The following is a 230,686-nucleotide window of genomic DNA, read 5'->3' on the forward strand; positions in this document are numbered from 1 at the left end:
CGCTCGCAGCTGTGTGAGCTAGTAAAAAGCATTCGTGCCATTCGCCAAGATATTATTATTGCGGTTGATCAAGAGGGCGGTCGAGTTCAGCGTTTGAAAGAAGATGGTTTTCAGCGATTGCCTGCCATGCAAAAAATTAAGGACTACCAAGAGGCGCAGACTGCTGCGAGTGAAACAGAGATTGAGCAGCTGGGCTTTTTAATGGCCAGCGAAGTGCTAGCCTGTGGGATAGATATCAGCTTTGCACCGGTTTTGGACGTTGATGAAAGCTTTTCAAGTATTATCGGCGATCGCTCTTTTTCTGATGATCCTCGAGAAGTGGTCCGCCTAGGGTCCGCCTTTATGCGTGGGATGTCTAACGCTGGAATGGCGACAACCGGCAAGCATTTCCCTGGTCATGGAGCAGTGCAAGAAGATAGCCACTTAACCCTGCCAGTCGATAAACGCAGCTGGGCTGAAGTAGAGCAACGGGATTTGTTGCCGTTTGCTAAGTTATTGCCCCAGCTCGATGCCTTAATGCCAGCGCACATCATTTTTAGCCAAATCGATGAGCAGCCGGTGGGGTTTTCCGAATACTGGTTGAAAACGGTCTTGCGAGACAAAATGGCGTATAACGGCGTGATCTTCAGTGACGATCTAAGTATGGAAGGCGCTGTACAAGCAGGTAGTTATGCGGAGCGAGCAAAGCTTGCGCTTTCAGCGGGCTGCGATATGGTTTTGGTCTGTAATAATCGCCAGGGTGCCTTAGAGGTTGCCGATGCACTGCAAAACTACCCGCTAGCGCCTGAGAGCCAAGAGCGTTTAATGACGATGTTGGCGCGTCGACAGTGGGCTTGGGAAAATTTAGCCAGTGATTCGAGCTGGCAGGGTGGTAAAGCATTCGCTGAGCGTCTATTGGCCTAATAGCTATTGAATTCGCGATGTTCGTCTAAACTGGCTCGAGTTATATCTATCTCAAGTTATATAGAACAGCTAGATTAATTAGTATTTTTTTCACAGGAAGTTGTTGATGATTCATTCTGCGGTAGCCATGCCAGGCTGGCTGTCTGAAATTACCGGGCGAGAAAATATTTGGATTGCCGAAGTTTTTATTATTGTTGTGGCGACTTTGTTGGTGGCATTTGTCGCCCGCGTAGTGTTCAACAATTTAATGAAGCAGGCCACGAAGAGTAAAAACCTTTGGGACGATGCTTTGATTGAAGCGGCACAAAAGCCGGTACGATGGTTTGTTTGGCTCATAGGTTTGTGTTGGGCATTAGAGATATCAGCGCGCCAGTCTGAAGTTAATCTGCTGGAAGCGGTGCAGCCCATTCGCGAAGTGGGTGTAGTCGCCATTATTGCTTGGTTTTTGGTGCGTTTTATCACTCGCGCTGAAAAAAACCTGGTCGACCCCGAATATGCTCACCAGCCTATGGATCAGACCACCGTTTCCGCAATGGGCAAATTGCTGCGTGTTTCGGTCATCATTACCTCGGTGCTTGTGGTCTTGCAAACCTTAGGTTATAGCGTTTCTGGGGTTTTAGCGTTTGGTGGTATTGGCGGCCTAGCGGTTGGTTTTGCTGCAAAAGATCTATTAGCCAATTTCTTTGGTGGCCTAATGATCTATATGGATCGTCCCTTTAAAGTAGGCGACTGGGTACGTTCACCGGACAAAAATATTGAGGGTACTGTAGAAGATATCGGCTGGCGCCTTACACGTATTCGAACTTTCGATAAGCGCCCATTGTATGTGCCGAACTCGACGTTTACTCAAATATCTTTGGAAAACCCATCTCGTATGCTTAATCGCCGAATTTATGAATCCATCGGTATTCGATACGACGATGCTGCCAAGGTAACGGCTATCGTTAATGACGTAAAAGCCATGCTAGAAGCTCATGATGAAATCGATCATGATCAGACTCTAATGGTCAATTTTAATGCTTTCGCCCCTTCATCTTTAGACTTTTTCGTGTACACCTTTACGAAGACGGTAAATTGGGCGCACTACCATGAAGTGAAGCAAGATGTGCTGCTAAAGATTTTGGCAATTATAGATAGTCATGGTGCTGAGTGCGCTTACCCAACATCTACAGTCCATTTTAATAATTTGAACGCAGAGCTTCCAAGGGCCGAACTTCCCACTGGACAGGTTTGATATGAAGCTGGTTGATAAAAAGCTGCAAGCGGTTTGGGACAGTGCGGAGTGTTTACACTCGGCCGATGCTCTTGAGCAAGGCGTGCAAGACATGGCCAAACAGATTCGTAAACGCTTGCATGATCAAAACCCCTTGATCTTATGTATTATGAATGGCGGTTTGGTGACCTGTGGTCAGTTGCTGCCTTTGTTGGATTTTCAACTGCAGCTTGAATACGTGAATGCTGCATCAGGCCCAACCGGCAAGCAAGAAACACGATGGCCTGCTTTATCCCAAATCTCCATAGCTGGGCGCAGTGTGCTGCTGTTAGATGATATTTTCGATTTAGGTTTGAGTCTGCACTCACTTAAAGAGTATTGTATCGAGCAGGGCGCCACTCAAGTGCAGGCTGGGGTTTTGGTCGAAAAGCAGCACGAGCGCGAGAAAAAAGATATCGCCATTGATTATCGAGCCGTTACGGTAGGTGATCGCTTTATTTTTGGCGCTGGTTTGGATTATCAGGGTTATTTGCGAAATGCGCCTGGTATATACGCGGTTGCTGAAAAACAACCTTAATTTAATGTTTAATAAATAATAGGACGCTTGGTGAGCTTAACTATTTCTGCTGAGCTGCAAGCGTCTTGTTTGCAGCAAACTGTTCAAGGGGCTGCAAGCCTTCCCATTGCGATTATTGGTGGCTCGGGTTTAGATGATTACCCGGGCGCCGAAACTGTCGCTGAAATATCGATTCCAACGCCATTTTCTGAACAGCCAGTATTACTGTTTCAAATTCGGTTGCCGCTTGCCACCGAGACGCTGGTTTATTTTTTACCGCGCCACGGTAGTGAGCACAGCATAGCGCCGCACCTTATTAACTATCGCGCTAATATCTGGGCGCTTAAAGCTTTGCAAATTGAAAAGCTTATTGCCGTTAATGCGGTGGGCGGTATTAGCAATGAACTTCCACCCGGGTCCTTGGCCTTGGTTAACGATGTTATCGATTATAGTCATTCTCGATTATCTACCTTTTTTGATGGCCTAAGTTATCCTCTGGACCATATCGATTGCTCCGAACTTTTTAATGCCCAAATGAATCAAGATATCGCAGATTTGGCAGCTATTCCTACAGGCTTTGTTTATGGCTGCACGCAGGGGCCGCGTTTGGAAACTCCCGCTGAAATTAAACGACTTAAGCAAGATGGCTGCGATCTAGTCGGAATGACTTTGATGCCTGAAGCCGCTCTCGCCGCCGAAGCCAATATTCCCTATGTGGCGCTGGCGATGGTAGTGAATTGGGCGGCAGGAATCAGTTCAACACCCATTACCATGGATGAGATCTACTCTCAGTTAGGCTCTTGTACCACGCAAGTTCGCCAAATTATCGAGTCCTATTGTGTAAAGATGCGCTGAAAAGCCTCAAATCCCAACAATAGGTACTAGACAATCAATATCAAATATCTTAAAAAGTACTAGTCGCCATAATCCTTGTGGTTTTATCTTTAGGATTTAGGCGCCAGACGGAAGCGGTTGTCGCTATCTGAGGGTAGTTTGGCTCCGTCTTGGCTTGATGTACGATCAGTGTAAAGCTGGCAAATGCCAAGGGAAACGGCGGAGATAAAAAACTAGTTATGATTAGTTTATCAGGAAGGGTGGTTAGGAATGTCTGATCGTGCAAATGGCGTAGTCAAGTGGTTTAACAATGCACGCGGCTATGGGTTTATTACAAGGGGTGAGGGTAGTGACGATGTTTTTGTTCACTATCGGAGTATTCGAGGGGAAGGGTATCGATCTTTGGCTGAAGGCCAAAAGGTAGAATTCGACCTGCAAAATGGTGATAAAGGTTTACAAGCCGAAGACGTTGTTTGCGTTCAGTAGGCTAACTAAAGCTCTACCATTGTGCGCAGCTATCAGGCTGCGCACTCCATCTTAAGAAAGTAGCTAACTTCCACTTTTAGCGGTGCTCGCTGGAGCGGTACTTTCTTTTTCTTTAGCGTCAGTTTCTTTTATCTCTGCTTCCATGTTTGTTGGAATTGCGGGCAGAAGTGAATTATCGAATGGCCAAATCGGCGCTTCAATCGGGCTGAGTTTTACCAGCAGTCCAAAGGCTGGGTGGTCGATATAATGCAATTCACCGCTGCGCATTCTGCGTTTTTGTTGTAGTTGCTCGATGCTATTCACCACATAATTACTTGCAGGCGTCTCCTTGGATTCTGAAAGGGACGTATTAGCAAGAGTATATGTCGCGGTAATGGATTCAGTCGTTTCCCGGCTGTCATTTAAAGAAAGACCCATTGTCTCTGCTGGTTGCTCTTCTAGTCTAACTTCTTCGAAAGGACTTGGGCGTTTTGGTAGGTTTAACCAGCGTCCGAAATCTTCGGCTTGGGCCATGGCGAACTGGCTGAGCCAGACGTTGGTTTCGATGTGTAGATAACGAGAGCGACTGAGCTGAATATAACCTTCTAGCTCTTGGTGATCACCAAATCTTTCCCCGCCGTTAATGGCAATATTGTGCTTTTTTTGTTGTGGTGGTAGCTGCAAGTTCCAGCGATGGTGAAATAACACTCGCTGATTGCGGCTTCGGGCGAGGCTGCCAGCCTGAGGATTAAGCTCTTGCTCTGCCTTGGGAGTGGCTACTAGGAAGGCACCAGGTATCAATGATTTGCTAACTAGGGGGGAATCGATGAGCTCATCGCTATTGCTTTGAGTAAACTCAAGATCAGCTGCACTGCTGGCGGCTTCGGTATTCGTGCCTGCCAATGTCTCGGTGCTTCCTGTTGTTTCCGCTTTTAGTTTGGAGTTCATTTCAGCTGCAATCTCAGCGCTGACAAGGCTCATACTATTGCTTGGGTAGCTCAAGCTGAGGCGTTCCAAATTTATGGGGCGTTCGTTTTGGTTGATTTGCAGGCGCTTAAAGGCGATCACTTCCACCGCATACCAATGCTCTGGCTCAGCGCTCGCACCGCCTTCTTGAGCTTGAGCTAGGCTAATTGGGCTAATGCTACTTATGGCGGCGGCAAACAAGCTTGCCAGCGCGATGGAGTGTTGTTTCATTGAATCTAATCCTTAGCGATTAATGAATATTCTTGCCCCTGATTTTACTTCAAAGGCCTTGCGGTGAATGTAGCTAGGACCCGTATTTGGACTAGCAGTTTCCCCGCGTTTTATTTTTGTTGCCCACTGAGCGCGTTTATTAGCTGCTCAACAGTGCTGATTCGAGTTTCGTTATTGTCCAAATCTAGACTGAACCTTAACTGATTGGCGCCGTTGAGTTTAAACTTCTGTGGCTGTTGTTGCACCATATTCACGATGGTGATCGGGTCAACTTTAGTCTGGCTAGCAAATTCCACCACACCGCCTTGACTGCCTGCTTCCAGTTTTTCGATGCCAAGGCCCGTAGCTTGTAGCTTGAGCTCAGTAACTCTAAATAGATTTTTGATGGCATCAGGCAATAAGCCAAAGCGATCGATCATTTCTACTTGCAGCTCCCGTAGCTGCGCGCTGTTTTCGGCGCTGGCGATTCGCTTGTATAGAATCAATCGACTGTGAGTATCCGGTAAATAGTCTTCTGGGATTAAGGCTGGTACGCGCAGGTTAACGTCCACCTGAGTATCAAGTGGATCTTCTATATTTGTCGTTTCACCTCGCTGTATGGCCTTAACGGCACGATCGAGCATATCCATATACATGGTGAAGCCAACCGCTTGCATCTGGCCGCTCTGATCATCGCCTAGTAGTTCACCGGCGCCACGGATCTCTAGATCGTGGGTTGCCAAGGTGAAGCCAGCGCCCAGGTCCTGTGCATTCGCGATGGCTTCTAGGCGTTTTTGTGCATCGCGGGTCATGGATTTTTTATTGGGAGTTAGCAGGTATGCGTAAGCTTGGTGGTGGCTGCGCCCAACTCGGCCGCGTAATTGGTGTAACTGCGCCAAACCAAATTTATCCGCACGATCAATAATAATGGTATTGGCGTTTGGTACGTCGATGCCAGTCTCAATAATGGTGGTGCATAACAAGACATTAAAGCGCTTATGGTAAAAGTCGCTCATGACTTGTTCTAGCTCGCGCTCGCGCATTTGGCCATGTCCAATAGAGATACGAGCTTCAGGCACGGCAGCGGCGAGCTCGTCGGCTACCTTTTCAATGGTTTTAACTTCGTTGTGTAGGTAATAGACCTGGCCGCCACGTAAGAGCTCACGCAAAATGGCTTCTTTTACCAGGCCGGCATCGCTTTCGCGAACAAAGGTTTTCACCGATAGGCGCTTGGCAGGGGGTGTCGCGATAATGCTCAGATCGCGGATGCCTGACATGGCCATATTTAAGGTTCGTGGAATCGGCGTGGCAGTCATGGTAAGGATATCAACTTCCGAGCGCAGCGACTTCAGCTGCTCTTTTTGGCGAACACCGAAGCGATGCTCTTCATCGATAATCAATAAGCCAAGTGATTTATAGTTCAAGCCCGATTGCAGAATTTTATGGGTGCCGATGAGAATGTCGACATTACCATCCGCGAGTTTGCTTTCAACAGCTTGGGTTTCTTTGCCAGTACGGAAGCGGGAGATAACGTCGATGTTCACTGGCCAGTCGGCAAAGCGATCCTTAAAATTCTCATAATGCTGCTGTGCCAGCAGGGTGGTAGGAACCAGCATGGCAACTTGTTTACCTGAATGCACGGCTAGGAAGGCGGCGCGCATGGCGACTTCGGTTTTACCAAAACCTACATCACCACACACTAAGCGGTCCATGGCCTTCTCTTGGGTCATATCGCTAAAGACGGCCTCAATCGCGGCAACCTGGTCAGGGGTTTCCTCGAAGGGGAAACCGGCCGCAAAATCATCAAAGGCGTCTTTCGGGTCGCGGAACTTGAAGCCTTTACGCGCTGCTCGACGGGCGTAGATGTCCAAAAGCTCAGCGGCGACATCACGAACTTTCTCGGCGGCTTTGCGTTTGGCTTTTTGCCATTGTTCACTGCCTAGGCGATGCAATGGCGCAAGTGACTCTTCGGCGCCGTTATAGCGGGCAATTAAATGTAGATTTGCGACGGGGACATAGAGCTTGGCTTCGTCGGCGTATTCCAGCATCAAAAACTCATCGCTTTGGCCGTCGGTGTGAATAGTTTGTAGGCCTCGGTAGCGACCAACACCGTGGTCAATATGTACGACAGGGGCGCCGATATTCAGCTCGGCCAAATTCTTAACGACAAAGTCGCTGTGTTCAGATTGCGCTTTGCGTCGACGGCGAGTTTGTTGCACCCGTTGACCAAATAATTGGGATTCACAGATGACGCTGACATTTTCTTGCGCCAGTACTAAGCCGCGATCTAGCGGTGAAACAATAATGGCTAAATCCGCTTCACCGTCGACAAAGTCCTGCCAGCTTTCTACCTCTGTAGGTTGCAGGCGATTTTTACGCAGCAGGTCGAGCAGGGACTCGCGACGACCGGCCGACTCGGCACTGAAGAGCACGCGATTATCATCTTGCAGTAAAAATGCCTCTAAGGCGGTAAGAGGATTCTCAGCCTTAGCGTTAACCGGCAGCTCGGGAGGCTTGCGGCAGTCGTATTGAATGCTGTTAGGAGATTCTTTTTCCGGGTTAAGCTCAATACGTGAATATTGCTTTAGAGCGGCAAACAGCTCGCCAGCACCTAAAAACAGCCGGGCCGGGCTAAGCAAGGGTCGCTCTACATCACCTTTTCGGCTCTCGTAACGCTCGCTGATATCGCGCCAAAAGTTTTCACTGGCCTGGTGACATGGACCGCTCATTACGCATAAGGTGTTGTCCGGAAGATAATCAAACAGACTGGCGCATTCTTCAAAAAATAAGGGCAGGTAATATTCAATCCCTGCTGGAGCAATACCGGCAGCGATATCCTGATAAATACTGCAGGATTTGGGGTCGCTGTTGCTGAACTCTTCGGTCCAGCGTTGGCGAAACTGCCTTAAGGCGGCGGCATCGACTGGGAACTCTTTGGCGGCCAGTAATTCGACTTTTTCTACTCTGTCTTGGCTACGCTGGGATTCAGGGTCGAAACTGCGTAGCGAGTCCACCTCATCATCAAAGAGATCTATACGATAAGGCACGGGCGAGCCCATGGGGAAAATATCCAATAATGAGCCTCTGACAGCAAACTCACCGTGCTCGTATACCGTATCTACACAGATGTAGCCCGCCTCTTGCAATAACTTTCGCTGCTGCTCGATATCAAAGCGTTGCCCAACTTCGATAAATAAACTGGATGCACTAACAAAGCTGGCCGGCGCCAAGCGGTGCATTAAGGTGGACATTGCGCACAAGATAATTCCGGATTTTAGTTGCGGCAAGCGGTATAGGGCGCTTAAACGCTCAGAGATAATATCTTGATGGGGGGAGAAGTTGTCATAGGGCAGAGTTTCCCAATCCCCAAAGTGGATAATGTCTTGATTAGGGCTATAAAAGCCAATTTCTGCCTCGAGTTGAGCCGCTTCGGCGCCATTGTGACAGATCACTAAGATAGGTCCGTCGTGCTGAGTGGCACTTTGGCTTATTGCTAAGGCGCCAGCCGAGCCATGTAGACCTTGCCAGTAGAGACTATGTTGCTTGTTGGTCTCTATGTTGGGCTGTAATGGGCTAACACGCTGGCTCATCTATCACTCTCTAATTAACTCGATCAACTGTTCGGCTGGGCTATATAGCAGGCCCTAAGACCTTTAAGGCGGGCTATTGTAACCAGTTTAGAGCTTGGAGCCAGTGTATCCATTAGATTTATGGTCAGCATTCGCCATTGTCCCTTGCGGAAGGGGCATTGAATCACGATAATAGCGCCCACTCACCAGCTGGGCGGGCATTTAGGCCAAATTTTAGTCTCTGGGGGTGGGCATCCAAAGGATTGGGTGTGACAATTTTGTTCAACCGTCACTGGCGCCGAATGCGCTAGTTCAACAAAAGGTAAGTACCGTGAATCGACCAAAGCCGGACGACTACTTTAAAGATTGGAAAGAGCGCGAAGCGCTAGCAGAAGCCATGATCCCAATGATTGGCCGTTTAAACCGTGAAAAGAACATTGGCATTTATATGTATGGCCGTTCTTTGGTTAATCGCTCTGTAATCGACATTATGAAGTCGCACCGTTTTGTGCGTCAGGTTGAATCCAACGAATTGTCTGAGTTTGAAACCTTCCCGATTTTAGAAGCCGTATGCGCAATGAACCTGGGTCCTGCCCATATCGATCTAGGTAAGATTACCGTTGCTTATATGAAAGAAGGCGGCCCAATGGAGCAGGGCGTTAGCGCTGCCGACTTCGTCGCCCAAGAATTATCTGGCTTGGTAGGCGGCAATGAGAAGCCTTTACCTGAGTCACAAGATATCGTGTTATACGGTTTTGGCCGCATTGGTCGTCTAGTCGCTCGCCTATTGGTTGAGAAGGCTGGTAGTGGCGATGTTATGCGCCTGCGTGCCATTGTTGTGCGTAAAGGCAGTTCACCAAATGATCTTGTTAAACGTGCCAGCTTATTGCGTCGTGATTCTGTTCATGGCTCTTTCAAAGGCACCATCCGCGTAGACGAAGAGAACCAATCTTTGGTGCTTAATGGTAACGAAGTTAAAGTAATTTATGCCAACTCGCCTAGCGAAGTAGATTACACTGACTACGGCATCAAAAACGCTATCGTTGTAGACAACACCGGTGTATGGCGTGATGAAGATGGTCTTGGTCAGCACGTAGCTTGTAACGGTGCCTCAAAAGTCATTCTTACCGCTCCAGGTAAGGGCAACATTAAGAACATCGTATACGGTATTAACAACGGCGAAATTAAGCCAGAAGATAAAATTGTATCGGCGGCTTCTTGTACCACCAACGCTATTGTTCCTGTATTGAAAGCCATGATGGATGGTTTTGGTGTGAAGCACGGTCACGTAGAGACTGTTCACGCTTATACCAATGACCAGAACTTGATCGATAACTATCACAAAGGTGATCGTCGCGGTCGTTCTGCTGCATTGAACATGGTAATCACCGAAACCGGTGCGGCAAAAGCGGTTGCAAAAGCCTTGCCTGAATTAGCCGGCAAGCTAACCGGTAATGCGATCCGTGTTCCAACGCCAAACGTATCGATGGCAATCTTGAATCTGCAGTTGGAAAAAGAAGCAACTGTTGAAGAAGTAAACGCCTATATGCGCGAAGCTGCTTTGCACTCAACACTGCAGCAGCAAATCGATTACACCAACTCGCCAGAGGTGGTTTCCTCTGACTTTGTTGGCTCACGTCATGCTTCCGTATTCGATTCCGAGGCGACCATCGTTGATGGTACCAGCGCGGTATTGTACTGCTGGTACGATAACGAGTTCGGCTACAGCTGTCAGGTAATGCGCTGCTTAGAAGATATGGCGGGCGTTAACTACAATATGTACCCGCAAGCTTAAGGAATACTTAAGTTAAAAAAGCCGGGCTAGCCCCGGCTTTTTTGTGTCTCGTTTTTGTAAATGGCTTATAACTCAAGCAGGTCTGTATTGTTTTTAATTGTGTGGCTTAGCCAACCATGCTTGGGTTGGTTGAATAGTGAGCGCATTGTCGAAAATTCGACAATTCCTAGTTATCCCCTTCTTTTTTACAGAAAAAAAGGCGAAAACTTTGCGCTTATGCTGGCAAGCTAGTCGTGGCATCTTTATAATTGCGCCGTTTTAGTTCTATGCGGCTAAAACTCGCCGTGAAATCAGAAGCTTAAGCCTAGAAATAATGTTTTAGGTGTCAAATTGGCGGATTTTTCGGCGTCTCGTGCGAAATATGAGGTTTCTACTAAACTGGTAAGGATTCATTTTGCAATGCCGTGGGAGTCAGCCTGCAATTAGGATGAAATCCTAAGATGAAACCCTGAGCGGTGTCGGTAGCCTCGAAGATGCCAATATCTTTAAATAAGACGATGTAATGCTTTATTTGGTTCCATGGTCACCATTAAAGAATCACGAGAATAACAAGATAAAGATAGGGCGATAAGAAAAGCAATAGTCGCCCAAATAAGCGAAGGTTATAACCCGCTTATTATTGTACGAATTTAGAGCAGCAGCCGTTTGATGTCATATTAGCCTCTGGCTAGCCGTGTTTACCTTATATAAAGGAAGCAGGGCTTCTGTCTCAATACGCCTGCCGCGGGTTTGCCCAGGAGGCTGACCATATGCTGCAGCACTGTACGGGTGCTCGGCACAGAATACATGGACTGGTTTGCAGTCGCCGCTTACAAGGCGGGGCGTAAGACAATCTGGTCTATCCACTTTTCTTTTAAGTGATTAGGCAGAGACGTATGATAAATATCCGTCGGGGACTCGATCTACCCATAACTGGGGCTCCCGAGCAGACCATCCATGATGGTCCGTCTATTCGCTCTGTCGCCGTTGTTGGACCTGACTACCATGGTATGAAACCTACCATGGCGGTATCCGTAGGCGACAAAGTGAAGCTTGGGCAGCTGTTATTCACCGATAAAAAGACCGAAGGCGTGCGCTACACCGCACCTGCTGCCGGCACCGTAGCCGCGATTAATCGCGGTGCTAAGCGTGTGTTGCAGTCGGTTGTGATCGATGTAGAAGGCGATGAAGCAGAAAGCTTCGCCAGCTACAGCGTTGAGCAATTGTCTTCGTTAACTGAAGAACAGGTGAAAGATAACCTGAACGACAGTGGTCTTTGGGTGGCGTTGCGCACTCGTCCGTACAGTAAAGTACCGGCACTAGACAGCGCACCGAACTCCATCTTTGTTACCGCCATGGATACTTCTCCATTGTCGGCTAACCCAGAGGTGATTATCCGCTCCCAGCGTGACGATTTCGTGAACGGCTTGACCGTGCTATCACGTTTGACGACTGGCAAGGTTTACGTTTGTAAGGCTTCTGGTGCAGATGTGCTAACCGGCAACAGCAGCCGCGTTGAGAGTCACGAGTTCTCAGGTGTTCACCCAGCCGGTAACGCCGGTACTCATATTCATTTCCTAGACCCTGTAAGCGCCACCAAGACTGTGTGGACTGTGGGCTACCAGGATGTGGTTGCGATTGGTAAATTATTCACTTCAGGCCAGATCAGCACTGATCGTGTGATCGCCTTGGCTGGACCTAGTGTTGAGCAGCCTCGCCTGATTCGCACTCGCTTAGGTGCTAACACTGATGAGCTAACGGCTGGTCAGCTAAAAGCCGGCGAGCAGCGTGTGATCTCTGGTGGTGTTTTCGGTGGCCGTAAAGCCAACGGAGCATTTGCTTACCTAGGCCGCTACGCCAATCAGGTAGCAGTATTGGAAGAAGGTGAGAGCGAGCGTGAGTTTCTACACTACTTACGTGCAGGTGTTAATAAACACTCTAGCTTGGCGATTTTCATCTCCAGCCTAATGAAGGGTAAGTTGTTCGACTTTAACACTTCGGCCAATGGTTCTGAGCGAGCTATGGTGCCAGTAGGTGCTTATGAAAACATCATGCCACTGGATATCTTGCCAACTCAGTTATTGCGAGCCTTGATTGTGGCCGATACCGATATGGCGCAAAAACTGGGCGCTTTGGAGCTGGATGAGGAAGACTTGGCCTTGTGTACCTATGTGTGCCCAGGTAAATACGAGTATGGCCCCATCTTGCGTGACAACTTAACGCGTATTGAGAAGGAGGGTTAAGTATGTTGAAAAAGCTATTAGACAGCATGTCCCCCCATGTGCACCCGGGTGGCAAGCACGAAAAATGGTATGCCCTCTGGGAAGCCGTTGATACTGGTTTCTTTAAACCAAAAGACGTAACCAAAACCACGGCTCATGTACGCGATCATATCGATCTAAAGCGTATTATGATCACGGTGTGGATTTGTACTTTCCCAGCAATGTTTTGGGGCATGTACAACGTAGGTTTCCAGGCGAACAGCGTTATGGCCGACATGGGTATTACCCAAGTTGAAGGCTGGCGTGGTGCTTTGATCGCGCTATTTGCCGGTCACGATGCAGCGAGCATATGGGATAACCTAATACATGGTGCGGCTTATTACTTACCAATCTACATGACCGTATTTGCGGTAGGTGGTTTCTGGGAAGTATTGTTTGCGACGGTGCGTAAGCACGAAGTAAACGAAGGTTTCTTCGTAACCTCGGTACTATTCTCTTTAACCTGTCCTCCAGATCTTCCTTTATGGCAAGCGGCGCTAGGTATTAGCTTCGGTGTTGTGATTGCAAAAGAAGTCTTCGGTGGTACGGGTAAGAACTTCTTGAACCCAGCCTTGGCCGGTCGTGCTTTCCTATTCTTTGCCTACCCATCTTATATGTCGGGTGATGCAGTATGGACAGCGGTTGACGGCTACACCGGTGCGACAGCCTTGTCTGTATTGGCCAGCGGTGGTGTTGAGACAGTTGTAAACAATGGTTTGAGCTGGACAGATGCCTTCCTTGGTAAGATGCAGGGCTCTATCGGTGAAACTTCTACCTTAGCCTTGATCATCGGCGGTGGTGCATTGTTGGTTATGCGCATTGCAGCCTGGCGCATTGTGGCAGGTGTCTTAATCGGCTCCTTCTTGATGACCACCTTGTTCAACGCGATTGGTTCTGAAACTAATCAAATGATGAATGTGCCTTGGCACTGGCATGTGGTAGTGGGTGGCTTCGCCTTCGGTTTGTTCTTTATGGCAACCGACCCAGTATCGGCTTCGATGACCAACACCGGTAAGTGGGTGTTTGGTGCCCTGATCGGCATCATGGTGATTTTGATTCGTGTGGCAAACCCGGCTTTCCCAGAAGGCATGATGTTGGCCATCCTGTTCTCCAACTTGTTTGCTCCGCTGATCGACCACTTTGTGGTGCAGGCTAACGTTAAGAGGAGATTGGCTCGTGGCTAATAACGATACTATTAAGAAGACGCTTATTGTTGCACTGTCCCTGTGTATTGTTTGCTCCATCGTTGTATCAACAGCGGCGGTAGTACTGAAGCCAGCACAGGACGCCAATAAGAAATTAGACTTCAACAAAAACATTCTTGCAGCAGCTGGTTTGATGGCTGATGGCGCTGATGTTAATGAGTTGATGAAAAAGGTAACGCCTAAGCTTGTTGATTTGAGCACAGGTAAATTTGTTAGCGCTGAAGACGTTGACGGCATTGTGTCTATCGATGCTTACGACCAAAACAAAGCGGCAAAAAATCCTGCGATTTCTGAAACTCTTACAGCGGCCAATGATCCTGCGAAAATCTTGCGTAAAGAAAAATACGCCAAGGTTTACTTGATTAACAATGACAGTGGTAGTTTAGAAACCATCGTTTTGCCGGTAAAAGGCTATGGCCTTTGGGGTCAGCTATACGGCTTTATGGCATTGGGTTCTGATCTAAACACCGTGGTTGGTACCGGTTTCTACGATCACAAAGAAACTCCAGGGCTAGGTGGTGAAGTTGATAACCCATTGTGGAAAGCCATCTGGGTTGGCAAAGAGATGTACTCCGCCAATGGTGATGTTGCCGTTCGAATCTTAAAGGGTAAAGCACCTAAAGATTCTAAGCACGAAATCGATGGTCTATCAGGTGCAACTCTAACCACTCGCGGTTTGGAAAATCTATACCGCTACTGGTTAGGTGAGAACGGTTACCGTCCGCTGTTAAACAATTTGCAAAAAGGGGAGGCCTAAGCCATGAAAGCAAAAGAGCTTTTAGTTACCCCAATTATCCAGAATAACCCTATTGCTCTACAGATCTTGGGTATCTGTTCGGCGTTGGCGGTTACGGGTAGTTTGAAAGTAACGCTGGTTATGTGTGTGGCTTTAACCACAGTAACGGCGTTTTCTAACTTGTTTGTGTCTTTGGTGCGTAACCACATTCCAAACAACATTCGTATTATCGTGCAGATGACTATTATCGCCTCTTTGGTGATCGTGGTTGACCAGGTGTTGAAAGCGGTGGCTTATGATGTATCTAAGCAGCTTTCGGTATTTGTTGGTTTGATTATTACCAACTGTATCGTGATGGGTCGCGCTGAAGCCTTCGCCATGAAAAATGGCCCAGGTGCAAGCTTGCTAGACGGTATCGGTAATGGCTTGGGCTACTCAGCTCTGTTGATTGCCATTGCGATTCCTCGTGAGCTATTCGGTGCGGGTAAGTTGCTAGGCTATGAAATTTTGCCATTGGCTACCGAAGGTGGCTGGTACGTTTCTAACGGTCTATTGCTATTACCGCCGTCTTCATTCTTCATTATTGGCCTAATCATCTGGGGTATCCGCGCATACGATAAAGCGCAGGTCGAAGAGCCAGATTTCAAGATTTCGCCTAATACGAAGCCAGCGGAGGCCTAATCATGGAACATTTTATTAGTTTGTTTGTTCGCTCGATTTTTATCGAGAACATGGCCCTGGCGGCATTCTTGGGAATGTGTACTTTCTTGGCGATCTCTAAGAAAGTAGAAGCGGCTATTGGTCTTGGCGTTGCGGTTATCGTGGTATTGGCGATCACCGTACCAGTCAACAATGTCTTGTACACCTACTTGCTGTCTGAAGGTGGCTTGTCTTGGTTGGGTGAAGACTACGCCTCTGTTGACCTGAACTTCCTAAGCTTGATTACCTTTATTGGTGTGATCGCGGCGATGGTTCAGATTCTAGAGATGGTCTTGGATAAATTCTTCCCAGCTCTATACAACGCCTTGGGTGTATTCCTGCCGTTGATTACCGTGAACTGTGCCATCATGGGTGCAAACCTGTACATGGTAGAGCGTAGCTACAACTTCAGCGAGTCTGTAGTGTTCGGTGTAGGTTCTGGTGTAGGTTGGGCTTTGGCTATTGCAGCCTTGGCTGGCATCCGCGAGAAGATGAAATACTCCGACGTACCCGATGGCCTGCAGGGCTTAGGTATTACCTTTATCACTGTTGGCTTGATGTCGTTGGGCTTTATGTCCTTCGGCGGTATCAGCCTGTAAGGAGTAGCCAGTATGAATCTAACTATTATACTTGGCGTTGTGATGTTCACCGTGATTGTAATCGCGCTTGTGTTCATCATTCTTGGCGCCCGCGCTAAGCTGGTTAATTCCGGCGATGTAAATATTGAAATCAATGGTGAGAAAACCTTAACCGTACCGGCCGGTGGCAAGTTGCTACAAACCTTGGCAGGTAACGGTTTGTTCTTGCCTTCTGCCTGTGGTGGCGGTGGTACCTGTGCACAGTGTAAGTGTGTAGTGAACTCCGGTGGTGGCTCTATGCTGCCAACTGAGGAATCACACTTCACTAAGCGTGATGCCGCTGAAGGCTGGCGTCTGTCTTGTCAGACCCCGGTAAAGCAGGACATGGTTATTGAAGTACCTGAAGATGTATTCGGTGTGAAACAGTGGGAATGTACTGTTGAATCAAATCCGAATATGGCGACTTTTATTAAAGAGTTGACCTTGAAGCTTCCTGAGGGTGAAAACGTAGACTTCCGTGCTGGTGGTTACGTTCAGCTTGAATGTCCTCCGCACCACGTTAAATTCTCTGACTTCGATATCGAAGATGAGTACCGCGGTGATTGGGAGCACTTTGGTTTCTTTAATCTAGAGTCCAAAGTTGATGAGCCGGTTATCCGTGCTTACTCAATGGCGAACTACCCAGAAGAGAAGGGTGTAGTGAAGTTCAATATCCGTATTGCAACTCCGCCACCGCGCACCGAAGGCTTACCGCCAGGTCAGATGTCTTCTTATGTGTTTAGTTTGAAGCCAGGCGATACCATTACTGTATACGGTCCATTTGGTGAATTCTTCGCTAAAGATACCGATAACGAAATGGTATTCATCGGTGGCGGTGCCGGTATGGCGCCAATGCGTTCACATATTTTCGATCAGCTTAAGCGTTTGCAGTCTAAGCGTAAGATGAGCTTCTGGTACGGTGCTCGTTCACTTCGTGAGATGTTCTACGATGATGAGTACGACATGCTTGCTCGTGAAAACGACAACTTTGAATGGCATGTTGCTTTATCTGATCCTCAGCCAGAAGACAACTGGGATGGCCTAACAGGCTTTATCCATAACGTGCTTTATGAGCAATATTTGAAGGATCACCCAGCGCCAGAAGATTGTGAGTACTACATGTGTGGGCCTCCAATGATGAATGCGGCTGTGATTGCCATGTTGAAAGATTTGGGCGTAGAGGATGAAAACATCCTGCTTGATGACTTCGGTGGTTAATCAATGAAGGCATTATCCAAAGTGGTAACTGCCTATAGGAAGAGGCCAGCATTGCTGGCCTTCTTCTGTTTAGGTACGGCCGTTTTTTTATCAGGCTGTAGTCAAAAAGTTGAGCCTTGGCGCTTTAGTGGCCCTACCATGGGGACGCAATACAACGTTGCGGTAGTGCCCCCAAAAGGGGAGCGTAATGAAAGCTTCAGTTGTGATCAGACCGAACTTGCCAAGCGTATTGAGAATAGCTTGGCGCTGACCAATCAGCAGATGTCACACTATATAGCGGATAGTGAACTCAGTAAGTTGAGTGCAATGGCTGCCGGTGAGAGCGCTCAGCTTTCAGCTGATATGGAAAAGGTCCTACGCTTAAGTGAGCGGCTCTACAAGCTCAGTGACGGTGCTTTCGATATCACTATTGGCCCATTAGTTAACCTTTGGGGTTTTGGACCAAAATCTTCACCAGAAGATGCTGTTCCCAGTCAGGAGCAAATAGCTGATGCTATGGCTTTGAGCGGTGGTGATAGCTTAGAAATAAGTGGTTCAAGTCTTAAAAAAGGTAAAGCGGTTGAACTCAATTTATCCGCTGTAGCCAAAGGTTATGGGGCGGATAAAGTTGCTGAGGCCCTTGAGAGTTGCGGTGCGTTTAATTATCTAGTGGAAGTGGGTGGTGAGCTAATGCTAAAGGGCATGAGTCACCGTGGCACGCCATGGAAAATTGCGGTAGAAAAACCCAGCAGTAGCTTGGCAGGTCAAAGTATGCAGCGTTTAATTGCTGTGAGCGATAAAGGCGTTGCCACCTCGGGTGATTATCGCAATTATTTTGAGAAAGAGGGGGTGCGCTACTCCCATACTATTGATCCGAGAACAGGGCGTCCGATTACTCATGCTTTAGCTTCTGTTACCGTTCTAGCCCCAAGTTCTGCTGAAGCTGATGCTTGGGCCACAGTGATAACCGTCGCAGGGCCAGAGCAAGGTATGGCCTTAGCTGAGCAAGAAAACTTGGCAGTTTTTATGTTGGTAAAAACCAATAGTGGCTTTAAAGAGAAGTATTCCAGCGCTTTTGCGACCTATGTCCAATAGCGTAAAAACCCATCTTATGATGGGATAGACGATTGACCCTAATAGGGGTGAGGTGAACCATGATTTATGTAGTCGCGTTTGGAATCATTACCTTATTGGTTGTGATGATGTCCATAGGTGTCCTAATGGGCCGTAAGCCGATTTCAGGCTCTTGTGGCGGCGTCGGTGATGCACTGAAAGATCCTAATTATGTATGCGACATTTGCGGTGGCGACGAAAGCAAATGTGAAGAAGAAAAAATGGGCAAATCGAATGCTGCAGAAGAAAGCGGTAAAAACGATTTGTTCAACGATGCGATGAAAAAGTAAGTATCGCTGTAATTTTTATTAGACAGTTTTTGTTAAAGAAGCAGTAACGGAATAGAGAGGTAGTAATCGGCAATGAGCGATTACCATTATGATGTATTGGTCATCGGCACAGGGCCTGCTGGTGAAGGTGCTGCAATGGCAGCAGTTAAGCAGGGCATGCGTGTTGGTGCGATTGAAAACCGTGGTGTAGTAGGGGGCAATTGCTCGCATAAGGGGACTATTCCTTCAAAAGCGCTGCGTCATGTTGTGAAACAAATTATTCGCTTTAACCAGAATAATTTATTTCACCATATGGGTGAGTCGACTCGCGTCAGCTACCCTAAGGTTTTGAAATCTGCAAAAACTGTTATCCCTAAGCAAGTTGATCTGCATACCGGTTTTTACAATCGCAACCGTGTCTATCTGCACATTGGCGAGGCTAATTTCTGTGGCGAGAATGAAGTGCGTGTGCGCTTACCAGACGGTGCTGTGGAAACCATTCGCGCTAAACATATAGTTGTTGCTACCGGTTCGCGCCCTTATCGACCAGCCGATGTTAATTTTAATCATCCACGTGTTTACGATAGCGATACTATTTTGGAAATGAATCATACACCTCGCCATATCGTTATTTACGGTGCCGGTGTGATTGGTAGTGAATACGCGTCTATTTTTGCTGGCCTTGGCATTAAGGTCGATTTGATTAACAGTCGTGAGCGTTTGCTGTCATTCTTGGATGATGAAATTTCTGATGCCTTGAGTTATCACTTGCGCGATAGTGGTGTGACTGTTCGCCACTTGGAAGAGTATGAGCGAGTAGAGGCCAATGAGCGCAGCGTAACCTTGCACCTTAAATCGGGTAAGCGCCTGCGCGCCGATGCGCTATTGTGGTGTAACGGCCGAACAGGTAATACCGATAACCTTAATTTGGATGCTATTGGCCTTGAAGCAGACCATCGTGGACAGCTAAAAGTAAACGATCGTTATCAAACCGATATCGACTATGTTTACGCCGCTGGCGATGTCATCGGTTGGCCAAGCTTGGCGAGTGCTTCTTATGATCAAGGTCGTGAGATCGCCATGGCCATCAATGGTGAAGAATGTCGCTTTGTAACTGATGCACCTACTGGTATTTACACGCTTCCAGAGATCAGCTCCTTGGGTAAAACCGAGCGTGAACTAACCGAAGCTCGTGTACCTTACGAAGTAGGGCGTGCCTTCTTTAAAAACACGGCGCGTGCGCAAATATCCGGTGAAGACGTGGGCATGTTGAAGTTACTTTTCCATATTGATACCCATGAAATTTTAGGCATTCACTGCTTCGGTGCAGAGGCTTCTGAAATTATTCATATTGGTCAAGCGATTATGAATCAGGAAGGTGAGGCGAATAATATCAATTATTTTGTTAACACCACCTTTAACTATCCGACCATGGCTGAGGCTTATCGTACCGCGGCGCTCGAAGGTTTGAATCGAGTTAATCGTATCTAAGTCTTTCTGCTGTATTTATGATGTCGCCCGGTATTCACCGGGCGATATCATCCCTCCTAAATACTCCATTATCTTTTTTGTTTTTCATTGGCTTGCCGCCTAATTATTGCGCGCTTAGCGGTGGCCTTTTGTTCTAGCGGCAGTTTAATACTCATGCTAATCTTGAGTTTTGCTGTATTTCTCACCAAGCGTTCCTAAGTATTGATATTGGAAAATTAAATGGGAGTGGCTAGTAAGCATGGACAATAACCTACTAGAGCGTCGTCTAAAGTTCTATTACATTACCGTCGTGCTAAGTGTTTTTTCGGCTTGTATCAGTTTTGCTTACAATGCATGGCGCCTTGAAATAAGTGAGGACAATAGTACAGCTCGAACGGCAGCCTTCCAGGTTTTACTTAAGCTCTCAGAACTAGAGCAGGGTATGTATAGCTTGCATTATGACCAGCAGGAGATCTGGAGCCCAAGGCACGGCTGGGTTGCTGTTGCTTTGGTAAAAGATCTCAGTCTGCTGATTGGCGATGATGCAAAGCACAAGGCGGATACGCTTCATCAGACTTGGACTGCTCAATGGGAGCAAATTGAGCAGAATGAGGCGGCAGTGAGTGCCATTGTGGGCAAAATTGATAAACTTCGAGAGGCGATTACTTTGCGCTTGGCGAGTTTAGAATAAGTGTGACATGTCACACATTACAGTTGATCTAACTTGTATTTCTGTCAATTCAATCTATAGAAATAGCTTCGGGTTTTAAATATCCCGATTAGCTCATGGTTGTGTAACCCCTAGATAGGGTGAGTTACACCTTTGTTCATAAGTAATAGGTAGAATCGCAGCTTAGGGATGTGTGGCTGTTTAAATTCTATGGTTGTTTTTATGTATGAATTTGATTTAGCGAACTGGGATGATACCCATACTTTGGCGGCGTCCAATAGACAAAAGCATAAATTGCTGTTGTTTATCTGTACGATCTTGAGCAGCATTTATATTGCAATGACTTATGTAAATGTAATCAATGAGCGGCTGCTTCTGGCTGTGCTTGATGGCGCCTTTGTCTGCTCTTTAATTGCAGCATCCCTGTGGATGTATTTTAAAAACAGCACCTTACCCGCAGTGATTGTCTTTCTTGTGCTGTTTTTATTGGTCGTATCAGCTACAACACCGATAGCCACTCTCGGGGTAACTGGCACATTTTGGTGTTACCCGATATTGGTCAGTTCAGCTTTTGTGTTACCCGTCTGGGTCGGCTTATCGGTTAATGCAGGTGTTATTGTATTGTGTGGTGTCTTTGGTTTTCAAACTATCGAGCAAGGCCAATGGTTTCGTATTGAGGCATCATTGATCACTGTCGCTACGTTAGCTCATGTGTTCGCTTATAAAATCCGTAAAATGCAAGAGTTGTTACGAGTGCATTCAACGACGGACCCTCTCACTGGCGCTTACAATCGCCGTCAACTTGAAACTATCTTGCAAGACAGTATCGCCTTTGCCAAAGAGTTCGAACGTCCTTGTGTGCTAGCTATCCTTGATTTAGACAATTTTAAGCGTATTAACGACGAGCTGGGTCACAATGCGGGGGATGACGCTATTGTCAATCTTGTGGAGTTGCTCAAAAATAACTGTCGCTCTACAGATTTAGTTTTTCGCCACGGTGGTGATGAAATATTGCTACTCTTGCGTGATGTTAAAATGGTTAATGCAAAGGACTTGTTAGAGAAGATCTGTCGTAATATAGATAGCAGTCAGAAGATACCCACCAGTAGTAGTATTGGTGCTAGCGCTATTATCGGTGAAAGCGCTCGTGACTGGCTTGCCGCTGCTGATAAAGCACTGTATCAAGCAAAGGAAAACGGCAAAAATCAGCTGGTTATGAATGACGATTGTGCAGAAAAATTGAAGTTTTCTTAAGCCCGAAACTCTAGTAGGCAAATCAAATCATATAGGCTACTGAATTCAAAAGGAGCCTTTATGAACCACTTTATCCAGCCATTGCCCCTCAAACTGGCAAAGTCTTCCCTTATTATTTTAGCCTGCAGCGTCTTTGTGGCGGCATGTAGTAGTACTCCTGAAAAAGAAGGCTTTAGTGAAAATTTTGTTACTCAAATAAGCGAGGACGGATCAAAACGCTTTCAATACACTTTGCAGAAGGGAATCCCGGACGGCGGTCGCAAGCGAGGCGGTCGAGTGAAGGGTGGTGGTATGAAAGGGGGCGGAATGATGGGGGCCGGAGGAGCTCGTCGTGGTCAAGGCGATGATAAGAATCGTACCGATATGATTGCCAAAATGCAGGAAAAAGTAAAAGCCCAGGCGCAGGGCTCCTTAGAAGAAAAACTAGCCGAAGTGGAATTTTGTCGTGAAGGTTATATGGTATTGCATGAAGCTTTTACTATGGGCCGTTCTCAATTGCTGGGCGAATGTAGAGATACGGCTAGCGAGGAAGATCGACAGCGGTTTCCTAATTCTTCCAGCGAACCTATCACTAACGGCCCTTACAGCATGCCAAAGAGCTTACCCTAAACTTGCCGTTATATATTCACTCAAACGCTGGGCGGCTTCGCTTTGCTCGCTCGGCTGTTTAACTAAACTAATTCCAATTTTACCCAGCTTGGGTAGTCGGGTAGAGTTATTGATGACTTTTAAACCTTCGGGAACACTACTCTTCGCAAGGACTGTGACACCAAGACCTTCTTCGATGGCCGCTTGAATACCCGATAGGCTTGGGTTGGTGTAACTGATTTTCCAAGGTAAGCCAGCCTCGGCAAGCATGGTGTTGGCACGGTTACGGTAAATACAGCCTTCCGGTGCGACGATTAATGGCAAGACCGAGCGCATATGGCAGTCATGGCTATGACTGCTTACCCATACCAGCTCGTCTTCTTTGATTAACTCTGTACCTGCTTTATCAGGATCGTCGTGGAGTACCAAAACCAGATCATATTGTTTTTGAGCGCTGGCATTCATTAGGTTGCGGCTAAGATCACTAATAACCTCTAAATTGACGTTAGGGTAGGTGTTGGCAAAACGACTGAGAATTCTGGGCAGGAGGGTCGTCGCAAATTCACTCGGTATGCCTAATTTTAATTGGCCGCTAACACTGGTGGCATTAAAGCTCGCCACGGCCTCATCATTAAGCGCTAATATACGCTTGGCATAATAGAACAGCTGCTCACCGGTTTTGGTAAGCTCGATATTTTGCCCGTTTCTTGAGATAAGCTTTTGATTTAAAAGCTCTTCTAACCTCTTGATTTGTAAGCTTATAGCGGGTTGTGAACGGCCAAGTAAATCACCGGCTTGGGTAAAACTACCCAGTTCCACAATCGTTACAAACGCTCTTAATACCTCTATCGGCAGGTTTTTCATCACTCCTCTCCTGCTTGCCCCCGGGAAAGATAACGACCTTCCATTTGGGATCTGTCATTAGTAATTGTTATGAAGACATTATAACTATTAATTTAACAAATCGTTAAGCGCTGATTAGTATCCAATCAAACTCCTGTCCGAACCACGAATTGAGGGAAAGCGATGTTTGATTATAACGATAAAATTGCCAATTTTGATCAAGAACTTTGGGCGGCTTTGGAAGCTGAAGATCGCCGTCAAGAAGAACACATTGAATTGATTGCTTCTGAGAACTATACCAGCACGCGTGTGATGGAAGCTCAAGGTGCTCAATTGACCAACAAATACGCTGAGGGCTATCCGGGTAAGCGTTACTACGGCGGTTGTGAGCATGCTGATGTGGTAGAGCAGTTAGCTATCGACCGAGCCAAAGAGCTGTTCTCAGCTGATTATGCTAATGTCCAGCCGCACTCAGGTTCGCAAGCAAACGCGGCCGTTTACATGGCCTTGCTTCAGCCAGGTGATACTATTCTTGGTTTGTCTTTAGATCACGGTGGTCATTTAACCCACGGTGCAAAGCCTAATTTTTCAGGCAAAATCTACAATGCCGTGCAGTACGGTCTGAATCCAGAAACTGGTGAAGTGGATTACGATCAAGTAGAAGCTTTAGCCCTTGAGCATAAACCTAAAATGATCGTTGCAGGCTTTTCGGCTTATTCATTAGTAATGGATTGGCAGCGCTTTAGAGATATCGCCGACAAGGTAGGGGCGTACCTATTTGTAGATATGGCGCATGTTGCCGGCTTAATTGCGGCGGGTCTTTACCCTAACCCCGTGCCAGTAGCCGATGTGGTCACCACCACTACCCACAAAACCTTGCGTGGCCCACGCGGTGGTCTGATTGTTGCGCGCTCTAACCCTGAGATTGAAAAGAAACTTAACTCAATGATTTTCCCTGGAATTCAGGGAGGACCATTAATGCATATTATTGCAGCGAAAGCGGTAGCCTTTAAAGAAGCCCTTGCTCCCGAGTTTAAGGACTATCAGCAGCAAGTTGTTAACAATGCTAAAGCTATGGCCAAGGCCTTTCAGCAGCGTGGCTATAAAGTTGTCTCGAATGGCACTGAAAACCATTTGTTCTTGTTGGACTTGATTGACAAGGGGATCACCGGTAAAGCTGCTGATGCTGCTTTGGGCGAAGCAAATATTACCGTTAATAAAAACACTGTACCAAACGATCCGCAATCACCGTTTGTTACCAGTGGTGTTCGTCTCGGTACGCCTGCAGTAACCAGTCGCGGCTTCAAAGAAGAGCAAGTTTCTGAGCTGGCCAACTGGATGTGTGATGTTCTCGATGACATTGAAAATCGCGAAGTCATTGAGTTGGTGAAGGAAAAAGTGCTTCAGCTTTGTGTGCAATTCCCAGTTTACGTTAACAAGTAAATCTGGATTAGGTGATTAACATGGCGATCAGTATTTTTGATCTGTTTAAAATCGGAATAGGCCCCTCAAGTTCTCATACCGTTGGGCCTATGAAAGCTGCGCAGCAATTTGTTGAGCAGCTTAAATCTGATGGATGCCTATCTCAGGTGGCGAGAGTTAAGTCAGAGATGTTTGGCTCTTTGGGGGCTACTGGTGTTGGACACGGAACCCCTAAAGCGGTCTTGTTGGGTCTCGAAGGTGAACAGCCAGAAAGCGTCGTAGTGGCAGATATTAGCGCTAGGGTAGCGGGCATTCGTGAACAGGGTCAGATTAATTTGGCGGCTTGTCATAAAGTGGCCTACCAAGACGAGACAGACTTGATTCTGAATCGCCGTAAAGAGCTTCCATTTCACTCTAATGGTATGCAGTTTAGTGCCTATGCCGAAGATGGATCTTTAATAGAAGAGCGCTGTTTCTACTCAGTCGGTGGCGGTTTTGTTGTCGGCGAAGATGAAGCGGGCAATGATGCCATTATCGAAGATGCTCGTGAACTCGCATTACCTTTTTCTACGGGTGCCGAACTACTGGATATATGCCAACAAAAGAACCTTCGGATTTCGGATGTAATGTGGGCTAATGAAGAGGCTTGGCGGCCAGCATCCGAAACGCGCAATTACCTTCACAATATTTGGCGTACCATGCAGGAGTGCATTGATAACGGTATAGCCGCTGAAGGAATTTTGCCTGGTGGCTTGAAGGTCAGCCGAAGAGCAGGTCAATTGTATCATCAGCTTTTACAGCGACCCGAAGCTTCTCTCTCAGATCCACTTACGGTACTGGACTGGGTAAGTCTCTATGCATTAGCAGTGAATGAAGAAAACGCCGCTGGCGGAAGAATTGTAACTGCACCAACTAATGGTGCGGCCGGCATTGTTCCCGCAGTGCTTAACTACTATCGACAGTTTGTGCCAGGTGCCAATGACGATGGTGTAGAGCGCTTTTTATTAACCGCGGCTGCTGTAGGCATTCTATATAAAAAGAATGCTTCGATTAGTGGCGCGGAAGTTGGTTGCCAAGGTGAAGTGGGCTCTGCTTGCTCTATGGCGGCCGCGGGTCTGGCTGAAGTGTTAGGAGCGACTCCAGAGCAGGTAGAAAATGCGGCGGAAATCGCTATGGAGCATAACCTTGGTTTGACTTGTGATCCTATTGGCGGCCTGGTTCAGGTTCCCTGCATTGAGCGTAATGCGATGGCTTCAGTAAAAGCGATTCATGCCGCGAGGATGGCTATCCGCGGTGATGGCTCTCATTTTGTATCACTTGATAAAGTGATCAAAACCATGCGAGATACCGGCCGTGATATGCAAGCCAAATACAAAGAAACAGCACGTGGAGGCTTGGCCATTAACGTAGTTGAAGTCCCCGTTAACATTGTTGAATGTTAATAAAAGCCTGAAGTAATAATAACGAATATTTTACGAGTATCGAGATATGACAGAAGAATTGAAAACTCCACTTTACGACTTGCATGTCGAGCTCGGCGCAAAGATGGTGCCATTTGCAGGTTATAGCATGCCGGTTCAATATCCGCTTGGAATTAAAGGCGAGCATTTACACTGTCGCGATCAGGTAGGGCTATTTGATGTTTCTCATATGGGGCAGCTGATTATTCGCGGAGCGAATGTAGCATCAGCCCTTGAGAAGCTGATCCCCGTTGATTTAGAGGCGTTAAAACCTAATCAGCAAACCTATGCGGTTTTGACCAATGAGTCTGGAGGCATTTTAGACGATCTTATTATTTGTAAATGGGACGAAGAGACATTCTTCTTAGTTGTTAACGCCGCCTGTAAAGAACAAGATATTGCTCATCTTCAATCGCACCTAAAAGATTTCGAATTTGAAATTCTTGAAGATCAGGCCTTATTAGCGATGCAAGGTCTTAAAGCGGCTGCTCTTATGCAAGAGTTAGCACCGCAAGCTTGCGAGCTGACCTTTATGAATGGCTGTCATAGTGAAATTGATGGTATGCCGGTATATATCACTCGTTCTGGGTATACCGGTGAAGATGGTTTTGAGATCTCTGTGGCCAATGCGCAGGCTGAAAAACTAGCTCGCTTATTATTAAGCTACAAGCAAGTTGAAGCTATTGGCTTAGGGGCTAGAGATTCACTTCGCCTAGAAGCTGGTTTGTGTCTCTACGGACATGATATGAACACCGAAACAAGCCCAATCGAAGCTTCTTTGATTTGGAGTATTAGTAAGACTCGCAGAGCCGGTGGAGAGAAGGAAGCTGGATTTTTAGGTTCGGCAAGAGTTTTGAATGATATTGCCGAAGGGGTTTCACGTAAACGTGTTGGATTTTTAGTCGAGGGTCGAGTTCCAGTGCGAGAGGGCGCAGGGATATTTGACGCTGATGGTAACCAGGTTGGTGAAGTTACCAGTGGCGGCTTTGGTCCTAGTATTAATGCACCCGTAGCAATGGGCTATGTCCCAGCATCACTGGCCAAAGCTGATACAAAGTTGATTGCGCGAGTGCGCAATAAAGACATTCCGATAACGGTAGCTAAAACACCTTTCGTGCCACAACGCTATTTCCGTGGTTAATCTCAAGTCGATTGAATTAAACAATAAATAATGGTGAATATGATGAGTGAAATGAAGTTTACAAAAGACCATGAATGGTTATTGATTAATGGTTCCCAAGCGACAGTTGGTATTACTGAATTCGCCCAAGAGCAACTGGGAGATGTGGTATTTGTCGAGCTTCCTGAAGTAGGCAGTGAATACGATCAGGGCGACGAGGTGGCTGTGATTGAATCTGTTAAAGCGGCTGGTGAAATTGTTGCTCCATTAGCTGGAACTGTGGTTGATGTGAATGAAGAGCTTGCTGATAACCCGGAGTTGGTTAACGAGTCACCGCTGCAAGATGGTTGGTTTGTGAAAATCCAACTGAAAGATGGCGTGGATCTTAGCGAACTGATGACTGAAGAACAGTATAAAGAATTTACCGCCGATTAAGTTAATTTGTGAATCAGAAAAACTCTGGCTCTAGGTTTTATCTTAGAGTCAGAAATATAGATTTATATTTGTTTCCTGCTGAATATTGAGCTGGGTGGACATACCGTGCCCAAGCTTAGTACTTGGAGCTGTGTATGTTACAACCTAAAAAGACCATTAAAGAGCTTGAGAATTCAAGCGAATTCATCGCTCGCCATATTGGAGTTAGTCACCAAGATAGAGAAAAAATGCTGGCCTATCTTGGTTACGATTCTATGGCTAGCTTTATCTCTGCCGTAGTCCCTGAAAACATTCGATCCAATGGTTTACCAGGGCTTGCTTCCGCGTTTAGCGAATCAGCAGCCTTGGAAGAATTGAAATCGACTGCTGAAAAAAATCAAAGCTTTCGTTCCTTGATAGGTCAGGGGTATTACGATAGTCGGCTACCTACCGTAATCTTACGTAATCTATTAGAAAATCCAGCTTGGTATACGGCTTATACGCCTTATCAGCCAGAAATTTCTCAGGGTAGATTAGAAGCGCTGTTTAATTTCCAAACCCTGATCACTGAACTGACAGGGATGGAAATCGCCAATGCCTCCATGCTAGATGAAGCGACTGCGGCGGCAGAGGCGATGACTCTATGTCAACGTATGTCAAAATCAAAATCTCGACGTTTCTTGGTGGACCCACAGTGCTTACCTCAGACCATCGATATTCTTGCAACAAGAGCCGAGCCACTTGATATTGAGTTAGTCATTGCTGATCCACTCCAAGCCGAATCCCAAGACGATGTTTTCGGGGTCTTGTTGCAATACCCAGCGGCTGATGGAGAGCTGAGAGATTACTCCACGCTTATTGAAACTATCCATAACAATAAAGGTCTTGTAGTTTTTGCAGCAGACCCTCTAAGTTTATTGTTACTAAAGTCTCCTGGTGAGTTGGGTGCGGACGTGGTTATTGGTTCTGCACAGCGTTTTGGTGTGCCGCTGGGCTTTGGTGGGCCGCACGCGGCGTATATGGCCACTAGAGCATCATTTAAGCGTTCTTTACCGGGTCGACTGGTGGGCAATTCTGTAGACAGTAATGGAGAGCCTGCATATCGTTTGGCGCTGCAAACGCGTGAGCAGCATATCCGCCGTGAAAAGGCGACCTCCAATATTTGTACTGCTCAGGTACTGTTAGCCGTTATTGCTAGCATGTATGCGGTATATCATGGCCCTGCTGGCCTTCGTAAAATCGCAGAACGCGTGCATAGCTTGTGTAGTGTCTTCGCACAGGGACTTCGCCAGCTTGGGTTTGAAGTAAAAAACAAATCTTGGTTTGACACGCTTACCGTTCATAGCGGGGCAGAGACCGAAGCGATTGTTAATCGTGCTCGTGATGCGGGCATTAATTTACGATTAGTTGATGACTCGCAGCTAGGCCTTTCTTTTGACGAGCTGAGCTCGCGATCTGAAGTCAGTAAACTCTGGGAGATATTCAAGCCGGAGGGCGAATTAAGCTTTGACGAAATTGAGGCCCAGACAGCCTATATTATTCCCGGTAATCTTCTGCGCAATGATAAGTTGTTAAGCCAAAACGCTTTCAATCAATATCATAGCGAAACGCAGATGCTACGTTATCTGCGCGAGCTTTCAGATCGTGATATCGCTTTGGATCGAGCGATGATTCCGCTGGGCTCCTGTACCATGAAGCTAAATGCTAGCAGCGAAATGCTGCCTATTAGCTGGCCAGAATTCGCTAACGTTCATCCATTTGTGCCGCTTGATCAGGCCGAGGGCTATTTGCAAATGATCGGTGAGCTTGAGGATATGTTGTGTGAGATTACCGGTTATGACGCCGTCTCTCTGCAGCCTAACTCAGGTGCTCAAGGTGAATATGCTGGTTTGCTAGCGGTGCGCGCCTATCATGAAAGTCGTGGGGAAGGGCAGCGTGACATATGCCTAATTCCAAGTTCTGCACATGGAACCAACCCAGCTTCCGCACAGATGTGTGGCATGAAAGTGGTTGTCGTGAAATGTGATGAGCAGGGTAATATTGACGTCGCCGATTTGCGAGAAAAGGCCGAGCGCCACAGTCAAGATCTTGCTGCCATTATGGTGACGTACCCGTCGACCCACGGTGTTTTTGAAGAGAGTATTGTTGAGGTGGCCCAGATCGTTCATCAACATGGTGGCCAGGTTTACGTAGACGGTGCAAACCTAAATGCCATGGTAGGTTTGTGTCAACCCGGAAAGTTTGGTGGTGATGTATCCCACTTAAACCTTCATAAAACGTTTTGTATTCCACATGGCGGCGGTGGTCCTGGTGTTGGCCCTATTGGGGTCAAGGAGCATCTTGAGCCATTCCTGCCTGGCCATCGTGTCTTGTCTGCTAGCTCAAAAGGCGCGGCAGTATCAGCCGCCCCATGGGGCAGTGCGAGTATTCTACCGATCACATGGATGTACATTCGTATGATGGGCGCAGCGGGCTTGCAGCAAGCGACTGAAGCCGCGATTTTAAATGCGAACTATCTAAGCAAGCGCTTAAGCGAGCACTACCCGATCTTGTACACCGGCCGAAATGGCTTAGTAGCTCACGAATGTATTGTAGATTTAAGGCCAATTAAAGAAAGCTCTGGAATCAGCGTCGATGATGTCGCTAAGCGCTTGATTGACTATGGCTTTCATGCACCAACGATGTCATTCCCGGTTGCAGGAACCTTGATGATTGAGCCGACGGAAAGTGAGTCGCTCTGGGAAATTGATCGTTTTTGTGATGCCATGATTCAGATCCGCGAGGAAATTCATGCGGTTGAAGATGGTGTATACAGCTTGGAAGACAACCCCTTGGTGAATGCGCCCCATACGGCTGCATCTATGCTGCGTCATGATTGGCAACACTGCTATTCTCAGGGGTTAGCGGCTTATCCTGTCGATTCTTTGCTGCGTCAGAAATACTGGCCACCTGTGGGGCGAGTCGATAATGTTTATGGTGATAAGCATTTGGTATGTTCATGCCCTCCAATGAGCGATTACGAATAACACTTGGTTCTGAACTAAAAGCCATGGTGATTTCACCATGGCTTTTTTTTGAGGTTAACGATGATGAAATCTGAATCTGTAATACCGGTTAAGCGAAGTGAAAGACATAAAGCGGGTGAAAAACATCGCGATGCTGCAAAGCTAGAACGAATTCCCGTAAAGGTAATACCTACTACTGAAATTCCGCGAAAGCCAGCGTGGCTGCGAAGCAAATTGCCAGTGTCTGCTGAAGTGTCTCGAATAAAAAAATTGTTGCGAAAAAGTAGCTTATCGAGCGTATGTGAAGAAGCCTCCTGTCCAAATTTAGGTGAGTGTTTTTCAAAAGGGACAGCAACTTTCATGATTATGGGAGAGATATGCACACGCCGATGTCCCTTTTGTGATGTTGGCCATGGTAAGCCTAAAGCTTTGGATGCCGATGAACCTAAACAACTGGCCTCAGCGGTTGCAGAATTAAAGCTCCGCTATGTGGTTATCACTTCAGTAGATCGTGATGATTTGCGAGATGGTGGAGCAGAACACTTTAAGTTATGCATTGAGGAAATCCGAGCGGCTGTGCCAGGGATTCAAGTGGAGATTCTTACACCAGATTTTCGCGGCCGTATGGAAGTTGCCTTAGAGAAGCTATTGTTATCACCACCCGATGTCTTTAATCATAATCTTGAAACTGTACCTCGTTTGTATCGACAGTCTAGGCCGGGCGCAAATTATCAGTGGTCTCTCGATTTATTAAAGCGTTTTAAAACCGCCAAGCCTGATGTCTTGACTAAATCGGGTTTGATGGTTGGTCTGGGTGAAGAAAAGCAAGAAATCTTTAGTGTCATGGAGGATATGCGAGCCCATGAAGTGGATATGTTGACGATTGGCCAATATATGCAGCCAAGCCGTGATCATCTTCCTGTGCAACGCTTTGTACACCCAGATGAGTTTGCGGAGTATCGTGAGTACGGCATGAAGATTGGTTTCAAGCATGTTGCTTCTGGGCCGTTGGTTCGTTCTTCTTATCATGCCGATCTTCAACTAGGGTCTACTTTTGAAAGTAATGATTATTGAGTTAAAGATTTAATATTTTTATCGAGCGACTGCCGGGGCAGCGCTCCTTCGGCTTAGATCTTTTTGTCATTAAGACATAAAGCCAAGTGCGAATCTTGAGTTTTGGAACAATTTAATACGCTTATAAAGCGCAATTTTCTACTCACATACTGCCGATTGGTGCAGTTTTCTTGTTCCTCATTCGCTGTTTATCACGAAAGTCTCACGGCCTAGTCCCTTTGGCTTAACGCATTTAAAAAGTAAATGTGTCCATATTGATTATTAATTTCTACGCCAAAACTTTCTGCGCTAGGATCAAGCTTCCTCCGAATGACTGCGCATTGAGTTTATCAATTGCAGAATAATTAATAACGAAGCGATGATGAGGAATTATCGATGGAAATACTGAATAATATCGTTAGCACGATTAATGGAGTAGTTTGGGGGCCCTATATGTTGGCGCTCCTGCTCGGGACGGGCATCTTTTTAACCTTGGGCTTGAATGTTATGCCCATACGTAAAATCCCCACTGGCTTTAGGTTGTTATGGGGCGGTCGCCGTAGTGATCGTTCGGACGCCGGTGAGCTTTCTCCATTTAATGCGCTTATGACCTCGCTTTCGGCAACAGTAGGTACTGGTAACATTGCTGGTGTTGCTACTGCGGTTGTATTGGGTGGCCCAGGCGCTTTGTTCTGGATGTGGATTACCGCTTTAGTGGGTATGGCGACAAAATACTCCGAGGCGGTGCTAGCGGTTAAATACCGTGAAGTGGATGAAGAGGGTAATCATTCCGGTGGCCCTATGTACTACATCCGTAACGGCTTAGGTGAGAAGTGGACCTGGCTGGCCGGCGCATTCGCTTTCTTTGGTGCCTTTGCTGCCTTCGGCATTGGTAACACGGTACAAAGCAACTCGGTGGCCGATGGCTTGAACAGTGCTTTTGGTATTCCAAACTGGATATCCGGCTTAGTTCTCTTTGTGCTTGTTGGTGCTGTTGTACTCGGCGGCGTTAAGCGTGTCGGTGAAGTGGCAGGTAAGCTTGTACCACTTATGGGTATCGGATACTTCCTTTGTGGTCTTGTCGTACTTTTTGTAAACGCCGCTGAAATTCCTGCCGCCTTTGCCTTGATTGTCGATTCTGCCTTTAACGGTCACGCGGCAACCGGTGGCTTCGCAGGTGCTGCGATGGTCGCTGCAATTCGCTTTGGTGTTGCACGAGGTGTGTTCTCTAACGAAGCGGGCCTTGGTAGTGCAGCAATCGCTCATGCGCACGCTAAAACTAAAGATCCTGTGAAGCAGGGTATGGTAGCGATGCTAGGTACCTTTATCGATACCATCATCGTTTGTACGGTAACCGGTCTAGCAATTGTATCTACTGGTGTATGGCAAACCGGCGTAAAAGGTGCACCATTAACTGCTGCGGCATTTGAGGCTAGCTTGCCAGGTGTCGGTGAATATATGGTTGCTATTAGTCTAGCCATCTTTGCATTTACTACCATCTTGGGCTGGAGTGTTTACGGCGAGCGTTGTGTCGAGTTTTTGTTTGGCAAAGGCGCTATTAAACCATTCCGCTTCGTATGGGTATTGGTTGTACCGGTAGGTACTGTAGTTGGCCTAGACTTTGTTTGGCTGCTTGCAGATACCTTCAATGCCCTAATGGCACTACCTAACTTAATTGCTCTTCTATTACTAAGCCCCGTTGTATTTAAGCTGACACGCGAGTACTTCAATAAGAAAGAAAATAACGACAGTGCAGCTAACGAGGCTTAAGCCTCACCTTTAAAAAACACTACTAAAAAAGACAAGCGGATTGCCAGCTTTCGGGCTGGCAAGGGGCCTCTTCGGCCTTAAAAAAAGCCGCACTACAGGAATATCAGAGGTAAAACATGAAAACTACTCTAAGCAAAACAGTTCTAATGTCATCACTACTGTCAGTTGCTTTCAGCAACTCTGCTTTGGCGGATGATGCAAAGATGGAAGCTCTCGAAGCGCGCATTGCTCAGTTGGAGTCTTTGTTGAAACAACAAGTCCAGGTTCAAAAAGCTCAAAGTGCAAAGTTGCAATCTGTGGTGGTGAATGTTGAAGATGTAGAACAAATCGCCAAGGCTGCTAAAAAAGCAACAGTTGAGTACAAACCCAAAGCATCAAATTATGGTTTAAATATCTATGGTAGCTTGCGACCACGTCTGACCTTACGTGATGAGGGAGATCGTAGCAGTACCGATATTACTGATGCACTGTCACGTATTGGCATCAAGGGCAGTAAGAAGATCTCGTCGGGTTTGACCGCTTTCTACCGCGGTGAATGGGATGTCGACATCGAAGCAAATGGTAACTTTGGTGATGCACGCCTGGCTTTTGTAGGCTTGGAAGGTGACTTTGGGCGCGTAGCGATTGGTAAGCAGTGGAGCCCTCATTACAACCTAGTAGCTGAGCGCTCAGATATCTTTAATCACCGTTCTAGCCCATTTGGTTACGATACCGTAGCCCCATTTAGAACAGCAGAGCTATTAAGCTACAGCTATAGCAACGGTGGTTTCCGCCTAGATAGCGGCGTGCAGATTAATGGTGACCCAGCCATCGCAGGAAATTCCGGTGATAGCTCGCGTGCATCAGGGCCAAGTCATGTGGATTCAGGCTCCTTTGGCATGAGTTACGACTTTGGCAACGCTTATATCGGTGCTTCGTTTTTACAGCAGCAAGGTGATAATGATTACGAACGTGATTTGTTGGGTATTGCCGGTAGCTTGAACGCCAGTGAAAACTTGTACTTGGCCTTTACTTATCAGGATATTTCCGTATCTGAATTAGCAGCTCCGGAGCTGGATCAATACACATTTGATCTCGTCGGGTCTTACTCACTTGGCGACGGTTACAAATTAAAAGCCGGCGTTTTTGTTTTTGATGACGATATCAACGGTGCTGATTCTGACAGTCACGACGGTTACAACATAACCTTTGAGAAACAGTTCAGCGATGTACGATTGTTTGCCGAATGGTTAACTCGTGACTTTGACTACAGAGACGAACGTAACACCCTTAGCTTAGGCTTGCGTTACGACTTTGATTTGGCGCTGTAGATCAATCCCTCATAGAGGCAATTTATAAGTTTTTCAGTGTAGAGCAGCAGTATGGCCAAGTGATCTTCAATAGCTTGGTCCATTCCCCCGTAAGATATGGGCTGGTAGTTTCAGCCCACTTCTCGCACGTGTAGCCCTTCCTGCGAGGGCTACCAACGCTTTCCCGGCTCTTCGTGGCCGGGCTTTTTTCCCGTCTAGCTAAGTCTCCGTTTACTGTTGTGCGTAATATATCATTTCGCCGTGCTGGCATTGTCATGGAGCATTTCAGCTTATTTCTTTAATCTCTTCAGCTATAAAACATAATAACGAGGAGATAAGTGATGAATGCAATAGAAGGCGGTGTATACACTCCAGCTGGGAGCCAATATTCGAAGGCGAGCCCTACAATAAAAACTACGGCAGCTCCATTAAGCGCTGCAATAACGTCAGCTGTGCTGATGACGCTTATGCCGCTGGCAAATGCTCAAGGCAGCTTAGAGGAAGTTATTGTCACTGCTCAAAAGACGGAAGAGAGTCTGCAAGATACTCCAATTGCTGTCTCGGCATTTACCTCAATGGCTATCGAAAACAAAGGTATTGATAATATCGCGCAGGTGGCTAACTTTGCCCCGAATCTGGTTTTTGATACTACATCTCCTGTGAGTGGCCTGTCTTCAGGTGCAGTCGTGTACATTCGTGGCATAGGTAATACTGATTTTAGTTTAACTACAGACCCGGGAGTCGGGACTTATGTTGACGGCGTTTATATGTCGCGCTCGGCCGGTGGCGTGCTTGATGTATTAGATGTAGAGCGAATTGAAGTTTTACGCGGGCCCCAGGGCACGCTATTCGGGCGCAATACCATTGGTGGTGCAATAAATATTACTTCCCGAAAGCCGGCCGATGAGTTTCAGGGCAAAGTAGATCTTACATTAGGCAATGATAGTCGTCAGGATGTAAAAGCGGCCTTTGATATTCCAATGGGGGATTCAATACGTAGCGCTTGGGCCTTCTCCAGTAAAAAACGCGATGGCTATGTTCAGCGAGTGAGTGTTGGTGATGAATTAGGTGATGAAGAAAAGTTGTCTTTTAGAGGCAATATTATCTATGAGCTTAATGATCAATGGGATTTCGCTTTAAACCTAGATTACACCGACATCAATGAATCGAGTGCGGCTTCGGCCTTGCTAGGGTTTACCGCAGGGGCCGGAGTTGTAGGTTATGCATTGGCGAACTTTTCTGATATTCCGTCAGGCATAGCCGATCTATCGCAATACATTCCGCGTCGCGCAGAAGATATTACTTATGCCACTGGAAAATCGGGCACCAAGCTTGAAATTCAGGGCGCTGCTTTTATTGCGAATTATCACGCAGAGAACTTTGATCTAAAATATACCTTTGCTGATCGAGAGACTGAGGGCGAATTTAATCGCGACCCTGATAATTCGCCCCACGCCATTACCGAAACTCGAAATCCTGATTATCAACATGAGCAGACTAGTCATGAGTTTCAAATTAGCGGTAGCTTGCTAGACGACAAGATTAAATATGTCGGTGGGTTGTATTATTTTGAAGAGCAGGGCACAGACAATGTATTTGTTGATGTTTTTTTACCGACTCCTGATTTAAGTGCCGGTTTCCCCGCAACAATCAATAATTATGCTGATGTGGATAATACTTCTGAGGCTGCTTATCTTCAGCTGAGCTGGCAGCTCAATGATGTCTTCAGTATCACAACGGGCCTTCGACATACCCGAGACGAAAAATTCTTTCGTTACACTCAATACATAGGCGCGGATGATCAGGGGAATGGCTATCCATTTTTTCCAGGCGCGGTTAACGAGGATGGAGTTTTTACAGCAGGTTTAGCTCCATTGGTAGGTAATGGCAGCGGGCAGGCCAGAGATACTTTTGAGCAGAACAATTATAAATTGGGTATGGATGCTACGCTGGAAGACGGTACATTGCTTTATTACAGCTTTTCTCAAGGCTTCAAGAGCGGCGGTTTTGTATTGCGTTATGTAGAGGCTGTTGATGAGGTACGAACCTTCGAGCCTGAAACGCTCGATAGCCATGAAATCGGTATTAAATGGCAGGGTTGGGATGATCGCCTCAGGGTAAACGCTGCGGCTTATTGGTCCGACTATGAAGATGTGCAAGTCACTTTTTTCGACAGTCTAGGTGGCCCCGTTACCGCGAATGCCGGTGTTGTGGATATCAAGGGTCTAGAATTTGAAGTAACGGCGATTTTGTATGAAAACCTACAAATGGATATGGCCTATGGCTACACCGATGCCAGTTACGATCAGATTAACCCTATTGAGGGCTTGTCTCTTACTATCGATGAAAATGCTAAGTTGGTTAACACTCCAGAGCACTCTTTCAATCTCGGTTTTGAATACCTTATACCGCTCGAAAGCAATGAGTTAGCGTTTCGAGTTGACTACCGTTACACCGATGAAATTCACAATGATTCTCAGAATTCACGCTTTCTCTTAGAGCAGGCTAATGAGCTTTGGAATGCCTCTGTGCGCTATAGCCTAGGGGATGAAATTGATTTGGTGTTGTTTGCTAAAAATCTAAAGGACGAGCGTTATATAGAAAGTGGCGATTCTAACTTTGGTTTAGGGTTTCATGAGGGGAACTTCAACCGCCCGCGGGAATACGGTTTAACACTGCGCTATAGATTTTAAGAATAGATTCAATAAAGGCTACGAATTGGAGTAGATTATGACAAGCGTATTTAAAGCAGCCGCGGTACAAGCTGCACCTGAGTTTATGAATATTGAGGCTGGGGTAGATAAGGCTATTGCCTTAATCGAACAGGCTGCCAGTCAAGGTGCTGCTATAGTAGCGTTCCCAGAGTGTTGGTTGCCAGGATATCCTTGGTGGCTGTGGTTGTCAGCAACCGCTCATAATATGAAGTATTTTCAGAGCTACCATGAGAACTGCATTGAGCTAGGCGATCGACACTGCCAGCGTTTATGTGATGCGGCTCGTGATAATAAAATAATGGTATCGATGGGCTTTAGTGAGAGAGATCATGGCTCCCTGTATATTGCACAAATGTTGATATCCGATGCTGGTGATATTTTACAAGCGCGCAGAAAGCTAAAGCCAACTCATATGGAGCGAACTGTCTTTGGTGAGGGTGATGGCAGCGATTTTGATGTTATTGATTGTGGTATCGCTAGAGTTGGCCAGCTTTGTTGTTGGGAACATCTTCAGCCTTTAAGTAAGTATGCAATGTATAGCATGCACGAACAGTTGCATATTGCCGCATGGCCAAGCTTTAGTTGCTACCCGGAAGCCTTCGCATTGGGTGCTGAGCTCAATAATGCCTTGTCCCAAGTCTATGCCGCAGAAGGGCAGTGCTATGTGCTAGCGCCCTGCGGTGTGATTTCTTCACAGATGATTGATATGTTGGTTGAAAATGATGAACAGGCTCAGCTTATCTCAACAGGTGGTGGAGCCGCGCAGATATTCGGGCCTGATGGCCGACCGTTATGTACGCCACTTTCTGATCATGAAGAGGGTTTGCTGGTGGCCGATATCGATCTATCCGCCATTACTATCGCAAAGAGCTTTGCTGATCCTGTTGGGCACTATTCCAGACCTGATGTTACAAGGCTGCTGTTAAATCGTCAGGCGATGACTGCTGTTGCTGACGCTGCGAATGAAACGGTTCAAGTCGAAGAGGTCGTAATAGAAGAAGATGGTTGATGACAAATTGCCTAAGGTAGATTACCACTAGCGATAAATTTCAATATAACAATAAGTAAAATGCATCGAGGTCGTAATATGAAAAATAATATGCCGCCTAATTGGCAGCCGCCAGCACCAGCGTGGCAAGCCCAGTGGGCTGACCATCAGGATTTACGTGTGGCTTATTTTGCTATTCAAGCTGATCAGCCGGATTTGTTGGAATCGTGGTGTAAAGAATACTTTGAGTTAAATGACGATCCTCAGTGCCCTAGGCCCCTGTTGTTGGAACGGGGCCACTTTTTAGATACCGTAGCGCAGAGCAATTTTTTGATTATCAGTTACTGGCGTGAGGATGACTATCAGCGTTGGTGGGCCAATGCTCATGTCTCCTGGTACGAAATGGCGCAGGGCAACAATATCGGCTTTTGGCGCGAGACTTTATGCCTGCCTTTGGATAACTTTGAAACACTATTATCCAGCCCTGATGTTCACGGTATTGCGAGTTGCAGCGATAGCTTAGAAGGGCCGATATTAGAGCACGGTTATCCTGGTGGAATGCGAGATAGAATTAAGTCCTGTACTCTCAAAGACGTGCGCAGCAATACAAAACCCGCAGCGGTGTTGAATTCAGAGCAATCGATTATACGTATTGTTGCGCCTGAGAATTTGTGCATGATCCGCTCAGGGCAAGATTGGGGCCATTGCGATGTAGATCAAGCTAGAGATTACCTTGAAAATGTACACCCTGTGCTTCAGGTAGGTATGAATTATCTACGTGATAAAGGTGATGAATGTGATTGTTACAGTATGCGCTTAGTGGACGTGCTTGATGATTCCTGGGGAAAGACTAAGCAGACATTTGGGCTGGGTTTTGCTAAAGATATTTTTGTTTTTGAAAACTGGGCAAAAAATCATCCTACACACCTCGATATATTTGGAAAGTTTATGACCATGGCTGAACGCTACGGCGAAAACCTTCAACTACAACTTTGGCATGAGGTGGCGCTGTGCTCGGGCAGTGCAGGGGAATTTGAGTATATACAATGCCATGCAAAAACTGGCATATTACCCTTTGCCCATTACGAATAAGCGGTGTTTCATAATAATTGTGGGCTGGTTTGAGAGGTGACTATGAGCTTTCTTCTGCAGCAGGGATACACTCGATCAACTAATGATGTTCCAAGTCAGGAGCGTGAAGCATTCTGGTGTGATGCGGTATGCCAAGAGTACGTTAAGCTCGACTGCAATATTGATACGCAAAGCTCATTTAGCGGATCGGTTCGTGGTGGTGTTGGGCTTTCCAAACTGCGTTTTTCCGAGGTTTTGGCTGACCCCCAAGAGGTGCGTCGCGATAAGTATTTAATCTCTCAATCCACCGAAGAAGATTTTTTGATTAGCTTTCAGCTAAGCCAAGAAGGCTTTGTTCGTCAAAGCGGGCGTGAAGCACATTTAAAACAAGGGAACTTTGCCTTATACGATAGTACCGAGCCATATACCTTATCGTTCAACAAGCCATTTCATCAATTAATTATTCAGATGCCTAAGGATGTTTTGCGACAACATTTGTTGGAGCCAGAGCGTTATACAGCGGTGTGCATTGATGGGCAGCAGGGCATAGGGGCGGTCTTGTCTAACTTTATTCTCTCTTTAGCGCAGGAATTAAATACTGTGCCTGATGTGTGTGATGAATTGTGTGATAATTTATTGAATATGATTGCTATGGCTTATAGCTCTTCTGTTCAGGTTAAGAGTGTAGTGGACAGTCAGCAATTGCAAGACACTCTAAGAAAGAAGATACTGCGATTTATCGATAATAATTTATCCGAGCCAGAGTTAAATAATCAGAAGATTGCCGATGCCCAAGGTATTTCACTTAGGTACTTACAAAAACTATTCGAGGGGCAAGAGCATAGCCTTCATCAAATCGTGTTAGATAAAAGGTTGCAAAAGGCCCAAGCCCTACTTTTGGATAAACATGGCTCGGTATCAAACTTAGAACAATTGGCCTACAGTTGCGGATTTAATAGCTACGCACACTTCTCACGTAGTTTTAAAAAACACTTTGGTCTATCGCCCAGTGAGCTGAAAGCTTAGCTGTTTGTTTTTAACTTTGGCTTTTGAACAGAGTGGATAACGTAATCACCCTCAAGGTAAACAACAAAACTAGCATAGTGCCACTGACTTATCGGTGGTTGTCCTACGGGGCCAGTAACATGATTAGGTTCTCCAAAATCACGTAGTAACTGTTTGCTATTTAAGCCTCGTTTGGGAAGCTCAGAGTCCACGGTTCCTTGACTGCCAATTGGTACTCGGATTTGCTCGGCATGCGCTATGGAAACGAATGAAGCGCTTAAAAGCAAACTGCTTGCAATGACTGAAGTATTAAAGAGGGCACGATTTATTTTTTTGTTTAGCAAGTAACTGCCAATCATAATCTAGTCCTTTTCCCTAAGTGTGTGTCTAAAGTGCTTTGTTATAGGAATATAATAAGGGATATAGAGGGAAGATTGTAGCTGTGTTTTGCTAGCGGCTGTGCAGGGTAGCTAGCTCTCTTTAAGAGCCTTCGCAGTGTTTGACCCAAGGCTAATAGGTCGAGTGACTCTCACTCTAGGCCTTGCTTACGTCGATGGCTCTGCATTTGCTTCTTGAATACGCGGCGAGTGAGCTGCTTTTGTTGCTCATCATCAATATCGCAAAAAGCGATCGCAATTTGATGTCCTTTCGGTACAGCGGCTAAACAACGAACCACTCGGCCATATAGGAACAGCTGCCATGCTTCCTCGCTAATGCCTAGCGAAACAGCCATATAGTCCCCAACGTTAAGTGCGGTATCGTGGTTAAAGGCTAAACCTCCTTCACTCAGATTAAGTTTCACCATGTGTTGAGCACTTTGGCTTTGACACAGATGTTGGCTTATTAGTTGAGTCTTACGGTTAAGCAAGCCCAGATAGATAGCAACACCTCGATGTTCTTTGGCAATATCTCGCAACAAATTCTGACCTTCATCGTCTAATTTGCTGAGTTCAGCTAGGAGTTGCTGCTCACGCTGTTGTGTAAATAACTCACTCGCTGGGTGATAACGCATGGTTTTGCGCTCAACAAGCTTAAAGTCGAAATGCAACTGGTCATCCACTCGGTAGTGGCATCGTCTATCTCGATCCGGTGTATCGGATTTCGTGCTCTTGGGCTCAGGTAATGATGAGTCAGTCATATTGCTTAAATCTTTAGGCTTATGCTGAAAGTCTAGCAGCTAATCAATGCTTTGCTCTGTCTCTTAAATCATCTTTTTCTTATTCTGGACCAGTGGTTTTTATGTGTTTTATGGGCTGATCAAAATATCATCAATGGCCTTGTCGTTATTGCTTGATATCGAAAGCATCTTAGCTGCTGTTATAATAAGCTATTAATTTATAAAGGAATTCGTTTTAATAAAGCTATGTCAAATCTAGCGCGATTTATAGGGCTTCGGTATACCCGGGCTAAAAGCAGTCATCAGTTCCTTTCTTTTGTTAGCGGCTTCTCATTTATCGGAATGATGCTGGGTGTAATGGCCTTGGTTATCGTCTTATCGGTTATGAACGGCTTCGATAAGGAGCTTAAGCAGCGTTTATTGGCGGTGATTCCCCATGGTTTTATTGCCACTGAGCCTTACACCGAGGATTGGCAATCACTCGCAAAGATTGCTAAACAGCAGTCAGATGTGACCGGTGCCGCCCCTTATATTGAAGGCTTTGCTTTACTGTCACATCGCGGTCTAAATATGGACAGTGCCTTAGTGGCAGTTGACCCAGACCTTGAAAGGGAAGTTTCCATTATTGATCAGCATATCATCGCTGGGGACATGGCCGAACTCCAAGCAGGGGAGTACGGCATTGTGATTGGCCGAATACTGGCACAAAGGCTTAGAGCCAATATTGGCGATAAGATCACTCTAACGCTCCCGGAGGTCAGCATCACTCCGGCCGGTGCTTTTCCTCGCAGTAAACGTTTTACCGTGGTAGCGGTCTTCAAAGTAGGGGCGCAAGTTGATCAGTCCCTAGCCATGATTCATTTGCAGGATGGTAAAAAGCTCTTCAAATTGGGTAATAAAGTCCACGGTGTGCGTGTTGCCTTTAATGATATTTACCAAGCCGAAGCAGGTTTAAAGGCTATTCAAGCGGCCAGCCCTCTAAACACAGTCACTAAAAGTTGGGCGCAAACCCAAGGCAGTCTTTTCCAAGCGATGAAGATGGAGAAGATTATGATAGCCATCATGTTGTTTTTAATTGTCGCCGTGGCGGCTTTTAATGTAATCACCTCTTTGGTGTTGATGGTGGCTGATAAGCGCAGCGATATAGCGGTTTTACGAACAATGGGAATGAGTCAGCGCCAGGTGATGGCGGTGTTTGTCACTCAAGGCATGGCTTTGGGTGGTTTGGGAATTCTATTGGGCTTGCTGCTGGGCTTGCCGCTGGCTTATTGGATCGGAGATTTGAGTCAATATATTGAGTCCTTAAGTGGCCAGCAATTGTTTGACCCCGATATCTATTTTATTGCTGAACTTCCCTCAGAGGTTCGCTTCCAAGACGTTTTGATTGTCAGTGTAATTGCCTTTGTAATTACCTTGTTGGCTACCTTGTACCCGGCCTACCGCGCCAGTCGAATTGAGCCCGCCGAAGCCTTGCGCTATGAGTAAAACCTTAAAGACCCTTATTGGATACATGGAAAAGAGATTATGAGCGCTGTTTTGGAATGCGTTAATTTAAGCAAGTCCTATGATGAAGGGCCCGAGCCCGTTCATGTTTTAGAGGGTATTGATTTCAGCTTGCAGAGTGCGGAGAGAGTCGCAATTGTTGGGGCCTCTGGATCAGGCAAATCCACCTTGTTAAATCTTTTGGGGGGCTTGGATCAGCCAAGTTCAGGTTCAGTGACTTTGAGCGATCAAGAGTTTTCTTCATTGAGCCCCAATGAGCGCGGTCAAATGCGCAACCGTCATATGGGTTTTGTTTATCAGTTTCATCATTTATTGCCAGAGTTTAACGCCCTTGAAAATGTCGCCATGCCATTGATGATAGGCGGCCAGAGTTTTGCTGCTGCCAAAGATGCCGCGGCGCAAATGCTGGCTAAGGTAGGTTTAGCCGAGCGCCTAAGTCATCGCCCTAGTGCATTATCTGGCGGTGAGCGTCAGCGCGTAGCTATCGCCCGCGCATTAGTGAATAAACCTGATTGCGTGTTGATGGATGAGCCTACCGGTAATTTGGATGCGGAAACTGCAGCCGAGATTGAATCTTTGATCAGTGATTTAAATCAGCAGTTGGGCATTAGCTTTATACTGGTGACCCATGATCAAGCTTTGGCCATGCGAATGGATCGAGTATTGAAACTGTCAAAAAGAAAACTGCAGCAGGTTGAAAGTCTATGATTCGCCAATACGCACCACTGATAGGCTTGCGCTACAGTGGCAGTCAGCGCAAAGGCGCGGGCTCAGTCTTGGTGAGCTTTATCTCTCGGCTTTCGATGGCCGCGATGATTTTGGGCGTGGCGGTATTAATTGTCGTCTTGTCTTTGATGAATGGTTTCGAGGCTGAGTTGCGCCAACGTATTTTAGGTTTGGTGCCTCAGGTGTCCGTGTATCAACGTGGCGGTATTGAAGATTGGCAAGGCTTGGCAAGGCAGTTAAAAGATAAGCCAGAGGTGACAGCGGTAGCGCCCTTTGTAGAAATGCAAGGCTTGGCGAATCGCAAAGGTAAAACCATGCCTGTCGTGCTCTATGGTGTAGAACCAGAAAGAGAGCTAAAAGTTTCTGTTATTGGCGAGTTCATCGATGAGGCCAAATTAATGGCTTTATCCCAAGAGTCACAGATTCCACAAGTGATTATTGGCTCGGCCTTGGCCAAAAAGCTTGAGCTAAAAGTCCAGCAGAGCTTTCGTTTAGTGATCCCTGCTGAGCGACGTGGAAAAAGCGCAAAAATCGAAGTCTTGAAGGTGCTGGATATCGTCCATACAGGTACCGAGTTGGATCAGCACTTAATACTAGCTGGCTTAGCGCAGGCTGCAAATTTATCACCGCATCGAGATAAGATTACCGGGCTGCGTTTATCCTTAAGTGATTTAGATTTGGCGCCACAGCTGCGTCTATTTTTAAGTCAGGAGCTTGGTTACAGCTACTATGTTTCAGACTGGACCCACAGCAAGGGCAATCTGTATCACGGCGTAAAGATGTCCAAGCGATTGGTGAGCCTTATTCTGCTGTTAATCATCGCCATTGCGGCGTTCAATGTGATTTCAACCTTGGTAATGGTAGTTATCGAAAAGCAGGGCAGTATCGCCATCTTGCGCACTATGGGCGCAAGCACGGCGGGAATTATGACGATATTTGTTATTCAAGGGGCGGTTATTGGTTTTATCGGAGCAGGGGTCGGTGCTGCCTTAGGCGCTTTGTTGGCAACATTGCTGCCTCAAATGGTTGCGGGCTTAGAGAGCTTATTAGGCTTTCAGTTTCTGCAATCGGATGTTTACCCCATCAGTTATGTGCCGTCGGATTTGCGTTTAGAAGATGTTCTGACGATAGCACTAAGTACCTTATTGATGAGCTTATTGGCTTCGCTTTACCCAGCTTGGCGAGCAGCGAATATTGGGCCTGCGCAGGTATTGCGCTACGAATAGCCAATCAGAAAGAGTAGATTAGAAGAAAGAATTGTTAACGAGAAAGAGTAGAGGCCGCTAAGTTTATTTAGTGGCTTTTTTTCTTCTTGCTTCTTTCCGTTTTTCCCAGTTACTAACCACATGCCAGCGCCAAAATCCTTGTATAAACAGATAGCCAAGGCAGCCAAACAAAATTGCACAAAATAAAGAGCCCGTAAGCAGTGGTACCCACAGTTTTGGAAACTCATGTTGCATCCAGGCCCAAGATAACTCGATGCTAAATTCTAGCTCCGGTGTTTGAAGCATCCAGGCGCCCAAACGATAGCAGGCATAAAATATGGGTGGGATTGTAATTGGGTTGCTAATCCAAACTAAGCCTACAGAAATAGGCAGGTTGCTGCGCAAGACAAATGCCATAAGGGCAGCCATCACCATTTGGCCGGGGAGAGGCACAAAGGTGCAGAATAAGCCCACAAAGAATGCGACAGATACCGAGTGGCGATTTAAGTGAAATAAATTAGGGTCGTCCAGCAAGGAGCCGAGTAGGTGCAGACCGGGTTGGCGCTTGATCTTCTCCGGATCGGGGATCCAGCGCTTTAACAACTTCTTTGGCATTCGGTCTAGCGGCCCTGTTAATTGGCTTGATGTGGTTTAACGGTTGTAGAGCCAGAATTATGCCTTGTAATTGTGACAACCACTAGACTGAAATACCGCTATCTGCGTAAAAGTTGATTTCCATTGCTCTTGATTTGCTTTTATGAAGAGCGTTTTTATAGCTTTCTGGCATATTGTCGACAAAAGTAGAGCCTTCCTCGCCTTGACAGGGGCTATTTTGGCCAATAAACTGCTTTTCCATTAAAGATTGTCAACAATCTTGGGGTTGGAGCTCAGTAACAGGCTTAACTGTGTGCGAAATGCTTCAATTGTCTGCAAAGTGATCAAATGGTGCGCCCTTGGAATCTATTCCACTTAGAACCATCGCGGATAAGGTCTTTCAGGATCTCGTGACCGCTATTGTAGAAGGCAGCATTCCCGCCGGCAGTAAAATCTCAGAGCCCGAACTCGCCAAATCCCTAGGTATTTCACGTGGACCTCTGCGTGAAGCTATTGCTCGACTTGAAGCCTGTGGCTTATTAATACGTAAGCCCAATGTAGGCGCTAGGGTCGTCACTCTATCCGCTCAAGACATGATAGAGATCTCTGAAGTTAGAGAGCCACTTGAAGGTATGGCCTGCCGCTTGGCAGCCGAGCATCGCAGTGACGAAGATCTCGCCGAGTTGCGTCGCTTATTGGAGCAGCACATGACCATGGATGCCTTACAAAAGGGGCAGTCCTATTATCAAAAAGAGGGTGATCTGGATTTTCACTACCGTATTGTCCAGTGCTGTAGAAACCAGAAGTTGATTGGTCTTCTCTGTGACGATCTCTATCACTTAGTACGCATGTATCGCTACCAATATGGCATGTCTAGCCCACGCGCCCACCGAGCCTTTCGTGAACATACCCAGATTATCGATGCCATCGAAGATCGCGATGGTGAACTGGCCGAATTCTTAATGCGTCGCCATATCCGAGCGTCGCGTAACAATATTCAAGCTCGCCTTCTACAAGAAGCCGAAGCACAAGTTAGTACCTAAAAGGAGCCAATTATGAGCGAACGACTCTCACCGGGAGCCAAATTCCGCAAAGCCCTTGCCGACAATAAGCCGCTACAGGTTGTTGGTACCATCAATGCCTACACTGCAATGATGGCCAAGCAAAATGGTCACCAAGCTATTTATCTTTCAGGCGGTGGTGTGGCTAACGCTTCATACGGCCTTCCAGATTTAGGTATGACCTCTTTAAATGATGTTGTTGCCGATGTGTCTCGCATTACTTCAGCTTGTGACCTGCCTTTATTGGTGGATATCGATACCGGTTGGGGTGGTGCATTTAATATCGCCAAAACCATTCGCGATATGGAAAAAGCCGGCGCAGCCGCAGTGCACATTGAAGATCAGGTTGCTCAAAAGCGCTGTGGCCACCGCCCGAATAAAGAAATCGTTTCCACCGAGGAAATGGTTGATCGAATCAAGGCCGCTGTTGATGCCCGTACTGATAAAGACTTCTTTATCATGGCAAGAACCGATGCATTTGCCCAAGAAGGTTTGGAGGCAGCCCTAGAGCGTGCCAAGGCTTATGTTGCGGCCGGTGCCGATGGCATTTTTGCGGAAGCGGTTAAAACCGAAGAACACTACCGCGCCTTCTCTGAAGCATTAGATGTACCTATCCTGGCTAATATCACCGAGTTTGGTCAAACCGAATTGTGGAGCCGTGAGGAACTGGGCGAGTGGGGCGCAGGCATTGTGCTGTACCCACTATCAGCTTTCCGCGCTATGAACAAAGCCGCTGAAAATGTATATCGTGCGATCTTAGAAGATGGCCATCAGCGCAATGTTATCGACACCATGCAAACCCGCATGGAGCTTTACGATTATCTTGGTTACCACGATTACGAGCAAAAGCTAGATGCTCTTTTCGCGGAAGGTAAAAATAAGTAAGCGTTAGAAGTTAGACGTTAGATGTGAGACGTAAGGCGTACAAGATACAGAGGTAGAAATTAGAGTGGCGCTTACTGAGCAATTTAGAGCGAGCGCCGAGAGAATAAAAAAGACTCGCGTCTTTTTGCGAGGCTTTTTTGTGAGTGAGGGTAGCCTGGAAGGTCGCCGCTCGCGAAGGAAGCGTTACTCTGATTTCTGCCGGGCTAATGGCACTTATTGTTAGTGTTAAATGTGCCCAAGCGAAATTCGAAAAATACGAAGGATCAAAGAAAGTATTTGATCAAAACCTAAATCAACAGTAAGCGATTTGAAAGATAAAAGTCTGGGAGAAATATAATGGCTAAAGTACTAAGCGGTGCCGGCCTACGTGGTCAAGTAGCAGGTAAAACAGCATTATCAACCGTAGGTAAATCCGGTTCAGGCCTAACTTACCGCGGCTACGACGTAAAAGACCTAGCAGCAAAATGTGAGTTCGAAGAAGTCGCTCACCTAATCCTAAAAGGCCACCTGCCAACACAGGCCGAGCTAGACGCCTACAAAACCAAATTAAAAGGCTTGCGTGGCTTACCAGCAGAGCTAAAAACCGTATTGGAAAATATTCCTAAAGAAGCCCACCCAATGGACGTAATGCGCACCGGCGTTTCCATGTTGGGCAACCTCGAAACTGAAATGAGCTTCGACGAGCAAGGCGATCAAGCTGATCGTATCTTGGCAACGCTAAGCTCAATGATCTGTTACTGGTATCGTTTCAGCCACGATGGTGTACAAATCGAAACTGAAACCGATGACGACACCATTGGTGCACATTTCCTACACATGCTACGTGGCGAAAAGCCAAACGAGTTGCATGAGCGCGTAATGAACGTTTCTTTGATTCTATACGCCGAGCACGAGTTCAATGCTTCAACCTTTACTGCTCGCGTATGTGCTTCTACCTTGTCTGATATGCACAGCTGTGTGACTGGCGCTATTGGTTCACTACGTGGCCCACTACACGGTGGTGCTAACGAAGCTGCCATGGAAATGATTGAAAATTGGAAGTCTGCGGACGAAGCCGAGCGCGAAATGATGGGTATGCTAGAGCGCAAAGAAAAGATCATGGGCTTTGGCCATGCGATTTACTCCGAGTCTGATCCACGTAATGCCATCATTAAAGAGTGGTCTGAGAAATTGGCCGCTGATGTAGGCGACGACGTACTTTACCCAGTATCAGTACGATGTGAAGAAGTCATGTGGCGCGAGAAGAAATTGTTCTGTAATGCTGACTTCTTCCACGCATCAGCTTATCACTTTATGGATATCCCAACCAAACTATTTACCCCAATCTTTGTGGTATCTCGTGTAACCGGTTGGGCGGCACATGTAATGGAACAGCGTGCGGATAACCGTATTATTCGTCCTTCGGCTGAATACACCGGTGAAGAGCTACGTGAAGTTACTCCAATCGCCGAGCGTTAATTTTAAGCGATAAAAGTTTTACCCGGTGGCTGCTGGCTTCTTGCAGTCACTGGGCTTTCTTGTATTTACCGTTTTATCCGTGTGCTTAAGGACCGGTGAAACGTCTAGAAATTTTTAAAAAGGTGTTACATGAACACTGAATTCCGTAAATCTCTACCGGGCCACAATATCGACTTTTTCGATACCCGTGCTGCTGTAGAGGCGATTAAGCCTGGTTCTTACGATAAATTAAATTACACTTCAAAGGTCTTAGCTGAGCAGTTGGTACGCCGCTGTGAGCCAGAGACCTTGAACGATTGCCTAACTCAAATTATAAATTGTCGCCGCGATCTGGATTTCCCTTGGTATCCGGCGCGTGTGGTTTGTCACGATATTTTAGGTCAAACAGCCTTGGTGGACTTGGCTGGCTTGCGTGATGCTATTGCCGAGCAGGGTGGTGACCCTTCAAAGGTTAACCCGGTTGTTCCTACACAATTGATTGTGGATCACTCATTGGCGGTAGAAGCTCCAGGTTTCGATCCTGATGCTTTTGAGAAAAACCGTGCCATTGAAGATCGTCGCAATGAAGATCGCTTTCACTTTATTGAGTGGACAAAAACCGCATTTAAAAATGTTGATGTGATTCCTGCCGGTAACGGCATCATGCACCAAATCAATTTGGAAAAAATGTCACCGGTTATTCAAAACCGTGATGGTGTTGCTTATCCAGATACTTGTGTCGGTACCGATTCTCACACGCCACACGTAGATGCCTTGGGTGTGATCGCCATTGGTGTGGGCGGTTTAGAGGCGGAAACCGTTATGTTAGGTCGTCCATCGATGATGCGAGTACCTGATATTGTAGGCGTAAAGCTGACCGGTAAGCGCAAGCCAGGTATTACCGCCACCGATATTGTATTGGCGATTACCGAATTCCTACGTCAAGAGAGAGTCGTTTCTGCCTATCTAGAATTCTTTGGCGATGGAGCCGCGGATCTTACCATTGGTGACCGTGCGACCATCTCCAATATGACGCCAGAATACGGCGCTTCAGCAGGCATGTTCTATATCGATGAGCAAACCATCGATTACTTAAAGCTAACCGGCCGTGAGCCAGAGCAGGTGGCATTGGTAGAAGCTTACGCTAAAGAAACCGGCCTGTGGGCGGATCAAATGGTGGAAGCTCAATACGAACGCGTATTGGAATTCGATCTGTCTTCGGTAGGCCGCAATATGGCCGGCCCGTCCAACCCACACCGTCGCCTACCAACCTCGGCCTTGGCTGAGCGTGGTATTGCTGTTGACTTGGATAAAGCCAAAGCTGAAGAAGCGGACGGCAAAATGCCAGATGGCGCGGTTATTATTGCGGCGATCACCAGTTGCACTAATACTTCCAACCCGCGCAATGTTGTGGCGGCGGGTTTGTTAGCGCGCAAAGCAAATGAGTTAGGTTTAATTCGTAAGCCTTGGGTGAAATCATCTTTTGCTCCAGGCTCAAAAGTAGCGCGCTTGTATTTGGAAGAGGCAGGTCTATTACCTGAGCTGGAAAAACTAGGCTTTGGTATTGTGGCTTATGCCTGTACAACCTGTAATGGTATGTCAGGTGCACTCGACCCAGTTATTCAGCAAGAAGTGATTGATCGCGACTTGTATTCCACGGCGGTACTTTCTGGTAACCGTAATTTCGATGGTCGTATTCACCCCTATGCGAAGCAAGCTTTCTTGGCCTCACCTCCATTAGTTGTGGCTTACGCGATTGCGGGTACCGTTCGCTTTGATATCGAGCAGGATGTCTTAGGTCAAGATGCTGAGGGTAAGGACATTACCCTGAAAGATATTTGGCCATCCGATGAAGAGATCGATGCGATTGTAAACGAGCATGTTAAGCCTGAACAGTTTAAGCAGGTATATATCCCAATGTTTGACTTGGGCGCGGTGGAAGAAGCTGAGTCACCGTTGTATGACTGGCGTCCACAAAGTACTTATATCCGTCGTCCACCTTATTGGGAAGGTGCATTGGCCGGCGAGCGTACGCTAAAAGGTATGCGTCCTCTTGCGGTACTTGGCGATAACATCACTACCGATCACTTATCACCTTCTAATGCGATTTTAGCCAGCAGTGCGGCCGGTGAATACCTAGCCAAAATGGGCCTGCCTGAGGAAGACTTTAACTCCTACGCCACTCACCGTGGTGATCACCTAACGGCCCAGCGTGCAACCTTCGCTAACCCGAAATTGTTAAACGAAATGTGTCGTGACGATCAGGGTGAAGTGGTTCAAGGTTCTTTGGCCCGTGTAGAGCCAGAAGGTAAGCAGGCCCGTATGTGGGAAGCGATTGAAACCTATATGGATCGTGGTCAGAATCTGATCATTGTAGCCGGTGCGGATTACGGTCAGGGTTCTTCTCGCGATTGGGCCGCCAAGGGTGTTCGCCTAGCGGGTGTTGAAGCGATTGTTGCTGAAGGCTTCGAGCGTATTCACCGTACGAACCTCGTTGGTATGGGCGTATTACCGCTTGAGTTTAAGGCCGGTGATACTCGTGAAACCTACGGTATCGACGGTACTGAAACCTTTGATGTTATCGGTTCTCCAGCTCCACGCGCTGACCTAACTTTGGTCATTAACCGTGCTAATGGTGAGTCAGTCGAAGTGCCAGTAACCTGTCGATTAGATACCGCCGCTGAAGTCCATGTCTACTCAGCCGGTGGCGTTCTACAGCGTTTCGCTAAGGATTTCCTAGAAGGAAATGCCTAAAGGGTAGACGTTAGATGTGAGATGTTAGACGTGAGCCGTCTCACGTCTCTACCTCTTACATCTCACGTCTTACATTCTATCTTTTGGAATTTATTATGGCTTTTGCTCCGCAAATGAAAATACCAGCCACTTATATTCGTGGCGGTACCAGTAAGGGTGTATTTTTTAAACGTGATGAATTGCCGGAGGCTTGTCAGCAGCCGGGCGCTGCGCGTGATGCTATGTTGCTGCGTATTATTGGTAGCCCTGACCCTTATGCCAAGCAAATTGATGGCATGGGTGGGGCCACCTCAAGTACATCTAAAACCGTTATTTTAGATAAAAGCAGCCAGCCAGAGCATGATGTTGATTATCTGTTTGGCCAAGTGTCGATCGATAAACCCTTTGTGGATTGGAGCGGCAACTGCGGTAATTTAACTGCAGCTGTCGGTGCATTTGCGATTTCCAAAGGTATTGTTGGTGCTGAGCGTGTACCTGAAAACGGTATCTGCACGGTTCGCATTTGGCAGGTCAATATTCGAAAAACTATTGTTGCCCATGTGCCTATTTGCAATGGCGAAGTGCAAGAGATTGGTGACTTTGAATTGGATGGCGTGACTTTTCCAGCGGCGGAAGTTGAAATCGAATTTATGGACCCAGCCGATGGCGAAGGTTCTATGTTCCCAACGGGCAATCTCGTTGATGATCTAGTAGTCCCTGGCGTTGGCACGCTGAAAGCCACCATGATTAACGCCGGTATTCCTACCATTTTTGTCAATGCTGATGCGATTGGCTATACCGGTACTGAGTTACAAGAAGCCATTAATGGTGATGCTGTTGCGCTAGACAAGTTTGAAACCATTCGCGCCCATGGCGCCATTGCAATGGGTTTGATTGGTGATGTGAGTGAAGCTGCGGCTCGCCAGCACACTCCTAAAATAGCCTTTGTCGCACCTACTACGAGCTATACCTCATCAAGCGGTAAAGAAGTTAATGCTGCGGATATCGATTTATGTGTTCGCGCCTTATCGATGGGTAAGTTGCACCATGCCATGATGGGCACTGCGGCAGTAGCGATTGGTACAGCAGCAGCTATTCCTGGCACCTTGGTCAATGAAGCGGCCGGTGGTGGTGAGCGCAATGCGGTTCGTTTTGGTCATCCCTCAGGCACTTTGCGTGTCGGCGCTGAAGCAAAACTAGATGGCAATGACTGGACAGCAACCAAAGCTATTATGAGCCGCAGTGCTCGAGTCTTGATGGAAGGTTGGGTGCGTATACCGGCCGATACCTTCTAAGAAAGAGTTATTGCCAAGCAAATCCCGCTCTAAAGCGGGATTTTTAATGTGGGGTTTCCTTATTTGGGCGCCTGTTAATAATTTTTACACTCTCTGTCTATGCTAGAAGCCATTATTACACTTATCACTGCCACAGCTTTACTCTTAGGCTCACCCGGCCCAGCACCTATGGCCTTAGCTGCCGTTGGAGCGGCTTATCCATTACAGCAAGGCTTAAAGTTTCTTGCTGGTATATTGGCGGGTTTAATATGGGTGATGCTATTTGCGGCTTTTATTTTAAATGGGCTAATTAGTATTCATCCGTACTTGCTCAGCACTATGCAAGTTCTTGCAGCTTTGTACATTGTTTGGGTGGCCTATAAAATCGCTACAGCACCGATAAATCCGAGTAATGCAGACACTTTGATGGAGCCTGGGTTCTGGCAAGGCTTTGTTTTCAATCTTATTAACCCAAAGGCATATGCTGCGTTTGTGGCCTTGTTTTCAAGCTTTATGTTGCCAGGTGAGGATAGTTTGCATGCTTTATTAAAAACCGCCGCCTGCTGTTTTATGGTGGCTGCTGCGGTAGATGGTATCTGGTTAATCGCAGGGCGATTATTGCGCTCGGCATTTTCTACTCCCAAGCAAGGCCGTTACCTGCGGATTGCTTTTGCTCTGCTCATGGTGATTGCCGTCGCATTTGCTGCCAGCAAAAGCGCGGTATCTTAGATTTTAAAATCAAGAGTCAATCTATAAGGTTGATGAGTTTGGTTTTTGGTTTTAGTGAATGATTTTTATTAAAGAGTGAAGGAAAGCCAATGCGAACTAAGAAAGCTCACAGGGCTCTATAGTTAAGCCAAAAAAAGGCGGAACAGCTAAGCCATTCCGCCAATTCAAGGGTGACTATTGGATAATCTTAAATAATCGTATCGACAATTTCCGTTTCCACCTTCACAATCACTGATGGGTCGGCGCTATTGGTATAGATATCATAACCAGCATCGCTGCCGGTGCCTGCAACACTTGTCCATGTATCATTTAAACCGTTCTCAAAACTTATGCTATCGCCGTCATCACCTTTGATGATTAGAACATTATTGCCGTCAGTGATGTCGAGCACGTCTTGTAAACTAATAGCGACAAGATTGTGGTCTTGATCATTGGGCATAAGATCGATGACTTCAAAGTTGCTGAGGTTGGCAATATTACTGAAATCAATATCTTCACCTAAGCGCAAAATCAAAGTGTCTTCACCGTCTCCAGCATCCATAGCGTTGCCGTCATAGAGCAGGCTGTCATCGTTCGCGCTAGGGTTAACGGCGCTGATATTGATCGTGGCGCTGCTGCTTACATTTGCCGATGTGTCACTACCATCTTGAGTTGATGCCGTTACGGTTATAGCTCCAGAGTGATTGGCAGATTGAATAAGACCTAAGTCGTTCAATTGATCCTCAGTTAGTCCACTTAAGGTATATCTGTCCGTCGCTTGATCGTAACTACTATTAAGTAGCTGGCCTTGACTGTAAAAGGCCGCATACTCGCCTAACCCTGTTAGCGTTAAGCTAATAGTTTCTGAACCATCGGTATCCAGCAGGCTGGGGTTGAGCTGCAATGGAATCAATTCTCCTTCGTTACCGAAAGAGGTCGCTGGTGCAATACTTAAACCATCGGCCACGGGATCAACAATGAGTTCAAAGTTGGCAGTGCTGAGTGTAGGTGGCAGACCTTGCTCGCGGCTCAATACACCGACCTGTAAATTGTTGAGTGAGCCACTCCAATTTTCTGGTGGTAAAATGGCTATATATGCAGGGAGGTTGTTGCCTATAGCTGGAATTGCCCAGCTGTTGTTATTGCCATTATCACCGGTATTGTTGGCGATCTGCGCTGAGCTGGCATCGGCGCCATACTTCACAATAAAGCCATCGGGTAGGCCGCTTAGAATGACCGCATCGACAATTTCTGAACCGTCATTATCGATTAGTCCGTTGCCACCAAGTTGTAGTTCAATCTCTGTGTCTTCAGCGCCATTGATATTGCTAGCCGTCAAATCAAAGCCATCGTTTATCGGCGCTATTTCAAGTTCGGCAACCTCACTTTGGCTGCTGGCAATATTACTGGCGCCAGTTTGCTGGTTGTTCACAAAAGCTTGAAGGCTCACATCCCCATGACTGTTTGCAGGGGCTTGATAATTTAAATTCAGAGTTTCGTTAGCGCTGCTGACATTATCAATAATGTAGTACTGGCCATCTGGTACGCCAGGTACTCCACTAACTGCTTGCAAACTAAGCGTTGTCCCTTCATGGCTCAGGGTGCCGCTACCTGCAGGGTTTATATTACTCTCATCGACGGCGATATAGAGGCTATTGTCAACTATATTGGCACTGGCGCCATCGGCTGTATTACTTAAGCTAATGGTGAAATTGCTGGCGGCGTCTTCTTGGCCGCTTGAAGTATTTACTTCAACGAGAGTAGGGTCGCTGACTGGTGTTATTTCTTGGTCAACCAGAGTACTGCTGTCGTTGCGTTCACCGCCAGGTGCATAACTGGTTAAGCTGGCATTAAACGTAAGATTGCCAATATTGCTGTTAAAGTTTGCCGGTGGCGTAATACTGATACTTGCTAGCAAGGCCTGCAGCTCGGCATCGCTGCCTACACCATCAGCCGTCCAAACGTTAACACCATCTACACTGGTTAGAGTCATACCACTAACTTGAGTACCTGGTGGAAGGTTGGTTAGGGTGACTGAGAAATCACTACCGGCCACACCTAGATTTGCATCAATTATATCGGCAAGGCTAACACTGCTATCTTCGTTAACTGTTGGCGGTGTATCCGTAAATTGCCACTGATTAACATCGGCGGCTTCATCGTCATCGGCATCACTATCATCGAAGTTCACGTCGGTGCTGATCACCAAGTTTACGGTTTCGCTTATTGCCGTCGAAGGTTCGTCTACAGTAATAGCGGTGATAGAAATGGTTTCATTTAGATTGGCCAATTTATCGGCATTTCCGTCAAGAACAAAGACGATTTCCTGGCTTATGGTGGCAGAGTTAAAACTTGCACTGGTTTCGATAATCCATTGTGCTGTATCAGGGTTGCCATCAGTGTTGCCTACATAAACACCGTTTTCGACACTGACCCCAATAGGTACATTGTCAATGGTTAGGCGCTGCAGCGTTTCGCTGCCATCAATATCCGCATTGTTATTAGCATCGCTATCGGGCAGCTTTTCGATAACCACACTCACTGTAAAGCTAGTATTCGCTGTAGCGGTAACAGTGTTACCAGAAAAGCTAGCCTTGCTTGGGTCTGCGATAGTGACACTGCTAATGGCGGCATCAATATCATCCGTAACCGCTGTAATCCCGAAGCTGTAATTGGCAGGGCTTTGTACAGTAGTGCTCGGCACGCTGCCATCGCCTGAAGGATCAGTTATTTCAAATAGAATCGATAAGCTTTGGTTACCAGAATAGTTGTCACTGCCTTTAACATAAATATTGTTTAGGGCCGGTTGAGTGAGCTTAAAATAACCATCTTCAAGAATGACCCCAGGCTGGCTATCAGCTAGGGGTATATCGATACCGTTACCATTAAATAGCTGCAGTTCGCTGGCTGCAAGAACGGCTGCATCAATCCATACGGATGTTAGCACTTCATCCGTATCATTGTTCTGATGCAGTACGCTAAAGTCCATTAGGGCGAGAGTATCTTCATTTAGGCTCGCTTCGACATTAATTTGAGCTTCGGGCGAAGGTGTGACGATAACAGAAGTTGGTATCAGTAACCCTGTTGTCGTGGCGCCGTCATTATCAGTCGTTGTAGCGCTTAAATTAAAGTTAAGTGTGCCACTGTAGTTCTCAGGTACGACCAGCTTAATATCGTTCAGTTTGTTGGGGTCTATGGCCCAGCTGCGTGAAGTTCCGCTTCCTCCTAGTGGTATTGCACCGATTAGTTCAAATTCCGAATCAAGACCTGTGAGTTTTAATGAAAGTATTTCCGAATCATCAATATCTGTCGTTAAGGCCGTTGTTACCACTTCAGATAAGGCTATTTCTCCAGAGTTATTATCGAGCGTTACCTCTGAAACCTCTGGCGTTGTCACTACAACATTAGCCGGGTCAGCAACGCCTTTAACGGTCACATTAAGGGGCAGGGTGACAATCGGTGAGGTATCACTGATGGGGCCTTCGGTGTCTACTGAAAAGGCTTCAACCTCTAAAATATGATCGGCATTGCTATCTTGAGGAGGTACAAAAAACAAAGGCTTGCTTTGATCGAAATCGACAATGGTAATTGATCCACCCAGGATGATGAGGGGGCTGCCGTCATAAATTATCTGTGCGCCACTCGGGATGTCATTAATATTAATATTAAAGGTTTCAGACTCGTCGCTGCTGCTTGGGCGAATGGTCAAAGCAATTGGCGTATCTTCATTGCCTTGTGCGGGGCGCACCGTTAAGGAAGTGCTATCGGCAACCGGATCAACGCTAAAGTTTAAGTTAGCGTTACCGGAAATATCGGTGGATGTCGCGCTGCTATCGACATCTTGGTCAACCGTCTTACCTTGAATATGTAAGCTAACATTGCCTGCAATATTGTTAGGCGCCTTGTATTCTAAGCTGGCCAATGAAGCCAGCGGAATTTCTATAGGAGAGCCATCATAACTTATGGTCTGGCTTTGACCAGACGCATTAATAAAGCGTAATTCTGAGCCAAGGGCGAGGGCGTTGCTATTGTTAATAGCAATAGTGATCATTGCGAAAACAGCTTCGTCACTGTCTTCATTACTCCAGTCGTCTGCCAAGGCAAAACCATCACTATTTAAGTTGAAGAAGATATCTTCCTGTGCACTGTTTGAATAACCGTGTCCGGGTGTGATGGTAAAATCAGCATTGCTGTTTTGATCAGAATCATCTGTGGTATTTTCAGCAATAGGGGTGACACTGATATCTTGGTTTAGCGTAACCGTTTTGCTGTCATTGACGATAAGTCCATTAACCGTATTGCTATCGGTACTGCTAATATCCAATTCTAAAGAAATATCAGCACTTGAATGGGCGGGAGCTTGTAAGCTGTAGTCTTCGAAATCTCCACTGGCAATATCGGTGTTACTGATACTGAAATTACTACTGCCGTCTCCGGTAAATACAGTATTGCCAGCGGCATCTTTTAAAACCCAGCCGCTAGCCAGTGCTTTGAGGGTGATACCGTCAATCACTTCTGTACCGCTGCCACTATCGGTGACGGTAAGACTGCTTAAAAACTGAATGGGACTATCTTCGATACCGCTGGCATCGTTTATGCTTACGTCACCGGCGACTGGATTCACAAAGAGATTTAGCGTTACGGAATCGTCTTCTTCATTAATAGCACCAGAGCTATCGCTGTCTGTATCTATCGAGCGCAGGCGGATATTGATGCCGCTTAGATCGCCACTAAAGTTAGGAGCTCCGGCTATCGTTATCGCTGGTATGCTGCTTGGGTCACTGCTTAGGCCGGGTGCACTGATGGTAATGCTATTGCCAGCGCTGACTACTGTGCCATTGACGATAATGTCGTCATTACCCGCGGGGTTACTAATAATAATGCTACGATTTTCACTACCATCTAAATCTTGAAAGCTGCTGCTCAGTAGGGCGGCAAGATCTAAGGGAGCATCTTCGTCAATGGTGGCATTGTGGCTAGTATCCGAACCATTGATCTTGATATCTACAGGGTCAGTAACCGCTTGAATGTCGAAATTTTTATTTAAGGTTCTTGTCGCTGAGCTGTCAGGCACCAGAGGCGTGCCGGCATCATCCACTTCCCAGCTGGTAGCTGTTAGACGGGCAGTAAAATCTGTACCGCTATGGGCTGGCGGAAGCAGGGCTAGTTGCTCAAATTGCGCTTCAGTCAAAAACAAAATGTCGCTACCAGATATATCGGAGCGCATATAAGGCTGTAGATCGCCACTGCCATCTACAATCGCAATTTTTATGTCTGTACCAGTACTGGTCAGTAACTCAAAATTTCCATTGCTACCATCAAGTATCTTTGTACCGGCGGGTATTGAGCGAAGTAAAATTTCACCCAAACGTTCTGGATTGTCACCGCTATTAGCAGCGCCGCCGTTTTGATCAACAGTGTCGACTAATTGAGGTAAGCCGAAGCCTAGCGCTACGATACTGTCTTCATCGCTAAAGCTGGTGGCAACATCACGACTCAAATTGGGCCTGTCAGCGCGTGGGTTAACGGTAAAGGTAACGGTGACGGTGTTGCTAATGCCACCTGGCTCTTGGGTGACATAAGTTAAGGTATCTGTGCCGCTATAATGTTGGCTAGGGGTATAGACTAGCTTGCCGTCGGCATTAATGCTGGCCGTGCCAAAGCTAGGATTAATGGTGATGCTGGTATTGGCTTGGGTCGCATCGGCATTGGTGTTATAAACTTGGGTTCCGGAATCTTCATTGATTGTGTGATTAATGGATTCGATCTGAATGTCATCATTGATAATGACTGTTAGCGTGTTGTTGTCACTGTCTCCGTCAGCATCTTCTACGCTTAGAGCAAAGTCGATAGAAATAGGCGTGCTACTGCTATCATGGTCGATGGCTTTACTCAGCGCAAACTCGTAACTGGCACTATTACTGTCGGTGTTATTCAACTGTACTGTGAATACAGTTTCGCCATTTACATTTGCGGTAAGTGTGTGCCCGTTCGCACTGAGAGAATAACTTAAATCTTGCCCGCCCGACTGTAAGTTGAGTGCTTCTAAATTTGCAATGATTTGACTATCAAATTGTGTGTCGACAGCATCTGCAGCTGTTGTCAAATTGAGACTGCCGGAAACCGAAGTGGCTACACCGGCAGGGTTAGTGCCGCTGCTTAAGCCGGCTTCGTTAACAGTGCCAGAAATCGTAGCACCAAAGCTGGGCGCAGTGTCGCTGATAATGATGGTTTTATCGGCGCTACTGCTTGAGATATCGCCATCGCCATCAATAAGTCGGTAAGAAAAGCTTTCGCTTTCTGTCAACCCATCTGAGCTGTGAGTAACCGTGTTGGATGTGTAGTTCCAACGACCATCTGAGAATACCTGTAGGCTACCATACTGGGTTTGCACAGTAGTGGAGCTGCCGGCGGTAACCGTTGCATTTTGATTAACGCCATTTTGATCGAGGTACTCGAAATCGTATATTCTCGCTCCGTCGGCGCCTTCAATATCATTATCTATTAAGTTACTTTGGCCGCTGCTACTGTGGCTAACACTATTGCCACCTTCTTCAACGTTGGCATTGCCATCCCCGCTTACGCTCGCTTGATCGTCAAGTATATTAACGTTCAGTGTACCGTTGCGAATATCCCCATTATCGTCCTGTACCGATATAGTGATAGGGTCGTTTAAGGCGTCGCTGTTTCCGTGGTTTTGCGCAATTAATAAATCGAAGCGATAGCTGACCACTCCCGTTGCTTGATCAAAATTGGTAATTACGATACGCCCATGAGGCGTATTGATGTTGATGTGGCTAGCCGGGCTTGCGTTTGATACGGCATTGAGTGTGGCCGATAAAATATCGGTTCCGCCCACGGTGATTTTGTTTAAGCTATCTGGGGTGACGGTTAAGGTAAATTCACCAGTGGCGCTTTCTGTAGTGAGGCTGGGGTCAGAGCCTTCGGCTAAGGCTGCTTCATCAACGGTTATATGGCCATCATCTGCACCATTTTCATCATCGATAGCGAGACGGGGAAGATTACGCTCAGCGCTGTTAGTGTTACCATAGATATCAGTAGCATTGGCGCTGATTAAATCGCTGTTTTCTCCTAACACTGTCGGAGTTGTATATGTCCAAACTCCATTACCGTCTACTGTTGTATTTCCTAGGACGACTCCGTTCGCACTGATCACAATGTTAGCGCCAGCTTCGCCGTTGCCGCTAATGGTGCTGGGTCCATTTTCATTAATCGTAATCGGATCTATAGATACAGTGGTAACCGTATCTTTTAATATTTGATCAGTGCTATTTGCGCTTGCGCCATTACTATCGCTAGCACTAAGAGAAATCGTTAGATCGCCATCATTTAAACTGCTCGTGTCGACGATCGCTGAGAAAGTACCGTCAGAATTAACAGTAATGCTCGTCAATGGTACATTGATACTGCCACCATTTGAGCTGTTGATGCTTAAACTCGTAATGCTGCCGCCGCTTGGGATTTGGCCGCTGATCATAGTTTGAGTCAAATCATCGATGCTGCTGATCACATCATCATTGCCGCTATCATCTTTGATATCGACAGCGATAACGTTAATAACTACGCTGGCATCATCGCTTAGGTTTCCATCACTGACGGTGTAATCAAAATTCACCTCGCCCATAAAGTTGGCATCAGGCGTAAAGACAAGATTGCCGGATTCCAGTTTGATGCTGCCTTGACCAATAATCGCTACGGATTGGCCTTCACTAATTGCGGTACCATTAATGTGGCTAACAAAGAGGTTGGCACTATCAATATCGGTATCATTTGTGACGACGTTAATCGTAACAGCTTGCCCTTGCCCTGTAATTGCGGAGTCGTCATTGGCGATGGGAGCGTCATTGACTGGCGTAACGGTAATTAATACCGTCGCTTGATCAATACCCCCTTCACTGTCATTGATTTCATAAGTAAAGCTATCGGTACCATTAAAGTCGACGTTTGGTGTATAGCTATAGCTGCCATCATTGTTAAACACTATTGTACCGTTGCTGGTATTGCTTAATAGGCTATAGCTTAGATCGTCACCATCAGGGTCGCTGTCATTGCCGGCTACGTTACCATTTACGGCCGTGTCTTCCTGTGTGCTATTGCTATCATCTATGGCGCTAGGGGCAGGATTGTTCACTTGCCAAATAAAGGTATCGCTAACGGTTTGCCCATCGGGGTCTTGAGCCGTAATCGTTACTGTGTGAGTACCTAAATTCGGGGCTGAGCCAAATTGTGAGGCGCTATTGTCGATCGTCCCCGTAATAACACCGGCCGCTGAAATACTTAAACCCGCCGGTAAACCTGTGGCGGTAAAAGTAAGGTTGTCGCCATCAACATCGGCGAAGTTGCTGCTGATATCTAAATTGATACCGCTATCGGCATCATTATTGTTTTGGTCATCGATCTCGCTATCAACAATAGGAGCATCGTTTACTGGGGCAACGGTAATCACCACAGTGGCTTGGTCTGTGCCGCCTTCGCCATCGTCTACTTGATAGCTAAAGCTATCAGTGCCGTTAAAATCGGCATTAGGTGTATAGCTGTAGCTACCGTCGCTATTCAATACAACTGCGCCGTTGCTCGGGTTGTTAACAAGGCTGTAGCTTAGGTTGTCACTATCGGGGTCGGTATCGTTGGGCGATACATTGCCACTCACCGCCACATCTTCTTGGGTGCTGTTGCTGTCATTATTTGCTTCAGGACCAGGGTTGTTAACTTGCCAGATAAAGGTATCGCTAACGATTTGACCATCGGGGTCTTGAGCTGTAATCGTCACGGTATGAGCACCCAAGTTGGGGGCTGTGCCAAATTGTGAGGCGCTATTGTCGATCGTACCGCTTATAACACCGGCAGAAGAAATGCTTAGGCCAGCCGGTAAACCTGTTGCGGTAAACGTAAGATTGTCACCATCGATATCGGCGAAATTGCCGCTGATGTCTAAATTAATGCCGCCATCAGCATCATTGTTGTTCTGATCATCTATTTCGCTATCAACAACTGGGGCATCGTTTACCGGAGTAACGGTAATGACCACGGTGGCTTGATCTGTGCCGCCTTCGCCATCGTCTACTTGATAAGTGAAGCTGTCGGTACCGTTAAAATTGGTATTGGGTGTATAGCTGTATGTGCCATCATTGTTAAACACTAAAGTGCCGTTGCTGGTATTGCTTAATAAGCTATAGCTTAGGTCGTCACCATCAGGGTCGGTATCGTTGGACGATACATTGCCATTTACTGCGACATCTTCTTGGGTGCTGTTGGTATCATTTGTGGCGCTAGGGGTAGGGTTGTTCACTTGCCAAATAAAGGTATCGCTAACGGTTTGGCCATCGGGATCTTGGGCCGTAATCGTTACGGTGTGAGCACCCAAATTCGAAGCTGAGCCAAATTGTGATGCGCTATTGTCGATTGTGCCACTAATAACACCGGCCGCTGAAATGCTTAAACCCGCCGGTAAGCCTGTTACCGAGAACGTAAGATTATCACCATCAACATCGGCGAAGTTGCTGCTGATATCTAAATTAATACCGCTATCGGCATCATTATTGTTTTGGTCATCGATCTCGCTATCAACAACTGGGGCATCATTTACCGGGGTAACGGTAATCACCACAGTGGCTTGATCTGTGCCGCCCTCGCCATCGTCTACTTGATAGCTAAAACTGTCAGTGCCGTTAAAATCGGCATTAGGTGTATAGCTGTAAGTGCCATCGATGTTTAATACGACTGTGCCGTTGCTTGGATTGTTAACAACGCTGTAGCTTAGGTTGTCTCCATCGGGGTCAGCATCATTGGTCGATACATTGCCATTTACGGCCACATCCTCTTGCGTACTATTTGTATCACCTGTGGCGGTTGGGGCAGGGTTATTGACTTGCCAAATAAAGGTATCGCTGACGGTTTGACCATCGGGGTCTTGAGCCGTAATCGTCACGGTATGAGCACCCAAGTTGGGGGCTGCGCCAAATTGTGAGGCGCTATTGTCGATCGTGCCCGTAATAACGCCGGCCGCTGAAATACTTAAACCGGCGGGTAAACCTATTGCACTAAACGTAAGGTTATCACCATCGATATCGTCAAAGTTTCCGCTGATGTCTAGATTGATTCCGACATCAGCGTCGTTATTGTTTTGGCCATCGATCTCGCTATCAACAACTGGGGCATCGTTTACCGGAGTAACGGTAATCACCACAGTGGCTTGGTCTGTGCCGCCTTCGCCATCGTCAACTTCATAGCTAAAACTGTCAGTACCGTTAAAGTCGGCATTAGGTGTATAGCTGTAAGTGCCGTCGTTATTTAAAACAACTGTGCCGTTGCTTGGATTGTTAACAAGGCTGTAGCTTAGATTGTCTCCATCCGGGTCACTGTCATTGCTGGCAACGTTACCATTTACGGCCACATCTTCTTGGGTGCTATTTGTATCATTTGTGGCGGTTGGAGCAGGGTTATTAACTTGCCAGATAAAAGTATCGCTAACGGTTTGACCATCGGGGTCTTGAGCCGTAATCGTTACGCTGTGAGCACCCAAATTCGGAGCCGTGCCAAATTGTGAAGCGCTATTGTCGATCGTGCCCGTAATAACACCGGCCGATGAAATACTTAAACCAGCCGGTAAGCCTGTTGCGCTGAAAGTGAGATTGTCACCGTCAATATCTGAAAAGTTTCCGCTAATATCTAGGCTGATATTGTTATCTAAGTCGAGGTTATTCTGATTAGAAGTGGAGGCGCTTAGGCTTGGTGTATCATTGCTACCAGTAATCGTAATAGTTAATACAGCTGACGCTGTCTCACCACTTAAGTCACTGATGGTATAAGTGATTGCGGTGGTGGTAGTTTCTCCCGAAGCAAGTTGGTTGAATTCGCCATTGCTATTAAAGCTATAGCTGCCGTCTGAGTTGATAACAAATAAACCACCGTTGCTGCCGGCAATTGCCACACCGGTGCTATTGCTTTGACCGTTTAACGAAATAACAGAGATACTGTCGCCAATATCCGGGTCACTGTCGTTGTTTAGTAGCCCGTCGGCAGCGTTAACCGTTAGCGTACCGTCTTCATCAATACTATTACTGTCATCGACAGCGATGGGAGTATCGTTAACATTTGTGCCTACGGTTACCGTAACTGTCGCTGTACTGCTGGCGCCATTGGGATCTGTAATGGTGTAGGTAAAGCTATCGATTCCGACAAAATTCAGGTTTGGTGTATAGATCGGGTTACCGCTCACAGGGTCTATACTGACACTGCCATTACTACCTTGGGTAATGGCTGTAACGGTTAAAGGATCGTTTTCTGGGTCGCTATCATTATCCCTAACCGAAATTGTAATGGCGGTGTCTTCTGGGGTTGTAATATTGTCATCGATAGCAATAGGTTGGTCGTTAATATTCGGGCCGACGGTTATCGTAACAACAGCGGTATCGGTGGCACCGCTTGGATCTGTAATGGTATAGCTAAAGCTATCGCTTCCAACAAAGTTAAGATTGGGGGTATAAATTAGCTCACCGGTATTAGGGTCCAAGCTAACACTACCATTTTCAGCTTGGGTAAAGCTTTGGATACTTAATGGGTCGTTGTCTGGGTCTGAGTCATTGCTTAAAACACTAATACTGATCGGCGTATCTTCGGCCGTAGAGCGTTGGTCGTCTATAGCAATAGGACTATCATTCTGATTCGGTCCAACAGTGATTCTTACAACGGCCGTTGATAGCAAGCCATCGGGATCAGTAATGGTGTAAGTAAAGCTATCAGGACCAACATAGTTTTCATTGGCCGTGTAAATCGGGTTTCCAGTTTCTGGATCAATCGTAACCGTACCATTTTCCGCTTCACCGACGCTTACTATCTCAATACCGTCGCCGTCCGGATCTACGTCGTTTTGCAATACGGATATTGAAATGCTGCCATCTTCAGGAAGGCCTACCTCGTCATCGACGGCGATAGGGGCATCGTTTACTGCCTGAATATCACTGATAATCAACTGGGCGGTATCAGTAAGGCTGCCGTCACTAATGGTATAGCTGATATTAGGAACAGGGCCGTTATAGTTTTGATTGGGTATAAATTCAAAACTGCCATCACTGTTTAAAGTGATTTGACCTACACCAGGAATTTGGGCGGTCTCACCCGCTTGGTAGGGAGTGCTGTTGCCAGCCACACTAAAATCAAGTAAAGATAATGGGTCGTTATTTACATCGCTATCATTTGCTAAAAGATTTCCGCTTACGATGGTATCTTCGGTGGCTGAAAATATTTCATCTTCGGCAACTGGGGCTTGATTACTAGGGGAGGCTTCGTCGAATAGCGAAACTTGGGGAGCTTCGAGGCTGTTTGTTTCAAAGCCAGCGCTGGGCAAAACTTGCTCGGCGGTGAAGGTAAAGCGAATTCCGACTGTACCTGCTGAAGAATTAGCTGAGGCTGTACCGCCAGCGGCAGCAGCAGGTAGCAGCTCGTTCAAATCCGAGCCTGATTCGATGGCACGCTCAAGTGCTTCAAAGTCCAACTCTTCATCCTGCTCACTTTTAGGAGCGTCGCCAGTTTGATTGAGTCGTGCCAAATTAACATTCTGATTTGAGCCTAAAATTGCACCACCGCCACTTTGGTAGCGGACAGCGACGGCGCTTTCGTCTGAAGTGATTAAGTGCGATTGAATAGCAACCTTGTCGCCGACTTTGAGAGCCTGCTTATGCCCTGTGGCTTGGGTATGAGCTCGGCCTTTTATGGCGCTGATTAGTCCAACAACTTTTTCTTCCTGTTGAAAAGATTGCGGTGTTATAGCAGCATCTTTGTTAGCAATATTTGACACAGAAGAATCCCCCTTCGGATCAAAGCTGTTCAGATCTTTGCGAGATTTTGAGGGCGCTTATTGTTGCCTTGTTGCTACCTAGGCTTAATGAACATAAGCCATTCGCTTAGAACTGATGTATTAGCTAATATTAAAATTTCTGTGAATTCTATCACGAAAAGTATGGGGTAATTTGTGCTGCAGCTTGTCGGGGATTAGTGGTCTAAACCTTAGGAGAATGGTTACAAAGTACTAAAAATTACTTTTACAATTAATTTTACTTGGTTATTAAGTACCTGATATTCAACAAAAAATTAATCAAAGATGAACGGTGTTGATTAAAAGCCTTTCGGCTCAAGGCGAAAGGCAATCTAGAATGGTGAAAATCAGTCTTTAGTTTTAGTGATGTTGTTAGAGAACCGCAGTTTTTTCGTCTAAGCTGGGCTGGAAAATGTGCATTTCTTTAGATGTTCATCGCTGATTAATCTTAAACAACTGCCTATGCCCTAAATCCTTCTGCTTAGACTCTTATGTTTGCCAAGTGGCACCTAGAGAGCCACGGAATTGGAAGTTTCTTTGTGCTTGGCTCCGTATTCGATGAGACAATCGATAGCGCTTTTAGGGCCGGAGGCTTTTATACGGTTACAAAATTCATTTGCTGCTGATTGCAACTGCGAAACTAATTTGTCAAAGGCTTCTATTCGTTGAGACTCTGAGCCCTCAATTGAAGATGGGTCTTTTAAGGGCCAATGTAGAACCTGTGCGGAAGAGAAATAATGTGGGCAACTTTCCTGTGCTGCACTATCACAAACTGTAATGATGAGGTCGCAAGGCCACTGTGAAAAATCTTCCCAAGATTGGCTTTGTAAATATTCACAGGGAATATTATTTCTGCTCAGGGCAAGGAGGGACTCCGGGTGTACTTTACCCGCTGGCTGGCTACCGGCAGATTTTACATTCAATGCGAGGTTCCCAGCGTGAGAGCTGAATATAGCTTCCGCGAGTATACTGCGGCAGCGATTATGGGTGCATACAAATAATATATTCATAGCTGCATGTTGGAGAATTAGTGCCGGGCTGTCTATGCCTGCATAGAATTGTGATAAAAATATGAGAAAGTAGGTGCTTATGGTTGGGTGAAAAATGACCACTGTCAGTGTTTCTGTACTGCTACACTTTATTGCTCCCCATATAGTCAGCAACTAACAATAGAGCTAGAATAGGGCGATTTTATTAGATCTGGATGATTATGCCCCTAGAGCGCCAAAAAGACCGCAAAACTAAGCTGGCCCCTCGTCGTCAGCCCATTCAAGAGCGTGCTAAACAGAAAACTCAGCAAATATTGGATGCGACGGCTAGATTGCTCGATGAAGTCGGTTTTGATGATTTAACGACCATACTGATTGCAAAAGATCTGGGGATTTCTGTGGGTGCTTTGTACCATTATTTTCCCAATAAACATGCAATTTTGTATGCCTTGGGTGAGCGTTGGCTAGATCGTATGACCGAAGCGCTTGAGGCAACAGAGCGCCTTGATATCGAGTCAATGAGCCTTGAGACTTTTACGGCTTGTCAGATTGATCTTATGTTAGACGTCTACAAAGAGCAGAAGGCAATTCTGCCTTTAGCTCAAGCACTCTGGGCCATCCCTGAATTAAGAGAGCTAGACGCTCAGCATGATTTTGTGGTGATCAGTCACTTTATTCGCATGTATCGGCGTTTGGGGTTTGAGCAAGATGAGGAAGAGTTAGGTAGGATTGCCAGGCTACATTTAGAGGCCAGCCACGCATTGTTGTTAACGGTGGTCGATCAAAACTCTGAGCGTGCCGCCAAAAGTCTTTCCGATTTAAAGGCGATCTGCTTGTTTATGCTAACAAAACACCACAAGCCGCGTTGAGCGACCTGTGGCAAAGGGCTTAGGGTGTTAGGGGTGAATGTCGATGTCCGCTTGGATTATTAATAGCTGCTCTAGCTCTTGTGTTATTTGCTCTGAGCTATAGAAATCAATAGAGCTTTTCTCGCCTTCTTCAGTCTCATTCGTTCTGGACGTAGTAAACTGAGCTGCCTCAAGTTCTGGCAGTTCAACTTCAAGCTGTTCAAATAGTTCTTTAGCTGAAGCATCGCCATCAAGTAATGAGCTCCAATCTAATGGTGATGAGAGTGCCCCAGATAGTGAAATCTGTGCCACGAGCATATCGCCAGATGCCGTTGGCTGAGAAAAGTCGGCATCGACTAGACCCTCCAAGCCAAGGTCGCTTTCATTGAGGTCTAGCAAGCTATTGCTGCTATTATCCAAGCTTTGCTGACTGAGAGCACTTTCATTACCGTCAAAGCTGCTATCGACTTTGCCCACTTCAAATGCGTCAGAGAAAGACATACCACTACTGTCAAAACGTTGACCAAAAATCGCGATAGATCCTGTGTTACTGTCGATACTCGTCCAAGTAACCAGGTAGCCACCGTCTTCCAGAGTAACAATGTGCGGCTCAATATTTGAGGTGAGCTGACTCTGGGCGATGATTGTTTTAGCGCTGATTATTTCTCCTTCAGATGAGTATCTGCTGCTATAGACGTTAGCAATTCCGTTATTCACCTCAGACCAAACCACTACAAAGTCGCCGTTATCTAAACCACTTACTTCGGGGCGACCCGTGATACTAGTTTGTTCATCTGCCGGCATAATAATGATGTTTTGCTCGAAAAGCGCTTTTCCGCTGGCACTAAAGCTTTGAATTTGTATTTGATTGGCGCCATCAGCTGCGATGCTTACCCAGCTAGCGATGAATCCACCGTCAGAGCTGCTGCGTATATTACTCAAAAACTGCTCGCCGCTTAAATCGTCATGTAAGATGAAATCGTCTTTAATAATATTGCCTTCTTGGTCGTAAATCTTAGCCCAAATATTGTTGCCACTTTCATCTTGGCTAGCATGCCAGCTGACCGCAAATAGCCCGCCGTTTAGTTCTGTTATTGACGGTAAGGCTTGGTTTCCTTGGCCTTGCTCATTTACTTGAATTTCATTTCCTAGAGGCTCACCATCTGCTGAGAAAACACGCAGATAGACACCGGCCGCATGACCATCCTGTCCGTCACTCATCCAGCTTACAGCGAAACCTCCGTTTTCTAGTGATGTAATTTCAGGGCGACTTTGGTCCGAGCTGTAGAATTGATTGACTTGAAATTCTGAACCGTCCTTCTGGCTGTTGGCATCATAACGTTGAGCAAAGATGCCAAATCCATCTCCGTCTTGGTCGTCGGATTGCCAAGTTACTAGGAAGCCACCATCTTCTAGGCCTGTCACATCCGAGTTGGCTTGTTCACCCAAGCGGAAACTATTAACGACAAAAGCGTCATTTACAGTATTACCGTTAACATCATACCGTTGTGCCCAAATATCAAAACTGCCATCTTTGCTAGCGTTTAATGAAGCAAAAGTTACGATATAACCCCCATCTTTCAATGATGCAATTGGATCGACTAGTGTCGGTGTCATTAAAACGACTAGCTCATTACCTGCTAAATCCTGCAGGGTTGCCTGGAAGGTGTAGAAAACATGATCCCAAGCCGATGTGTCACCGCTAATATTTCTAAACCAATCGGGTTTAATGTCTGTATCGCTGCTGGCACCGCCTTCGGCCCTCGCAAGATAACCGTCGGTGAGGCCATTCATTCTTCCACTATATCTAGCATCAATGTCTTTAATTTTATAGTCTACATATTCAGTGGTCGTTAGGTGCCATGCTATTTCACTGGCCCTAGCATGATAAACGGAATCTCCATTATCAACTTTACCGCCATTTTGAGTTGTGTATTCGGTAAAGTCGTAGGCGTTGTTATAAGTTCGGCCAATGTTGACGACATTCGCGTCCACGATGGTATCGATAGTAACAGTAAGAGGCTCAGAATCTTTTGACTCTTCACCACGACTGCTTACAACTCTGAAGTCATAGTTGCCGTCATTCAAATGTGTGCTAGTAATCGTCCAGCTACCATTGGATTCAGCAATGGTTTCGCCAACCTTGGTTTTACCGTGGAATAAGGTAACAGTAGTTCCTGCGGTTGCTGAACCGGTAAAAGTAGGGGTGGTATCATTAGTTAAATCATCATCGTTAAACTTACCGGAGTCGCTAGAAGCTTTTAAATCAATGGTAGGTTTTTCGATAGGTGGTGCGATCTCAATAATAACTTTGGCAGTATCAAAACCACCACGGCCATCGCTGATTTGATAAATGACGGTGTCGGTTAATACCTGGTTTGCAGGGTTGTCCAACTCGTAGACGATCTCACCAGATTTGTTAATTTTGGCGCTACCGTACTTTCCTTGCTTGGTAATGCTTTCAAGCTTCAGTTTATCGCCGTCCGGATCTTTGTCGTTGGATAGAACATCTACTTTAACGGTGTCAGTGGTTGATACTCTGTCGTTCTTGGCGTTGGGGCCTTGGTTTGATTGAACCTCAACCTCAAAACCCTGGGTTTTAGGGCTGATATTCCCGGCGATATCGATTTGCTTTGCGCGAATATCGACTGAGCCATCATTCATTTCATTGCTAACTTGATAAACCCAATCGCCATTTTCATCGGCCTCTATGCGCCCATCTTCTTTACCGTCAACATAAACAATGATCTCAGCATGAGCTTCAGCTGTACCATGGACCTCAGGGAGAGTGTCGTTGAGGGTTTCTCCAGGCGAGACATTTTTTGAACCGTTTAGATCATCGACAAGGTGGGTGATTACCGGCGCTTCAACTTCTGTATCGATAGTAACGGTTAAGCTTGAAGAAGATTTTTTCTCGCTACCTATAACGCTAGTAACCTTGAATTTGTGGTCACCATCATTGTATTCATTAGTAGTAAAGCTCCATTTTCCGTCGCTATCGGCCGTGGTTTCACCAATTTTTTTGTTGCCCTTGTAAATAATTACGCGGCTACCAATGGTGGCGGTGCCGACCAATTCAGGTGTGCTGTCCTTGGTAATGTTATCGTTGTCATAACGACCAGAATCACTTTTTTCATCAAGGTCAATAGTAGGCTTAACATGCGGAGGAAGAAGAGTAATGTGGATTGTGGCAGTGTCGGTACCACCATTACCATCTTCGATTTTATATTCAATGGTATCTTGTTGTGGTTCGGTTACCTTGCCATTGGGCTTGTAAGTGATTTTACCATTTTTAATTTGTGCGTTGCCAAATTGACCTTGGCTAACTATTTCAGATAATGAAATTTTGTCGCCGTCAGCATCGCTATCATTTTTTAGTACATCAAACTTAGTGGTTTTGCTAATGGTGTAGTGATCATCTTCTGCATCTGGCGCTTGATTGAGAGATATTGTGAAGCTGAAAGAGTCGGACATGTCACTCTCGTTTTCAGCAAGGTCGTATTGCTTAGCGGTAATTGCATGCTGGCCTTCATCTAAAAGCAGTGGCGATTGAAGCTTCCATTCGCCTGTGTTTTTGTCTGCTTGGGTAAAGCCTACAAATGCGCCATCGATATAAATATGAACTAAAGCGCCTTTTTCCGCACTGCCGACGATTAATGGTTCAATATCATCGGTGTTTCCACCGTCATTCACTTCGCCGGTACTTGGCCCTTCATCATCTAAAATATAGAGAATTTCGGGTGGCTCAACCTGACGGTCTACGGTAACTTCAAATTCTTCACTTGCATCACTTCGGTTGCCGGCTTTATCAAATGCAATAGTAAAGAAAGTTTGCTCACCCGTTAAAAAGCTCTTTGTTGGCTGATACTCCCAGCTGCCGTCATCTTTTACGAAGGTGGTGCCTAAGAAGCTCTTACCGTGATATATAGCAATAATATCTCCCTTAGTCCCATGGCCGTGCAAGCTAAAGGCGTCGTCATCGGTGGATTCTTGATGCTCCACTCGGCCTTGGTAAGCACCGACATCGTCGTTGGCATAATCAATGGTGGGGGCGTCAGGGGCAGTCGTATCGATAGTTAATGTAAATCCGTCATATGCTGTGCCAGCATCATTTACTGCTTTGGCGCGGAAAAGGTGTTCGCCTTCATCAAGTGGTTCAGTGATTTGCACTGTCCAGTTCCCTTGGTCATCGGCTTGAATTGGGCCATAATTTTGATCGCCTACAGAAAGATAAACCATAGCTTTAGCGGTTGCAGTTCCGCTCACTAGTGGGGTCTTGTTATTGTTGTAGCCACCGTCTACCACACTGGTACCAGGAGGAAGCGTAACACCGGTTGTATTGGCATTATCGTTCACGGCCATAACTTCAAGTTTAACGGGCTCTGACGATTTGCTAATATTGCCGGCGTCATCTTTAACGGTTGTACTTAATTCGTGGGCTCCTTCGGCGAGGTTGACCCCTAGCGTCCAGTTACCACTGTCGTCGCTGTTTGTTGTTCCTACGTATTCGCCTTTATCAAAGACTTCAATCGTCGAGTTCGGCTCAGCTTTGCCGCTGAAGTGATGTTCTCCGCTGCTAAGCTGGTCTCCGTTCGCATAGGCTTTGGGAACACCATTGATCGCTAGTTCACTGGCGGTCAGAACTTCTTGATCAACTGATATCTGAAACGCTTGGCTAGGCAAGGATTCGATACCGTTGGCGTCGGTTTCGCTAACGGTAAGTTGGTGTAGACCCTGTGATAATTCAGGGCTTTGAAACACCCAAATCCCTTGGGCATCTGCTTGACAATGCCCGATTAGGGTGCCGTTTTGGAAGACATTAATGGTAGCGCCTGGGCTGCCAGTACCGTTTATCGTCAGAAGGCTATCATCCGTTTTCCCTAGGTGCGTTAACTTACCTTGAGTGCTGCCTTGATCATCCATAATGCTCGAAATATTGGCCATAATATAATGTTTCCGATTATTGTTGATTGAGCCGCGAACGCTCTTTGCTTGAAAATATTCAAAGAGATATTATTGAATATGTGAGCTGTTTCTAGCTTTGTTAGTGAAAACCATTCTTTTGTTTCATTAAAGTTCGCTAGTGGTTAATTAGCTAATACAAAGTGATGAGTAGCATTTTTATATTTATAGTTATTTAATCTTGTGTCTGATGAGCCATCAGTCTTTATACAGCCGTCAGAATCTGACTAAGAGCGATAAACTTGTTAGGGGTAATATGTCTTCGGCATTTGGTGAAAAATTAATTATTGCAATCTCATCTAGGGCCTTGTTCGACTTAAGTGATAGTCACCTTGTCTTTGAGCGCGAAGGCCTAGCGGCATTTGCCGAGTATCAGCGTAAGCACGAAGACGATATTCTTGAGCAGGGTGAAGCCTTTCCTTTGGTGAAAAAGCTGCTCGCTCTCAATGAAGATAAAAACCGTGTAGAAGTGATATTACTGTCTCGCAATAGCGCTGATACTGGGCTTAGAGTGTTTAACTCCATTGAGCATTATGGGCTGGGTATTACCCGGGCCGCGTTTTGTGGCGGGGAAAGCCCTTATCGTTATGTCTCGGCCTTTGGTTGTCATCTGTTTCTTTCTACCCATGCCGAGGATGTTCGTCAGGCGCTAGATGCAGGAGTGGCAGCTGCAACGCTTATGTTGGCAGGAAGTCGCTTGGGTGATGATGGAGAATTGCGCTTTGCTTTTGATGGTGATGCTGTTTTGTTCTCTGATGAATCTGAGCGAATCTATAAACAAGAGGGGCTAGAAGCTTTTGCTGAAAATGAAAGGACTAAGGCGAAAACACCGCTGAGCGGTGGCCCTTTTAAAACCTTCCTCAAAGCCTTACAGCATCTACAGGCCGATTTTCCAAATGGTGATTGTCCTATTAGAACGGCCTTGGTAACAGCCCGCTCTGCGCCAGCCCATGAAAGAGTCATACGAACCCTCAGACAGTGGGGTATTCGTCTTGACGAATCGCTTTTTTTAGGTGGTCTAGATAAGGGTGAGTTTTTACGTTCTTATGGCGCGGATGTGTTTTTTGATGATCAACAGAGTCATTGCCAGTCGGCCAGTCAACATGTCGCGACCGGCCATGTTCCTCATGGCGTAGCAAACGAACCGAGTCAGGGCTAAATGCTCACTCGGCTTGCTCTATGCGGTTTTATAAAAATTGTGCTTATAAAAAGGCGAACTTTACACCCAGTAGCATCAGTAGCGAGGCGAGTGCAGGCTGCAGAATGCTATTAGGTAGCTGAGCCGAAAGCTTGCTGCCAAAGTGAATGGCCGGTAGCGATCCAAGGAGCAAGCATCCAAGTAGCATAAAGTCCACATTGCCCAAAAAGAATAGGTGCCCAAGGCCAGCTATGAGGGTAAGTGGGACAGCGTGGGCAATATCAGTACCTACCACTTCAGTGGCCTTCAGCTTGGGGTACAACACTAAAAGTAGCGCTGCACAGAAGGCTCCAGCGCCAACTGAAGATAGGGTTACCAGCACGCCTAGTATGACGCCACTGATCACGGTGATCAGGCGTCCATGCTGATGCACCTTTGACATCAGGCCATCGCCGCTTTGGCTGGCTTTCTGTAAGCGCTTTTTAAACAGGATAACGGCCGAGGTGATAATCAGCATCAAGCCCAGGCTGTGGGTCAATAAGCCTTGATAGTCATGGGCGCCCTGAAAGAAAGTTTGCAGCAGTAAGGCGGTAACCAGCGATGCGGGAATACTACCAGCCGCCAATGCCACAACCAATGACCAACGAATATTGCCCAGTTTGTGGTGGGTGCGAACCCCTCCAGCTTTAGTGACGGCGGCAAACAAAAGGTCGGTACCAATGGCTACATTGTAAGGAATACCAAAGAGGATCAGCAGGGGGGTCATCAGTGAGCCACCGCCGACTCCGGTTACTCCGACGGCGAATCCGACGCCAGCACCGGCAAATATATACGTTAAGGCATCCATATAAACAATAAGTAGGAAACAGGTGAATTTTTATAGCTAAATTAGCAATTAGTACTGGCAAATATACGGATAAGACTCTATTCTGGAAAAGAATATTTACTTATATTTTTATAAGTAAATACTTGGACAAGAGCTTGGCGTACAAAGCTTCATTTCTGAGCGCGTTTGCGCTCATGGTCTGACCGTGGCCAATACACAGGGGAGAAAGCTATGAAACTGCAGCAGTTGCGTTATATTTGGGAAGTTGCCCACCATGACCTCAACGTCTCGGCGACGGCTCAAAGCCTCTATACTTCGCAACCTGGGATCAGTAAGCAGATTCGTCTATTGGAGGATGAATTAGGCGTCGAGGTCTTTTCCCGCAGTGGCAAGCACTTAACCCGAATTACCCCGGCTGGTGAAGCCATCTTAAATACTGCCGGAGAGATCCTCCGTAAAGTTGAAAGTATCAAACAGGTCGCCCAAGAATTCAGTGATGAGCGTAAAGGCAGTCTGTCTATTGCCACTACCCATACCCAAGCGCGCTATGCCTTACCCAATGTAATTGGCGACTTTATTAAAGAATATCCGGATGTTTCCCTGCATATGCACCAGGGTACACCTATGCAGATCTCTGAAATGGCCGCTGACGGTACCGTTGATTTTGCCATCGCAACAGAAGCGATGGAGTTATTCAGTGATCTGGTGATGATGCCTTGCTACAAATGGAACCGCTCCATAGTGGTACCGAAAGACCACCCTCTATGTCAGGTTTCTAAGCTGAGCTTGGAAGATGTCGCTCATCATCCAATTGTGACCTATGTCTTTGGCTTTACTGGCCGCTCTAAATTGGACGAGGCTTTTGTTGAGCGTGGTTTGGCCCCTAAGGTGGTATTCACCGCCGCTGACGCGGACGTTATCAAATCCTATGTAAGACTAGGTTTAGGTATCGGCATTATTGCCCATATGGCTTATGACGAAACTCTAGACAGTGATTTGGTCGCGTTGGACGCTAGTCACTTGTTCCAATCAAGCACGACTAAGATTGGCATTCGTCGCGGCACCTTCTTACGCGGCTTTATGTACGAATTTATCCAAAAGTTCGCGCCGCATCTCGATCGTGACCTGGTGGCCGATGCCATTGGCCGCAGCAGTAAAGCTGAAGTAGATGAGCTGTTTTCTTCAATAGAGCTGCCGGTGTACTAAATTTTTGGCGGAATGCCTAGGTTTTCGTCAAAATCGCTCAATAAAAAACGCGGCTCGTTAAAACAACTCTCTTGGTATGCGCAGCTTTGCTGGTATAAGCTGCCATGCTCGCTTGGATTACTAGCACCGTTTAAGCCCACTGAAGTAATAAATCCATTTTCTAAACCAAGAAGCTGAGCTTGCTTGGCAAATGGATCTTGTAAATCTACTGCATCTAGGTATGGGCTAAGCTCTGTCAGCTGGCTTAGTTTCTTTTTGTACTCCTTCTCAAAGAGCTTATTTGCCACTGAAATCTTACTGGCTTGAACATGCAGCTGGTGGAAACAATGCGATAGTTGTTGCTGGCTAAATGTGTTGTGCATTGTTTCGTTGCGAAGCTCTAATCCCGCTGAGTTACTGCGTATGAGATCTAGCCAACTAAGAGGCACTTGTTCGCTCTCCTGTTTAGCTACCAGTTTGCTACAGCCAGCAAGAATTTTATGCTTCTGTTTGATAAGTCGACCTGCAAAAAAGCTAAGCTCAGTATTTGTGTGTAGGTAGAAGCGTGGGAAAAGAGCGAATAGCAGGTCAAATAGCTTGCTTGCTAATGCAGTATCGCTGTCATTCTCGTTAAGGAAGGTCAGCTGATTATAGTTATATAGTTTGTATTGTTCCCACCTTGTTGCGAGAGTCTGCTTGCTGGGTTTTTCTAGCTGATTAGCGGTATATATAAATTCTCCGTGCAGTGTGTGTGAGAAGTCCTTGTGTTTGTTTTTCGATATTTTCTTGAGCAGCGTTAAAATGCTTTTTAACTGTTCTATGCTTAATGGCTCTTCGATGATCAATCTACTCATTCGAAATAGCGTTATTTGTTCAATTTTTTGACCAATAGCATAAGAAATTAAAGTGCTGCCGGCCTCAGTTTTAAGTAAGTAGCCGTATTTTAATGAAGCTGAGTAGTATTCGAGAGCAGCATCGATATTGCCATCACGCAGAAATTTTTGAGCTTGTAGTAGCAATAACTTAGAGAGGTCTACCAAGCCAATGAAGTTTGGTGATTCATCTGTATATGTTTGCTCCAAGTCGAATTGATTGGCCTGACTGGCTAGATAAACGGCTTTTAGAGCTTCTTGTTTCTGCGTAAGGGTTTCAGAGACCCATTGTTCATCCCACTTCCCCTCATTGATATGCTGATTAAAGCGATTGTGTGAAGTTAGCTCAAACTTGTTGATTTCCCTATTGTTTATAAACTTAATGTGCCGAAAGCCGTTGTTTTCGGCTATTACAGTGATAGGAAGACTCAAAAAGCCCTTATCATCGTATGAATCTGTATCCTGCGAGCCCCAGTAAATATAGGCTGCCACAGCTGATGAAAGAGCGATTAGTCCGTATATGGCTTTTTTCAGCATGAGATGGTCCTTATCTATCCACTAAGTACTGGCTTTGACGGTGCTTGTGGTGCTGTTGGTTTCAGGGGTGAGTCATTCCGAGTGACTATTCTTGGCGATTAACTAAAGGATACCCTGAATGATGTATTTTAATTGTATTGCCTATCGAAATTTCTACAAGGCTACAATTATCAAGTACCTTCACGGGAATAGCTAGGGTATGACAGAGTGCTTCAAATACACTGCCGTGGGAAACTATTAGCGTATAGGGTTTAAGCTGCTCCGGCGCAAGCTTGGCCCTTGGTGGCTGGAGGCTTTGGAGGTTAATCGAAAGCTCTTGCCATTTATGGTCTACACGTACAGGGCAATTTAACTGTAATTGCGCCAGAGTTTGCCTTGCTCTAAGCATCGGGCTGCAGATGCAATCTTTTATCTCAAGCTCATGTATGAGAGGCGCTAACGATTTGGCTTGTTGAAACCCTGTTTCGTTGAGGCTTACATCATTAAGCCCTTGCAGTCGCCTTTCTAAGTTCCAGTTTGTTTGACCGTGCCTTAAAAAGAACAGCGGTGCTGATAGGTGTTTTACTTTCGTGTGTGCTTCCAAAAACTTAGCCTTGTTTTATATAGGTTTTTATTACCATTTTTAGGCGTTCGAGACCTCCTGTATCACACAAGCCAAATCGCAATAAGTTATGGTTTTCGATAGGGTCGAAAATGCGGCAATAAATGGCCTGACTTAATAAATAATTGTGCAAGGAAGCTATCTTACCCTTATCACCTTTTAGAGTGATAAATAAGCCTCCATCTAACAGTTCTGCTGGCTCTGCACCGCTAGAAACTTGTTGTTTAAGCTGTTTTAAGAGTTGATGCAGAGATTGATTGGCGGCTTTAATTCTTTGTCGTTGTTCGTTATGCCATTTATGATCTTGTAAGCATTGTTTAGCTATATAGCGCGCTGGTCCATTTACTGACCAGGGTTCAGCCATGCCGCGCAGTTGTTCAGTGAGCTTTGAGGGGCCAAAAACAAAGCCAAGTCGAATACCCGCTAAACCGAAGAATTTTCCGAGTGATCGTGTACAAATAATATTGTTCGCCGAATCGACTGGAGGAATGTTAGCTGTCTCAATATCTTTAAAAGCTTCATCAACGATTAGGTAGCCTCCTCTTTTTTCGCATAGTTTTGCGATGTCTTCACAGGTTTTGTGAGAATAGGTTTCGGCGCTTGGGTTATTCGGATTAATCAAAACCACAGTATTCACCTCGGGCTTTTGTTCTAACTTTGCCATAAGGTCTTTCTGGTTTTTGTATAGCAGATATCTATTCCCGCTTAGCAGCCATGCTTTATGATGTTCTTGGTAGCCTCTCTCAGGCAGTGCGACGGTTTTAGTTTCCGGCAAACATACTGGAAGATGCTGAATTAACCACTGAGTTCCTGCTATCGCTAGGCCTGCCGTGTTTTTTTGATAAAAATTTTGGGCTATTTTTTCAAGTTGATCATTATCGTTGGGGAGTTCACGCCATACCGCTTCAGGGATTTGAGGTACGGGCCAGCTCCAGGGACTGATGCCGGTGGAGAGATCTAGCCACTGTGCTATGCCTGTATTGGACGCTGCTGCGATCTCAGCGAGACGACCACCATGGCTAATGCTTGTTGTGATCTTCATTGTTTCGATGTTTTAACTAGATAATACTGTGTGCCTAATTATCGTATAAGCAGAGCGAGGCAGGCTAGTATTATCGTTAAGAATACTATGCGGCGATTAACAAACTGATTTGCTCGAGTAATATCTTCATTGGTTGCTGGCAGGCCGTAACCCATTACGGTCTTTTCCACCTTTTTGCCGTGGTAAATGGCCGGGCCGCCTAATTGTAGTCCAAGTGCGGCGGCACCTGTACACATAACCGGTCCGCCATTGGGGCTGGCACAGTGCTTGGCCTGCTGTTGCCAGGCTAGAATGCTCTGCTTGGCGTTTTTACTAAAGCAAAAGAGCAGGGCGCAGATTCTAGCGGGGATATAATTAAGTAAGTCATCAATTCTCGCTGAGGCTTTTCCGAATTTCAGGTAGCGTTTGTTTTTATAGCCCCACATGGCATCCAGTGTATTGCTCAGTCGATAAAGAACTAAAGCAGCAGGCCCAAATGCGAGAAACCAAAAAATGGGTGCAATTACGCTGTCGTTACAGTTTTCTAAGGTAGATTCAATAGCGGCGTTACAGATACTACGGGTATCCATTTCTGAAGTTTCTCGGCTCACAATCATACCGACTGCGACGCGGCCAGAGTGTAGATCTTTCTTTAAGGCTGTTGCCACTGCCTCGCTATGCTCTAAAAGAGAGCGTCTTGCAATACCTAGATAGACAATAAACGAGCCTACGATAATTTCTGCGAATATAGGCAAAGTGCAGAGGTAAAAGAAAGCACAAACAGCGAAGCACAAAGGTAGGACTGCCAGTACCCAAGCCAGTGAACCTTTAGTAATGAGATGATCGCCGTGATTAAGATAGTTCTCCAGCTTAGAGGCGATGTAGCCAAAGCCTACCAATGGGTGAAAACGTCGACTTTCTCCGAGTAAGGCATCGATTAGTAGGCCAATGATCACGCAAAGGCACAGCTCACTGAAGTTCACTGCAGGTGTTTCCTTATGGAGCTAGGAAGAGAAAATAGAAGTCTACCAGGGCTGCAATATAAAACGGGCGAAACCAATAGATTCCCTATCGTTTTTGCTATTAATAGAGCTCAATGGTGTATTCAGCTATTTGCTGTCCACCATGCGCATTAAACATTCTTGCGCGGCTGCCGCTACAAGGCAGCCGTCCTTGCGATAGATTTTTCCAAAGTTCAAGCCACGGGCACCTGCGGTTTTGGGGCTATCAAGTTCATAGTAGTGCCACTCGCTGGCATCAATTTGATCGTAAAACCATAGCGCATGATCCAAGCTGGCGCTTTGCAGCTTAGGGTTGTAATAGGAGATACCGTGGGGCAGTAGGGAGGTGTCTAACAGATAGCTGTCCGACATATACGATAGCAGCGCTTGGTTCAGAATGGGGTCTTCAACTTTCCCGCTGGCGCGCATCCAAACTCCAACGCGAGGTGGCATTGGTGTAGGGTTTAAATGATCGAAAGGGTTGGTGCTGCGATATTCGATTTCCAAAGTGCGTTTATCTGGATCTAGGCCTTTCGCTTCACAGTATTCGATTTGCCGTTCGTGTTCTGTCTGCAGGCCTTCTACAGGAGCGTCGGCTTGGAACTCGCATTGCTGCTCTAAACCGTCTTCAGGCCTTTGAAAAGACAGGGATGAAATTAGTATCGCCTTACCGTTCTGCAGGGCGGTAACGCGGCGGGTGCAAAAGCCGCGACCGTCGCGCACGATTTCGACTTCAAAATCAATATCAATATGGACCTGCCCAGGGCGAATGAAATAGGCATGCTGGGAATGAACTTTATATTCATCGCTCACCGTTTGGTGAGCGGCATAAAGTGCTTGGGCGAGTACTTGCCCGCCGTAAACGCGCCCCCAAGGTACTTGCATATTGTGCCCGCGAAAAAGTAAGTCCCCCTGTTTTTCTAACCGCAGTACTTCAAGTAGGCTTTGAAAATCTTTGACTTTTTTATCCGCGAAGGCGTCGCTCATTGGGCAGTCCTTATTGTTCTTACTATTCGACAATACTTACAGCGATACGACGAAGTGCAGTATCAATGCTGTTCACCTTAACTTTAAGGGATTGTCCAAGCTGGTGCACAGTGTCACCGCGGACGAGTTTTAGGCGGCGATGGTCTAACTCCCAAGGGGCTTCTTTGTTTTGTAAAAGAGCAAAGCCTTCGATACCCGTATCATCAAAGCGCAGGCCAACGCCTTGGCCGTTGACTAGGGCGATGGTGGCTTGATGTTCGCTGCCAATTTTATCGGCCATATATTGCACATGTAGCCACTGCTCCATTTGGCGAACAGCTTGGCGCCCAGCCATGAGTTGCGTCTGCGTCTTTTCTAGCTGCTCTGCGCTAATGGTCATTGGCATAGCTTGCTCAGAAAGTTTGGCCTTGATAACTAGGTGATTGTAGTAGTCCTGATAGCGGCGAATTGGGGAGCTAATGGTGGCATAGCCAGCCAATCCAAGACCTAAGTGCGGTGCCGCTGAGGTATGCAGTTCACTGGCCTGTAATAGACGCTTGCAAGTTAGCAGTAGCTGAGGGTCGTCTTGATTTAGACTCTGCATCAAATCTCGATAGCCTTCTAAGCTATCAAGCTTTAGATCAGCAAGTTTGGGATGGTCGGCTTTAAGCACCTCTTGTAAGGTTTCCAGCTTGTCTTCTTTTATTCCTGCGTGGTGTGAAAATAGAGCAGGTAGCTGATTTTCTTTAAAGAAGCTGGCCGCGCTGATATTACAAGCCAGCATAGCTTCTTCTACCATTAGGTGGGCTTGGGTTTTATTGCGCTTGTGGATCGAGCCTATTTTGCCTTGTTCATTTAGCTCGATGTCGTAGTCGGCTTTATCTTCCATTACCAGGGCATGTTCTAGACGGAAAGCCTGACGCTGCTGCGCGAGCTCGTGCAGAGCTTTTAAACTCTCGCTTTGTGCTGCATCTAGGCCCAGTTTGTCGTCATCTTCGCAGAGCCAATCTGCCACCTCTTGGTAGCTGAGCTTTCTCTGAGATTTGATGTTGGCTAATTCAAAGCGAAATGCAGAGATTTCGCCTGAATGGCTGATGTCCATATGACAGATTAATGCAGGACGCTGCTCGCCTTCGACTAAGGAGTAGCGATTCTGAGACAGCTCAGTTGGGAACATATGTCGGCTTTGACCGGGCAGATACACGGTCTGAGTCCTATTGAGAGCGGCCTGACCGAGAGAGGAATCAGCGGCAACTTCGATGCTTGGATCAGCGATAGCGACGCTGACCTTGTAATCATCACCATCGCGCTGTACTGCGATTGCATCATCCATATCTAAGGTGCTAGATGAATCGATGGTAACAAAGGGCAAGTCACAGTTGTTGGGGTAACTAGGGATATCGGCTTTTGCTAGCTCATCAGCCTGTTCCTGGGCGCCTTTGCCTAATTTGCCTGGCAAATTATGCTTACTGGCCATGTAGAGGCCTTCAATGCCTGGAGTGCTATCGTTACCTAGGTTTTCTAGCACGCGTACCTGAGCTTTACCCTCTTTGTGAAAAGGGTGTTGGCTAATACGACAGCGGATAAAATCGCCAGCCTTTAGACCTTTACGTTGATTAGGGGGAATAAATAACCAGCGGTTAAACTGAGGCAGATCTGGCTGCACAAAATGGCCCTGACCGCGCACCACATAATGGCCTACAAAGTCTTGCAGGGGGCTTTCTAGTAGTTTTTCCAGCTCGGCTTGAGGCTTGCCACCTTTACCTTCAACTACATTAATACGAACACGATCTCCTGGGAAAAGGCGATTCATATCATTGGGGGTTATAAATGCTTCGCGACCATCATCAAGGCTGGCAAAGCCAAATTTGCCATTGCTGCCTCTAACCGTACCTTTGGCGATGTCTTTTGTAGATCGGATATCTTTCTTCAGTTGGCTCAACTGGCTGAGCGCATCTTTGTTTAGCATGTAAAGCCCTTAATGAGAGGGAGGTGTTAATAGATCTAGGTTCCAGGAGCAATCTTGGCATTGAATCCGGGACCTACATTAGCCCAAAAGGGCGTGATTATATCAGCTATCCCAGGCTTGGCGATCCTGTCTTGAAGACAAATTCTCTGACCATCTATCTGTTCTATATATCGATTCTCTATACAAAAACTATGGCCTCAACAGGGTGGCTATAACTTAAGCGTTAAATTGGTGCGCCTGAGTGCATCATAAGGGCGCGCTGTTGTCTTAAATGATCAAAAATAGAGCGTATTTGTCTTGAGTGAGCAAATTTTACGCAAATCCTTGCTGTTTATGAGGGATTCCGCAAAGCCACGCACCATGGGGGGGCTGCTGGTTTTCTAACTTTTCGTATTAACATATTTTGTAAGAAGTGAAAATAATTACTAAACCTTTAGTGTGAGTTGGTCGATGTATTAACTGTCGCGTAAGCATTCATTCGCGTTCAGATGGCCAGATAACGTATAGACATAATGAGAATTTACATATGAAAGTTAGAACTAGGGTCTCTTTGTTTGCTTTAGCCCTATCATTGATACCGCTTTTAGCTGTAACCGTGGTACTGGGTTGGTTTTCATATTCATCCGCACAAGAAGCTTTAAATAAACAGTTGGAAAGCAAGTTGGTTTCGCGCCGAGAAGCGAAAAAGACCGAACTTGAGTCGTATTTCCAAACTGTTAATGATCAATTATTGAGTCAGGCACAAAGTAATATGTTGGTTTCGGCCGCGATTGACTTCAATGAAGCCTTTGCCCAGCAAAGCTTTGCAGGCACGGATGCCATTGAGAGATTTGGCAGCGATGCTGAACGGTCTTTGGATGACTACTATCAAAACGATTACGCCAATCGTTATAAGGAAAAGAACACTGGCAAATCAGTCGATGTTGACAGCATTGTTAGCTCTCTGGGTGAGCGAGCGAAATGGTTTCAATACTATTACATCAGTGACAATGAAGAAGCCTTAGGCGAAAAAGATAATATGCTGAGCTCTTCATTGGGCGGCAGTTACGACGAGGTGCATGAACTCTATCACCCCGCCATTCAGGCTTTTCTTAAGCGTTTTGGCTTTTACGATATCTTTATCATCGACCCCGAGACGGGCGATGTAGTCTACTCGGTATACAAGGAGCTGGACTATGCGACTAATCTCGACTCTGGGCCGTATCGCAATTCTGGTTTAGCGCAGGCCTATAGGGCGGCAAAAGCATTGGGAGATAGCCGGGAAGTTGCTGTAGTGGATTTCAAACCCTATTTGCCAAGCTATAACGACAATGCCGCTTTCGCGGCGACACCCATTTTGGATATTGATGGCAATCAGCAAGGCATCTTGGTTTACCAGATGGCTCTAGATCGTATTAATCAGCTGATGACTCTGAATCAAGATTGGCAGTCGCAAGGCTATGGTAAAACCGCTGAGCTTTATTTGGTCGGTGATGATCAGCATATGCGTTCAGACAGTCGTGTATTTGTAGAGAGCCCTAATGCCTTTAAGCAATGGGGCTATAACAGCAGCTTTGGCCAATCCGCGACAGATACTGTGTTGGCGAAGGGCACCACGATTGCCGCGGTCCCAGTAAACACTCCAGCAGGTAAAGCAGTCGCAGGTGGCCGTACTGGTGTATCCCATTATGAAAACTATATGGGAGAGAAGGTGATCGGGGCTTATACACCATTAAATATTAATGGCTTGAAGTGGGGTATTGTCGCTGAAATCTATCAAGACGAAGCATTTCAGGCGGTTGAGTCCCTTGGTGACTTGATCGCGCTATATGGTGGAATCACTTTCGTTGCAGTCTTGATCGTAGCTATTGCCGTAGGCTTATGGTTTGCCCATGGTTTATCGCGGCCTATTTCAAGACTTAGCGAGACGGTTGCTGAAATCTCGGCGAATAACGATCTAACATTGTCTATCTCTGAAGCGGGTGATGAAGAGGTCTCTCAAGCAGCCAGCAGTGTGAATGCGTTAATCCGTAGGCTGAGAGAAAACTTTCTACAAATCAGCTCTTCTTCGGGACAGCTGGCGCAGAGTGCGGATGGTATGTCTGAATTGATGAATACCAATTTGCAGGAAATAGATGCGCAAAACCGCGAGTGCATGAAGGTCGCTCAATCGGCTACTCAGTTAGAGCAGGCAGCGCACGAAGTGGCGCGCAATGCCAGTGAAACTGCCGTACAAACTCGAGAGGCCAATACGATATCTGGCCGCTTGGCGGATATGGTTGAAAGATCAGTGGCCTCTACCCAAGCGGTAGCGGGTGAAATCGGCAGTGCGAATGAGGCCATGGAAACTTTGGCTGAGCGTACCAGCGATATTGGCTCGGTCTTGGATGTGATCCAAGAAATCGCTGAACAGACCAACTTGTTGGCTTTAAACGCGGCAATTGAAGCGGCTAGGGCTGGCGAGCAAGGGCGCGGATTTGCGGTGGTTGCTGATGAGGTTCGTAACCTAGCGCGCCGTACTCAAGATGCCACCGGCGAGATTTCATCGATGATTGAAGGCTTGCAATCGGACTCTGGTGTAGCGGTTGGAGCTATGCGTACAGGCCTTGAGAAGGTTAAATCGAATGTGGCCGAAGCCGAATCTTCCAAGGAAGCCTTGGCTGAAACTATGGATATCGTCCGTAAGATTTCTTTGATGAATGAGCAGGTTGCCACTGCGGCTGAAGAGCAGAGCGAAGTAATCAAAGAGATCACCGGCAGCACGCAGGATCTTAGTCATCTGTCAGATCGCAGTACAGAACGTAGCCACGAGCTTGATAGTATTAGCTCGCAGCTCAGCGGGTTGGCCGGTAATCTGAAAACGATGGTGTCCGCCTACAAGGTTGGCTAGCAAGGATTAGCTTAATCTATTGTTTATTCTAAGCCCGAACTTGTTTCGGGCTTTCTTTTTTACAGCACTTTAAAACTTCCCTTGCTAGTTTGTCTTTAGGCATATAGTGGACTTTGTGTCGCTCTGACCGTAATGTTTTATATGCTTAGATAAAATTATCATCAATAGTGATAGCGTATTCTCTATAGCACTCTTATATACTGCCTGTTTACTAGCGGGCCACCCGCGCTATTGATTCCATAAAAACAATAATGGATTAATTATGACCTTTAGTTTGATTCCACCTGACGCACACTTTGCGGTTGCAGCCGCCTTATTTGCCATTGCTTTGTTTGGCTTTTGGGCCGAGAAGCAAGCGTGGGGGCGGGTGCTTACGGGGGCGGTATGGGTTTTACTGCTCGCCATACTGGCATCGAATGTTGGCCTGATACCAAAATCGGCGGATTTCTATAATTTAGTTTTTAGCTATTTTGTGCCGGTCTTAATTCCATTGTTTTTATTACGCGCCGATGTTAGAAAAATTATTGCAGAGTCTGGCCGCGTGGGGGTGGCGTTTTTATTGGCGGCTGTGGGAAGTGCCCTAGGGGCTATTATAGCCGTTAGCTTTATAGATCTCGGAGCAAAGGAAGCCGAGTTAGCAGGAATATTTACGGCAACCTATGTGGGTGGCTCGGTGAACTATGCTGCGTTGATTCAAGCTACCGGCTTTGATGATGCCAGTGTTATTTCGGCAGCTACCGCCGTCGATAGTTTAATGAGTGCGGTATTTTTAGCGGTTATTGCCTTGATGCCGGCTTCAAAATGGTTGCTGGAACGCTTTGCTCAACGTGATCATAGCGCTATCGATACCGCGGGTGATTTGGGAATCAACGATGGTAGAGCTGAGCAGGCTGCGCGAGATAAAAATACTATCAGCGCTTTTTCTCTTTGTGCGGCGATTGTTTTTAGTATCTCGGTGGTGGCGTTGTCTGATGGACTGATTGCGTTTTTACAACACAGTTTTGAAGGCAGTAACTTTAAGCCATTGCGCTATATATTTATAACCTTGTTCTCGGTATTACCGGCAACATTCGCACCCAAAACGATGCAATCCCTACGAGGGGGTGAAGAAATCGGTTTGATTCTAGCCTTTGTATTTTTCGCCGCTATATGTGCTGGCGCTGATGTTTTCGCCCTTATTGGGACAGCGCCTATTTTATTGCTGTTTGTGGTTGTGCTTTTGGTGATACACGGCTTGGTGGTATTTGGGGGGGCTTATCTAATTAATTGGCTATTGCGAATCCTATCGAAGAAATCGGATTCCGCACAACTGTCATTGCCTGAGCTCATTATTGCTTCTAATGCCGCTATACTGGGAGCAACCACCGCTCCAGCGCTGGCGATGGCCAGGGGTTGGCCAGCTTTGGTGACGCCGGGAATTCTAGTAGGTGTGGCCGGTTATATTATCGGCACGCCCCTTGGAATTTTGGTGGTAAGTCTGCTTTCTAAATAAAGCCACCACAGGTTCATTATTTATCGCTGTTGCTTGAAAACTTATCTGCCATATCTATGCCCACAAAAAAGCCCAGTTAAAGACTGGGCTTTTCTTGATCAGTTAAAAACTGAAATCAATATTGTGAAGCGGGTAGGTGTACTACCAAGCCATCCATTTCTTCAGTGACGACTAGCTGGCAGCTAAGGCGGCTATTGTCTTTGGGATCGACAACGGCTTCCAATAGGTCTTGCTCGGCGCTTTCAACAGCTGGCACTTTATCTTGCCATGCTTGGTCGACGTAGCAATGGCAGGTAGCACAGGCGCATGCACCACCGCATTCAGCCAAGATACCATCGATCATATTGTCGACAGCACCCTGCATGACATTACTGCCAACTTCGACTTCGGCTTCAAACTGGTTGCCACTGGCATCGACATAGTTAATTAAAGGCATGGTTTTCCTCTTTTCCTTTGGCTAATCACTTTCTCTTGTTTGCCCCGTTTATACGGAGCTTTTGTATGGAACTTTTGTATAGAGCTTTGTTTGGCTGTAGCCTAAGCCAACAGCGATTTTAAATCAAAATCTGTATCGCATACGTGTCCAGGGCTCGGGTTTATGCCCTTGGCGAGTAATTGCTTAGCTTGCATAAACTCTTTAGCTTGGTTAATGCAGTCAACGGCTAATAATTGTTCACCTTTAAAATACCAAACACTGAAAGCACGGCTATTATTGTCTCCGCGTACCAGCACCTGATCATAGCCCATATTAAAGCCGGCAATTTGCAGTTTAATGTCGTATTGATCTGACCAAAACCAAGGGTGCGTATGATTGTCGATTTGCTTGCCGCAGATGCTGGCTGCGGCGGTTTTGGCCTGCTCAGTAGCGTTAGGTACGCTTTCGAGTCGCACCCGGCTACCAATCAGTTTATGTGGGTAGGAGCTGCAATCACCGGCCGCGACGATATCTGGATCGCTGGTTTGCGTGTAGGCGTCTACGGCAATACCATTGTCGATCGTAAGGCCTGCTGCTTCGGCAAGCTCAATATTGGGTACGATACCTGCGCCAATAATCACCACATCGGCGGCAATGGTTTCGCCATTACTACAAAGCACAGATTCGACTTTAGCTTCACCTTGAATGGCATCGACACCCATTGAGGTAAGAATGTTTACGCCAGCCTCTGTGTGGATGTTCTGATAAAACTCTGAGATAACGGGGGCGGTAACCCGCTGTAAAATTCGCTCCATCATTTCTAAAACAGTAACTTCTACACCAAGCTTATTGAGTGCTGCTGCCGTTTCTAGACCTATATAACCGCCACCAATGATGACGACTTTGGCGGGTTTTTGGTTCTTATCTAAATGTGCGCGAATGCCTTCGATATCGGCGACTGTGCGCAGATAATGCACACCTGCAAGATCGACCCCCGGTAATGGAATCTGGCGCGGTCTTGAGCCGGTGCAAAGTGCGAGCTTCTCGTAGCTAAGGGTTTCGCCATTATTAAGGGTGATGCTTTTGCTTTCGCGATCAATACTATCGACACGTTGCCCCAACATAAATTCGGCGTCTATTTTGTCGTAAGCTGCGAGCGGGCGAATCAATAACTGTTGTAAGGTTTTCTCGCCACTTAGAAATGTTTTTGATAGCGGTGGGCGGTGGTAGGGGGCATATGGCTCGTCGCCGATAATTATAATGCGGCCTTGCCAGCCTTCCTGACGCAAACTTGGCGCTAGCTGAGCGGCAGCGTGTGAAGCGCCGATAATGATACAGTTGCCTTGCATAATGTCTCTCTATTATCCCACTGTTGTTTAGCTTCAATCGCGCGATTGCGAAAAAGCAGTTTATTATAGGCCGTATAGAACAGTGGCTACCATATTAGGGTAGCCACATCGCATTGGCAGTGACAATTTGCTGCAAATCTCTTAACCGTCGGTACCGGAACGTTGCTGATTATGGAAGCGCTGGCGGTAGGCTCGTGGAGTCAAGCCGGTTTTACGCTGGAACAGTCGGCTAAATGAACTCAGATCTGTGTAGCCAACCTGCAGCATGACACTTTCTACCGGTAAGCCGCTGTTCTCTAGCATGCGCTTAGCAGTATCGATACGCAGGTTCTGCAAATAGCGGTTAGGGGTTTCATCTAATACTTGTTTAAAGCGGCGAATCAAGGTGCGTGTGCTAACCGCCAATTCATCAGCTAACTGGTTCAAGGAGAAACGCTCTTTCATATTTCGTTGCAGCCAGGCTTGAGCTTTGCTGACCAATGGGTCGTTATGCTCAAGTTGGTTCTCCAAGGTCAAGAAGGCGGTTTGCTCGACTTCATTGGTGTTCAATAAGGTCGCTTTGGCGCATTGGTTTGCAATACTCTTACCCATAAAGCGCTCAATCAAGCGTAATGTCATTAACTGCTCAGAGTTGGCGGCAGCACCTGTCATCACACGTTGATGTTCGATATACAGCTGGCGGATATTGAGCTCAATATTGGGGTAGCGTTGGCGAAATTTCTTTTCCAGCCACCAACTGGTAGTTGCGATTCCACCGTTAAGTAATCCAGTCTCAGCAATGATGAAGCTACTGGTGCAATGACCCATAATCGTTTTGCCTTTGCCGTGTTGTTGACGAAGCCAATCTACCATCGGAGCCATTTGTTTTAGCTTGCGCCCGAACGGTAATTCACCTTCGTAAAACAAAGAGGGCACCACAATAACTTGGCAGTCATCAGCAAGGCTTAAATCACCGTCAACGTTAAAGCTAAGGCCGCCGACAGAGGCAACGCCTTGACCATCCATGGACAGCACCTTTGTGGCAAATTGCCCTTCGGTATCCCCATGTTGTTTGCGCCAGTAGGCGTTTGCGATGTGCAGGTTGTCCTGCACCTTAGCGAGGCTTGAGGTGTAGCAACCGTCGTAAGCAATCAGAGCAATATTTGGCATGGCTATATCTGCTGTCTATTGGTTATTTTTGCCAGAGTGGTCATTGTAACCAGTCTGATCATGAGTTTGTTGGTCATTATCGGCCAGTAACTTGTCCATCAAGGACACTAAAAAATTCGCATAATCGTCGGTACTGGTTTCGTTCTGTTTGTACTTCCAGGATTTCAAATACCAGTCCTGAATTAAGGCCAGAAGGGCGGAAGCAGTGAGTTCGCTATTGGAACAATGCATCTCTCCGGCGGCGACGCCTTCTTCGATCAGCTCTTTGAGCTTGGCGGTATCGATAAGGTCAAATTGCTTGGCTTGATCTCTTTGCTGGCGTGCCATGGACTTGGATTCCATATACACAAAGCGATACCAAGGGCGAAACAGACTGCCCATATAGATATAGATTCGCAGCCTTGTGGCCAAGCGTTGTCTCGGACTGCCGCTTTCTAAATTTAGGGAGTAGGCCAGCGGTGCTAGGCGTTGGCTTAGAAAATCGTTGACCATCTGGGCCAGCATATCTTTACTGCTGATGTAGTTGTACAAACCGCCCATGCTGATGCCGGTGCTTTGGCTAAGATCGCGCAGACTCATCGCATCAAAGCCGCCTTTGCTGGCCAGTTCAAAAGTGGCATCAAAAATAATCTTCAGGTTTTTTACCGCGGCACTTTCACGCTTGACCTTGATATCTTCACGAAAAGCTTCGAAAAATTGGCTGTAGACCGATTCGCGACAAACGGGTAGGCAGTGCTTAAAACTTGCGAAGCACTGTTCTTGGGGCCAATTGGCCTGTTCGTCGCTCATCATATTGCTTCCCCATCGTCTGGTTTTGGCTGCGGATGCTTAGTGTTCTATCTAGCCCTATGCCGTTTTACGCTGTTCTATATGGCTCTAGGTCGTTCTAGTCGGCACTAAGCCGCAAGGTCTGTGCAAAAGGGACAAATTCCGCGCTCAGTTCGCCGAAACTTGACCAAACTTTTCACAGGCCTTGACGAATGTCTCGCTATCTAGGATAAATAGCGAACGCTCGCTCTTTTTTAAAGAACCATAACGAATTTGTTTCAGTCTCGCAACGATATTTACGCTTTGATGATGACTGCAACGGCGAGATTTTTGTCAAATCAAACTATGAGGCTCCGCTATGACTACGCCAATGAACACCGCGATAACCCTTAAGCAACGCCCCAATGGCGAAGTCCGAGATGAGGATTTTGAAATTACGCAAAGCCCTGTGCGCGAATTACAGGATGGTGAATTTCTTATAGAAAACAAATACTTATCCCTAGACCCCTATATGCGCCCGCGCCTCAATGACATGCAAGGTTATATGGATCCCGTTGAAATTGGTGCTGTGATCGTGGGCGAAGCGGTCGGCGAAGTAATTGCCAGTAAAACGGATGCCTATCAGGTTGGGGATATCGTGACGGCCTATACCGGCTGGCAGACTCATTATATCGCCAAGGGCGATGAGCCAATGATCTACAAGGTAGATGCCAAAGGTTTGCCCTTATCAGTATTTTTGGGTGCGGCAGGTATGCCTGGGCGTACGGGTTATTTCGGTTTGACTGAAGTGGGCAAGCCGCAAACGGGCGAAACGATTGTGGTCTCTGCGGCATCGGGTGCGGTTGGTTCACTGGTAGGGCAGGTTGCCAAGTCGATGGGCTTACGTGTCGTTGGTGTGGCCGGTGGTGATCAGAAGTGTGGCTATGTCACCGAAGAATTGGGTTTTGATGCTTGTGTAGATTATAAGGCTGGAAATTTAGATGCTGATCTAGCGGCGGCCTGTCCAAATGGCATTGATATCTATTTTGAGAATGTTGGCGGTGCAGTCACTCGTGCTGTATCCAAGTTGCTAAATAAAGGCTCTCGCGTACCGGTGTGTGGTTATGTATCGGCTTATAACGCCGAGGATATGGCTGCTGTTGAAACCCCATTCCATGTTTTTGGTGCAATGGAAGAGCCACCTGAGCACCGCTTCTTTTTGGTTACCGAATGGCAAGAGCAGCACGGTGAAGCGACGGCACTTCTAGCCAATAAAATTAAAGACGGTCAAGTGAAATACCGCGAGTCCGTAGCCGAAGGTATCGACAATGCTGTTGAGGCGTTCCGCGGTATGCTTAAAGGCAAAAATTTTGGTAAGCAAGTTGTAAAGCTAGGCTAAATACTGGCTTTATGGATTTTGAATATAAATACCTAGCAAAAGTAAATGGAGTAAATCATGAATATTGACTTTACCCAAGAAGAGCTGGACTTTCAGCAAGAAGTTCGTCAGTTCTTTGCGGAGCATTATCCAAAAGATATTCAAGAAAAAATCAAAAATAATATACACCCAACGAAAGAGGATTTTATTCGTTGGCAGAAAATTTTGAATGATAAAGGTTGGCTAGCGGAAAACTGGCCAGTGGAATATGGCGGCACGGGTTGGACGCCTACCCAGAAGTACATAGTGCAACAAGAAAAAGCGCGTGCACATGTTCTAGGTACGATTCCATTTGGTGTCACCATGGTTGCACCAGTTATTTATACCTATGGTAACGAAGAGCAAAAGAAACGCTTTTTGCCTGATATTTTAGAATCTAATGTGTGGTGGTGTCAGGGATATTCTGAGCCGGGCGCAGGTTCTGATTTGGCTGCTTTAAAAACCAGCGCTGTACGTGATGGTGACGACTATATCATCAACGGTACCAAAACCTGGACAACATTGGGCCACTGGGCTGAGTGGATGTTCTGTCTAGTACGTACAGATCCTGATGCACCAAAGAAACAGCAGGGCATTAGCTTTATCTTAATCGATATGACGAGCCCAGGTATTAGCGTATCGCCCATTTTAACGCTGGACGAAGAGCGTGAAGTGAACGAAGTACACTTTGATAATGTGCGCGTACCCGCCGTCAATCTTATTGGTGAAGAAAACAAAGGTTGGACCTACGCTAAGTTATTGTTGACCCATGAGCGCACCAGTATTGCCAATGTGCAAAACTCTAAAGTGCGTTTGGAAAAAGTTAAGAGCTTGGCTAAAGAAACCCCAGCTCATGACGGCGAAGGCGTACTTTGGAAAGATGAAATGTTCCGTACCAAAGTGGCCAATGTTGAATTGGATTTAACCGCTTTGGAATACACTGAACTACGTACTTTAGCGGCGGTTGCTTCTGGTGGAGCACCTGGTCCTGAATCTTCTATTTTGAAGATTAAAGGTACTGAAGTTATGCAGGCCATTGATGAGTTGTTCGTGGAGCTCGCAGGCTACCACGCCATGCCGTTTACTCAAGCACAGTATCATGACGGCTTTGAAGGCGAGCGAATTGGCGATTGGTTTGAAACCAATACTGGCCCGCATTATTTCAATAACCGTAAGCAATCGATTTTCGGCGGCACCAACGAAATTCAAAAAGGCATTATTTGTAAGGCCGTGTTGGGTCTGTAAGGAGAAGAACATGGACTTTTCATTAAGCGAAGAACAACAGCTGTTAAAAGACAGCATTGAAAAATTTGTCAGCAGTGACTACGACTTCGAAGCACGTCGTGAGTTGGTAAATTCTGATTTGGGTTACAGTGCCGAGCACTGGGCTATGTTCGCTGAATTGGGCTGGTTGGGCATGGGCTTCTCCGAAGCCGACGGCGGTTATGGCGGTAGTGCCAGCGATTTAATGGTAATTATGCAGTCTTTTGGTAAAGGATTGGTAATTGAACCATTCTTGGCCAACTGCGTATTGGCCGGTGGCGCTGTGGCTGAGCTAGCTTCAGGTGCTCAAAAGGAAGCGTTGCTAGCTTCAGTGATCGGTGGCGAGCAACAGTTAGCGCTAGCCTATGCAGAGAAACAAGCTCGCTACAATGTGGCAAATTGCAAAACCCAAGCTCAAAAGTCAGGTGATGGTTACAGCATTAGCGGTGAAAAAATCGCTGTTTTGAATGGCGGTAATGCCGATACGATTTTAGTGTTAGCTCGTACTTCGGGTGTTCAAAGTGATGAAGCTGGCTTGTCTTTGTTTGCAGTACCTGCTGAGGCAGAAGGCCTAGAGCGAGTTGCCTACACTACCGTTGATGGCTTTACTGGTGCAGATATTAAACTTAGTAATGTACAGCTTGCCGCTGATGCCTTGGTAGGTGAAGAGGGCAATGCCTTTACTGCGCTAAACCGCGTGATGGATCGTGCTCGTCTTGCGGTTTGTGCGGAAGCTCTGGGTAATATGGAAACTCTGCTAACCAAAACCGTAGAGTACACAAAGACTCGGAAACAATTTGGCTTTACGCTGTCTTTCTTCCAGGCTCTGCAGCATCGTATGGCGGATATGTTTGTTGAATGTCAGCAGGCGCAGTCAATGTTGCTAATGGCGGCGATGAAATTTGACGCTAATGCTGAAGATGCGGGCACTGCCGTTTCGGCGGCAAAAGCTCGTATTGGCCAGGCCGCAAAGCTGGTCGGTCAAGAAGCTGTGCAATTGCATGGTGGTATGGGCGTTACTGATGAGCTGGATGTAGGTCACTATTTCAAACGCTTGACCATCATTGATACTTTGTTTGGTAACACTGATTACCACTTAAAGCGTTATACGCAGGCGATGTCCTAAAGCATGTATGCGAGGCGGAGTTTAAGTTCCGCCTCGCTTATTTCTTTATAGTTTTAGCATGGCTAAAGCACTATCTACTTTTACACCTTAAAACGACTAATTAACTGGCTAGCCTGACTAGTCATTTGGCTTGCTCGAATACTGTTTTCAGTGGTGAGCTCTGCCCCTTGCGAAGTACTTGAAAGCTGTTGCTGTATACTGTCCACCAGCTCTTTTACGGATAAAATGGTTTTACTTTGAGCCTGGCTCGATTGTGCAATTGCCTGGTTTTTACCATCAATGGCGTTGATCGCGCTGTTGATTTTCTCAAGCGAGGCGCCCGCGCTGCTGGCATTGTCCGCTGAGGCGCTTGCCTGTTCGGCGCTTTGGCTCATCGAATCTACGGCTTTACTCGCTCCTAATTGGAGTTTTTCAATCATATTTTGAATTTCTTGTGTCGAGTCTTGGGTTCGTTTGGCCAGCTGCCTAACTTCATCTGCCACAACCGCAAAACCTTTACCTTGTTCGCCAGCACGTGCTGATTCAATAGCGGCGTTTAGGGCCAGTAGATTGGTTTGCTCAGCGATACCTCGTATAACGTCGATAACTGAACCGATTTCATTGGTATTTGTAGCGAGATCGGTAACAACTTCAGAGGCCGAGCGAATATTGTTGGATAACTGCTGAATGTCATTTATTGAGCCATCCACGATAGTAATTGCCTGCTGAGCTTCGGCACTAGATTCTCTTGCTTCTTCAGCAGCCGATTGAGCATCGCTTGCGATACTCTGCACAGTAGGTACAAGCTCATCAATATCGCCGTGAAGGTTTCTCAACATTTGCTGCTGTTGTTTTATAGATTGATCAGTGTCTTGAGCGGTCGAACTGAGTTGTTCCGATGATTCATTTATGTTGTGAAAAGTGCCATTTAGATCTTGCACCATTTTTTGAATATGATTGGCAAAGCTGTTAAATGCTTGGGACAAGTCGCTGATTTCACTATTGCCTTTATGCTCAAGCCTTTGGGTTAAGTCGCCTTCGCCATTGCTGATATCAGACATGGCAACAGCCGCTTTTTTTAGTGGTCTTAAAATGTAACGCGTGCTAAACAGCAGGGTGGCAATAACGATGGCGAGTATGGCAAAGCTAATGCCACTAGAAATGTTTCTCCATAAGGAGGCCTCATTTTTACTGGCCTCCAAGGTTGCTGCTGTCCTATTATCGAGCGTTGTGAAAAAACGACTAACCGGGGCCATGATTTTACTGACCTCTTGATGATAGTTGTCATCAAAGAGTATGCGGCTGGCAAATGCCTTAACACTTTCTTCCTCAAAGGCTTGATAGGGCCCATCAACGACAAAATCTTTGCTGATTGAATCCATAGCTTGGGTTTCAGTGGCAATTAAGTCGTTTGAGAGTTGTCCAGCTTTGGCAAGAAGGTTTAGCTCTTCATTACTAAAGCCTAGAGATCTCATTAGGTCTATTTGGGCGACTCTCTTTTGAGGGCTAAGATCAGCATGGACGCTTTTAGGCCTCGCTATTTCGCCTGAGCGCCATTTAACGATATCCCAGTAGGCATCTTTAAAGGATTCATCCCCCGTAATTACATAGCTACGACCTAGGCGAGTTAGATCTTGCGAGGTTTGCCGAAACTCATCAGCAAGCTGAAAGGATAGATATCGTAGCTTGGCTTCTTCGGCGAGCTTTAGCTCTTTGGTTTCTGCAAGTTTTAATGCGATGAGGTTGGCTATTAGTAAGGCGATTGCCAATCCAGAAAGGGCTGTCAGTTTGGTCCGTATAGACATAGCAATTCCGTTTGTTGATCAATTAGTTGTTGCTTAAGCTATCGGGTGTATCATCGAAATATTTAGGTAACAAAGCACTTATTCTGGCATTAAAAACCTCTTTCTAAGGAGATTGATAGCCATCGATCCGTTTTGTTAGGTACTAAAGGTTAAATTGCGCCTTAAATCACATTTAAACTATTCTGAATAGCAGCGAGGCTTAAGATTGAAAAGAAGCGTATAGCTGTACGTGTTTGCCAATTTGAAGATAAGATAATTTAGATAAGAATGACTTAATTTAGCAGGTGATAAAGCAGCTTAGTAGAAATTGAGTGATCTAATAAAATGAGAGTGGCCTTAAAAAATGCTCAGCCTTTCGAGGACAAAAAAGGCTGAGCCATTGCACTGCTAGCTCATCGATTGAATCATTTCGTCACGCATAACAAATTTTTGAATCTTGCCTGTTACCGTCATTGGGTATTCTTCTACAAAACGATAGTAGCGGGGCACTTTGTAGTGGGCAATTTTACCCTTGCAGTACTCCTTAATATCGTCTTCGCTGAGTTCGGCGCCAGGCTTAAGTTGGACCCAAGCGCAAACCTCTTCACCAAATCTTTCACTCGGTATACCAAAAACCTGAACCTCGGCGATGGCCTCGTGATGGTATAAGAACTCTTCGACTTCGCGAGGGTAAACGTTTTCGCCACCGCGTATGATCATATCTTTGAGGCGACCGACGATCATGCAGTAGCCATCGCTATCAATGATGCCTAGATCTCCGGTGTGCATCCAGCCTTCGACGTCGATGGCTTCTTGGGTTTTTTCTTCGTCGTTCCAATAGCCATGCATTACCGAATAACCGCGGGTACAGATCTCGCCTTTTTCTCCACGAGCAACGGTTTGATTATTTTCGTCCACGATGCGGACTTCCAAGAGTGGGTGTACTTGTCCGACGGTGGTGGTTTGTTTTTCAAGGCTATCGCCAATTAAGGTTTGGAAACTCACAGGGCTGGTTTCCGTCATGCCATAACAAATGGTGACATCCTTCATATGCATTTCAGCAATGACTCGATTCATTAACACTACAGGACAAGTAGCGCCGGCCATGATTCCGGTCCGTAGGCTGGATAAGTCGTAGCGACTAAAATTCTCATCATCGAGTACCATGTTAAACATGGTAGGTACGCCGTACAGGGCTGTACACTTTTCGTTTTGTACGGCGTTTAAAACGGTTTTTGCCTCAAAGGCTTCGTCGGGCAGTACGATACAGGAGCCGTGAGAGATCGCCGCTAGAACACCCATTACCATGCCAAAGCAGTGGTAGAGGGGAACCGGTATACAGATGCGGTCCTGCTCAGTTAGCTCAATTCCTTCTCCAACAAAGTAGCCATTATTAACAATATTTTTATGGCTTAATGTCGCGCCTTTGGGGTGCCCTGTTGTGCCCGAGGTAAACTGAATATTAATAGGGTCGTCAGCTTGCAAGGTGGTAGCTAGGCTTTCAAGTCTTTGACTTGATTTACCCTGTGCGCTTTGGAGGGCCTCGGAAAATAAATGATAGCCTGACTGTGCTTCTTTGCCGATGAGAATTAGCTCGCGCAAATGAGGTAGGCCTTCACTCTGAAGTTGTTGATCACCACGCTGGCTGATTTCGGGTGCCAGCTCAGCCATCATTTCAACATAGTTAGATGTTTTAAAGCGATGCTCTAAAACCAAGGCTTTGCACTCGACCTTATTTAAAGCGTAAGCTAATTCAGAGCTACGGTAGGCCGGATTGATATTGACCAGCACCATACCTGCCTTAGCGGTGGCAAGTTGAGTAATTACCCATTCAATATTGTTGGGTGACCAGATACCCACTCGATCGCCAGGCTCTAGGCCCATCTCTAGCAGCGCAATAGCAAATTGTTCAGCTTGCTGATTTAGTTCGCGGTAATTCCATCTAACACCTTGCTGGCAGGCGACAATGGCTTCGCGCTCTGGGTACTTTTGCGCGGCCTCGGTGAGTAGGCTACCAATGGTTTGCTCGATTAAGCTGACATCTTGTCGGCCGACTACATGGCTGATGTTAGGGTCGATTGCCTGCGTCATTTATATTTTTCTCCGCGATTTGAAGCTAGGCCCGAAGGCCCAGCTGTGATGCTTACTCTGTTCTAAATTTATATTATTGAAACAACATTTAGAAGCTGTAAGTAAACTGTACCCCATAGGTTCTCGGTGGGGTTAGCCAATTCGATTTCACCGCTAGGCTTGAGGTCGAGAAGTCGGTGCCAAAGGCATAGTAAACCTCATCTTTTAGATTACGACCAAATAGCGATAGACGAATATTACCTGCATTATCATGGAAGGTAACACTGGCATCCCATAGCTCATATTGACTTAAAGGTGCGGTATTTGTGTCATTGGCAAAGGTATCGTTAACAAAGGCATAGCTGAGACGGAAATCCAAACTGCCTAAATCATCAATATCCATACTGTAGGTAGTCGCAATGCTGGAATTAAATTCCGGCGACATTACAAAGTTAAAAGCACTGGCGGGTTTGCCAGTTAGGTTTTCCACGTGCTGGAATTCATCGTAGGCTGCATCGGTCCAGCCGGCGGCCGCTTCTACCACTAGGTTTTCACTTAGCAGCCAAACGGTTTCTAGCTCAACACCTCGCACGGTTGCGGTAGCTGCATTCAGTGTCGCTTGCGTACCAGCGGCATCAAGGACAGTACGCTGTAAGTCGTCATAGGCATTGCGGAATACAGCACCATTGATGCGCAAGCGCTTATCGAACAATGTTGTTTTAAAGCCAGCCTCGAGCGCATCTACCACTTCCTCATTGTATGGCCCTGGACTTGCGAGCGGGTTAAAGCTGGTGAAGCGAACATTGTAACCGCCACTGCGAAAACCGCGAGTAAAGCTGGCGTAGGCAATGGTGTCTTCATTGATATCCCAGTTAAGACCTAACTTAGGCGTAAAGTTACTCCAAGTTTCTTTATCTTGAAAAGGCTGCTGACAGTCCACCATATTGACGCCGGCATCCAGATCGTCAAAGCTGGTGCCTGCTGGCTGTTGTCTTAAATCGATAGTCGCACACCCACCTGTGGCGTTTGGATCACCGATAATGCCGATCGCTGCATCTTTAGTTTCGCGGGTAAAGCGGCCACCTAAAGTGACAACAATATCGTCTGTCATATTGATATCGGCTTGCGCAAATAATCCAGCCGTGTTGTGCTCAATGGTGGATCGACCGCGACGATCAAGAATGTTGAGCAGCAGGCGGCGCTCGCTGTAAGTGTACTCTTGATCAAATAAATGCAGGCCCGCTGTTAAGCTAACAGACTCACCAAATTGCCCAGCCCAGCGTACTTCTAAACTGGATTGATCTTGAACTAAGCCGGTGCCTTGGGCCCAGCGAAATCGATCTGTGGTATAGCCATCCAGGTCGGAACCGAAGGACTGCTCTAGATCACGATAGCCTAGAACGGCGGTTAACGTGCCATCCCAGAGATCCCAGTTGGCTTCGACGATGACGTTATACCAGTCTAAGTCGCTGCTTTCGGTTTTATTTTGCAGGGTAAAGTTGTCCGCATAAGGGTTAAACAGTTGCTCACCATCAGCCCAATAGGTGCGCACGCCTGCGCCATCACCTTCCATAGAACCAAACTCTGTTAACAGTGAAATATCAAACCCTTCGCTGTTGTAACTGATAGCAGGGCGCACAACCGTTGATTCAGCTTCACCATGCTTGCGGTTGAGAGTGAGATTATCCCAGTATCCGCCATGTTCTTTGTAGAGTACGGAAATTTTGCCGTTGATGTTTTCTGTGAGTGGCCCTCGTACGAGTGCCGAAAGCTCACGGGTTTCATAGTTACCAAGACCTGCGCGAATTTTTGCTTCAAACTCGTCGGTAGGGCGTTTTGTCCGCAGATTCAATGCGCCACCGGTAACGTTTCGACCAAACAGAGTACCTTGTGGGCCACGCAAAACCTCAATGGACTCTAAATCAAACAAATCGGTTACCACACCATAGATGGTGCCGTAGGCCATGCCATCGACGACGACACCTACCGCGGGATCTTGCGAGGGGATACTGGCGCCAACAGTACCCATGCCGCGAATTACGAAGTTAGCAACCCCTGGGATTGTACCAATGGGGGCTAAGTTAGCATTTGGTGTTGATACACCGATATCGGTAAGCGTGACCGCATGAGTCGCTTCAATTTTTTCGTCGCTAAATGCAGAGATGGCAATTGGCACATCCTGTACATTCTCGGCCGCGGATTTTTTGCGAGCGGTTATGGTCACTTCTTCCATAATCGCTCCTACGCTGTTAGCCATCAAGGCGGGGGATTGAGCACTGCTAATCAAAGCTGTCGCCAATAGTGTTTTTTTAAAGTGCGAATGAGAGCTCGCCAGGTTTTGCTTTTGCTGTTTCATCATGTCTCCTCACAACCGCCTATTGTTATTATTGGGTTGTGCAAATTACCGTGGATACCAGTGTTATTATTAATAGTGCGGGCGCTCTAGAGCCCGTATCTGGTCTTATAGCCGGTATGTTTACCGACGTTTTTTAGTGTAATCAGGGGAGTCAAGAAGAAATATGCAAATCCGGTCAAGGCTTATGCCAAACACGGCAGATTCAGCCAATTGCGACTTGTGGAATGAAAGTAAGAGCAGGGAATTGCTACTATTTTTTTAGAGTATCGCTGGGTTTACAGCCATATCGCTGTCGGTAGTAGCGTGCGAAGCGCCCTAAATCAGTAATGCCGAAATCCAGTAATATACGAGTCAATTGCCCGGCTTCTTTATCCTTGGCGGCGAGCAGTGCGCTATGAATAGCGGCTAGGCGCTGCTTGCGGATATAGCCTAGGGGAGTGTCATTTAGGCAACGACTAAAGCTTCGTTGAAGTGTACGCACTGAGGTGTTACAAAAGGCGGCCAGCTCGATCATAGAGGGCGGATTACTGATGTTGTCTTGAATAAAGTCCACCGCTTTACGTAGGTGCGTTGGCATCATTATTTCACCAGGTTGCTGTAGTGCTTGTTGGTAATTGTGTTGCTGGGTCTGTAGTAGTTGAGCGATTAACAAATCAGATAAAGCCTTTTTTGCTGCCTCGCTTTCCATTAATTGCGGTGCAATTTGAATTTGTTGCAACACATACTTGATGGTGTTTTGCCAGCTGTCTTGGTTGTCCTTTTGATGAAATTCGAATTCCAAAGCTTGATCGACATTGTCGCCTAATGCCATTGATAATTGATTTTCGAGGGCTTGTTTATTGATCTCTATAGCGATCCGACTGCATTCTTCTTCGAGCTGCATCTGATATTGCAAGCTAGGTGATACAATAACTGTGTCACTGTTCTGTGTGCGTATTTCCTTTCCTTGGTGCTGTACTTTGCCGTTGCCAGACAAAGTATGTTGGATAAAAAAAGACTCCGATTCACTATGAGGGTTTACCCTAACAGCGGCACCGTAATACACGTGAAATAGGGATATATCACCTAGATTTAAGCCGTCAAACTGGACGTCGAGTGACGACTCTTTACCAGCTACTTGTATATTGTGCGGTTTTACGTGCTTGGCAACTAGCTCGTGGGCCTCATCAATATTATGAGACTTAAACAGCGGATGCCGGCTTAGCGGGCGTGTGACATTCAACATAGTCTATGGCTTATCATTATTGTTTTATAGTTTGTGATTCTAAATCAGCCAATAGATTTGGCCAAGTTTTGGACCTAACTGTCTATTAGACAATGGTCGGCGCTTTGACCTCCTATAATTTTCGTAGAGATTTACTTTTAGTGTTTTAAGACACAATTTACGCTAAACAGTTTGTCTAATTTATAAAAATGGCGTTTAAATCTTTGTTAGGGGTGTTAGTTATTGTGATTTCTGAAACACTAAAGGGAAGGTGCATGTATTTCTAATCATCGTTTGTTATTAGGACTGAACATAAAATACGGAAGTAGATAACTATGCTCAAAGGCCTTTTCACTGCGTACAGAAATCTTGAAAAAATAGAGCGCGCTGGTTTATGGGGAGCGGTTTTACCCATGAGTTTATTTTTAGTCTTTATTAGCATCTATGAACGTCCGCCCTATATTTTACTTGATGTTTCCGATATGGAGCGTGGTGATTTTAAAGTGTATATAAGACGTGAGTCTGCCTATTTGATTGTTCGTCTAACTCCAGAGAATGGAGGTTTCTTACGTAAGAATATGACAAGCTTCGATAATCCTCAATATGAGAGCTCAGAGAGAAGTTTACATCCGCAGTTTCGGGTTTTCTCAGTGGAATCGAAGTTTGGCCTAAAGTTGCTAGCCTACAAGCAACACCAATATCCCAGCCGTTCCTGTGAGTATTTAAGTTATATTTCTCAGCAAATTATCATAGATGATGTGCTGCTAAATGGTGGGATTGTCTGTAACGACCCGGTCAGTGAGAAAAAGCGGCAGACATTTATTTATGATTTGAGTGGGCGTAGCGTCAATGAAAATGTCGCCCATTTATTTTCACCGGTATTTAGTTTGGAAGGCGAAGAGCTGAAAATCGGGATTTAGTTGCTTAGCCGCATACGTTGCTATGTGGTGTGTGCTTAAAGCAAAAGCTCTTCTTCAATGGGAAAAAACTCACTTGCGGAATCGATCAAGCTGTCGGCGGTCAGTGCGGGAACACCAAATACATCAGCTTGAACCTTGTGTTTGCGTTTGATTTTCTCCAGCAGCAAATCAAAGTCGCCATCACCGGATAATAAGATAACGCGGTCCACTTGCTCGGCGGCTTCCAGTACATCAATAGTAATACCTACATCCCAGTCGCCCTTGGAAGATCCATCTGCACGACTGATATAAGGTTTGAGTTTCACGGTGAAACCAATATGTTTTAACGCGTTTTGAAACTTCAGTTGTCCATCATCGCCACGATGCGTGGCGTAGGCATTTGCCATAGTGATGTCACCTACGGCGCTGATCTTTTGCCAAAACTTACGGTAATTGAATTGCCGCCCATAAGCTTGCCGGCAGGTGTAATAGATATTCTGTACATCGACAAATAGGGCGGTTTTCATTTTCTTAACTTTTTATTTGTTGTTTATCGTTTTTCGCTAACTCTTGGCTTTGCTTTTGGTCTTGCTATTAGCCCAAGGCCCGCTTTTCTTTTTACTGCTGTCGCCATTACTTTTAGCGGCTGATGCCTTAGCCGCAGGGCGGCGTCTTCGCGCCTGCTCACCTGTATTGGCTTTACCATTAGAAGCTTTATTACCGTTTGGTTTTCGGGACGATGGCTTGGCTTTAGCCGAGGCTTTTTGTTCCGTGTTGCTGTTTGTAGACTGCCTTGGCTTTTTAGGTTTCTTAGGCTTTTTAACTTTATCACTAAGCTTTGATACAGGCAGCGCTGTGCTCGGCTCAAAACCTGGAAACTCCTGCCTAGGAAGGTGTTTCTTTATCAGGTTTTCAATATCCGATAATAATTTGCTTTCGTCTTGGCAAACAAGAGAGATCGCTTGGCCGGTAGCGCCCGCTCGGCCGGTACGGCCAATTCGATGCACATAATCTTCTGCAACGTTGGGCAGATCATAATTCACTACTTGGGGCAGTTGTTCGATGTCTAAACCGCGGGCGGCAATGTCGGTGGCTACTAAAGCGCGGATACGGCCGCTCTTAAAATCTGCCAAGGCTTTAGTCCGGGCGCCCTGACTTTTATTCCCATGAATCGCCGCACTCTCAATGCCTCGAGCTGTTAGCTGCTTACACAGGCGATTGGCACCGTGCTTAGTACGAGAAAAAACCAAGACCTGCTGCCAGTCATTATCGCTGATCAGCTTGCTGAGTAGTTTTGATTTATTGGACTTATCTACTGGGTAGATCCACTGCTCAACAGTATTTGCGGTGCTGTTAGGCGGTGTTACTGATATCTCAACCGGATCGTACACCAAGCCTTTAGCTAGGGCTCGAATCTCATCAGAAAAGGTCGCTGAAAAGAGCAGGTTTTGGCGCCTTTTCGGAAGTAGCTTCAATATACGTTTAATGTCGTGAATAAAGCCCATATCCAGCATACGATCGGCTTCATCGAGAACTAGGATCTCTAACTCATCAAAGGCGATAGCGTTTTGGTTGTATAAATCCAGTAGGCGGCCAGGGGTGGCCACTAAAATATCGGCCCCTTTACGGAGCTTTTGCATTTGAGGGTTGATCTTCACACCACCATAGACAACCGCCGATCGCATAGGCAGTTCGCTGCCGTAATTCGCAACGCTGTCGCCCACTTGGGCTGCGAGCTCGCGAGTAGGGGTAAGTACCAGGGCTCGCGCTTGATTGCTCTTGGCCAGTTGCCCGCCATTTAATAGCTCTAATAAGGGCAGGGTAAAACCCGCTGTCTTACCGGTACCGGTTTGGGCGGCTGCCATCACATCGCGACCGGCCAAAATGGCGGGGATGGATTGGGCTTGGATGGGGGAAGGTTCGCTATAGCCTTGTTTAGCTACAGCACTCAAAATTTGGGTACACAGACCCAACTGCTCAAAACTCATATATTAGGAAAACTCAATCAGTACGCCAAATTTGGCAAGCGCGCAGCTTACCGTAAATGGCTTGCAGCAGCCATGGCTAAATTGCAGCTTGAGCATCGCGGGGATTAATTATTTGAGGATTCGCCCGACTCTTAACGCCAGTAGGTGACTCCAATATCTGTCGCATTTCTCAAAATACCGCCATAAGAAGATACCGGCCGTTCTTGCTTATGTATGTATAGCTTTCCAATATGCCAAGAGGGAAGTGTTGAAAGGCGGCTTTTGCTAATCGCGAGAACGGTAAGGTATTGATAAATATAGGGAAAGAAGTTTGCACCGCAGGTGATTAGAGGTGAATTCTCTGGTGGTTGACAAATAGTCAACCGTCACCTATTGTTGCCAATAAGTCAACAGGTGTGAAACATGCATATCATTTCTAAAAAGCCGTTTAACAATGCGGCTAAGAAGCATCCAAATCAACGTCAGGCTCTGGAGGATGCTTACAGCGTTTTAAAAAAAGGGGGGTATCAGTCCCCGGATGATTTGAGGACGGTATTTCCTTCGCTTGATAATTTCAAATATGAAGACAAGTGGTGGGTTATCGATATTGGTGGCAATCACCTGAGAATGATTGTTTTTATCCAATTTGTTCAAAAGCGTATGTACATAAAGCACATATTCACTCATGCCGAATACGATAAATTTTGTGATCGTTACAGAAGAGGTAAATAATTATGGTAGCAATCAGAGTTAAAGAAGCCTGCCATGAATTTGCGGAAGTAGCTGCGTCATTTTTGTGTATCGATGATGAGCAGGGTTATGAGCAAGCGCTAGAACTTGTTGAAGAGTTGCTTGTTGAAGCTGAAGACAGCTGTGAAGATCCCATCAATGCTATTATTGAGCTTCTAGCCAGAGCCATTGAAACCTACGAAAACCAACAAGAAGAGTTGCTTGATTTTGAGCGTGCAGCAGTCGAAGGTGATCGCGGTCTCGCGATATTAAGAGTCTTAATGGATCAATATCAGTTGGGCGTGTCTGATTTACCTGAGATTGGCTCCAAATCAATGGTGTCCAGGGTGCTGTCTGGCGAGAGGCAATTAAATAGAAATCATATACAAGCTTTGTCGACTCGTTTTAATGTAAGTCCAGCGTTATTTTTTCAATAAGCCTAATCTGGGTTGTGTACTTAGTGAAGGTGAAAGGGTTGAACCCTATACTTTTAAATTAGGCGTGTTGTTGTATCTCTGAGCATTCATATGAATGGTCGGGGTTATGATTATAATCTGGGCCGATTCCTGAGTGTGGATCCGTTTATTGTGGATCCTGGGAATACTCAGGCGATTAATCCTTACTCATATGTTCTGAATAATCCGTTGAGTGGTACGGATCCGACAGGGTATCGGACGAGAGCAATTGATTACGGAAATTCTCCGGGGAATGTCAAAGATTTCGCTAAAGACAATCACTTTAAAGAAATAAAAGGGCAGACCGAGGATGGCAAAATAGTTGTCAAAACAAACGGTGGCAGCGAAGTTGCTGTAGATCGAAAAATTATTGAAAATGGATTTAGTAATGGTGGTACCTCAAACATAGGGAGTAATGCAAATAGGGCTAATACAGAAAATCCAGAGGATAATGATTCGGGTAGTGGGTTAGTTGAATTGGGGGTTGCTGGTGTCCTGATTGTTGGGGGGCATTATTATGGGTTACCTACTGCGACTGCAATGTTAAAAAATTATTTATCGGAAGACCCAGAAGACCCTTATGAGTTTGATAGTGAATGGCTTCGTAATCATCCTGAAGTGATTCAGGCCGAAATTCATAATATCGATCTGATTGATAAACGAGTAGAAAAAACTGGAGAGTCGTTAGGAAAAGGGGAATCTACGCGGTTAAGCGTCTATGCTAATGCGTCAATAACTCCAGCAGATGATGATTTCTATTACGCTTCTGGGACCAGCACTCTTACGTCTACAGCGAACATTAGAGTGGCTAAGGATGCTCAAGGGCGAATAAGTGCTACTGGACAAATTTCTCATACATGGAGAGATAGGTACGATTGGCATGATGACCTTGGGGCTAAGCTTCCTCGTGGAAATCTAATAGTGAGTGATAAAACAATGAACAAACTTAAAAACTCGGGAAGAGGAAAGGAATTTGAAATGAGGTCCTGGTGGGTAGATCAATATGAATATTAATTTAAGATCAAAAATATTAGTAAAAGTCGTTTGTGCCGTGTTTTTGTATATGATGTCTGCGTCCTCATTCTCTAGCGGGAACAACGTTGAATGTATATTTAGAACGGTTAAATTCAATCATGAGAATCAAAACGTTGGCCCATTTTTACTTGGGGATGGAAGACTTGACAGAAAAGAAGTTGATGCATTTAAAGTGATATTTGAGTATATGGATATACCCTTTCGAGCTAAGAAAGATAGAATACTAGTACCTTGCAGTATATACGCTAATTTTTCAACGTTAATGACATTGACAAATTATGCTTATGATGGAGTCACCGTTTCAGAGTTCAAATCTCATTTAAAAGGTAAGGAAACAGGTAGAGATAATTAGCATAGATTTAAAACTTTAAATATCTAACTGTATGGATTTGCATTCACTTCGTGATGCCAATTGAGTAGATTGAGTACAGGGGGCATTCACAAAAAGCAAGTTTGTAAATGTGCAGTTTTGATCGGAGGCCTGCGCAGTCAGTTTAGTTCTAGAGGACATCCACCTTCATTGGCTTAGCTCCGCGAGTAAAGAGCTAGGCCAATCCCCTGATTTTTTATTCCATCCTCAAATATAACTAAGCAATCGTCCAAAGCTGTTGTAATTTAGCAGTATGACGATAGCCCGAAGCCAGCAAGTGTCCTTAACCGATACTCCTTATTATCACTGCGTAAGCCGTTGTGTGCGTAGTGCCTTTTTGTGTGGGAAAGATCATTACAGCGGTAAAAATTACGAGCATCGCAGGGGGTGGGTTGAAGAAAGAATTCTGGCGATGCAATCTGTGTTTTGCATCGATGTTTGTGCTTACGCCGTAATGAGTGATCATTATCATGTGGTACTGCATGTCGACCATCAAAGGGCCAAGGCATTGAGCGCAAAAGACGTGCTTAGTCGTTGGTTGAGCCTTTTTAAAGGCAGTGCTCTTATACAGCGGTTTCAGAAGAGTGATGCTTTAAGTGAGGCTGAGTTAGATGCTGTAGGCCTTGTTGTAGAAGAATGGCGCAGCCGTTTAAGCGATATCAGTTGGTTTATGCGCTGCTGCAATGAGTGGTTGGCTCGGGAATCAAATAAAGAGGATAACTGCACGGGCCGTTTTTGGGAGGGGCGTTTTAAAAGCCAGGCCTTACTCGATGAAAAGGCGCTCGCTGCTTGCATGGCTTATGTAGATTTAAACCCTGTTCGCGCTAAAATGGCTAAGCTTCCTGAAGATTCTGATTTCACCTCCGTGCAAAAACGCGCGGCTAGCGCTAAGGCTTCAAAAAGACAAGGCAAAAACCCAGAGCGGATTAATCAACAAGCTATAAATCTGTATCCTTTTGCAGGTAATCCCCGCAATACACAGCCCAAAGGGCTGCCTTTTCGACTGCTAGACTATTTAGAGTTGCTTGATTGGACGAGCCGTAAGATACGTAACAACAAAAGGGGCTTCGTTGACATAGATGCCCCCGCGATATTACAGCGCCTAAATATAGAGCCGGATGAATTTATAATAGCCGCGACTCAGTTCGAATCACGTTTTAAAACACTGGCCGGCGCTTTAGCCATTCTCAAGAAAAAATCACCCAACTTTGGATTGCTCAGGCTTGCTGTGTGCGGGGTTTTCTAGCTTTTGTGCCAATGTGGTTAATTCCCGCCTTAAGAATCAAGTGAGTTCAGCTCTACAATAATCCCATTAGTAGATAAGAATAACTCCCTTATCAAAATTGGATTGTGTTAGTGTAGGTGGTGGGTATGGGTGGGTGTCCTCGTTGTCCTCCCCGTATGACCAGTCCGTGTATGACAATCGTATTGGAGGTGCGGGTTCTCCTGTGAACCTACAGGATTTCAAAGGTGGCCGCGCAATCGTTGTTGCTCTTAGCCCTGGAAAAATTATGGTACCCTCAGGCATGCAAAGTATTGCGAGCAGAGCGCGCTTGCCTGTTCATGTAAGTGTATTTGGGAGTAAGAGCCATGTCTTTTATCCGAAGTAAATTCGCTAGCGTAGTAAAACCATTCATTATTCTTTTGTTTGGAATTGGTATAGGGATGTTGCTTCAGCTGAGATTAGCAAATGAAGCGAGTATGAGGGTTTCTGTTGAAGAAGCTGCAATGAACTATTTTGTGATATCAGAACTTCTAACAACTTACAACGAGGCTGATGCTGAGGTGTTTGAATCTATTCTTACGTGTAAATACAAAGAATCGTTAAAAAACCTGGAGGGTTTTAACAGATTTAAAATTAATTGGGATAAATAGTCTAAAATAATTTTCGACACTGTTATAAAGGACGGAGCCTTTATGAAGAGCACTTATCCTAGCATTTTAACAAAAGCTTCTGATTGTAGAGTAGTGTATTGAGAATGTTATGAAAACCTCGGGTGTGTAATGACGGCGAATTGAGAGTTAGGGGCTGATAGGCAATTATGATCTCAATTTTAGATATACGATACATACGCAATTCTGAGCGGCAGCCTGCGCGGGTGGTTTTCGATTACCTGCACAGTTTGTTCCGTTGAATGATGATGACACGCACAATAATCGAGATTGCTAGTGTGAAGGTCTTAAAGTTGTTCTGTGCAGATAGGTTTGGACACTGTGAGCAGTTTACTCCGGTAGACTGCGCTCGCTGGGAACGCGTTGCGCTACGGTGCGAATATATCAAGGGAAGTATATTCGCAATAAACCAAACAATTAGCACTAGCTGCAGAAAAGCCCTTCGTGTGGATTGGAAATGCACTACAGAAGCGATTGGGGGAATACCCGTTGAGTGACAAAGAAATTAGTTTTGTATTTATACCGACAGTTGGGCTTTGCATGATGCCGCTGCATGTTCTTGTGGCACTTTGTATGAAGTTCGGCGTAGGTGATTTACCAGCGCTACTAGCGATAATATTTGGGGTGGCCATTGGCCTTAAATTAACCGATTTATTGGGTAGAGATGAATTTGACATTTTTACAAAATGCGCATTTGCGATAGGAAGCTCCTTTTCAATGTCATTCTTTGTCTGGGGAGAGATTCAATATTTAACTGAATATAGTGATAGCGAACAATTTGGGATATTCGCACTTATTGGCCTAGGTCTGGTCTTGTTGGTTCGAAAAGCAAAACTAGTCTACGATGCGTAATAAATTAGCATTCGTGAAGCTAGGCAGGACGTCCACTGTTAGCCTGTTGTGATTGCTTCTCATGGCAGGGCGTGCAGTTGGTTTTGGATTGGGTGCGCAGTATACTCTGGTAAGCTGCGCACGTCAGGCCGGTGCATGCAATTTCATTGCCGGTATTAATTGGAGCCAAGTTTGGATCGCTTAAAACGGGCAAGTGAAGCCATTCCTTGTCAGCTAAGTGTAGTTTTACTCTGAGCTTAAAAATTTAAATATCCTGGATAGAGCCATCTGCTGAACTTCCTTTCGATCAACACCGTTTTTGTCCTTACAAAGTGCAATTCCGTGCACTCTAATATCAAGCTCGCAGCTATCCTGGAAAACAAAGTGGCCTTCATTGCCTTCGAAGCGGTACAGTTCAGAGTTTTTAATGTGTTCTTGATAAAAACCGGCATGATATTGCAGTGGTAGAAAATCACCGTTAGCTAAGCCGAAAATTAGAGTTTTGGCGGTAATCTTAGCTAAGCTTTCGGCGCTGGTGATGTGGCCTGCTGCTGGGTCTAAAGCGATGACTTTTTTAATTCGATTGTCCTTTAGTGTTTGATTCGCTCGCTTTGGTAGCTCGAGTAAATCATCTTGGGTATAGCGGCAGCTTAGATCCACCTTGGCGGCGTTCTGGCAATGTGTACGGGCTTGCTCGAATGCATAGCGAGCCCCAGCTAAGCTCAATACGGTAGAGCCGCCCGAAGAAAAGCCGATTGCTGTGGTATTTTCGATATCTAAAGGAGTTTGAAAGGGCGACTGTTTTTTGAACTGATCAAGCGTAAAACTAATATCTAGTGGACGTTCCCATAGCTCTAATGCGGCTTGAGGCCGAATATTTTCGCGGCCATAGACCCAGGATTCCCCATAGTGATTAATGCCCGCCACGACATAGCCTTTTGCGGCGAGAGGGTAGGCTAACCAGTTCATGGAGCGTACTGAGCCCATTGCGCCATGACTGAATACGACCAGTTTGGCTTTGCTCGAGTTTGTTGCTAGGCATCTGCTACTGGAGTTCGCCTCGCAGCTATTGCCTTGAGGGTACCAAAGAGTGACTTTTATAGGGCGCTGGCGGTCTTGGTCAAAGAAGTCGATTTCATAACTTACAAGTTTGCTCTGGGAGCTGGCGTGTAGGACAGCCCCATGCAGTAGGACGAGTATTAGCGCAATTGCAGTAGACAGAGTTTTAGCAAGGGTTTTCATTGGGCACCATTTACATCTCAGTGATTAGTTGCGAGCAGTATAGGAGCCAAGAGCAGACTTGTGACTTGTCGATTGTCAGCAAACTAGGCTGACATTTGTCATGTTATGCATGAACTGAAAGATCTCTTCTAGCGGCATTAGATGTTGGCGAAATTTACCGAATAAAGCGATAAACCTTAGAATTCATAGCTAACTTCGAGTTTAAAGCGCTGCTGCCCTTTATTGTGACCAGAATAATAACTGCTATATTTTAGCTCGAACTCTAGCCCCGAACTGGCCGCTTCATACTCACACTTTATATCCCATTGCTGGCCTTTTTTGTCTTCCCATTGCCAGCCATTTTTATTGAGCTCAGCGTCATTTTCCCAACGGTAACTAGGACCGCCGTATACTTCTAGGCCGTCTATAGGAGTGATCCAATTGAGCCATATTGAGGCACGATAACGTTCATCCTGTGAGGCCGCTTCGTATTCCTGCTCAATCTCTTCTAGCCAAGCCTTTTCATGACGTTTTCGGTACTCTAATTTGGGGGTTAAATATAAATCAGGTCGAAAGGTGGAAAATTCGGCCCCTATTTCAAGTTCCAGCTCATAGGCTCTGCTGTCGCCGCTATAATCTTTTGCTTTATCGCCTATGGGCTGTGCGGAGTAGCTTCGCTTATAGTAATGATCATAATAGCCCTGTATTAGAACACGATCCGCCCAATCTAATTCACGAATATCTTGTCGAAAGCCTAAGCCTATAAAGCGGTCGCTGCGATATTCATCCCTGGTTTTGCTGTTTTTAAATTCGAAATTAGAGTTAAACTCTCGGCGTTCATCACGCTCCTTCCTGTATTCATAGCCTAGGCGCAATATATAGCTTAGACCTTCAAATTCAGTTAGACCTTTTATTAGCAATAAGCTTTCACTTCTAATCTCATCACGCTTACGGTAGTCAAGTTCTTTAATTGTCCCGTTTTTACGAAAGTCGGCTTTTAGAGCGCTGCTGTAATTTTTGCTCTTAATGGCCTGCTTAACTTCTATATCAAAGGCAAAAGCAGTATCGCAATGTGTAAATAAAAAGAAGCTACTGATGCTCAAAAACTTACTGTGCATAGTGGATATTTTCGCTTGCTTGGTTAATTCTAATTTGTTTAATGCTTAAGGGCTTTGAATAATAAAACCCTTGTTGTAGCTTGATACCATAGTCCTTGCACCGCTGGGCCTGCGTGCTGCTTTCAATACCTTCGGCTAAAATGGTAAGCGACAGGGCATCTGTTATTGCACATACGGCCTCAATTATGGCGTCATTATGTTCGCTGTCTAGGTTTTTGACAAAACTCTTATCGAGCTTAACGATGTTTATTGGCAAATTGTGCAAATAGCTTAGGGAAGAATAACCTGTGCCGAAATCGTCGATCCAAATCTCTGCACCTTCCGCTCTCCACTGAGTTAGCTGCTCTCTGCCTATATCGAGGTTGGTCATCATGCCGGTTTCTGTAATTTCGAGACAAAGCCTAATACCAGTTTGCCTAGCTTTGATGAGCCGTTCGCTAATTTGATTGGAGTATTCACGATGCATAATATCTGCAGCGCTCAGATTAATTGAAAATAACAGCTCGTTATTGTGATTATAGCTCTGAATTTCCTTTGCATGCTTTAAGACTTGATCCAGTACCCAGAGGCTTAAATGATGAATTTTTCCAGACTTTTCTAATAAGGGCACAAATACCTCAGGTGAGATATTCCCGTGGATAGGGTGTAACCAACGGCTAAGGCATTCATAGGCAATTGGAGCGGTAGAATCATCCGAAAAAATTGCTTGGTATCGTAAGCTTAGCTGCCCCGAAGTTAAGGCATCCATAAAACCATCAATAATATCCTGCCGGAATCGATACTTGTGGGCGATGTCTTCATTAAAGAGGGTAAATTGATCTCTGCCATTACGTTTTGAGGAATACAGGGAAAGGTCAGCAAACTTTAGTAATTCTGAGTACTCTGATGTATGGATTGGGGCAATTGAGGCGCCTGCGCTCAACGTTATTTGTGGTTGATTTTTTCTTTTAGCGTTGGTCGCGACTACTATTGAAGCCAAAGATGCTTCGCCAAATTGATGCAGGCTTAGATCCTGTAGCCGGTCTTTACTAAGGCTATAAAATAGGGCGAATTCGTCACCACCTATTCTTGCGGAAAGGATATTGTCTAGGCCTATATCGAGCTCACGAATGGATTCGCCAATCAATTGTAAGGCTTTGTCTCCCTCATGGTGCCCCAAACTATCATTGATGATCTTAAATCTATCTACATCAATGATCATAAGAATAGCGAAGTTTTCCTCAAGTGAGGCAGTAGATAGCCGAGATTCGACTTCTTGCTTGAATTTTCGCCTAGTCATCAAGCCGGTTAGTTCATCGGTAAAGGCAATTTCTGAAAGTTGCTCATTCGATTCTTTAAGTTGCTGGGTCATTGCTTGAAGTGAGTGGGACAAATCTCCGATTTCATCAGGTTGATCAAGCGTAAATTTCCCAGATGATTCACCTTTAATCAGGCTATTGGCAACTTTTGACAGATATCGAATAGGGTAGGTGAATCGTTTAGAGAGATTACTTATTAACGGCAGTGTAGTAACGAAAAGCAATAGGCTTAAAAAGGTGAACCAGAGTACCGTTTTTTGTGTCGCCAGCTTAGAATCTGCCTTAATTTTTTGGTTGAACTCTTCAAGCTGAGAGGCTCGCTTGTTGTGCGTTGTCGCGTAGCTGAATCCACCAATAATATGGTTAGATGTTTTAACGGGTGCAGATACATGAATAAGGCTAGACTCCGCTATAAGGCTAAAGTCCCCGGCCGGGCTAAGTATACCGTTTTCCATCTCGCTGATTGATAGTCCGAAGTTATCTATATCCTCGGATCCGTCGTGGATGATGTTGCCTTCTTTATCGTATACATAGATATACTGCAGTGGCGTATTGTCATTGATGTCATCAATGATGTTTTTGATCTTGCTAAAATCGTAATTGTATATCGGATCATTTAACTGTTTGCTTATTGTATTGGCAATAAGTAGCTGGCTATTTAAAATCTCTTTGTCGATAGTAATCTTTAGATGCTGCTCGCCTGCATTGAGTAGATCTTTATTGAGTTTTTCAAGGAGTATTTGACTAGATGACCAAAAGATAAAAATGGTAATAAAGTGCAACCCTAAAAAAATAACAAATAGTCGTTTGCTAATTGAACTTTTCACAATCTATTTCCAGTCTTCTCTCGAATGAGCAATGTTTAGGAGTAGATCATTGTGTTCGGTAGTGATTGGGCCAAATCCAGAGCTGTTCTCATATCGACGCAAAATATCTTCGGGAATTTCACCATGCTTGTTGAATAGCAGGGCTTTCAAAGCTTCTCGTTTACTTTGAGAGAGCATTGGGGATACCAACTCAAAGCTCCTTGGGTAGGGCTTTGAACGGTATATAATTCTCAGTTGTTGCTTTTCATGTTTGCTAATAATGCTTAAGTTATTCCAATCTCCATCATTAATAGCGCCGGCATCGACAATACCTTTTAAAACCATTTTTACATTGTTTTTCTCGTTTCTGCTAAAAAAATAGCCCACCTCGTCGTCATTGGGGCGATTTCTTGGGGAGTGTAATCGTTTTATATGTAGCCCTTTATTTTGTATGGCCTTCAGAGGGATGTAGAAAGAAGAGAAAGAATTTTCAGATTCTACAGCGAGTACTTTACCCGGCAGTTTGTACAGAGAATCTATATCTGTTGTGGTTTTGCTAAAAATTAGAGAGCGATACTGTTTTTGCTGTTTTTTCCACTTAACAGCAATAGGGATTGCGCCGCATTCTTGTTGTAATCTAGCAGCAACATAAGCGGTTTCAGTGATCCAGTCTGTTTTGCCGGTTTTGATGGCGGAGCAAAGCGTTTCAAATTTTTTAAACAGTCTTACCTTAAAAGAATCTATTGTAGGGGATTTAATGTGTTGAGCGGCATAACGCACCATGGGGCGTAATTCGGTAAAGTCTTTTTTGGGGCGGTCGGAGAGTTGGCTGATTCGAAGCTCTTCTGCCTTTATAGGCAAGCCTGAAAAAAATACAATTAAAATGATAATCAGTCGTAGTAGCATGTCAAACCTAGAGCAAATTTTTATTTGCACCGCCTGTAAGGCGTTTCCAGGGAGTTCCATGTGCTATGTCTACAGAAGCGGCAGCGGAGCTGTCGCTGATCCATATTTCTATGCTGTATATTAGCGTACACTATATGTTAGCGCTGTAAAAAACTAGCTGCTTTTTTGATCCTGCGCAGTTGCGGGTTCATTACTGCTAATTTTTAGACCGATGGTCAAATCAAATGAATAGTGATTGTGCGAAACAAGCCTGGGCATTGTCTATGCCCGGGCTTAAGTTGATTGCTCAGCTTGGTTGGCGACAATTTATCGCTATCGAGAGCTTTATAGTGCGGCAGTAATAATTTTCAAGGCTTGGCCGTCTTTTAAATTTTCGGCGCCTCGCACGATGACTTTATCACCAGCGCTTAAGGCGCCAGTAACGCTGATTTGATTGCCTTGCCCTGCACCAGGTTCTACTTCAATCCTTTCTGCTTTGTCCTCACCGTTGACACGAAATACATAAACAGCTTGTTTTCGAAGTACAAGCGCGTCGCGGGGCACACTGAGCTGTTGGCGGCTTGCTGCTTGAGCTAATTCCACTGTAACCGCTTCACCAATTAACCACTCGCTGCCTTGTAACTTGAGGCGTAACTCCATCATACGGGATCGCTCGTCGCCAACTGGCACGGCTCCACGAATTTCGGTGCTGATTTCTTGTTGGTCGCGATATACGGCCACCATGGTTCCTGGTTGATTGAATCGAGCGACCCGTAATGGGGCGTTAACGCTAATTTCTAACTGCTCAGTATCGACTAAGCGTAGCAGCGGGCTGCCGATTTGGGTGAGTTCCCCTAAGTTCATTTCACGATTGGCGATGACACCGCTAAATGGTGCTACCACCTTGCTGCGATCCAATTGATATTGGGCTCGTTCGGAATTGATTTCGGCGATGGCAAGATCTTGCTGCAAAATGCCTATGCGAGACTCGACCTGGTCCAGCTCGTTTTTAGCCACGCTATTATTTTGCAAAAGCTTACTAAGGCGTTCCTGTTGGCGGCGCTGGTAGCTAAGATCCGCCTTAATCCGTTTGATTTGTGCCTGATCATTACGCAGTTGAAGAGTAAGTAGGTGATCATCGATTTTAGCAATCGTATCGCCTTTCTCCACGGTGTCTCCCACTTCCGCCAGCCATTCCAAACGGCCACTAATCTCTGCGGAGAGCAGGGCATCTCGTAGGCTAATTACCGTACCTGGCAGGCGTGCCAAATTATCGTTTTGGCTAAGGCTAACTTGGGCAGTTTCTACTGCGGTCGCCGGAGCTTGGGCCTGGCTTGCAGCGCTAAAAAATACAGCGCTAAACGCTAAGCCTGAATAAAGGTATGTTTTAAGTTGTTTCATCACAAGTCTCTCTTGTGCAGCATAATTTGATATGGTGAGTTTCAATGGTTCACAACTGAGCGCCGGGCTCTGTTGCTATTTCAGTCTCTATGTCTAGCGTATCGTTTTTATCTGGCTGTATAGATTCCTGCATGCGTCCCATTCGTAAGAAGCAAGGCAACAAGACAAGCGTAAATAAGGTGCTGATGCACATGCCGCCAACAATAACGGCAGCAAGGCCACGATAAATAACGCTGCTAGCGCCCGGCATTAATAGTAGCGGCAGCATGCCGAATACACTGGTGGCGGTGCTCATAAATATCGGGCGTAGGCGGGTCATCAAAGCAGAGCGTACCGCCTCGTCTCTGCTCATGCCTTCTCGTTCGGCACTGCGAGTTTGGTGTACCAATAAAATTGCATTATTTACGACCAGTCCTAGCAAGATCACAAAGCCGATCATGGTTAAAAGATCTAGAGGTTGGAAGGTAAACAGATTGAGTATTTGCAGGGCAAAGATACCTCCAGCCATTGCTAAAGGCATGGCTAAAACTACTAAGAAGCTATCTTTAGCTGATTTGAATAGTGCTGCCATTAATAAGAACAGTACCAGTAGTGCAATGGCAAAATTACTGGCCATTGAATTTACGGCACGCTCCAAAGCATTGGCGCTACCACCGTAAAGAATGCTTGCATCTTCTGGTAGTTCTTGGCGCAGTAAAGGCTCCACGTCGGCTTTGATAACTTCCATAATATGTTCGAGAGACATATCTTCTGGTGGGCGAATATTGATGCTTATAGTACGACGTCGATCAATACGGCGTAATTGCTGAGGGCCAACCGTTCTATCGACTGTAACCAGTTCACCGAGTGGCACGATATTGCCAGTTGGAGTTGCCAATGGTGTAGTTGCTAAAGCTTCAGGTGAGGTCCATGGCTGGGCGCGAAGAATAATATCTAAGCGTTTTTCACCATTAAAATGTTCACCCACATAGAGCCCATTGCCCATAGAGCGAACAATCTGCGCGATATCGCTACGACGCCAACCAGTTTCGGCGATTTTTCGATCATTGGGGTGTAGGCGTAATTCCGGCTCGGTTTGCTCTAAGCTTGGGTTAACGCGCACATCTTGTATCTTAAGCACTTCACGCAGTTTGTTTTGGCCAATCGCCGCGGCTTTAGCCAATGCAGCACGATCTTTCGATTGCAGATGAATGGCGACGCTGCGATCACCGCCAAATCCGCCAAATAGATTTCCTTGGGCCGGATAAGCGCGAAGATCAGGAAGGTCTACGAATATCTCTTCGCGCATGATTTTTTCTAGCACTTTGACTTGGGATTGATCTTTGACTCGCGCACCCATGGTGCCACCAAAGCTGCCGAAGGTCAGAATGTAATAGTTCTTCAATGCAGGCTCGCGCGTTCCTTCCATAAAAGGCTTCATGCGCTCATCGAGCACCTGAATATACTCTTTAGCGACGGTATCTTTGTTAATGCCAGGGGGAAGTCGGAAAAAGGCATCTACTGCATCACGCTTAACCGGTGGCAGATAATCCATTTCTGGAAGCAAGATATAACTGGCGGTAACGGGCACACAGATTAAAGTCGCTGCGACAATAACTCTTTTCTTGGTAGAGCTTGTAAGCCTCATGACTGTATTGCTTATTTTCTCCCACAGCCCAAGATTGTGGTCGTTTAAGCTTAAATCTTTCAGCCAGTATTTTGCAGCCAAGGGTAAGATACTGACCGCAATAAATAGAGACATAACAACCGCAATGGCAATGGTGATTGCTAGGTCGGAAAAGAGTTGACCTTCAACTTCCTTCATAAACATCACAGGTAAGAAGATAGCAACTGTAGTGGCGGTCGATGCTAGCAGTGCGCCCCAGACCTGGCCGGCACCTTGTAGAGACGCTTGGTCATCGCTCAAGCCTTTTTCCCGCAGGCGCACTATGTTTTCAAGCACAACAATGGCGGCGTCTAACACCATACCTACAGCGAATGCCAATCCAGCTAAGGAAATAATGTTTAAGCTACGGCCGGTAAGCTTTAGCATGATAAAGGTCGCCAGCAAAGAAGTGGGAATAGCGATAGCGACTATCAAAGTGGCTCGTAAGCGACGTAAAAACCACCACAGAATGCCAACCGCCAACATAATGCCCAATACAATATTGCCGGTCACTAAGGTAATGGCACGGTAAATAAAAACACTTGCATCAAAAGACTGAACCATTACCAGTCCTTTGCTTTGCAATCTCTCTTGGTTTAGCTTTTCAACGGTTTCTTTTACGGTCACAAGTGTTTGTAGAGCATTGGCGCTATTTTCCTTATCGATTCGAATCGAAATAGCGGGGTTACCATTTTGGGTATTGTGCAGCAGTGTTTCTTCACGAGTCACTTTAATGTCGGCAATATCACCGAGCTTAATAGGGCGCCCATCACGCCATTCCAAAACCAGTTCTTTCAGCTCCCAAGGTTCATAGCGCCCGGTAAAGCGTAAGGTATATTGGCGGCGGCCAACATCGACAAAACCACCGCTAACATCATTGGCACGCCCAAGTCTTGCTGCTGCGGTGCTTAATGGAATACCAAGCTCGGCAGCGCGATATGGATCAAAGGAAATCACCAATTCTTCTGGGCTTGCCGATGAATCCTGTGCGGTTACGCGAGCCACACCGGGTACAGCTTCAATTGCAGGGCGGATCACATCTTCAGCGAAAGATTGATAATCGTGAATATTGCCTTTGGTGCCGGGAAGTTGCTGTAAAAAGAAATAGGTTAGCGCGGGTGTGTCGCCACCACGTCCGCGACCTAAGGTTACTACGGGTTGGGAGGCGTCTCTAGGCAGTGGGTCTAAACGGTTCATACGCGCGATTACTTCCATTAAACTGCGCTGCATGTCGGTTTCTAAACCAAACTCCATTTCAATAAAGGCGTTACCTTTGTTGGCGAATGCCTGCATGCTTTTCATGCCGGGTAAACCGCGTAACACCGATTCAATAGGTTCAACGATTTCCGATTCTACTTCTCTAGGCGAAGCTGCGCGCCAACTGGTTTGCACAGTAATGGCTGGGTTTTGAATGTCTGGAAATAATTGCACCGGCAGCTTACTTAGACTGTAAAGACCAAATAATAAAATCATGGCCAAAATGACGAGTACGGCCGCAGGGTTTTTCAATGCACTGGATGTCAGCTTCACGAGCTTCTCCGAATTTTTACTCTTGCGATAGTCTAACTTTAGCAATACGAGTCGCTAGAATTAAGGTGATATAGCCAGTCCGGTTGGGCCTTGCGTTAACTGGAAAAAATCTATTTTTTAAGGTGTTTTAGCTGAGACGAAATGAGTGTGCCAAACGTTAGAATTATTTTCTTAATGAGTGCTGGCGTTACGCGTAATAAGATGTACGTTTTGCTGTAGATGAGACAAAAAATTGGCGCCATAGGCGCCAGAAGTGATTTACATTGTGGGGTATTCTTTTTTACTTAGTTGCCAAACAGCTGTTTGATCTTATCTCGATAGCTGCGGCTAACTTTTAGCTGACTATCATTTACTAGGCTCAGCATATATTCGCCATTATTCAGTGTCTGGGCACTTTTAATACAGCGTGCATTTACAATTGTGGAGCGGTGAATGCGCAGGAAAACATCTGGGTTTAGCAGGGTTTGCAAATCCTTCATGGTTTTGCGCATGATATGGGTATTGCCGCCGGCGTGGACACACATATAGTCGCCGGCAGCGTCGATCCATTCGATATCAGAGGTTTTAACCCTCTGAATCTCACTACCGTCTTTAATATTGATAGTGTCTGGGTAGGTATTACCATTACTTTCGATAAGAGCATCCACATCATTGCTGCCAGTGTATTCCATGAGCAGCTTCATGAGTTTTTCTTTGCTGTCAGCATTTTGCTGTTGCTCAATGTGTTTTTGTGCGCGCTCTATCGCTTCTTTAAGACGCTCATCGTCAATGGGTTTAAGGACATAGTCGACAGCATGCACTTTAAAAGCATCGATGGCATATTGATCAAAAGCAGTTACAAAGATGATCAGCGGTAAATTATCGCCCTGTAAGCGTGAGACTACATCAAAACCACTCATGCCTGGCATTTGAATATCTAGGAACACTACATCGGGTTGTAAGGCCGAGATCGCAGAAATGGCCTCGTCGCCATTGCTGCATTGTGCCTTAACCTCAATGTCAGACAGTTCCTCAAGGCGCAGTTGTAGCCCGCGGCGAGCCAGCTGCTCGTCATCGACAATAATGGCGCTGAGTTTGCTCATATTTTCTTCCTTTTGAATCTGCATGGTGCTTAGGCCTTTGCTTTATCGGCACGTTCCAATGGAATTCTAATATTAATGGTTAATCCGTGCGGATCAGTATGGCTCAATCTGAAAGATTGTTCACTGCCATAAAGCTCTTGTAGGCGTTCACGGCAATTACCTAAGCCGACGCCACTGCTACTGCGGCTCTGGGGGTTGTGTAAGCTGTCTATACCTGGGCCATCGTCAATCACGGCGAGCAATAAGTCATTGCCAAAGGTTTTGGCTTCGATGGCGATGGTGCCGCCATTCACCGCTTGCGCAATGGCATATTTAATCGCGTTTTCCACCAATGGCTGTAGTAGCAAGCTTGGCATCAAAGCTGTTTTGGCATCGCTATCAATATCAAATTTCAGCTTGAGCCGCTCGTCAAAGCGAACTTTTTCAATATCCAGATACAAGCGTAGTGCTTCAACTTCCTCATCAACGGTGACCTTTTGCATGGGGTCATTATCTAAGGAGTAGCGTAAAAATCGGCTCAAGCGGGTAACCATGGTGTTGGCCAGCTGAGTATCTTTATCCAAGATCAAAGTGGAGATGGCATTGAGCGTGTTAAACAGAAAATGCGGGTTAAGCTGGTAGCGCAACATTTTTAGTTGGGCTTCGTGGGCCATAGATAAGGCCTTTAAACCACGCTGGCGCTCCTCTTGCAGCAACATATAGTATTTGATGCCGAAGTAGAGACCACTCCATACCAGAATCACCCAGCTGGCGGTGGTGGCACCGTCAAAGTAAGCCATAAGCTTTTCGATGCCATCATAGTCCTCGTATTTAGGCTTACGACGCTCTGGGAACATGTTGTAGAACACCCAACTACGAGAGGCCATCCAAACGCAGCCGGCAAGATAGGATGCAAACACGACTGCTACCAGGCGGCGGATTGCGCTCATTTCCCACATATAGCGGTAGAGTGCACGCAGTGGCAGTGTGAGTACCATGCCAATAGTACTGACCACGGGTAAGTAGATTAAATAATCGTTGGGCAGCTTGCCCCAGAACAATACGCCCAAATAGAAAGAGACCCCCCATGCTGTCCAGCCAGCAAATTGTAGGGCCCAAAATAAGTAGCGCTTGTCTTGTAAGAGTTTTGTAAGTTTCATGGTCTTATTATAACGGCCTGTAACAAGGGCAGGCTTTTCTTTATCGTGGCTTTTGCTCAATTGGGCGCTAAAATAGGCAGGTGGCTCTAGGCGCCGCAAGGCTTAATTAATTTTACCTGTAAAGTAATGGGTTTTTTCAATGGGGCTTGATAAGCTATCGCTTAGAGTAAATAACAAGTACTACAACAAAGTTAATGAGTGATCTCATATAAGGCATCAAGTGTATGAATTGTGAACAGGATCTGGGCGCAGCAATGAAAGCGGGAATGCGCCGCCTGGCCTCTGGTGTAGCGGTAGTGACCTGTCGTGACCAGGAAAATGGTCGCCAAGCGATGACAGCCTCTTCAGTAACCTCGGTTTCAGATAGCCCGGCCTCACTGTTAGTGTGCGTCAATAAAGCAACCACCATGGCGGCATCTTTAAAGCCCGGGGTGCAATTTGCGGTCAATATTCTAAGTGCCGACCAGCAAGATATTTCCAATGCCTGTGCGGGCGGTGAGCAAGGGGAAGGGCGCTTTGCTGTTGGCCAGTGGCAGGAGAATGCCGATCAGGTTCCGTTGCTGAAAGGCTCCCAAGTGAGCTTTAGCTGTAAGGTGGATCAAGTTCATTCTTATGGCACGCATGATATCGTGATCGGCCAAATCGAATCGGTTTGCCTGGATAATGAGCAATTTTCCCCCTTAATCTACGGTGATGGCGGTTATTTATAAGCCCAGTCTACTATTGTAAGAAATTCTATAAAAATCCTTGACTTAGAAAAGCGATTCGGTAGAATGCGCAGCTCTTCTGAAGGGGGTGGTTAGCTCAGCTGGGAGAGCATCGCCCTTACAAGGCGAGGGTCACAGGTTCGATCCCTGTACCACCCACCAAGTTTAAGCGCGTGAACTTAAGCTTGGCTCTAAAGAAGATATCGCGGACCGGTAGTTCAGTTGGTTAGAATACCGGCCTGTCACGCCGGGGGTCGCGGGTTCGAGTCCCGTCCGGTCCGCCACTATTCCAAAAAGGCTGCAAGCAATTGCAGCCTTTTTTTGTGCCTGAACGAAAGCATGGGGACCGGATGGGCGAGACCCCGCGTATCGGGCTCGACAGAATCGCTTGGAGCGATTTTGGATTGCGACGTAAGGAGCAACCCGAAGGGGCATTTGCAGGAGCAAATGATCAGTCCCGTCCGGTCCGCCACTATTCCAAAAAGGCTGCAAGCAATAGCAGCCTTTTTTTGTGCCTGAAAGAAAGCAAGAAGACCGGATGGGCGACAAATGGGGTCAGAACCCAAGGGTCCTGACCCCTAGAACAGGCACCATCTCGGTAGTATTGTCATGATTTAGCGAAGCCTTTCGCCTATCCATTTTTTAAGTTGTTTGATTCAACAGCTCTTGTCCCTCTAATTTAGAACAAAAAAACTCCTCACTCAGTAACCAAACTGCAATAAAAATTTAACTTGCTTGCCATATCCGCCATCTAATCTGTATGGGTAAAACATTTATTTGGTGACGAAAATGCAAGATTATCTAGAAGAGTTATTGGAGCTTTTGCTCGGTGACGAATATGAGGACGATGAAGTCGATGACTTTTGTGAGTTTTAGTTTGTCCCTCTAATTCTGCCCCATCTGCCCTGGCGACAACAAGCTCGTTAGGGCTAAGCTATCCCTCAGCGCCCAGCCTAATCTCTAATTTCAATCGATCGCTTCATATAGTTCTATTCAATTCAGTGCAATCAAATGTATTTTTGTATCGTTTACTAATGATACGGTTAAATGATTATTGCAGCTTAGCCTGATTTCACAGCTAGTATCTCTGTGCCAAGATAGCATTAGGGTTTGCGGTATTTAAACTTCATTCAAACACAGCCATTCATTTTAGAGACCCTGCAGGATGATAGAGGAGCAAGACCTAAACCGGTTGTATCGTTATGCATTGTCTCTCAGTGCAGATGCTGATCTCGCATACGATTTGGTCCATGGTGCCATTGGTAGATTCTTGGAGCCGCCAAAGCCTGAACTAGAAGATCCTATTCCCTATTTGATGCGCAGTATAAGAAACGCTTTTATTGACATTAAGCGTCGCGACACCCGTTATCAGCACGAGGTTTACGATGATGAAGGACTGCCTCAAGACTACGACATAAGAGCCCTGGAATCCTTATCCATTGACCAAAGCTTTATTGCTCAATTATTAAACCAGCTGAATTCACAAGAGCGTGAAATCTTATATCTCTGGGCAGTGGAGGGCTATAGCACGAGCGAAGTTGCCGACCTATTGAATATGCCAAAAGGCACGTTGCTTTCGAAAATTTATCGCTTACGTAATCGTTTGCTGTCGACAGCCTTTGTAAAAGATGCTCTTCGAAATGGCGGGAGTTACTATGTCTAAGTCTTTGAAATCTGAATTACAAGATCATTACCAGTCGGCCAAACTAAGTGAAAAGCAATTGGAGCGATTGAGTTCGCTTCAGAAACTAAATCATCAAAACGAAATGGTCGAAGTAGAGCCTATAACAGAGCTTTCTCACGCCATGCCATTCTCTAAACGTATGCTTCCGAGCTGGGCTTTAGCCTGCTGTTTTGTATTGGCGATTATATCCCTTTATCTGTTTCAGTGGCGCCCTGAAGAGCCTTGGCCGAAGGCTGATGCTATTGCCGCCGAGGTGGTATACAACCATCTAAAGCAAAGACCTTTGGATTTCGTTGAGAGTGATTTTCGCAAGCTAAATCAGAGTTTCGTGCAGTTAGATTTTAAATTGCAAAATTCGGCGCTACTGGACAATTTTATTTATGGCGGTGGCCGCTATTGTTCTCTGTTAAGTATTCCGGCTGCTCAGATTCGAAGCGCTAAGGGTATTCAAGGAGAATATGAAACCTTATATCAAGTTGACTATCGAGAGTCGATATTTGGTAATTTGCCAAAGCTCTTAGAAGGAGAGACGTCAATAGTTCGTTATCACAAGGGGGTTGCTGTCGAAATATGGGTGGATAAAGGGATACTTTTTGCAAAAACCCATAGTATTTGAGACCTACAGACTAAGAGTAGTTTGATTGTTGGTTTCGCTATCGTTTTGTGGTGGTGACGTTTAAGTTGGCAAAACGACGTAAATATTGCGACTCGTCATTATTTTGCCCTAGAAATTGACTAGCCCTAGGTTTAGACTTGGCTGACAAGTAAAGCAACATGACATGGATGTTGTCTACTTAACATTTTCCATCGAATTTTTGCTCTTGGAGAGCTGTTGCATGGGAGACTGTTGGGGGCCTCAGGAGGGAAGTCGATGGGTGAAATAAGGGCCGACCAGCATCAGCTGGTGGTGTTTTTTGAAGGCGCAGAAGTCAGCCGGCAAATGCTGGTCGAAGAATTTGAATCTGTGCTTGATGGCTTTGTGCCGCTGGTTGATTATAGTGGCCGGCGCTGCCAGTGTGCCTTTTTGCTGGTAAACCCTGATTTAAGCGCAGATGCCGCTGTGTTTTTTCACTTGAATTTTGATGTCTCGGGTCGCCCCGATTTACATTGGAATACCCCGATAAAGCAGCTCGCCTCTCAGGCAAATACTGAGCATTCCCTTGGTTCTAGCGTTCGGATCGCCAGTTATTCTAATTGCAGTATTGCTTGGCATCAGCAAAAACTCTGGGAGCCATTCCCAGAGCAGTTAGAGGCGTTAGAGCGTTGCATCAAAGAAAATCGACTGGGTTTAGGTGAGTTAAATAGGCAGCATAGCTTAACCAGCGAAATTCCTGCTTTACATATCGATGAAGGTGAGGCCCCGTTGGTACTAACGAGTTTAGCCAGTCATGTGCAAAGCGACCTAGATGAGCCAGTGCTCGAAAAACAGCGTAAGGCATTTGAGCAACAGATTAATTTACAGCAGCTCGAACTTGCGAAATTGCGCGATCAAAACAGTGATTTAAAGCTTCAACTTAAGCATCTTGAAAACCGATTTCAAAAGTCGATATACGATACTGTTAGCCAGACCATCGAGCAACGGGAGGTGAAGTGGCAAGCCAAACTGCGACAAGCAAAGCTTTACATCCAGCAGCAGGCTAAGCAAATAAAAGATCTTGAATCTGAGTTGGATCAGGGGCTTGATGACAGTCATTCCGATCAGTCATCACAACTTAAACAATTACAGGCACGTGGTGTAAAGTTGCAGGTGGATCACCCAGGTATCGGTGCTGTTCATATTCCCTACGATGAGCTTGTTGATTATTTGGCCGCGCCTTTGGTTTATGTCGCGAATTTATGCGGGGTTTCAGCCGAAGTTTACGGTGCCTGGTTAAAGCATCGACATAAGCCTCGGTGTCAAGGTTTTGATGAGGCGGGAAGTATTTGTAATATGCCTATTAACGCCGTGAGAGAATTGGCGGAGTTTGTCCCAGGGCGCAGTGATTTTTGCATTCGTCATCAATGCCAGGGCGAATCTAAGGAATCGCTTGCTTAGTTAGTTTGAATTGCTAGAATTTGATTTCCCTTGTTCAGGGGTGAATTTTAGCTGCTTTAGGAACTATATTGAGACTGCATGGCCGTCATACAATTTGGAAATCTCAGTGATTTTTCAGCTTCGAGTCACGAAGCTCTTCTCGAAAATCTATCTCAAGACGCGCTGGCCCAATCTTGCCAAGTTCTAGATGTCAGTTCGAGTGTAAAAAGCGAGCCTGTAGCAATAGAAGTATGGCGCTTGGATAAGGTCTGCCGACGCGCTAGCGGCAATAAGTACTTTAAACAAGCCTTGTATTGGCAGTTGGCCGCACAGCACCCGGATCTTCCCCTTCTTAGTTTTGGGGGGCATTACTCCAATCACCTTTATGCGCTAGCGGCCGAAGCTCAGCGTCGTGATAAGGCATTGATATGTATTTTAAGGGGGCTACATCAAGGGGAGTTAAATCCTTGTTTGAGCGATCTGAAGTCAATGGGTGCTCGTTTGCATTTTGTGAGTCGTAAGGATTACCGCAATAAACACGAACTCACTTACCTCGAAAGTTTACAGCAGCAACTGGGTTCATTTATTTGTGTTCCTGAGGGAGGTGGCCAGCTAATCGGTGCTTGGGGGGCGCAGGCTATCGGTTTGGCGGCAGCGAAAAAAAAGGCAGCAATAACAGTGGTAGCAGCGGGAACTGGCAGTACGGCAGCCGGTATTATCGCAGGCTTAGATTTGGCTGCGGCTCGTTCAAGACAGGCTGGTGATTCGCCCACTGTTCGTCGTGTTGTCATCGTTCCGGTAATTAATTTGCACACTGAAGACGGGCAACGAACTTTGGCAGCGGAGATCACAGGCCTTAGGCGGCAGCTTGCTAAATTGAATGGCCATCATTGCGATACGCTTCTTGAGGAAAATTATGCAAACGCTGTGAATTGGCAGCTGTTAGATGGTTTTCAGTTTGGCGCTTACGGAAAATTCCCGGCTGAATTAAAATTGTTTTTGTCAGAGTTTGAGAGTCGTTTTCAAATCCCCTTAGATCCTATATACACGGCAAAGGCGATGGCCGCAGTATGGTCATCCAAAAACTTAGCTACGCAGGCCAGTTTGCCGCAGGCAGGTCATAGTTTTCTTCATGCTGATGAAAAAATTCTCTTTATTCACAGTGGTGGCTTACAGGGGCGAAGGGGTCACGGCTTGTTTTGAGGCAAGCTCAATCCAGCTATCTGGAACAACAAAGAGCCGCAATTCGGTATAGCCCATGCTGCCAGATTGACTAGTTGTGGGACTTAGAACCAGAGGTAGAGGTCGTGCCAATCTTGTTCGATTGCTGTCTTTGTCCTGTACGCCATTTTGAAAATAATCGTCGATGTAGTTTTTAAAGCGATCTTTGGATAGTAGAGGGTGCTGATAACGATGACTGGGTCGTGGCGCCATAAATTCCAGCTTATTAATCTGAGTAAACCACCATTCTTGCCAGACCTTGCTAATGTCTTCAAAAAGCCTTTCAACTTCACTATGACAAATCCATAAACCCTTTAATTGATCTGATGTTGAGTGCAAGGGTGCGGCCATGGTTTTGTAAGCTGGAAAAAACAGTCTTCCTCGTAATAGGTACTGCGCGTCAACAGGGCTGATTGCTAGCTCCATTAGTCTTTGTTTTGCGGCAGGGTGTTGACTTAAAGTGAGCTGGCGGGTGCCCAGTCTGGATATTTTAATATCAAGGCGGTCGTTGCAATTTGGTCCCAGCCAATGCTGCCAGTTGCTTTCAACACTTTCTTTTTCTGCGTTGGCACTAGTTTGCGGGATTGCCAAACCTAGGTAAAACTTACAGCACATCTCAGTATGCAGGTATCGCTTGTTGTATCTGTCTTGAGTGAGGAAATCAAATTCGCCGACGGTTCTACCTTCATTAAAGTCTGGGTTTTGTATTTGTAGATTTCTCGAAATGAGAATTTGAGAGCTCTCGTGGTGAGAAAAGTAAGCGCTCAATAGGTCCTCGGCATATAGACCTAAGCGTCGTTGTTCGGATACATGTTGAGTCTCAAGCAGATAGTGTTTTTCTGGGCGCCGAAAGCAATCGATACGAAGCCCGTGCTCGTCTTGCGAAAAGTAGCTTTTAAGGTCGAGCAGATCGCTTGAATTCAGCAGCCAATCTAAATCTCTTTGAGTGTTGCTGATTTTGTGATCATTTATACTGTTGTTTTGAGATTGAGCGCCAAAGGCCTTGGCTTCTGCTTGAATTGCTGACATCACCTTATTGGGGTCGAAATCGCTCACCGCCATTGTTTGGCGATCTTTAGCCGGATGATTCTTAGCTTGATTGGGTATTGAGGCTAAACTCATTATTGTTCTGTGTCTCTAGCTGGTTTGTGTCTCTAGTTCAGGCTATTACTATTGTGTTTGCCCTAGAGATTTTGTATTAGCGAGATCGCCGATTTCTGGTATCGGTAAATTCTCTGTTAGAGCGCTTATTAAGCGTGGGCCTTATACCTCGGCTTATCATATAATAAACCCAGTGTGTGAGCTCTGTAGTCCTACACAAGTACGGATTTTAGGTGGTTGGGTGTCAAAACCGACCAAAATGTCAGTTTAGGCAGTACCATTGGTCTGCTTACAATTAGAATTACACTATGGCTGAATTTAAACGTATTGGCTTGATCGGGCGCTTAGGAAGTGAAAGTGTACAGTCTTCGCTCAAGAATCTGATCAGTTTTATTAATACCCGCAACCTTGATGTGGTGCTTGAAAAAGAGACGGCAACCTTACTTCCAGGTCATAATATGGAAGTTTGTAACTACGAAACCCTGGGTAAAACCTGTGATTTGGCTATTGTCGTCGGCGGTGATGGCAGTATTTTGAGTGCTAGCCGAGCATTGGTGAAGTACAAAATCCCTATCTTAGGGGTAAACCGAGGGCGCCTGGGCTTTCTCACCGACATTGCACCAGAAGACATCGATACCTTAGTGGGTGAAGTTCTCGACGGCAAATATGTCATGGAGGAACGCTTCCTACTGCAGATGACGGTGCAAAGAAACGGCCAATGGGTAAGTGGCGGTGATGCCATGAACGATGTTGTCATTCACCCCGGCCAATTTATTCGAATGATCGAATTTGAGCTCTATATTGATGAACACTTTGTCTATCGCCAGCGCTCTGATGGCCTAATTATCTCTACACCGACGGGTTCAACCGCCTATGCCTTAAGTGGTGGTGGCCCGCTTATGCATCCCAAACTGGATGCAATTGTCTTAGTTCCAATGCATGCCCACGCTCTGAATAGCCGCCCAATTGTGGTTGATGGCAGTAGTGATTTGAAAATTGTAATTGGTAAGAATAATACCGCTAAGCCCCATGTTACCTGTGATGGCCAAACTCACGTTATTACTGAGCCTGGTGATGAAATTTTGGTCCATAAGAAATCGCGAAAAGTAAAATTGATGCACCCGCTTAATCAGAATTTTTACGAAACATGTCGCTCTAAGTTGGGATGGAGTAGTTAAGGGCAGATTAATGTGGCTCTGCTAAGTTATCACTGGATTTATAGCCGAAGCCGGTAAAATTCTTGCAGGATTGGCCGCTAGATAAACTATATAGCCAGTTTAGCTGAGTGCTTGATAGTAGCGATAGCGGCTTAGGTTTCAGCAATCTGTTTGATCAGCGTAAAAGAGAAATTAAATTGCCCTCGGTATTTAAATTGTCTACACCAAGAGTAGCCTGCTAGAAGAACACCTGATGATGCACAGCAGTACTTCTACAGCCCAAGGAATTAAGGGCTTCGACATTATTGGCGACATCCATGGTTGCGCCCAGAGTTTAGTGCGCCTATTGGAAAGGCTGGGTTATTCCTGCCAAAAGGGTTTCTATCAGCACCCAAGTCGGCAAGCGGTTTTTCTAGGAGATATCATTGATCGTGGCCCGGCTATACGCCGTTGTGTGCAGCTAATCCGCCCGATGGTGGAGCAGGGAGCTGCGGTAATGGTTTTAGGTAATCATGAGTTGCATGCCATCGCTTATGAGCGTCTGCGAGGTAAGGGCGCTACCACTAATGATCGTTTAATAGAAGAAACGCGCCAGCAATTTGAGAGCTATGAAGCCGAGTGGCAGTCCCATATTTGTTGGTTTGAAAGCCTACCTATTTTCCTTGAATTACCGGGATGTCGAGTGGTACATGCCTGTTGGGATCAAACTATGATCACTCAGTTTAAGCAGGACTTTGCTGGTTTGAGTAGCCGGGACTTTTGGCAATCAGCCATGACCCGAGGTAGTTTTATATCCCGCTTTCTTGATCGTTTAACACGCGGTACTGTCTTACCTTTACCTGATGGGCGCAGTTTAAAAAGCCAAGATGGCTATGTACGTCGATTCTTCCGCACCAAGTTTTGGGCGGAAAAACCGGCAACCTACAGGGATGTCGTTTTTCAGCCAGATCCTTTGCCTGAGGATATTGCCAGTCGAGAACTGGATGCGGATGAGAAGAATAACCTTCTTAATTACGGCAATGAGGAGCCCCCCATCTTTATCGGGCATTATTGGCTGAGTGGAGAACCTCGGGCATTGCGGCCTAATGTAGCCTGCTTGGATTATAGTGCCGTAAAGGATGGAAAGTTGGTTGCTTATCGCTTTGATGGTGAGCAAATCATTCAGGCTGACAAATTTGTATGGGTAGATGTGGCCAAAGAGATCCTCAATGATTCCCAAGAGCACGGTATTCTTTAGTTTTACACTCTCTGCTTAGTTTATAGGCAATATACCGCTCTGTCGGCAGTTACTTCCCCCGTGCTTATCCAGCCTGACACATAGCTCGGCAGCTGGTCTAGCTGCGGTGTATAATGCAAAGCAGCAATTATTTCTTATGGTCCAGTTATGAATTTTGAACAACTTTTAGACAGTATTGATCCGGCCATTTATCAAAACCTTAAAAAGGCTATTGAATTAGGTAAGTGGCCTGATGGTAGGGTGCTAAGTAAAGAGCAAAGGGAATTGTGCTTGCAAGCTGTCATTGCCTATGAACATAAGCATCTTGCTGAGGATGAGCGAACAGCTTATATCCCTCCGAAACCGCATCAGCACTGTGGCGGTAGCGGTGAAGTTGCCGAACCCGATGAAGAGCAGCCATTAAACTGGAAGCACTAGCCAGCACCATTGATTCAGCGAAAATAACTTATACCCATATCCAATAGTGAAGTGAAATCGTGAGCGATAAAACCATATATCTAAAAGACTATAGAGCCCCAGCTTACTGGATTGATCGTACGGATTTGTATGTCGATTTACGCGATGACAAAACCACCGTGATCAACCAAATGAGCATGCGTATAAACCCAGAGGCCAGTGCCGAAGAGCGCTTGATATTGGCCTTGCATGGGCAAGAATTAGAGCTTTTGTCGCTTGAATTAAATGGACAAATTGTTGCGCCCGACGACTATCATTTAGATGGCGAAGGTTTATCCATTTACATGGATCGACTAGAGCTGGATCTCGCTAATAATGCCCTGAGTTTTGAGTTGACTGTTAAAACTCAGATAGAGCCCCAAAACAATACTTCACTAGAAGGATTGTACAAATCAAGTGGTATGTATTGCACACAGTGCGAGGCAGAAGGCTTTCGGAAAATTAGCTATTACCTCGATCGACCTGATGTAATGAGTGAGTTTTTTACCAGTATTGAAGCCGATGGAAGTGTGTATCCGGTGATGCTCAGCAACGGTAATAAGCTTGAGGACACCATTCTAGAAAGTGGACGTCGATTGGTACGCTGGCACGACCCCCACAAAAAACCGGCCTATCTGTTTGCCTTGGTGGCAGGCGATCTTGAGTGTGTGGAAGATTATTTCACCACTAAGAGTGGGCGAAAGGTCTTGCTGCAAATTTTTGTTGAAGCAAAAGATCTTGATAAGTGCCAGCACGCCATGGATTCCCTTAAAAACTCTATGAGCTGGGATGAAGAGGTCTATGGGCGAGAATACGATCTCGATATATTTATGATCGTCGCTGTCGATGACTTTAATATGGGCGCTATGGAAAACAAAGGGCTCAATATCTTCAATACCTCATGTGTATTGGCAAAGGCCGAAACGACTACCGATGCCGGCTTTCAGCGGGTAGAAGCGGTGGTAGCTCATGAATACTTCCATAATTGGTCTGGAAATCGCGTGACTTGTCGCGATTGGTTCCAGTTATCGCTTAAGGAAGGCTTTACTGTATTTCGCGATGCGCAGTTTTCTGCTGATATGGGGTCGGCAACCGTCAAGCGCGTAGAGGATGTCAGCTTACTTCGTAGTGCACAGTTTGCTGAGGATGGTGGCCCTTTAGCGCATGCGGTTAGGCCGGCATCTTTTGTTGAGATTTCAAATTTCTATACTCTAACTATTTATGAAAAGGGCGCTGAAATCGTCCGCATGTTACATACCTTGTTGGGTGAGGAGCTGTTTCGCCAAGGGGCTGATTTGTACTTTGATCGTCATGATGGCCAGGCTGTTACCGTAGAGGATTTTGTTGCCGCAATGGCTGAAGTCTCAGGCCGAGATTTTAAGCAGTTCATGAATTGGTATCAGCAAGCGGGAACCCCAGAGCTTAATATAAGTGAAAACTACGATGAAGTAGCGCGCGAGTACAAAGTGCGTATCGAGCAGTATTGTCGCCCAACACCTGAAAGCAATGAAAAACAGCCTTATCTCGTTCCACTGAATGTCAGCTTATGGGGTGAGGCGGGGGCCTTAGCCATTCGCTTAAAAGATCAAGAAGCAGATTTTGAAAGCTCTGATAACACTCAAGCAATCATTGAGCTAACAGAAGAAGTTACCGAGCTGTGTTTTTGCGATGTGCCGGAACGCCCAGTTATTTCTTTATTACGTGGTTTTTCGGCGCCGGTAAAATTGCATTTTCAGCGTGATCACCAGCAGTTGCTGCGTTTGATGACCATGGAAAGCGACGGTTTTACGCGCTGGGATGCCTGCCAGACTTTGCTATTAAATGCTATTGCAGAATTAGAAACAGTCGCGTCAGATGATACAAAAGAGCAACAGTATTTGTGCCAACCTATAGCCGAGGCATTCAAAGCGCTATTGCAAGATGACAATGTAGACCCTGCGATGGTCGCATTGATGCTGCAATTACCGTCTTTGAGTTACTTGATTGAATTACGTCAAGAAGTGCAGTTGGAGAAGCTAGATGCGGCTCGTGAGATATTGCGTTTAGCCATTGCAAATGCCTGTTTTCAAGAGTTTAAAGCTATCTATCAGGCTTACGATCATGCCGAGGCTTATCAAGCCAAGGCTGGACAGATTGCCAAGCGAAGTCTAAAAAATATGGCGCTTAGCTATTTGATGTTAGCGGCAGATAAGGGCGATCAGGGCACGGTATCTGAACAACTTATTCGGTCTTGTGTTGAGCAGTTTCAGCATGCGAATAATATGAGCGACCAAATTTCTGCACTACAAGTTTTGCTGAATGCAAACTGTGCAGAGCAGCAAGCTAAGCAAGCTCTTGATAGCTTTTATCAACAGTGGAAAAGTGAAACGCTGGTTGTCAATCTATGGCTGCAAAGCCAGGCCTTACGAAGATCAAGTGACGCGCTGGAGCAGGTGGACACGCTAAAACAGCATCCGGCTTATGATGGTCTAAATCCTAATAAAGTGCGCTCCTTAATTGGAGCATTTTGTGGTCAGAACTTAATGGCTTTTCATGCTTCTGATGATGACGGGCAGCCAAGCGATAAAGCCTATCAGTTCCTAGCAAAAGAAGTGCTTGCTCTAGATAAGCATAACCCCCAGATAGCGGCTCGTTTACTAGTGCCGCTAACTCGTTGGCACAAATTTGGAGGGACGAGACAGTCTCTGATGAAGACAGCGTTACAAAGTATTGCCGAGCGCGAGATCTCTAAAGATGTACGAGAGCTGGTAGAGAAAAGCTTATAAAATGAGCTGGTCAATAATAAAAAAGCCAGCGTATTGCTGGCTTTTTTATTATCTAATGAGGGTAGAGGGGCGGCAGTAAAGACTCATCCCGCTGCTCTTGATTAAGCTGCGTTTCAAGAGCTGAGATAGCCTCTCTGAGTACTTCCTTATCTATCGCTTGTGCAGCTTCCGCCCGTGCACTATAGAGTTGGGCTTCTAGCTGTTTGAACAACTTCTCCAACTCACTATTTGCAAAACAGTTTTCAAAATGAGGATATTGGCTCTTCTGCTTGTTGATATAGCTTTGCAAGCTCTGAAATTGTGCCTTTGCATCAGTTTGCGCAATCACTACTTCCAGGTTTCCCGTATTCGGTCTAGCAGCGTCTGGCTGCTTGCCGATCTTAAGCTGCTCCTTCAGTAGTTCATTGTCTCTCCAGAGTTTGACACTCACTAGGGTAAAGGCAATTGCTAAAATAGCGCTGAATAGGGAAAAGATTATCCAGCCGCTAAGCGAATCGCTATTGGCTTGGGTAAGATGATGTTCATTAGCTTGCGCTTCTTCAGGTACGTTGCCGGATAGCTCTTTCTTATCGCTAGCTGTGGCGCTAGCAACTGAAGGTTCTTGGTTCTGAGTTTGGTTTGGATTCGCTGCCGAAGCTTTGACATTAATATCCATAGCGGGAAGCTTGGCCGTTTGCCATTGTTGGCGAGCGGTATTCCACCAGCGTATCTCAATAGCGGGCAGGGTAAGTGGTCCGGCCTTACTGGCAATGATTGCGGTAGAAATGCGACGCGTGCCAGTAATACCGCTGTTATCTTTATCGTCTTCGCTTTGAGGTTGCTCAGGGTAGGTTTTTATACGACCTTTCAGCTCGGGGGCTTGGCCCATGTCAATATTGGGGAGTTGTGCGGCGGTTAGGCCTTTTGCGGTGATTTCAATTTTTCGAGTAATGGGTTCGCCCACTTGCATTTGTTCTGGATCGTTACTCCAGCTTTGGCTAATCGTCAGCTGCTCTGCAGGAAGCCAATCGGTAGATTTTTCAGGGCTTGCTTTAATTTCTAGCTCTATCGCTTCGCTCTGTAAACGATGGATACGCCCACTGTTGTTATTAAATGGATCGAAGATGTTTCTTCGCCCGCCACTAACTCCAATACTCCAGCGAAGCCTTGGTAGTGCAAGCTTGCCGCTGTGCTGCGGGTATATTGCATAGCGGGTTTCTACCACTACATAAGGGCGGCCACCAATACGCGTCTGGTAGTCAAACTGAGCAAGCAGTTCGACCTTTGCCTTGTCTAGTTGAAGCGGCTCTGGATCAAAACTGCTTATGTTGACTGCACTGTACAGTTTTTGTGTGAATATGATTTGTTCTTGAACAAAGGCGGTATCTTTGTCTGTGGTAGTTTCTAAGAAGATATCCCGCTTTGCTCCGTTAGCGTTGCTCTGTTTACTGACAGTAATGGGGATAGCGTCAGAAAACTCACCGTCGTATTCAAAGCTGGGAATAATGAGTTGCCCTTCACGCTTGGGGCCGAGTGTTAAAACCCATTCGGTAATTGAGCTGACTTTTCCGTTCATGCTCTGATAGCGATTGCTCTTATGTTGTCTCAAGATATCGAAGTTTTGTTGCAGCTCGTCGAATGATGGCGCGCTAAAAGCAGCTTGCTCATCGATAGCCACCGTAAGAGTAAGAGTTTCGCTCATTGCTATGCTGTTTCTATCGATCTTGGCAGTAATATTCAACGCAAAGCTCGCTGTGCTGCACGCTAAAAGGCAGAAAAGGGCCAGGGCTTTGCCTAGCAAAGGGAGCTTTGCCTTTTGGTCACTATACTTTGACATTGCGTCACTATTGATTTGTTTGCTCATCATTTTATCTTTCGAATCTCGTCCTAATAACGCTTATGGGCATCGTTCTTGGGGAGCTTTAATTTGCCATTGCGAATCGCCAACTGCTTTTGACGCTCTTCATATAGAAATTTCTCCCGCAATAAGCCGGAGGGGTCGTCTGGAACCTGCTTTAACCATTGCTCCAGAGCCTGTTTCTCTTCATCACTTAGCGACTCTTCAGGGCTAGCCATCGCTTGAGCTTGCTGTTCTTCGGTTTCTTGTTCTTCTGTCTTTGGTTCTTCAGTCTCTGGTTTATCGTTTTGCTTGTTCTGAGCTTCTTGCTCTTTGTTGTTTTTCTCTTCTTCGCTCTCGTTTTCACGATTTTCTTGATCGCTGTTTTCATGCTCGGAAGACTGTTCATTTGAGTTGTCAGGCTGCTGTTGCTCTTCAGAGTTTTCCTTGTTGTCCGAACCTTGCTGATCTTCTTTGGAATCCGATTCCTGCTCACCGGAATCTTGTTGCTCCGATTCTTGATTTTGCTGATTCTGATTATTCTCTTGCTGGTTTTCCTGTTTTAGTTTTTCGATCAGATCTTTATTGAACTGGGCGTCCTCAAAATTTGATTGAAGCTCAAGTGCGCGATCATAGGCTTTGATGGCTTCATCGAGTTGGCCGGCTTTGGCAAGTGCATTGCCGTGATTGTAATGCAGTTCTGGGTCTAGGCTGTCTTTACTAAGATTTGCCAGCGATTCAGCCGCTTTATCGTATTGCCCCCCTTGGTAGTCAGAAAGGGCCTGCCATTGCGGATTCTTAAATAGCTCGCTAGCCTTGTTATAGTCTTGATCTTGGTAGGCCTTAAGGGCACGTTGATCCTTAGAGTACCAAAGCTTGTCAATTAAACTATCTTGTTTTTCATTGTGAGATTCACTTGTGCTACTAACCTGTTCACCATCGGCCATTGCTGGCACGGAAGGAAGGCTCAGTAATGAGCTAAATAAGGCAAGCATTGCAAATGTACTTATTAGACCGCCTTTGCGGAAGGCAAAAGGAAAAAACGCTAACAATACCAGCGCTAGCCAGTGTCCATTATCTTGCCATTGATCAAACTCGCGATCGACTAGATTGTCTTGCTGATCTTGCGTACCCAAAGAAAGATCGCTGCGATTTTGCCAGAATGCCTCGAGAGACTGTAAATCCTGCTCGCCTGGGCTTAGCTGAACAAATCGACCGCCATTGTCGTTAGCTAAATCTTTAAGTTCCTTAATATCGGTTTTAGCAATAACAATATTGCCTTGATTATCTTTGATAAATCCTCTTCCGCTAGGAATTGGACCGCCATCTTGGCTGCCAACGGCCATTACCGATAATCGAAAGGGGCTGCCTTGCAATACATCGTTGATAGCCTCACTGGCTACAGGATCGACGCCGTCGCTCAGTAACAGAATGTCGCCATACTGACGGCCGCTATCTTTTAATAGTTGAATAGCTCTTTCAATAGCCGATTCTGTATTGCTTCCAGGTATTGGCATTAAACTGGGTTTCAGTACCGGCAGTAAGTTGATGATCGTTTCTACATCATCGGTTAGAGGTGTAACAATGTGTGCTTCACCACCATAAACAATCAAGCCGGTTTGCCCTTCTTTGCGCAGCTTCATCAAGTCAATTAGCTTAAAGCGGCTTATGCTCAAGCGCGAAGGCTTTATATCCTGGCTGTTCATCGACGGAGACAGATCGAGTACCACTACCAGGGCATCTTGCTTTTGAATGATAGGTTGCGGAATTTTTTCCCAGCTTGGCCCAGCCAGCCCTAAAATGCCAAAACAAAGGACTATTGCCAGTAGCCACCACGGTGTCTGACGTTGTATGGCCTGCTGATCGACCAAAAGAGAGGCCAATAATTTCTCGTCTACCCACTTATTCCACGCAGATCGTCCTTTAGCTTGTTTTGCTGCTAGATAGAGCAATGTAACTACGACTGGAATAAGCAACAGCGCCCAAGGGCGTAATAAATGAAAATTTTCAATTGCTTCCATCTTTAGCCCTCCGTTTCGCTGCTGCGCATTGTTGCTGCAAATTGAAAAGCGTTTTTAAGGATCAGCAGTAAACTAATCAAGAGTAAAGCGATGCCTAATGGCCAGTGGGTATAAGATTTTTGCGGACGGAAGGTTTCCTCGGCTTGTTCTATAGGTTCTAGCTGATCAAGCAGGTGATAGATTTTTTGCAGTTCTTGCGGATTTCGTGCGCGAAAATATTGGCCGCCTGTCATCTCTGCGATTTTCTGTAAGCTGTCTTCATCAAGATCGGCCGATGGGTTGACTGTGCGGCTGCCAAATGAACTACCAAAAACACCTGGGATGGTCATTTGATCGGCTCCGACACCAATGGTGTAGATTTTAACTTGAGTTTGCTTTGCCAGCTCGGCAGCTTTCAGAGGAGCAACTTCGCCAGCCGTATTGGCACCGTCAGTTAGCAGAATTAATACTCGTGAATCGGCAGGGCGCTCGCGTAAGCGTTTAATGGCTAAGCCAATAGCATCGCCAATAGCGGTTTTCTCGCCGGCAAAGCCTAGCTGTGCTTCGTCCAGCAATTGTTTGACGGTAGCTCTATCAAAGGTCAGAGGGGCTTGCAAATAGGCTCGACTGCCAAACAATACTAGGCCTAAGCGATCATGCTTACGGCGTTCGACAAATTCACCAACTACGGCTTTAACCGCCCAAAGTCTAGGAACCTGTTCACCGTCTAATTCCATATCGGGTGTTTTCATTGAGCCAGAAATATCAACGGCCATTAACAGGTCGCGTCCACTGGACGGCATCTCGATAGGTTCACCAATCCATACCGGTCTAGCACATGCCAATAGTAAGCAAAGCCATATAAGCCACAAAAGCGGCAGTTGCCACTTGGCTTGGGTTTGATGTGTTTGTTGTTGGGCCAGCTGTTGGTAAAAAGGTACTTTTAGTGCCGCGCTACTATCTTGCTTGCTGGCTAATAATTTTCTAAACAGTAAAGGCAGGGGCAGCAGCAGTAATAGCCAAGGCCAGATCAACTCAAGCATGGCGATCTCCTTGGTGGCGTAGCAGCCAAGTTCGACAAGCTAGTTGAAGTGGCGATATGTTGCTGCTGGATAATTTGTCCGCGGGCCAATAGGGCGCTTCTGATAATAACTGAAAAGCCTGTGGGTCAACCTCAGGGCAGTGTTTTGATAAAAAGGCCAGCCATTCCTGTTGGTTCAAACCCGCTGGGTTTTCAGTGGCATAGTGCAACATCGCCACACGCTTTAGCAGCGTATTGGCTTGCTGGATAAATTCCAGTTTGTTTTCTTGCGGAATCGCGTCGAACTCTTTGATGGCCCACTGGTTTTGTCGTTTATGCTGGTAGTTTGCAGACTGTTTGTATTTACGAAACACTATCACAGCTGTAATAACTGCGATAATTGCGACGAGAGTAAGCCAGAATAATCCAGGTGGAATTAAGCCGGGCTCTGCCGGTAGGTGAATGTCACGTAGTTCCGCCAAAGGGTCCGCACTGCCAGGGTTAATACTGTTTGGCGCTGCTTGGGCCGAGACTGTACTTGTTGGCAGTAGACTAATAAAAAGTGCAGGCACAAACAGTTTGGGCGCGTAAGGCACATAGGCAAACATAGAAAAAGAACTCTTATCCATTTTTGCCCCTGCGCTTTATTTTTTGTGAAAAACGCTCTTTCAAAAAGGCAATGGGGTTGTTGTTTGTTTGGCAGTGTAATAATTCAACGGCTGACTTTTTGCAGGCTTGCTCTAAGAGCTGTGCACTATTAATTTGCCGCTGTTCGAAATCACGCAGAGCCTGCTCGTTGCTAAGTTGGCTACGTTGCTTGCCATCAGAGATGCTCAGCCCGTGAAGCTTACTAAGCTGGCTTTCCAGTGGATCACTAATTTTAATACAGCTCACATCAATATGGCGCGCCAAACAATGCAACTGATGGTGTGCAGCTTCATCAAAATCGTGGAAGTCACTCAGAATAAATACGGCACTTCCAGGGCGAGCGACACGGCGACTATCGAGTAAAATATCGGCGATACTAATTGAGTCTTGCTGCAAATCTTGTGCGGGGTCTTCGCAAAGTGTGTGCAGTAATTCCATCACGCGGTGTTTGCTGCGCGCTGGGCGGATATCGTGTTGAGTTTTAGCGTTAAACACCAGGCCACCAACACGATCTTTGTGATGAATAGCGGCCCAAGCTAACTGAGCGGCTAGGTTGGCTAGTTGTACTGATTTGAAGCGTACCTGACTACCGAAATACATATTAGGGCGCAAATCACAGACCAACAGTACTGGGCGCTCACGTTCTTCACGAAACAGTTTGGTATGTGGCACCTGTGTGCGAGCGGTTACCCGCCAATCAATTGTTCGCACATCATCGCCCGCTTGGTATTGACGGACTTCTTCAAACTCCATTCCGCGACCACGCTGTGAGGTTCGCTGTTGTCCAAGCAAAACCGAGCGGCTGTACTGCCGGCTATAGATATTGAGCTCCTGGGCTGGGTGCCGCAGTTGCAATAGGCTGGCTAAATCGCTGTGGTTACCATCGAGTTGCAGATCTTGTTTGCTCGTCATTGGATCAGTTACGCCACCGGCACCAATTGCAGTAAGCGATCGATAACTTGATTTGGAGTTATGCCATTGGCCTCGGCCTCAAAACTCAATAACAAGCGATGGCGAATCACATCGTGTGCAATGGCTTGTACATTTTGAGGGCTGACAAAATCTTGGCCGTTAAGCCATGCATGGGCGCGGGAGCAGCGATCAAGGGCAATGGTTCCTCGCGGGCTTATCCCAAACTCTATCCAGTCGGCCAGCTGGGGATCGTAAGCAGCTGGGTTACGGGTGGCCGCGGTAAGTTGCACGATGTAATCTTCTACCGCATCGGCCATGTGCAATCCTAAGCAGGCCTGGCGCATGGCAAAAATATCCTGTTGAGACACCGGTTCAATTGGGTTTTGTTGGAGCTTGCTATCTTCCTGGCGGGTAAGCTGAAGAATACGCTTTTCTGCTTCAGTATCTGGGTAGCCTACCTCGACATGCATTAAAAAGCGGTCCAATTGCGCCTCAGGTAGGGGGTAGGTACCTTCTTGCTCAATTGGGTTTTGAGTCGCCATAACCAAAAATAGCTCGGGTAGCGGGTAGGTTTTGCCGCCAACACTGATCTGTCCCTCTGCCATGGCTTCTAGTAAGGCTGATTGAACCTTGGCTGGGGCGCGGTTGATCTCATCGGCTAGCACTAGGTTGTGAAAGATTGGGCCCGGCTTAAATTCGAACTCGCCGTTTTGAGGGCGATAGATATCGGTGCCGGTAACATCGGAAGGCAATAGATCCGGGGTAAACTGAATGCGCTGAAAATCTCCTTCAAGGCCATCGGACAGGGTTTTAATGGCCTTTGTTTTAGCCAGCCCTGGGGCGCCTTCGACTAAAAGGTGACCATTGGCCAGAATGGCGATCAATAATCGTTCACTTAGCTCTGGTTGGCCAATAATGTGCTCGTTTAGCCATTGGCTTAAATCGGCCAGTTTAGCGCTGTCTATCATAAAAATGCCTTTATCTTCTGTTTAGTTGGCGGTTTTTGATCAGAGTTTTGATGAAAAAATCACCCTTTAAAAGATCTTCAATGCTTTATGTTCACATGGTGTCTAGACGCCACTTTTTCAAGAGCAATAAACACCAGTGCTTATTGACCCATGGTTTTTGCGTGAAGTTCCAACAACTGAATAGCCATTTTCATAAGCACGGAGGCTAATGGGACATGGCATCCAAAAAAAGCGGAAATTTGGGCATTTTCAACTATGCTTAAGCCTGCTAGGGTAAGAGCGAATAAATAGCTATAAACTCCTCTGATTTCATACGTTTAGAGGATAAATTTCATATTTACACTTAATTAACATTATTTCCCTGCTTAGGGCCTGGATTTCGATAGAAAATTTGGCTTCATTAGGCGTATGCTGCGCCTTTTTAATCGCCACTCGGATATTACTGTAGGCCCAGTGATATCGGCTAGAGAGCTTGGCGTATAAATCATTCTCTTGGCCTTGTTTGAGTCGTTCAACAAGGCAACAAAAACAGCGATGACGGACACCACTGATGAGTGTATTAACAATTCACGATAAAGCGAGTTTTATAGATCAGATGACACAGGCCATTATGGCTCATCATCGAGGCGAGGAAGCGCAAGCGCTGATAGACTTTGTGGCCTTGTTTTACGATCAATACCCAGTGACTGAGCTTAATGGACGCAAGGTTTCTGATGTCTATGGTGCCAACTTCGCAAATTGGCACTTTGTCCAGGAAAAGCCCAGCAAGCGCGCCAAGGTGCGGGTTTACAACCCAACCTTAGAGCAGGACGGTTGGTTGAGCTCCCACACCATAGTCTCGGTCATGCACAATGATATGCCGTTCTTGGTGGATTCGATTCGCATGGAAATGAATCGCCGTAACATCGCTATTCACTCTGTAAAAAGTACCATCGCTTTTGTTCAGCGCGACGCTGCCGGCAATATCGAAACATTCCGCCCGGCTCAAGGTGAACCAGCACAAAATGAGCAGCGCGAAGCTTTGGTTTACCTTGAAGTGAACCGTCTTATCGATGATTCCGCATTGCAAGATTTACAGCATTGTCTGGAAGACATTTTAGGCGATGTCGAAACAGTCGTTAGTGACTATTCGCCGCTGACCGATCAGTTAAACCATGTTACTACAGAGCTGAAAAAAGCCGATAGTGATTATGACCATGAAGGTCTGCGTGAAGCGAGCGAATTTTTAGCGTGGTTAAATAACCACTTTACCTTCCTAGGCTACTCTGAGTACGACCTCGTCGGTGAAGGGGAAGGACGCCGTTTAGAAGAGAACAAAAGTAAGCGTTTAGGTTTGTTTCGCCGCCACGGTAAGTTAAATACCAGCTTAGATTGGCAAGACTTCAATCCAGGCATGCAAGCTTTTTACACTACAGCTCAATTGATTTCATTTTCGAAATCATCCATGCGTTCTCGTGTACATCGCAACGCTTATTCTGATTATGTTGTCGTAAAGCGTTTCGATGAAGATGGTCATGCCTGTGGTGAATCACGTTTTATTGGTTTGTTCACCTCCGAGGTGTACACCCAGAGCCCAACTCAGATACCTTTGATTCGCCAGAAGATTGATGAGATTGTTGACAATTCTGGCCTGCTGCCAGGCAGTCATAGCTTCCGTATGTTTAACCTTGTTATTGAATCGATGCCTCGCGATGAGTTGTTCCAAAGCACCATCGCTGACCTTTCCGAAACAGTGACTGGTGTGGCGCATATCAATGAACGTCGCATGGTGCGTTTGTTTATGCGTCAAGATGCTTATGGCAAGTTTGTCAGCTGTCTCGTTTATGTGCCTAGGGATATGTTCAGTACCCGCGTGCGTCACTCGATTCAGAAGGTAATTTCTGAAGCGATTGGTGCTATAGAATATGAATTTACCACGCACTTTTCTGAGTCAACTTTGGCTCGTGTGCATATGGTGTTTAAAGTAGATCCTGCTACCCCTTTAAGCTATGACAAACGTAGCCTTGAGGAGCGTATTGCTGAGCTGGCTCGCTCTTGGGACGATCACCTATTGTCCTCATTAAGTGATAATTATGGTGAGGGTGTTGGCCATCAGCTTTACGAAGAGTTTGAACAGGCCTTTTCGCCTGCCTATCAATCGGCCTACGATGCACGCACTGCCGTACAAGATATTGATACCCTCAATAAATTGAAGGATGCCAGCGAAATTGCCATGAGCTTTTATCAGCCAATTGGTTCTGGCAAAAATGATGTGCGTTTTAAAGTTTTTCATTTGGACGAGTTGCTAGAGCTTTCCGATGCGATTCCGGTACTGGAGCGAATGGGCTTACGAGTCATTATGGAGCACCCATATCGAATAACTCGCAGCAGTGGCCAAGAAGTTTATCTGCACGATTTTAATTTGCATTATGACCTGCCAGTAGAGGCGGAGTTTAATGTGGTGCGCGATCGATTCCAGGAAGCTTTCTCTGCAATTTGGAGTGGTGAAGCCGAAAGTGATGCCTTTAATCGATTGATTATTGGTGCAAACCTAAGCTGGCGCGAAGTGGCTATCTTAAGGGCTTATGCGCGCTATATGAAGCAAACCCGCTTTGCATCAAGTCAGACCTTTATCGCCAATACATTGTCAAACCACACGTCAATTGCAAAGCAACTGGTGTCATTGTTTGCTGCGTATTTTGAACCAGATAACCGTGCAGACGCTTCGCTTATCGAAGCGGCCATTCTTGAATCTTTAGATGATGTAGCCAATCTCAATGAAGATAGAGTTATTCGTCGCTACTTGGATTTGATGCGAGGTACATTGCGTACCAACTATTATCAAAGCGAAGAGGCGAGTGATCAGCATAAATCCTATATCTCATTCAAATTTAGTCCGCGCGATATTGCTGATATTCCAGAGCCGCGCCCAATGTTTGAGATCTTTGTTTACTCGCCACGTGTAGAAGGTGTGCATTTGCGCGGTGGTAAAGTTGCTCGCGGTGGTCTGCGTTGGTCCGATCGTTTAGAGGACTACCGCACGGAAGTGCTTGGCTTGGTTAAAGCCCAACAGGTGAAAAACTCGGTTATTGTACCAGCTGGGGCTAAAGGTGGTTTTGTGGCTAAACGTCCGCCTACAGAGGGTGGTCGCGAAGCGTTTCTTACCGAAGGCGTTGAGTGTTACAAAATCTTTATTCAAGGTTTGCTGGACGTAACTGATAACTTGGTTGATGGCGACATTGTGCCACCAAATAATGTAGTACGCAGGGATGAGGATGATCCTTACCTTGTTGTTGCTGCTGATAAAGGTACGGCCACCTTCTCTGATATCGCCAACGAAATTTCTATTCGCTATGGCCATTGGCTGGGCGATGCCTTTGCATCTGGCGGCAGCCAAGGCTACGACCATAAAGGTATGGGAATCACCGCTAAAGGCGCGTGGGTGAGTGTGCAGCGTCACTTTAAAGAAAAGGGCGTTGATGTCCAAAAAGAAGACTTCAATGTCATTGCCGTTGGTGATATGGCTGGTGATGTATTTGGTAATGGTATGTTGTTATCGGAGCATATTGCTCTGCAGGCGGCGTTTAACCATTTACATATTTTTATCGACCCCACTCCCGATGTGGCGGCCAGCTTTATTGAGCGTAAGCGATTATTTGAGCTACCGCGCTCTAGCTGGGCAGATTATGAAAAGGATCTGATCTCTGCAGGTGGTGGTGTATTTGATCGCTCCGCAAAGTCCATCAAGATAACGCCGCAGATGCAAAAGGCTTTCGATATTAAAGAAAGCTACATGACGCCAACCGATCTTATTAACGCTTTGTTAAAAGCGCCCGTAGATTTGATTTGGAATGGCGGTATTGGTACCTATGTCAAAGGTAGTACCGAAAGCCATGCTGAAGTGGGTGATAAGGCAAATGACGGCCTGCGAGTGAATGGTGGTGAATTACGTTGTAAGGTCTTTGGTGAAGGTGGCAACCTAGGTTTAACCCAGCTAGGGCGTATGGAGTATGCGCGTAATGGTGGTGCCTGTAACACCGACTTTATTGATAATGCGGCCGGCGTGGACTGCTCTGACCACGAAGTAAATATTAAGATTTTGCTGGATGATTTGGTCTCGAATGGCGACATGACCAGCAAGCAGCGAAACCAATTGTTGGCCGAAATGACCGATGCCGTTTCGGATTTGGTATTGAGTAATAATTATCGCCAAACTCAGGCCATTAGCCTGGCCGAATACCAAACGATTTCTCGCATGGGGGAGTACCGTCGTCTGATTAACCGCTTGGAATCCGAAGGTCGATTGGTACGTGAGCTAGAAAACTTACCGCCAGAAGATGTCTTGCAAGAGCGCCAGGGGCAGGGCGAAGGGCTTACTCGTCCCGAGCTTTCGGTGCTGATTTCTTACGTCAAGGTTGCCTTAAAAGAGTTATTGGCCGACTCTGATATTGCCGAAGACGAATATATGGAAGCGGCGATTGAAAATGCTTTCCCGCAAACTTTGCGTGAAAACTTTAAAGAGCAAATCTATAACCACCGTCTGCGCCGCGAGATCATTGCTACTCAGGTAGCCAATGATATGGTCAATAATATGGGGATCACCTTTACCCATCGCTTAATGGAAGCAACGGGATCTGATGCCGGGCAGGTGGCTAAAGCTTATGTAGCCGCACGTGATATTTATCGTTTACAGGATTACCGCCAGCAGGTAGCGGAGCTCGATTTTGTGGTTCCAGCCAATATGCAGTTTGAGTTGCTGGACAATATGAACCGACGTGTTCGTCGTGCCGCGCGCTGGTTGCTAAGACATCGCCGAAGCCGCTTGAACCCCGGGCAAGAAGTACAAGAATTTGCGGGCAACTTTAGCGATATCATCACGGCCCTGCCTACGGTGATGAGCGGTGATGCTTTAAGTGAATGGCAGGAGCGACGTTCCGAGCTGGAAGCAGCTGGTGTTCCGGAAGTTCTGGCGGGTGATGCAGCGATTCGAGCTAATCTATACTCTGGTTTGGATTTGGTGGATGCATTATCCACCAGTGGTGCAGCGGCCGCACAGATCGCTGATGTCTATTTCCGCCTCGGCGAGCATTTAGGTTTGCATGATGTTGCACGTCGAATCCAAGAGGTAAAGCCGGATAATTACTGGCAGGCCATGGCTCGCGAATCATTTATGGATGATTTGGAGCAGCAAATGCGCAGTTTGGCGGTTTCCTTTATTCGCCTAAGCCCTGAAGATATGCCTTTGGAAGATGTGCTTAGCCTTTGGGATGAAGAGCATCGAGTATTGGTTGATCGCTGGAAAGATATGATCAGTGAGCTTCAAAATACCAGCTCTGCAGATTTTGCGATGTTCTCTGTTGCGCTACGTGAGTTATTGGATCTTGCGCAAGCCAGCGAACACTGTGAAACTTTGTTGAAGTGTGACATCGAAGAAGCTTAATGCGAGTAAAACCACAGGGGCTTAAGTCAGTGTACTAAGTCTCTGTTGTTTGAGCTTTATTGTTTGGCTTTTGGCTGACTCAATTGTTTGAAGTCCTATTTCTTTTGTTATTAACATTTTAGCACCATGGCTGTGAATTTTCTGATTGTGGATCTTTCTATTTCCGCAGAGGAATATCAAAAACTCTATCGCTTTGCGATACGGGATGTGCATGCTCGCAGTCGTGATGGCCGCCGGGTGCGATTCCCTGTTAATGTCTTACGGCCCTATGTTGGGCATAACGGTATCCAGGGTTCTTTCCGCATAAGCTTTGATCAAAATCATCGTTTGGCGAGCTTCGATAGGTTGGTTTGAAGTTGTAGATCGAACCTATCCCTTGTCATGGCTTTTAGAAGGGGCTGCGTGAATCTATGATGGCTGCTAAAATAGCGTCAATATGATTTAGGAGCGCCCACATGTATTCATTATTGCGTAAATGCCTCTTTGCTCTAGACCCTGAGTATTCCCATGAGCTCAGTTTAGATTGTCTAGGAGCAGCGTCTCGATTAAACCTCTTAGATAAGTTTGTTACTGCACCGGCGAATAATCCCGTTGAGCTATTTGGAATGACCTTCCCTAATCCAGTGGGTTTAGCTGCGGGTTTGGATAAAAATGGTGATTATTTCAATGCACTTGGGCAGTTGGGCTTTGGTTTTGTGGAGATTGGAACCATTACCCCACGCCCGCAGGCGGGAAACCCTAAGCCACGTTTATTTCGTCTAGAAGAAGAAAAAGCGATTATCAATCGAATGGGCTTTAACAATAAGGGCGTTGATTACTTAGTTGAGCAGGTTAAAAAGCGTCAATTTGACGGTATTTTAGGTATCAATATTGGCAAAAACAAAGACACCGCTGAAGAGGATGCTCTTTCAGACTACCGTATTTGTTTAGAAAAAGCCTATAGCCTTGCTGATTACATTACGGTGAATATTTCTTCTCCCAATACCCCTGGCTTACGGGACTTGCAGTTTGGCGATAACCTTAAGCATTTATTGGAAGGCTTAAAAGAAAGCCAACAACAGCTAAGTGTGCAGCATGATCGCAAGGTGCCTATCTTGGTGAAAATCGCGCCTGATATGGATGACGAGGCGGTTGTTTCGGTGGCTGAAACCATCAAGGGCGCCGAAATGGAGGGAGTGATTGCAACCAACACTACCATTACCCGCGATGGCGTTGAAAGTAGTGCCTTTAGAGATGAAGCGGGTGGCCTTAGTGGCTCACCACTGACAGATAAAAGCACCGAGATCATCGCCAAACTCTACCAAGAGCTAGGCGACGACACGCCTATTATTGGTGTTGGTGGTATTGACTCAGCGGCGGCAGCTATCGCCAAGTTAGAGGCGGGCGCGAAGTTATTACAGATCTACTCCAGCTTTATTTATCAAGGACCTCAGCTGATTAGGGATGTGGCGGATGCCTATCAGAGTTTTCAGGGGCGTAAATAATCACGACTTTGCTATGGCGTTGTGAATGCCGAAAATGCAGGAGCAATTTGCGGCAGGTCGTCCAGGCCATATCCTGTTCCTGCGCCGTCCAGGCGCCCACAGGATACGAGCTACATGGATGTAGTGAATGCCTCAAATGCAGGAGCAATTTGCGGCAGCTCATCCTGAGCATAAAAAAGCAAACGCCGGAGCGTTTGCTGAAAGGGGATGTGCTAGAGAGAAGAGAGAAAAAACTCAGCCGCTAAGATCATCGAAGCGGCTGTCTTACGTTTACATGTTGCTTATTTTTTGAGCTTGAGCCATTCGGTTGAAGCCGTTCCAGTGGTCTTCGCGACCTTCACGCCATCCGTTAATCCAATGTTGTCGAGCTGGGCTGTTTTCATGCGGGCAGCTGCTTCGTGATTTTTCTTCAATACCGGCCTGATAGCCTTTGTTAAACGCTCGGTTAAATGGATCGCGCTTGCTTCGTTTCATTATATTAATCACCTCATACTTGTTTTAAATACTGCGATGAGTCATCACAGTTGTCGTTCCGAGAGAGAAGGGGGGCTCCTGTTGAATAATGAATTGATGTATTGATTTAGTGGCTGCTACCAGCGAACTCCTCATTGCTCAAAATTTTGAAGGCTCTATATGACGGCGGGTTTCCCGCTGCATATCTCCTGGGAAAGGCCCAAGGCCTGATCCAGCCAGATCTTGTTTGTGGCTGAACAACTAGTAAAGCAAAAAGCAGCTTGGCTGCAAACGGTTAATTTCTTATATAACGATTCTTCAACCTAATTTTTGGCTATAGGGATTTTGGTGCCTAGGGTAATATTTGCTCATTATCGGCGACGTTTGCGATATTTAAGCTGTATTTTGTTAAATTTTAGCAAAGCGCATGCGTGCCTGAATTGTTACCAGGGACTACCCCGTGTCAGAAAGTGACAGTAGTGGCACGCCTTGTCTTCATTTCGCTGCTCACTTACGTGGTATTTGCCTGCTAATCACGGGATAATAGGCGGCTTGGCTTCGAAACGGGGCCTTCGATGTATTAAAGGTATTTAAGTGACAGAAAAACACTCTGGGCGCGATCGCCAAAATAGTTCTGCAAAGCGCAGTCCGAAGCCATCATTAAGCGAGCAATTCGCTTTTTTTGCTACCTGTGCCAAAGGGCTAGAGGAGCTGTTACAGGCTGAAATCGAAGCGCTTGGTGCTGGCCCGGCCAAACAGACGGTGGCCGGTGTATATTTCGGCGAGTTGGCTGATCGAGACAGTTTAGAGAAAGCTTATAAGGTATGTCTTTGGTCGCGCCTGGCGAACAAAATCTTATTGCCCCTTGCGACCTTAAACGCAAATAGCGCTGAAGCGATGTACCGCGATGCCATTGAAATACCCTGGGAGGAATATTTGGCTCCTAACGGCAGCCTACTTGTCGACTTTGTGGGTACCGATAGGATTATTAATAACAGCCAGTTTGGTGCCCTCAAAATTAAAGATGCGATTGTTGATCGTCTGCGTGAAATATTTGGCTCTCGCCCTTCGGTTAGCAAGCAATTCCCAGACCTACGAATAAATGCCCGATTGCATCGTGGCAAGGTTGCCTTGAGCTTGGATATGTCAGGCGAAAGCTTGCACCGCCGAGGCTATCGCACCCAGCAAGGCCTGGCGCCATTGAAAGAAAATTTGGCGGCGGCTATTTTGATGCGAGCTGGCTGGCCTAAAATGCTCGAAGAGGCTAGAGAGAATAACACTACCGAGAGTTTGGGCTTGCTTGACCCAATGTGTGGTTCCGGCACCATTCTTTTAGAGGCGGCCTTGATGGCGGCTGATATCGCTCCCGGCATCGCCAGATCCGCTTTTGGTTTTGAAACTTGGCGCAATCATCAAAATGATGTTTGGCTGGATATTCGAGAAGATGCCTTAAAAAGGCGTCAGCAGGGTTTAGCTAAAGCTATGCCCAAGATGATTGGCTTTGATCAAGACAGCAAGGTGCTAAGAGCGGCAAAATCAAATGCCCAGCGTGCCAAGCTAGATCGCTATGTTAGCTTTTCTACCCAAAGTGTTGCGCATTTAGAATCGGATCAACTGCAGGGTATAGAAAAAGGGCTGCTTTTGAGTAATCCACCATACGGTGAGCGCTTGGGTGAAGTGGAGCAATTGGGTGAGCTTTATCGTAGCTTGGGTGACAAGCTAAAATCCTGTTGCGAAGGTTGGGCTTGCGGAATCTTTACCGGAAACCCAGAGCTTGGCAAAACTATGGGTATCCGTGCCCACAAACGCTACAAGCTTTTTAATGGCCCATTGGCCAGTGAGTTGCTGCTGATTAATGTAGAGCAAAGTCAGTTCGTTAATGCGCCGCCCAAGGAAATTGCCGCCCAAAAAGTTGAATTGCAAGACGGTGTGTTTTACAAGCCCCAGGCTGAATCAGAGCTCAGCGAAGGCGCTGTGATGGTACTCAATCGCATGCGCAAAAATCTAAAGTCCTTGCGTAAATGGGCAAAGAACAGCGAGATCGATTGCTTTCGGGTTTATGACGCTGATATTCCCGAGTACTCAGCGGCCATTGATGTCTATGGTGAGCACTGGCATGTTCAAGAATACCAAGCGCCACGCTCTATCGATGAGCAAAAAGCCCAGCAACGCTTTCAAGAAATAGTCGATGCGCTAGTTAGCGGCTTCGAGCTTAGGGATGATCAACTCTTTGTAAAACAGCGTCGCCGCCAAAGTGGTAAAAAACAGTATGAGACTCAGCGTGATCGTGCTGCCGAGCAGCGTGCAAAGTTGATTGTAAAAGAGGGTAGTGCCAAGCTAGCCGTTAATCTATGGGATTATCTCGATAGCGGTGTCTTTTTGGATCATCGCTTGGTGCGCAAAAAAGTTGCAGAGCTAGCCTACGGTAAGCGCCTGCTAAATCTATTTTGCTACACTGCAACCGCGACTGTGCAAGCTGCAATGGCTGGCGCCAGCTCGTCTGTAAGTGTGGATATGTCGCGTACCTATATTGATTGGGCGGCTGAAAACTTTGAGTTGAATAATATTTCCACTAAGCGCCACGAGTTGCTGCAAGAAGATTGTTTTGCATATTTGAATCAATGCCGAGAGGCTTTTGATGTCATTATGTTGGACCCGCCTAGCTTTTCTAACTCAAAACGCATGAGTAAGGTTTTGGATATCCAGCAAGATCACGTTGCACTTGTTAAGCGTTGTATGGACTTATTAAAGCCTGGCGGTGTGTTGGTGTTTTCCAATAATCTTCGTAGTTTTAAGTTGGACTACGAAGCTTTGGAGAAATATCAGATCAAAGACTTTTCTGCAGCGTCTATCGATAAAGACTTTCAGCGCAACCCTAAGATTCATCAGTGTTGGTTGATCGAAGCGAAGTAACAGAAGTGAAGTACCAGAAGTGAAATAACTACAGAAGTTTTAAAAGGCTCATGGCAAAAGAATTTCAAATTGAATCCAATTATCAACCTGCTGGTGATCAGCCAGCGGCTATTGCCGGTTTGGTGCAGGGTGTTGAGGATGGTTTATCCCATCAAACTCTGTTGGGGGTAACAGGCTCTGGTAAAACCTTTACTGTGGCCAATGTGATCGCCCAATTGGGTAAGCCAACCATGATTATGGCTCACAACAAAACCTTGGCGGCGCAGCTGTATGGTGAGCTGAAAGAATTCTTTCCCAATAATGCTGTAGAGTATTTCGTTTCCTATTACGATTATTATCAGCCTGAGGCCTATGTGCCGTCTTCAGATACCTTTATCGAAAAAGATGCCTCGGTCAATGAGCATATTGAGCAGATGCGTTTGTCAGCGACAAAGGCATTAATGGAGCGTCGAGATGCGATTATTGTGGCGACGGTATCGGCGATCTACGGCTTAGGTGATCCAGATGCCTACCTAAAGATGGTGCTGCATTTAACCCGTGGTGATGAAATCGATCAACGAGAGGTTCTACGCAAGCTCGCTGAATTGCAGTACACCCGAAACGATGCCGATTTTAGGCGTGCCACCTATCGTGTGCGCGGTGATGTTATTGATATTTATCCGGCAGATTCTGATCGTGAAGCTTTACGGGTCGAGTTGTTTGACTCGGAAGTGGAGCAGCTTTCCCTATTTGACCCTTTAACCGGCGAAATTTTGTCGAAAGTACCGCGTTTCACCGTGTATCCAAAATCACATTATGTCACGCCAAGGCAGCGCATTTTGGATGCTGTCGAGTTGATTAAGGTGGAAGCCAAAGAGCGTCTGGCGCAATTGCGTGACAACAATAAATTGGTGGAAGCACAGCGTTTGGAGCAGCGGGTTAAATACGATGTTGAAATGATGCAAGAGCTTGGCTATTGCACGGGTATCGAAAACTATTCGCGCTATCTATCCGGTCGTCCGCCAGGGGATCCACCACCGACATTGTTTGATTACTTACCGGATGATGCTTTATTAGTTATCGACGAATCCCATGTCACAGTTCCGCAGATAGGTGCTATGTATAAGGGAGATCGTTCTCGCAAAGAAACCTTGGTGGAATACGGTTTTCGTTTGCCATCGGCGTTAGACAATCGCCCAATGCGATTTGAAGAGTGGGAGCATGCTTCACCTCAGGCCATCTTTGTTTCTGCGACACCGGGTAAATATGAAGATGAATATGCCGGACAAGTTGTCGAACAGGTAGTAAGACCGACTGGTCTTTTAGACCCGATTTTGGAAGTGCGTCCAGCGCTTAATCAAGTAGATGATGTGCTGGGCGAAATCAAGCGAGTAACAGAGGGTAATGAGCGGGTCTTAATTACTACGCTCACTAAGCGTATGGCTGAGGATCTCACGGAGTATTTGGAAGAGCATGATGTTCGCGTGCGTTATCTCCATTCAGATATTGATACTGTAGAGCGCGTAGAGATTATCCGTGATTTACGACTTGGTGAGTTTGATGTGCTTGTGGGGATCAACCTTTTGCGTGAAGGCTTAGATATGCCTGAGGTTTCTCTGGTGGCAATTTTGGATGCCGATAAAGAAGGTTTCTTACGCTCCGATCGCTCCTTAATCCAAACGATTGGTCGCGCGGCACGAAACGTAAACGGTAGAGCTATTCTGTATGCGGATCGTATTACGGGCTCCATGCAGCGAGCTATGGACGAGACCGAAAGGCGCCGTGAGAAGCAAATTGCTCATAACAAGAAGCATGGTATTAAGCCACAAGGGATCGTTAAAAATATCTCTGACATAATGGAAGGCGCTCACATTCCTGGGCGCGCTAAAAAGCGGGATAAAGTTGCAGAGAAGGGTGCTAGCTACCAGTTGGAAAAAGGCCAGGATCCGTGGCAGCTCATTAAGACCCTTGAAGATAAAATGATGCAGCATGCCAAGGATCTCGAATTTGAGGATGCCGCCAGGGTTAGAGACGAAATTCAAAAGCTAAAAGCCCAACTGTAAAACTCGGCCTTTCACAATTAGTCGACAAAGCTCGCGCAAAGGTGACTTTGTTCTTAAACTCGACTAAAATGCTCGGGCTTTTTAGCGTCCTAAGGGGTGGCTTGATTATTAGCCTGAGATGACGAACCTTGTTCGGCGAACCCTTTGAACCTGATCCGGATGATGCCGGCGTAGGAATAGGAAGGATCGCCTACTAGCTGTAAGAATCAAATTGTCATAAGCCTGAAAGGCAACACGGCGAATATCGATCCTCACAGTCAGTGCAAAACCATCGTATTACCCCGCAGCAAACCGGGTCTCCCTGTTTAACCGTTTAACGGCATTGGAGACTTGTTATGGGCCTTGCCCCGAAAACCCTACTTAAACCTATTGTTCTGGCGGGCTTACTTGCCAATAGCGGCTTTTTGTTCGCTGATACTGATACTGATACAAAAGAAGTCATGGAAGAGGTGCTAGTTACCGCTGATTTTCGCGACACTAGCTTGAACGAATTGGCGGCCAGCGTGCAAGTGATAGGCGAGACGCAAATTGAACAGCAAGAAGCTCGTCATATCGAAGCTTTGCTAAATTTGATTCCCAATGTAAATTATTCCTCGGGCGCATCTCGCGGTCGTTTTTTCCAGATCAGGGGCATCGGTGAGCGATCCCAGTTTGTAGAGCCTGTTAACCCTTCTGTGGGTTTACTTGTAGACGGTATCGATATGAGTGGGATTGGCGCAGCAGCGACTTTACTTGATACCCAACAGGTCGAGGTATTGCGTGGCCCTCAAGGTACTTTATATGGTGCCAACGCTCTAGCTGGATTGATCAACGTTAAAACTAATGAGCCAAGCGATGAGTTCACAGGTAAGCTAAAAGCTAGTGTGGCCGAATTCGATAGCCACCAACTTTCAGCAGTGCTGTCTGGCCCATTGAGCGAAACGGTTGCTTATCGCGTTGCGGCTCAGACCGAGCAAAGTGATGGCTATATGGAAAACCGTCACTTGGGGCGTGACGACACCGCCAATATCGATGAAAAAACCCTTCGTGCCAAATTACGCATCGAGCCAAATGAAGAGCTGCGTTTGGATTTAACGGCCTTAGTGGTTGATGTTGATAATGGCTACGACCACTTCACTCTTGATAACAGCTTTAATACCCTGTCTGATGAGCCGGGCCACGATAGACAAGAAACCCAGGCGGTGGCCGCGCAGTTAAATTGGCAATTCTCTTCTACAACTGTTTTGGATGCCACTTTAAGTGTTGCGAATTCCGATATGGAATATGGCTATGACGAGGACTGGGCGTTTGATGGTATACACCCCGATGGTTATTCCTCAAAGGATAATTATATTCGTGAGCGTGACAATACAACGGCTGATGTTCGATTGATGTCTTCCGAGCAGGGACGTATTTTTAATGGTTCAAGCGATTGGTTAATAGGTTTATATGTATTCGATCAAGACGAAAGCCTACGCCGAGAATACACCTATCTAGCCAACGATTTTCTCAGTGACTTTTCCACTGAACGCACAGCTATTTATACCCAGCTAGATAGCGATTTAAGTGATGTATTGGTACTGAGTGCCGGTGCCCGATTCGAAAAGCATCGCAATAGCTACAGTGATAGTAATCAAGTTAACGGTAGCTCCGATGAAAATCTATGGGGTGGCAAGCTTTCTTTGAGTTATCAGGCTTCAGATTCCAGTAGTGCTTATGCTTTGCTTTCGCGTGGTTATAAATCGGGCGGTTTTAACACCGATGGTACTTTGCCTGCCGAATTTCGCAGTTTCGATACTGAAGTGCTGTGGAACTACGAGCTGGGCTATAAGTTAAGTGGTGAGAAGCATAACCTTCAGCTGGCCTTCTTCTATCAAGATCGAGAAGATGTTCAAATTAAAAGCTCCAATGCTGTTCCTCGCGCCGATGGTAGTACGGAGTTTGTCGACTTTATCGATAACTCGGCCAACGGTGAAAGCTATGGTTTGGAGCTGAGCAGCCAGTGGCAAATTACGGAAGCCTTAGATGCTTTCGCCAATGTCGGCTTGCTTGAAACTGAGCTGAACGACAGTTCATTGAGCCGTAATGGTGGTGAAGTTGCTCATGCGCCAAGTTATCAGGCGGCACTTGGTTTGAATGTGGATTTAGGCCGAGGCTGGTACACCAGCGCTGATATCCAGGCCAAAGATGAGTTTTATTTCTCTGATAGCCATAATGCCAGTTCAGAAGCCTTCGTTTTATTCAATGCCAAGATCGCTTACCGCAAGGCTGACTGGGAGTTAAGACTATGGGGTAAAAATTTATCCGATGAGGAGGTTCGCAGTCGTGGCTTTGGCGGCTTTGGTAATGACCCGCGTAATGGCTACGCGACATCTGAGTACTTTCAGTTTGCCGCGCCGCGCCAGATCGGTGTAAGCGGCGAGTATCGCTTTTAATATTTGTTTTTCGGTAAACAGCACTTCGCTGTTTACCGCTACATCTATAATGCTGCTAGCCTTTTGTGAGCTAGCCTCAGGAGCTCAACATGAAACTAACTGTCGATATCAGTCTCTACCCGCTGAAAGATCAATATGTCCCGCCAATTAAAGACGTTATTGCGGGCTTTAATTCTCATGCGGGCGTCACTGTCGAAACAGGGCCAACAGCAACGTTACTTACTGGTGATTTCGATAAGGTCATGCATGCCGTTCAAGCCGAGATGAAGCGTTCTTTTGGACAATATGGTCAGCTTGTGTTTGTTGCTCGTTTTATCGGTAGGGATGTAAATGAGCCTTGGGATAGTAGTCAGTTTGGTGCTTAGCAAGCTTAAGATATTTATGAGTGGCTGGGCCATCGACTAGATAATGGGTCATTTACTAAAGGTAGCGAGACATGTCACAAGTGTTGAATAGTTTTTTTTCCCAGCTGCAAGCCATGGCAATTTGGGAGCTAATCGCGGTTGTCTGTGCCTTATTGTATCTCGGCTTAGCCATGATGGAAAAAATTAGCTGTTGGTACTTTGCCTTTGTCAGTACGGCGATCTACACGGTTATTTTCTGGAATGTTAGCCTTGTTATGGAATCCGCATTACAAATTTATTATTTGCTAATGGCGGTATTCGGTTGGTGGCAATGGCGCCAATTATCTAATCAAGAAAAGCCGCTGCGTATTCATTGTTGGTCTTGGCAGCGCCATATATTGGCCATTACTTTGGTGCTGGTGCTTACGGTAATAAGTGGTTCCTTGTTGGAGAGCTATAGTCAGGCGGCAATGCCATTTTTAGATTCATTTACCACCTGGGGCGCTGTGGTAACGACTTATATGGTAGCTCGGAAAGTTTTAGAAAACTGGATCTATTGGTTGGTCATCGACGGTATTTCAATTTATTTGTATTTAGATCGTGGTTTGATTTTCACAGCCGCTTTATTTGTACTTTATGAGGTCATGGTGATTTTTGGCTTCTTTAAATGGCGGCAGCTGATGGCCAGACAAGTTGATGATACAAGCCTCCAGGCTGCGTAAGTAGTGAGCCAAGATTTTCATCAAGGCTCTGCGCGTCGCGACGTCCTTTCAAAATCGCAGAGCATGGCTATCCTATCGAGCTTGCCAGAGCCTTGGCGCTCGATGGATTTCCAAATCTTCCCCTTAGTAAGCGAGAGCAATCACAACTATCTATTACAGCTGCCCGAAGGGTACGAAGCAGTACAGGAGCCACTTGTGTTGAGGGTGCCCAAAAGAGATGAAAAAGTCTTGGGTGCTGACCAAAGCTTAGAGTTTAAGTTGTATCGATGGGCAGCGAAGCAGGGCTTATCACCTGAATTATTGTGGACCAATGAAGGGAATGGGGTGCTGCTCACAAAATATATTCAAGATGAGCAGCCGGGAGAGCAATCAACTGAGCAAAGTCGTGGCTTGGTTGAAGCTATCGCCAGTAGCTTGTCGAAATTGCATGGAACCCAGCCAGAATCGCTTGGCTTTGATGTCAAAACTCGCTGTATCTTGGAACATATCAGTTTTTATCGTCGTCAGTTAGGGAGTTCAGTCAGATCATTCTGCGAAGCTAATGATCTTTCTGATCTTGATAATATTTATGAGGATGTGGCGCTTACTTGGTCCAAACTTGAGTTCGACAAAAGCCTTTGCCACTGTGATTTACACCGAGACAATATTCTTTTGAAGGGTGGCCGCAGCTATTTTGTCGATTGGGAATATGTAGCGCTTTCACCGGCTGTTCTTGATATCGCCAGCTTGCAACAAAGCTATCATTGGAGCCCCGATCTCTTTGATCAGTTTTTAGATATTTATAGCGTTCAGACAAGATCAGCTGTCGCTAAGCGTTATGATAGCTTTAAGCAACAGCTGCCTTTGGCTCGCTTCTTGTTGGCCGTACAGTCGCTGTACTGGGCCTTGCTACACTATAGATCAGGGCATGGTGTAGAACGCGCTGGCCCAGGACGCATCTCTGTCAGTTATGCGCGAGCCCTAAAGGCTGAAATAAATCTGTTAAAGTACTGATGTGGCGCTAAACAAAAAGCCTTTCCCCTTTTGCTTCTGTTTTCGGTCTAATCCTCTTTTTCGGGCTAACTCGAATTTACTCACTAAAACTAGCCACTTGCGCTGCAATAGCAGTGCTTTACTCCTGTTTTGACTGGACAAAATGACAGTTTCAGCCCAAAGTTGTGAGAACTCTGTGATAGTTCATTTGTATCATTATCACCATACTGTAGTGCACCTTGTCTGCTTTAATTTATGGCTCTGTATTGGGCAATTATGGCTAGCGGCATAGTGCTGTAAAAGATCTCTAGGCGATTCAGGGGAAGAAGGGGCGCTTAGAGGGAAACTGGAAGAAAAGGTCGTTTTGATGGAAAACAAGAAAATTCTCATAGTAGAAGATCAGCAAGATATTGCCGATTTGGTACGCTTACACCTAGGGGATTTGGGCGCTGAGGTCACTCATGCTGCTGATGGTCATGAAGGTATGCGTATGGCTTGTGCCATGGAGTGGGATCTGATGATCCTTGATATACAGCTGCCCGGGCCTTCAGGCTTAGAGATTTGTCGAGCGGTTCGACGTAACGAAGCATTTGTACCTATCTTATTGCTGACTTCACGTTCCAGTGAGTTGGATCGAGTTTTGGGCTTGGATATTGGTGCGGATGACTATATCACCAAGCCTTTTAGTGTGATGGAGCTGATTGCTCGAATAAAAGCGGTGTTTCGACGGGTAGAAGCACTAGAGCCTAAAGAGCAGCAGGAGGTCGAGAGTATCGATCTTGGCCGTCTGAGCATAAATGATGAGTTACATCAGGTTCGTTTGGGTGAGGAGTTGGTGGAATTAACTGCCCGCGAATTTGATCTCTTACGTCACTTTGCCGCACAGCCGGGCAGGGTCTTTCGTCGTTCGGAGCTCTTAGACAGTGTTTGGGGCTACGGCCACGATGGTTACGAACACACTGTGAACTCCCATATCAATCGACTACGGGCGAAAATAGAGAAAGACCCGAACAATCCAGAAATTATTGTAACGGTTTGGGGAGTTGGCTATAAATTAGACTCCCAAGCGCTACAGGAAGCCTGAGTCAGATTAGCTTTCTCTTAGACCTCAGATTTTACTGCGGTGGACACCGTTTAGAACAAAGAATATAGATTTATGAGTCAAGAACAACAGTCCGTGAAACTCTTACGCTCCAGCGTCTTTACCACATTGAGTGCAAAGCTATCTTTAGCCTTAGTAGTTATTGTGGCGACTTTGAGCATTGGGGTATTTGTCGCCAGCCAAGCGTGGATGCGGGTTTACTACGATGAGCTTACCCAAAAGCTGAATTTCGATATCGCCAAATACGTCAATGGTGAATACCAGCTGATGCAAGGCGATTCTGATAAGCCTAGCCCAGAGGCCATCAAAAAGGTGGCCCATGTAGCCATGGTGGTAAATCCCGTTGTTGAGGTCTATTTGCTCGATGTACAGGGGAATATTATTGGCCACGATTTGCCAGCTGATTCTGTTTTGCTGGATAAAGTCCCCTTAGGTCCGGTAAAGGCTTTTATTGATGGTTCTGAAGAGTTTCCACTGCGAGGTGTAGATCCACGCAAGCCCGCTGTTGAAAAGGTATTCTCTGCTGCGCCCATTGAAACCAACGGCCACTTGCAGGGCTATCTCTATGTTATTTTGGGGGGGCAGGCCTATGACAATATTGGTGATGGTTTAAAGGACAGTTACAGCCGGACCATGGTCTTTGCCGCTACGGCTTTAATCACCCTAGTGGCGGTGCTTACAGGCTTGCTGGTATTTCGATTGCTGGTCCGTCGCCTGACGGCCTTGAGTCACAAGATGCATAATTTTGCTCGCCACGAATTACCTCAAGTCGCCACAGATCCTATCAAACAAGCGGTGGCGAAAGATGAAATTGAGTTATTGCAGCTGACCTTTGAGTCCATGTCTGGGCAAATCAAGCAGCAGTTTGAAATGCTCAGAGAGGCCGATGCTACGCGCAGAGAATTAATTTCCAATGTCTCCCATGATTTGCGCACGCCTTTGGCCACTATTCAGGGCTATCTAGAAACCCTGCTGATTAAAAATGGCAGTTTGAATGAAGCTGAGCGTATAGAGTATTTGAATACCGCCATGAAGAGCTCGCGCCGTCTAGGTCAGCTGATTGGTGATTTATTCGAGTTGTCTAAGCTGGAATCTAATCACACAAGGCCAAATTTTGAACGCTTCTCTTTAGCAGAGTTAGTTTTCGATACTGCTCAGGAGTTTCGTCTTGAGCTGGAAGCAAAGCAAATTAAGCTGGATATTCATAACGAGCAGAATAACGCCCTAGTGTTTGCCGATATCAGCCTGATGCAGCGAGTCTTCGAGAATCTATTGCGCAATGCTATAGCCTATACGCCAGAGGGTGGGCTTATCAGCTTGAGTATTACGGCAGACTCTAGCAGCAGTAATAAGATCAAAGTAAGCGTGGGCGACACTGGGCGTGGTATCAATGAAGAGGATCTACCTTATATCTTTGATCGCTTCTACGCCAACCCAGATCGGAGCCGCGAAGATGTGAGCTCAACAGGCTTAGGCTTGGCCATTGTTAAGCGTATCATGGATATTCATGATGCCAAGATCCAAGTACAGTCCAAGCTGAATCAGGGTACGCGCTTTGAGTTCGAATTGCCAAAGGATCAAGCGGCTTAATTCCCTTTACAATAGGGCGCTTACGAGAGTGTTTTGCGCCCTATATTTCCCCTGCATATACCCAATATAAAACCTATAAATTCGCCAAATAAAGCCAGCTTCCATAGAATTTGTGTTAATGCTTATAAAAGACTGTGGAGGCAATACCCGTGAGCGAAAGAATCCAGCAAGGTGGCTTGCAAATTGATGCAGAGCTATATCGCTTAATCGAGGAGCAAATCGCTCCAGGTACCGGTGTAAATACCCAAGATTACTGGCAGGCTTTCGAAGCCATTATCAACGATCTTGCCCCTAAGAATCGCGCCTTATTGGCCAAACGCGAGGATTTCCAAGCGCAGATTGATGCTTGGCATCAGGCTAATCCTAAAAGCGATTTTGCCAGCTATAAACAGTTTTTACTGGATATTGGCTACTTGTTGCCAGAAGGCGAAGATTTCGCGGTAACAACCCAGAACGTCGATACTGAAATTGCCGAGCAAGCGGGTCCACAGCTTGTGGTCCCGGTTAAGAATGCACGTTTTGCCCTAAACGCCTCGAATGCTCGTTGGGGAAGCCTATACGATGCGCTTTACGGCACTGATGCGATCAGTGAAAGTGGCGGTGCCGAAAAAGGCCGTGGTTACAACCCCGTGCGTGGCGCAAAGGTTATTGAATTTGCCCGTAAGCACCTAGATCAAGTTGCTCCACTTCAGTCTGGTAGCCATCAAGAGTCTGCTGCCTATAGCGTTGTCGACGGTCAGCTAAAGGTAAAACTGAGCGATGGTAGTGTTACTGGCCTAGCTCAAGCTGAAAAGCTCCAAGGCTTTCAGGGTGATGCGACGAAGCCTGATGCTATTTTGTTAAAAAACAATGGCTTGCATGTAGAAATTCAAATCGACTCTAACCATAACGTTGGTAAGGACGACCCTGCTAATGTAAAAGATCTGTTGGTAGAAGCCGCAGTGACTACCATTATGGACTGCGAAGATTCGGTGGCTGCTGTTGACGCCGAAGATAAGGTTGAGGTTTATAGCAATTGGCTCGGCCTTATGAAAGGCAACCTCGAAGAAAGCTTTGAGAAGGGCGGTCAAGTGATGACTCGTCGCCTAAATGCCGACCGTTTTTACACGGCTACTGATGGTGGTGAGCTGCGTTTACCTGGTCGAAGCCTGTTGTTTGTTCGCAATGTTGGCCATCTGATGACCAATAATGCGATCTTAGATCAAGACGGTAATGAAGTTCCTGAAGGCATCATGGATGCCATGGTGACTTCTTTAGCAGCCATGCACGATTTGCAGCGTGATCAGGCTGATCGTGAAGGTCGTGGCAACAGCCGCACTGGCTCGGTGTACATAGTGAAGCCGAAAATGCACGGTCCTGAAGAAGTCGCTTTTGCTTGTGAGCTATTTAGCCGCGTGGAAGATGCTTTGGGCCTCGAGCGTAACACCTTAAAAGCCGGCATTATGGACGAAGAGCGTCGCACCACGGTTAACCTGAAAGAGTGTATTCGAGCGGCTAAAGAGCGTGTGGTGTTCATTAATACCGGTTTCTTAGACCGTACTGGTGATGAAATTCACACCAGCATGCTGGCTGGCGCGATGATTCCAAAGGCTAAAATGAAGCAACAGCCTTGGATCAATGCCTATGAAGATTGGAACGTTGATAATGGCTTGGCCTGTGGCCTTCAGGGCAAAGCTCAGATTGGTAAGGGTATGTGGGCGATGCCTGATGAAATGGCCGCTATGTTAGAGCAGAAGATTGGCCATCCGAAATCGGGCGCGAATACCGCTTGGGTGCCGTCTCCAAACGGCGCTACTTTGCACAGCACCCATTACCATCAAGTTAATGTTATTTCATTACAGGACGAGCTAAAGCAACGCCAGCGTGCCAGCCTAGATGACATTCTAACTGTGCCGGTAATGGAAGACCCAAGCCAACTAAGCGCAGAAGAAATTCAAGCGGAGCTGGATAACAATGCCCAGGGCATTTTGGGCTATGTAGTTCGTTGGATTGATCAGGGTGTTGGCTGCTCTAAAGTACCGGATATTCACAATATTGGTTTGATGGAAGACCGTGCGACCTTGCGTATTTCGAGTCAGCATATTTGTAACTGGCTAGAGCACGGTGTGTGCAGCAAAGAACAGGTGATGGAAACTTTGCAGCGTATGGCCAAGGTGGTCGATGAGCAAAACGCCAGTGATGCGGGCTATCGCCCAATGGCGGCTGATTTTGATGGCAGTGTGGCCTTTGAGGCGGCTTGCGCCTTGGTATTTGAAGGTAAGGCTCAGCCTAGTGGCTACACTGAGCCGCTATTGCATGCTTATCGCATCAAGGCGAAGGAGAAGTTCGGCGCTTAATTGCTGTCTTTCTTTGTCATGAGTTTGTGGCGGCTTAAATGGCCGCCACAAATGTTTTTGGCTTACCGATAATTAAGCCTTGCTGTAAAAGTTGATCTACCGCTTGGCTATTCAATGCTTTAGCATACAAATACCCTTGGCCAATCTGACAACCCATTGATAGTAAAACCTGATGGGCTTGCTCTGTTTCAATACCTTCCGCTACGGTTTCTTGTTTTAAGTTTGTCGCTAAATCTACAACCGATTGCACAATACTCTCCTGCGTTTTGTCGATAAGTATATTGCTGGTGAATGCCCTATCTATTTTTAGTGTATTGATCGGTAGACGATTTAGATAGGATAGGGAGGAATAGCCAGTACCAAAATCATCAATGGAAACTTTATGGCCCAGTAACTGCAGGGCGGTAATTTTCTGAATGCCAAGCTCATCATCGTGCATGAGGATATTTTCAGTAATTTCGAATTCAATGAGATGTGGTGGTAAGCCGTGGCTCTTGACGACTCGAATGATTTGCTCGACAAAGTCACTTTCTGACAGCTGTTTTGGGGAAAGGTTTACAGCGATGGGTAGCTGGTATGAATAGCGATCCATAATGGCTTTCACCTGTAGACAGGCCATGTGCAAAACCTGCATACCCAATTCCATGATCAAGCCTTGCTCTTCAGCCATACTGACAAATTCAGCGGCTGGAAAATCTCTGCCGTTGCGTTTCCAGCGTACTAAAGCTTCAAAGCCTACGATTTCACGATTTGAAAGTTTAACCTTTGGTTGAAAATACGACTGAATTTCATGATTGCTAATGGCTCTGCGCACCTCTGTTTCTAACTGAAGAGAGTTAAGCAATTTATCATTCATACTCTTGGTGTAAAACGAGTAGGAGCTACCGCCACGAGACTTAGAGTTGTACATGGCCGCATCGGCATTTTTTAGCAAAGACTTACCATCGCTGCCGTCATTAGGGAATGAGGAAATGCCAATGCTTAGATTGCAGAATAAGTCATGACCGTTAATATTTATGGCCTCTTTAAAACGCCTGAGGATATTGTCACAGCAAATGTGCACATCTTCTATTTTTATAAGATTATCGATTACAATGACAAACTCATCTCCTCCGAGCCGGGCAATTAAATCTTCTTCTCGAACCGAAGCCTTAAGTCGCCTCGCCATTTCTATTAATAGCTCATCACCCACGTCATGACCTAATGAGTCATTAATAAATTTGAAACGATCGAGGTCAATAAATAGCAGACAAAATTTGGCATTGCTGCGTCGCCTTGCGCAGGCAATGGTGCGCTTTAGCTCCTCATTGAATAGGTTTCTATTGGGAAGGCCGGTAAGATCGTCAAAGGTAGCCATGCGCTTCAGCTCGGCTTCATGCGCTAGCTTTTGGGTTATGTCTTTGATTACGATAATGTAGTACTTTTTCCCCTCGTGTAACACCATTGATGCCTTGCATTCAATGGGGATATCTTTACCCTCACTGTTACGTAGCCATAGCTCTCCCTGCCAGTAATCTTTCGATAATAGAGTTTCCCAAAACTCGCGATAGCCACCGTCTTTGTTTTTGTCGGATTTAAACTGGGCGATTGTTTTATCTGGCGAACTCTCTGTAATTTCGGTGATTTTTCCGAATGCCTTGTTAAATGAGCTGATTATCCCGTCTTTGCTACAAATGCAAAAGCCATCACCAATTTTCTCGTATCCTTGCGCGTAGACTCTAAGCAGGCTCTGGGCACTTTGCTCACTGCGTATTTTTTCTTTTCGGAAGTAAAAAATGAGTGCAATTAGTCCAATCGTGCTGAGTAAGTAGAAGGCCAGGGCCCACTGGCTTTTCCATACTGGTGCTTCAACTTTGATGGAAATTTCGCTTTGAATGCTCGCTTCATTGGTGTTCGCTAAAAGCAAGCGATAAAGCCCAGGCTTTAGGCCGGAATATCTAAGCAAAGGCTCTTTGGCATCAATCCAGTCCTTGTCCCAGCCCTCCAGCTTATATCTCGCTGAAATCTCTTGAGCTAAAGGTGATCTGTCAGCGTTGCTATAGTGAATGTCGATGGCATAGTCGTCTGGTTTAAGCGTCAATCCTTGCTCAATATTGTATGTTTTTTCTTTGCGGCCCTGTTTTCCGTAGACTTCAATATAAGAAACCGATGGTGGCTGAATAAGAGCTTGTGCATGTTTTTCTGGGTTTGATAAAACGGCTACTTCTGTAGAGTTGGCTATTACCAATCCGTGGCGTGAATTGGCGGTGATCAGTTTGAAATCAGATTTCTGAGGGAATCCGCTGGCTCGGTTTAGTGAACTTAAGGTTTGGCTTTTTTCGTCAAAAAGAAAAATCTGTCGCTTGTCATCGCGGTTTCTCCAGATTTTTTGTTCGTGGTAACTGATGTCGTCACTACCGCTGGTGAGTTGCATTTCTATATTGCGTATACCTAAAATGCTATAGCTACCATTTGCCAATTTTTGAAGCCTTGTTCTGCTTATGCGGTCATTGATAGTGATAATGTCGTCGCCATCAAAAAAGTGCCTACCTTCATTGCTCTGATTTTCCTGTGGCAACTCAATGGGTATAAAGCTGTCTTTCATTGAATCGTAATGAAAGAACGCTTTGTCGCCGACGAGCCAAATACCATGTCGATTGCTATGCATTAGATGAGTGTTGTACAGCATGACTTTATTGCTGATTGAGTAGTTTTTGCTCTCCAGTGTTTGACTGTTAAATGCAATGATTCCGCCTCGAACCTTTAGCCAAACAGTGTTGCTGTTAGGGGGCGAAAGTATCTGATAGGCGTACTGTTCAAGTATTTTTTCAGTCGTACCACTGCTTTGGCTATATTTATAAACCCCTTCAAAGCTGGCCATCCAGATATCGCCATTGGACTTATGGCTAACGTTAAAGGTCGTTGCTGGAGCGGAGATCTTTAAAATGCTTCTATCATTTAGGTTTATTTTAAGTATGAAGCCAAGGTCGGTGATAAGAAGGAAATTACTCTTATCGATGATATGACTGTCATAGATGTTGGGTTTCTTAGAGCTGGTCAAGTTGTAGGGTATACGGGTTATATCATTTTCTATGGGTGACCACTGTTGAATGCTTCCCCGAATAAAAGCGATATCAATCTTTCCGTTATTGGATAGAAGCAGTTTGGTAATGACGGTATTGGGGGATCGTTGCGGATAGCTATTCTCGGGCGTGTTTATCTCCACCAATTGTCTTTCAGCTGTAATGCGGAAGATATTGTTGTTGTCGCTGCTGGTCCATATGCGGTTCTGCTTGTCTTCTACAAGCGTATTAATAGCTATATTGTTGCTATTTGTCTTGCTGATTTTAAAGTTGTATTTAAGTTTATAGTCTGGGTTGAGCTCTATATAGCTGTCATTGCAAATGATGGCCTGGTTCTTATTGCTGCGATTTATACTTGCGTAACTACTACTTTTGCAGCTTTCTATCGCAGATTGTGCTTGCGGATCGTTAATGATTTTATCGAAGTTAAGAAACGTTTCACGCTTAGGGTCAAAACCAATGAGGCCCTGGTGAAAGGTGGCGAGCCAGAGCATGCCCTGGGCATCTTCACTGATATTTTTGATGGCATTCCCAAAATGGATGTTTTTTATGTCTTTGGGTAAGTAGAAGTTTTTAAATTCAGATTTTTGCTGATCAAAATAAGAAAGTCCCGCTTGACTGGCTATCCATATTTGATTTTTTGAATTGGTAAATATCTGGCGGATATGGTTACTGGCTAAACTATTTTCTTGGTTTTCTACATGGCTGAAGCTTTGGTAATCATAGCTTTGTAGATTCATGCGGTAGAGTACTTCGCCGGTATTGAACCAAAGGTTCTGTTCATCAAGGCCCAGGGCGATGGTCATTTTGTTATGGAGGGCTTCGCCTTTTTGAGAGAATAGTTTTATCGCTTGTACACCATCATAACGATAGAGCCCCTCATTACTGGCTATCCAGTAATATCCTTTATTGTCAATGGTTATGTCATGAATGCTGTCAGGTAGGTTTTCATCGCTCCTTGTGTAGGTCGATAGCGTAAACTCTTGATAATTAACGGCCAGCGAAAAACTGCTGTAACTCATGAGTAAGGTTATTATTAAAATGAAAAAAATGTGTCGCATTTAGCTCTAAGAAAGTTCCTTGTTTGGTATAAAGTCTAGCAAAGGCTTATGAGCTGTCTGTGTTTTGTGATGGGAATAGAAGTTTAGGTAGTGAGTTGTGCGTTAAGTCACAATAAGTAATTGATTGGGCTGAAGTTGCCGCCGTGATTTATTGCTGTACTTTATAGCTGTGTAAATTGCTGGCGGCATTAAAATTATTAAATGACTGGGGGAAATATGAATGATCAAATGAGTGCCAATATATTCGCACCGCTATTGGCCATGCTGTGTCTTACTATGGTGGTATGGTGCGTGTTGCTATATAGGCGTTTGGGGGCGGCGCGGGCCAATGGAATAGGGCCGTCTAGGCTTAGAACGCCTAATAGAGTACAAGAGCTGCTCCCTGAGCATGCTATGACTCCGGCCTATAATCTGGCTAATCTATTTGAATTGCCGGTGTTGTTTTATGTTATGTGCTTCTATTTGCATATAAATGCAATGGTAGACGGAGTGTTTGTATTGCTTGCCTGGATATATTTTTTATTGCGCTTAATTCATAGCATTATTCACTGTAGCTACAACGCTGTGATGCATCGTTTCTTGGCGTATTTATTGTCTTCTGTAGTTTTAATCATTCTGTTAATTAGAACGGTGACTCTGAGTTTATAAGTTCCAATAAAAAAGCCGGCATAAGCCGGCTTTAGAGATACTTCAATATACACTTTCCTGTGTAATCTTCCTTGTTAAAAAGCATCCTTGCTTAGCACAACATCCTTTTTAAGTTCTTAGAACTTGTATTCAATACCTACCCATAGCTCCCAGAAAGATGGGCGAGCTACGCGGGTTTCACCAGCAGGTTTGATGAAGCTCTCATAAACATATTGGCCATCATCGTTAATGCTGGCATTAACAATTGGTTGGGAGCGTGGGAAGCTTGGCTCGTAAAGTACGCCCCAATCATCGTTCAGCAAGTTGCCTAGGTTGCGCACGGTCATGTAAACCTTACCTTTGTGGTCTTCAGCAAATCCTGGAATTTCCTGAGTCACTTTAAGGTCAAATTTATTCCACCAGCTGCCATTTTCGCTATTGCGTTCCATGATTTGGCCGCGCGCCAGACCTTCAGAGTCAACTAAGTCGAAGAAGGCATCAGTGTCAAAGCCGTCAGCAAAGATTACATTTGGATCGTCTACACCTGTTGGTACGTAAACCAAGTGGCGAGCGATAAAGCCAGTAGAGTCGCCAAACATGAAGCCTCTTCTGAAGGTGTAGCTGTACGGGCGACCTTCGTTAGCAGTGCCGAATAGGTTGAAGCGAGTTTTTAAGCCTTCAAACAATTCCATCTCGTAACCTAGTTTTAAGGTAAAGCGATGTGGAATGACATAGTTTGAAGTCGCTACATCTGGCGCATTCGGGTTAGAGCTTGCCGCATTCACGTAGTTAGAGAAGGCAACAGAGCTGGTCATTGGGCTAACTTCGGTAGCGTCGGTATAGGCGTAAGAGAAAGAGTAGTCAAAGCCGTTATCGAATTCTTTGCTTAATGCGAAAGAAACTACAGTGCTTTCACCAGAGTCGCCTTTAACGTTGGTTAGCAAGAAGTCCTGGCTACGGCCATTTACGGAGCCGTAAATTGGACGACCGTCTGGAGCGGTACCAACTGTTTCGCGAGTTGCATCAATGATGATCGCTGAATCTTTGTTCTCAGAGTACAAGAAGTCAGCCTGGAACAAGTGGCCATCATCAAACTCGTAGCTACCACCCAAGGCGTACTTGATTGAGTGTGGAATCTCGAAGTTAGGGTCCATGATGTTTAGACCACCATTGAAACCTTCACCATTAGCTACTGCGTCAATTAGGTGCTGAGGTACATCCTTGATTGGCGAGCCACCGTTAGCGTATTCGTAATCAAACAATGAGCCGCGGCTGCGATCCTGGATTTGCAGTACGCGAACACCGTCGTTTGAGTAGTTATTAGAAAGCCATACGTTCGGGTTGCCACCTGAATAGACACCAACGCCACCGTGGATTTCCAACTGACCATTTACATTCCACTCAAAACCAATACGTGGCTGGAATAAATCTTTGCCATCCATATTTTGAGCATTGCTGAAACCATAGTTTTCTTCAACAACAGGGTTTACAGCAGGAAGGTCGTCACTTTCGTACCAATCATAACGGGCACCTACAACCAAGGTTACGTCAGCGCTACTGAAGGAGTATTCGTCTTGCAAGTAAACGGTATTGATATCGTAACCAAACTCGGCTGCGCCATCAGCTGGGATGTTGGTGCCGCCAGCATTGCCGTAGTAGATGCGGGCAGGGGTGCCAGCTTCAAAGTCATCAATGCTATCAAAACGGAATTCACCTTGAGAGTGCTGGATAAACAAGTTGAATACATCAAATTCTTCACGCTCATAACCGAATGTGAAGTTATGGTCGTTGTATGTGTACTCGCCAGCAATCTTATAAGACATTGTCTCATAACTTAACTTGTTGGATTGACGTGAATCATCACCACCTAAGTAAACAGTCGCTTCAGCACCATTATTGAATGTATCTATTTGGACTTCACCGAAGCCGACGGTATCTAGCGAATTCTGGCGGTTGTCTAGATCTAAGTAGCCAATGCGAACTTCAGTACTGAAGTTGTCGCTCCAGTCAGAGTTTAGCTGGCCAACGTATGAATTTAGCTCTGCACCACGTTCATAATAGTGATTGGTAAATTCATATTCATTTGAGTCGCCATCTGACTGAGAAATATTGAAGCCATCATTATAGTTATAAGTTAATGCCGCGCGGTGATCTTCATTGATATTCCAGTCAACTTTAACTAGCAGCTTCTCATCTTCGTTCGGCAAAGAGGCTACTGGGGCGCCCGGGTCGTAGTTGTACTTATCTCTAGCAATTTGAACAATACGATCTGCGTCTGCCTGACTTAGGCCTTCTACCTCTACAGCGGCACCAGAACCCGCAGGGCCACGGTTAAATAGGTTATTGCCTTCTTGTTTCTCGTAAGCGGCAAAGAAGAACAGTTTGTCTTCGATTAGCGGGCCGCCAACGGTAAAGCCGTAACGTTTGGTGTCGAAGCTACCACGATCAATGTTATCGCCTTCCAAGCTGTCGCCAGACATGGAGTCGTTATTGAATTCGTAGAATACGCCACCGTGGAATTCGTTATCACCAGACTTAGTAACGGCGTTGATGTTACAAGCACTGAACTGGCCGTATTGAACATCAAATGGCGCTAATTCAATCGAGGTCTGATTAATAGCGCGGAATGGGAATGGCATACGCTCAGTAGGGTAGCCATTGCTGTTTAGACCGAAGTTGTCGTTTAGACGAACACCGTCAACAGTTAATGAGTTAAAGCGTGGGTTCGCACCGGCACACTGAATAGAGTCAGAGAAAGCTTCGTCGATATAAACACGAGGATCCTGCTTAATCAGATCTTTAATGTCTGAGTTAAAGGTAGGCGCGTTTTCTAGATCAACGATATCGAAAGAGCGGCTAACGCCCATAGCAGTGTTGGCCAGTTGAGTGGCGGTTACTACAACTTCTTCGATGTTAGCAGAAGGGTTTAGCTGAGTGGTGATTGGGTAGCTACCACCTAACTGCAGGAATACGTCATCAACAACAGTGCTGTTACCGTTTTTGCTGATGGTTACTTTGTATGGACCACCTACGGCTAGACCTTTAGCAACGAAACGACCGGAATCGTTAGTTTGCATGGTTGTTGTACGATTGGTCTTTAAGTTAACAATGGTCACTGAAGCAGCGGTAGACGGGTTGCCTTGTGGGCCGAAAACCTGACCGCGGATAGCAGATGTGGTTTCTTGTGCCTGAACGCCTGTGCTTAGGCCAATTGCTAGGCCAACCGCAGCAGCTAATAGTGACTTCTTCTGGTTGATACCAACCATAAATCCCCCTAGTGATTGAGTAAAACTTGGATTTAAATTTTCTAACTCTACGAAACTTTTTGGCCGGACAGGGGTCAGGCCAGACTAATCGCGGCGATTATACGGAGGATATGATGACAATGAAATGACGCATTTATTTCAGTTTTGTTTCACTGTTATATTGGTCATTGATGATGGGCTATTTGGTCATATTTTGGCGGCTAATATGCTCTAATCGCCAGAGCAATAGGGCGGCGGCGATGCTGAGCGAGATCAGCAATGAAATCCAAAAACCCTTGGGGCCAGACGCAGGCATTATCACATCAGTAAGGCCTAATGTATAGCCTAGGGGAAGCCCAATACCCCAATAAGCAAAAAGGGTGATATACATGGTCACTTGGGTATCTTTATAGCCCCGCAGCGCGCCTGCTGCCGCGACTTGTAGGGCATCCGATACTTGGTAGGCCGCTGCAAAGAGTAGAAGCCCGGTGGCAAGTTCACGAATCTCGATGTCTTCACTGTAAACCCCAGTAATAGGCCATGCAAAAAAGTAGATAATTGCGGCATTGCTTATGGCGATGCTGCTTGCTAAAACCAGTGCTTGCCGCCAGGTGCGCTGTGCTGCCTGCTTATTACCAGCACCTAAACGCTGACCTACCTGAACGGTGATGGCGATGCTCACGCTAAGGGGCAGCATAAAGGTTAATGCTGATACATTCATTGAAATCTGGTGCCCAGCGATAACGGTGGCGCCTAGTGATCCAATGAGTAGCGCGATAATGGAAAAAATAATAACTTCGGCGAAAACTGCGGCTGCAATGGGTAATCCAAGAGCCAGTATCTGCCAGCTCCCTTGGCGATCCAGCCAGCGAATACCAGCTTCAAAAAGTTTAAGTTCCCGAAACTCATGGGCTTTAAAAAAATAGGCGGCTAGAGCCAGTGCATTGAGCCACATAACGCTGGCAGTGGCCCAGCCGCAGCCAGCGCCACCCATTGCAGGCAGGCCAAAGTAACCATGGATAAAAATAATGTTTAAGGGAATATTGGCAAAGAAAGCTAACAGGTTGATCTGCATCACCGGCTTGCTGTGGCCGGTTCCCTCACTGCTGGCACGCAGTACTTGGTAGATGGCCGCTGCTGGCAAGCCAAATATCATGGCTTTTAAGTAGTCGATAACAACGGGATGAACAACAGGGTCGATGTTCATAAACTCAAGCAAAAATGTTGCTTGGCTAATCAGTGCAGATGCGCAGAGCCCAAGTATTAAGCCTAACCATAAACTTTGATGGATATGAGATTTTGCTTGGCTGATGTCGCTGGCGCCCCAAGCGTGGGCAACCAAACTAGAAGTCGCGCTAAAAAGCCCAACCATAAACATTAACACTGGTAGCCACAAACTAAATGCTACCGCAACACCAGCTAAATCAATGGCGCTTACCCGCCCGGCCATAATAGTATCCACTACCCCCATGCCTGAAATAGCAAGTTGGGAAACTAGGATTGGCCAAGCGAGTTTGACCAGCTCGGGAAGCTGGTCAAAGCGGGATGATTTAAAAACTGCGTTGCTCATAGTACTTGGAAAACTATTTGAGCTGCCTTGTACTACAAATAGCGTAGGCAGCTAGTCATCGTTTCTGTTACGTTGGGGTTTGCCTTTACGTTTGTCGGCCTGCGCTCCGCGATGCGGTTTTTTCTTGGCGCTGCGACGCTTACGTTCACCGCCCTCTGCAGGCTGATCACCACCTTCGTTGATGCTAAAATTACTGACTTGCTGGCGAATGCGCATTTTTTTCAGATGGTGGAAAATTTCTTTTGGCATACCATCTGGTAGATCTACAGTACTGTAGTCGTCATGTAAATTGATGCGACCAATGTACTCGCTGTCGATGCCAGCTTCATTGGCAATAGCGCCAACAATATCACCGGGGCGAACGCCATGTTCGCGGCCAACATCAAGACGATAGTTAATCCAATTTACATCGCTGATATCCTCGCTTTTGCCGCGAGATTTTTTACGCTCTTTGCGATCTCTAGGCTCTCTGTTGTCACGAGAATCCCGGCTCTCTCGCGGCTCGCGGCGCGGCTTCTCTTCGGGTAGCTGCAACGGGCGGTCTTTTTGTGCCATAAACGCAAGCGCGGCTGCGATTTCGCTACCTGACTTTTCAAATTGGTCGCTGCATTCACTGACTAATTGTTGAAAGAAATCCAAGGTTTCATTTTCCAGTACGGCTTGTATTTGCTCTTTAAACTGGTCGATTCTTTGCTGGGATATTTCCGCAGAACTTGGCAGGCGATGCTTATCAATTTTTTGGCCAATAGCACGCTCAATAGTGCGTAGCATGCGAGTTTCTTTGGCGGTAATAAACAGTACAGCTTTACCACTACGTCCGGCACGGCCAGTACGGCCGATACGGTGTACATAAGCTTCGCTGTCGTAAGGAATGTCATAGTTAATAACGTGACTTACTGTGGCCACATCAATACCGCGTGCTGCAACATCGGTAGCAACAATGATATCCAATTTCTGCTGTTTTAAGCGATTGATCGCACGCTCACGCAATTGTTGGCTCATGTCACCATTGAGAGCGGCGCTGGCATAGCCGCGAGCTTCAAGTTTTTCGGCAACTTCTGCGGTGGCATTTTTGGTGCGCACAAAAATAATTACGCCGGTAAAAGGCTCGACTTCAAGCAAGCGGGTTAAGGTTTCGAGCTTTTCATGACCACGAACTTGCATATAGGATTGCTCAATGCGCTCAACCGTTGCAGTTTCGGCCTTGATTTTTACCGTAATGGGGTTGTTTAAGTATTGCTCGGTTACGCGTTGGATTTCTTTGGGCATGGTGGCCGAGAAGAGTGCAACTTGCTTTTCCTCTGGGCAATTATCCAAAATCCAGTTGACGTCATCGATAAAACCCATGCGGAGCATTTCGTCAGCCTCATCCAATACAAGGGCTTTCAAATTTCCGAGCTTCAAGGTTCCTCGACGCATATGGTCCATAACACGGCCGGGGGTCCCCACTACTACCTGTGCGCCGCGCTTTAATTGACGCAGCTGGCTGCCGTAATCTTGCCCGCCATAAATAGGCAGTACATGGAAGCCTTTCAGGTTTTCAGCATAGCGGCTGCAAGCTTCGGCAACCTGAATCGCCAGCTCACGGGTTGGCGCCAATATCAGTAATTGCGGGTGTTTTGTTTTAACATCGAGCTTGCTCAACAGGGGTAGGGCAAAAGCCGCCGTTTTACCGGTGCCGGTTTGCGCCATGCCTAAAATATCGCGGCCTTCAAGTAAGGGCGGGATACTGGCGGCTTGGATGGGTGAGGCTTGTTCATAGCCAACTTTAGCGACGGCTTTAACAATAGCATCGGGTAGGCCTAATTCAGCAAAGCTGATAGCTTGATCGGTCATTCTGGTTTCCAGGTGTTTGGGTGTAAAAGACTCCGGCAATAGCACGGCACTAGATTGCGATCTAGTGGGATAAATGGCAAGGCAGGAGCACGGGTGGCGTTTCTTAAGGCGCCAATGTACCCAGCTTATGCACACTCATTCAGGAAAACCGTCTCAAGGGGGCGGGAACCAAGTCGGGAAGAGGGGATACACCTAACAATAATTGGATGTAATGGATCTTCGATACTAAGCGGATACAAAAAAGTGGCGAAATTATACGCGCTTTGGCATTAGTCACCAAGCAAAATATCACTTTGAGTCAATATTAACTGAATAGTGGTCGTGTAGAGGCGGCTTTACGCACCATTAGGGCTGATTTATAGGCTCAAATGCGGGCGGCGAGAAGGGGATTGTCTAAAGTCCATCAATCATGGTTTATCGATATAGATTAAATAACGTGAGTGTTCTGATTTCGACTGTGTGCTGAATTTTCGCTCGTTGTTGGCGGGGTTATCTGATTTGAATAATAACTGATCCAAGCTGTACCACTGTTTCAGTTTAATGCTTTTGGATCTCTTGAGTTGTTCCAACCATTGTTGTGAGGTCTCATCCCAATAGTGCTGGGTTACCTTAAGTGTCGGACTTGAGTCCTCCCTAGTAAACAGAGTAAAACCAAAACTCACTGGGCTCTTCAGCTCTGTTTCGATGGCCAGCCACTGCTCGTTTTGCTTCGGAGGTTTTTTACTTAAGGCAGAGCGCTCTTCATTGTAACTTGTTCTGTGCGTAGCTATTTTGCCTTGATATTGCTTCTGAGCGATATGCGTTTTATTTGGCTGCATTGTCTGCTGTGACAGTCCCTTGGGGGGGTGATGCCAGTTGCGTGGGCTTAAAAGGATTTCTTGCCCAGGGGTCAGGATTAAGTTTAGGTCTTTGTATCGACCGTTGCTTTTGACTGTGTTTATAATTTTGTGCCTGGCTTCAGTGTGCTTGCCTTGAGCTGTGGCTTTGAGCTGCTTATTTGGGTGTTTGCCATAGTAGAGTCTCATCGTATAGCTGCTCGATAGAGCTTCATGTTTACGTAACCATTGTTGCAGCTGCTGGCATTGTTGCGGGGGGAGCTGAGCATCAACTTGTCCGTTTAACACCAGGATGAATTGTCCAGAAGATGTAGGCCACTGTTCGAGGGCTTGCTTGGCTGTACTGTCATCCCAATTGCTGAGTGAATAGTGGCAGCTTAAGTTTGTATTTGAGTAGGCGCTGGGGACAAGCATTAATCCGCAGCCTGCCGCTAAAAAAATGATTATGAATGCTCTTATACAGCGCTGCATAAAACAAGCATGAATATTCACAGTGTTTGAGCCTACTTGCCTGAGAGAGGGTATTGCCATCATAACAGAAGTTTTAGAGTTGTTTTTTTGACGCCGGCGACAAATACAATTGCCTAAATGCTTTGCTGTCAATAAAGTGTTTTTAGGCTCATTGTTGAGTAGCCTTTAATCGGCCGCCTAGCGAATTTACGACCTTTCATCCTGAATAAAGGGATTTACATACGAAGTCTTTGCATAATTTTAAGGTCAATAGGCTTGAGGGTTTTGTGATGCCTGGAATCAATGACTTTGGTGGTTTCTCTCCAAGTTTCAGCAGTAATAATCGCGAGCTGAGCGATAGCATTCGCCAGCTCGGCAGTGGAAGCCGCATTAACTCCGCAGCCGATGATGCGGCGGGCCTTGCTCAAGATACCCGTTTTGACTCTCAGATAAGAGAGAATACGGTGCTTAGCCGAAATCTTGGTGATCAAATTGGGCTCAATCAGATATCAGAGGGCTATTTAAAAGGCGCTCTCGAAGGTGTAGCGCGCGCCCGCGAGTTAGTATTGCAGTCCGGAAATGGTACCAGTGATGCAGCTTCTTTACAGCCTGAGGCTGATAATATCGTTGAGACCGTTAATGATCTGGCGGCACAGGGCTTTGGTACCGATGCCGAGGCTGAGGCGTTTCTTTCGGAACTTAATTTATCAGGCTCAGTGGAAGATAATTTATCTGCGCTTGATGATCTGCAGGGCCGCTTGCTGGAGAGAGCTTCGGATCTAGGAGCACAAAGCAATGGTTTGGAAGCGCGAGTTAATAATTACGAGGTCAGTAATATTAATCTGTCAGCCGCTAAAAGCCGCCTTTCCGATACGGATTATGCTCAGGCTGTGAGTGAAAAAAGTAAGCAGCAGACCTTGCAGCAGGTACAAATAACCCTGCAAAAAGAAAAAAACGAACAAGCTGGGGCTATTATCGATCAGCTCATTTAGGCTGATCGACAACAGTCTAAAATAAAGATGTTAAGCCTTATCTTTGATAAACCATATTGCGGTGCGGGATGCCCGCGTCCATGAACTCCGGCCCTTCTGCGACAAAGCCGTAGCGCGCATAAAAACCAATCGCTTGTGTCTGAGCGTGTAGGAAAATATCGGTATATCCTTTTTCTAAGGCGTATTCAACGGCCGCTAATAGTAGCTTTGCGCCTAGACCTGTGCCTCGTTCTGATTGCAGTACTGCCATACGCCCAATTTGTCCGCCTGGCAATAATCGAGAGGTGCCTACTGCTTTCCCTGTTTCATTGGTCGCTAAAAAGTGCACGCACTGCGGATCTTTTGGGTCGAATTCTTCCTGTTCTGGCACGCCTTGTTCGTCGATAAAAACCTCGCGGCGTATTGCCATGAGCTGTGTTTCTGCATCGGCCCAATCAACTTTCGATATTTCTATGCTCATAGACTGTTCCGCTTAGTAGTCGTCTTGATCTTCGTAATAGGCAGCAAGGCTTATTAGTTGTTGTATAAAGCTAAGCCCAGACTCATATTTTTCGAACTGTTCGATCACGTCTTGGCAGATAAGTGTATCTTGTTCGCAGATATCTATAGCAACTTGCACAGGACAATGTAGCTGTTCTCCATTAACAAAAAGCTCGGCGCTACCATCTTGTTTACGGAAAAATAGACAGCGCGTTTCACTGGCTTTAATTAGATACTCTGGCAGCTCGCTCGGAGTTTCAGTTAGGCCAGCTTCATTGCAATATTTGGTTTCGCTTAACATGCGGCCAAACCATTGGGCAATTTCTTCTGGAGAACTTTTTAAACGTTCCAGCAAAATATCTTGTACACGTTTTATATCTTCACCCAGCAATTCGTGACTGTGTGCACGAGTTTTAATACTTGGATCCTGATAGCGCTGAAACTCACTGAAGCTCTCGGCCAGCGATTGAAAATGTTCTTCGATAAGTTGTGCTTGGCTAGGTGCTCGAAAACCCACGGAATAGGTGATGCAATCTCCTTGGGCGATTCCCCAGTGTGCCACTTTAGGCGGCAGATAGAGGATATCTCCGGGTTCTAAAACATGGCTTTCTAGGCATTGAAATTCTTGCAAAATATTCAGTGGGGTTCCGGCGAGTTGTGCGGAATCTTCATTGCAACTTTGGCCGACTTGCCAATGGCGTTTGCCATAGCCCTGCAATAAAAATACGTCGTAATGATCGTAATGTGGTCCAACACTGCCGCCATCAACCGCAAAGCTTGCCATAACATCATCAAGGCGCCAGTCGGGTAAAAACTGAAATCTTTCGCGTAAATCCTTGAGCTCTGGAATGTACAAATCCAAGGCTTGCAGCAGCAGTGTCCAATTGCGATCTGGCAGCTCTTGGTAAAGCGTTTCTTCGAAAGGCCCTTTGAGCAATTGCCAAGACTTGTCCTGATGGCTTTCAAGAACAATCCTTGACTCTATCTCTTCCTCAAGGCTGAGCCCAGCCATTTCATCTGGGCTAATAGGGGTTTCAAAGCCGGGCAAAGCCTGGCGTATCAGTAGGGGCTTTTGTTGCCAGTATTCACTAAGAAACTGTTCTACTGAAATATCACCAAGCTTGCTGAGTTTATGGCTCATTATTTGCCCGTCTAATAGTTTGCTGAGCGATTAAATATTTTCGGCTTGGCTGATGGCATTGCCGATATAGTTACTGGGCGTCAGCTCACGCATGGCCGCTTTTGCTTCTTCTGGTACATCAAGGGTTTCTACAAAAGCCTTGATGGTGTCTTGGTTGATAGCTTGTCCGCGGGTTAAGTCCTTCAGCTTTTCATAGGCACCTTCAACGTTATAGCGACGCATGATGGTTTGAATAGGCTCGGCTAATACTTCCCAGCTATTGTTTAAGTCTTCAGCTAAGCGTGCGGTGTTTAACTCAAGTTTGCCCATGCCTTTTAGGGTGGAAGCATAAGCAATAGCGCTATAGGCGAAGCCAACACCCATATTACGCAGTACGGTAGAGTCGGTTAAATCGCGCTGCCAACGTGAAACGGGCAGTTTAGCCGCTAGATGTTGAAAGATCGCATTGGCTAAGCCCAGATTACCTTCAGAGTTTTCGAAGTCGATCGGGTTTACTTTGTGGGGCATGGTTGAAGAGCCAATTTCACCAGCGATTGTTTTTTGCTTAAAGTAACCCCAAGCAATATAGCCCCAGATGTCACGATCGAAGTCGAGCAAAATGGTGTTGTAGCGAGCGATTGCATCAAATAGCTCAGCAATGTAGTCGTGTGGCTCAATTTGCGTGGTGTACGGGTTCCAGCTAAGCCCTAAACTTTCGACAAAGGTTTGAGCGTTTGCTTGCCAGTCCACATCAGGGTAGGCACTTAAGTGGGCGTTGTAGTTACCCACCGCACCATTAATTTTACCCAGCAACTCTACTGCTTTTACCTGCTGGATTTGACGGCCAAGGCGAGCTGCTACGTTAGCCATCTCCTTGCCAACTGTGGTTGGAGAAGCGGTTTGACCGTGGGTGCGTGATAGCATTGGTACGCTTGCAAAATCCTTTGCCATTTGTCCGATGCCATCATAAATCTCTTGCATTTGCTGTACTAAAACTTCACGGCCTTGTTTGAGCATTAGTGCGTGAGACAGGTTGTTAATATCCTCTGAGGTACAGGCAAAATGCACAAACTCATTGATTGCTAGCAGCTCGTCATTACCGCTGAACTGTTCTTTAATGAAGTATTCAACAGCTTTTACATCATGGTTGGTAGTGCGCTCAATTTCTTTGATACGAGCAGCATGCTCTTTGTTAAAATCGCTTACCAGGCTATTAAGCAGTTCGTTGCTGGCCTCACTGAAAGGTTTCACTTCAGGAATTTGTGGATGCTCTGATAAACGTTGCAGCCAGCGTACTTCAACTTCCACACGGGCGTGGATTAGACCGAATTCGCTGAAAATATTGCGATAATCGCTGGTTTTGCTGCCGTAACGACCATCAATAGGGGATACAGCATTCAGAGAGGTAAGGCTCATAGCAGGGGCTCACAGTTTTCTGGCAAGGTTGGGGTCAAGACATAAGCTAGACACTAGCTTCGGGCCCTTTATGGGCGCGCCTAGACCGATAATTTAAGCTGCGGCATTCTACCTGAAATACCGCCTGAATTTAATGGTTTCGTCGTTCTAGAGGGTAAACGTTGTTGCTTTAATTGATTTCTTGCAGCCAGTTCTCGGCGGCTCGCAATAAACGTTTGCGATGAAATAGGATATCCAGCCGGCTGCCGCCAACTTGCCGCCATAACGTTGCGCTGCGAATGGCTGCAAGCAACAGCGCCCTTACTTGCTCAGCGATTCGTTGTTGCTGCAGGTAACTAGCGTCTCCCATCACCTGAATTCTAAACTTATAGCGGCTGATGCTTTCACTGTAAGCGCTGGCGATATTGGCGATAACGCTATCGTGGGTGACATTGTCAAAATGCTCAGCTTGGCGCTGGCTGTGCGCTAGGCGCTCAGCAATGAAGCTCAATGATTGTGCATCTTTGCTGAGTTTTTTCTGCAGATGGAGCACGCCCATGACGTAGCGCATGGTATTGGGGTGTTCTTTGTCAGGCCTGTTATCTAACAGTTGTGCCATGATTCGAAGCCCCATGTCCAAACCTTGGGGACCTCCATAGACGGCTTCGGTGCTACGGGGGTTCTGCTCAAATAAGCTAGCAATGGCGCATTGGTATGGCTCGCTTGGCAAGTAGCCGCTGCGGGCGATCTGGTCAACTAGGGCGGTGCTTTGAAATACTCCGGCCAGCGCTAGGCTTACATCTTGCCAATTCTTTGCCATAAAAATCTAGAAACTCAGTTAGCCGCTTGTTCAAGCTCGCTATATGTTTGGTCAAAGGCTTGATCGATAACTGCTCCACCTAAGCATATCTCACCTTGGTAAAACACAATAGACTGTCCAGGGGTTACGGCACGCTGGGGCTCTGCAAAATTAACCTGCAGCTCGCCGTCGGTGCTGGCTTTTACCCAGCACTCCTGATCGGCCTGGCGGTAGCGTATTTTGGCTTGCCCATGGAAGGTGGCGCCATTAGCGCAAGGGTTGTCGCCTATCCAGTGGCACTGGCTCGCTTTTAGAGAGTGCTTGTATAGTCGGGGGTGGTCACTTCCTTGCGCGACCAGAAGAACATTTCTTTCCAAGTCTTTGTCGACGACATACCAAGGCGCTTCGGCTTGACCCTTAACGCCGCCAATGCCTAATCCTTGGCGCTGACCGATGGTGTGATACATCAAGCCGCTGTGCTGGCCCAGCTCATTACCATCGAGATCTTCGATTACACCTGGTTGGGCAGGTAGGTACTGGGCGAGGAAGTCCTTAAAGCGGCGCTCGCCAATAAAACAGATACCGGTACTGTCTTTCTTGTTATGGGTAACGAGCCCATGTTCTTCGGCAAGTGCTCTAACCTCGGGCTTTTCTAGCTCGCCAACGGGGAATAAGGACTTGGCAAACTCAGCCTCGCTTACTGCGTGCAAGAAATAGCTTTGGTCTTTGTTGTTGTCTAGGCCTTTCGCTAGATAGGTGCGCTCGTTCTGGTCTACGCGTTTTACATAATGACCAGTGGCAATGTAATCCGCACCAAGCAGCTCAGCATAGTCTAAAAAGACTTTGAACTTAATTTCGCGGTTGCAGAGTATGTCGGGGTTTGGGGTTCGGCCCGCCTTGTATTCCGCTAAAAAGTGCTCAAATACATTGTCCCAGTATTCAGCGGCAAAGTTGGCACTATGTAGCTCTATGCCCAGCTTATTGCAGACCGCTTCCGCGTCAGCCAGATCGTCCTTTGCCGTACAGTATTCACTGCCATCATCTTCGTCCCAATTTTTCATAAACAAGCCTTCAACCTGGTAACCGGCCTGGATCAGCAAAAGGGCTGAGACAGAGGAGTCGACACCACCGGACATGCCGACAATGACTTTGGTTTGGGCGTTAGGTTTGCTGTTTGGGCTCATGGGGGCTGCTGTATGACAAATGACATCTTTCAAAATAGGGGGCGCATTCTACTGTTGCATGGCCAAACTGTCCAACCGCTGGGGTGGCCCTTACATGCCTTTACCCTTGGTCTGTGTGCACTAGAGGTTTCTAAGGGGCGATGTAGGTATGGGCCATTTCAAGGGGGTAGAGCTTGTTTGCCCTAAACTGCAGTATGTCACGATATACCAGTGGGCTAGCTAGTTGGTCTTTTATTCGGTCAATTTCATCGATCGATAGCCAAACGGCTTCGACTATACCTTGGTCAAGGCTGAGTTCGGGGTTAAAGCCCATGGCACGAGCTGCAAAACTATGGCGTACATAGGTGATGCCATTACTCGGTGCGCGATATAGGCTTACACCAAGGTAGGATTTGATTTGAACATTCCAAGCCGTTTCTTCCAATGTTTCCCTCTGTGCGGCTTCAATAAGTGACTCGCCAGCCTCTAGGTGACCGGCAGGCTGGTTGTACAGCAAGCATCCATTGCGCTCTTCGAGTACCAGTAGATAGCGTTGTTGTCTTTCTACCACTGTGGCTACAGTGCAGTGTGGTGCATTTGCGCTCATATCTAAAACTTGTAGTTTTTTGACAAAATGATTCGGCAAGCATTGGCCTTTGATCTTATAATCTAATGAATCGAATCAGGCTTCAACGCTTTTTGCTGCTTTGACGTTTGTTTTTGGCTTGCTGTCTTGTGTTGCTGCGGCTGTTGTTTCTGTAGGCCCCGCGGGGGCTAGTCTGGCGCTTTCCGTTATCGTCGGGCTTGGGTAAATGAACCTGATCGATCTGGTATTGACCAGGTTGTAGATCCGACAGTTTCCAGTGGCCGATGGCAGAGCGAACTAAGCGCAGTGTCGGGTGCCCAATTGCAGCCGTCATGCGTCTGACTTGACGGTTTCGGCCTTCACTAATACTAATCTCAAGCCATTGCGTTGGCTGGTCTTTACGCTCTCGAATCGGTGGTGTTCTGGGCCATAAACACTCTGGCTCAGCAATCACTCTGACTTTTGCAGGCCGTGTGGGCCCGTCATTGAGGGTGATGCCATTGCGGAGCTGCTGAAGCTGCTCTTGGGCTGGTGTGCCCTCTACCTGCACCCAGTAAGTCTTTTCCAGTTTTTGCTTAGGGTGGCTAATGCGGTGTTGGAGTTGGCCATCGTCGGTAAGTAACAGTAAGCCTTCTGAGTCGCGGTCCAGTCGCCCGGCGGGATAGAAGCCTTTAAAGTCGGCTAAATGCTCCATTAGAGTGGGGCGTTGATCCTTATCAGTAAACTGACTTAGGACGTTATAGGGTTTATTAAATAGGATGATTTGTGCCATGGAATCGCTTATTTAGACTATTGTTGTAATTTTACCACCTATACCTGAGGGCTGTCCGGTGTTATTATCGCGCCCGCAAAAATCGCTCACCCATAAAGCAATACTCAATGTCCAGCGGTTGGTGGCCTTGCTCAGCAAGTGCATTTTTACCAAGAATCGACGCCAGCTATATAAGGACGCTAGGGAGATACAATGTCCGAAACACCTAAAATTATCTACACCCTTACTGATGAGGCGCCTGCGTTGGCGACTTATTCCCTTCTACCTATCGTACAGGCTTTCGCAGAAAAGGCTGGCGTAGAAGTAGAAACTCGCGACATTTCACTGGCTGGTCGCATCATTGCTACCATGTCAGATTACCTACCTGCGAAATTGCGCCAAAACGATGCCTTGGCAGAGCTGGGCGATCTAGCTGAAACTTCTGAGGCCAATATTGTTAAGCTGCCTAATATTTCAGCATCTATCCCGCAGTTAACAGCGGCTATTAAAGAGCTTCAGGTAAAGGGTTACCCATTACCGGACTACCCGGAAGAGCCGGCAGATGCTGAGCAGGAAAAGATTAAGTCTTTGTACGACAAGGTAAAAGGTAGTGCCGTAAACCCTGTACTGCGTGAAGGTAACTCTGACCGTCGTGCGGCGGCGTCTGTTAAGGCTTATGCTAAAAAGAACAGTCATCGCATGGGTAAGTGGACCGCCGATTCAAAATCTCACGTAGCCCATATGAGTCACGGTGACTTCTACGGCAGCGAAAAGTCCCATGTGTCTGAATTTAAAGGTAATGTTGTCATCAAATATGTTGGTGATGATGGCATTGTTAAAGTCTTGCGTAAGAAGACTCCAGTTTTGGTGGGTGAGGTTCTAGATTGTGCGGTTATGAATCGCCAGGCTTTGCGTGCTTTCTTGGCTGGTCAGATTGAAGAAGCTAAGCAAGATGAAATTCTGCTGTCTTTGCACCTTAAAGCAACCATGATGAAGGTTTCTGACCCAATCATGTTCGGCCATATGGTTCATGAGTTCTATCAGCCAGTCTTTGATAAATATGAAACATTATTAGAGAACTTGGGTGTAGATCCAAATAACGGTATTGGCGACCTTTATAATAAGATCAAAGACTTGCGTCCACATCAGCAAGAAGCTATTCGTGCTGATATCGAAGCTTTGTACAAGAACCGTCCAGAATTGGCTATGGTCAACTCTGATAAGGGAATCACTAACTTGCATGTACCTAGTGACATCATTGTAGATGCTTCTATGCCTGCCATGATTCGTGATTCAGGTAAGATGTGGGGCCCTGATGGTGAGTTGCACGACACTAAAGCGGTTATCCCAGATCGCTGCTATGCCGGTGTTTATCAGTCAGTAATTGAAGATTGTAAGGCTAATGGTGCTTTTGATCCTTCAACTATGGGTAGTGTGTCAAACGTCGGTTTGATGGCTAAGAAAGCTGAAGAGTATGGCTCTCATAACAAAACCTTCCTTGCGCCAGGTCGTGGCCGTATCATGGTTGTTGATCCTAAGGGCAATATCCTGATGGAACAGGAAGTAGAGCAGGGCGACATCTTCCGTATGTGTAAAGTGAAAGATGCCCCGATTCGTGACTGGGTTAAGTTGGCTGTTAACCGTGCTCGTGCCAGCGGCAGTCCAGCTGTTTTCTGGTTGGATGAAAACAGAGCTCATGACAGTAACTTAATTGCTAAGGTTAACAAGTACCTAGAAGAGCATGACACCGATGGCTTGGCCATTCATATCATGTCTCCAGTTGACGCCACTAAGTTCTCTTTAGAGCGAATTCGTCGTGGCCAAGATACCATTTCTGTAACAGGTAACGTATTGCGTGATTACCTTACGGATCTATACCCAATTCTAGAGCTTGGCACCAGTGCCAAGATGCTTTCTATCGTACCATTGATGAATGGGGGTGGCCTGTTTGAAACAGGTGCCGGTGGTTCAGCGCCTAAGCACGTTCAGCAGTTTGTTGAAGAAGGTCACTTGCGTTGGGATTCATTGGGTGAATTCCTAGCCTTATCTGAGTCTTTTGCACACTTAGCGCATGCCTTTGATATGAAGAAAGCTCAGGTTTTGGCTGATACTTTAGACAAGGCGAACGGTGTGTTTCTGGATGAAAACAAGTCTCCATCTCGTAAGGTTAAAGAGTTGGATAACCGCGGCAGTCATTTCTACTTATGCATGTACTGGGCGCAAGCTTTGGCTGAGCAAACTGAGGATGCCGAGCTGCAGGCTGCATTTGCACCTTTGGCTAAGACATTATCTGATAATGAGGCGGCCATTGTAGCGCAGCTAAATGACATTCAAGGTGATGAAATTGATTTGGGTGGTTACTTCCGCATGGATGATGATAAGGCTTCCGCGGCGATGCGTCCTAGTGAGCTGTTTAATAATGCTTTAGCAGCGCTATAAGATAAGTTGCGAGGCGTGAAAAAGGGGCTTAGGCCCCTTTTTTGTGCCAGAAAAAAGCGTGAGCAACGTTTTTAGGCTGATAAGCTCAATAAGCTGGCGGAGTTTAGATGGCTTGCATTAGTGGATGAATGAGGGGTGTGCGAATGCGCCCAGCTGTGGAGTAGGGACTTGATTGGGCTCAAGTTAGACACGAGCTGGCAACGTCAGCCGCCAGCTGGCCATTGGCTTAAGCTTCCTGCAGATTTTGTTCGGTTTTGCTTTGGCTGGATTTATCGCATTCGGCTAATCGTATATTGATAGCGTGCATTCCCTTATCGCCTTTGGCGGTATCAAAAGTGACCGCTTGTCCAGCTTTCAAGGTTCTATATCCATCCATATCAATGGCTGAATAGTGTGCAAATAAATCACCCGAACCTTCGTCCGGCAAAATAAACCCATAACCCTTGGCGTTATTAAACCATTTCACGGTACCCGTAGACATGGCGTATTTCCCTTAACTGTCGTTTTATTATAAGTAAGTGTTGAACATCCGTTTCAAGAGTAGGGCTCATTATGATGCTATTAATTTAAACTTCTTAATGAGTTTTAAATTAAACTTCAAGTTATTCCATTACAAATACGCTCCCCACTCTTGGCTAGTTATAACAATTGAGTGCGAGAAGTCAAGACAATTGGCATCGGATATAACTGCAGGATGGGTTACAATATAAATATTAGTTGGAATACGTCTAAAGAAAGTAATTAATCATTATGAGTGAACGAATTTTCCCAGATGTTAAGTTGTCGTCTAGAGATTCCGGCGATGATTTACACTGGAGTGGTGGTACGGTATTAGAAAGAGCTAAGCCGAAACTGAAAAAGCCTCCAATGTACAAGGTTATCATGTTGAATGATGACTACACCCCCATGGATTTCGTGGTCGAAGTGCTGTGTAACTTTTTTCGACTTGACCCTGAAAGTGCTACGCGTGTGATGCTAAAGGTTCATACTGAAGGCAGCGCTGTTTGTGGGGTTTATACTAGAGATATCGCTGAAACCAAATCGGCACAGGTCAACCAGTATTCACAGGATAATGAACACCCGCTATGGTGTGAAATAGAGCCTGATGATAGTGATGATGAGGAAGATAACCCTTAAGTATTTCTAAAGTTACTTTTGGCAATGTGACATTGTAGGTGCCAAAATTTTACTTAGGCAAATGTTGAAAGCGTCGACCGTTTGTCTTAAGTTGGAATGCAAATGGTGAAATTGAACTTTTGGTTTATTAAAAAATGATAGTAAAGGCAGTTAAATAACTCTGCCACTTATAAAGAACCAAATTGCTTTGCTTGTTAGGGCGTAAACCTATAGGGCGGGGAGTTTTGCTACTTTTTAATGGTGCAGTGGGCAGAATACTCATAGGAATATAAGGGTATTTAAAAATGTCGATATTATGGCTTTAAACCTAGTCGACACTCAGGCTGTACTTTGATGGAGCATTGTGATGCTTAGTAAAGAATTAGAATCAACCTTAAATACCGCCTTCAAAGGCGCTAGAAACAAACGTCATGAGTTTATGACGGTAGAACACTTGTTGCTTGCGCTTATAGATAATGAGTCTGCGGCGGTGGTTCTTAGAGCTTGTGGTGCTGATTTGGAAGCACTCAAAAAAGATCTTGTCGAGTTTGTAGATTCGACCACTCCTCTAATTCCAGAAAATGACGAAGAGCGAGAAACTCAGCCGACTCTGGGTTTTCAGCGTGTGTTACAGCGGGCTGTTTTTCATGTTCAATCTTCCGGTAATGATGAGGTTACCGGCGCCAATGTTTTGGTTGCTATCTTTAGCGAGCAAGAAAGTCAGGCGGTGTATTACTTAAAGCAGCAAAATATTGCGCGAATCGATGTCGTGAACTATATCACTCATGGCATATCGAAAATGGCTGGTCAATCCATGGAAAGTGAACAAGGACAAAGTTCAGAGGAAAGTGAATCAGAGGGGGCGGCTAGTAGTCCATTGGAATCCTATGCCAGTAATCTTAATGAGCAGGCTAAAGCAGGAAAAATCGACCCCTTGATCGGTAGGGCTGAAGAACTTGAGCGCGTGGCTCAAATTCTTTCTCGTCGTCGTAAAAATAATCCTTTGCTTGTTGGTGAGTCTGGTGTTGGTAAGACGGCAATTGCTGAGGGTTTAGCAAGGCGTATTGTTGATGGCGAAGTGCCTGAAGTGTTAGCCGATAGCGTTGTTTATTCTTTAGATCTTGGAGCTTTGTTGGCTGGCACCAAATATCGTGGTGATTTTGAAAAGCGCTTAAAGGGGCTGCTGGCTGAGCTTAAGCGACGCGAAGGTGCAATTTTATTCATTGATGAAATCCACACTATTATTGGCGCCGGTGCGGCTTCAGGTGGTGTGATGGACGCTTCTAATTTGCTAAAGCCTTTACTTAGTTCTGGTGAGTTGCGTTGCATGGGCTCCACAACATTCACCGAATACCGTGGCATCTTTGAAAAGGATCGAGCCTTATCCAGGCGTTTCCAAAAAGTTGACGTGAATGAGCCATCAATTGATGAGACTTATAGAATTCTCAAGGGGCTAAAGGCAAGCTTTGAAGAGCATCATGGTTTGCGTTACTCCGATAAGGCTTTGCTTACAGCTTCGAAATTAGCTGCGCGATATATCTCAGATAAATTTATGCCAGATAAGGCCATTGATGTAGTTGATGAGGCGGGCGCATTTCAACAGTTGCAGCCTGAAAGTAAGCGCAAGAAATTAATTGGTGTTGGAGATATTGAATCCGTTATCGCTAAAATTGCGCGAGTTCCTCCAAAAACTATTTCAACATCTGATAAAGCACAGCTGCAGGAATTGGAAAAGAATCTTAAACTTACGGTCTTTGGTCAAGATGAAGCTATTATGGATTTGGCCACGGCGATCAAGCTTTCGCGCGCAGGTTTGGGCACGCCAGATAAGCCTATCGGCTCCTTTTTGTTTGCTGGCCCTACGGGTGTCGGTAAGACAGAATTATGCCGTCAGTTATCAAAGGCAATGGGCGTTGAGCTGATTCGTTTTGATATGTCGGAATATATGGAGCGCCATACGGTTTCGCGTTTGATTGGTGCCCCCCCGGGTTATGTTGGGTTTGATCAAGGTGGCTTGTTAACTGAGGCGGTAACCAAGAATCCGCACAGTGTCGTTCTGCTTGATGAAATCGAAAAAGCGCACCCAGAGGTCTTTAACTTGCTGCTACAGGTAATGGATCACGGTACTTTGACAGATAACAATGGCCGCAAGGCTGATTTTAGAAATGTTATTTTAATCATGACCACCAACGCCGGTGCTGAGGATATGGGTAGGGCCTCTATGGGCTTTACAAAGCAGGATCATACCACTGACGGTATGGAAGCCATTAAGAAGCTGTTTACCCCAGAGTTTAGAAACCGTTTGGATTCTATTATCCAGTTTGGTGCCTTGACTCTAGAGGTTATCAAAACCGTGGTTGATAAGTTTTTGGTTGAGCTCCAAGTTCAATTGGATGAGAAACGCGTCCAGTTAGAGGCCAGTGAAGAAGCTCGTCAATGGCTGGCTGAAAACGGCTATGACGAAAAAATGGGCGCTCGCCCAATGGCGAGACTGATTCGTGAAAAAGTTAAAAAGCCTTTAGCTGAAGCAATTTTGTTTGGCGGCTTGTCTCAGGCTGGCGGTACTGCTTATCTTGAGGTGGATGGTGATCAGTTGAAAGTGCGCCTAGAAGAAGAGCGTGTACAAGAGGTAAGTGAGTAGATCTGATAGAGAAATATAAAGCTGGATAGCAGTGTTTTTGCTTCCGGCTTTAATCTTATTTATTGCGCGCTTTAATCGAGTCTGATATCGCTTAAGCTTTAAAAATTACGCCCATAAAAAAACTCCAGCTGAAAGGCTGGAGTTTTTTTATGGGTATTCGATTAGCGAGCTCGGTAGGTAATACGGCCTTTGCTTAAATCGTATGGGGTAAGCTCAACTTTTACCTTATCGCCGGTTAAAATGCGGATGTAGTTTTTACGCATTTTACCTGAAATGTGTGCGGTAACCACGTGCCCGTTTTCTAGCTCAACACGAAAGGTGGTGTTGGGCAGGGTATCAATTACGGTACCTTCTAACTCAATATTGTCTTCTTTTGCCATTCGGCCTTTTCCTCGATCTCTTCAAACGATGGGCTAATAGGCAAGAGCCCCTAAAAAAGAAGGCGGCATTTTGCACTAAAACGCGGGATTATCCAAGAGCTTATTGAGTTTAAGGGGCTATTCGTCAAGATTTAGCGCTTGCCAGCCATCTTCGTCGAGTAATTCTAGGGGCTGGTAATCGGTTTTGTAGTTCATTTTTCTACAATCCTCTACCCAGTAGCCTAGGTATAAGTAGCGCAGGCCCAACTCTTTGCAGCGCTCTATTTGGCTAAGAATGCAGAATCGACCAAGGCTGCGTTGTTCTAGCTCTGGATCGAAAAAAGTGTATACCGCAGAAATATGATCATCCAGCTCGTCACTAACTGCTACCGCGATAACCTTGCCGCTTGAATCGCTGAATTCGTAAAAGCGAGTACTAGGGTGCCCGCTGGCCAGAAAGCTAACAAATTGTGAGCGTGATGGAGGGTACATATCACCACCCCTGTGGCGCTGCTCTATATAACGCTGATAAAGCGGGTAGTGACGCTCAAGGCTTAGACGATTAATCACTTTCATGCTTAAGTCACTATTGCGCTTTAGGCAACGTTTCTGGCCTCGATTAGGGGTAAACTGGTGTACGGGTACGCGCACAGACACACAGGCCTGGCAATCGTCACAGTTGGGGCGGTAGAAGTGATTACCACTACGTCGAAAGCCAAATTCTGATAGGCGTTGATAAGAGTCCACATCTAAGGTTGCATCAGGGTCTACAAAAACAGTAGTCGCGGTTTTATCCTGCAAATAACTGCATTGATGCGGTGGTGTGGCGTATAAGCGAATCTCTGACATAAAGCTTTGTTAACCTCAAACTTGTCCTCATTTAACCACAGTGCTGCGGTCAACCCAACCAAGAAACTGACAGTTCGTCACTCTGTTTGGCAAAAGTGTCAAAATTCAGACAAGTGGAGGCCCTTGGGGAAGTTTGAGTTTGTCGGTCGATTAACTAGCTTTGCCAAGCGGGCTTCAAAGTCGCTACGTTCGAGCTCCACGCTACCTAAGCTTTCCAAGTGTGAGTTGCTGACTTGGCAATCAATTAGCGCGATACCCATGGCCTTTGATATCTGGCATAGACTGGCAAAAGCAAATTTAGAGGCATTGCTTTGCCGGCTAAACATCGATTCACCAAAAAACACTGAGCCAATACGCAATCCATACAGACCGCCAACTAGGCTGCCTTCGTGCCAGGTCTCAACACTGTGTGCGTGGCCCAGCTCATGCAGCTGTAGATAGGCATCCAGCATCTCTTCGGTAATCCAAGTGCCTTCGTCTTCGGCCCTTGGAGCAGCGCAATGCTCCATAACTTCGCTAAAAGCGGTATTAAAACGTATTTCCTGTCCGCTTCGGCGAATATGCTTACGTAAGCTTCGCGAAATATGTTCTTCGCCAGGAATGATGACGGCTCTTGGTGAGGGGGACCACCATAGAATAGGCTGGCTATCGCCGAACCATGGGAAGATACCTTGCCGGTAAGCCGCTAATAGAGTGTCTGGGTCCAGTTCGCCGCCAGCGGCTAATAAGCCGTTGGGGTCTTCAAGTGCTTGGCTGGTAGGGGGGAACTGGCTGCTGCCGGGCAGCAGCCAAGGAAGCTCGATCACTGTTGGATTATTGCTCGTCCAAATAGCGTTCGGCGTCTAGCGCAGCCATACAGCCAGAACCGGCCGAGGTTACTGCTTGACGATAAATGTGGTCTGCCACATCACCGGCAGCGAATACGCCAGGAATAGAGGTTTGGGTGGCATTACCCGTCAAGCCACTTTGCACCTTGATGTAGCCACCTGCCATGTCTAGCTGGCCTTCAAAAATGTTGGTGTTTGGCTTGTGGCCGATGGCAATGAATACGCCAGCGACATCAATATCCTGCTCTTGCTCGTCTGTAGTGCTCTTGAGTCTAAGGCCGGTCACGCCACTATCATCACCCAGTACTTCTTCTAGGGTGTGGTTCCACATTAAGGTAACGTTACCGTTTTTAGCTTTTTCCAATAGGCGGTCTTGCAAGATCTTTTCGCTGCGCAAGCTGTCGCGACGGTGAATCAGGACAACTTCCTTGGCAATATTAGAAAGGTATAGTGCCTCTTCAACAGCGGTATTACCTCCACCTACAACCGCCACTTTCTGATCGCGGTAAAAGAATCCGTCACAGGTTGCGCAAGCGCTCACGCCACGCCCCATAAAGGTTTGCTCGGAATCTAGGCCTAGGTACTGAGCCGATGCGCCAGTTGAAATGATTAATGCGTCACAACTGTAGGTATTGGTGCCTTTCAAAATGAATGGGTGCTGATCGAGCTGGGTCTCATGAATATGGTCAAAGATAATTTCGGTATCAAAACGCTCGGCGTGTTGTTGCATTTGCACCATTAAATCCGGGCCTTGCAACTCAGCAATACCACCTGGCCAGTTTTCCACTTCGGTGGTGGTTGTTAATTGGCCACCTTGCTGCATGCCAGTGATCACAACTGGGTTTAGATTGGCGCGGGCTGCATAAATAGCGGCCGTATAGCCGGCAGGACCCGAACCTAAAATGATCAATTTATGGTGTTGAATATCGCTCATGCTGCATCCTAAATCTGAAACGGGTGATCAGGCCAAATTGGCGCTGAGTAAAAAGCGCTAATCATAGCGGCTTAAGGGAAGGAAGGCCAAATAGAAATCGCAAATCATAAGGATAGTATGGCGCTATCTAATATGGCGTCGTGCGGCGTATCAAGTTCCACTCGCTTAAAGCCGGGTGGCTTCCATAAACTACTGTTCAAATATACAATCCTGCTTTGGATTTAACTATTGGAAGACTGTTTTGACAAAAGCCGCACAGCGTAGTGATCAAAATTCCAGCAATGATGCTATAGATGCTCAGCAGCGTTTATTTAGGCTGTTAAGAGAAGGCGCTTTAATTGGGCTGATACTGCTTTGTGCCTTCTTGTTACTGTCCCTGTTTTCTTATAGTCCAGCCGATCCAGGCTGGTCCCGCACCGGGCTTGGCGATGACATTAGCAATACCGGAGGGCCAACCGGCGCCTGGTTAGCGGATGTGTTTTTTACCTTGTTTGGTTATATTGCTTACGTCTTTCCAATGTTGCTCTTATACCGCATTTGGAAAATTCTTAAGGACAAGCAGCGTAATTTTGATTGGGTATTGTTATCACTGCGTAGTGTGGGCTTAGCTTTGGTAATGGCCGGAGGTACCGGCATCGCTGCTCTAAACTTTGCATCGGAACTTTCAGCTTTGCCATTTTCAAATGGCGGGATATTAGGTGCCTCAGTTTCTGGTTCATCTTTAGCGGCCTTTGGCTTTGTTGGTGCGACTTTGCTAATGGTGGCGATTTTTCTTTTTGGTATGACCATTTATGCCGATATTTCGTGGCTAGGGGTTATGGACGAAACTGGGCGTTTAACCATAAATGCCTACCGTAGGGCTCAAGAAAAATTTCAGCATTGGCAGGAAAATCGAATCCAGCAACAACAAGTTGAAGAGGTTGTCGAAAAAAGGCGTCAAGCGGTGGCTGAAAGCATTAAAGTGGAAGCGGAGAGGGTTCCTCCCATTATTAGTGAGCCCGTTAAAAAAGCTAAGCCTGTCAGCAAGCGTGTAGAACAAGAAAGACAGGTTCCATTGTTCGATGCCCCTGTAAGTGGTGAGCTGCCACCTTTCAATTTACTGGATCCAGCCGACCCACCAAGTGATAAGGGCTATTCAAAAGAAAACTTAGAAGCCTTATCACGCTTGCTTGAGCTTAAACTGAAAGATTTTAATATTGTTGCCGAAGTGGTTTCGGTGTTACCCGGGCCGGTAGTTACTCGCTTTGAGTTACAACCTGCACCGGGTGTAAAAGCCAGCCGTATTACTAATTTGGCCAAAGACTTGGCTCGTTCTTTGGCGGTTATAAGTGTGCGAGTAGTCGAAGTTATTCCAGGTAAATCTGTAGTGGGTATCGAAATACCCAATGAGCACCGAGAAATGGTTCGTTTGCGCGAAGTGCTAGAAGCGCCTGCCTATGAAGATTCCCGTTCACCTTTAACGGTTGCACTTGGTCATGATATTTCAGGCCAAGCCGTGGTGGCCGATATCGCTAAGATGCCTCACCTATTGGTGGCTGGTACAACCGGTTCCGGTAAGTCGGTGGGTGTAAACGTAATGCTTTTGAGCTTGCTTTACAAATCAACTCCCAAAGAAGTTCGCTTAATCTTGGTCGATCCTAAGATGTTAGAGCTTTCAATTTATGAAGGCATTCCGCATTTGTTGACTCCCGTTATTACCGACATGAACGATGCCTCTAATGGTTTGCGTTGGAGTGTTGGTGAAATGGAGCGTCGTTATAAACTAATGGCTGCCGTTGGTGTTAGAAACCTGGCGGGCTTTAATCGCAAAGTTGAAGAGGCAATCAAAGCGGGTGAGCCGATGCCGGATCCGCTGTGGGTACCCGAAGAGAATTTTGAAGCTGGCCACGAACAGGCTCCAGCGCCAACGCTTGAGCCTTTGCCGGCAATTGTGATTGTGATCGATGAATTTGCTGACATGATGATGATCGTGGGTAAAAAAGTTGAGCAATTGATTGCGCGTATTGCACAAAAAGCGCGTGCTGCTGGTATTCATTTGGTGTTGGCGACCCAGCGACCTTCTGTTGATGTTATTACCGGCTTAATTAAAGCTAACGTTCCTTCTCGTATGGCCTTCCAGGTTTCTTCGAAGATTGATTCACGTACCATTCTGGATCAAGGCGGTGCAGAGCAGCTTTTAGGACATGGTGATATGTTGTACTTGCCGCCGGGCACCAGCGTTCCTACCCGTGTGCATGGGGCATTTGTCGATGATCACGAGGTCCATAAAATCGTATCGGATTGGAGACGCCGTGGTGAGCCCGCTTATATCGACGGAGTGGTCGATGAAAGCACGAATGAAATTCCGGTTCCTGGTTTAGCCACAGAAGGCGAAGAGGGCGGGGCAGATGAGGCTGATGCCTTATATGATGAAGCAGTAGCTTTTGTCACTGAGTCGCGCAAAGCTTCTATCTCCTCTGTGCAGCGTAAGTTACGCATTGGCTACAACCGTGCAGCGCGACTGATCGAAACCATGGAGGCCGCGGGTGTTATCAGTGCGGCAGGGCACAATGGTAGTCGCGAGGTATTGGCTCCGCCTCCACCAAAGCACTAAGGACATGAATTTATGATTCATGTCTCGTTAACCAAAGTTACTGACAATAGAGCGACATATCAGCGCGCTTGGAAGATAACAATGAACAAACAATTAGCCGTAACTCTTGCTTTTTTATTCAGCCTTTTCTTTTTGAATGCGGCCGCCGCTGGAGAAAGTTTGTCGAATACTAACCCCGCCGATGAACTCGCTGATCGCTTGCGAGCCATTAGCAGTTTGAAGGGTAAATTTCAGCAAACCTTGATGGCTGATGATGGAGAATTGTTACAGGAAAGCGCCGGGGATTTTGCTCTAAGTAAAAACGGGCAATACCGCTGGGAAACCACAGAGCCCTTCGCCCAGCTGCTTATTGGCGATAAAGACTCCTTGCTACTATATGACCCTGATTTGGAGCAGCTGAATCGCCGTCGTTTGACGGATTCGGAAAAACAAACTCCGCTATTCATACTGAGTAGCCCGGATTTATCCATTGCTGAGGCTTATCAGGTCAGTAAAAGCGAGGATACTTTTCGATTGCTGCCTAAATCTGTATCTAGCAACTTTGTGAGTATGGATATTAAGTTTGTAGCTGAAGTGTCGGTAGAAATAAGCGTGTTAGACAGTCTTGGTCAGAAGACTGAAATTCGACTCTTAGAACTCGATGTTAATCAAGCTATAGACTCCACAGTATTTGAATTCGAGGCGCCACAAGGTACCGATATTATCGATGAAGGATGATCTATTCTCTCGTGATCAAGAGGCTTATGGGCCTTTGGCGGCGCGAATGCGCCCGCTGTGCTTGGATGATTATGTGGGTCAGGGCCATTTGCTGGCGCCTGGAAAACCCATTAGAGAAGCTATAGAGCGCAACAATCTCCACTCCATGGTCTTGTGGGGGCCGCCTGGTGTCGGTAAGACTACTTTGGCCAAAATGCTGGCCGAGCTGAATGATGCACACTTTGAAACCTTGTCGGCGGTTTTAGCGGGCGTCAAAGATATTCGCAACGCCATAGAAAAGGCCAGGCAAGTAGCGGTTAGTTCCGGCCGTAAAACTATTCTTTTTGTTGACGAAGTGCACCGCTTCAACAAGGCTCAGCAAGATGCTTTTTTGCCCTTTGTAGAGGATGGTACTGTCATCTTTATTGGGGCTACCACTGAGAACCCGTCTTTTGAGTTGAACAACGCCTTACTATCGAGAAGTCGGGTATATGTTCTAAAAAGCCTTGCCCCTGAAGAAATCTTCCATGCGCTCAGTCGCGCAATGAATGATGAGGAAAGAGGCTTAGCAAAACTCAACATCTCCATCGCTGAAGAGCAGCTGATGACATTGGCGCAAGCTGCTGATGGCGATGTACGCCGCGCCTTAAACCTTTTAGAGATCGCCAGTGATATTGCTTTGGAATCGGAAGCTGGGTTGATTATTGATCAATCGGTGCTGGAACAGGTGTTGCTCAATGAGACTCGCCGTTTTGATAAGGGGGGTGATCTGTTTTATGAGCAGATCTCTGCTTTACACAAGTCGGTGCGTGGTTCCAGTGTTGACGGTTCACTGTATTGGTTCGCTAGAATGCTTGATGGTGGTTGTGACCCTCTGTATATCGCTCGCCGTGTAGTGCGTATGGCCTCCGAAGATATCGGTAATGCCGATCCAAGGGGTTTGCGATTAGCCTTAGATGCTTGGGAGGTGCAAGAGCGCTTGGGAAGCCCAGAAGGGGAGCTGGCTATCGCTCAAGCCATTGTGTATTTAGCCGCAGCACCAAAAAGTAATGCCGTGTATAATGCCTACAAGCGCGCCCGCGCCGATGTGGCCAGCTCACCCAGTTATGACGTCCCGATGCATTTGCGCAATGCGCCAACCAGCATGATGAAGGATATGGACTACGGTGCCGAATACCGTTATGCCCATAACGAAGAAGATGGCTATGCGGCCGGGGAGCGGTATTTACCTGAGGAAATGGCCGCTAGTCGATACTATGAGCCGGTAAATCGGGGTTTAGAGATTAAAATTGCCCAAAAGCTCCAGCGCCTACGCGAGCGAGATGAAGCTTATTGGGCCGAGCAGCAAGACTAAAACAGCCGTGAAAGCAGCTGTAAGAGAATGCTCGCTAGCTTAAATGATAAATAGAGTGCTTTTAGGAATATGATCAGTCAGTGGGTAGCGGTAGCAGCAGGCGGAAGTTTAGGCGCTTTATGTCGCTATGCTATCGCCAATTATTGGTTGATACCAGTGGCCGGTCGTTTACCCTTGGCGACGATTTTTGTAAATCTTTTAGGCTCAGCATTAATGGGTTTTTTGTATGTGCTGATCGTAGAAGAGCAGTGGTTTAACCCCCAGTGGCGCAATGTGTTGATGGCGGGCTTTTTAGGCGCGTTTACCACTTTTTCTACATTTTCCTTAGAGGCTTTAAGTCTCTGGCAAAATCAAGATCATAGTTTAGCGGTAAGCTATGTTCTATTGAATGTATTGGGAAGCTTGCTGTGTGTCTTTGTGGGTGCACAGCTAGCTATGAAAGTAGTTTAGAAACGTTGTTTAACAATATTTCTGGTATTGTTAAATAATATGGATTTAAAAGTAAGTTTGATCGCAGTAGTGATCGTAAGAAGGTTGATATTATGTTGGACCCGAAAGTCGTTCGTACACAAGCCGAGCAGGTGGCAGAGGCATTAACGAAACGTGGTTACCAGTTGGATGTGGCAACCATCCAAGCCCTAGAAGAAGAGCGTAAAGAGATTCAGGTTAAAACTGAGTCCTTGCAGCAAGAGCGAAATAGCAAATCCAAAAATATTGGTAAGGCTAAAGCACAGGGCCAAGATATAGCGCCTTTATTAAAAGAAGTTGAAGATCTTAAGGGCTCATTGCACGAAGCTGAGCAGCAACTTCATCAAGTTCAGGCTAAGACTGATGAGCTATTAAGCGGTGTGCCTAATATCCCTCATGACAGTGTGCCCGAAGGTAATGACGAAGATGATAATGTCGAAGTTTCTCGCTGGGGTGAGCCACGCGCCTTTGACTTTGAGGTAAAGGATCATGTTGACCTAGGCTCAGAGCTGGGTGGCCTAGATTTTGAAACCGCCAGCAAGCTTACTGGTTCACGTTTCGCTGTGTTACGTGGCGGTGTAGCGCGTTTGCACCGTGCATTGATTCAATTCATGCTGGATGTGCACATTAACGAACATGGCTATGAAGAAATTCAAGTACCGTTTATTGTTAACAAAGAATCTCTATACGGAACCGGTCAGCTGCCTAAGTTTGAAGAAGATCTATTTAAATTACGCGATGAGCGCGAATTTTATCTGATTCCGACTGCTGAAGTACCAGTAACGAATGTTTATCGCGATGAAATTGTATCCGATGCCGCGCAATTGCCGATTCGCCTCACTTGTCACACTCCATGTTTTCGAAGTGAAGCGGGCAGCCATGGGCGCGATACTCGCGGCATGATTCGTCAACACCAGTTTGAAAAGGTAGAGCTAGTACAGTTCACAACACCAGAACAGTCAGAGCAGGCTCTTGAAGAGTTAACGGGCCATGCTGAAGCGATCTTGCAAAAGCTTGGCCTGCCTTATCGTAAGGTGATTCTATGCGGCGGTGACATCGGCTTTTCGGCGGCGAAAACTTATGACTTGGAAGTCTGGGTTCCTAGCCAAGAGAAATACCGTGAGATTTCATCTTGCAGCTTGTTTAACGATTTTCAGGCTCGCCGCATGAAGGCTCGTTTCCGCAATGCTGACGGTAAGCCTCAGTTATTACATACGCTAAACGGTTCAGGCTTGGCGATTGGCCGCACCTTGTTGGCCATTATGGAAAACTATCAAAACGAAGATGGCACCATTACCGTGCCTGAAGCCTTACGCAATTATTGCGGTGGCCTGGAGCGAATTTCAGCCTCTTAAAGGCTGGTGCTAAAATGGATTACTTTCCTCTCTATCACGATATGCGTGGCCGTCGATGTTTATTAATCGGCGGCGGCGCAGTCGCTGCCCGTAAATTACGCCTGCTGTTAAAAACGCCCGTTGTAATTGATTTAGTCTCACCAGATTTACACCGCGAAACTTGTGAGCTAGTCAATGAGCATTCGTCTCAGGTTACTCACCATGAGCGCCTCTTTAACAGTGAGAGTGATCAGCATCTACTGGTCAGTAGCGTATTCGTTATTGCGGCAACAGACAGTCCAGTATTGCATGAAGACATCGCAAAACTGTGTCAGCAGCTGAATGTTCCATTAAATGTGGTCGATCAGCCGGAACTCTGCAGTATAACTACACCTGCTATCGTGGATCGATCGCCAGTCACCATAGCGATATCTACTGCAGCAAAAGCGCCAGTGCTAGGGCGCCAAATCAGGCGCCAGCTTGAACAGTCACTGCCAGCAAATCTGGGCCGATTTGCGGATCTTTTGGGTGGCTACCGCGATAAGATAAAGAGCAAAATAAGCGATGAAACCCAGCGTTTACGATTCTGGCAATGGTTAGTGGAAGGGCCTGCGCAACAAGCGGCGGTAAAGAATGATTTTGATGCGACGCGACGGTTAGTTGATGATGCCTTGGAAAATATCACGGGTGATTATGCTTCCAAGGGTGAAGTCTATCTTGTCGGTGCGGGCCCTGGTGATCCAGAATTATTAACCTTAAAAGCTTTGCGATTAATGCAGCAAGCTGATGTTGTGCTTTATGATCGCCTAGTGTCACCCGCCGTAATGGAGTTGCTGCGCCGTGATGCTGAAAGGATTTATGTCGGTAAACGACGTGATGATCACTCTGTACCCCAAGAAGATATCAATCAGCTGTTGGCAAAACTTGCCTTGGAAGGAAAACGGGTTTTGCGTTTAAAAGGTGGTGATCCTTTTATTTTTGGGCGCGGCGGTGAAGAGCTGGAAACCTTGGCCGAAATGGGCGTGAGTTTTGAGGTGGTACCGGGCATTACGGCGGCATCGGGCTGCGCCAGCTATGCAGGTATTCCTTTAACCCATCGTGACTATGCTCAGTCGGTTCGCTTTATTACCGGGCACCTAAAAAACAATCAAGAAAATATACGCTGGGCAGAACTGGCTGCAGCGGATCAAACCTTGGTGTTCTATATGAGTTTGGTAGGCCTGCCTAGGATTTGTGAGGCTTTAATCGAAGCTGGTCGAGATCCTAAAACGCCTGCGGCTCTGGTTGAGAGGGGAACCTGCGAGGAGCAGCGGGTGATGATTTCGGACCTTACTAAATTACCTGAGGCTTCGAAGCGCGAGCAGTTTAGAGCGCCGACTTTGTTGATTATTGGTGGAGTTGTATCTTTGCATGAGAAGCTCAATTGGTTTTCGGGGAAAGAGTCTTTTATAGAAGTTTGATTTGGAAGTTTTATATTAGGATCTGTAAAAAGGCTGCAGAGAAACCCGTTCACTTCTCTGTCTTTGTTTTAGTCTGTTTTTAACATGACTCGATACTATAATCGCTTAGGTAAGACTCTTGCTTGGAGTAGTGATTTGGAGCGACTAGGCTCCTGGATGGAACGGGTGGCTGCATGGATGCAGCGTTGGAGCGGAAAAGCACTGCTCCAAGTAAGAGTCTGGTCGGAGGGTATCGATGATTAAAAAGCCCGACATTACTTCTAATATCGGACTCTAATCTTGGCATTTCGCTAAACTCTGGATTAAACCTGTCGCTGCTGCAAGGCGTCTTTGATCTTGTCACGCATAGAGCGCAAGCTGGATTCAGTTGTTTCCCAGTCGATACAAGCGTCGGTGATCGAAACACCATACTGCAGATCGTCTAAATTCTCAGGGACTTTTTGATTGCCAGGACCAATATTAGACTCCACCATGATACCAATAATGGACTTGTTACCCTCAAGAATTTGATTGGCGACATTGTCCATAACTAGCGGCTGTAACTCATGATTTTTATTGGAGTTTGCATGGCTGCAATCCACCATAATATTGGGGCTAACACCGTGCTTGGCTAGCTCTTGCTCGCACATAGCAACACTGACCGAATCATAGTTAGGCTTGCCGTTACCACCGCGTAGCACGACATGACCGTATGGATTACCTTTGGTGTGAGTAATCGCGACTTGGCCATCTTCATTAATACCCAAGAAGCGGTGCGGACTTGATACCGACTGTAGAGCGTTAATCGCGACGGTAAGGCCGCCGTCAGTACCATTTTTAAAACCTACCGCTGAAGAAAGACCGGAGGCCATTTCGCGGTGAGTTTGAGATTCGGTAGTTCGAGCACCAATAGCGGACCAGGCGATAAGGTCCTGCATATATTGCGGTGAAATAGGATCTAGTGCTTCCGTTGAGGTCGCTAGGCCCATTTCAGAAACATCAATCAACAATTGACGACCAATTTGTAGGCCTTCTTGAATCTTGAAGGAGTCATCTAGATAGGGGTCATTAATTAGACCTTTCCAGCCAACGGTCGTACGTGGCTTTTCAAAGTAGACACGCATTACGATATAAAGGGTGTCGGAAAGCTCTTCTGCTAAAACCTTCAGGCGACGGGCATAGTCTTTTGCTGCATCAACATCATGAATAGAGCAGGGGCCAATCACTACCATTAGTCGGTGGTCCTTGCGATCCAAAATGTCGCATACTGCTTGACGGCCAGCTTGTACGGCACTCAGGGCTGCACCAGTTACCGGTAATTTTTCCTTAATCTCCTGAGGTGAAATTAATACCTCCTGGGAGTTAATGTTTAAGTTTTCGATTTCTTTGCTATGGGTATTGCTCATGGTTATCTCTAAATCAGACTTGTTATGCTTGCTATTCTACTCAATTCTTAGCTCTAGGGCTGCCCCCAAGATAAGAAATGTTGCTGCTTTATTAGACAATTTCATCTTGGGATTTTATCGAATAAAGATTCTAATCGATTATTAGCAGCTTTTGCATCAGCGGAAAGTAAAGAGCGCTCTTAATTGGCTCATCGCCCAGCTGCTTCAGCAGTCGTTGATATTGCTGTAGTTGGTCTTGATAGGTTGCAGCTTCTTCTTGGTAGAAAACTTCGCTATCTTGGCCGGGGCTAGGTAGGCTGCTCTTGTAATCCACCAGCCAGCGTTCGCCTTGGTAAACAAAACAACGGTCGATAATGTACTCACGCTGCCCCTTGCTATCCCATAAGCGCCATTCAAAATGGCTGTCTTGGTGCTGATTATCAAGCAACCAGCGACCTTGCTTATCGGCAAGACTTAGCTCAAGGGCTTTGTCGATAAGTTGGCATGCTTGCTCACAGGCGCTTGGCCAGAGGCCAAGTTGTTGTAGCTGAACGCTCCAAAATGGTCGCATTGCGGAACGTTTATCGGGCCCCCATTGCTCAATACCAGTTTCTCCAATCTGTTGTAAGCAGCGGTGCAGTACTGTCCCTAGGTGACGATAAAACAGTTGCTCGACATTGTAGCTATCGGGCATGTTTTCTTCTTCGCCGAACTCCTTTCCGCGATAAGCCCTGAGTAAATGGTTTTCAGGAAAGCTTGGGCATACCCAATGAGTTTCTAGCTGTAAGCCAAAATCCTCGCTGGGGTGTCGATCTAGTGCTTCTGCTGATCCAGCATTACTTGCACTTACATGATAAGTTCGAACTTCATCTTTTATCGCGGGCCAGATTTTACCCAGAAGTGAGCTGCTTGAAGGTGGCTTCAATGGGATCTGTTCATATTCCTCAGCGCTGTCCTTTTCAAGCGCTTTTTTATCTACGTTTAAGCAAGCATACAAATGCAATTTCTTGATGGCGCGGGTGCAGGCAACATAGAGTAGGCGGGTCGCTTCGTAATCATTTTTTAGCTTTTCTTCTTCTTTTAAAAGCTCATACAGGCCATTTTGATCGACTGCTTGATCGTCTTGTATCGATTTGAACTCACGGCTCGCTAAGGGCGCCATTAATAAATCGCTTTGACCCTGTGTGTTGATACGCTGCTGCCATAGAAAGAGTGCGCTTTCATCGCTGCGTGGGCGGCGTTCGAGTTCAGGGATAAAGACATGATCAAATTCAAGGCCTTTGGATTTGTGAATCGTCATCACCTGAATTTTAGGGTCACCCGCTGAGGCCGCTTTGGCGTATAAGCGATTTACTTTATGTTCAAAATCTTGCCAGTTACTAATGTTCCAAGCTTCTTTTTCTAGCAGTTCGAAATAGCTCTCGGAGTTTTCTAAGTCACTGGCTTCCAACAAGCTCGCCGGGCCTCCCGCACTTAGCCAGAAGCCTTCTATCCATTGTCGCAGTGGTTTGCGTCCACGGTTTTTTTGTGCAGCGAGATAGTGCTTTAAAAACCATTGCAGCCTGTGTTTACTGTCAGGGCTTAAGGATGATAAAAAAGAAGGATCTTGCAAGGTGCTCAAGATTATTGGGCGTTTAAATCCATCGTGTAGGCCTTGCTCGTTCTTTGCTTCCAGCTCGGCATCCAGTGGATTACTGAGGCACCAAAGTTCTTCTAGGTTAAGCCCAATTAAGGGGCTTCGAAGTACGCTGAGCCAAGCTAATCTATCACTAGGATATAGCATGCAGCGGGTGAAGCTAATTAGATCACTGATAGCCATTCGGATAGATAGAGGATCAATATCAGTCGCTTGCCATTTTAAGGAGCGTTTCTCTAGGGCTTGCAGCACAGCTTTTAAGTGCGGCCTGTTACGTACCAAAATAGCAATGCTATCCTCAGGGCTATCTTGACGAAGCTTAGCTACCGATTCGGCAATTAACTCAGCTTGTTGCTCCCTTGCCTGAGCGACCTCATGTTGCTCCGAATAAACCACGATGTGGGTTTGACAAGCATCACCGTCCAGCTGAGGTTTGAAGGCAACACTGTCGGAATAACGCACCGCGCCTCGGCCGATATCATCTTGACTAGGAAAGGCTTGCTTGAATACGCGATTTACCCATTCGACAACGCCACTTTGGGAGCGAAAGTTAACGGTTAGGTCCAGAGCTTTTAAAGGAGCGGCGCCGATTCCTTGTTGTCGCGCTTGCAGGAATATACCGACATTGGCATCACGAAAGCCATAACAAGATTGCATGCCGTCGCCCACGATAAACAGTGTTCGACCGTCATCGGTTTGCCACTCAGCGGTTAATTTCTCTAATAATTGTAGCTGTGGTTGCGCGGTATCTTGGAATTCATCAACCAAAATATGTCGAACTTGGTAATCCAGTTGCAAAGCGATATCGGTGGGTTGATCATCGTTACCTAGGGCTTGCAATGCGGCTTGGGAGACTTCGATAAAGTCACTGGCGCCCAGTCTACGGAACACCAGCTTAAGCTCTGCAGCGATTAAGACCATCAAATAGCTAAGGCTCATCATTAATGGCTCTAGGCTATCGCAGGAACGCAGTGGCGGCAGAATCTTAAGGAACTGCAGTTTGTCTTGCAGCCCTTCGATTTCGCTCAGTCTCGCAATTAGCGCCTTAAATGCTTGCTTTTTTGCATCGGCTGCTTGTTTGGCGTCTTTATCCTTGGGGCTGATAAAACCGATATTTTTATTAAGCTGTTTTCGCCAGCCTGTTTGGCTGAGTAGCAAGTGACTGATTTGCCGCCAAGCAAGAATCTCTTCAGCGTTTGTTTGGGGTAGGGCAGCAATCCCCCGCAAATAATCTAAATCTGTTTTGCCTTCAAGGGCGAGGTTTGTCGCTGCGTAATCGGCCAGCGTGCAAAGCTCACTGGCTTCATAGGAAAAAGCTGTAGCGATGCCGCTAAGTTGTTCTTCAATCCAATTTCGAAGCGCTATCTGATTAAAGCCTAGTTCTTGTGTTTGCTTTTGCTCGCCCTTAGTAAGATGCATAGACTGGGCGTTGATAAAGAGGGGGTATAGGCTGTGTAACCATTGGTCGCGTTTCGCCAATAGGTTCATCATTAGTTCTTGCAGCTGTGGCAGCTGATTGTCTAGATGTTTTAACGCCTGTCGCCAATGGTAGTGCAGCGCATCATCTTGTTCTATTCGGGAAAACACATTTTGAATGGCCTGTTGATAGGCCAAGCTCGGATTATCTAGGGTTTCAGGTAGAGCGCCCAAACCTGAACCTAAAGGCAGTTGTCGCGCTAGGCTGCGACAAAAACCATCGATTGTTTGTACGCGAATTCTTTTGGGGTTTAATAAAAGTTGCCAAGATTTTTCTCGGTCCTGTTGTAACACCTTTTGAGCGAGTTTCCATGTTAAAGCATCGTGCGGGTTTTCGGGTGAGGTTTTCGCATTGTGGGCGCTTAAAAGAGCTTGGTGAATGCGATGTTGCATTTCGGCCGCTGCTTTTCGGGTAAAGGTGATGCTAAGCACTTCTTCTGGGTGCTCGCAATTTGCCAGTAGGTTTAACACTCTTTGTGTCAAAAGCCCTGTTTTGCCCGAGCCAGCCGGGGCTGCAACAGCAAAACTGCCGGTAGCTTTGATGGCCTGCTCGCGGGCAGCATGATCTTTCACTTGCATGCTTATTTGTTTCCTTACAATGACAAATCGAACTGGGATTGTTGCAGTGGTGCTGGCTTAATTGACCAGAGTCGACGTTTGCTAGCAAATTCCTGCAGGCGCTGAAGACTCAAAAGATCTTCACTATAACGTTGTGCAAGAGTATCTTTAAAATCTAAACCGCTAAGTCCTGAGCTATAGTCGATCGCCAGCTGCATTAAATCTTGTTGCCACTGATTTCGTAGTTGGGGCCAAATTTCATCCCCCGGGCTTATCGAAGTGTCGTTGGCTAATCGTTTGTCGTGGCTGTTAAGCTTTTTACGTAGCGACTGATCTTTAGCTGAGAATATGCCATCAGCTGGTGATGCCGTTTCACTGATGCCAATATACTTTACGCCTTTGGCGTTTAATTGAGCGAAACTTATGGCGCTTATATCAGGATCACTCAGGCTATAGAGCGGAAGTTGCGGTTCATCGGGGCGGGGGCCTAGCCAGCTTTTTAGATCACACTGCCCGGTTTTATAATCGATGACTACATAGGATTCTTTTGTTGGCTTTGTATTAGCAGAATTATCAGCATTAGTGTCAGCAATATGAGTTTTATCGATACGGTCCAAGCGAAGGTTTAACTTTAATGGGCCTAAGGAAAGCTCGCGGCTTGTTTCTATGCCATCTACGCTGAAGTTTGGGCGCTGTTTGTCTAACTCTATATACGCCATGAATATGCTCTTTAGCCTTTCGGACTCTAAGGCCCGATAGCGTGGCCCAAGGTCTCGCCGATAGAGCAAAATTTGGTCTAGAGATTCAGCGATGTGCGTGTCGACGAGAGCCTCTAGTTTCTCATTGCTTAATGAAAGCAAGCGATCTTGATTTTTGATTTCAAGCCAAAATGTCTCAAGCGCTAAGTGCAAAATATTACCTCGCTCAAGTGCCGAAATACCCAGCTGGACTTCAGGCCAAGCTTGAGCGCCTAAGCGGTAATAGGCGAATGCGCTAAATGGACATAAGGCTTGTTGCTTTAGTACACCACTGCCTCCTAGGTTTTTTTCACGTCTACTGAGTTTCGGCCCATAGCGATTGTCGATCCATTTAAACTCACCCGTCTCGCCGCAGGCAAAACGGTAAGACTGTATGCTGCTAGGCAGCTCTGCTTGCTTGCTAAGATCTTGAGCGGCAGTTGTGATCTCAGTAATCTTCTTGAGTGCCAAGGGCTCCAGTAAGGGACTGGCCTGCAGTTCTTCTTCGCCTTCGCGGCTTGGGTAGCTGAAAACCACTTTATTTGCACAAAAGCGATAAGCTTTAATGAGCTGCTCAGCAAAGAATAGCTCCCGCTCAGCGCTGGCATGGGGCATATTTAGGCTTCTTTGAAGATCCATGGGCAAAAGGGGGTTAGCTTGTGGACTAGGAGGCCATTGCTTTTGATCCATACCCATTAACCAGCAAATATCAAAAGACTGCCCGGAAGCTTCCAGGACACCAAGGATTTGAATAGGGCTATCAGGCGTTTTCGCCTGAAAATGGTGATTGTTTGCCAGTTGTTGTAACTCACGGATAATCTCGCTGGCACTGTACAACCGGTCTAGCTGGTCGAGACAGAGTAATTCTGTCAGCAGGCCCTGAAACTGCATGACTTGTTGGTACTCATTACTGTCTAAACGACGTGTGCCTGGCCAGTTAAGCTGTTCCAGTTGCTGATAAAATATTTGACCCCACTGTTTGGCACTATTTCGTTTCGCTCGGTTTTCCTGAGAGTAAAACAGAGTCTGTAAACGCTCCGCTAGACTGATGTTGTCAGTGCCTTTTTCTGGCTCGTAAAGCGCTTCCAGCTTTTTCGCGACCTTGTCGGCGCATTGCCTTAACTGGGCGGCCCGAATGTGCTCTTGTTGAAGATTACGCAGCGCGAATTCGAGCTGTTGTCGCTCTGCTAATGGCAGCTCCATTTCCAGTTCAGCATTGTTATGCCAAAAAGGGCTCTGTAAGAGCTGGCAAAGTTTATCGACTTCGAGCTGCTCCATATTTAGGGCAAGCAAAGCCATAGCCGATTCAATAATCGGGCATTGTCCTAAAGGCGTTCCTGCCGAGAAATTAAAGGGCAATGTGTAACGGTCGGTCTCGCTGTATAAAAACTGGGGTTCTAGAACCTCAGTAAAGATTCTTTCGATTTTATCTCGGCGTTGTCCGAGTTGAGGATCGACAATTGCGATTTTGGGCAGGGCTGCTTTGTTAGTCTGTGCCGACAATAATTCGTTTTGCACAAATTTTGCACATTGATATATTTCATCGTGGCCATCTTCGCAAGGCAGCTGGTATGCCTGATTTTGCTCGAGGTGTTTTAACTGAATGAACTTCACATCATCGGCTATGGCTGTGCTTAAGTCTTGTCGTAATGGCGATAGATCATCAAAGCCGAGCATTAACAGTCGATGGTGGCGCTTCAAAGCATTCGACTTTAATGCTGTAGCCAATATGTGGCATTGTTCAGGGCTATCGATAAGGTTTAGTTCTTTGCAGCGATGATCGAACTTTAGTCCCCATTGATAGAGTATTTCGGATTCTCTATGTCCTTTGTTGAGAAGTTCTTCGGCGCTTATTTGCCATTCACTAAGCAGCTGCCAGGCCGAGGATGCCTGTTTGGCGAGTAAGTCTGGGCAGATTAAATCAGCACTTTCCTCGCTATTATTGATGATTTCCTGCCAGAGTAGCTGACTCTGTATAGGGTTGATCAAAAGTTGCGCTGATTCTGGATAGGCTTGGCCTTGCAGAGTAACCCACGCTTCACTTAACCATTGCTGAAAGCTCAATATGCGGCTGGAGTCTATTCCCTTGAAGCTATCGCTTTTTGAGTCAGCCTGTGTAGAGAATTGTTTTAACAGGTAGCGCCGTTGGCGGCTGTTCGCTGTGAGTACGATGCTTTGTTCATCAATGAGCGCAGCCAAGTCTTCAATTGATAAGGCTTGGTTTTCCATGGGCTTGCCTATGCAGTAAACTTAGTATTGGTTAAGCGCACAGTATACCGCCAATACTATTAAGCGCTAAAGCAAAGCCTTCAAGTTGTCAGCATTACAGGAGTCATCATGAGCACGCAAATTCGGGGTGTTAAAGCGGATTTTGATCAAACAAATGCCGTAGACGCTAAACCTTCAGCCAGTGTGATTTTAATGAGAGATTCCACTAATGGCCCTGAAATCTTTATGTTAAAACGCAATGAAGGCTTATCCTTCTCGCCGGGACTGTGGGTATTTCCAGGCGGTGCTTTAGACCCCGAAGAAATCGCTGAGATTTCTAGCAATGACAAGGAGCGAAGCGAGAATGCCTTCAAACTTGCCGCGCTAAGGGAAACTTTTGAAGAAAGTCGAGTCTTGCTTGCCAATCATGGCGACACTAAGCAAGCCATTTCGTCTTCATCCTACGAAGATTTCTGTCGGCAGCAAGATTGGCCCAAACTCCCGCAGCAATTCAACTTAATAGTTGAGCTTGCGCAATCTAATTGGCAATTAGATTTGGGAGCTTTGACGCACTTATCGACTTGGACGACGCCACTGCAAGCGAAAAAAAGATTTTTAACACGATTCTATGTTGCTCGCATGCCGCAAGGACAATCAGCCAGTTGTGATGGTAGCGAGACAGTTGAGGCACGTTGGCAAAGTCTTACTGCGCTGAAGTCTGAAATTGATCAGGGTGACTTAAAGCTAATGTTTCCGACAGAAATGAATATTTCATGGTTATCTCAGTTCGGCTCTTTGGCTGAGTTAGATGCCGCCTTACTTAATCATGTAGCGCCTTCAGTTATGCCGAGAATGGAGAAACACCCGGAAGGGGTTATGTTGAATATTCCGATTGAAGCGGGTTATGGAATCAGTCAGCGCTTGATGCGTTTGTAATTTTAGTTTGTTATTTGATCTAACTACTAAACCAGTATGAGAAGTTACCATAGTGTGCTGTTACAAATATCAACAGTTTCTATGAAAAGTGGTAACAAATTTCCAGCAATCTGGGCGAATATTGCTCATAGTTGCACAATGAAATTTGGTCAATCGAAGTTCCACGGTTAACGTCTACTAACTTTTTATGCACATAATTTTATGCCTGACTTCGCAGCCAAGAATTTTCTTTAAAAATTCTTTATTTGCGCTATTGACATTTATAAGTGATTGAAAAATAAAGGAAAAATATATTAGGTTAAAAAGTATACAATTTGTAGATCGCCCTTATTTTTACGTAATTGAGCCGGTTTTCTAGTGTCTATCCACTGACTTATCCACAGAATCTGTGGAAAAGTGTAAAGCTACTGTTAAAAGACGATTGAGCCGCCGATTTTCTGACGCGGCAACAATTTTCCGCTCTCAATAACTAATAAGTGGCAGTCACTATGACTGACAATTAGCACAAAAAATGGCTCCTTAGCTAAGCCTTATTGAATTGTTAAAGAAGAGATTATGACCCCTGAAAGACTCGCCAAGATCCGTGCGGTGCTTAACCGCCGTCAACCAGACCTTACTGTCATTAATGATGAAGTGCATAAAGGGCGAAATTTAGCCGCTATTATGCGTACCTGCGATGCGGTTGGAATTGATCATATGCATATCGTTGAGCCCAAAGAGGGTTACCGCTCTTTTAGGGGCACGGCGTCGGGGAGTAACAAATGGGTCGAGGTGTCTACCTATGACTCTGTGAGTGAAGCGGTCAAGGCCGTAAAGCGCAGTGGTATGAAAGTGGTTGCAGCCCACTTAGATGAGCGAGCGGTGGACTACCGATCGATAGACTATTGCCAGGCAACGGCCTTGTTGATGGGTATGGAGAAAGAAGGGGTTAGTGAGGAAGCTTTAGCCTTAGCTGATGAAACGGTCGTGATTCCAATGCAAGGCATGGTGGAGTCATTTAATGTTTCTGTTGCGGCTGCCATTATTCTCGCTGAGGCTCAGCGTCAACGCCAGGCGGCCGGCTTGTACGAGAGCTTACGTTTATCCGATGGCCATTATAAGCGTCGGTTTTTTCAATGGGCGCACCCCCAAGTCTCAAGTTTCTGCGATGAAAAAGGTATCGCCTATCCGCCGGTAGGTGAGGATGGAGAAATAGTAGATGGCGCCAATTGGTATCGTGAGCACGCCCAAGGGCTAGCTTAATAGCATTTCAAGCTATTCACCTCTTCACGGCTGGTGTTGCGCACTAGTCGTCGGTAAGATGATCTAAGGGCATCTCTGTCTTATATTGGACTTGTTTGAGAGAAAAGCTGCTTTTTATGCTGGCAATGCCTTCGTATTGAGTGAGCTTATCGTCGAGGAAGTGTTGGTAAGCGATTAGATCGGGCAGGGCGACACGAATAAGGTAATCGAAATCACCTGCCATTAGGTAGCACTCCATGACCTCAGGCCAGGCCGAGACAGTTTCTTCAAAATGCTGCAGGTGCTTTTTGACCTGGTGACCAAGGGTAACCTGAATAAAGACATGGACGTTGACCCCGATAGCATCTGGGTGGAGTAGAGTCACATTGCCTTTGAAGTAACCCGCTTCTTCAAGCATTTTAACCCGGCGAGAGCAGGGGGACGGCGATAGGGCGATCATATCCGCCAGCTCCAAATTGGACAGCGAGCCGTCTTTTTGCAGGATTTCCAGGATCTTTCGGTCGGTTTTGTCGAGGTTGTGTGCCATGGGTCCAATCACCATAAACTGCTTAGTTTTTGGTGATTCTAACCAGTAATTGATCTAAATGCGACCCATGAGCTAAAGGTAAAGCGCAATGCTGTGTTTAGTAAGCTGCTTCCAAAGCGGCCGCCACGGAGAGCGGCGCTCTACATCTAAGCCGAAAGCGACTTTGAGAACTTATCGATGGCGGACACGACTTCGTTGGCGCCGGTTTGTATTTTAGAGATGACTTCGCCTGTTTGGCTGGCCAGGTCGACACCGCGATTCGCCTGGTCTAAGCATTTTTCCATGCTGCTAGAGGCGCTTCCTGTGTCTTCTTGAATCTTGCTAATCATTGCCGATATTTCAGAGGTAGATTGAGATGTTCTCGCCGCAAGCTGGCGGACCTCATCCGCTACTACCGCAAAGCCTCGGCCTTGTTCGCCAGCTCTGGCGGCTTCAATCGCCGCATTAAGGGCCAGCAAGTTGGTTTGATCAGCAATCTCTTGGATGGTGTTGATAATGGAGTTGATTTCCCCTGACTGCATATTTAATCGTTCAATATGCTGAGAAGAGGCATGTACTGATTCAGCAATCTTATTCATTTCGTCAACGGCTTCATTGATGACTCCGCCGCCGTTTTTGGCAACATCTAAGGTCTCATTGGAAATTCGATAGGCAATTGCTGCACTCTCTCTTTCCAATTCTGCTTGCTCCGTTTGAGCAGTGATATCGGTAGCAAACTTTACGATACGATAAAGCTTGCCATTACTGTCGTAAACTGGGTTATAAGATGCTTCTAGCCATAGGGTTTGCCCTTGGGCGTTGACTCTTTTGAATTGCCCAGAGAAATATTCACCATTATTCAAACGGCGCCAAAAGTCCTGATATTCTGTCGTGGCTGCGTATTCTGGGTCACAGAAGATTCGATGATGTTTACCGATGATGTCTGTTTTTCGATAGCCGACGGCATTGATAAAGTTCTCGTTACAGTCGATGATCGTGCCATCTTTTTCAAACTCAATAATGGCGCTTGAGCGACTTAGAGAATCAAGCTTGCCTCTATCTTCAGCGTCGCTCAAGATTTTGGCGGTGATGTCTGAAGCAAATTTAATGACCTTGACGAGTCTGCGGTTGGCATCAAAAACTGGATTGTAAGTGGCTTCCAGCCAAAGCGTTTCACCGAGTTTATTTACTCGCTTAAATTGGCCGCTAAAGAACTCACCGCGATTAAGCTGTGCCCAAAAATCGCGATACTCTTCGGTGTCAGCATAATCAGCATCGCAAAATATTCGGTGATGCTTGCCTTGGATCTCAGCGAGACTGTAGCCCACCGTTTTAAGGAAGTTTTCATTCGCCGATAAGATCTCCCCACTGGGCCGAAACTCGATAACCGCCATCGATCTATTAATCGCATTAATAATAGAGGACTGCTCTGCGAACTTTCCTAGCAATTCCTCATACTGCGCTTTGTATTGTTGTCCAAACACCTTACCCTCCAAACCTGAGTGGCTGTTATAGCGTTTAAATAGAGCTAAGACATGTTTGATGCGACAGCCAGCTCCTACAGTTTTGTATACTATTTATCCTGAGTGTAGATGAATATTTCAAAGCTGCGTTAATTATCAAAAGCGGGAGAGTACATCGATAGTAATGTTGCCGAGGCTATTATTGCTGAGGGGGATTAACGGCAATTAGATTTCGGCGAGAATGCGAAAACCAATCTTATTGCTGCGAGTTTCCATGTCTACGCCCTGGCGGCTGTGACTGCTGATTTTTTCAATCGAATCACCATGTGAGCCGCCACGCACGGTTCTTTCTGTGCAAGCGGGAATGAGCCGAGGCTCGGCATTTGCTTTTGCACCTAAATAGTGATCGGTATGGCAGTCGAGAACCCATTCGGATACATTGCCGGCCGTGTCATAGATACCAAACGGGTTCGCAGGGTAATAGCCAAGTGGTGATGTTTGGGTGCCGAATAGTTTAGCAAAGTCACTATTGCAACCACGTCGACAGTTAGCCATACGGCGACTATTTTGTGGCCACCAATAACTGCCTGCATGGTTGGCTCTGGCCACATATTCCCATTCGGCCTCGCTTAACAGACGGTATTTACGGCCGGTTTTCTCGCTAAGCCACTGGGTGTAATCAACCGCCTCTTGCCAACTGATATTGATAATAGGACGATTTCCTTTGCCCCAACCTTGATCATTCGGAGCGCTTTGTGTCACTTTTTTATCGTCCAAATATACTTGGTAGTCGGCAAAACTGATCTCGTAGCGGCTAACGGCAAATGATTTATCAATGATGACTTGGCGAATAGGGAGGCTATTACTGTCAAGCTTGCTACCCATGCTGAAACTTCCACTAGGCACCACAACCATTTCAGGGGCAGAAGAGTATTCATTTAAGGTATCAGTAAAGGTTTCGCCTTGCTGGTATTGCTTGCTTAAGGTAAATCGACGGCTTACGCCTTTATCACTTACCCTTACCCAACGTTTAAGCGTTTTATAATTCGCTTTACTTAACTCGACCAAATAGCTCCCTGCTACGAGCTCTATACCGGCATAGTATTTGGGTTTTATATTAAGAATACGAATTCGATCAGCTGCCGGGGTGCTTCTAATGGTCAAGGGGTAGCTGGCGGCTTGAGCCTCGGTATTCACTTCAGAGCTTTGCTCGCTTAGGGTACTGCTTTGCTTTTGTTCGCTGTTAAGAAGGGCAAAAGTTGCTTTTCCCTCTTGATTTAAATTGGTCGCTGCTCTCTGTTTACTAAGGCTTGGCTCCGCTGTTTCTTGGCGCATCTTGGAATCGTTTTCTAATGCACCATTAAGGATTAGGGTAGGCTCTTGGTCTACATTTAGCGCAGCTAATCTCTCAGACATGTTTTCCTGTTCAGCGCTTGCTAGCTGTGCTTTTGGTTTTTGTTCAATATTTGAACTCTTGTCTGCTAGCGATTCTTTATCATTCGCATCCTGCTCTATTACCAGTTCGGCTGCGTCATTTAAACTAGATGTTTCTGCTGAAACCTCAGTGAATGAATTCTGGTAGGCAAAGAAGCCTAGCAGTATGAAGAGGGAGGCGCTTAGTAATATGGCTAAGTTATGTGACTTGCCAGGAGCGCTATGAGTTAGAGCGTGCTCTTCAAATACACCGCTATCCTGATTTGCGTTTATCGCTGTAGTGTAGCGACTTGCTTGCTGTAGTTTTTCCTGTTGGCTGTTTTCACTGATAAAAAGGGGAGTCAGCTTTTGCCAAGCAACAAACACTAAGGCCTGCAGGCGTTGGAACAATCCAAGCTTAAATTCGCCAGAAGCCGCTAAAGACTTGTAGCTTATCTTTGGTGTTTTCAGGCCCGTTTCCAGAAGCTCTATTCGCTCAATAAGCTCTTCGCCCGATTGAATGCGCTCATCTGGATTTTTTGCCAATAGCTCATCAATCAAGGGCTGAAATAGTGCATGTTGTGGTGGCAGCTTTGGGATGGGGGCCGTTAGGTGTTTAATGGCAATAGCTACTGCTTCCTCCGCTTGATAGGGAAGCTTGCCACAGAGCATTTCAAAAAATACCACCCCAAGGCTATAGAGATCAGATCGGCCGTCACAAGGTTGGCCTTTGGCCTGCTCGGGGCTCATATAATTAGGAGTGCCTAAAACCGTTCCAGCGTGAGTTACACCAAGGTTTTGTTTAATCGCTTTGGCAACACCAAAGTCACTCAATACAGCATTGTCATCGGCGCGAAACAGTATGTTTTCCGGCTTGATATCACGATGGACATAGCCGCAATGGTGTGCATGGGCAAGTGCAGAGGCTAGCTGCTTTAAAATTTTTACGGCCTCAAGCCCGCTTAATCCGTTGCGCATTTTTTGGCTAAGCGAACCCTTGGCCAAATAATCCATAGCAATGTAGTTTAAGCCATGGTGTTTGCCAATATCGTAAATAGAAATGATGTTGGGGTGAGATAGCTGACCCACTATGGTGGCTTCTCTTTGAAAGCGTTCGCTAAAGTGAGCATCTTGAGCCAAAGTCGGGCTCATAACCTTAAGCGCTACCTCGCGGCCAATACTTTGTTGGATGGCGAGGTAAACCGATGACATGCCTCCCTGGCTTATTTTTCGAGTTATTTGAAATCCGGGAATTTGCATGCTGCGCTCAAGGATTTGTTAGTTTTGTCTTAAGTTGTTCTTATGTTAATTTTTGCGTACTAAGGGTGTTCGAATTTTTCCAGTGTGCTTTGCTTGTACTGCATTTGTGCTGATTTACCAGAACCATAAGCTGCCTATTAACATGAGAAAAACGAAGAGCAGAGCCAGTGCCGTAATTGGGCTTATGGTTTTTTCGTTATCACCCTCGAAATCTATGCTGTTTGCTATTTCACTTTGATTGGGGCGGCGATTCCGGTTTTTTGTTACCGAAGCTTCAGTCATAGGGAGATCGCAACTAATAGCAATCATGCTAATATTATCTTTTCCGCCAGCATCCAGCGCTGCCTTCTCTAAGTCTAGCAGTTGCTGTTGCACGCCGTTTCCTTGACTTAATATGGCACTGATTTCCTTGTCGCTTAGCTCGTCATTTAAGCCATCGCTGCACAGCAGAACAATATCACCGGGTAGCCAAATGCTGCTCAGTGACTCTACTTCGATAGCATCGTACTCAATAGCACCAAGACACTGAGTAATAACATTTTTCTCGGGGTGCTCGCGTGCTTGCTCTACTGTAATTTGGCCCGCATCGATTAGAGATTGCACATAAGAGTGATCTCGGCTGAGCTGCTCAAGTTTATTGTCGCGCCAGCGATAGGCTCGGCTATCTCCAACCCAGCTAATCTGAAACTGTTCTTTATTGAGTTGCCGCAAGCAGATGAGCGTTGAACCCATGCCACTTTGCTGGCCCTCGGATTGCTCAAGTATCAAATGATGGGCAAGCTCGAAGGCGGATTTGGGGGTTTTACCTTCGCGCAGCGACTGGCTCACAATCTGGCAGGCTAGCTGTGCTGCGACTTCTCCAGCCTCATGGCCTCCCATTCCATCAGCAAGCAACCACAGGCCTTGTTCCCCCATGCACAATAAATAGTCTTCATTGTTGTGTCTTACGCATCCAGCGTGGCTTCGTGAAGTCCAGCTTAACTGCATGTAATGGCCTTAGCTTTCGCACTGATTCTAAGCTTGCCAATGCCTAAGCCGGCTTTTATTTGTCTTTCTCTCATGGCTCGCTTATTGCTTTTTAGGCACACAGTCGTGCACTTGGGTAAATCTCTCAGCATTAAATTAATGTAAAAGCTGTTCTGTAGTCGAATGTAATCTCTTTCTGATTTACATTATTGCGTTAGTTTGGCAGCTCAATCTACCTGGCTTCGTTTGTCCCAGTGATTGTTGGCTTGCTGGTTAGTTTGTTACTGCCGACATTGTTACTGAAGACATAGTCACTGAAGACATAGTTACTTTTGGTTATGGTTATCGCTGCCGCTCGCTATTAATTTAGCCTTATGCCATTAGGGTATTAATACATTAATATTAAAAATGCAAAGCTCATAGGCTAGAATGCAGGACATGTCTCATTATTTAAAGGCATTTCTCGTAAAATTAGCTAAGTAACTGTTTTACGTCCTATTTGCAATTGGGATTTTAGTCTACATTCTATAGGGGAGGCCCGAAGGTGGCTCTTCTTAGCTGGAAACTAACACAGAGAAGAACGAATGTTAAAATTGCGTCTACGCAACCAATCTCAAAGTTCAGGTTTACACGAAGTATGGCTGGTAGAGCCCCGACTGGTGATCGGTACGGCCAAAGAATGTCAGCTGGTACTGCGTGATGACGGTCTGAAGAAACAGCATGCCGTGGTTGATATCACCGGCGAATCCCTGCGATTGCGTGCTCTAGGGCCGCTTATTGAAATTAATGGTCGGCCTATCAGTGAAGGGGAGGTCTGTGAGCTTAATACCGGTGATAAGCTGTCGATCGCCTCGGTGGTGATGGATGTGGTCGACCCTAAGCTGGAGCGACGTGAACGAAGCCCTGCCGCTGCCGTTGCAGCGCAGCAGAGTGACAAGCAAGAGTGGGCACTAAAGGCGAACCACTCCGCACTGTCTGATCGTGTTTATAAGCTGGGGGAGCAGACTGTCGTAGGGCGCTCCAGTGAGTGTGATATTGTCCTAGCGGCGGCGCACCTTTCCCGTCAACACGCCCGTTTGTTTCTCGATCAGGGTGCGCTATATGTTCGTGATCTTGGCTCTTCCAATGGTACTTTTCTAAATGGCGTTCGGGTTGAGGAAGCTCGCGTGCGACGAGGAGACGAACTGGCCTTTGATAGCTTGAGCTTTGGTGTGCTCGGGCCAGCTGAAACCGTTGATAAGACCTTACTGCGAGCGCCAGTGAACCCTACGATAGCAAGGCCTATGCGTGCCAAGCCCGCTGAGCAGGCTAATGCGGCTACGGTACCTGATTTGCAAAAGGATCGTCCTCAGTTGCATAGCGGCCCCGCGCAAACTGAAGAGAGCGAAGAGAAACAGAGCAGTTCAAGCTTAACCTTCCTGGCGATTGCAGCGGTATTGGTAATCGCAATGCTGGTGCTGGCTAAGTTTACGGAGTTTATCTAATAGGCCTTTCTTTATGCTGGCCTAAGGGCTAAGGGCTAAGGGCTAAGGGCTAAGGGCTAAGAGGGCAATCGTGAGAATCCGCCTTCCGCCCCCTTTGTTGTTGCCGTTTGTCCTCTAATTTATAGTTTTTGACTTTCAGGCCGCCAAAGAGATTAAAGCTCAATCTCTTTGGCGGCCATCATGATTGCTCAATACCTTCACACTCAGTCTTCATTCTCGCAGCAGTCCTATTCCTATTCAGAGGCATCTTCAAATGCCGCTTATGGGAAAGATGCCGCTAAGCAAGCAGCGTTACTGGGTAATTCTGAGTCTGGTGTAAAACAGCTCAGCGCCAGCATCTCTGAGCAAAGCTCCTCTGTCGTCCAATTGAAAGTCCAGAGCTTTAGTGAAGAGCAGAGCTTTGCCTTATTTGAGCGTCGATTAGCGGTAAGCCAAGAGGCTTCTTTTAAATCTTCTCAAGGCCCAAGTAGCGCTGGTCTTGAAAAAGCTGCTAACGCTAATTCGGCAGAAGCGGTGGCTGACAGCATTCTTGGTTTTATTTCCGCTCGCCTCGAAGCAGATAAAGCTAATGGAGCTAGCGAAGAGCAGTTACAGTCTCGTCTTGAGGCTGGGCTGAAGGGCTTCGAGCGAGGCTTTGGCGAAGCCAAGGAAATGCTAAAAGAGCTAGACTTGCTTGGTCCAAAGGTCGACAAGGATATATCGAGTACGCGCGATTTAGTTCATCAAGGGATTGATCAGCTAGCCAGTGAGTATGGCTTAAAGTCGCCGCTCGCTACTGATGAAAAACTGATTCCTGCTAATGAGCCAGAGGTAGACCGTGGACAAGGGGCGGTAGAGGCTCGTGTGCCGCAAGTCGTGGAACAGCCATTGGCGAAACCCAGCAAGGTAAGCAGTCCAAGCGGCAATTACCAGGCTTATCAGCTCGACTATAGCCGCGAACGCAGCTTTCAAATGGAAGTGCAAACCCGAGATGGCGATACCATTTCGATTGATGCGGCGAGCTTGATTCGCTATCAAGAAAGTCAGCAAAAAGGTCAAAGCGAGGGCTCTGAGTTTAGCAGCTTGTCTTTTAGTGCCAGCGAAGAATATGCCGCCGCAATCGAGATAAGTGGTGATATTGATGAGGGTGAATGGCAAGCATTTACCGAGTTGTTTGATCAGGTGTTAGAGTTGGCAGACAACTTTTATAATGGTGATGTGGCCACTGCATTTGAGCAGGCAATAAACTTAGGTTACAACGGCGAAGAAATTGCGCAGTTTAGTTTAAACTTGCAGCAGACCACATCCGTACAACAAGCGGCAGTCTATCAAGCGATAGAGCCTTCACCTTGGCAAAGCAAAGCTAGCCCCATCGCTGGTCTACAAAATTATGCCGAGCAGCTATTAGCCAATACTGAAAAGCTGGCCCAGCAGGGCTTGGATTTAGCGTTATTGCCTGAGTTGCTGCAATCAACCCAGTCCAATGCCAATGATCAGCAAAAAGCCTTTTTGGATAGTCTGCTGACTAGCTAATTGAGAAATACTCTCCGATAGTTTTGCCCGTTGTCATTTTTAATGTTGTTCTGGGTAGGGCTATGCCTTTAAAATGCCGTGCTTTTAGCAGGGCATTCTCCATGAGTCGCACCGTTATACTATACACAACCGCTGGCTGCCATTTGTGTGAGCAGGCCAAGTCTTTGTTTTGGCCTTGTGCTGAGCAGTTCCAACTTCGTTTACAAGAAGTGGATATCGCCGAAAGTGAAAATTTGGTTGAACGTTATGGGGTTAAAATTCCTGTTATAGCAACTCAACAAGGTGCTGAAATAGCTTGGCCCTTTGATCAGCCGCAGCTACTGTCTTTTTTGAAAGGCAATGAATAAAGCGATCAAGCCTAGACTTTATGTAAAATGGTCAAGTCTAGGCTTGAGGCATAAAACTAAGCGCTAACTGTTAATTAATGATCTTCTCATTGTTGTGAATTAAACGCCCCTTATCGCCCATTCGATAGGCATAAATTACAGAGTAGGAAAGTACATTTTGTACATAGCCGCGTGTTTCTCGGTAGGGAATTGTTTCAATCCAGCTGTCGAGCTCTAGATTCGGTGAGGCTTTTTTCAACCAGCGATCAACCCTGTGGGGGCCGGCGTTATATGCCGCAGCAGCGATTGCGCGGTTGCCATTGAAGCGCTGTAACAGTTGATTTAAGTAGCTGCTGCCGAGTCGGATATTAGAACTCGGCTTGTAGAGATCTTTACGGCGATATTTTACGCCAATTTTTCGAGCGGTTTGTTTTGCAGTAGCTGGCATTAGCTGCATTAAGCCCATTGCGCCGGCAGGTGAGCGAGCGTCTGCAGCAAAGGCACTTTCTTGCCGTGCGATGGCGTACAGAAGTGTTTGCTTTATCTTAGTGGTCTCAGCGGCTTTTTTTAATTCATCCTGATAAGCTAATGGGAAGCGTAAATTTAAGTCGTCCCAATACTTTAAGTGAGCCATGCCTTGGATGGTTTTGATGTGCCACTGCCATTCATGGGTTAAGGCGGCGAGCGCTTTTAGTTGTTTTTCTTCCAGGGTTTGGGCTAGATAAAACCACTCACGGTTCGCATTCAGTGTGTCGCCAAGACGAAAATACTCATGTGCTCTTTGCAAGGCCTTAGTGTTCAATAATTCTTGCTTTTGGGTAGCGTCAACGCTCAAAGGTACGTCTTGCAGTTGATACTCTTGTTGCACATGATCCGCCGATAAAAAGCCGTAAAAACTGCGCTCTTTAGCCAATTTGCGATAGATGGCATCAGCACGCAGCCCAGGTGTCGGTTGTGGATTATTTTTCTCTAGGCTTCTTGCTAGCCAGTATTGCCAGCGCTCAGATTGTTTGGCAGGTTCGGGTAACCGGTCCAGCCAGTAGCGCACCATTTGCCAATCTTGGATCGCTAGGGATTCTCTGATCAGCGATTCCATTAATCGCGTATTATCAATAACCTTGTATTGGGCTAGTAATTGCTTGGCTTCATCTTTGTGGCCATTTTGATAGAGTTTTCTGGCCAAAATATATAGTGTTTTTTGGCGCTGTTCTTCCTCAAATAAATTTTTGCTGTCATAGCGCAGCCATATGCCATAAGCGGCTTTGGCATCCTTGTAGGCGTAGCGCCTAAAGCCATGCAGGATTACTTGATTCAGCTTGCTTTGCAGTTTGGCTTCGCGGGTGCTGAATTTGCTCATGTTTTTTAGGCGAGCTGGGTAACGGTGGACTTCTTGATACAAAGCGGCGAGCGTCTTGAGCTCTGGCGACAATTGCTTGCTGATGTATTTGGCAAGCGGTAGCTTTTTCGCTTGCATGGACTTGTGCAGTCTTTGCCAAGCCAGTTCATGGCTGATGCCGCCAGCCTTTTTCCAGGCGTTGAACGCTGGATCGCAGTGTTTACTCTGTGAGTAAGCCACATTCCACAGCTCTTCGATTTCTTGCTTAGGTATCTCTTTACCTAGGCGCGCATGCGCGCTAACCCACTTACAGCGCATACGCTCAGATTTTATTTTACTGCTGTCGAAATCTCTTAGAAAACTGCGCCAATGGCCTTTACGAGCAAGGGTCTTTAGCCACAGGTATTGCATTCTTTGGCCTAAGGGGCTGCCGTCTTGTTGCTGTAAAAAATCTTGTACCTCCTGTCGAGGCAGGCTGTGAATACGACGGGCAATATCACGATACTGAAGATCTGGATAAAGCGGATACAGAACCAACATGGCCTTAAGGCGTTTAAAGCCTTTTATATCGCGCTTATTTAGGGCTTTCAGGGCTTGTTGGTAGACTTTACGTTGAGGCTCCATTTCATCGAGACTAAGCGGCTTGCTAGGCGTCTTGGCCTCACTTACGACGGCCCAGAATATCATCAAGCAGGTGATAGCGGCCTTGAGAGCCAGCCCAGCGCTGCTGTGGCTTGCTGAAAATACCCATGATTGCTGAGGCGATTTGGTCACGATGAGTCCAAGTTTTGCTTAATCGGTGTAGCTGTTCTAATCATGCTAGCTTTGTGCTTCATAAACAAGAGCTTATGGATATTTCTTTAGTGCCATTCAAACTACAGTTCAGGCCGCTATCCAGACTGCTCGAAAAGCCGTATTATTCGCAGCCCTGTAATTAGGCATTATTGCAATTTAAGCCTATGCAAATACTGGTTTTGGCACAGATATACTGCTGTTTCTAGACCTTTGCGCTTAAATTTTATTCAGTCGAACTGTTGTTTCAAATAATGTTTCAACAAATGCCACAAGATGAACTCTTAGCCCTTTTGGAAGCGCAACATTCATGCCGATCGTAAAAATTGAAAATGCTCAACTTAGCTATGGACTTCAGCCAATTTTGGATGAGCAGCAATTAAACCTCTATCGTGGGCAACGGCTTTGCATTATCGGCCGCAATGGCGCCGGTAAGTCCAGTTTGATGAAGGTAATCGCCAAAGAGGTTGAGCTTGATAGTGGGAATGTTTGGCATCGACCTGGTTTAAAGTTGGCGCGACTAGAGCAGGACCTGCCATTGGCTGATGATCTCACAGTGTTTGCTGCCGTGGCGGAAGGCCTTGAAGGTTTAGGCGAACTGCTAACGGACTACCACGAACTGGCCACTAAAACTGACAGTGATAGCCTGAATCGTTTGGGGCAATTGCAAACAGAGATTGAAGCTCGTGATGGCTGGCGCTTGCAGCAACAAGTAGATGCCATTTTAACGCGCTTGGAATTGCCCGCAGATGTGACCATGAAGGAGCTGTCCGGTGGGTGGCGTCGCAGGGTGTCTTTGGCTCGGGCTCTGGTAAGTGAACCCGACATATTGCTGCTTGATGAGCCCACCAACCACCTCGATATTGAAGCCATTCAATGGCTGGAACAGCAGCTTTTAAACTATTCGGGCTGTGTTGTTTTTATCACTCACGATAGGGCGCTGTTACAGAATTTGGCTACCCATATTGCTGAATTAGAGCGCGGACAGCTGAGCATTTGGGAAGGTGATTACCAGAGTTTCCTAGATTTCAGGGAACAACAATTAGCGGCTGAAGAAAAACATAATGCTTTGTTTGATAAGCGCCTGGCTGAAGAAGAAAAATGGATTAGACAGGGCATCAAAGCCAGACGAACGCGCAACGAAGGTCGCGTTCGCGCCTTGAAAGCCATGCGTGATGAGCGAGCTGCAAGGCGAGAGCGCCAAGGTAATGCCAATATCTCGGCTAATGTTGCAGATAAGTCCGGTAAGTTGGTCGCTGAAATTCATAATGTCAGCCACGCATTTGAAGGTCATGAGTTAATTAAGCACTTCAGCGGACGGGTGATGCGAGGCGACCGAATTGGCTTAATAGGCGCCAATGGCATGGGCAAATCGACTTTGCTGAAAATTTTATTGGGTCAGCTTAAGCCCTTGGATGGTCGCGTCGATCTAGGAACAAACCTGGAAGTAGCCTACTTCGATCAATTGCGAGAGCAGTTGGACCTCGAAAAAAATGCTGTAGACAATGTCGCCGGCGGTCGAGAATCTATCGAAATCAACGGTAACAATAAACATATCATTAGTTATCTCAGTGACTTTTTATTTACTGGTGAGCGTGCGCGAACACCACTAAAAGCGCTGTCAGGGGGCGAGCGGAATCGAGTTTTACTCGCCAAGCTGTTCTCAAAACCTGCAAACTTATTAGTGCTCGATGAGCCGACCAACGACCTTGATGTTGAAACTCTTGAACTTCTTGAAGAGATGCTGGCTAATTTTTCTGGCACGCTGCTTTTGGTGAGCCACGATCGTGCTTTCTTAGATAATGTCGTAACCAGCACTCTGGCATTTGAGGGCAGTGGGCAGGTGCGTGAATATGTCGGCGGTTATCAAGACTGGATTGCCCAAGGCGGAAAATGGTGTAGTTTAGCGGAGGACTTACTGCAGCTATCAGATGCTAAGAACGTTAATGCTCAGGCAAGTGAAAGCAGTTCGAGCTCCTCCTCACAAGAAGCTAAAGCAGTTCAAAATAATGAGCCTAAGCCCAAAAAGCTCAGTTATAAATTGCAGCGTGAGCTGGATGCCTTGCCTGCCAAAATTGAAAAACAAGAAGCTCAAGTAGAAGCGCTTCAGGAGCAAACGGCTGCGGGTGATTTTTATCAGAAGGATCATCAAGAGGTCGCTAAAGTTCTAGCACAGCTTGCGGAGCAAGAAGCTGAATTGGAAGTTTTATATCAGCGTTGGGAAGAGCTTGATAATGCTTAACTCAAGGCTAGGCAGCCTAGGTTTATATGCGGACTTTAATTATGGGCAGCGGCAAATGCGAGAGCTGGCGCAAATGCGAGCATTTGCGCCATGTTAAATTGATTTACTCGCTCGGATGAACTCGTACGGCGAGTACATCACAGTTTGCTCCGTGCAGCACGCCATTGGAGGTAGAGCCCAATAACAGGGCAAGCCCAGAGCGCCCGTGGCTGCCGACAATGATTAAGTCGACTTCGGCCTCGTCAGCAATACGATGAATTTCAGAGGCGGGTTGTCCAACAACAACTTGGCAGTCAGCAGTCTTGATACCATGTTGCTCGGCCAGTTTATGGAGTTTTTCCTGGGCCTGGCTCTGTAGTTGCTCTTGAACCTCAGAAAGATCCATTGGAATATCGCCACCATAGGCAAAGGTGAGTGGTTCAATAACATGGAGTAAGGATACATTACAGCCGTTGGATACGGCTAAGCCACGCTCGATAACTTCGCTGGACTCTTGACTTAGATCTACGGCGATTAGTGATTTTTGGTATTTGGCCATGACTTGTCTCCTGTGAGGTTTATGTCATGATCTTAGCGGTAAATTACCGCCGCTGTAAATTTTTACCGTGATGAAATATGACTCAGGTCAATTTCGCTGGGTTAAGTAATAATGATGGGGAACTATTAGCTTGAGTATAGGTGTTATTTTTGTTGTTTTGGCGGTGGCGATGGTGCTAGGGCCGATTATGCTTATGAAGCCTAGTGGTCGTCAGAGACAGCTGGCGAATCTGCGCCAGCGTGCACTAGAGCTGGGCTTGCAAAGCCGCATCGCTACGGTTACAGGGGATCTAAAGAGCTTTACCGTAGCCCCCACAATTGCCATCTACCAAAAACGTTGGACCGATAAACGTTTTTGTCCCGAGCAGAGCCTCTTGCTTCAACGCAGTAGCTTTACTCATGAAGTGCATTTTCATGGCGCGTGGGATTGGAAAGAAGGTGAGGCAGCACAATTTAGCTTAAGTCCAGAGCTTGCTGAGTGTTTAGACAAACTTCCAGAGTCGGTACTAGCGATAGAATTTACCCCTCTGGGCGTTGGTTTGTATTGGCTTGAAAAAGGCGCCCAGGTGGACGACCTTGTCGAGGTATTTCCAGTTTTAATGAACTGGTTGGACGGTCAAGGCGTATTGGAAAATGTAAGAGATAAACGATAAGTTTTCAATTCTTACCAATTTCACTCGACGGTAAGCGCATCTTCCAGAGTTGTCCCTGGGTTGTTCATCGGCTTTCTATCTGGGTCGGGGTTGTACAGCGTTTCAGGCATTAGGTCTTCACTGAGTGCCAGTCTTTCGCGATTAATAATTTCACCCAGTTCATCGATCAGGCGCTGGCGGTTTGGATGCTTTGCTTTCGACTGCATGCTAAGTTTTTGAGCGTGAAAATAGTGCGAATTTGCATCAACAAATTCCCCTTCATTATATAGCTTATGCCCTTGCGCGACCCCTGAAATAACCTCCACAGACAACTGGGTGTATTCCAGCTCTCGCATCAATGGTCCAAGGGTTTTGTCATCAATATGTTTGCCATTAAACATATGAATCAGAGTGTCAATTGCCTCTTGGATCTGTCGTTCGGCTTTGTTAATTGCTTGGTCGTTAGGGCGAATGCGATTTATGGTTTTGGTATTTCCTTTACTTTGATAGCTTTCCAAAAGTTGTTGGGCCCGTTGTATACGAACTTCGACATTATTGGCCTGTGAGTCAAAATCAAAAAGCTTTTGATAACGACGGACTAATTCCTGCGCCAGAGTGCAAAAAAGATCCTTTTCACGGCTAAGGCCTTCTAGGTTGTTAAGCATGTCTTCCAGCACCTCGGCCGCATGGCTGAGTTGCCTGATTTTTAACGCATGCTCAGCTTGTTTACGCTCACGATAATTCACGTAAGCGAGCAGCGCTAAAGAGGACACTGCAAGGGCGAGTGCAGTATATAAAATGAAAGAAGCGGACATAAATCTGGCAGTGAATTCAGTGATGCTTAAGTAAAATCCAATTAAGCTGTACTAGACGTACATTTGTATAAATGTCATCGGCAGCAACTACGTTGGCTTTAGTAAAAACAAATTATTGGTTGAAATCGACAAGGATTATGGTATTCCTAAAAAAGGGCTTGTCCAGTACCGCCTGTGCATTGCCCGAAAATAGTTGGGTGTCTGGTTAATTTATGGTCAGTCATGTCGCTCATACTTGACCCCAAGAGCGCTTGGCTATATATATGCGCCCCTTAGGCTATGAAAGCCTGCTGGCCTTCTATTATTAATGGGCCGTATGAAAAAGCAGGATAAGAGTATTTTTTAAGAAGGATAATATGGGAAAATCCCTGGTAATCGTGGAATCGCCTGCCAAGGCCAAAACAATCAATAAATATCTTGGTAAGGACTTTGTCGTTAAATCCAGTGTCGGTCATATTCGTGATTTGCCGACCTCTGGTGGTAAAAAAGCACCTGTAGATGCCAAAGAAAGAGCTCGTCAGGCTGCTATTACCCGTAAGCTTTCGCCCGAAGATAAAGTAATCCACAAGCAGCGTAAGGCTAAGGCTCAGCTGATTAGCCGTATGGGTATTGACCCCGAAAACGGGTGGGAGGCAAAGTATGAGATCCTACCCGGCAAAGAAAAGGTTGTCGCTGAACTAAAAGCATTGGCGAAAGATGCTGATACTGTCTACCTCGCGACGGACTTGGATAGAGAGGGAGAGGCCATTGCTTGGCATCTTCGTGAGGCTATCGGTGGCGATGATAGCCGCTACCGCCGTGTGGTTTTTAATGAAATCACAAAATCCGCTATCCAAGAGGCATTTAAAAGCCCAGGCCCAATTGATCAAAACCGCGTAAACGCCCAGCAGGCTCGCCGTTTTCTTGATCGTGTAGTGGGCTACATGGTTTCTCCATTACTTTGGGAAAAAATCGCGCGAGGCTTATCTGCTGGCCGCGTCCAGTCGGTAGCCGTTAAACTTATTGTAGAGCGTGAGCGAGAAATTAGAGCTTTTATCCCTGAAGAGTATTGGGATATTTTTGCTGATCTAAATACCCAAGATGCGGAAAGAATTCGCTTTGAGGTTAAGAAAGAAAACGGCAAGGCCTTTAAGCCTGTTAACGAAGAGCAAGCCATGTCGGCTGTTGCTAAGCTGCAGCAGTCCAGCTATCAAGTGGTTTCTCGCGATGATAAACCCACCAAGGCTAAGCCTGGCGCGCCTTACATTACCTCCACTTTGCAGCAGGCGGCCAGCACCCGCTTAGGATTTTCTGTAAAGAAAACCATGATGATGGCTCAGCGTTTGTATGAAGCCGGCTACATCACCTATATGCGTACCGACTCTACCAACTTAAGTCAAGAGGCTGTCGCTAGCTGTCGTGATTTTATCGCTGAAGAATATGGCAAGGCCTATCTACCGGAAAAGCCTGTTTCCTACAGCAGTAAAGAGGGGGCCCAAGAGGCACACGAAGCGATTCGACCTTCTAGTGTTGCGGTGCAGCCGACTCAATTGAAAGGCATGGAGAGAGACGCTGAGCGCCTCTACACCTTAATTTGGCGCCAGTTCGTCGCGTGTCAAATGCCACCAGCAGAATTTACCAGTACATCGATTGCCTTAGCGGCAGGGGATTTCGAATTAAGAACCCGTGGTCGCGTGATTCGTTTTGATGGTTTTATGAAGGTTCAGCCGCCGCAATCCAAAAAAGAAGAGGATGTGGTGCTGCCTGAGCTTAAGGTGGGCGACAACTTAAATCTTCAGAAGCTTGATCCAAAGCAGCACTTTACTAAACCGCCGGCACGTTACACCGAAGCGAGCCTGGTAAAAGAATTAGAAAAGCGCGGCATTGGCCGTCCATCTACTTATGCCTCGATCATCTCGACCATTCAAGATCGAGGCTATGTCCATACTGAATCACGTCGTTTCTTTGCAGAAAAGATGGGTGACATTGTGACCGAAAGGTTAAGCGAAAGCTTTGTCGACCTGATGGACTACAGCTTTACGGCCAATATGGAAGAATCGCTGGATATGGTCGCAGAGGGCGACTTGCAATGGGATAAGTTGCTCGATGATTTCTATGCCGGTTTTAGCCAGAAGCTCAGCCAAGCGCAGGTTGCTGAAGGTGGGATGCGGGCGAATCAGCCTACGGAAACCGATATCGAATGCAGTCAGTGTGGTCGACATATGCAGATTCGTACGGCCAGTACAGGGGTATTCTTAGGTTGCTCGGGTTACGCGCTACCACCTAAGGAACGCTGTAAGCACACCATGAACTTAGTATCTGGTGACGAGGTGTTAAACCTTGATGAGGATGACGAGGCGGAGTCTAAGCAGCTACGTAACAAGCACCGCTGTAAACTGTGTGACACGGCGATGGACAGCTATCTGCTAGACGAGCAGCGTAAGCTGCATATCTGCGGTAATAACCCGGATTGCAGTGGTTTTGAGGTAGAGGCGGGTAGCTTTAAGTTAAAAGGCTACGACGGCCCGACCTTAGAGTGTGACAAATGTGGCAGCGAGATGCAGCTGAAGACGGGCCGTTTTGGTAAGTACTTTGGCTGTATGTCGGAGTCTTGTAAGAACACTCGTAAATTACTGCGAAACGGCGAAGCGGCACCTCCAAAGATGGATCCGGTTCCTATGCCAGAGCTGGCTTGTGAGAAGGTGGAGGACCATTATGTCTTGCGTGACGGAGCTTCAGGTATGTTCCTTGCGGCCAGTCAATTCCCTAAAAATCGTGAAACACGGGCGCCACTGGTTGAAGAACTGTTACCGCACAAGAATGAGATTGATCCGAAGTATAAATTCTTGTTTAGCGCGCCGGTAGAAGACCCAGATGGCAATAAGGCGGTTATTCGCTTTAGTCGCAAAACTAAAGAGCAATATGTTCAGACCGAGATAGATGGTAAGGCGAGCAGCTGGAAAGCTTTTTACGAGGGTGGTAAGTGGGTGGAAACCCAAGCCAAGACTAAGGCCAAGGCCAAGCCCAAGGCCAAAAGCAAGAAAAAATAATGGATCAGTATCGTCCATTTTTTACCCAGCTGCAGTTGGCGAAGTGTCAGTGCAAAGCCGTCGACTCAGCGACACTTCCTCTTGAAAAGCTTAGCTTTTTGAGGGGAGGATTTCTTATCATACAGGCCATGTGCGATGCTTGGCTGCTCCATGAAACGCCAGAGCAGGGCGCTGAGCATTACCCTAACAGTCTCTCTGAATTTAACAGGCAGGGTAAGGAATGTTCAGTCGAGTTTCTTCCTGCGAGCATTATTCAGCTTCAACAAAGTGATTGGTTTGACGATTTTCTAAAGATCATGAGCCTAGTTGAAGATTTAAATGACTCAATGTTTGTAGAGCAGAATAGCCCTGTAAATGTCATCGCGGTATCCGAGCCTGCACCGCAGCCCAGTCTAAGTAGCCTAAAGGCGGCTATATTGAATTTTGAGCAATATTTTGACGCACAAATGAAACTCAG

Annotated in this window: 166 protein-coding genes, 2 tRNA genes and 1 riboswitch (2 of these 169 running past the window's edge); of the genes, 99 read left to right on the forward strand and 69 right to left on the reverse strand. The window is 46.3% G+C overall.

The genetic code is table 11. The annotated features are described in order from the left end of the window. From nagZ to Q1A08_RS00660, 5 genes are all read left to right on the forward strand, one after another. On the forward strand, nt 1–903 hold the 3' portion of the coding sequence (gene nagZ, locus Q1A08_RS00640; protein ID WP_299768209.1) for a beta-N-acetylhexosaminidase. It extends 135 nt beyond the left edge of the window; only the last 903 of its 1,038 coding nucleotides appear in the window; its start codon lies off the left edge, out of view; its stop codon occupies nt 901–903. Nucleotides 904–1,009: 106 nt separating this feature from the next. After that, nucleotides 1,010–2,137 carry a mechanosensitive ion channel family protein gene (locus Q1A08_RS00645; protein ID WP_299768211.1) on the forward strand — a complete coding sequence of 376 codons (1,128 nt, stop codon included), beginning with the start codon at nt 1,010–1,012 and terminating at the stop codon, nt 2,135–2,137. Nucleotide 2,138: 1 nt separating this feature from the next. Next, nucleotides 2,139–2,693: a hypoxanthine-guanine phosphoribosyltransferase gene (locus tag Q1A08_RS00650; protein ID WP_299768214.1), complete on the forward strand. Its 555-nt coding sequence runs from the start codon at nt 2,139–2,141 to the stop codon at nt 2,691–2,693. A gap of 30 nt (nt 2,694–2,723) precedes the next feature. Further along, a complete protein-coding gene (locus Q1A08_RS00655; protein ID WP_299768217.1) occupies nt 2,724–3,527 on the forward strand; it encodes an S-methyl-5'-thioinosine phosphorylase in 804 nt (267 codons plus the stop codon). Between the two features lie 249 nt (nt 3,528–3,776). Beyond that, complete coding sequence (locus tag Q1A08_RS00660) at nt 3,777–3,992, forward strand: cold shock domain-containing protein (protein ID WP_299768220.1); 216 nt, start codon at nt 3,777–3,779, stop codon at nt 3,990–3,992. Nucleotides 3,993–4,055: 63 nt separating this feature from the next. On the opposite strand, the gene Q1A08_RS00665 is transcribed toward Q1A08_RS00660, so the two are convergent. Both Q1A08_RS00665 and mfd read right to left on the reverse strand, forming a co-directional pair. Continuing rightward, nucleotides 4,056–5,168: a CsiV family protein gene (locus Q1A08_RS00665; protein WP_299768223.1), complete on the reverse strand. Its 1,113-nt coding sequence runs from the start codon at nt 5,166–5,168 to the stop codon at nt 4,056–4,058. Between the two features lie 110 nt (nt 5,169–5,278). Continuing rightward, nucleotides 5,279–8,737 (reverse strand): transcription-repair coupling factor, encoded by a 3,459-nt coding sequence (gene mfd / locus Q1A08_RS00670; protein ID WP_299768225.1) that lies wholly within the window; start codon nt 8,735–8,737, stop codon nt 5,279–5,281. Nucleotides 8,738–9,047: 310 nt separating this feature from the next. Here mfd and Q1A08_RS00675 point away from each other — a divergent pair, with 310 nt between their 5' ends. From Q1A08_RS00675 to Q1A08_RS00735, 13 genes are all read left to right on the forward strand, one after another. Beyond that, on the forward strand, nt 9,048–10,511 hold the full coding sequence (locus Q1A08_RS00675) for a glyceraldehyde-3-phosphate dehydrogenase (protein ID WP_299768228.1): 1,464 nt from the start codon (nt 9,048–9,050) through the stop codon (nt 10,509–10,511). 875 nt (nt 10,512–11,386) lie between these two features. Then, nucleotides 11,387–12,733 carry a Na(+)-translocating NADH-quinone reductase subunit A gene (locus tag Q1A08_RS00680; RefSeq protein WP_299768231.1) on the forward strand — a complete coding sequence of 449 codons (1,347 nt, stop codon included), beginning with the start codon at nt 11,387–11,389 and terminating at the stop codon, nt 12,731–12,733. A gap of 2 nt (nt 12,734–12,735) precedes the next feature. Continuing rightward, nucleotides 12,736–13,935, forward strand: coding sequence for an NADH:ubiquinone reductase (Na(+)-transporting) subunit B (locus Q1A08_RS00685; RefSeq protein ID WP_299768234.1), 1,200 nt, complete (start codon nt 12,736–12,738; stop codon nt 13,933–13,935). Next, on the forward strand, nt 13,928–14,713 hold the full coding sequence (locus Q1A08_RS00690) for a Na(+)-translocating NADH-quinone reductase subunit C (protein ID WP_299768237.1): 786 nt from the start codon (nt 13,928–13,930) through the stop codon (nt 14,711–14,713). Before Q1A08_RS00685 ends, Q1A08_RS00690 begins: the two co-directional genes overlap by 8 nt. A gap of 3 nt (nt 14,714–14,716) precedes the next feature. After that, the gene (locus Q1A08_RS00695; RefSeq protein WP_299768240.1) at nt 14,717–15,373 is read left to right on the forward strand and encodes an NADH:ubiquinone reductase (Na(+)-transporting) subunit D; all 657 of its coding nucleotides are present in this window, start codon (nt 14,717–14,719) and stop codon (nt 15,371–15,373) included. A gap of 2 nt (nt 15,374–15,375) precedes the next feature. Beyond that, entirely contained in the window at nt 15,376–15,990 is a 615-nt protein-coding gene (nqrE, locus tag Q1A08_RS00700; protein WP_299768243.1) for an NADH:ubiquinone reductase (Na(+)-transporting) subunit E, read from the forward strand. Nucleotides 15,991–16,002: 12 nt separating this feature from the next. Next, nucleotides 16,003–17,226: an NADH:ubiquinone reductase (Na(+)-transporting) subunit F gene (gene nqrF / locus Q1A08_RS00705; RefSeq protein ID WP_299768245.1), complete on the forward strand. Its 1,224-nt coding sequence runs from the start codon at nt 16,003–16,005 to the stop codon at nt 17,224–17,226. 3 nt (nt 17,227–17,229) lie between these two features. Further along, a complete protein-coding gene (locus Q1A08_RS00710; protein WP_299768248.1) occupies nt 17,230–18,300 on the forward strand; it encodes an FAD:protein FMN transferase in 1,071 nt (356 codons plus the stop codon). A gap of 59 nt (nt 18,301–18,359) precedes the next feature. Further along, nucleotides 18,360–18,608 (forward strand): (Na+)-NQR maturation NqrM, encoded by a 249-nt coding sequence (gene nqrM, locus Q1A08_RS00715; RefSeq protein ID WP_299768251.1) that lies wholly within the window; start codon nt 18,360–18,362, stop codon nt 18,606–18,608. Nucleotides 18,609–18,680: 72 nt separating this feature from the next. Then, a complete protein-coding gene (gene sthA, locus Q1A08_RS00720; RefSeq protein ID WP_299768255.1) occupies nt 18,681–20,078 on the forward strand; it encodes a Si-specific NAD(P)(+) transhydrogenase in 1,398 nt (465 codons plus the stop codon). Between the two features lie 238 nt (nt 20,079–20,316). After that, nucleotides 20,317–20,748: a hypothetical protein gene (locus Q1A08_RS00725; RefSeq protein ID WP_299768257.1), complete on the forward strand. Its 432-nt coding sequence runs from the start codon at nt 20,317–20,319 to the stop codon at nt 20,746–20,748. A gap of 201 nt (nt 20,749–20,949) precedes the next feature. Then, complete coding sequence (locus Q1A08_RS00730; RefSeq protein WP_299768260.1) at nt 20,950–21,981, forward strand: GGDEF domain-containing protein; 1,032 nt, start codon at nt 20,950–20,952, stop codon at nt 21,979–21,981. A 60-nt stretch (nt 21,982–22,041) separates the two neighbouring features. Next, a complete protein-coding gene (locus Q1A08_RS00735) occupies nt 22,042–22,590 on the forward strand; it encodes a hypothetical protein (protein WP_299768262.1) in 549 nt (182 codons plus the stop codon). On the opposite strand, the gene Q1A08_RS00740 is transcribed toward Q1A08_RS00735, so the two are convergent. Continuing rightward, nucleotides 22,582–23,433: a LysR substrate-binding domain-containing protein gene (locus Q1A08_RS00740; protein ID WP_299768265.1), complete on the reverse strand. Its 852-nt coding sequence runs from the start codon at nt 23,431–23,433 to the stop codon at nt 22,582–22,584. The two genes, Q1A08_RS00735 and Q1A08_RS00740, sit on opposite strands and share 9 nt — an antisense overlap. A gap of 162 nt (nt 23,434–23,595) precedes the next feature. On the opposite strand from Q1A08_RS00740, the gene glyA reads away from it, so the two are divergent. The 12 genes from glyA (at nt 23,596) to Q1A08_RS00800 (ending at nt 40,744) form a co-directional block, all read left to right on the forward strand. Beyond that, on the forward strand, nt 23,596–24,855 hold the full coding sequence (gene glyA / locus Q1A08_RS00745; RefSeq protein ID WP_299768269.1) for a serine hydroxymethyltransferase: 1,260 nt from the start codon (nt 23,596–23,598) through the stop codon (nt 24,853–24,855). Between the two features lie 20 nt (nt 24,856–24,875). Then, nucleotides 24,876–26,276 carry an L-serine ammonia-lyase gene (locus Q1A08_RS00750; protein ID WP_299768273.1) on the forward strand — a complete coding sequence of 467 codons (1,401 nt, stop codon included), beginning with the start codon at nt 24,876–24,878 and terminating at the stop codon, nt 26,274–26,276. Between the two features lie 46 nt (nt 26,277–26,322). After that, nucleotides 26,323–27,435, forward strand: a complete 1,113-nt coding sequence (gene gcvT / locus Q1A08_RS00755) for a glycine cleavage system aminomethyltransferase GcvT (protein ID WP_299768276.1) — start codon at nt 26,323–26,325, stop codon at nt 27,433–27,435. 39 nt (nt 27,436–27,474) lie between these two features. Further along, the gene (gene gcvH, locus Q1A08_RS00760) at nt 27,475–27,849 is read left to right on the forward strand and encodes a glycine cleavage system protein GcvH (protein ID WP_363323482.1); all 375 of its coding nucleotides are present in this window, start codon (nt 27,475–27,477) and stop codon (nt 27,847–27,849) included. A gap of 134 nt (nt 27,850–27,983) precedes the next feature. Continuing rightward, nucleotides 27,984–30,854, forward strand: coding sequence for an aminomethyl-transferring glycine dehydrogenase (gcvP, locus tag Q1A08_RS00765; RefSeq protein ID WP_299768282.1), 2,871 nt, complete (start codon nt 27,984–27,986; stop codon nt 30,852–30,854). 63 nt (nt 30,855–30,917) lie between these two features. After that, a complete protein-coding gene (gene lipA / locus Q1A08_RS00770; RefSeq protein WP_299769894.1) occupies nt 30,918–31,907 on the forward strand; it encodes a lipoyl synthase in 990 nt (329 codons plus the stop codon). A gap of 375 nt (nt 31,908–32,282) precedes the next feature. Beyond that, nucleotides 32,283–33,656, forward strand: a complete 1,374-nt coding sequence (locus Q1A08_RS00775; RefSeq protein WP_299768285.1) for a sodium:alanine symporter family protein — start codon at nt 32,283–32,285, stop codon at nt 33,654–33,656. Nucleotides 33,657–33,772: 116 nt separating this feature from the next. Further along, a complete protein-coding gene (locus tag Q1A08_RS00780; RefSeq protein ID WP_299768288.1) occupies nt 33,773–34,966 on the forward strand; it encodes a porin in 1,194 nt (397 codons plus the stop codon). Between the two features lie 320 nt (nt 34,967–35,286). Next, a complete protein-coding gene (locus tag Q1A08_RS00785) occupies nt 35,287–37,638 on the forward strand; it encodes a TonB-dependent receptor (protein ID WP_299768291.1) in 2,352 nt (783 codons plus the stop codon). A 37-nt stretch (nt 37,639–37,675) separates the two neighbouring features. Next, on the forward strand, nt 37,676–38,668 hold the full coding sequence (locus Q1A08_RS00790; protein WP_299768294.1) for a carbon-nitrogen hydrolase family protein: 993 nt from the start codon (nt 37,676–37,678) through the stop codon (nt 38,666–38,668). Nucleotides 38,669–38,746: 78 nt separating this feature from the next. Continuing rightward, a complete protein-coding gene (locus Q1A08_RS00795) occupies nt 38,747–39,739 on the forward strand; it encodes a phenylacetaldoxime dehydratase family protein (RefSeq protein WP_299768296.1) in 993 nt (330 codons plus the stop codon). A gap of 42 nt (nt 39,740–39,781) precedes the next feature. Continuing rightward, on the forward strand, nt 39,782–40,744 hold the full coding sequence (locus tag Q1A08_RS00800; RefSeq protein WP_299768299.1) for a helix-turn-helix domain-containing protein: 963 nt from the start codon (nt 39,782–39,784) through the stop codon (nt 40,742–40,744). Here the strand turns inward: Q1A08_RS00800 and Q1A08_RS00805 are convergent. Beyond that, entirely contained in the window at nt 40,741–41,082 is a 342-nt protein-coding gene (locus Q1A08_RS00805; protein WP_299768302.1) for a hypothetical protein, read from the reverse strand. The two genes, Q1A08_RS00800 and Q1A08_RS00805, sit on opposite strands and share 4 nt — an antisense overlap. A gap of 170 nt (nt 41,083–41,252) precedes the next feature. Continuing rightward, a complete protein-coding gene (locus Q1A08_RS00810) occupies nt 41,253–41,861 on the reverse strand; it encodes a PilZ domain-containing protein (protein WP_299768304.1) in 609 nt (202 codons plus the stop codon). A gap of 225 nt (nt 41,862–42,086) precedes the next feature. Here Q1A08_RS00810 and Q1A08_RS00815 point away from each other — a divergent pair, with 225 nt between their 5' ends. Genes Q1A08_RS00815 through Q1A08_RS00825 form a run of 3 tightly spaced genes read left to right on the forward strand, consistent with a single transcriptional unit; the run spans nt 42,087 to nt 45,295 of the window. Beyond that, the gene (locus Q1A08_RS00815; protein WP_299768307.1) at nt 42,087–43,325 is read left to right on the forward strand and encodes a lipoprotein-releasing ABC transporter permease subunit; all 1,239 of its coding nucleotides are present in this window, start codon (nt 42,087–42,089) and stop codon (nt 43,323–43,325) included. 39 nt (nt 43,326–43,364) lie between these two features. Beyond that, the gene (lolD, locus tag Q1A08_RS00820) at nt 43,365–44,051 is read left to right on the forward strand and encodes a lipoprotein-releasing ABC transporter ATP-binding protein LolD (protein WP_299768309.1); all 687 of its coding nucleotides are present in this window, start codon (nt 43,365–43,367) and stop codon (nt 44,049–44,051) included. Next, the gene (locus Q1A08_RS00825) at nt 44,048–45,295 is read left to right on the forward strand and encodes a lipoprotein-releasing ABC transporter permease subunit (protein WP_299768312.1); all 1,248 of its coding nucleotides are present in this window, start codon (nt 44,048–44,050) and stop codon (nt 45,293–45,295) included. The genes lolD and Q1A08_RS00825 overlap by 4 nt, the downstream gene beginning before the upstream one ends. A gap of 63 nt (nt 45,296–45,358) precedes the next feature. Here Q1A08_RS00825 and Q1A08_RS00830 read toward each other — a convergent pair whose 3' ends face one another. Beyond that, on the reverse strand, nt 45,359–45,889 hold the full coding sequence (locus Q1A08_RS00830; RefSeq protein ID WP_299768315.1) for a DUF2062 domain-containing protein: 531 nt from the start codon (nt 45,887–45,889) through the stop codon (nt 45,359–45,361). A 338-nt stretch (nt 45,890–46,227) separates the two neighbouring features. Between Q1A08_RS00830 and Q1A08_RS00835 the strand changes: the two genes are divergently transcribed. The 6 genes from Q1A08_RS00835 (at nt 46,228) to Q1A08_RS00860 (ending at nt 53,987) form a co-directional block, all read left to right on the forward strand. Continuing rightward, complete coding sequence (locus Q1A08_RS00835; protein WP_299768318.1) at nt 46,228–46,911, forward strand: GntR family transcriptional regulator; 684 nt, start codon at nt 46,228–46,230, stop codon at nt 46,909–46,911. 12 nt (nt 46,912–46,923) lie between these two features. After that, nucleotides 46,924–47,814, forward strand: coding sequence for a methylisocitrate lyase (gene prpB, locus Q1A08_RS00840; protein ID WP_299768321.1), 891 nt, complete (start codon nt 46,924–46,926; stop codon nt 47,812–47,814). Nucleotides 47,815–48,150: 336 nt separating this feature from the next. Next, nucleotides 48,151–49,272, forward strand: a complete 1,122-nt coding sequence (gene prpC / locus Q1A08_RS00845; protein ID WP_299768324.1) for a 2-methylcitrate synthase — start codon at nt 48,151–48,153, stop codon at nt 49,270–49,272. Nucleotides 49,273–49,401: 129 nt separating this feature from the next. Continuing rightward, entirely contained in the window at nt 49,402–52,005 is a 2,604-nt protein-coding gene (gene acnD / locus Q1A08_RS00850) for a Fe/S-dependent 2-methylisocitrate dehydratase AcnD (protein WP_299768327.1), read from the forward strand. 95 nt (nt 52,006–52,100) lie between these two features. After that, nucleotides 52,101–53,279: a 2-methylaconitate cis-trans isomerase PrpF gene (prpF, locus tag Q1A08_RS00855; RefSeq protein ID WP_299768330.1), complete on the forward strand. Its 1,179-nt coding sequence runs from the start codon at nt 52,101–52,103 to the stop codon at nt 53,277–53,279. A gap of 99 nt (nt 53,280–53,378) precedes the next feature. Continuing rightward, nucleotides 53,379–53,987 (forward strand): LysE family translocator, encoded by a 609-nt coding sequence (locus tag Q1A08_RS00860; protein WP_299768333.1) that lies wholly within the window; start codon nt 53,379–53,381, stop codon nt 53,985–53,987. A 187-nt stretch (nt 53,988–54,174) separates the two neighbouring features. On the opposite strand, the gene Q1A08_RS00865 is transcribed toward Q1A08_RS00860, so the two are convergent. Together Q1A08_RS00865 and Q1A08_RS21460 are read right to left on the reverse strand one after the other, a co-directional pair. Beyond that, entirely contained in the window at nt 54,175–66,783 is a 12,609-nt protein-coding gene (locus tag Q1A08_RS00865; protein WP_299768336.1) for a retention module-containing protein, read from the reverse strand. A 527-nt stretch (nt 66,784–67,310) separates the two neighbouring features. Beyond that, nucleotides 67,311–67,811, reverse strand: a complete 501-nt coding sequence (locus tag Q1A08_RS21460; RefSeq protein ID WP_363323467.1) for an arsenate reductase ArsC — start codon at nt 67,809–67,811, stop codon at nt 67,311–67,313. A 194-nt stretch (nt 67,812–68,005) separates the two neighbouring features. Here Q1A08_RS21460 and Q1A08_RS00870 point away from each other — a divergent pair, with 194 nt between their 5' ends. Next, nucleotides 68,006–68,659, forward strand: coding sequence for a TetR/AcrR family transcriptional regulator (locus Q1A08_RS00870; RefSeq protein WP_299768339.1), 654 nt, complete (start codon nt 68,006–68,008; stop codon nt 68,657–68,659). Nucleotides 68,660–68,686: 27 nt separating this feature from the next. On the opposite strand, the gene Q1A08_RS00875 is transcribed toward Q1A08_RS00870, so the two are convergent. Then, nucleotides 68,687–73,582, reverse strand: coding sequence for an Ig-like domain-containing protein (locus Q1A08_RS00875; RefSeq protein WP_299768342.1), 4,896 nt, complete (start codon nt 73,580–73,582; stop codon nt 68,687–68,689). Nucleotides 73,583–73,856: 274 nt separating this feature from the next. Between Q1A08_RS00875 and Q1A08_RS00880 the strand changes: the two genes are divergently transcribed. Then, a complete protein-coding gene (locus Q1A08_RS00880) occupies nt 73,857–74,759 on the forward strand; it encodes a 5'-nucleotidase (protein WP_299768345.1) in 903 nt (300 codons plus the stop codon). A 43-nt stretch (nt 74,760–74,802) separates the two neighbouring features. On the opposite strand, the gene Q1A08_RS00885 is transcribed toward Q1A08_RS00880, so the two are convergent. Then, on the reverse strand, nt 74,803–75,585 hold the full coding sequence (locus tag Q1A08_RS00885; protein WP_299768348.1) for a sulfite exporter TauE/SafE family protein: 783 nt from the start codon (nt 75,583–75,585) through the stop codon (nt 74,803–74,805). 210 nt (nt 75,586–75,795) lie between these two features. Between Q1A08_RS00885 and cysB the strand changes: the two genes are divergently transcribed. Beyond that, nucleotides 75,796–76,770 carry an HTH-type transcriptional regulator CysB gene (cysB, locus tag Q1A08_RS00890; protein ID WP_299768351.1) on the forward strand — a complete coding sequence of 325 codons (975 nt, stop codon included), beginning with the start codon at nt 75,796–75,798 and terminating at the stop codon, nt 76,768–76,770. Here cysB and Q1A08_RS00895 read toward each other — a convergent pair. From Q1A08_RS00895 to Q1A08_RS00915, 6 genes are all read right to left on the reverse strand, one after another. After that, on the reverse strand, nt 76,767–78,158 hold the full coding sequence (locus Q1A08_RS00895) for a hypothetical protein (RefSeq protein ID WP_299768353.1): 1,392 nt from the start codon (nt 78,156–78,158) through the stop codon (nt 76,767–76,769). The two genes, cysB and Q1A08_RS00895, sit on opposite strands and share 4 nt — an antisense overlap. An 85-nt stretch (nt 78,159–78,243) precedes the next feature. After that, nucleotides 78,244–78,741 carry a histidine phosphatase family protein gene (locus Q1A08_RS21465; RefSeq protein ID WP_363323468.1) on the reverse strand — a complete coding sequence of 166 codons (498 nt, stop codon included), beginning with the start codon at nt 78,739–78,741 and terminating at the stop codon, nt 78,244–78,246. A gap of 4 nt (nt 78,742–78,745) precedes the next feature. Next, nucleotides 78,746–79,801 (reverse strand): threonine-phosphate decarboxylase, encoded by a 1,056-nt coding sequence (locus Q1A08_RS00900; protein WP_299768356.1) that lies wholly within the window; start codon nt 79,799–79,801, stop codon nt 78,746–78,748. Between the two features lie 38 nt (nt 79,802–79,839). Continuing rightward, on the reverse strand, nt 79,840–80,763 hold the full coding sequence (gene cbiB / locus Q1A08_RS00905) for an adenosylcobinamide-phosphate synthase CbiB (protein ID WP_299768359.1): 924 nt from the start codon (nt 80,761–80,763) through the stop codon (nt 79,840–79,842). Between the two features lie 126 nt (nt 80,764–80,889). Next, on the reverse strand, nt 80,890–81,768 hold the full coding sequence (locus tag Q1A08_RS00910) for an acyl-CoA thioesterase II (RefSeq protein WP_299768361.1): 879 nt from the start codon (nt 81,766–81,768) through the stop codon (nt 80,890–80,892). A gap of 22 nt (nt 81,769–81,790) precedes the next feature. Beyond that, entirely contained in the window at nt 81,791–83,716 is a 1,926-nt protein-coding gene (locus tag Q1A08_RS00915) for a VacB/RNase II family 3'-5' exoribonuclease (protein WP_299768364.1), read from the reverse strand. A 526-nt stretch (nt 83,717–84,242) separates the two neighbouring features. On the opposite strand from Q1A08_RS00915, the gene Q1A08_RS00920 reads away from it, so the two are divergent. Together Q1A08_RS00920 and Q1A08_RS00925 are read left to right on the forward strand one after the other, a co-directional pair. Further along, entirely contained in the window at nt 84,243–86,585 is a 2,343-nt protein-coding gene (locus Q1A08_RS00920) for a methyl-accepting chemotaxis protein (RefSeq protein WP_299768366.1), read from the forward strand. A 262-nt stretch (nt 86,586–86,847) separates the two neighbouring features. Further along, complete coding sequence (locus Q1A08_RS00925) at nt 86,848–88,077, forward strand: DUF819 family protein (RefSeq protein WP_299768369.1); 1,230 nt, start codon at nt 86,848–86,850, stop codon at nt 88,075–88,077. Between the two features lie 115 nt (nt 88,078–88,192). Here Q1A08_RS00925 and Q1A08_RS00930 read toward each other — a convergent pair whose 3' ends face one another. The 4 genes from Q1A08_RS00930 to Q1A08_RS00945 all read right to left on the reverse strand — a co-directional run bounded on the left by Q1A08_RS00930 (nt 88,193) and on the right by Q1A08_RS00945 (nt 91,782). Continuing rightward, complete coding sequence (locus tag Q1A08_RS00930; RefSeq protein WP_299768372.1) at nt 88,193–88,513, reverse strand: 2Fe-2S iron-sulfur cluster-binding protein; 321 nt, start codon at nt 88,511–88,513, stop codon at nt 88,193–88,195. Nucleotides 88,514–88,614: 101 nt separating this feature from the next. Beyond that, a complete protein-coding gene (locus Q1A08_RS00935) occupies nt 88,615–89,841 on the reverse strand; it encodes an FAD-dependent oxidoreductase (RefSeq protein WP_299768375.1) in 1,227 nt (408 codons plus the stop codon). A gap of 141 nt (nt 89,842–89,982) precedes the next feature. Further along, nucleotides 89,983–90,990 carry a helix-turn-helix domain-containing protein gene (locus Q1A08_RS00940; protein ID WP_299768378.1) on the reverse strand — a complete coding sequence of 336 codons (1,008 nt, stop codon included), beginning with the start codon at nt 90,988–90,990 and terminating at the stop codon, nt 89,983–89,985. A 15-nt stretch (nt 90,991–91,005) separates the two neighbouring features. Beyond that, nucleotides 91,006–91,782: a TetR/AcrR family transcriptional regulator gene (locus Q1A08_RS00945; protein WP_299768381.1), complete on the reverse strand. Its 777-nt coding sequence runs from the start codon at nt 91,780–91,782 to the stop codon at nt 91,006–91,008. Nucleotides 91,783–92,116: 334 nt separating this feature from the next. On the opposite strand from Q1A08_RS00945, the gene Q1A08_RS00950 reads away from it, so the two are divergent. Genes Q1A08_RS00950 through Q1A08_RS00960 form a run of 3 tightly spaced genes read left to right on the forward strand, consistent with a single transcriptional unit; the run spans nt 92,117 to nt 95,543 of the window. Beyond that, complete coding sequence (locus Q1A08_RS00950; RefSeq protein ID WP_299768384.1) at nt 92,117–93,136, forward strand: NADP-dependent oxidoreductase; 1,020 nt, start codon at nt 92,117–92,119, stop codon at nt 93,134–93,136. 57 nt (nt 93,137–93,193) lie between these two features. Continuing rightward, a complete protein-coding gene (locus Q1A08_RS00955) occupies nt 93,194–94,399 on the forward strand; it encodes an acyl-CoA dehydrogenase family protein (RefSeq protein WP_299768386.1) in 1,206 nt (401 codons plus the stop codon). A 10-nt stretch (nt 94,400–94,409) separates the two neighbouring features. Then, complete coding sequence (locus Q1A08_RS00960) at nt 94,410–95,543, forward strand: acyl-CoA dehydrogenase family protein (protein ID WP_299768389.1); 1,134 nt, start codon at nt 94,410–94,412, stop codon at nt 95,541–95,543. A gap of 80 nt (nt 95,544–95,623) precedes the next feature. Here Q1A08_RS00960 and Q1A08_RS00965 read toward each other — a convergent pair whose 3' ends face one another. The 4 genes from Q1A08_RS00965 to Q1A08_RS00980 form a co-directional block, all read right to left on the reverse strand. Then, nucleotides 95,624–97,327, reverse strand: coding sequence for a methyl-accepting chemotaxis protein (locus Q1A08_RS00965; RefSeq protein WP_299768392.1), 1,704 nt, complete (start codon nt 97,325–97,327; stop codon nt 95,624–95,626). A 387-nt stretch (nt 97,328–97,714) separates the two neighbouring features. After that, nucleotides 97,715–99,397, reverse strand: a complete 1,683-nt coding sequence (locus Q1A08_RS00970; RefSeq protein WP_299768395.1) for an AMP-binding protein — start codon at nt 99,395–99,397, stop codon at nt 97,715–97,717. A gap of 88 nt (nt 99,398–99,485) precedes the next feature. Then, entirely contained in the window at nt 99,486–101,732 is a 2,247-nt protein-coding gene (locus Q1A08_RS00975) for a TonB-dependent receptor (RefSeq protein ID WP_299768398.1), read from the reverse strand. 250 nt (nt 101,733–101,982) lie between these two features. After that, the gene (locus Q1A08_RS00980) at nt 101,983–102,957 is read right to left on the reverse strand and encodes an AraC family transcriptional regulator (protein WP_299768401.1); all 975 of its coding nucleotides are present in this window, start codon (nt 102,955–102,957) and stop codon (nt 101,983–101,985) included. A gap of 314 nt (nt 102,958–103,271) precedes the next feature. Here Q1A08_RS00980 and Q1A08_RS00985 point away from each other — a divergent pair, with 314 nt between their 5' ends. Continuing rightward, nucleotides 103,272–103,856, forward strand: a complete 585-nt coding sequence (locus Q1A08_RS00985) for a hypothetical protein (RefSeq protein WP_299768404.1) — start codon at nt 103,272–103,274, stop codon at nt 103,854–103,856. Nucleotides 103,857–103,891: 35 nt separating this feature from the next. Here the strand turns inward: Q1A08_RS00985 and Q1A08_RS00990 are convergent, their stop codons facing one another. Further along, nucleotides 103,892–104,362 carry an NYN domain-containing protein gene (locus tag Q1A08_RS00990; RefSeq protein WP_299768407.1) on the reverse strand — a complete coding sequence of 157 codons (471 nt, stop codon included), beginning with the start codon at nt 104,360–104,362 and terminating at the stop codon, nt 103,892–103,894. A gap of 36 nt (nt 104,363–104,398) precedes the next feature. Continuing rightward, nucleotides 104,399–105,823 (reverse strand): DEAD/DEAH box helicase, encoded by a 1,425-nt coding sequence (locus Q1A08_RS00995; protein ID WP_299768410.1) that lies wholly within the window; start codon nt 105,821–105,823, stop codon nt 104,399–104,401. A gap of 402 nt (nt 105,824–106,225) precedes the next feature. Here Q1A08_RS00995 and Q1A08_RS01000 point away from each other — a divergent pair, with 402 nt between their 5' ends. The 7 genes from Q1A08_RS01000 to Q1A08_RS01030 all read left to right on the forward strand — a co-directional run bounded on the left by Q1A08_RS01000 (nt 106,226) and on the right by Q1A08_RS01030 (nt 111,136). Beyond that, nucleotides 106,226–106,534 carry a type II toxin-antitoxin system HigB family toxin gene (locus Q1A08_RS01000; protein WP_299768413.1) on the forward strand — a complete coding sequence of 103 codons (309 nt, stop codon included), beginning with the start codon at nt 106,226–106,228 and terminating at the stop codon, nt 106,532–106,534. A 2-nt stretch (nt 106,535–106,536) separates the two neighbouring features. Beyond that, nucleotides 106,537–106,968, forward strand: coding sequence for a hypothetical protein (locus Q1A08_RS01005; RefSeq protein ID WP_299768416.1), 432 nt, complete (start codon nt 106,537–106,539; stop codon nt 106,966–106,968). A gap of 90 nt (nt 106,969–107,058) precedes the next feature. Next, nucleotides 107,059–108,000: an RHS repeat-associated core domain-containing protein gene (locus Q1A08_RS01010; protein WP_299768419.1), complete on the forward strand. Its 942-nt coding sequence runs from the start codon at nt 107,059–107,061 to the stop codon at nt 107,998–108,000. Then, on the forward strand, nt 107,990–108,373 hold the full coding sequence (locus tag Q1A08_RS01015) for a hypothetical protein (protein ID WP_299768421.1): 384 nt from the start codon (nt 107,990–107,992) through the stop codon (nt 108,371–108,373). Before Q1A08_RS01010 ends, Q1A08_RS01015 begins: the two co-directional genes overlap by 11 nt. A 271-nt stretch (nt 108,374–108,644) precedes the next feature. Further along, nucleotides 108,645–109,637, forward strand: coding sequence for a transposase (locus Q1A08_RS01020; protein WP_299768424.1), 993 nt, complete (start codon nt 108,645–108,647; stop codon nt 109,635–109,637). Nucleotides 109,638–109,981: 344 nt separating this feature from the next. Further along, on the forward strand, nt 109,982–110,266 hold the full coding sequence (locus tag Q1A08_RS01025; protein WP_299768427.1) for a hypothetical protein: 285 nt from the start codon (nt 109,982–109,984) through the stop codon (nt 110,264–110,266). Between the two features lie 507 nt (nt 110,267–110,773). Continuing rightward, nucleotides 110,774–111,136, forward strand: coding sequence for a hypothetical protein (locus Q1A08_RS01030; protein WP_299768430.1), 363 nt, complete (start codon nt 110,774–110,776; stop codon nt 111,134–111,136). Between the two features lie 225 nt (nt 111,137–111,361). Here the strand turns inward: Q1A08_RS01030 and Q1A08_RS01035 are convergent, their stop codons facing one another. From Q1A08_RS01035 to Q1A08_RS01070, 8 genes are all read right to left on the reverse strand, one after another. Continuing rightward, the gene (locus Q1A08_RS01035) at nt 111,362–112,357 is read right to left on the reverse strand and encodes a hypothetical protein (protein ID WP_299768432.1); all 996 of its coding nucleotides are present in this window, start codon (nt 112,355–112,357) and stop codon (nt 111,362–111,364) included. Between the two features lie 176 nt (nt 112,358–112,533). Beyond that, nucleotides 112,534–113,454 (reverse strand): hypothetical protein, encoded by a 921-nt coding sequence (locus Q1A08_RS01040; RefSeq protein ID WP_299768435.1) that lies wholly within the window; start codon nt 113,452–113,454, stop codon nt 112,534–112,536. Continuing rightward, nucleotides 113,444–115,579 (reverse strand): bifunctional diguanylate cyclase/phosphodiesterase, encoded by a 2,136-nt coding sequence (locus tag Q1A08_RS01045; RefSeq protein ID WP_299768438.1) that lies wholly within the window; start codon nt 115,577–115,579, stop codon nt 113,444–113,446. The genes Q1A08_RS01040 and Q1A08_RS01045 overlap by 11 nt, the downstream gene beginning before the upstream one ends. A gap of 3 nt (nt 115,580–115,582) precedes the next feature. After that, complete coding sequence (locus Q1A08_RS01050; RefSeq protein WP_299768441.1) at nt 115,583–116,464, reverse strand: PhnD/SsuA/transferrin family substrate-binding protein; 882 nt, start codon at nt 116,462–116,464, stop codon at nt 115,583–115,585. Nucleotides 116,465–116,788: 324 nt separating this feature from the next. Beyond that, on the reverse strand, nt 116,789–117,844 hold the full coding sequence (locus Q1A08_RS01055; RefSeq protein WP_299768444.1) for an efflux RND transporter periplasmic adaptor subunit: 1,056 nt from the start codon (nt 117,842–117,844) through the stop codon (nt 116,789–116,791). Between the two features lie 49 nt (nt 117,845–117,893). Next, complete coding sequence (locus Q1A08_RS01060) at nt 117,894–121,019, reverse strand: efflux RND transporter permease subunit (protein WP_299768447.1); 3,126 nt, start codon at nt 121,017–121,019, stop codon at nt 117,894–117,896. A gap of 284 nt (nt 121,020–121,303) precedes the next feature. Next, complete coding sequence (locus Q1A08_RS01065) at nt 121,304–122,101, reverse strand: LytTR family DNA-binding domain-containing protein (protein WP_299768450.1); 798 nt, start codon at nt 122,099–122,101, stop codon at nt 121,304–121,306. 29 nt (nt 122,102–122,130) lie between these two features. Beyond that, nucleotides 122,131–123,240: a histidine kinase gene (locus tag Q1A08_RS01070; protein ID WP_299768453.1), complete on the reverse strand. Its 1,110-nt coding sequence runs from the start codon at nt 123,238–123,240 to the stop codon at nt 122,131–122,133. Between the two features lie 224 nt (nt 123,241–123,464). On the opposite strand from Q1A08_RS01070, the gene Q1A08_RS01075 reads away from it, so the two are divergent. From Q1A08_RS01075 to Q1A08_RS01105, 7 genes are all read left to right on the forward strand, one after another. Further along, nucleotides 123,465–123,950 (forward strand): flavin reductase family protein, encoded by a 486-nt coding sequence (locus Q1A08_RS01075; protein ID WP_299768456.1) that lies wholly within the window; start codon nt 123,465–123,467, stop codon nt 123,948–123,950. Nucleotides 123,951–124,033: 83 nt separating this feature from the next. Beyond that, a tRNA-Val gene (locus Q1A08_RS01080) sits at nt 124,034–124,109 on the forward strand. A gap of 45 nt (nt 124,110–124,154) precedes the next feature. Then, a tRNA-Asp gene (locus tag Q1A08_RS01085) sits at nt 124,155–124,231 on the forward strand. An 881-nt stretch (nt 124,232–125,112) separates the two neighbouring features. Then, nucleotides 125,113–125,610, forward strand: a complete 498-nt coding sequence (locus tag Q1A08_RS01090; RefSeq protein WP_299768459.1) for an RNA polymerase sigma factor — start codon at nt 125,113–125,115, stop codon at nt 125,608–125,610. Beyond that, entirely contained in the window at nt 125,603–126,247 is a 645-nt protein-coding gene (locus Q1A08_RS01095; protein ID WP_299768462.1) for a hypothetical protein, read from the forward strand. The genes Q1A08_RS01090 and Q1A08_RS01095 overlap by 8 nt, the downstream gene beginning before the upstream one ends. Nucleotides 126,248–126,502: 255 nt before the next feature. Further along, nucleotides 126,503–127,666 carry a hypothetical protein gene (locus Q1A08_RS01100; protein ID WP_299768465.1) on the forward strand — a complete coding sequence of 388 codons (1,164 nt, stop codon included), beginning with the start codon at nt 126,503–126,505 and terminating at the stop codon, nt 127,664–127,666. A 78-nt stretch (nt 127,667–127,744) separates the two neighbouring features. Then, the gene (locus Q1A08_RS01105; protein WP_299768468.1) at nt 127,745–128,848 is read left to right on the forward strand and encodes a pyridoxal-phosphate dependent enzyme; all 1,104 of its coding nucleotides are present in this window, start codon (nt 127,745–127,747) and stop codon (nt 128,846–128,848) included. On the opposite strand, the gene Q1A08_RS01110 is transcribed toward Q1A08_RS01105, so the two are convergent. Further along, nucleotides 128,816–129,988: a DUF1853 family protein gene (locus Q1A08_RS01110; RefSeq protein WP_299768471.1), complete on the reverse strand. Its 1,173-nt coding sequence runs from the start codon at nt 129,986–129,988 to the stop codon at nt 128,816–128,818. The two genes, Q1A08_RS01105 and Q1A08_RS01110, sit on opposite strands and share 33 nt — an antisense overlap. Nucleotides 129,989–130,275: 287 nt before the next feature. Here Q1A08_RS01110 and Q1A08_RS01115 point away from each other — a divergent pair, with 287 nt between their 5' ends. The 4 genes from Q1A08_RS01115 (at nt 130,276) to pepN (ending at nt 135,561) form a co-directional block, all read left to right on the forward strand. After that, nucleotides 130,276–131,145 carry an NAD(+) kinase gene (locus Q1A08_RS01115; protein ID WP_299768474.1) on the forward strand — a complete coding sequence of 290 codons (870 nt, stop codon included), beginning with the start codon at nt 130,276–130,278 and terminating at the stop codon, nt 131,143–131,145. A gap of 232 nt (nt 131,146–131,377) precedes the next feature. Beyond that, nucleotides 131,378–132,361: a metallophosphoesterase gene (locus Q1A08_RS01120; protein WP_299768477.1), complete on the forward strand. Its 984-nt coding sequence runs from the start codon at nt 131,378–131,380 to the stop codon at nt 132,359–132,361. 147 nt (nt 132,362–132,508) lie between these two features. After that, nucleotides 132,509–132,778, forward strand: a complete 270-nt coding sequence (locus Q1A08_RS01125; RefSeq protein WP_299768480.1) for a DUF1315 family protein — start codon at nt 132,509–132,511, stop codon at nt 132,776–132,778. Between the two features lie 59 nt (nt 132,779–132,837). Then, nucleotides 132,838–135,561 carry an aminopeptidase N gene (pepN, locus tag Q1A08_RS01130; RefSeq protein WP_299768483.1) on the forward strand — a complete coding sequence of 908 codons (2,724 nt, stop codon included), beginning with the start codon at nt 132,838–132,840 and terminating at the stop codon, nt 135,559–135,561. A 52-nt stretch (nt 135,562–135,613) separates the two neighbouring features. Here the strand turns inward: pepN and Q1A08_RS01135 are convergent, their stop codons facing one another. The 6 genes from Q1A08_RS01135 to Q1A08_RS01160 are packed head-to-tail and all read right to left on the reverse strand — an operon-like array spanning nt 135,614 to nt 142,926. Beyond that, the gene (locus Q1A08_RS01135; RefSeq protein ID WP_363323471.1) at nt 135,614–137,407 is read right to left on the reverse strand and encodes a BatD family protein; all 1,794 of its coding nucleotides are present in this window, start codon (nt 137,405–137,407) and stop codon (nt 135,614–135,616) included. 20 nt (nt 137,408–137,427) lie between these two features. Continuing rightward, nucleotides 137,428–139,398, reverse strand: coding sequence for a VWA domain-containing protein (locus Q1A08_RS01140; RefSeq protein WP_299768489.1), 1,971 nt, complete (start codon nt 139,396–139,398; stop codon nt 137,428–137,430). 2 nt (nt 139,399–139,400) lie between these two features. Beyond that, on the reverse strand, nt 139,401–140,420 hold the full coding sequence (locus Q1A08_RS01145; protein WP_299768492.1) for a VWA domain-containing protein: 1,020 nt from the start codon (nt 140,418–140,420) through the stop codon (nt 139,401–139,403). Further along, the gene (locus tag Q1A08_RS01150; RefSeq protein ID WP_299768495.1) at nt 140,413–141,027 is read right to left on the reverse strand and encodes a DUF4381 domain-containing protein; all 615 of its coding nucleotides are present in this window, start codon (nt 141,025–141,027) and stop codon (nt 140,413–140,415) included. The genes Q1A08_RS01145 and Q1A08_RS01150 overlap by 8 nt, the downstream gene beginning before the upstream one ends. Then, nucleotides 141,020–141,958: a DUF58 domain-containing protein gene (locus Q1A08_RS01155; protein WP_299768497.1), complete on the reverse strand. Its 939-nt coding sequence runs from the start codon at nt 141,956–141,958 to the stop codon at nt 141,020–141,022. The genes Q1A08_RS01150 and Q1A08_RS01155 overlap by 8 nt, the downstream gene beginning before the upstream one ends. Before the next feature lie 8 nt (nt 141,959–141,966). Next, nucleotides 141,967–142,926, reverse strand: coding sequence for a MoxR family ATPase (locus Q1A08_RS01160; RefSeq protein WP_299768500.1), 960 nt, complete (start codon nt 142,924–142,926; stop codon nt 141,967–141,969). Between the two features lie 550 nt (nt 142,927–143,476). Here Q1A08_RS01160 and Q1A08_RS01165 point away from each other — a divergent pair. From Q1A08_RS01165 to Q1A08_RS01175, 3 genes are all read left to right on the forward strand, one after another. After that, complete coding sequence (locus Q1A08_RS01165) at nt 143,477–148,345, forward strand: NAD-glutamate dehydrogenase (RefSeq protein ID WP_299768503.1); 4,869 nt, start codon at nt 143,477–143,479, stop codon at nt 148,343–148,345. Between the two features lie 132 nt (nt 148,346–148,477). Continuing rightward, nucleotides 148,478–148,699 (forward strand): DUF2835 domain-containing protein, encoded by a 222-nt coding sequence (locus Q1A08_RS01170; RefSeq protein ID WP_299768506.1) that lies wholly within the window; start codon nt 148,478–148,480, stop codon nt 148,697–148,699. A 101-nt stretch (nt 148,700–148,800) separates the two neighbouring features. Further along, the gene (locus tag Q1A08_RS01175; RefSeq protein ID WP_299768509.1) at nt 148,801–149,829 is read left to right on the forward strand and encodes a quinone-dependent dihydroorotate dehydrogenase; all 1,029 of its coding nucleotides are present in this window, start codon (nt 148,801–148,803) and stop codon (nt 149,827–149,829) included. Between the two features lie 270 nt (nt 149,830–150,099). Here the strand turns inward: Q1A08_RS01175 and rmf are convergent, their stop codons facing one another. Continuing rightward, a complete protein-coding gene (gene rmf, locus Q1A08_RS01180) occupies nt 150,100–150,303 on the reverse strand; it encodes a ribosome modulation factor (protein WP_299768512.1) in 204 nt (67 codons plus the stop codon). A gap of 573 nt (nt 150,304–150,876) precedes the next feature. Between rmf and rlmKL the strand changes: the two genes are divergently transcribed. The 9 genes from rlmKL to Q1A08_RS01225 all read left to right on the forward strand — a co-directional run bounded on the left by rlmKL (nt 150,877) and on the right by Q1A08_RS01225 (nt 164,717). Beyond that, complete coding sequence (gene rlmKL / locus Q1A08_RS01185) at nt 150,877–153,195, forward strand: bifunctional 23S rRNA (guanine(2069)-N(7))-methyltransferase RlmK/23S rRNA (guanine(2445)-N(2))-methyltransferase RlmL (protein WP_299768515.1); 2,319 nt, start codon at nt 150,877–150,879, stop codon at nt 153,193–153,195. 50 nt (nt 153,196–153,245) lie between these two features. After that, entirely contained in the window at nt 153,246–155,237 is a 1,992-nt protein-coding gene (gene uvrB / locus Q1A08_RS01190; protein ID WP_299768518.1) for an excinuclease ABC subunit UvrB, read from the forward strand. A gap of 82 nt (nt 155,238–155,319) precedes the next feature. Beyond that, nucleotides 155,320–155,431, forward strand: a riboswitch (TPP riboswitch). A 141-nt stretch (nt 155,432–155,572) separates the two neighbouring features. Then, the gene (locus Q1A08_RS01195; protein ID WP_299768521.1) at nt 155,573–157,651 is read left to right on the forward strand and encodes a TonB-dependent receptor; all 2,079 of its coding nucleotides are present in this window, start codon (nt 155,573–155,575) and stop codon (nt 157,649–157,651) included. A gap of 89 nt (nt 157,652–157,740) precedes the next feature. Then, entirely contained in the window at nt 157,741–158,016 is a 276-nt protein-coding gene (locus Q1A08_RS01200; RefSeq protein WP_299768524.1) for a YkoF family thiamine/hydroxymethylpyrimidine-binding protein, read from the forward strand. Nucleotides 158,017–158,087: 71 nt separating this feature from the next. Beyond that, nucleotides 158,088–158,717 (forward strand): nicotinamide riboside transporter PnuC, encoded by a 630-nt coding sequence (gene pnuC / locus Q1A08_RS01205; RefSeq protein WP_299768527.1) that lies wholly within the window; start codon nt 158,088–158,090, stop codon nt 158,715–158,717. A gap of 3 nt (nt 158,718–158,720) precedes the next feature. Beyond that, a complete protein-coding gene (locus Q1A08_RS01210) occupies nt 158,721–159,710 on the forward strand; it encodes a phosphotransferase (protein WP_299768530.1) in 990 nt (329 codons plus the stop codon). Between the two features lie 346 nt (nt 159,711–160,056). Further along, nucleotides 160,057–160,773, forward strand: a complete 717-nt coding sequence (locus Q1A08_RS01215; protein ID WP_299768533.1) for a response regulator transcription factor — start codon at nt 160,057–160,059, stop codon at nt 160,771–160,773. 72 nt (nt 160,774–160,845) lie between these two features. Further along, nucleotides 160,846–162,381, forward strand: a complete 1,536-nt coding sequence (locus Q1A08_RS01220; protein ID WP_299768535.1) for an ATP-binding protein — start codon at nt 160,846–160,848, stop codon at nt 162,379–162,381. 149 nt (nt 162,382–162,530) lie between these two features. Continuing rightward, a complete protein-coding gene (locus Q1A08_RS01225) occupies nt 162,531–164,717 on the forward strand; it encodes a malate synthase G (RefSeq protein WP_299768538.1) in 2,187 nt (728 codons plus the stop codon). A gap of 34 nt (nt 164,718–164,751) precedes the next feature. Here the strand turns inward: Q1A08_RS01225 and Q1A08_RS01230 are convergent, their stop codons facing one another. Further along, nucleotides 164,752–168,801, reverse strand: coding sequence for an EAL domain-containing protein (locus Q1A08_RS01230; protein ID WP_299768542.1), 4,050 nt, complete (start codon nt 168,799–168,801; stop codon nt 164,752–164,754). A gap of 255 nt (nt 168,802–169,056) precedes the next feature. Between Q1A08_RS01230 and Q1A08_RS01235 the strand changes: the two genes are divergently transcribed. Beyond that, nucleotides 169,057–169,488, forward strand: coding sequence for an MAPEG family protein (locus Q1A08_RS01235; protein ID WP_299768545.1), 432 nt, complete (start codon nt 169,057–169,059; stop codon nt 169,486–169,488). Between the two features lie 116 nt (nt 169,489–169,604). Here Q1A08_RS01235 and Q1A08_RS01240 read toward each other — a convergent pair whose 3' ends face one another. The 4 genes from Q1A08_RS01240 to Q1A08_RS01255 all read right to left on the reverse strand — a co-directional run bounded on the left by Q1A08_RS01240 (nt 169,605) and on the right by Q1A08_RS01255 (nt 177,368). Next, complete coding sequence (locus tag Q1A08_RS01240) at nt 169,605–172,733, reverse strand: TonB-dependent receptor (protein WP_299768548.1); 3,129 nt, start codon at nt 172,731–172,733, stop codon at nt 169,605–169,607. 178 nt (nt 172,734–172,911) lie between these two features. Further along, on the reverse strand, nt 172,912–174,282 hold the full coding sequence (locus Q1A08_RS01245) for an MATE family efflux transporter (protein ID WP_299768551.1): 1,371 nt from the start codon (nt 174,280–174,282) through the stop codon (nt 172,912–172,914). 51 nt (nt 174,283–174,333) lie between these two features. Beyond that, nucleotides 174,334–176,118 carry a DEAD/DEAH box helicase gene (locus Q1A08_RS01250; protein WP_299768554.1) on the reverse strand — a complete coding sequence of 595 codons (1,785 nt, stop codon included), beginning with the start codon at nt 176,116–176,118 and terminating at the stop codon, nt 174,334–174,336. A gap of 407 nt (nt 176,119–176,525) precedes the next feature. After that, nucleotides 176,526–177,368, reverse strand: coding sequence for a hypothetical protein (locus Q1A08_RS01255; protein WP_299768556.1), 843 nt, complete (start codon nt 177,366–177,368; stop codon nt 176,526–176,528). 326 nt (nt 177,369–177,694) lie between these two features. Between Q1A08_RS01255 and Q1A08_RS01260 the strand changes: the two genes are divergently transcribed. After that, a complete protein-coding gene (locus Q1A08_RS01260; RefSeq protein ID WP_299768559.1) occupies nt 177,695–178,396 on the forward strand; it encodes a flagellin in 702 nt (233 codons plus the stop codon). Between the two features lie 37 nt (nt 178,397–178,433). Here the strand turns inward: Q1A08_RS01260 and Q1A08_RS01265 are convergent, their stop codons facing one another. From Q1A08_RS01265 to Q1A08_RS01295, 7 genes are all read right to left on the reverse strand, one after another. Beyond that, nucleotides 178,434–178,856, reverse strand: a complete 423-nt coding sequence (locus Q1A08_RS01265) for a GNAT family N-acetyltransferase (RefSeq protein WP_299768562.1) — start codon at nt 178,854–178,856, stop codon at nt 178,434–178,436. Between the two features lie 12 nt (nt 178,857–178,868). Continuing rightward, nucleotides 178,869–180,017: a cupin domain-containing protein gene (locus Q1A08_RS01270; protein ID WP_299768565.1), complete on the reverse strand. Its 1,149-nt coding sequence runs from the start codon at nt 180,015–180,017 to the stop codon at nt 178,869–178,871. 30 nt (nt 180,018–180,047) lie between these two features. Further along, entirely contained in the window at nt 180,048–181,412 is a 1,365-nt protein-coding gene (purB, locus tag Q1A08_RS01275) for an adenylosuccinate lyase (protein ID WP_299768567.1), read from the reverse strand. A 169-nt stretch (nt 181,413–181,581) separates the two neighbouring features. After that, nucleotides 181,582–182,211 (reverse strand): high frequency lysogenization protein HflD, encoded by a 630-nt coding sequence (gene hflD, locus Q1A08_RS01280; RefSeq protein ID WP_299768569.1) that lies wholly within the window; start codon nt 182,209–182,211, stop codon nt 181,582–181,584. 14 nt (nt 182,212–182,225) lie between these two features. Further along, nucleotides 182,226–183,374 carry a tRNA 2-thiouridine(34) synthase MnmA gene (gene mnmA, locus Q1A08_RS01285; RefSeq protein ID WP_299768572.1) on the reverse strand — a complete coding sequence of 383 codons (1,149 nt, stop codon included), beginning with the start codon at nt 183,372–183,374 and terminating at the stop codon, nt 182,226–182,228. A gap of 130 nt (nt 183,375–183,504) precedes the next feature. Continuing rightward, entirely contained in the window at nt 183,505–183,960 is a 456-nt protein-coding gene (locus Q1A08_RS01290) for an NUDIX hydrolase (protein ID WP_299768575.1), read from the reverse strand. 82 nt (nt 183,961–184,042) lie between these two features. Continuing rightward, the gene (locus Q1A08_RS01295; protein WP_299768578.1) at nt 184,043–184,711 is read right to left on the reverse strand and encodes a pseudouridine synthase; all 669 of its coding nucleotides are present in this window, start codon (nt 184,709–184,711) and stop codon (nt 184,043–184,045) included. Between the two features lie 192 nt (nt 184,712–184,903). On the opposite strand from Q1A08_RS01295, the gene Q1A08_RS01300 reads away from it, so the two are divergent. Further along, the gene (locus tag Q1A08_RS01300; RefSeq protein WP_299768581.1) at nt 184,904–187,129 is read left to right on the forward strand and encodes an NADP-dependent isocitrate dehydrogenase; all 2,226 of its coding nucleotides are present in this window, start codon (nt 184,904–184,906) and stop codon (nt 187,127–187,129) included. A gap of 226 nt (nt 187,130–187,355) precedes the next feature. On the opposite strand, the gene cspD is transcribed toward Q1A08_RS01300, so the two are convergent. Next, nucleotides 187,356–187,610 (reverse strand): cold shock domain-containing protein CspD, encoded by a 255-nt coding sequence (gene cspD / locus Q1A08_RS01305; RefSeq protein WP_299768584.1) that lies wholly within the window; start codon nt 187,608–187,610, stop codon nt 187,356–187,358. 269 nt (nt 187,611–187,879) lie between these two features. Here cspD and clpS point away from each other — a divergent pair, with 269 nt between their 5' ends. Together clpS and clpA are read left to right on the forward strand one after the other, a co-directional pair. Next, nucleotides 187,880–188,266 (forward strand): ATP-dependent Clp protease adapter ClpS, encoded by a 387-nt coding sequence (clpS, locus tag Q1A08_RS01310; protein WP_299768587.1) that lies wholly within the window; start codon nt 187,880–187,882, stop codon nt 188,264–188,266. 346 nt (nt 188,267–188,612) lie between these two features. Continuing rightward, nucleotides 188,613–190,886, forward strand: a complete 2,274-nt coding sequence (gene clpA, locus Q1A08_RS01315; protein WP_299768589.1) for an ATP-dependent Clp protease ATP-binding subunit ClpA — start codon at nt 188,613–188,615, stop codon at nt 190,884–190,886. 161 nt (nt 190,887–191,047) lie between these two features. Here clpA and infA read toward each other — a convergent pair whose 3' ends face one another. From infA to trxB, 4 genes are all read right to left on the reverse strand, one after another. Continuing rightward, nucleotides 191,048–191,266: a translation initiation factor IF-1 gene (gene infA / locus Q1A08_RS01320; RefSeq protein ID WP_166844410.1), complete on the reverse strand. Its 219-nt coding sequence runs from the start codon at nt 191,264–191,266 to the stop codon at nt 191,048–191,050. Nucleotides 191,267–191,383: 117 nt separating this feature from the next. Next, the gene (locus Q1A08_RS01325; RefSeq protein ID WP_299768594.1) at nt 191,384–192,094 is read right to left on the reverse strand and encodes an arginyltransferase; all 711 of its coding nucleotides are present in this window, start codon (nt 192,092–192,094) and stop codon (nt 191,384–191,386) included. A 98-nt stretch (nt 192,095–192,192) separates the two neighbouring features. After that, nucleotides 192,193–192,900: a leucyl/phenylalanyl-tRNA--protein transferase gene (gene aat, locus Q1A08_RS01330; RefSeq protein WP_299768597.1), complete on the reverse strand. Its 708-nt coding sequence runs from the start codon at nt 192,898–192,900 to the stop codon at nt 192,193–192,195. 7 nt (nt 192,901–192,907) lie between these two features. Continuing rightward, entirely contained in the window at nt 192,908–193,855 is a 948-nt protein-coding gene (gene trxB / locus Q1A08_RS01335; RefSeq protein WP_299768600.1) for a thioredoxin-disulfide reductase, read from the reverse strand. 289 nt (nt 193,856–194,144) lie between these two features. On the opposite strand from trxB, the gene Q1A08_RS01340 reads away from it, so the two are divergent. The 7 genes from Q1A08_RS01340 (at nt 194,145) to Q1A08_RS01370 (ending at nt 202,003) form a co-directional block, all read left to right on the forward strand. Beyond that, nucleotides 194,145–196,448 (forward strand): DNA translocase FtsK, encoded by a 2,304-nt coding sequence (locus tag Q1A08_RS01340; protein ID WP_299769897.1) that lies wholly within the window; start codon nt 194,145–194,147, stop codon nt 196,446–196,448. 81 nt (nt 196,449–196,529) lie between these two features. Then, a complete protein-coding gene (gene lolA / locus Q1A08_RS01345; protein ID WP_299768602.1) occupies nt 196,530–197,165 on the forward strand; it encodes an outer membrane lipoprotein chaperone LolA in 636 nt (211 codons plus the stop codon). Continuing rightward, entirely contained in the window at nt 197,155–198,498 is a 1,344-nt protein-coding gene (locus tag Q1A08_RS01350; protein ID WP_299768605.1) for a replication-associated recombination protein A, read from the forward strand. Before lolA ends, Q1A08_RS01350 begins: the two co-directional genes overlap by 11 nt. A 69-nt stretch (nt 198,499–198,567) precedes the next feature. Then, the gene (gene crcB / locus Q1A08_RS01355) at nt 198,568–198,948 is read left to right on the forward strand and encodes a fluoride efflux transporter CrcB (protein ID WP_299768607.1); all 381 of its coding nucleotides are present in this window, start codon (nt 198,568–198,570) and stop codon (nt 198,946–198,948) included. Between the two features lie 92 nt (nt 198,949–199,040). Continuing rightward, nucleotides 199,041–200,321: a serine--tRNA ligase gene (gene serS, locus Q1A08_RS01360; RefSeq protein WP_299768610.1), complete on the forward strand. Its 1,281-nt coding sequence runs from the start codon at nt 199,041–199,043 to the stop codon at nt 200,319–200,321. A gap of 14 nt (nt 200,322–200,335) precedes the next feature. Next, nucleotides 200,336–201,760 carry a siroheme synthase CysG gene (gene cysG / locus Q1A08_RS01365; protein ID WP_299768612.1) on the forward strand — a complete coding sequence of 475 codons (1,425 nt, stop codon included), beginning with the start codon at nt 200,336–200,338 and terminating at the stop codon, nt 201,758–201,760. 84 nt (nt 201,761–201,844) lie between these two features. Beyond that, nucleotides 201,845–202,003 carry a hypothetical protein gene (locus Q1A08_RS01370; RefSeq protein ID WP_299768615.1) on the forward strand — a complete coding sequence of 53 codons (159 nt, stop codon included), beginning with the start codon at nt 201,845–201,847 and terminating at the stop codon, nt 202,001–202,003. A 59-nt stretch (nt 202,004–202,062) separates the two neighbouring features. Here the strand turns inward: Q1A08_RS01370 and Q1A08_RS01375 are convergent, their stop codons facing one another. The 3 genes from Q1A08_RS01375 to Q1A08_RS01385 form a co-directional block, all read right to left on the reverse strand. Next, a complete protein-coding gene (locus tag Q1A08_RS01375) occupies nt 202,063–203,145 on the reverse strand; it encodes a 3-deoxy-7-phosphoheptulonate synthase (RefSeq protein WP_299768617.1) in 1,083 nt (360 codons plus the stop codon). Nucleotides 203,146–203,275: 130 nt separating this feature from the next. Further along, nucleotides 203,276–206,815, reverse strand: coding sequence for a UvrD-helicase domain-containing protein (locus Q1A08_RS01380; protein WP_299768620.1), 3,540 nt, complete (start codon nt 206,813–206,815; stop codon nt 203,276–203,278). A 14-nt stretch (nt 206,816–206,829) separates the two neighbouring features. Further along, nucleotides 206,830–209,760, reverse strand: coding sequence for a PD-(D/E)XK nuclease family protein (locus Q1A08_RS01385; RefSeq protein ID WP_299768623.1), 2,931 nt, complete (start codon nt 209,758–209,760; stop codon nt 206,830–206,832). A gap of 108 nt (nt 209,761–209,868) precedes the next feature. Here Q1A08_RS01385 and Q1A08_RS01390 point away from each other — a divergent pair, with 108 nt between their 5' ends. Together Q1A08_RS01390 and trmH are read left to right on the forward strand one after the other, a co-directional pair. Further along, the gene (locus Q1A08_RS01390) at nt 209,869–210,675 is read left to right on the forward strand and encodes an NUDIX domain-containing protein (RefSeq protein ID WP_299768625.1); all 807 of its coding nucleotides are present in this window, start codon (nt 209,869–209,871) and stop codon (nt 210,673–210,675) included. A 555-nt stretch (nt 210,676–211,230) separates the two neighbouring features. Continuing rightward, entirely contained in the window at nt 211,231–211,917 is a 687-nt protein-coding gene (gene trmH, locus Q1A08_RS01395) for a tRNA (guanosine(18)-2'-O)-methyltransferase TrmH (protein ID WP_299768628.1), read from the forward strand. Nucleotides 211,918–211,960: 43 nt separating this feature from the next. On the opposite strand, the gene Q1A08_RS01400 is transcribed toward trmH, so the two are convergent. The 4 genes from Q1A08_RS01400 to Q1A08_RS01415 all read right to left on the reverse strand — a co-directional run bounded on the left by Q1A08_RS01400 (nt 211,961) and on the right by Q1A08_RS01415 (nt 217,545). Beyond that, the gene (locus Q1A08_RS01400) at nt 211,961–212,443 is read right to left on the reverse strand and encodes an Lrp/AsnC family transcriptional regulator (RefSeq protein ID WP_299768631.1); all 483 of its coding nucleotides are present in this window, start codon (nt 212,441–212,443) and stop codon (nt 211,961–211,963) included. 146 nt (nt 212,444–212,589) lie between these two features. Further along, the gene (locus Q1A08_RS01405; protein ID WP_299768634.1) at nt 212,590–213,906 is read right to left on the reverse strand and encodes a PAS domain-containing methyl-accepting chemotaxis protein; all 1,317 of its coding nucleotides are present in this window, start codon (nt 213,904–213,906) and stop codon (nt 212,590–212,592) included. 204 nt (nt 213,907–214,110) lie between these two features. Continuing rightward, on the reverse strand, nt 214,111–216,558 hold the full coding sequence (locus Q1A08_RS01410) for a bifunctional serine/threonine-protein kinase/formylglycine-generating enzyme family protein (protein ID WP_299768637.1): 2,448 nt from the start codon (nt 216,556–216,558) through the stop codon (nt 214,111–214,113). A gap of 114 nt (nt 216,559–216,672) precedes the next feature. Then, nucleotides 216,673–217,545 (reverse strand): protein phosphatase 2C domain-containing protein, encoded by an 873-nt coding sequence (locus Q1A08_RS01415; RefSeq protein ID WP_299768641.1) that lies wholly within the window; start codon nt 217,543–217,545, stop codon nt 216,673–216,675. 563 nt (nt 217,546–218,108) lie between these two features. On the opposite strand from Q1A08_RS01415, the gene Q1A08_RS01420 reads away from it, so the two are divergent. From Q1A08_RS01420 to Q1A08_RS01430, 3 genes are all read left to right on the forward strand, one after another. Next, nucleotides 218,109–219,008, forward strand: coding sequence for an FHA domain-containing protein (locus Q1A08_RS01420; RefSeq protein WP_299768644.1), 900 nt, complete (start codon nt 218,109–218,111; stop codon nt 219,006–219,008). Nucleotides 219,009–219,188: 180 nt separating this feature from the next. Next, nucleotides 219,189–220,520 (forward strand): DUF5610 domain-containing protein, encoded by a 1,332-nt coding sequence (locus tag Q1A08_RS01425; protein ID WP_299768647.1) that lies wholly within the window; start codon nt 219,189–219,191, stop codon nt 220,518–220,520. A gap of 101 nt (nt 220,521–220,621) precedes the next feature. Beyond that, entirely contained in the window at nt 220,622–220,867 is a 246-nt protein-coding gene (locus tag Q1A08_RS01430; protein ID WP_299768649.1) for a glutaredoxin family protein, read from the forward strand. A gap of 70 nt (nt 220,868–220,937) precedes the next feature. On the opposite strand, the gene Q1A08_RS01435 is transcribed toward Q1A08_RS01430, so the two are convergent. Beyond that, nucleotides 220,938–222,956: a transglycosylase SLT domain-containing protein gene (locus Q1A08_RS01435; RefSeq protein ID WP_299768653.1), complete on the reverse strand. Its 2,019-nt coding sequence runs from the start codon at nt 222,954–222,956 to the stop codon at nt 220,938–220,940. A 328-nt stretch (nt 222,957–223,284) separates the two neighbouring features. Between Q1A08_RS01435 and Q1A08_RS01440 the strand changes: the two genes are divergently transcribed. Further along, on the forward strand, nt 223,285–225,216 hold the full coding sequence (locus Q1A08_RS01440; protein WP_299768656.1) for an ATP-binding cassette domain-containing protein: 1,932 nt from the start codon (nt 223,285–223,287) through the stop codon (nt 225,214–225,216). A gap of 103 nt (nt 225,217–225,319) precedes the next feature. On the opposite strand, the gene Q1A08_RS01445 is transcribed toward Q1A08_RS01440, so the two are convergent. After that, a complete protein-coding gene (locus Q1A08_RS01445) occupies nt 225,320–225,754 on the reverse strand; it encodes a universal stress protein (protein WP_299768659.1) in 435 nt (144 codons plus the stop codon). A 130-nt stretch (nt 225,755–225,884) separates the two neighbouring features. Here Q1A08_RS01445 and Q1A08_RS01450 point away from each other — a divergent pair, with 130 nt between their 5' ends. Next, complete coding sequence (locus tag Q1A08_RS01450) at nt 225,885–226,406, forward strand: hypothetical protein (protein WP_299768662.1); 522 nt, start codon at nt 225,885–225,887, stop codon at nt 226,404–226,406. A gap of 20 nt (nt 226,407–226,426) precedes the next feature. Here the strand turns inward: Q1A08_RS01450 and Q1A08_RS01455 are convergent, their stop codons facing one another. After that, nucleotides 226,427–227,200 carry a hypothetical protein gene (locus tag Q1A08_RS01455; RefSeq protein ID WP_299768664.1) on the reverse strand — a complete coding sequence of 258 codons (774 nt, stop codon included), beginning with the start codon at nt 227,198–227,200 and terminating at the stop codon, nt 226,427–226,429. A 356-nt stretch (nt 227,201–227,556) separates the two neighbouring features. Here Q1A08_RS01455 and topA point away from each other — a divergent pair, with 356 nt between their 5' ends. Together topA and Q1A08_RS01465 are read left to right on the forward strand one after the other, a co-directional pair. Beyond that, complete coding sequence (gene topA / locus Q1A08_RS01460) at nt 227,557–230,229, forward strand: type I DNA topoisomerase (protein ID WP_299768667.1); 2,673 nt, start codon at nt 227,557–227,559, stop codon at nt 230,227–230,229. Continuing rightward, a protein-coding gene (locus Q1A08_RS01465; protein WP_299768670.1) for a hypothetical protein crosses the window boundary here: on the forward strand, nt 230,229–230,686 show its 5' portion. The gene runs 13 nt beyond the window's last position; the window shows 458 of its 471 coding nt (coding positions 1–458); the start codon lies at nt 230,229–230,231; its stop codon lies off the right edge, out of view. The genes topA and Q1A08_RS01465 overlap by 1 nt, the downstream gene beginning before the upstream one ends.

Source organism: uncultured Pseudoteredinibacter sp., from assembly GCF_947500695.1.
Lineage (GTDB): Bacteria > Pseudomonadota > Gammaproteobacteria > Pseudomonadales > Cellvibrionaceae > Pseudoteredinibacter.

Coding starts and splice junctions, on each gene's coding strand:
- Q1A08_RS01290 (WP_299768575.1), bottom strand. CDS start 183,960: ATGAGCGCAAATGCACCACACTGCACTGTAGCCACAGTGGTAGAAAGA.
- Q1A08_RS00805 (WP_299768302.1), bottom strand. CDS start 41,082: ATGATTGGCAGTTACTTGCTAAACAAAAAAATAAATCGTGCCCTCTTT.
- Q1A08_RS01145 (WP_299768492.1), bottom strand. CDS start 140,420: ATGCTTGAGTTGATCTGGCCTTGGCTATTACTGCTGCTGCCCCTGCCT.
- Q1A08_RS00860 (WP_299768333.1), top strand. CDS start 53,379: ATGCTAGAAGCCATTATTACACTTATCACTGCCACAGCTTTACTCTTA.
- Q1A08_RS00785 (WP_299768291.1), top strand. CDS start 35,287: ATGAATGCAATAGAAGGCGGTGTATACACTCCAGCTGGGAGCCAATAT.
- Q1A08_RS01090 (WP_299768459.1), top strand. CDS start 125,113: ATGATAGAGGAGCAAGACCTAAACCGGTTGTATCGTTATGCATTGTCT.
- Q1A08_RS01175 (WP_299768509.1), top strand. CDS start 148,801: ATGTATTCATTATTGCGTAAATGCCTCTTTGCTCTAGACCCTGAGTAT.
- prpF (WP_299768330.1), top strand. CDS start 52,101: ATGGCTTTTGCTCCGCAAATGAAAATACCAGCCACTTATATTCGTGGC.
- Q1A08_RS00965 (WP_299768392.1), bottom strand. CDS start 97,327: ATGTCTATACGGACCAAACTGACAGCCCTTTCTGGATTGGCAATCGCC.
- acnD (WP_299768327.1), top strand. CDS start 49,402: ATGAACACTGAATTCCGTAAATCTCTACCGGGCCACAATATCGACTTT.
- Q1A08_RS01415 (WP_299768641.1), bottom strand. CDS start 217,545: ATGCAGTTAAGCTGGACTTCACGAAGCCACGCTGGATGCGTAAGACAC.
- Q1A08_RS01375 (WP_299768617.1), bottom strand. CDS start 203,145: ATGAGCAATACCCATAGCAAAGAAATCGAAAACTTAAACATTAACTCC.
- Q1A08_RS00945 (WP_299768381.1), bottom strand. CDS start 91,782: ATGATGAGCGACGAACAGGCCAATTGGCCCCAAGAACAGTGCTTCGCA.
- Q1A08_RS01455 (WP_299768664.1), bottom strand. CDS start 227,200: ATGTCCGCTTCTTTCATTTTATATACTGCACTCGCCCTTGCAGTGTCC.
- Q1A08_RS00970 (WP_299768395.1), bottom strand. CDS start 99,397: ATGACGCAGGCAATCGACCCTAACATCAGCCATGTAGTCGGCCGACAA.
- Q1A08_RS01070 (WP_299768453.1), bottom strand. CDS start 123,240: ATGAAACTTACAAAACTCTTACAAGACAAGCGCTACTTATTTTGGGCC.
- Q1A08_RS01010 (WP_299768419.1), top strand. CDS start 107,059: ATGAATGGTCGGGGTTATGATTATAATCTGGGCCGATTCCTGAGTGTG.
- Q1A08_RS01110 (WP_299768471.1), bottom strand. CDS start 129,988: ATGAGTTTAGCCTCAATACCCAATCAAGCTAAGAATCATCCGGCTAAA.
- Q1A08_RS00870 (WP_299768339.1), top strand. CDS start 68,006: ATGATTATGCCCCTAGAGCGCCAAAAAGACCGCAAAACTAAGCTGGCC.
- glyA (WP_299768269.1), top strand. CDS start 23,596: ATGTTTGATTATAACGATAAAATTGCCAATTTTGATCAAGAACTTTGG.
- Q1A08_RS00680 (WP_299768231.1), top strand. CDS start 11,387: ATGATAAATATCCGTCGGGGACTCGATCTACCCATAACTGGGGCTCCC.
- Q1A08_RS01440 (WP_299768656.1), top strand. CDS start 223,285: ATGCCGATCGTAAAAATTGAAAATGCTCAACTTAGCTATGGACTTCAG.
- purB (WP_299768567.1), bottom strand. CDS start 181,412: ATGAGCCTTACCTCTCTGAATGCTGTATCCCCTATTGATGGTCGTTAC.
- Q1A08_RS01195 (WP_299768521.1), top strand. CDS start 155,573: ATGGGCCTTGCCCCGAAAACCCTACTTAAACCTATTGTTCTGGCGGGC.
- Q1A08_RS01270 (WP_299768565.1), bottom strand. CDS start 180,017: ATGAGCCATAAACTCAGCAAGCTTGGTGATATTTCAGTAGAACAGTTT.
- Q1A08_RS01160 (WP_299768500.1), bottom strand. CDS start 142,926: ATGATAGACAGCGCTAAACTGGCCGATTTAAGCCAATGGCTAAACGAG.
- Q1A08_RS01425 (WP_299768647.1), top strand. CDS start 219,189: ATGATTGCTCAATACCTTCACACTCAGTCTTCATTCTCGCAGCAGTCC.
- Q1A08_RS01150 (WP_299768495.1), bottom strand. CDS start 141,027: ATGGATAAGAGTTCTTTTTCTATGTTTGCCTATGTGCCTTACGCGCCC.
- Q1A08_RS01385 (WP_299768623.1), bottom strand. CDS start 209,760: ATGGAAAACCAAGCCTTATCAATTGAAGACTTGGCTGCGCTCATTGAT.
- Q1A08_RS01015 (WP_299768421.1), top strand. CDS start 107,990: ATGAATATTAATTTAAGATCAAAAATATTAGTAAAAGTCGTTTGTGCC.
- sthA (WP_299768255.1), top strand. CDS start 18,681: ATGAGCGATTACCATTATGATGTATTGGTCATCGGCACAGGGCCTGCT.
- Q1A08_RS00780 (WP_299768288.1), top strand. CDS start 33,773: ATGAAAACTACTCTAAGCAAAACAGTTCTAATGTCATCACTACTGTCA.
- mfd (WP_299768225.1), bottom strand. CDS start 8,737: ATGAGCCAGCGTGTTAGCCCATTACAGCCCAACATAGAGACCAACAAG.
- Q1A08_RS01040 (WP_299768435.1), bottom strand. CDS start 113,454: ATGCACAGTAAGTTTTTGAGCATCAGTAGCTTCTTTTTATTTACACAT.
- Q1A08_RS00955 (WP_299768386.1), top strand. CDS start 93,194: ATGAATATTGACTTTACCCAAGAAGAGCTGGACTTTCAGCAAGAAGTT.
- Q1A08_RS01430 (WP_299768649.1), top strand. CDS start 220,622: ATGAGTCGCACCGTTATACTATACACAACCGCTGGCTGCCATTTGTGT.
- nqrE (WP_299768243.1), top strand. CDS start 15,376: ATGGAACATTTTATTAGTTTGTTTGTTCGCTCGATTTTTATCGAGAAC.
- Q1A08_RS00810 (WP_299768304.1), bottom strand. CDS start 41,861: ATGACTGACTCATCATTACCTGAGCCCAAGAGCACGAAATCCGATACA.
- Q1A08_RS01125 (WP_299768480.1), top strand. CDS start 132,509: ATGAATTTTGAACAACTTTTAGACAGTATTGATCCGGCCATTTATCAA.
- Q1A08_RS01250 (WP_299768554.1), bottom strand. CDS start 176,118: ATGACCGATCAAGCTATCAGCTTTGCTGAATTAGGCCTACCCGATGCT.
- Q1A08_RS00975 (WP_299768398.1), bottom strand. CDS start 101,732: ATGAAACAGCAAAAGCAAAACCTGGCGAGCTCTCATTCGCACTTTAAA.
- Q1A08_RS01370 (WP_299768615.1), top strand. CDS start 201,845: ATGACTCGATACTATAATCGCTTAGGTAAGACTCTTGCTTGGAGTAGT.
- Q1A08_RS00895 (WP_299768353.1), bottom strand. CDS start 78,158: ATGCTGAAAAAAGCCATATACGGACTAATCGCTCTTTCATCAGCTGTG.
- Q1A08_RS01200 (WP_299768524.1), top strand. CDS start 157,741: ATGAAACTAACTGTCGATATCAGTCTCTACCCGCTGAAAGATCAATAT.
- cspD (WP_299768584.1), bottom strand. CDS start 187,610: ATGTCTACGGGTACCGTGAAATGGTTTAATAACGCCAAGGGTTATGGG.
- Q1A08_RS00815 (WP_299768307.1), top strand. CDS start 42,087: ATGTCAAATCTAGCGCGATTTATAGGGCTTCGGTATACCCGGGCTAAA.
- Q1A08_RS01230 (WP_299768542.1), bottom strand. CDS start 168,801: ATGAGTTACAGCAGTTTTTCGCTGGCCGTTAATTATCAAGAGTTTACG.
- Q1A08_RS00735 (WP_299768262.1), top strand. CDS start 22,042: ATGAACCACTTTATCCAGCCATTGCCCCTCAAACTGGCAAAGTCTTCC.
- cysG (WP_299768612.1), top strand. CDS start 200,336: ATGGATTACTTTCCTCTCTATCACGATATGCGTGGCCGTCGATGTTTA.
- Q1A08_RS00730 (WP_299768260.1), top strand. CDS start 20,950: ATGTATGAATTTGATTTAGCGAACTGGGATGATACCCATACTTTGGCG.
- Q1A08_RS01100 (WP_299768465.1), top strand. CDS start 126,503: ATGGGTGAAATAAGGGCCGACCAGCATCAGCTGGTGGTGTTTTTTGAA.
- uvrB (WP_299768518.1), top strand. CDS start 153,246: ATGGCAAAAGAATTTCAAATTGAATCCAATTATCAACCTGCTGGTGAT.
- Q1A08_RS00665 (WP_299768223.1), bottom strand. CDS start 5,168: ATGAAACAACACTCCATCGCGCTGGCAAGCTTGTTTGCCGCCGCCATA.
- clpA (WP_299768589.1), top strand. CDS start 188,613: ATGCTTAGTAAAGAATTAGAATCAACCTTAAATACCGCCTTCAAAGGC.
- Q1A08_RS01115 (WP_299768474.1), top strand. CDS start 130,276: ATGGCTGAATTTAAACGTATTGGCTTGATCGGGCGCTTAGGAAGTGAA.
- Q1A08_RS01065 (WP_299768450.1), bottom strand. CDS start 122,101: ATGAGCAAACTCAGCGCCATTATTGTCGATGACGAGCAGCTGGCTCGC.
- Q1A08_RS00920 (WP_299768366.1), top strand. CDS start 84,243: ATGAAAGTTAGAACTAGGGTCTCTTTGTTTGCTTTAGCCCTATCATTG.
- gcvT (WP_299768276.1), top strand. CDS start 26,323: ATGACAGAAGAATTGAAAACTCCACTTTACGACTTGCATGTCGAGCTC.
- Q1A08_RS00685 (WP_299768234.1), top strand. CDS start 12,736: ATGTTGAAAAAGCTATTAGACAGCATGTCCCCCCATGTGCACCCGGGT.
- Q1A08_RS00885 (WP_299768348.1), bottom strand. CDS start 75,585: ATGGATGCCTTAACGTATATATTTGCCGGTGCTGGCGTCGGATTCGCC.
- Q1A08_RS00750 (WP_299768273.1), top strand. CDS start 24,876: ATGGCGATCAGTATTTTTGATCTGTTTAAAATCGGAATAGGCCCCTCA.
- Q1A08_RS01400 (WP_299768631.1), bottom strand. CDS start 212,443: ATGGCACACAACCTCGACAAAACCGACCGAAAGATCCTGGAAATCCTG.
- clpS (WP_299768587.1), top strand. CDS start 187,880: ATGAGTGAACGAATTTTCCCAGATGTTAAGTTGTCGTCTAGAGATTCC.
- topA (WP_299768667.1), top strand. CDS start 227,557: ATGGGAAAATCCCTGGTAATCGTGGAATCGCCTGCCAAGGCCAAAACA.
- Q1A08_RS00995 (WP_299768410.1), bottom strand. CDS start 105,823: ATGAGTTTTGAGCAGTTGGGTCTGTGTACCCAAATTTTGAGTGCTGTA.
- Q1A08_RS01350 (WP_299768605.1), top strand. CDS start 197,155: ATGAAGGATGATCTATTCTCTCGTGATCAAGAGGCTTATGGGCCTTTG.
- Q1A08_RS00930 (WP_299768372.1), bottom strand. CDS start 88,513: ATGCCTTTAATTAACTATGTCGATGCCAGTGGCAACCAGTTTGAAGCC.
- rmf (WP_299768512.1), bottom strand. CDS start 150,303: ATGAAACGAAGCAAGCGCGATCCATTTAACCGAGCGTTTAACAAAGGC.
- Q1A08_RS01055 (WP_299768444.1), bottom strand. CDS start 117,844: ATGAAACAACTTAAAACATACCTTTATTCAGGCTTAGCGTTTAGCGCT.
- Q1A08_RS01245 (WP_299768551.1), bottom strand. CDS start 174,282: ATGAGCAACGCAGTTTTTAAATCATCCCGCTTTGACCAGCTTCCCGAG.
- Q1A08_RS00825 (WP_299768312.1), top strand. CDS start 44,048: ATGATTCGCCAATACGCACCACTGATAGGCTTGCGCTACAGTGGCAGT.
- Q1A08_RS01135 (WP_363323471.1), bottom strand. CDS start 137,407: ATGATGAGCAAACAAATCAATAGTGACGCAATGTCAAAGTATAGTGAC.
- nqrM (WP_299768251.1), top strand. CDS start 18,360: ATGATTTATGTAGTCGCGTTTGGAATCATTACCTTATTGGTTGTGATG.
- Q1A08_RS00795 (WP_299768296.1), top strand. CDS start 38,747: ATGAAAAATAATATGCCGCCTAATTGGCAGCCGCCAGCACCAGCGTGG.
- nqrF (WP_299768245.1), top strand. CDS start 16,003: ATGAATCTAACTATTATACTTGGCGTTGTGATGTTCACCGTGATTGTA.
- Q1A08_RS00960 (WP_299768389.1), top strand. CDS start 94,410: ATGGACTTTTCATTAAGCGAAGAACAACAGCTGTTAAAAGACAGCATT.
- Q1A08_RS01300 (WP_299768581.1), top strand. CDS start 184,904: ATGTCCGAAACACCTAAAATTATCTACACCCTTACTGATGAGGCGCCT.
- lipA (WP_299769894.1), top strand. CDS start 30,918: ATGAAATCTGAATCTGTAATACCGGTTAAGCGAAGTGAAAGACATAAA.
- Q1A08_RS01005 (WP_299768416.1), top strand. CDS start 106,537: ATGGTAGCAATCAGAGTTAAAGAAGCCTGCCATGAATTTGCGGAAGTA.
- Q1A08_RS00900 (WP_299768356.1), bottom strand. CDS start 79,801: ATGAAGATCACAACAAGCATTAGCCATGGTGGTCGTCTCGCTGAGATC.
- Q1A08_RS01240 (WP_299768548.1), bottom strand. CDS start 172,733: ATGGTTGGTATCAACCAGAAGAAGTCACTATTAGCTGCTGCGGTTGGC.
- Q1A08_RS01295 (WP_299768578.1), bottom strand. CDS start 184,711: ATGGCACAAATCATCCTATTTAATAAACCCTATAACGTCCTAAGTCAG.
- Q1A08_RS00910 (WP_299768361.1), bottom strand. CDS start 81,768: ATGAGCGACGCCTTCGCGGATAAAAAAGTCAAAGATTTTCAAAGCCTA.
- serS (WP_299768610.1), top strand. CDS start 199,041: ATGTTGGACCCGAAAGTCGTTCGTACACAAGCCGAGCAGGTGGCAGAG.
- Q1A08_RS00695 (WP_299768240.1), top strand. CDS start 14,717: ATGAAAGCAAAAGAGCTTTTAGTTACCCCAATTATCCAGAATAACCCT.
- Q1A08_RS00990 (WP_299768407.1), bottom strand. CDS start 104,362: ATGAAAACCGCCCTATTTGTCGATGTACAGAATATCTATTACACCTGC.
- gcvH (WP_363323482.1), top strand. CDS start 27,475: ATGATGAGTGAAATGAAGTTTACAAAAGACCATGAATGGTTATTGATT.
- Q1A08_RS01000 (WP_299768413.1), top strand. CDS start 106,226: ATGCATATCATTTCTAAAAAGCCGTTTAACAATGCGGCTAAGAAGCAT.
- hflD (WP_299768569.1), bottom strand. CDS start 182,211: ATGGCAAAGAATTGGCAAGATGTAAGCCTAGCGCTGGCCGGAGTATTT.
- Q1A08_RS01260 (WP_299768559.1), top strand. CDS start 177,695: ATGCCTGGAATCAATGACTTTGGTGGTTTCTCTCCAAGTTTCAGCAGT.
- Q1A08_RS01420 (WP_299768644.1), top strand. CDS start 218,109: ATGTTAAAATTGCGTCTACGCAACCAATCTCAAAGTTCAGGTTTACAC.
- mnmA (WP_299768572.1), bottom strand. CDS start 183,374: ATGAGCCCAAACAGCAAACCTAACGCCCAAACCAAAGTCATTGTCGGC.
- pnuC (WP_299768527.1), top strand. CDS start 158,088: ATGTCACAAGTGTTGAATAGTTTTTTTTCCCAGCTGCAAGCCATGGCA.
- lolA (WP_299768602.1), top strand. CDS start 196,530: ATGAACAAACAATTAGCCGTAACTCTTGCTTTTTTATTCAGCCTTTTC.
- Q1A08_RS01215 (WP_299768533.1), top strand. CDS start 160,057: ATGGAAAACAAGAAAATTCTCATAGTAGAAGATCAGCAAGATATTGCC.
- Q1A08_RS00950 (WP_299768384.1), top strand. CDS start 92,117: ATGACTACGCCAATGAACACCGCGATAACCCTTAAGCAACGCCCCAAT.
- Q1A08_RS01050 (WP_299768441.1), bottom strand. CDS start 116,464: ATGCTACTACGACTGATTATCATTTTAATTGTATTTTTTTCAGGCTTG.
- Q1A08_RS21460 (WP_363323467.1), bottom strand. CDS start 67,811: ATGAATATATTATTTGTATGCACCCATAATCGCTGCCGCAGTATACTC.
- Q1A08_RS01390 (WP_299768625.1), top strand. CDS start 209,869: ATGAGCACGCAAATTCGGGGTGTTAAAGCGGATTTTGATCAAACAAAT.
- Q1A08_RS01380 (WP_299768620.1), bottom strand. CDS start 206,815: ATGCAAGTGAAAGATCATGCTGCCCGCGAGCAGGCCATCAAAGCTACC.
- lolD (WP_299768309.1), top strand. CDS start 43,365: ATGAGCGCTGTTTTGGAATGCGTTAATTTAAGCAAGTCCTATGATGAA.
- Q1A08_RS00940 (WP_299768378.1), bottom strand. CDS start 90,990: ATGCCAAATATTGCTCTGATTGCTTACGACGGTTGCTACACCTCAAGC.
- Q1A08_RS00710 (WP_299768248.1), top strand. CDS start 17,230: ATGAAGGCATTATCCAAAGTGGTAACTGCCTATAGGAAGAGGCCAGCA.
- Q1A08_RS00775 (WP_299768285.1), top strand. CDS start 32,283: ATGGAAATACTGAATAATATCGTTAGCACGATTAATGGAGTAGTTTGG.
- Q1A08_RS01445 (WP_299768659.1), bottom strand. CDS start 225,754: ATGGCCAAATACCAAAAATCACTAATCGCCGTAGATCTAAGTCAAGAG.
- Q1A08_RS00880 (WP_299768345.1), top strand. CDS start 73,857: ATGTCTTCGGCATTTGGTGAAAAATTAATTATTGCAATCTCATCTAGG.
- Q1A08_RS00800 (WP_299768299.1), top strand. CDS start 39,782: ATGAGCTTTCTTCTGCAGCAGGGATACACTCGATCAACTAATGATGTT.
- Q1A08_RS00740 (WP_299768265.1), bottom strand. CDS start 23,433: ATGAAAAACCTGCCGATAGAGGTATTAAGAGCGTTTGTAACGATTGTG.
- Q1A08_RS00915 (WP_299768364.1), bottom strand. CDS start 83,716: ATGCTAAACAAAGATGCGCTCAGCCAGTTGAGCCAACTGAAGAAAGAT.
- prpB (WP_299768321.1), top strand. CDS start 46,924: ATGAGCGAACGACTCTCACCGGGAGCCAAATTCCGCAAAGCCCTTGCC.
- Q1A08_RS00660 (WP_299768220.1), top strand. CDS start 3,777: ATGTCTGATCGTGCAAATGGCGTAGTCAAGTGGTTTAACAATGCACGC.
- Q1A08_RS01265 (WP_299768562.1), bottom strand. CDS start 178,856: ATGAGCATAGAAATATCGAAAGTTGATTGGGCCGATGCAGAAACACAG.
- Q1A08_RS01140 (WP_299768489.1), bottom strand. CDS start 139,398: ATGGAAGCAATTGAAAATTTTCATTTATTACGCCCTTGGGCGCTGTTG.
- Q1A08_RS01020 (WP_299768424.1), top strand. CDS start 108,645: ATGACGATAGCCCGAAGCCAGCAAGTGTCCTTAACCGATACTCCTTAT.
- Q1A08_RS01235 (WP_299768545.1), top strand. CDS start 169,057: ATGAATGATCAAATGAGTGCCAATATATTCGCACCGCTATTGGCCATG.
- trmH (WP_299768628.1), top strand. CDS start 211,231: ATGACCCCTGAAAGACTCGCCAAGATCCGTGCGGTGCTTAACCGCCGT.
- Q1A08_RS01105 (WP_299768468.1), top strand. CDS start 127,745: ATGGCCGTCATACAATTTGGAAATCTCAGTGATTTTTCAGCTTCGAGT.
- Q1A08_RS01025 (WP_299768427.1), top strand. CDS start 109,982: ATGTCTTTTATCCGAAGTAAATTCGCTAGCGTAGTAAAACCATTCATT.
- Q1A08_RS01120 (WP_299768477.1), top strand. CDS start 131,378: ATGATGCACAGCAGTACTTCTACAGCCCAAGGAATTAAGGGCTTCGAC.
- Q1A08_RS00925 (WP_299768369.1), top strand. CDS start 86,848: ATGACCTTTAGTTTGATTCCACCTGACGCACACTTTGCGGTTGCAGCC.
- Q1A08_RS01325 (WP_299768594.1), bottom strand. CDS start 192,094: ATGTCAGAGATTCGCTTATACGCCACACCACCGCATCAATGCAGTTAT.
- Q1A08_RS01095 (WP_299768462.1), top strand. CDS start 125,603: ATGTCTAAGTCTTTGAAATCTGAATTACAAGATCATTACCAGTCGGCC.
- Q1A08_RS01410 (WP_299768637.1), bottom strand. CDS start 216,558: ATGCAAATTCCCGGATTTCAAATAACTCGAAAAATAAGCCAGGGAGGC.
- Q1A08_RS00650 (WP_299768214.1), top strand. CDS start 2,139: ATGAAGCTGGTTGATAAAAAGCTGCAAGCGGTTTGGGACAGTGCGGAG.
- cysB (WP_299768351.1), top strand. CDS start 75,796: ATGAAACTGCAGCAGTTGCGTTATATTTGGGAAGTTGCCCACCATGAC.
- Q1A08_RS00935 (WP_299768375.1), bottom strand. CDS start 89,841: ATGCAAGGCAACTGTATCATTATCGGCGCTTCACACGCTGCCGCTCAG.
- gcvP (WP_299768282.1), top strand. CDS start 27,984: ATGTTACAACCTAAAAAGACCATTAAAGAGCTTGAGAATTCAAGCGAA.
- prpC (WP_299768324.1), top strand. CDS start 48,151: ATGGCTAAAGTACTAAGCGGTGCCGGCCTACGTGGTCAAGTAGCAGGT.
- Q1A08_RS00985 (WP_299768404.1), top strand. CDS start 103,272: ATGCTCAAAGGCCTTTTCACTGCGTACAGAAATCTTGAAAAAATAGAG.
- trxB (WP_299768600.1), bottom strand. CDS start 193,855: ATGAGCGATATTCAACACCATAAATTGATCATTTTAGGTTCGGGTCCT.
- Q1A08_RS01155 (WP_299768497.1), bottom strand. CDS start 141,958: ATGACGAGCAAACAAGATCTGCAACTCGATGGTAACCACAGCGATTTA.
- Q1A08_RS00980 (WP_299768401.1), bottom strand. CDS start 102,957: ATGTTGAATGTCACACGCCCGCTAAGCCGGCATCCGCTGTTTAAGTCT.
- Q1A08_RS01165 (WP_299768503.1), top strand. CDS start 143,477: ATGAGTGTATTAACAATTCACGATAAAGCGAGTTTTATAGATCAGATG.
- Q1A08_RS00875 (WP_299768342.1), bottom strand. CDS start 73,582: ATGGCCAATATTTCGAGCATTATGGATGATCAAGGCAGCACTCAAGGT.
- Q1A08_RS01220 (WP_299768535.1), top strand. CDS start 160,846: ATGAGTCAAGAACAACAGTCCGTGAAACTCTTACGCTCCAGCGTCTTT.
- Q1A08_RS00790 (WP_299768294.1), top strand. CDS start 37,676: ATGACAAGCGTATTTAAAGCAGCCGCGGTACAAGCTGCACCTGAGTTT.
- Q1A08_RS00830 (WP_299768315.1), bottom strand. CDS start 45,889: ATGCCAAAGAAGTTGTTAAAGCGCTGGATCCCCGATCCGGAGAAGATC.
- Q1A08_RS00725 (WP_299768257.1), top strand. CDS start 20,317: ATGGACAATAACCTACTAGAGCGTCGTCTAAAGTTCTATTACATTACC.
- Q1A08_RS01255 (WP_299768556.1), bottom strand. CDS start 177,368: ATGCTTGTCCCCAGCGCCTACTCAAATACAAACTTAAGCTGCCACTAT.
- Q1A08_RS00645 (WP_299768211.1), top strand. CDS start 1,010: ATGATTCATTCTGCGGTAGCCATGCCAGGCTGGCTGTCTGAAATTACC.
- Q1A08_RS01075 (WP_299768456.1), top strand. CDS start 123,465: ATGAATTGTGAACAGGATCTGGGCGCAGCAATGAAAGCGGGAATGCGC.
- Q1A08_RS01035 (WP_299768432.1), bottom strand. CDS start 112,357: ATGAAAACCCTTGCTAAAACTCTGTCTACTGCAATTGCGCTAATACTC.
- infA (WP_166844410.1), bottom strand. CDS start 191,266: ATGGCAAAAGAAGACAATATTGAGTTAGAAGGTACCGTAATTGATACC.
- crcB (WP_299768607.1), top strand. CDS start 198,568: ATGATCAGTCAGTGGGTAGCGGTAGCAGCAGGCGGAAGTTTAGGCGCT.